We start from the raw sequence: 230,686 nt of genomic DNA, 5'->3' as shown, positions 1-230,686 counted from the left end.
TGTAGCCACTTTGGATGGGAAGTCAGCCTACTCTGATGCCGACTTTGTGGTAATAGCCGCTCCTACCAACTATGACCCTGTGAGGAATTATTTCGATACGAGCCATGTGGAGGAGGTTATCGACCTTGTGCTTGAGGTGCATCCCGATGCCGTAATGGTTATCAAATCGACGATTCCGGTAGGCTATACCCGTAACCTTTATGTAAAATATGCTCAGAAAGGAGTAAAGAAGTTCAATCTGCTGTTCTCACCGGAGTTCCTCCGTGAGAGCAAGGCTCTTTATGACAACCTCTATCCGAGCCGTATCATCGTAGGCTGTCCGAAGCTCATCGACCGCCCGGAGTTTGCGGAAGAAAACAATGCGATCCGATCCGTCACGGATGTCGATATGTTACAGGAAGCAGCAAGGACATTTGCAGCCCTCCTGCAGGAAGGTGCTGTCAAAGAGAACATCGACACGCTTTTCATGGGCATGAAGGAGGCGGAAGCGGTCAAGCTTTTTGCCAACACCTATCTGGCTCTCCGTGTCAGCTATTTCAACGAACTTGACACCTATGCGGAAATAAAGGGACTGGACAGTAAAGCCATCATTGAGGGCGTAGGTCTTGATCCCCGTATCGGGACGCATTACAACAACCCTTCATTCGGTTATGGCGGTTATTGCCTGCCGAAAGATACCAAACAGCTTCTTGCCAACTATCAGGATGTTCCCCAAAACATGATGTCTGCTATTGTAGAATCAAATAAGACCCGCAAGGATTATATAGCCGATGCAGTGCTCCGTATGGCTGGGTGGTACGGTTATTCTGAAAATAACGAATACAGTCATTCTGATTCCTCCAATCAACCTCCGGTTGTTGGTGTGTACCGTCTGACGATGAAGTCAAATTCGGATAATTTCCGCCAGTCTGCCATTCAGGGAATCATGAAGCGTATCAAGGCTAAAGGGGCAGAAGTTATTATCTACGAGCCGACCCTTGAAGATGGTACTCTTTTCTTCGGAAGTAGAGTGGTGAACAATCTTGAAAAATTCAAAGTAAGCAGCCGTGCAATCATTGCCAATCGCTATGACACTTGTCTTGATGATGTAAAAAACAAGGTTTATACACGGGATATTTTCCGAAGGGACTGAAAATGAAAAGACTGAGCATTAAAATAGGCCATTGTGTGATGTGTGGTAAGCTCTCCAATTAAAGTTCTCCCATGAAATGTCTGTTATCCGGTTTCAGTTTTATCAGCAAACGCCTTGATAGAAGGGGATAGCGGCTGAAAGCGGAAAATGTTATCCCCTGCAGGAATATGCGTAAGCGTCCAATTGTACTAGGATGCTTGAGGGAGAGCAAATTTGGAATATTATGGGTGTAATTAAAACAGCGATAGATGGTATGTCATCATTCAACTAAAGGTTTTCAAGGATGTTCGTGGTTATTTCTTTAAGTCATTTTCACAGAGAGAGTTTGAAGAAAAAGTACACAAAATCAACTTTCTACAGGACAACGAGAGTATGCCTCTTATGGTGTAATGAGAGGTCTACATTTCCAACGTCTAACATTTACTCAAAGCAAACTCGTTCGTTGCGTGAAAGGCAAGGTACTAGATGTTGCAGTTGATATTCGCAAAGGCATTCCTACATACGGACGGCACGTTGCAGTGGAACTTTCAGAGGATGATCATCGTCAGTTCTTCGTGCCAAGGGATTTACCCATGGTTTTGCAGCTCTCTCCGAGACGACTGTATTTTATATAAGTGTGACAATTTTTATGTGCCTCAGGTAGATGGTGATGTCAGCATTAGGGACGATAGTTTGGGCATAGATTGGCAGATCCCAACAGAAAATGCTATTTTCCTCAGTGAAAAGGATATGAAACATAAACTTCTAAAGGAGTTCGATTCTCCTTTTTCTATTGATGTGGACCTTTATCCTGAGTTCAATAAACTTTCGATTTTGACATAAGATATTAAACTATGAATATTCTTATAACAGGAGCTAACGGACAAGTTGGAAATGAGATGTACATCATCACCAAGGGGCGTCTGATAATTATATTTTCATCAATGTTAGTATACGAGAAGTACTGAGGATATGTACTCCGAATAATAAGATTAGTCCTGCATGTTTACTCCATTTGCATAAGTATTAAAAGAATGTCAGAGCTTAATTCAAGAAATCAATTAAAGGCTGGAGTCATTCTGAATTATGTTGTTATTATTTTAAACACATTAGTCGGACTATTATATACTCCATATATGTTACGTATGATGGGACAGAATGAATATGGGCTATATTCTTTAGTCGCATCTATAATAGCATATTTAACAGTTTTAGATTTTGGTTTCGGGAACGCCATAATTAGGTATACAGCAAAATTTCGTGCCGAGAACAAATTACAGGAGCAGTACGAGATGTTTGGCATGTTTTTGGTCCTTTATTCTATTATTGGTATAATCGCCTTTGTTGCTGGTTTAGCATTATATTTTAATGTTGATTCGTTATTTGGGGATACAATGACATTTGAAGAACTAGTAAAAGCTAGAAAGATGATACTTCTAATGATTGCCAATTTGGCGATCACATTTCCTCTAAGTATTTACGGTTCGATAATTAATGCATATGAGCATTTCGTATTTCCTAGAGTGATTAATGTCATAAGAATCATTCTTAACACTGCAATAATGATTTTGCTATTAAACTTAGGCTATAAGGCTTTAGCAATGGTGGTGCTTCAAACGGTATTTAATGTTATTTCCATTTTATTGAACTACGCATACTGTAAGTATAAACTCTATATTAAGACTGTTTTCAAGAAATTTAATTGGAGTTTTTTGAAGGAAGTTGCAATGTATTCTTTTTGGATATTTTTATTTGTTATAATGGATCGGATTTATTGGGGAACTGGTCAGTTTGTACTAGGTGCTGTAGTTGGTACTGCCGCTGTGGCAGTGTATGCTGTTGCAATACAGCTACAAAATATGTACATGCAGTTCTCTAACGCTATAGCATCATTGTTTTTGCCAAAAGTTACTGCAATGGTTACCTCGAATAACAATAGCAAAGAGATTTCAGTTCTTTTTATAAAAACAGGACGTCTACAGTACGTAATACTCGCTTATATTTTAACTGCTTTTTTATGTTTTGGTGATCAATTCATAGCACTTTGGGTCGGTCCTGAGTATCATGATTCGTTTATTATTGCTGCACTTTATTTTGTTCCATTGACAGTTCCATTAATTCAAAATTTAGGTATAACAATACTACAAGCAAGAAATCAAATGGAATTCCGGTCTATACTATACATTTGCATTGCTGTGATTAGTTTGCTTCTTCAAATAGTTTTTGCAAAGCGATGGGGGGGTATTGGATGTGCTTATGCAGTTTCTGGAGCTCTAATTGTGGGACAGATATTAATTATGAATATATATTATTCAAAGAAACAGCAATTGGATATAAGGATTTTTTGGAAAGAAATATCAAAGATGTCTGTTATCCCAATGGTTGTTGGTAGTGTATTTACCTTAGTATTAAGGTTTTATTACATCGATTCTTGGATGAAACTTTTTGTTTGGATTTCCATTTTTTCGGCTTTATATATACCACTTTTTTTTAGATTTAGCTTACATAAAAATGAAAGGGCTTTATTTCTATCACCATTTTATAGAATAATAAATAAGATATGACACACTACGATTTCCTTATAGTTGGTTCTGGACTTTTCGGAGCCACATTTGCCTATCGTGCAAAGCTGATGGGTAAGAAATGTCTTGTTATAGACAAGCGTCCTCACCTTGGCGGTAATATCTACTGCGAGGAGGTTGAAGTAGAAGGAACCTATGGTGAGCATAGTCGAACCATCAATGTACATAAATATGGTGCACACATTTTCCATACCAACAACAAGGAGGTGTGGGACTTCGTAAACTCTATCGTGGAGTTCAACCGCTACACCAACTGTCCGGTAGCTAACTACAAAGGCGAACTCTACAATCTACCGTTCAACATGAACACCTTCAACCGGATGTGGCCGGATGTGCATACTCCAGCTGAGGCTCAGGCTAAGATTGACGAGCAGAAAGCAGAAGCTGTATCTGCCATCAACGGACGGGAGCCTCAGAACTTAGAGGAGCAGGCGCTTTGTCTTGTAGGTAAGGATATTTTTTACAAACTCATCAAGGAATATACTGAAAAGCAATGGGGACGTGATTGTAAGGAACTCCCAGCTTTCATCATCAAGCGCCTTCCTGTCCGCATGATCTTTGATAACAACTACTTTAACGATCGATACCAAGGTATTCCTGTTGGAGGCTACAACAAGCTGATTGATGGCCTTCTCGAAGGTGTTGATACCTTCACCAATGTGGACTTCTTCGATAGCGAATATCGCGATTGGAAAAAATATGCCGACAAACTGGTTTATACCGGTGCAGTTGATGAGTACTTCGACTACAAGTTAGGCAAACTCGATTGGCGTACCGTCTGTTTCAAAACTCGTGTGGAGGATACTCCTAACTACCAAGGTAATGCAGTTGTGAACTACACTAGTCATAATGAGCCTTACACTCGCGTGATAGAGCACAAGCATTTCGAGATGTTTGGTCAGGAGATATACAATTGTCCGGTGACGGTTGTTTCGGAGGAGTATTCTACCGAGTACAAGGAGGGTATGGAACCCTACTATCCAGTAAATGATGATCGTAACAATGCCCTTGCAGAGGAATACCGCAAGTTGGCAGAGAAGGAAGAAGGTGTCATCTTCGGTGGTCGCCTTGGTCAATATAAGTATTATGATATGGCTCCGGTGATAGAGCAGGTACTAATGATTAAAATTTAAAAGTATGAAAGTAGTTTATGTAGGCGATAATCGAAATAGAGGAAATTTTGGTTGCCGTGCAACAAGTACAGCACTCTCTCAAATCATTGAGAGAAATAATATAATTGTTGGTACTATTACAGGACGTTATACTAATAACGACACTGGCGAATTGTTTTTCTATAAATATTTACCAGCAGGTGTCTATAAATGGTTAGGTAAAAAAAAAAGGTGGTCTCAACTAAAGTCAGCATTTTATCTTTTTATTCGCCTAATTAGACTCGGAAGACAGTATATATTTAGCAATTTTGACTATCTGTGTGAGGATAATATAGAAGAGTCTTTATCAAATTTCATCAAGTGTTTACCCGCCAATCCTCAATTAAATGAATTCGATTTAAGAAATTATGATTTTGATGCTCTTATCGTTAATGGGGAAGGTTCATTCATCTTTAGGGTGCCAGCATGGAGGGAAAGTGTTAATGAATTAATGCTTATGTATTGGGCTTTAAAGATGGGTAAGAAGGTTTATTATATGAATGGAATGCTTTCTGACGATCCGTTCACAAAAAGAAACGATGCGTTTATCAAGGTCGCAAAACCGATATTCGAAAATGCGGAAATTTTAGGTGTTCGTGAAGATTACTCTCTGAAATATGCAAATGAACAGTTTCCAAATGCTAATATAAAAGAATTCCCAGATGCCCTCTTCACATGGTACGATATGATAAATGATGGATTTAAGGTGCCTAATGGTAAATACGTTATGGGAATGACAGGTGCATCTAATTCTTCTTTTACTAAGTATGATTTTACAAAACCATATATATTGGTGTCAGGTTCATCTTCTATAGGAAAAGCAACAAATGATATTGAAGAAGCAATTTCAATCTATAGCAAATTGGTAGAAGAAATACGTAATTCTTTTCAACAAAAAGTATTTCTTATTGAAGTTTGCGAAGGTGATAGTTTTCTAAGAACTGTTGGAGAACGTACGAAAACCGATGTAATTGCAATAGATACTCCGATTCTCGCCGCCGCAAAAATTTTAGCAAATGCTGATGTATATATATCAGGTAGATATCATCCTGCCATATTAGCATCTCAAGGAGGTACTCCATGTGTATTCATGTCTTCTAATTCTCATAAAACTATAAGTCTTCAAGAATTATTAAATTACAAGAAGGTGCATGAATATTATGTACTTCCTTCAGATACTGAAATCCAAGAGATGATATCAGATGCAAAAGATGCGATTTCGCAAGGTCAAAGTTTGAGAGAAGATATAAAACAACGAGCAGCTGTGTTATCTCGACTTGCTAATCAAATGGAAGAAATAATAAAATAGAATAATGAATTATACAGTAGTTATCGTTACTTATAATAGATTTGCATTGTTAAAAGAATGCATATCTTGTATTGAACATCAGAATGTTAAATTCGATCATATTGTTATTGTGGATAACAAATGTACAGATGGAACATCTGATTATCTAAGAACTTTAACTGAGAAATATCATATTATCTTTGAAGATAAGAATGGAGGAGGTGCTAAAGGTTTCTGTGATGGTGTCCAATATGTCCACAACAATCTGAAAACAGACTGGATACTATTAATTGATGACGATGCCATGCTAGAAGAAAACTACCTTTCGACAATGATAGATGGCATAAATAAACATAATGAATGTATGGCTTTCTCTGGTTCTGTTAAAACAGAAGGTAGTATAGATATTACACATAGAAAATTATTACACTCTGGAATACAATTTGAGATCCAACCAGTACCACTAACTGAATATATGAAAGATGAATTTTTCTATGACTTATCATCTTTCTGTGGATTATTCTTCGCAAGCAAACTTATAGATAAAATTGGTTATCCCAAAGCGGAATATTTTATTTGGTATGATGATTCGGAGTATTCATTACGTATTAGAAAAGAGACTTCGATTATCAATCTTAATAAGACTTTTATTAACCACAAAACAAAAATTGCTATAGGTTCTCCAATATTAAATTGGAGAGGATATTATGGTATTCGCAACAGTGGAGATATGATAAAACGCTACGGAACAAAAATGCAATATATCCTGTTTGTTTGCCATATTCGAATTGCGCAATTCAAAAATTGGTTTATATCAAGTTTTTGCAAGGATAACAGCTATTCTTATAATGCACAGTTATATAAAGACGCCTTGGATGATTTAAGTCACAATGTATTTGGTTTTAATGAAAAATATCACGGATAATAGAAACTTATAAACTCTCGGGAATCTCACCAATAATATATATCAAAAAAATCTTTCAGGAGGTAATCAAGGGTTGAACCGAATATGCAAATCTCTTTCCTGCTACAATAGGAATATAAAATATCAAAATTACATCCCAATATACTGACGATTATCCTTTGGCAGTTGTCCAAATAGGCGGTACGTATAAATTGGACATTAACCTATGACACTATTTCTAATAATATTAATCGTTTCAATCATCCTTATATCTAGGAGAATGAATTATACTGTATTTACTAATACTTTCTACTGGCTAGGAATATTCTGGATATTAATATTGGGCGTATACTTGACATCTGGTATAAAATATAAATATGGACTATCAGTATATTCTGTAGCATTTATACTCGCTTGCATATTTGCTTTATATATAGGTGCTCTAAAAGCTAAAAAGAGACCTTTGCTGGTATTTGACATCAATAAGACAAGTGTTAATGTAAAGAAATATATCGTATGGGGCATTGTGGGTGTATTGGTCTTTAGTTATGATTATATTCGTTTAAACGGAATTGCAACAAGTAAGGGCGAATCTAACATTTCCCTTTTAGGAGGCTGGGGGGCATTATTTATACCGTTGCTATTGGTATTTGGATTATATCTAAATGCAAGGAAGATAAGAAATTATGGGAAATTCAGTATTATTGGAGTAGTGTTAATATTTCTCTATTCAGTACCTTGCATGATAAATGCTGGTAGAGAAGCTATTTTATTTGGAGTAATTGGTGTTTTATCATTATACGGTTATAATAACCTCCTTATTGCACGAGAAGAAAAAAAAACAGGCAGTTTTCATAAATTTTTTATTACTATTGGCTCGTTTTTTACAATTTTGTTTTTTGGCTACGCAATTCTAGAAATTTCATCTACGCGTTTTTCCGACAATGAAATTAATGTGCTTCTTACTTATAAAGATGTCTCTTCTCAAGCCATGGCTGAAGCTGTTAATTGGGGCCCTTTAGAATTTCTATATTATAATATAGCCTCATATTTTTCACACCAGATACCTTTCATTGACTTTACTTTGAAAGAATATCATGGACCATATTTGTTTGGTATGTATGAATTAAATATTATCTCTAGAAGGCTTCCTGATTTTCTTGGACTAGATTACAAATTGGCAACTTCAGAACTTCATAGACTATATGTTTCTTGTGGTGAAAGTTTTTCGGGTGCATGGAATACAGTCCTTGGCTCCTTTATCATAGATTTCACATGGGTAGGCGCAATTATAGCATGCTATGGCTGCGGCTATGTCGTATCTATTTCACAACGAAAGTTTGTGAGCACCCTTGATCCTCGATACGCTACATTAGTTGCATTATTATGTCTGTCAACCTTTTCTACAATTCAATTAGGTCCATTTTTCCAAACTCAGATTTATGGTGCATATATATGGTGGTATGTAATATTTAGAAAAGACGAATGCAATATATTAGAACATGGATAGAAAGGTATCTGTTAATATTTTGAACTACAACACATTTGAGAAATCATGTGTATGTATAGACAGTTGCCTCAAGCAAACTGGTATTGACTTTCAGATATTACTGATTGACAATGCGTCAACTGATGGTAGCTTTGAAAAAATCAAACAGAAATATGGTAATAAAATAGTGTATCTTCAAACAGGCTGTAATTTGGGCTATGCGGGTGGTAATAACAAGAGTGTAGAGTATTGCTATACTAAAGGATTTAAATATGCTTTCTTACTCAATAGTGATACCGAGTTGAAAGGTATAACTTTATTAAAAGAGTTGTATACAGTTTTCAATAAGGATTCCAACTGCTCAGTTGTCTCACCAACTATCTTTGATGTTACTTGGCAAGGCTTAATTAAACACACTAATGATTATTCCTATAATAAATGGTTACGAAGAATCAGAGTTTTGCCAAAACTAAAGAGGATCACAGACTGTATTGAAACTGTAAGCGAAGCACATGGATCTGCTTTAATGGTTGATTGCAGTAAATTCCTAGCAGTAGGAGGATTTCCAGAACACTATTTTATGTATTGTGAAGAATCTACATTTGCAAAAAATACAATTTGGGCTGGTTATGATATTTTATGGTATCAATCTGAAGATAATTTCATATTACATCATCATGATAAAACCCAGTACATTGATCCTTGGAGGGAATATTTAATGGGAAGAAATAGAGCATTAGAATATTGCGAGAACAAGAAAAGACGTAATTCTCTTTGGAGGTTGTTCTTTTCTATATTTAAGTGGAAAATGTATCTGTACGGCAAATATACTCATAAGATGGACTATTACATAGGCATGAAAACCGGTATATCACTTGCTAATAAGAAATGCAGTATAAAAGAATTTTATAATCATGGTATTATGGTAAAAAATACATATATTTAATTATGAAGGTTCAACATTTTTTGTTATATCCATCTTTGGATCCGAAATATGGAGGCCCTACTTATAGTGTACCAATCCAATGTATTGGTACCCAGCGTGAGGGTGCTGAGATGAGCTTTGTAGTTTACGAAGCAAGTAAGCCCTTTGAAGAGCGTCTCATTGCTGAAGGTGTGAAGATTATACATCTCCCCAATCCTGAGAACAAGTATCAACATTCATGGGCTACTAATCTGAAGAGGTATTTTAATACAAATACAGATTTACCTGACATACTTCACTTTCATGGTGTGTGGATGCCTGCAAATTTACGTGTGTCAAAATTTGGGCAAAAGAATTATATACCATATGTTATCAATCCTCGCGGTGATACAGAGGTTGCACGAATCAACTACAATAAACTTAAGAAGTTTAAAAAGATGCTGGCTTGGCATCTATATAGTAAGAGTATAGTTGACAATGCAGCTTGTATCATCGCAACTTCAGAGCAGGAAAAAGAAAGCATCCGTCTCCTTGGTAGCAAAGTTCCTGTTGCAATAATTCCAAATGGAATCGAGTTGGATGCTTTCCCTAAGGAGGTAGTTCACAATCACGGAGAGAAGAAGATTCTTTTGTTCCTTTCCCGTGTAAATCCTATTAAGGGTATTGAATATCTTATAGACGCTTGGTCACAGTTACCTGAGTCCTTACGTTCTGAGTGGGAGTTGCATATTGTTGGCAATAGCGATCCAAAGAAATATATTCATACTTTGGAAGATAAAGTAAAGGTGTTAAATCTTAGCAAATCCATAAAGTTTGTTGGTTCTATTACTGGAGAAGCAAAAATTCGTAAATATCAAGATTCTAACCTATTTATTTTGCCTACTCTTAACGAGAATTTCGGCAACGTTGTGGCGGAAGCGATGATGTGTGAGTGCCCCGTTATTACAACTATAAATGCTCCTTGGAGTTGCTTGGAAGAAGACAAATGCGGTTGGTGGATAGAACTTTCAGTTGAAAGTTTATTAAAAGTTCTAATAGAAAGCATGTCTATGACAGATGCTGAGAGACATGAATTAGGAAAGAGGAGTCGTCAATGTATTATTAACAGGTATTCTTCTCAGAGTGTTGCAAAACAAACGTATAAATTATATGAATGGATTTTAGGTAATTGTGAAAAACCTGATTTTGTTGAGATTGTTAAATGAAGAAAAATATTGCCCTGAACTGGAAAAAACAAGTGCGACAGGCTTACGTGTTGTGTAAATAAGACCTACAACATGCGCTTTTGATTTCGGAGCACGCTATTGATGAATACAATTCATTGAATAACAAATAAATATCTTTATGTATGTTCGTTTTTTCAAGCGAGTTATCGACTTGCTAGTTGCTTTATGCCTTTTACCCTTTTTCTGCGTGATTTATATCGCATTGGTTCCATTTTATTTCTTCATGGATAGAGGTCCGATGTTTTATTCCGGTAAGCGACTTGGTCAGTATGGCAAGCCATTCCCTATGCACAAATTCCGTTCGATGAAGGTGGATGCTCCTGACATCCGTTTAAAGGATGGTTCGACTTATAATGGGGACGATGATCCTCGTGTAACGAAATTAGGTAAGTTTATACGTAAGACCAGTTTGGATGAGATTCCTCAGATCCTGAATGTACTGAAGGGTGATATGAGCCTTATTGGTCCTCGTCCTGACCCTTTGGATTGGTTGGATAAGTACAAGGAGGAGGAGAGGGCGTTTTTGAATGTTCGCCCTGGTATTACTGGTTATAATCAGGCATACTACCGCAATAGTGCGAATGCTCAGGAGAAGATAGATAATGATGTATATTATGCAAAGAACATCAGTTTTGAGCTGGACGTGAAGATCATTCTGAAGACGGTAAAGACGGTGTTGGTCCGCGAGAATGTAAACGTAACACGCGAGTAAAAATGAGAGAATATGGAAGCGAACATTCTACAATCGTTTTGCCGGATGGATATTTTGAGAATCTAAGCGAACTGGGATGTGAGGTATTATTCTTGCGTTCCGGTCGTGAGGCTCTTTTGCTGACTGCTATTGCGGCATGTGACGCCAAGGATAAGACGATTCTTTTCCCGTCGTACTGCTGCTGGTCGATGAGTGCACCTTTCGAGAAGGCAGGTTGGACAGTGATATATTATCGACTGAACGAAGATTTGACGGTAGATACCAACTATCTGAATCAACTGTTAAAGGAGTATAAGCCGCAGGCTGTACTGACCATGAACTTCTACGGAAGTGCTTGTACAGATGACGCTGTACGAATGGTGAAGGAGTTTGATAAGGAGATAAAGGTGATTGAGGATTTCAGTCATTGTACGTTCTCCATCCGTCAGATTTTTAACGAGCAGGTGGATATGTATGTATCCAGTATTCGTAAGTCAGTTGGCGTATGTGATGGATCGGTCATTCTGAGCAAGGATCCTATGCCTAAGCAGTATATCCAAGAGGAGCAGAAGGACTTTGCTGACAAGCGCTTTGTAGCGCAAACCGAAAAGATGCGCTACACCTGGAGCAAGAATCTGGATAAGAAGCAGGAGTTTTTGGATACTATACGTGAGTGTGAGGGTATTATCAACGCGTTTTCTGCCGTTCGTCCTATATCGGAACGTGCAAAACAGATGCTCGCCATGGTGAATGGGGAAGAGATTGCCTTTGCTCGCAGAGAGAACATGAAGCACCTAGGGAGTTTGCTGAACGGAAAGGTAGAGATGGTTCCGGGAGTGGAGCGTTGCTTTGAGGGTTCTCCATTCTCACTTCCTATCTTGGTAGATAATCGTGATGAGGTGCAGAGTGCATTGGCGAAAAGAGGAGTTTACACTCAGTTGCTGTGGCCCATCTGCGAAGAAGCTCAGAAGGTTTGTCCCGTATCGAAGATGATGGATGCCCGTATGTTGAGTGTGCCTATCGACCAGCGATACTCATGGGATGATATGGAAGACATAGCAAAGATAATAATTGAAGTTGTAAAAGGATAAGATATACATGCAACAGAAAAGACTATTGGTACTGGCTGCAGGTATTTTGCAGACTACAGTAATTAAGAAGGCTAAGGCTATGGGCTATTATGTGGTTGCCGCTGATGGTGATTCGAATGCTCGTGGTTTTAACTATGCTGATAAAGCGATATGCGCGAACATTACTGATGAAGAGGAGATGCTGAAGATAGCTCACGAGGAGCAGGTAGATGGTGTGATACACCCTTGCTCGGAGGTGAGTATGAACGTGATGGGCAGGATCAACGAGGAGTTGGGACTTGCCGGCATCACCAAAGAGCAGGCCATACGAGCTACCAATAAGCACTTGATGCGTGAGGCATTTGAGAAGGGCAATGCTCCTTCTCCTAAGAGTATTCTTACGGAGAGCGCAGAGGATGCGTGGAACCGCTTGCAGCAAGACTTTGATGGCACGGATGCCATCCTGAAGCCAAGTCGTAATAGCGGCAGCCGTGGTATTGCCAAGGTAACTCGCGATATGGATAAAGCTGAGTTTGTGAAGGCATACGAGATTGCTCTGGAGGAAAGTCGCGACAAGTCGGTACTTATTGAGCAGTTCATCGAAGGACCGGAGTTCTCAATTGAGATTATCGTTTGGAATGGTAACGTGAATGTGCTGACCGTAACAGATAAGAAGACCACTGAGGCCCCTCACTTTGTGGAGTTGGGGCATAACCAGCCTTCGTGTCATACAGCCGAAGAGGTAGATACTCTAAAGGCTGCTGCCGTTGCAGGCGTAAAAGCTTTGGGTGTGAACAATTGTGCTTGTCATGCTGAGGCAAAGTTAATGGACGGAAAGGCATACCTGATGGAGATTGGTGCTCGCCTTGGAGGTGACTTTATCTCTACAGAGTTGACTCATTTAAGTACCGGCATCGATATGGTAGCCGCTGCTGTAGATGTGGCTCTTGGTATTGAGCCTGATTTGAGTGTAAAGGAACAACCTAAGGGAGCTTGTATTCGATATTTTTGCCCGAAGCCAGGAAAGCTGGTACGCATCAGTAATATTGAAGCCTTGGATGATCCTCGTGTATATAAGAAGATGATTTATGTGCAGGATGGTGATATGATTCCGGAAGTAACATCGAGTCTTTGCCGAAGTGGTCATGTGATTGTAATTGAGGTAACTCCTCAAAAGGCGATCGAGTTAGCAGAGAAACTGATAAGTGAAGTCATTTTTGTGACAGAATAAAGAAGAATGAAGGCAATTTTTCCCTGTTCATATTACTTGCCGGAAACAGCTGCAAGTCTTTACATAACGGATAACATTGTGCATGCTTGTGCAGAGAATGGTGTAGAGGTGGATCTGTATACTCCTACACCTACTCGAAGTGTGCCAGCAGGTTCACAATGGGAAAGGGAAGAGCATTGGGAAAACGGCAAATTACGCGTACATAGATTCCACTTGTACGGAGAAGGCAAGAACCCACTATTGCGTGCCATGCGCTATTTCTTGGGTGAGTTTGCTTTGTTACATTTTTGCCTGTGGAAGGACTATGATGTAGCGTTCATTGACAGTACTCCACCCATTCAGGGCTTGAAGATGCCGTTGATCAAATGGTTCAAGAGAAAGCCAACGGTATATAACGCACAGGATATTTTCCCCGATTCGCTGGTTGGAACGGGATTAACTCGTAAAGGTAGTCTGATATGGAAGATGGGACGAATCGTAGAGAAGATCACCTATAAGTATGCAGATAAAATCATTGTGATATCGGAGGACTTCCGCAAGAATCTGTTGGCAAAGGGCGTACCTGCGAACAAGATTGTAGTAGTGTACAACTGGGTGGATCAGAATGTTGTGGTGGATATTTCACGTGAGAAGAATAAACTGTTTGATTCTTATGGTTTAGATCGTTCCAAGTTCTATGTTACCTATAATGGAAATATAGGATTGACTCAGAACATGGATATGCTGTTGAGTGTAGCTGGGGATTTTCAGGAGGAATATGAAGATATTAGTTTTGTATTGGTAGGCAATGGAGCATATCTAGATGAGGTTAAGCGTATAGTTGCAGAGCGAAAGCTTAATAATGTATATCTCTTACCATTTCAACCTTATTCAGACATCAGCCATGTCTTTTCTTTAGGAGATGCTTCTCTAGTCATATCAAAACCAGGTGTTGGTTCAAATAGTGTTCCGTCAAAAACTTGGAGCATCATGAGTGCAAGTCGTCCTGTACTTGCGAATTTCGACCCTAACGAGTTGAAGCAGATCATAGAAGAGTATAAGTGCGGTATCTTTACCAAGGCGGGTGATAAGGAGGCCTTCAAGGAGAGTATCTTGAAGTTGTATAACGACCGCGAGTTGTGTAAGGAGTACGGACGAAACGGTAGGCAGTTCGTGATGGACAACCTAACTCGTGAGGTTGGAACAGCCAAGTATGTTGAGGCAATCAAGAGTGTAATAAAGAGATGAATGATAAAAACCTTTATAGAATTACTACAGGTTTCGTTGAGCATAAGAGACTGTTTTCGCACGTACTCAGCGAATGTGAGTATGTGGAGACATACCTGCAGACTAAAAGAAAGGACCTGATAGGCATTGTGTTTACGGGTAGAGAAGACTCCCTGCCGATGAACTGGCTGGGACAGACGGAGCATCTGAAGAACCAGAACGAGGTGGAGAACGGACATTGTGCTGAAATTACTCGTATTCTGACTAAAGAGTGTATACTGAAGAGGTAAGTACTCAATATATTTTTAGGAAAATTTTAATTATGTATCTGCCTTTGCTCTACTGAGCTAAAATGAAAATTATGGCAAGTGGTGAAGAATTCCAAATCGTTTTTGAAAGTATTTGAGTACTTATGAATCACTTGTCGAATTCAAGGAGTGTTGTAGATCCGTCAGTAAGTAAACTTCAGGAAATTAAAAAAAATGAATAAAATAATAAATAGAAATGAGTAAAGATTTGAAAAGAAGGAATATTCCATTCTCGCCTCCAGATATGACGGAGGCTGAAGCTGAAGAAGTAAAGCAGGCGATTCTTTCGGGTTGGATTACAACCGGTCCTCGCACCAAGAAGTTAGAGGATTTGATTTCTGAGTATGTGGGCATCGAAAAGACTGTTTGCTTGAACTCGGCTACGGCTGCCATGGAGATGGTGTTGCGAATATTGGGCGTTGGTCCTGGAGACGAGGTGATAATGCCTGCATATACCTATACTGCTAGTGCGAGTGTGGTGGATCACGTGGGTGCTACCATTGTGATGGTGGATATTTGTTCTGAAGGCTCTGACGATACTCAGTTTTTTGAGATGGACTATGAAAAATTGGCAGAAGCGATCACTGAGCGTACTAAGGTAATTGTCCCTGTGGACTTGGCTGGTATTTGTGCCAATGTGGAAAAGATTCTGGAGGTGGTTAATCGTCCTGAGATAAAGGCGCTTTATCGTCCAGCTAACGATATTCAGAAGTTGATGGGGCGTATCGTGGTGTCGAATGATTGCGCTCACTCATTTGGTGCTTCTCGCAAGGGAAGAATGGCTGGTGCTATTGCGGACTTCAGTTCGTTCAGCTTTCATGCTGTAAAGAATTTCACTACTGCTGAGGGAGGGGCCATGACTTGGAACTTGCCTTTCGGTAAAGAGGTGGTGGAGTGTCAGCAGGTGTACTGCGGGAGTCCCGTTCCTTATATGGAGGGGGAGACATGGAATGAGTTTATCTATCGACTCTCACAGCTCTTTTCTCTTCATGGTCAGAATAAGGACGCTCTGGCAAAAACAAAACTTGGGGCATGGGAGTATGATATCATCGGTACATGGTACAAATGTAATATGACAGACATAATGGCGGCTTTGGGCTTGATACAGTTTGAACGCTACCCTGAAATGTTGAAGAAACGCAAGCGATATATTGAAATGTATGATAGGGCTTTGGCTTCACATGGCGTGATGGGCCTTCGGCATTATGGAACGGACTGGGCAGGCAGTGGTCATTTGTATATCGCTCGTTTTCTGGGCAAAACTCGTGAAGAGTGTAACCGTATCATCGAACAGATGGCAGAACGTGGAATCGCTACGAATGTTCATTATAAGCCATTGCCTATGATGACTGCTTATAAGGCGAAAGGATTGGATATAAAGGATTATCCTAATGCGTATAAGTTTTTCGAGAACGAGATAACTTTGCCATTGAATACGAAGATGACAGAGGAGGATGTGGAATACGTTATTGAGAATCTGGTTGATATATTGAAGGGGGAATGAAAAGACTGTTTGATATGATTGCATCGGGCTGTGGACTTCTTGTTCTCAGTCCGTTGTTTTTTATTCTTGCTATTTGGGTGAAGTTGGATTCGAAAGGTCCCGTGTTCTACCGACAGGTGCGTGTGGGGTATAAGAACAAGGATTTCCGTATCTTCAAGTTCCGTTCGATGCGTGTGGGAGCTGATAAGGGAAGTCTGGTGACGATTGGCGGACGAGACCCACGGGTGACTCGTTCCGGCTACTTTATCCGTAAGTTTAAGTTTGACGAGCTGCCGCAACTCATCAATGTCTTTCTGGGTGACATGAGTCTGGTAGGTCCTCGCCCTGAGGTACGTCATTATGTGAACTATTGGACAGAGGAGCAAATGCATGTGCTTGACGTGAAACCGGGCATCACTGACCCCGCATCTATTAAGTTTCGTAATGAGAATGAGTTGATGGAAAAGGCTGAGAATCCGGAGGATTATTATATCAATGTTATCATGCAAGAAAAGATTAAGTTGTATTTAGAGTATGTGAACAATGCATCATTCTGGTATGATATAAAATTGATTTTTAAGACGTTTAAGGTGATTATAACAGAAAGATAAATGAATGTAAAATAGTAGGAGGTGTGCTCAGGTTATGGCATACCTCTTTTGTCTCAAAGACTTACTTATTATCAGATTCTTTCAATTTCATCTAAGGAAAGTCCGGAAGCTTGCGAGATAGTGGCAGCAGGGACACCTAGTTCCTTCAGATTACGAGCTATTTCCTGGCTCTTTTTCTTCATGCCTTTCTCTATACCTCTCTTCATCCCTTTCTTCATTCCTTCTTCCATGCCTTCTTTTCTACCTTCCTCTTTCGCAAACGAAATGGTAACCAGCTGGTCACGAAACACTTTGATGCTCTCATCGTATTTCATGCGTTCTTCTTTGCTCAGGGAAGCGATATCGACAATCTTTTCCAACTTCTCGAAGACTGATTTCCGCGCCTTGAAAGGCATTCTTTTCAATGTTTCCATGTTCTTCAATACATAAATCCAACGTTCAAAATCCGTATCACATTCCGACTCCTCCTTGTTGAAAGAAGGGAGTTCGATAAAGATAAAGCGCAACTTGTCTGAGAATGTCTCATGCGTGTCCCGGTCGGTCAATACCACATCCGTACGCAGTTTGTGGGAACCGTTGGGCAGGCTGAAGTTCAAGAAAAACACGCCGTACACCGCTTTCAAGTCAAACTTCCAGAAAATACCCCGCTCTCCCTGACGGGCAATGGTATGGGACAGGTAAAAAAGGGCACGCTCCTTGAAGTTCGTCTGCTGCTTGTTCTGCATCTCGACAACCAGTTGTTCACCGTTTTCCGTCGTACAATAAATGTCATAGATAACCCCTCTGTCTCCCATGTATTCCGGAAGCAATTCCTTGTCCAGAAAGGTTATGTCGGTGATACACTTCTCGTTCACAAGCAATCCGTTTAAGAAATCGATCAACAAGTCTTTCGTAATCTCCTGCCCGAATATTTTTTTAAATCCTACATCCGTAAACGGATTGATAAAGTTTCCCATTCTATTTTTTTTAGTTTATCCGAGACAATGTGTATCCGATTGGAACAAAGATAGTCTATTTTTCGAAGCAGACGGTCCTGTTTTTCTTTTTTAACTAAAACAGATGCTCTTTCACCGGATTGAAGCACGGACACCCTTTCATCGGATTCAAGTCCCGGTGCTCCAATGTACGAGTATCTTTCAGACGGATATGATCTTGTCGGCAAGCCTCCTGTGGATGCCTGGGGAGAGCCTTAAATAAAGCATCGCTTTACGGTGTATAAAGCACTGCTTTACGATGTCTAAAGCATAGCTTTAGACCGGCTAAAGCTATGCTTTATGCAGTCAAAACGGATGCAGTCAATCCCAACGGTTACAGTAAGTAAGGAGGGGACAGTGGGGACACTTTTTCCGATTCACTCACACACACACGCACGCGCGTAAGACCCTTTCCCGTCTACACTGATTAACTTGCCTTGTCGGGTGAGACGTTTCAGCCAAGTGATGGCGGTGCTTTTGTTGATACCCAGGGCAGCTGCTTTTTCCAGTAACTCCGAGCGGGTAAATTCCTGGCCCAGTTGTTGGAAAAGGAAATCCCGGTCGGCATTGGGGCGGTGGCTGACTTCCGAGTTGGGGAGGAACGACAGGATGTGCATGGCGTGACAGTAGAGAGGTTCCGCCAGATTTAGTACGGCGTGGAAGTCTTCTGCTGAGATGGATACGTTCCAGCGGGTGACAATGCCGTCCTGACAGTTGTCCGAAGGAATAGACTTGTCGGGTGTGAAGGGGGAGGAAGAGGACGGTTGGAAACTGTAGGGTGTCGGGTGTTCGAGAGCGTGCAATACGGCTACTTCCGACATGATCCTGCACAAATTGATGGCCATACGCGCCACAAAGCTATACATTTCTCTGTCGTTGGCTATGCTCGAACGAGTGAACAACTCTGAAAAGACAGCATCGATTTCGTTTTTCTGCTCTCTTGTGAGCTGTAAGGTGTGAATGCCATTCTTCTTTATTACGTCCAGTTGATTTTTCCATTCCAGTCCCAACACGTTGAATACCTCTTCCCAGTCTGTCTCGTCGTCTACAAACTGGCTTACCCATTTGTTGATTCCGTACATGTAGTAGTACATCTGGCGGGAGGAACCTCCGTCTTCCGTTGTCGGGATGAAGGCTTTTACCTGGAGCGGGGTACCTGACATCAGGAGCGAAAGGCAGACTTTCTTCGTTTCCCGATATTCTTGGTTGGTGCGGCGGTTGTAGGACAAGAAGTCGTGGTCGAACGCTTTGCGCAGCGTGTCGCTCCAATGGCCGTGTTCTGCTCCGATGGCGGTGGACAGCGTGTCGGCTTCCGACTCGAAGATAAGCCCTGTACCCTCGGAGTCCATAATGTTTTGTAGGATGCCTGTGCCGGTGTTATTGCCTGAAATAAGGAACATCCTGTTAGGGGGCATTTGCGGGATTTCTATTTTCGACCGCTCTTTTCCCATCGCATCGTATTCGGCCTTTTCTTTCCTGTAGACCTTCATTTGCGCTGCCACTTCCGCTCGAATTTCATCGTGGATGGGTTGCACGAGCAGACGGAGGTAAGAGAGGATGCCCTTACCGGAAGCTGAAGGTGCCACAACGAAATATTGGAGGTTGGGATAATAAAATTTGCCTCCATAGAGACATCGCACGTGGCGCGACATGCAGGCTCCCAGTGCGGTGAATGCTCCCATCAGCATGACGTCGCGTTGAATCTCACTTTTCGCAACTTTGATGATGCGCTGCAAAAGTTTCGGCCAGTTTGCTTTCGGCAGAGTGGGCAACGGGTGTTGCGGATCGCTGCCGGATAGCAGTTCTTCTTTTTCTTCTGTGATCGTTTCTTCACTTGTTCTCTCATTTTTCACCTTATTATATGCGCGCGCCTGTGTGAGAAATTGAGGGACTGTCCCTACTGTCCCCACTGTCCCTACATTACTGATTACGACTCCCGCTGTTTCCGCCAGGTGGAAGGCGGTGCCCAGGTGTATTTCTCCACGTTGTGTGTGGAGTGCGTTGGAGAATACCCGTTCGGCATGTACGTGCTGATACTTGGCGGATACTCGACAGAGGCGATGAAAAAACTCACGTCCGGCTTCGCCGCAATCCGTTGCGATGGCGAATGACAATTGTATATACTCAAGATAAGTGGGGGCGATGTCTGCTCCTGCCATTTCGACAGCTTCGGTGAGCCGGCGGATTGATTCAATGTTGGTCATCATTTAATTTTTAATTTATAATTTACTTGTTTCTGAATAATGCTTCCGGGTCATAACTGAGGAAACAGGATCTCACGAGGTCTTTACCGGAGAAATCAACTTTGGATTTCGTTTCGGAAGAGACCGTGGTTACCGTATTGTACGCTGTCTCTACATACCGCATCGCCCAACTCATATTTTCTGTGATATTGGGGGCATCATCTGTGGTGGAGGAATAACGGCAAGGAACAAAAGCCTTTACACCCAGTCCGCTGGGACTGATAAATGTGAGTACAGGCTGTAAGAGAGGATCTTCATATAGCATACGGCGCATTTCCGCAGCTTCCTGATAGGAGCAGAGACCGTCCACATCCACTATCACCAGGTGAGACGGGGAGACGAAGTCTTTGCTGTTGCGGCGGGTGAATATGCCGCAGGGGGTCACATAAGGTAACAATGATGCTTTGGCAGTTCGTATATCTGCGGCATTCCGTACTTGTCCGGTCAGGGCTTTGAGATTCTCGTTGCCGGTAATCATTTGAAAAACTTGTCCGATGGTGACTTCGCAGAAGGGGATAAGCGTGGGAGGAGTCATCAGTCGGCCTTGTTTGTCTTTGATAGGAGCAATAGGGGGCATGAAATAAGACATTCGGTAATTGTTTTGCATAATTTTTTGTTGTAATGAATTAAAAAACTTACTTTTGCAGAAACACACACAAATGTGTTTCAAAACACTGCGTGAATTTAGCAAATGCAAAATAAACACCGTCCTGACATGTTGGGACGAAAGGGGAAGTTATTAAATAATATAATGTAATTTTAACAGTGAAAAGAATGGAAAATGAGGTCGCTTGTTACGTAGCTTTTGGTGCTTATATTAAAAAATTGCAAAAGCGTGCGAATTTGAGAAATGAGGATATATACAAGGGAGTAAATATCGGTCATACTACTTTAAGTCTTTTAAAAAAGGGGCTAAACGCCCGTTGAGTGATTATGTAAAAGTGGTGGAGTTTTGTCTGGAGGCTTTGACTGATGAGGAAGCCGGTGCAGTTTGGGATGAATGGAAGGTCATGTATTTTCAATATAGGAGGGAAAAAGAGAAGGCGAGAGAAATACGGTGTTTGACGAGCTTTCCGGATGTTATCGGGTACTAAGATTGCAGAGTTGGCTGGTATCAATAGAAACTCCTTGTGATACTCATTGGCTGTCATTTCATCAGTAGATCGTCCACATCTTTACTGAAATAGGTATCAAGATTGAGCGGTATTAACAGATGAGCCTGTGATGACAGATTGTAACGGATGGCGCGTGTGTCTTGATTTCATGGAGGTGTACAGAGACAAGGAAATTATTACTCTTTCACCTTTTCAGAAGAAACACTGGGGATTAGGCTTACAGATAGGTTGTAGTTATCAGGGCGGTTGGTATGTTGGGGTTGGAGTGAGTTATAATTGTGGCAATGGTAGTTATAGAATATGTGTTTATGTGTGATGAAACTTAAAGTGTTGATAGATGTTTTGTAATTAATAATTTGTATAAATATACTGTTTAGCAATTGGTTTAAATGGAATAATAATCAAGATACATTTTACTAATAAAAACTATACGATAATAATTGGTGATTGTTTTTCTAAAATATTAAAAGAAAAAGGTTACATTTGCATTGCATATTATTAGAATTAAAGGCTAAATAAATGAAAGAAGGAGAAGGCATACAATTAACAATTGAAGGATTTGCTGAAGATGCGGATAGAGATTTGTCAAAGATGCATCTTCCAGAAACAATGACAGAGCCTTTTGACCCTAATGAGATTCGTATTATTCCACAAACGTTATCTATTGATAATGTGATTGCTCGTATTAGAAATGATGAAATAGATCTTAATACGGAATTCCAAAGGAAGGCTAATTTATGGAAACGTGATGTACAAAGTCGTTTAATAGAATCCCTTATGTTAAAACTTCCTTTGCCTGCATTTTATTTTGATGCTAGTGAAGATGATCGTTGGTTGATTGTTGACGGATTACAGCGACTATCTGCTTTGAAAAATTTTGTTATAGATGAGAATTTACCATTGATAGGATTAGATATATTAAAGGACTATGATAATAAGGGATTAAAATTTAATGATTTACCTCGAATTATGCAAAGGAGAATTATGGAGGCAAATGTAACTTGTTTCTTAATAAGTCCTGGTACACCTAAAAAAGTTAAGTATAATGTTTTTAAAAGAATTAATACAGGTGCATTATCTTTGAATGATATGGAAATTCGGAATGCACTAAATCAAGGGCAAGCTTCTACTTTTCTTAAAAAAATAACAGAAGATGCTGGCTTTCGCAAACTAATTCCATTACCTAATGAAAGGATGGAAGATCGTGAGTTGGTTTTACGGTGCGTAGCTTTTATACAAACAAACTATTTAAAATATGAAAGTCCTTTAGGTGCTTTCTTAGATCGTGCAATGGAGAAATTGCAAACAACTTCATTAGATGAGTTGGAGAATATTGCGAGCTCAATATTGCGAGGCATCAAGATTCATACTGGAATTTTTGGAAAAGATCGTTTTAGTAGGTCTGTGATTTCTGACAATATTCCCCGGCGCCTAAATAGTGCTTTATTTGAAGTATGGGTGGTAATTCTATCAAAATTAACAACGTTACAAATAAGAAAAATTTACGATAATCAAATTTCATTAAGAAATGAGTATAAACAGCTATTTGGGGATAAATCATTTAATGATGCTGTGACAACATCAACAGCTAGCAAAAATGCTGTAATTAATAGATTTACGAAAATAGAATCTTTAATAAAAAAACATATTGTATGATCACTAGTCTATTTTTAAAGAATTTTAAAGCATTTAGTGACGTTGAGATTAATTTATCTCCTCTCACTTTATTCTGTGGTAAAAATGGGATGGGAAAATCTTCTTTAATACAAAGTTTATTAATACTGAGACAGTCTTACATGGCTGATAAGTCTTTGTCAAGACTTCAACTTAATGGCGATTTGACAAATATTGGTTATGGAAAGGACTTGTATAATATTGAAGGAGACGGAGATATTGTATTTGATATTGTTTTTGAGAAAATTAGACACCTCTCATTGTCTTATTCTCTTAAGTCTGATTCTGATATATTGCAGCTTATAAAAGGAAATGCTGATTCTTTTAATATTGGTAATTTGTCGTTGTTTAATGATAAATTTCAATATTTGAATGCTGAACGTATTACTCCTAAACGTACATATGAAGCGTCCCCATATGCTGTTGAAGTTTTAAGGACTTTGGGGGAAAAAGGACAATATGCAGTACATTATCTTGATAAATATAAGTTTGATACAATTCCTAATCTAAACTTAAAACATCCCAATGCTAAATCTAATACTCTATTAGATAATGTGAATGCATGGATCAGTGAAATAACTTCGGAAGTACGTGTAAAGCCTAGATTTCATCCTGATTTAAAAATATCTACATTAGGATATGAGTTTATTAATCAAAAAGATACAACGCCTGAATTTACATCCGTTAATACGGGGTTTGGCATTACATATGTACTTCCAATAATAATTGCACTTTTAAATGCCCAAAAAGGAGATTTATTAATATTTGAGAATCCAGAATCTCATTTACATCCCAAGGGACAAGTTATGTTGGGGAAATTAATATCGTATGCAGCAAATGATGGGGTTCAAATATTAGTAGAGTCTCACAGTGATCATATTTTTAATGGCATGAGAGTGGCTATTAAGGAAAAAAGGATATTGGCAAATAACTTTTCTGTATATTTCTTTTCTAGGGCAGAAGAAGGGCACTCAATATATATTGAAGAACCTTTAGTGGATAGCGATGGGCGTTTATCTTTTCAACCTAATGACTTTTTTGATGAGTATACTAAACAACTAAGTCTGTTGATACAAAAAGATTAATTGGTTATGGAATATATGTTAAATGAACTATCATTAAATCATGTACAAACAAAAATGCAAGTATATGGATTAATGGAAAATTTTGTTCATGCTGCTGTTTATGCAGAACAAAAACTAGGATTAAGTAATTTACGTATAGATATATCTTTGGGGAAAAACTTATTTGATTTATCTTTTTTGAGTAATTATTCCATTGGCGCATGGTTGGGGGATTTTAAAGTGAGTAAGGATTTGAAAGATAAGTTCCTTATCATCGTTTCTTCTTCACCTTTGATTACTGATTGTAAATTAGAAAAGCGATTTGAAGAGGAAAATTGTTATTTTAATGACAATTTGGGGCAAGGTCTTAAGGCTGCTTTGATTTGTAACACGCTATGTATTAATTTCCTGACGGAAGAATGTTGGAATACAAATAAGTTATCTGTTATACATGAATATATTGAGAATAATGATATTATAAAATGTGAAGAACAAATTTGTTGTTTTGGAAATAAATATCATGTTGAATCACATCTTGATTGGCTACGAAAGCAGAAATTTGAAAAGTTGAAAGATGGAAAAGAGCTTTGGAACAACAAAAGTGTTTTTTTCCCTAATCTTATTTTTTGTAGTAGTGTTAAGCAAAATTTAAATAGACTAGGGAAGTCTATAGATTTAGCTAATATTATTAGAAGATTACAAGTGCTGGATGAAGTAGCTATGGAATGGAAAGCTGGTAGTTTTAGTTATGAATCTGTTAATAATACCAAGAGTATAGTAATTCATCCTGAAAGTCAAATGACATTAGACAATTATTCTGCTGTTAGATGTTTTTCATTGCCTAATGGAGAGAGGATTGTATTTTCTTTACATGTAATCTGTGGAAATTTGCGGATGCATTTTTATCCCGATAATCAAACAAGAGAAATATATGTAGGCTATATAGGTCCTCATTTAAGGACGTGGTTGTATTAAGTATATTTCTATTTATCATATTCCAACTTGACAAATGCACAAGAATCTCGGATTGTGGCAAGTATATCTTGATTCGATGATTTTTAGTGATAAGCAAGAATTGGGATTAACAACACACGAATCAACAAACTCTCAAGAAGGGTTACATAAGGTAGAACTAATGTATAAATAAAAAGTTCGGTAAGGATATAAAAAAGTGAGGGAAACCACCCCTTCACCAAAGTCAAAAATAATCCGAATAATGTCCGTATTATCTTGATGTTGCAGAGATACAACTATTTTTCGATTAGGCAATGAAAATCCTTGCATCGGCTCAAATGCAGGGATGGTGTCAAATAAGAGCTTAACTGATTTTTAATGATGTCTGATGAATCATTTCGCTAACATCGTTCAAAGCGTTCAGGAACGTTTTGAGTTCATTGTCAGTAAAGCGAGCCTTTTTCCCGTTGACTATATTCCCGTTAATACGCTGATATAACCAGTTTCTACTTTTACCAAAATATTTCTTTGCAATATAACTGAATGAGATTGCTTCGGGCAATTCTCCAAGTTTATTAGTAAGCATTCGGTAAACCACGTTGCAATTTTTGTGAAATTAGTTCCGAATCGGTGCTATTCGTAGTCGATTCGGAACTAATAGTATCTATTCGGAACAAGTTTGATTGGATTTTACCCAATTACGTGGTAGAAGTTCTTCCATATTCTTCTCATCCCTTTCATAATATGGAATTTTGCTCAGGACATCTTCCATCCAGATTCTGGGGTCTACTTCTGCTGATTTGCAGGTTGAAATCAGTGAGTATACGATGGCAGCTCTGTATGCTGATGCATCGTTTCCGCAGAACAGATAGTTCTTTCTTCCCAAAGCCAAAGGTCTTATGGCATTTTCTATACGGTTGTCATCAATTTCGATTCTTCCGTCGTTTACGTATCTGGAAAGTCTTGGAAGGAGCGTGTACGTATATTCGATGGCTTTACCCATACGGCTTTTAGGAAGCACTCTAAGATAGGTGTCCTGCAGCCACTTTTCAAATTCAAGTATCAGCGGATAGGCCTCACTGATACGTTTTTCCTTACGCTCTTCAGCTGTGAGCCCTGCATCATTGGCTTCAGATTCTATCTTGTACAACTTGCCGATGTAGTGTATTGCCTGTGTGGCCAGGGTCCTGTTCTCTTCCAGGGCATCCACGTACTTCCTTCTGACATGTGCCCAACAGCCGACCATAGTGATTCCTTTCACCTGCTCAAACTGTTCGTAAGCTGCATAGCCGTCACATTGCACAATGCCATGGTAACATCCCAGCAGTTCACGGGCTACAGTCCCCGAACGGCTGCCACGGTCATAATGGAACATGACGTCCCCCGTGATGCCGTCGCGTACGCACCACTCATACCCCTTTTTCGCCTTATGTTTCTCATTGTCCAGCACAGGAATGACACTCTCGTCCACTTGTATATACTCACTGGAGAGTATCTTCTGTTTGAGCAGGTTGTACAGCAACCTGAGTTTCTCCACCGCCATTTCATACCATCCGCACATGGTAGATTCGCTTATGCTGATTCCTGATTCGCGATACTGCTGTATCAGACGATAGAACGGGAGATGATACATGAACTTGCCGATGATAATGTCTGTCAGGACCGAGGCGCCTGCCATACATTTACTGACCGGAACAAGAGGTAGAGGGTGAATCAGGATCTGTCTTTCCTCGGGGTATTTCTCCATATCGGACTTACTTATCACTTTGTGACGGACAGTCTTCAGGATATACAATTTTGCCGGAACACGTTCCAGGCGTGAACTCTCTTCCTTTCCGATTTCAATGAAATCATCCTTAAGCCTGCCTTCCCCGTCTGTTGTCCCTTCGGGGTAAAGATCAACAACCTCTACCGCAAGAGAAGATGTATCCAAGGGCTTGCGGGCCGGCTTCTCCTTGACTTTTATGGTTCTGGTGATTTCTTCATCGCTTTTGCGGACTTCCTCCTCCATCCGGGATATTTCCATGGAGGACATTTCAGCTTTTGAGAACAGGAACAGTTGGTTGGGATCAAGCGGAAGATTCTTCTCGCTCATCCGGCCAAAGACTTTTTTCCGAAGCCAGTACAGCGACTGTTCCAGTGAGGAAACCCTGCTGATAAGCGCCGCTTTATCCTGACGGAGCTGCTCTAATTCTTCCAATAAGGCTTTTTCCTGTTCCTCTGTAAGCATCTGCATCTCATTTTTTCACAATGTAAATATACTAAAATCCAATGACATACAAAAGCAAACAGAGTAAAAAATCCGATACTATTTTCGAAGTTTCTGCAGGTTTTCAAGTCTCGTGCGACGGGAGTCACGGGCTTCCATGATACCCTCCACTATCATGACAAGTTCCCGCCATTCTATATTTGTACAGACCTCATTGTCGTTGGCAGAATCAGGTTTACCTAAGGTACCGGCTTCCAGAAGTTTGGAATATAACACCATGCCGCCAGGCTCCCAATGCAGGAGTTTTATACGGTCACGGGCACGGTTTATGAAGATATACACGTTGCCGTTACAGGGGTCCTGACCCATGGCGTCGGTGATGATACCGCTGAGGGTATGGAAGCTTTTGCGCATATCAGTTGGGCGGTTATACAACAGATAGCGCATACTGTCATTAAGGCTGAACATGGCTGCAGGCCCGGATGATTGAAAACAGTTCCTTTTCATTTAGCTCACCACAAATGCGTATGGCACTACCGGCCGGTGTACGTATTTCTATCTCTTTCAATCCGCTTGGCGTGGTCGGTGTACTTTTCTGTTTCCGTCCGGTTGTACCGGCAAATGAAGGAACCGGAACAAAAGATCCGCTATGCGGAAGCTCGATAAACTCACCTTGAGCCGTTTTACCAGATGATTGCTCGGCGGCATAACGGGATTTGCTGTCATAAAACCGCCATACAGGGATATTGAGTTCCTCTAATCTTGACTTATAAGTCACTTTGTGCTCTTTGCAGTAGTTCATTATTTCTACTACTTCTTCTCGTGTCATCATAACTTGGCTTTTTGGACGTAAAGTTAATGATGGAAGGTGGAGACGAAAATACGTGGTTTACCGAATGCTTACGTTTATTACGTAATATGGCTTCTTCCGCTCTTTCTATGTAATCATTGCAGGCACTTACCGTTGCTTTTAGCCCGGCTTCAGATGCTTTCTTGTAGGCCTCCTTTTGTGCTTCCGGCAGTTTGTGATATTTATCCTGCATTTCTTTCTTGAAAGCTTCTTTTTCTTCTGCGGTTTTCAGTCCTTTAAATCTTTTAAAGTCAGCTTGCATTTCTTTTGTTGGCAGACAAGCATCCCAGTCTATTTCTTTATCTTTCATCAGTTAAACATTAAAACTAAGAACTCTTATTTGATACACAAAGATAATAAGCGTTTGCTTATTATACAAATTTCCAGTGATTTAATATGGGATTATTCTTTTTTCAAGTTGTCAAGTATTTACCTGATTGCTTTATCAGCGTGTTTCTTCATTATTGTGACATTAGGTACTAATGAAGATGAGGAAAGTTCGGAAAAATAGGGTTCACCGGTAAAATCATGTGGTCTTCTTCTCTCCAATTCTTATCTTTGCCTTCAAAAAACTCTTATGACTAGTTACGATACTCTTTTAGTTCTTGCTCGCTTCATACTCCCAGCTGACCTGTTGGAGTGTTTTGATATTGTTAAAATAGAGAACACCGCTGAAATGTTAACCATTCATTTAGATGAGCAAAATCTTCCTCCCTTGTCCTCTAGGGTTCACTCTTTAGAGTCCAAAGGTTTTCTTCCTCCGGTTTATATTCGTGATTTTCCTATCCGTGACCGTAAGGTAAGCTTATGTGTACGGCGTCGTAAATGGCTCGACAAGGAAACTGGTTCTATCATCTGTAACACTTTTGAGCTTACCGCTCAGGGAACGCGACATTCAAAAGAATTCGCGTCTTTTTTAAAAGGATTGCTTGGAGAAATACCCGATTACGGCCCGCTCTCTTGAACGTTATTATCATATTGACGGTGATCAGTTTGAGCGGCAATATAAAGAGTATCTAAGTGACTACCGCATGTGGGATCAACTGTCCCATGCCGCAAACTGGCTGCTGTTTTCCGAGAACCTGGGACCGTACTTGAGTATTGATGAAACTTCCCTTTCTAATGGTGAGTTATATACTATAATCATCAACAGAGAGGCACACGGTGGTAAAGGTGCTATCGTGGCTATTGTCAAGGGTACCAAGGCTGACGATGTCATAGCTGTGCTAGAACAAATCCCTGAAGAAGCACTTCGGATGGTGCGGGAGGTCACTCTTGATTTGTCAGAAAGTATGCGCAAGATCGTTCGCAGATGTTTCACCTCGGCTATCCGTGTGATAGATCGCTTCCATATTCAAAAGCTGGCGTGTGATGCTGTACAGGAAATTAGAATCGGACACCGTTGGGAAGCTATACAAGAAGAGACTGATGTCAGGCAGGAAGCTAAAGGTCTGAAAAAGAAATATACCCCTTTTACCTTTGAGAATGGTGATACACGCAAGGAATTATTGGCAAGGAGCCGGTATCTGCTTTTCAAATCTGCTGAAAAATGGACTGAGGCACAGAAGCTCAGAGCTACAGTCTTATTCAGAGAATATCCGGATATTAAACGGGCATATTCACTTAGTCATTCTTTAAGAATGATTTTTAATAAACGATCGATAAAGGCAGGAGCAAGAACCAATTTAGCGAAGTGGTATCAAGAAGTAGAACAATCTGGATTTGAATCGTTTAACACAATAGCTGCTACATTATATGACAGAAGTGAGGAGATACTAAACTTCTATATTAATAGGGCATCAAATGCTGCTGCAGAATCATTTAATGCGAAAGTTAAACAGTTCAGAGAACAACTTAGAGGGGTTATAGACATACCCTTTTTCTTGTATAGACTAACTAAAATTTATGCATAAAACCACAGGATTTTATCGATGACCCCACAAGACTTTACCGGTGACCCAAATTTACTAAATATCCCTATTGTAACTTTAAAAGAATAGAAAATAGCTTTCCACTTATATTTTTAGCCACCTCTCATCTCGCATCATACTATATTATCTTTCACGTTCTTAATCATACTCCTAATGGTATTATTTTCCATGCGCGAATAAAGAGTCTGAGTTATCAGCTTATTGCTTTTATTATCTACATGCATTGGATCATTATAGATATTCCCTAATAAGTAGTATATTTCAGGAACATCAACACCTTGCTCTTCTGCATATCCAAGTTTTTCTGAAGTCCCATGCTTACTTAAAAAAGTATCTTTTTGCTCCACAGTTTGGAGTTGTATATACACTCTTCTCTCAATAATCTCACGCAGTGCCACACACACCGCTAATGCATCATATGCTCTATTCTGTAGATATGCATCTAAATGCTCTATACAATACTGCTTGAATACATTTATATCAGCCCATTGTGAAGGGCATTCTCCTATATTGCCAGACATATTCTTCGAATAGTCTTTATAGAAATGAAGCATATACTTAGATATATCCTCTTCTGCGCCATGTCCAGCAGCCCTTGAAAGTTCTTTTCTTTTCCTCAATAGCTTCATCATATTATCACTAGCATGTGGATGAGGAAGTGGACAAAGATAGTAAACTTTCAAATCCTTAAAAGAATAATGCTGATTGTAATAATCCGGATTTAAATGGCTCAATATGATTGGAAAGATGTTCCTACCTTCTTTGTGTAATTCTTTTATCATTTGAGTGATATAGAATTGAGCAGCCATCAGGTTTGCATCATCTAAATAATCGAAAACCTCATCAATAATAAGTATATTGTTTTCTTTTATAAGCTTAGACTTTGCTTTGTAAAGGTTTGCCAAGAACACCATAATATCGCGTTCTCCATTTGAAATGCGTTGTGCATCCCCTATTTTTAAACTAACCTTATCGCCCACTTTATGTGGCGCAATTCCATTCCAAGTCTGCTTAAGAACGGCAAACAGTTTTCGGCAGGCTTGGTCTTGCTCTTTATACTCAGCATAGTCCATTCTAGCCTTAAACTCATCCCCCTTTCTATAATATAGCGTTACAAGTCTAACTGCGCGCAGTAATAACTTTGCCTTGTTAGTTTCAGGCGTCTTTAATCGGAATTTCTCGATAGCATATGCTATCGCATTAATTGCTAACAAATTATTATAATCATCTGTTTCTATTATACTATGACGCACATCTATTGTACCTTTATAAGATTTGGAACGTTCAATAAAATCCGTTATTTGTGTCATTGGGCGTTTTGTGCATTTCAATGCTTCAATATCCAATCCAGCCATAAACTTATTGTCAGACAGAAAATCATTGATAACAGGATAATATCCTACAGGCGCATCTGTTAATGAATACACATCGTCAAAATCATCAACAAGTTGAACTTGGGCAGGAATACTATCAATCATTACAACTTCTGGTACACTCAAATGAGCTTTACCCATAGCAAAACCACCATTTGCAATTCCAGGTGATACAGCTGTCAAACTATTATTGATAACATATATTCCAAATCGCTTGACAATATCGTTTCTATCCTTATCTGCAATCAAAATCAAATCAGGCTCTGAAGTCTTTATTGTCATACTGGGGGAGTTATTCTCATCACCCATATAAGCATCATTCTTATTCATCTTCATCCTCGAACGATTCAGCCACTGAAAAGCAAATGCAAATGATGACTTGCCTGAGCCATTTGGTGCCACAAGAACGCTTGGCTTATTTGGAATCATATTTAGTTCAACCTCGTGATCCCCTAAACCTCTAACGTTTTTAATATGTACAGATTTAATTTTCATATACTTCAAATTTCTATTACTCAGTTCTTTCACTGCTTAGCAATCACTTTCAAACCGACAACACTTTGCTATATCCTTACACCAAAGAAAACATAGAGTCTTTCCTTATTAAAGCACAGCGTGTTACAGAACTTTTCTGCTTAATCGGTAACGATTTAGAAACCAACGACATTCTGTGTTTCGCTCAATATTGCATCAATCAAAAGAACGCTTTATTTTCTGCAAATGTACAAAAAATATTCGGATTTATATCTTAGACGTTTCTTTATTACAGTATTAATGAGTACTTTTGCAGTGTAGTCCGTGAGACACAAGACATATTTGCTCTATAGCTTCACAATCACCACTTGAACAAAAAGAGCAACAACTATTATAGGAGCTGCACCCGATATGGGCGCAGGCTTCCCATATATAGTTGTGGTTTGTGGTGAACCGTGAAGCGTATGGTGAATGTCTGCGCCTTGCTATATATGAACGAATAGCTAAAAAAATGCTTCTAAATTGGTTAAAACGAATATTGGGCATAACGCAAACATCATCGTCATCAAACGAGAATGACGGTAAGAGAGCTTCATTGTCAAAATCGTTAGATAAAGAATTAGATGCTCGGAAGAAAACAGTACAGGAAGAAAGAGAACAGATGAAAATTTCTTCTATGGACTGGTACAAGATTTCCGTTCCTAAACCTATTGAAAGAAAGCTGAATTCAGTCTATCAAGCATACAAATTTGGTGAAGTGCTGAATCTGAAAGCACTGAAAGAAGAACGACTAAAAAAAGAGGCTTGTGAACTTAAGATTTTAGAAGATAAAACGAAGACTTTGCTTTCAGAGATAGAGACTTTGATTGATAGGAGGAAGGCGGAAGACGCAAAAAACAAGTTGAACAAAATCCTTGATAAAATTGTCAAAGTAAAAGATTTATCCATCCGAGAAAAATATCAGCAGCTTCAATTCCGTTTAGATAAGATTGTTGCAGAACTTGAAAAGGAGAAACTTGCACGTCTGGCAGAAGAAAGATTGCGTAAAGAGGAAGAAGAACGAAAGCAGAAAGAAGCGGAGGAAAAGGCAAGAAAAGAAAAAGAGAAAAAAGAAAGAGAAGAAAGGGAAAGGCGAGAAGCCGAAGCAAAACGACTTGCTGATGAAGTCCGCCGAAAAGAAGCAGCAGAACGAAAAGAAAGACAACGATTGGAAGCCTTGTCATCCGAATTAAAAGAGGATTGGCAAAATATATTGAATGTGCTGCAAAAGAATGAAATCAAGTACTTATACCATTTTACAGACAGAAGCAACATTCCACTAATTAAGAGGTATGGTGGTTTGCTTTCATGGTCTTATTGTGAAAAGCATGGCATAAAGATTCCACGACCTGGAGGTGGTGACTTAAGCCGTCAACCGGATGTAAGCAGAAATCTTCAAGATTATGTGCGACTAAGTTTTACAAGAGAGCATCCAATGAAATATATTGCAAAGAATGACGGAAGAATAAAAGACCCAGTTAATCTGATAATTGACATAAAGGCTGCCTGCATTTCAAGTGCATTATACTCCAATAAAAATGCAACCATAAAACGCGAACCTGTGAATATAGGAAGTTCTATCGCTGATTTGGAACAGATACATTTCAACTCGGTAAAAGTGCGAACACATTTTGATTTAGACGATAATGAACGTTCATTCTTCCAAGCAGAGGTAATGGTAAAAACATTCCTTTCTAAGGAATACATAATAAACTTAGACAAATTTTAGAGTTATGATATACGTTGTAAACAAAAAACGAAAATTAGAAAAGGTTCAAGAGGAGTTCCCCCAAGCTGCGATATTAGATATCACATCTACATCGAATATGAGATATGCGCAGATATTGAGCCCATTTTACCCACACATGAATATACCCATTCCTTTCACAAAAGGTCTGACAGCAACGTGCGTTGAAGCGGTGTGGCAAGGTCTGAAAGTTTTTGAAGGTGCAGACGTTGATTTTGCCACATTCAGGAATGATACAATGAAAGATCTGAAAAGAACTGTTCGTAAGTACGGTATGCCAAAAGGACATCGGAAAGGAGCATATGGTAAAGAACTACTAGGCTACTTCGAGGCTCGAATGCTGATATATTTACCCACATACAAATGGGTGCTTGACAATATTCCGGAAGTACACCATGTAGTAGAGCGTATCAAAGAACAAAGTAAGAAACAAGACATTGTGCTATTAGATTACAATACCAATATCGATTTTAGAGACGCTTCAAAACCATTATCACATGCAGGGCTTGTAAAGCTCTATATCGAGGGGATTTACCCTGAAGGTTTAGGGAGCTATCAACCCATGACCAAAGATGAATTGGAGCTAAAGAAACTACGAGACAAGGAGCTAAAGAAAGAGATAAAAAACAAAGCAAAGGCGCAAAGAAAAGAACAAAGTGCTAACTTATTTGATAACAACGAATAACTAACATAACTTTATGGAAAATATAAACGAATACATTGGTCTTATTATAGCAACAGTTGTTGTTATAATTGTAGTTATATTACAGATAACCAGCTTTATTAAAACAAAACTTAAGATTTTCGAACTTGGAAATTTGTTTAATGAAGTGGAAAGCCTGTTTCTGAAAGAAACGTCTCTTGTCCCGGATATATTGAAATCTAAAAGTTCATTGCAGAGGTTCTTGTCCAATATCCCTAACCGTCATGTAAAGTCAGAGATTGAAGAAGAAAGAATTGATTATATCAATCTCTCTCTAATTGCAATGCCTGAAGGCAAGAAAGCGAAAGGACGGTTCTGCGTAATTATCAACAGGACTAACGAGTATCTATGTAAGAATACAGGAACTAGCGCAGACTTGGGAATTCTTGAAAGTATATGCGACAACCAAAAAAACACTTTAGAGGATGAAATTCATAATAGTCTTAATGTTCCACTTTATTTAGGCTTAGCTGGAACTTTCATCGGAATCATTACTGGATTATGGGGTATTAATTTCGAAAGGATGTTCGGCACAAGTGGAGAGTTTACGGGGCTTCAGCATTTGCTTTATGGGGTAGTTATCGCCATGAGTGCAAGTTTTTTGGGATTGGGACTAACTGTATTTAATAGTGCCGTTTCATATAAGAAAGCTGTATCTAAGTCTAATGAAGGAAAAGAGGAATATATTGATTTCCTTCGTCGTGAATTGATGCCTCTACTATCAAACAGTATGGCTTCAAGCCTAAACTCTTTACGAGGAGTACTTGGGCACTTTGTTGACAAGTTTGGTCGTAATCTTGATGCTTATGCAGATTCTGCAGAATTGCTTAACGACAATCTGGAAAAGCAACATTTGGTATTGGAAGAGATAAATAAATTGAGCTTGACAAAAACCGCCAACAAAATTGCAGAGACATTTATGCAACTGAAAGATTCCTCTGATTCTTTTTCTGTGTTTCAGACATATCAGCAACAACTAAACTCCACTATCACAAATATTTCGGGCGCAGTTACTCAGATACAAACTTTACTGACTAAATTTGATGAATTTTCAGCTGGCTTATCACTTGTTGTAAGCAATCAGAATAAAGCAAGCGAATTACAAAGAGAATTCCAAGAAGCTATCACAACACACTTTCCGACAGGTTCTGAAGCTCGTGATGTATGGCGGAAAGAATTTGATATGTTTATATCAGAAGGTAAACAAGTTTCTGAGAGTCTATCTACTCAATTAGTAGCATCAACAGAGCATATTCGTAATTTTTTAGTAAACAACAAAGAGTTCTTTGACACGTTTGAAAAGATGAATGAAGTGCTTGCCACAATGGTACAATATACACAAGTACAGGCGGACTGTTATAAGGATTTGAAAGGAGAAATCTTAAATCTTCGCAAAGATTATAAAGATGCCCAACAAGAATCAATCGAACTGCACAAAGCTACACTTAAAGCCGTTGATTCTATGACAAAAGCCATTATGAATGTAAACAAGAACTAATCATGGCAAGGGGTAAGTATAATGATTCATTTTGGCTCAGTTATTCAGACTTGATGACAAGCCTATTTTTTATTATGTTAGTACTGTTTGTTGTGTGCATAGGGAAAATGAAATATGACAACATAGCATTACAGAACGAAAGAAACAATGCTAATGCTGAAGCAGAAAAACTAAAACAAATTCTTCAACTCGAAACACAATTTGAAGAGCTCAGCAAATCTTCTGCTTTACTGTATGTTGAAAGGAAAAAAATGTTTGTCGCAAAAGATTTCATAGGGATAGAAATATTCAATCCCAATGATGACATTATCAAGCCAGAATACATTGAGACTGTAGATAATGTTGGTGAATCCTTGCAAAAGGTTGTCAAAAGATTGCATGAAAAGAATCCAAATCTGAATTTTCAACTGGTTATTGAAGGAAACGCAGCTATTCCTTGGCAACAACTTCAAAATAAATCTTTCAATCCCGATAATATATGGATGTATGAGCTAAGTTATCATCGCGCTTTGGCTCTTTATCGACGGTGGCTTTCAAAAGGTATAAATCTCCGCAACTATAATACCGAAGTTATCATAGCTGGAAGTGGTTTCAATGGAATCAACAGAGACAATATAATTGAAGAAAACAATAAACGATTTGTCATTCAGATTATTCCAAAGATATCAAGACCTCAATAATCACTTGAAAATGACTAACCGTTATTGCAGATAAAGATTAGAGGCTATGTTATTTTTTGAACACAACCTCATAAGAGAAGAGAGATAGCTTAACCAATCATATAGTCGTGAATCACCAGACAATAGATTGTCTCATCCTTACCCTCTTTGCTCGAAGGACGGAATTCCACTTTTACCGATGCCAGATCAATCGGATTTAGGGTTGCTGGTATTGGGCTTGACTTTGCCTTTTAAGTCCTCCTGCATCAGACTGTCTGAGACGGTTTTCAGGGATGTGTCATATCCGTCCGCCTGCTTCCGCACCCATTCGATGGCTTTCTCGTCCCGGTGAATGTCGAAGACCTTGTTCAGCCAAAGTATATTGTCAGCATCGCATCCGCCCCATGAACGGATGGCACGGAACTTCAACGCATCGTCGGCGTATTGGCGTTTGGACTGCCATTGCTCGATGTTGCCCCACAGGGATAAGGCGCATACCACGCCAAGCCCGACGACAAAAGAGAAGACCTTGCTTGACTTGATGTCGAAACTGTGTCGGTGGATATGCTCCTGCGGCTGCAATTCTTGTTGTGCTTCTTGCTCTTCCTGTGTCTTGATTGCATCAGGTTTGTGCAGGGGCAGGGTGGCAAGTTGCGAGTATGCTTTCCACTGCCTTTCCAATAAGACCTTAATCTCTTCGGATTTGGCTTTTGCCGTTTCTGCTACCGCATCCTTTATCGGGGACAAATCCGGCTTGTCATTTCCGGTTTGTGGTTGCTTGGTTATCAATCTTGGAAGTTCTTCCAACTTACCGTTTATACCTTTCAAAGCGGTTTTGATTTCCTCAAAGAGGATGAATACATTGTTGTCTGCCATAGTTACCAGTTGATTTTACGTTGTTTTTTCTTTTTCTTGTTTCTCAGGTACGGGTCGTAAGGCTGCTGTTCTTCCGGCACATTGTTCGGAGCGAACAAACCTAACGAGCCGTTAATGAGGTCGCCTCCGCTGTTTGAGATTGGGCTTATTTCTTCCCGATTAGCTTGCGGATGTGGTTGCGTCTGCCGTTCCTCATGATTGTTGAGCCTTAACGCCATGTCAATCTTGGAATAGCTGAACAGCCTGTCCACCTTGGAGCCGTTGAAACGGTAGCCGTTCATGGAAAAGACGATATCCTGAATCTCGTCAGTGCTTCCCTTGTATTTGAACTCAACATCCACGCCCTGCCGCTTCAAGTTATTGACGAGCACGTTCCAGTTACCACACCTTCCGACTTCCGTTTTCAAGATTTGATACAGCATGTATCTTGTCTTGTCCGGCTCACGCAAACGGTGGATTTTCACCTGTTCCTTCCCGTTTGCGCAATGCAACCCGTATTTCTTGGTCAGTTCTTTGCAGATGCGTTTGTTGCGGAAGCGGTCGTTCCTGTCGGATATGGTCTTGCCGTTATTGTCGATGCGGTTGAAAGCTATATGAACGTGCGGATGCTCCTTGTCGAAATGTCGCCCGATAATGTATTGCGTGTCCCTGATGCCCATCTTCTCCATATACTCACGGGCAATCTGCGCCATGACCGTATTGTTCAGGCGTGGTGAATCCTCTTTGGAAAAGCTCAATGCGATATGCCCGACTGCTTTTGTCACCCTCGGATTCATCTGCGCCTGTCCGATGAATCCCTGCGCTATCGTGTCGTTATTTTCCAGAAACAAGCCGTCCGCATCTATGATTTTAGTGCCTTTCTCATCATTCAGGATGTAGTAAACCACGCCCCTGAAGTCCGATCCTTTCATGATTTTCGCTATCATAGGCGTATCCGGTTTACAAGGTTGTCCATCTCTATCATCAGCGTGCGGCAGGGCATGAACACGGAGGCATACCCCTCCGCATTCGCCTTTCGTGCGAGCTGGTTCAGGTTGTTCGCCATGCCGCACAGCTTGCGGATAAAGTCGCCATGCTCTTTTGAGAGCCGTTCTTTCACGCCACCGTCTTTGATGCAGCCACGGATGAACTCGCTGGCTGAGACTCCCGCCGACTTCGCCTTGGACTTCAACAGGTAGTAGTCCTCCGTTGCCATCTTCACGGTGATACGGTACTTCAACTTCTCGGCGGCACCCTTGACGGGACGACCGCCTTTGTTTGTCCGTTCCCGTCCGTCATTCTTTATTTTTTCGCTTTGCATGATTATCATTTCTTGTTTCGTTTACTGATTACAATGATTCCACAGGATATAGACCAACGGGATGTGGCTTCCCTGCGAGGTTTGGAGCGGGGCAAGTGGTTTCGGTCTGCCCGAAACATAAACTTGCCTCCTCCAAACTTCGTTATCAGTAATTTAGAGCATCCCTGAAAGATACCCTAAAGACACCCCGCCGGTCTTGCCTTAATTCCTATAATTTACGCCATTGGTCGATATCGTTCCCGTAAGCGGCAAGGTGCTGCCGGGCGAGGTTCTCGACCAATCCCGACACGCTCATGCCCCTGTCTCCGAGGCAGCGGACAATCCTGTCCAATTCGTCCCGTACCTCGCGGCTGACGAACACGGGCTTGCGGTCGGCAATCTTGGGGACTTGCAGGTAGGTGGCGCGGTACTCGTCCAACGACAGCCTGCGTTGCTTGCTGCTGATACGTCTGACAATCGTCCGTTCCGCAGGAGCATCCGTTTTGGTAACAGCTGCCTATACTTCTTCGTCGGCATCATCGGAATCAGTTTTCCATACCTCCGGCTCGTCCTGTCGGATTGCATTGGATACCGCCTCCTGTATGGCGGATGTGTCCGGTTCATCCATCGGCGGGAAGAGGTTTGCTTCTTCCTTCATAGCGGTTTCTTGTTCCGAAACGGAAGTATCTGCCTTCGGCTCACGTCTGTTCATGGAAGGCAGGTAGTCTTCCAACTTGAAGTTCTTGAACTCTTCATCGTTCTCGATGTTTTTGAATTTCTTACTCATTGTTTTTCTTGTTAAAGGTGAATACTCGTTGGTCTTTATGCGCATAGTTGACCGTTTGTCGGGAGCAAAATAACTGCCTGTAATCCAGTCTGTCAAGCGAATGGGTGCAGTAGGGCAATTTTGTATGGTTTTGCCGATGTGGAGTATTCATACACGGTGAGAACTTCTATGATTTGCCGGATTGTTGGGATTACACGGAGAGCGGTCCAGATTGGGACAAGGGCTTATGGCAAACCGTGTCGGTGGCTTCTTTTCTTATATTAAGGAGCGGGGGGCCAACAGCCATTATCCGCATCTCTCCTGAATAAGGATAATCAAACGGTCATGTTTCCATTCTCCAAAAAACAAGTCCGTATTCATGGATTACGCTTTGCACTTGGAAAAGTATGCAGACAACCGACAACAGCTATAAGCGGCAAAAAGAATGTACCGTACAAACAACCTGCTATGATGCCAACCTCTACCATACTGGAGCCAAATGCTGCCAGTTCTGAAAAAGCCATTGTTTTATAGGATTTAGCCCTTTTCTTTGCAGCAAAAAGAGAAATAACAACAAAAAATAATGTATATGGAAATCGTATCTATTGAAAAAAAGACCTTTGAGGAGCTGGTCGCCAAGTTCGACCGTTTCGTCCGCCGCATGGATGCCATCTGCCATCGGCATGGAGAAAAAAGAATGAACGAGTGGATGGACAATCAGGACGTGTGCCAAATGCTCAACATCAGCCCACGCACGTTGCAGACACTGCGCGATAACGGCACGCTGGCTTACTCGCAGATAAACCATAAGACGTATTACCGTCCCGAAGACGTGCAGCGTATAGTCTCGGTTGTAGAGGACAGGCGGAAGGGAGCCAAGTTCAAAGGCAGGACGATATGAATGCAGTAAACAGAGTATAATGATAACAACCACTAAATCCAAAGTAATATGAACGAACTGATGACCAAGAACAGTGAGTGGATAATCCACTTCATGAGCAACATTGACCGCCTGTTGGACAGTTTCGAGCACCTGACAGCCAATTACCGACCGACATTGGGAGGAGAACGGTTCTTTACCGACAAGGAGGTGTCGGCACGCTTGAAAGTGAGCCGCCGGACGCTTCAGGACTACCGCAACGAAGGACGGATACCCTACATCCAGTTAGGCGGCAAAATCCTCTACCGGGAATCCGACATCGAACGGATGCTGTCGGACAGCTACCGCCCTGCATACAGACTGACAGGCACCTGATTTCCTTAAAGGAGCGAAGTTTGCCGTCCGCCCACGATTTGAGGCAGCAATAGTCCACCCAACGAAAAAAGAAGGAACGGCTTACGGATGAAGCATCATTATCAAACTTCATTTGTAAGCCGTTCCCTTTTTCGTTTCTTCTGATTTCCCGTCAGTCGCTCGTTTCCGTTGCCGGATGCACTAAGAGTGTGTGGCAGGCAGCGGCAAGGTTTTCGGGCTGAATACGCTCAAACTAGTTTGAGGAAGATTCTGCCCGGAACGGCTTTGCCGCCCGACCTTGCGGCTGACACCCAAGCCACGCGCTACCTTTGCATCCGTGCATCGGGAACGCGTGACTGGCGGGATGAAGCTCAACTATACCATAGGTTGCCGCCTTTGCCACAAGAAACGAACAGCATCGCTTGTGTTCCTTTTGTCCTTGCACAGGTTCTATCCATTACAAACCGTCTGAACAAGAAACTATCTCTACTGCATATCCTGAATGCAACGGCTATAACCATTTCAAGGCTGTAAACGTCATAACTGATGCCGTTAGTTTGCTTGACATACTTCATCGTTTCAACCTCGCTCAATTCCTTGTTCTTGTAGATTGACCGTATCGCCTTGCGGACGTTACACGAGAATACACCGAACAGGTCGGCAATCTCAAATTGCGTCATCCATATAGGTGCGGTCGGTATTGTGAACACACCTGTTTCACTGATAGTCATTATTCCTCTGTTCATATTGCACTAAATTTTCGTTTCAAAACATTCATTTCTTCAGAAACAGTCTTATCCATCAGTTTCGCATAGATTTTTGTAGTTCTGAGGTCAGAATGACCTAACATCTTTGCGATTGATTCCATAGACACTTTATTGGCTATGGCGATGCAGGCAAAGGTATGCCGAGCGATATGTGTGCTCAAAGTCTTCTTGATGCCACACACATCCGCAATCTCTTTGAGGTAGCTGTTCATCCGTTGGTTGGACGGTACAGGCAATACCACTCCCTTTTTGACACATTCGGGATGGCTCTTGTATTTCTCCGCAATCATTCGTGGTATATCCAGCAAGGGGATGTTGCACATGTTGTTTGTCTTTTCGCGTGGCTTTCTAATCCAATAGTCCCCGTTGCTGTCTTGTGTGATATGCTCCGGTGTCAGATGTTGGGCATCCGTAAATGCTAAACCACTTAGTGCACAAAAGACAAAAATATCACGGACGGTTTCAAGGCGTGGTATATCAAATTTCTTATTGATGATGGCATTGAGTTCCTCTTCCGTCAAGAAATCACGGTTGCTTTGTGTCTGGTGAAAATGGATTTCAATGAATGGATCATCGGTTATCCATTTGTTGACCAATGCGAGTCGGGTGATTTTCTTCAAGTTCTTCAGATACTTGACAGCCGCATTTTGAGCGCAGTTCTTCTGCACCTTTACAAAGTGTTCAAAGTTCAGAACAAATTCATGGTTCAGCTCCTTCAACGGAATGTCCTTCAAACCGTATTGGCTTTGAAGCATTTCCTCCAGATAGCGGACAGTCCTTTCGTACCTCAAAACCGTACCTTTCACATAATCGCGGTCTATAAGTTCCCTGTACTTTTTGTTATGCTCACGGAATACTTCCAAGAGCATCTTAGGAGCTTCGCCCCCTCCATTGAATTTCTGCATCATGATGAAAGCTGTGATAGGCTTGCCGTCTTGCAGCAGTTCGCGATGTATCTGATAAATTTTTGTTCTGACAGATTCCAGATACTGATTCAGTTCCAGTGCTTTCCTGTCTTTCCCTACCACACATCCTTTGGATGCGTTCCAACGCTCTTCGGCAACGCTGCGTTTGATTTGCATTTCTGCACGTTGCCCGTTTACGGTGATTCGTATCCCGATGGGTGCCTCACCGTTTTTCAACAGTCTTGTTCTTCTGATAAAGAAGAGAATCGAGAAATAGTTTCTTTGCATGGCTTGATACTTTTTTGGTTGCAAAATTAAGTTCCAAAGCCAAAAGTGCGACTACGCAAAATAGTGTGTATCAATGCAAAACAACCTTATTCGGTGGACTTTTTTAGTCGGAATCTTACTCCACCGAATTGGTCGGTGAAAGTTGCTATATTCTGCGTAAAAAGGGGAGGTTGGTAGAAAAGAAAAATCCCCGATAACTGTTGGTTATCAGGGATTCTCTTCGATTTGCATCTTTGTCTGGTGATCCGCCTGGGGCTCGAACCCAGGACCCCAACATTAAAAGTGTTGTGCTCTACCTGCTGAGCTAGCGAATCGGTCCTTCCGTATATTCTTTTCGAATGCGGCTGCAAAGGTATAACATTTTTTTATAACGCCAAAAGAATTCAAACATTTTTCTTATCTTTGTGCCATTATCAACAATATATAATCATACATAATGGCTGCTGACGATAAAAAAATTATCTTCTCGATGGTGGGAGTGAGCAAGGCTTTCACCTCCAATAAGAATGTGTTGAAAGACATTTACCTGTCCTTTTTCTATGGAGCGAAAATCGGCATTATCGGTTTGAACGGTTCCGGTAAATCAACGTTGTTGAAGATTATTGCCGGTTTGGAGAAATCTTATCAGGGAGAAGTGGTGTTTTCTCCGGGATATTCCGTGGGTTATCTGGCACAGGAACCCTATTTGGACAACACGAAGACAGTAAAAGAAGTGGTGATGGAAGGTGTGCAACCCATTGTTGACGCACTGGCAGAATATGAAGAAATCAATCAGAAGTTCGGTTTGCCGGAGTATTATGAAGATCCGGATAAGATGGATGCTCTTTTTGCCCGTCAGGGCGAACTGCAAGATATCATTGATGCGACTGATGCATGGAATCTGGATAGCAAGTTGGAGCGTGCGATGGATGCTCTCCGTTGTCCGCCTGAAGATCAGCCGGTAGAAAACCTGTCCGGAGGTGAACGTCGCCGGGTAGCTTTATGCCGTTTGTTATTGCAGAAACCGGATATACTCTTGTTGGACGAACCTACCAACCACTTGGATGCAGAATCTATCGACTGGTTGGAACAACATCTCCAGCAATATGAAGGTACGGTTATTGCCGTGACGCACGACCGTTACTTCCTCGATCATGTTGCCGGATGGATTCTTGAACTGGACCGTGGTGAAGGTATTCCTTGGAAAGGTAACTATTCTTCCTGGCTGGAACAGAAGACAAAACGCATGGAAATGGAAGAAAAGACTGTCAGCAAACGTCGTAAAACGCTGGAACGGGAGTTGGAATGGGTGCGTATGGCTCCGAAAGCCCGTCAGGCAAAGGGTAAGGCGCGTCTTAATTCTTATGACAAGTTGCTGAATGAAGACGTGAAAGAGAAAGAAGAAAAACTTGAAATCTTCATTCCGAATGGTCCGCGTTTGGGTAATAAGGTCATTGAAGCGAAACAGGTGGCTAAAGCATACGGTGATAAGTTGCTGTTTGACGATTTGAACTTTATGCTTCCTCCTAATGGTATTGTCGGTGTGATAGGTCCTAATGGTGCGGGAAAGACAACACTGTTCCGTCTGATTATGGGGCTGGAGACAGTAGATAAGGGAGCATTTGAAGTAGGAGAGACTGTAAAGGTGGCGTATGTAGATCAGCAACATAAAGATATAGATCCGAATAAGAGCGTTTACCAGGTAATTTCCGGTGGTAATGAGTTGATCCGTATGGGTGGACGTGACATCAATGCGCGTGCCTATCTTTCCCGTTTCAATTTCTCCGGAGGCGATCAGGAAAAACTTTGTGGTGTATTGTCCGGTGGTGAAAGAAATCGTCTACATTTGGCGATGGCTTTAAAAGAAGAAGGCAATGTACTGTTGCTTGATGAGCCTACCAATGATATTGACGTAAACACACTGCGTGCTTTGGAAGAGGGTCTGGAAGATTTTGCCGGCTGTGCTGTAGTTATCTCGCATGACCGTTGGTTCCTCGATCGTATCTGTACACATATCCTTGCTTTTGAAGGAGACTCTAATGTGTTCTACTTCGAAGGGTCTTATTCAGAATATGAAGAAAATAAAATGAAACGTTTGGGAAATGAAGAACCGAAACGCGTTCGTTATAGAAAGCTGATAGCTGACTAGCAGTAATAGATTTGGAGGTAAGTCCTCAAATTAGGACTCTCCATTTATTTTATGAGAGTTATGGCATCTTTATAGGTTTTTGCGTATTCTTTCCCTATTTTGTAGATGTTCATATATTTCAACGCATAGTCATGGCTTCTTTCTCCTTGTCTCCATGCGGACAGTGTGCGTGCTTTTTCAAGTGCTTGCAGAATGTCTTCTTGGTTGTTGGGATCAAAAGTAGGGTTTCCGGTTGCGGTCAGTATTTCTCCGATGTTTCCTGTTGCCGGTCCCACTACCACTTTGCGGTAGAGGAAGGCAAGGGGGGCATTGCTGGAGTTCAGGGCATCCTTCCGTTGTATGAATATCACGTCTGAAGCAGCGATGTAATAGGGGAGGTCGTAATTGTCTACCAGTTCATCATTGACTCCGGCGTAAAATTTCAGGAAGCGGTTGAGCAGCGGCATGACGAGATAGTATCCTAGGCGTGAGAGTCCTCGTTTGAGTAAATTCCGTCCATATTTGTTATGTTTGGAAAAAGGATAGAATCGGGGAGCCAGCAGCAGTTTGTTTGCTTTATTCCATTTGCAGAATGCTCCCGCCACCATGCGTATTTCTTCCCAATTACGGAATTTTCCGAAGGCGGTGACGATGAATGCTTCTTGTGGCAGCCTCAGATACTGGCGTGCGCGCTCTATGCTGATATTTTCTTTGTAGGTGTATTGGAAGATGTGGTGCGGGATGATGACATTCCTGCTGCCGGGATGTTTCTTTATGAATTCCGTCTGGCTGTAATGTCCCATGTGTACCACGATGTCACTTTCCGATTCGATTATGTCGTAGGCCTGGCTGATAATATCATTAGCACAGTGGGGGCAGATGCTGTGCCGTGTGTATATGAAGTGAGTTCCCCTCGAGCGGAAAAAGGCGATACGTTCTTTCAGCCGGCGGATGATGTCGGGAGCTTTGCAGTTCCATCCTACTACCTCTTCTGGCCATTGGAAATGGATGATGTCATAAGCTGCGTCCGATTCCCAAAATTCTTTTTGAGAGTATCTCACATTAATTCCAGCCGTTCTGATAGCATCACATAAGACAGAGACAAATGGATTGTCGTTTTCTCCTTTTTTTTTGAAAACGATCAGTGCGTTGATTGATTGGCTGTCTGCTCCATTATTATTCATTTTTTAAGTTTTAGTGGCTTTTATTCCATCGCAAATGTACTAAAACTTTCTATAAGTTCCTCCTCTTCAGTGTCTTTATTGTTGTTAAAGTTGATATTTAAGGAAATATCAGACAGGTCTAATGTGCTGATAAGTCGTTTTGCTTCTTGGCAATCAGAAAGCTTCCGTCATGTTAAAATAGAACAAATTCTGCTTGTTTACCATGTCTCTTCCGAGATCGAGGCGTACATTCATACGGGGTTGAACTTCAATGCGTAACCCTACTCCGAGGTTGGGAAGCACACCTTCTATCTTGCCCGGAGCAGGTCCCATAAATCCACATCCTCCCCAAGCTACATATCCTATATGGCTTAACATCTTTTTTACCCAATTACTTTTGTCTGTATTTATCATCTGACGGTATTCGGCTATCATGACATGTGAGGACTTGTCGCGAAACTGTCCCATATAGTAACCGCGAAGATCGAAGGGGGTTCCGCTAAGTACATATTTGGTTAGGGGTACATCGCCAAATGCGTTTTTGCTTTGTACTGTCCAAGCTATTACTTTGCGGCGTCCTACCGTTTTGTATTGGCGATAGTCGATCTCCAGACGGTAAAAGTTATTATCACTTCCCACTACTTTATTATACATCATTCCCCGGAAGTCGAGGTAGGTTCCGCTATATGCATTGGCGGGAATATCACGTGTGTCATACGTCAGCAGGAAACCGAGTCCGGAGCTGAAATTTTTGTATCCGTTTTCTGTACTTCCTGCTGCTATATACGAGGGCTCATTAATCATTCCGGTAGCCGGTCTGGTAATTTTGTCATAGTTTAAATCGACTTGGGGGCCCGCAAAGAAGTTGCTTTCTCCCAAACGGAGCAAGAACCATGGATTTATTTGGATGCCGCTATAGCGATATTCGCTGGTATCTTCTCCACGTTCATACTTTTTATTAGTGGAATAGCCGATACCATAAAAATTCTCGATTGTGTTCTTATAAGAAAAGGTGCCGAAGATGCGGAAACGGTCGCCTTTAAAAAAAAGTTGCGGTTTGGTCATCAGGTTCAAACCGCCCTTGAATATCAATGCAATGGCCATCGGCACTACGGAACGTCGTTGGGTCGTATCACTCGGATTCATACGGAATGTCATCAGTGCGCTACCGCCTACCAACAAGCCGAAGTCCGGTGTATAACTGGGACCGCCTAATATATTGTAGTGCAAATTTCGTTTTGCTACGCGCTGGCGATGTAACTCGCGCTTGGAAAGGGCAGGAATGGTATCTGACGGACTGTCTTCCATATCTGTGGGCGTAATATCACTGATAGAAGTTGTAGCCTTTTGCAGTTCATCGCTTTTTACTGCTGTGCTGTCAGCCGCAGCTGGCAGCATATTGATGGATGGAAGCAGCATCAATATTCCTATTATATATTTCTTCATAATTTCTCTGTGAGGAATTTGACTGCAAATAAAACTGTTTTATTTCAATTGGGTTTGATATTCTTAGATAATAAATCTAAAAAAAGAATCGTATTTCTGCGGAATAAGACGGTTGATAGAATATTGTGTGCGACCACGAAAAAGATTACGGATATTTTTCCGTAATTCCTTTCTTTTTTCCTCCCGAATCCCAATCTTATTTATTACTTTTGCGGCAAATTTGTGAAACCATTATTTTATATAGCATGGCAAATGTAATAAAGTTACGTAAAGGCCTTGACATAAACCTGAAAGGTAAAGCTGCTGAAACGTACACAACGGTAAAAGAACCGGGATTCTATGCACTGGTACCCGATGACTTTCCTGGAGTGACGCCTAAGGTGGTTGTGAAAGAGCAGGAATATGTAATGGCTGGTGGACCCTTGTTTATCGACAAGTATCATCCTGAAGTGAAATTTGTTTCGCCGGTGAGTGGCGTGGTGACGAGTGTGGAACGTGGTGTTCGTCGCAAGGTATTGAACATCGTAGTGGAAGCTGCTACAGAGCAGGACTATGAAGATTTTGGAAAGAAAGATGTTGCTTCGCTGGATGCTGAAGCTGTGAAAACCGCTTTGTTGGAAGCGGGACTTTTTGCGTTTATCAAACAGCGTCCTTATGACATCATTGCAGATCCGACGGTCACTCCGAAAGGAATCTTTATTTCTGCATTCGATGCCAACCCGTTAGCACCGGATTTTGAGTTTGCCCTCAAGGGTGAGGAAACGAACTTTCAGACTGGACTTGACGCCCTTGCCAAACTGGCAAAAACCTACCTGAGTATCAGCGTGAAACAGAACACTGCCGCACTGACACAGGCTAAGAACGTTACAATCACTGCTTTCGACGGACCGAATCCTGCTGGTAATGTAGGGGTCCAGATCAACCATCTCGATCCCATATCCAAGGGAGAAACGGTATGGACTATTGATCCGCAAGCCGTTATCTTCATTGGCCGCCTTTTCAATACAGGGCATGTAGATTTTACCCGTACAGTAGCTGTGACAGGTTCCGAAGTGTTGAAACCTGCCTATTGCAAACTCCGGGTCGGTGCATTACTCACCAACGTGTTTGCTGGTAATGTAACACAAGATAAAGGTTTACGCTACATTAGCGGTAATGTGCTGACGGGAAAGCAAGTCTCTCCGAACGGATTCTTGGGCGCATTCCATAGCCAACTGACTGTTATCCCTGAAGGTGACAATATTCACGAAATGTTAGGATGGATCATGCCGCGCTTCAACCAGTTCAGTGCCAGCCATTCTTATTTCAGTTGGTTGATGGGTAAAAAGGAATACACGCTGGATGCCCGCATCAAAGGTGGCGAACGTCACATGATTATGTCGGGTGAATACGATAAGGTATTCCCGATGGATATCCTGCCCGAATATCTGATCAAAGCAATCATTGCCGGTGACATCGACCGTATGGAAGCTCTTGGCATCTATGAAGTAGCTCCTGAAGATTTTGCCCTTTGTGAATTTGTCTGCTCTTCGAAGGTGGAGCTGCAACGTATCGTCCGTGCCGGACTCGATATGCTCCGTTCAGAAATGGCATAAGAGAATTAAAAAATGATAGATTAAAAATTAAAAAAAATGATAATTGAGACTTTTTGAAAATGTCTTCAGAGGTAAACACAAGTATAGCTTTTTCTTGGTTCTCAATTGTCAATTCTCAATTTAATAAATGAAAGCGTTAAGAAATTATCTCGATAAGATAAAGCCGAACTTTGAAGAGGGCGGCAAATTCCACGCATTCCAGTCGGTGTTTGACGGCTTCGAAACATTCCTGTTTGTGCCCAACAAGACTGCGAAAACGGGAACGCATATACATGACGCAATCGATAGCAAACGCATCATGTCGATTGTGGTTATTTCGTTAATACCGGCTTTGCTGTTCGGTATGTATAATGTAGGTTACCAGCATTTCCACGTTACTAATACTGCAGGTAGTTTTATTGAAATGTTTGCTTACGGATTTCTGGAAGTATTGCCTAAAATTATCGTATCTTATGTAGTAGGTTTGGGTATTGAATTTGTGGTAGCTCAATGGAAAAAAGAAGAAATACAGGAAGGGTTCCTTGTTTCCGGTATATTGATCCCGATGATTGTTCCGGTAGATTGTCCGCTGTGGATTCTTGCCGTAGCCACTGCATTCTCTGTAATTTTCGCAAAAGAAGTATTCGGTGGTACAGGGATGAATGTATTCAATGTAGCATTGATTACTCGTGCATTCCTGTTCTTCGCATATCCGACCAAGATGTCCGGTGACGCTGTATGGGTGTCAGGCGACAGTATCTTCGGCTTGGGACAAAGCGTAGACGGACTTACCGTTGCCACTCCGCTGGGACAAGCTGCCACATCAGGTAGTGTTCCTGCATTCAATATGGATATGATTACAGGTCTGATTCCGGGTTCTATTGGTGAAACAAGTGTGATTGCCATTTTGATTGGTGCCGCAATTCTCCTTTGGACGGGTGTCGCAAGTTGGAAGACAATGATTTCTGTTTTTGTCGGTGGTGCATTCATGGGCTGGGTATTCAATACGATTGGTCCGGATACAGCAATGGCCCACATGCCTTGGTATGAACACCTTGTTCTCGGTGGTTTCTGCTTCGGTGCCGTATTTATGGCTACTGATCCTGTGACTTCCGCACGTACGGAGAATGGTAAATATATCTTCGGATTTCTGATCGGTGTGATGGCTATTGTTATCCGTGTACTGAATCCTGGGTATCCGGAAGGTATGATGCTCGCCATCTTGCTGATGAATATCTTTGCCCCGCTGATCGACTACTGTGTAGTACAGAGTAATATCAGTCGTCGTGAAAAACGTGTTATTAAGTCTAACCAATAAAATACCGAAAGAAAATGAATACAAATAGTAATAGTTATACTATCATTTATGCTTCGGTAATGGTTATTATCGTAGCATTCCTCCTGGCATTCGTTAGTTCTTCACTGAAATCTACACAAAACAAGAATGTGCAGTTGGACACTAAGAAACAGATCCTTGCCGCATTGAACATTAAAAATGTGGAAGATGCGGATGCGGAATATAAGAAATATGTGAAAGGTGATATGCTGATGAACGCAGACGGTTCGCTGATTGAAAATACTGGAGAATTTGCTACCAACTACGAAAAAGAAGCAAAAGAACAACAGCGTCTGCACGTATTTGTGTGCGAAGTGGACGATCAGACTAAGTATGTGTTTCCTGTTTACGGTGCCGGTCTTTGGGGAGCTATCTGGGGATATATTGCACTGAATGAGGATAAGGATACCGTTTACGGTACTTACTTCTCTCATGCAAGTGAAACTCCGGGTCTGGGTGCTGAAATTGCAACTGAACATTTCCAAAATGAATTCGTTGGAAAAAAGACTTTGGAGAATGGCTCTATCGCTTTGGGAGTGGTAAAGAACGGCAAGGTGGAGAAGCCTGAATATCAGGTGGACGGCATTTCTGGTGGTACAATCACTTCGGTGGGTGTAAATACCATGTTGAAGAATTGTCTGGGTAGTTACATGAGTTTTTTAACTAAATAATAAGGAGGAGAAAGATAGAATATGGGACAACTGTTTTCAAAGAGAAATAAAGAAGTATTCTCTGCTCCGTTGGGAATAAACAATCCGGTAACCGTACAGGTGCTCGGTATCTGTTCTGCACTTGCTGTTACTGCCAAACTGGAGCCTGCTATTGTAATGGGACTTTCAGTAACGGTGATTACCGCATTTGCTAACGTTGTTATTTCATTGTTGCGCAAAACCATTCCTAACCGTATCCGTATCATTGTTCAGTTGGTGGTGGTGGCTGCTCTGGTAACTATTGTAAGTGAAATTCTGAAAGCTTATGCTTACGACGTAAGTGTTCAGCTCTCTGTATATGTAGGTTTGATTATCACCAACTGTATCCTGATGGGACGTCTTGAAGCATTTGCCATGCAGAACGGTCCTTGGGAGTCTTTCTTGGATGGTGTAGGTAATGGTTTGGGATATGCTAAGATTTTGGTGCTCGTTGCTTTTTTCCGTGAACTGTTCGGTTCGGGAACGTTGCTCGGTTTCAACATTCTTAATTACGAACCTGTTAAGAATATCGGATACGTAAACAACGGTTTGATGTTGATGCCGCCGATGGCATTGATTATCGTAGCTTGTATTATCTGGTATCAACGTGCACGTCACAAAGAATTGCAAGAAGAAAGTAATTAATGGAAATGAAGAACTCTTCATTCTTAATTCTTAATTAAAAGATATGGAACATTTATTAAGTTTATTCGTCCGCTCTATCTTTGTGGACAACATGATATTCGCATTCTTCCTGGGTATGTGCTCATATTTGGCAGTATCGAAGAATGTGAAGACTGCCGTAGGATTGGGCATCGCTGTAACTTTTGTGTTGCTGGTGACGCTTCCGGTGAACTACTTGTTGCAGACCAAAGTGCTGGCTGCCAATGCCATTATTGAAGGTGTAGACCTTAGTTTCTTGAGTTTTATTCTTTTCATTGCCGTTATTGCCGGTATTGTGCAGTTGGTGGAAATGGTGGTAGAACGTTTCAGCCCGTCACTGTATGCTTCGTTGGGTATCTTCCTGCCGTTGATTGCAGTGAACTGTGCCATCATGGGTGCCTCTCTGTTTATGCAGCAACGTATCAATCTCGCTCCGAGCGACCCGAAATACATTGGCGATATTTGGGATGCTATTTCTTACGCATTGGGTTCCGGTATCGGTTGGCTGCTGGCTATTGTAGGTTTGGCTGCTATCCGCGAGAAAATGGCTTACTCTGACGTTCCTGCTCCGTTGAAGGGCTTGGGTATCACGTTTATCACAGTAGGTCTGATGGCAATCGCATTTATGTGTTTCTCTGGTTTGAACATCTAAAAAGAAAGGAATAAGACAATGGATATGAATTTAATATTAGCGAGCATTGGGGTATTCCTTGTGGTTATTCTCTTGCTTGTTGTTATCTTGTTGGTTGCCAAAAAATTCTTGGTGCCATCAGGAAACGTGAAACTGACAATCAACGGTGAAAAGGAATTGGAAGTGGCTTCCGGTTCCACGTTGCTTAATACGCTGTCTGTAAACGGAGTATTCCTGTCATCTGCCTGTGGTGGTAAGGGGTCTTGCGGACAGTGCAAATGTCAGGTGCTCGAAGGGGGCGGTGAGATTCTGCCTTCTGAAGTCTCTCATTTCAGCCGCAAACAGCAGAAAGACCATTGGCGTCTGGGCTGTCAGGTGAAAGTGAAGAGCGATATGGCTGTCAAAGTGCCCGAAAGTGTACTGGGTGTGAAAGAATGGGAGTGCGAAGTGATTTCCAACAAGAACGTGGCTACATTTATTAAGGAGTTTATCGTGGCTTTGCCTAAAGGCGAACACATGGACTTCATTCCGGGGTCTTACGCACAAATCAAGATTCCTAAATATTCAATGGATTATAATAAGGACATCGATAAGAGCCTGATTGGTGACGAATACTTGCCTGCATGGGAGAAATTCGGCTTGTTCGGGTTGAAATGTAAAAATGAAGAGGAAACGATCCGTGCTTATTCTATGGCCAACTACCCTGCTGAAGGTGACCGTATCATGTTGACAGTGCGTATCGCTACTCCGCCGTTCAAACCGAAAGACCAAGGTCCTGGATTTATGGATGTGATGCCGGGTATCGCTTCTTCTTATATCTTTACCCTGAAACCGGGTGATAAGGTAATCATGAGTGGTCCTTACGGAGACTTCCACCCAATCTTCAACTCCGATAAAGAAATGATGTGGATTGGTGGTGGTGCCGGTATGGCTCCGTTGCGTGCTCAGATCATGCATATGATCAAGACATTGCGCGTTACTGATCGTAAGATGTCTTACTTCTATGGTGCTCGTGCACTGAATGAAGTGTTCTATCTGGAAGATTTCCTGCAGATCGAAAAGGAGTTCCCGAATTTTACTTTCCATCTGGCACTCGACCGTCCGGATCCTGCTGCTGATGCTGCAGGCGTGAAGTATACTCCGGGATTCGTTCACAATGTAATTTACGAAACTTATCTGAAGAATCACGAAGCTCCTGAAGATATCGAATATTATATGTGTGGTCCTGGCCCGATGTCGAAAGCTGTTGAGAAGATGCTCGACGATCTTGGCGTTCCGGCACAGAACCTGATGTACGATAACTTCGGAGGATAATTCGCAGAAGAGAACAATCGGTCGGAAAATGACCGGGAAGAGTATATAAAAACAGAGCGGGAAATCTGAAAAGGCGGTAGTGCTTCTTGGATTTCCCACTTGTTTTTTAGGGGATTCATGATGTCTTTCCGATCTGTTATGCATCTGTTCTGAAGATTGTTCTCCTTTTTTATCTGTACTTATCTATTATATTCGTATGTTTAACTGCATGATAGAATAATTAAAGAACAATAGGTTATGGAATATCATCGTATATCTTTCCCCCAAATACAGTCGGCCCTCCTCAATTTGAAGATTGATGAGTTGAATCCGATGCAGGAAGCAGCCCTTGAACAAGTTACCGGAAAAAAAGATGTTATCCTGTTGTCACCAACAGGATCTGGCAAGACATTGGCTTATCTGTTGCCTTTGCTCCTTATCCTAAAACCGGATGATGACAGCGTGCAGGCGTTGATTCTGGTTCCTTCACGTGAGCTGGCTTTGCAAATAGATTCTGTGTTCAAAGCAATGGGAACTTCCTGGAAAACCTGTTGTTGCTATGGCGGACATCCTATCGCTGAAGAAAAAAAGAGCATGGCAGGTAATCGTCCTGCTATCCTCATCGGTACTCCGGGACGTATCACTGATCATCTGTCGAAAGGAAATTTCACTCCCGAAACCATTGGTACTTTGATTATCGATGAATTTGATAAATCTTTAGAGTTTGGTTTTCATGATGAAATGACAGAGATTATCGCACAGCTTTCGGGATTAAAAAAACGTGTATTACTTTCAGCTACCGATGCTGAAGAGATTCCTGATTTTACGGGATTGAACCGCACGGTCAAGTTGAACTTCCTTTCGGATGCTTCTGAAGAACAGAAATCGCGTTTGAAACTGATGAGAGTGCTTTCACCTTCCAAAGATAAAATTGATGTTTTATACAACTTGCTTTGTACATTGGGAAGTAGTTCGAGTATCGTCTTTTGCAATCATCGGGACGCAGTAGACCGTGTACATCAGTTATTGGCAGATAAAAAACTCTTTGCAGAGCGTTTTCATGGCGGTATGGAACAGCCTGACCGTGAACGTGCGCTCTATAAATTCCGTAACGGTAGTTGCCATGTGTTGATCTCTACTGATTTAGCTGCCCGTGGATTGGATATTCCGGAGGTGGAACATATTATCCATTATCACTTACCGGTGAATGAAGAAGCCTTTATCCACCGTAACGGACGAACAGCACGTTGGGATGCTACCGGAACGTCCTATTTAATTCTGTATGTCGGAGAGAAAGTTCCTCCTTATATTCCGGAAAATATGGAAACAGTGGTGTTGCCTGAAAATCCTTCCCGTCCTCCGAAATCGGTTTGGGCTACCATATATATAGGTAAGGGAAAGAAAGAGAAACTTAGCCGGGTTGATATTGCCGGATTCTTATATAAAAAAGGAAACCTGACCCGCGATGATGTCGGAGCAATTGACGTCAAAGAACATTATGCCTTCGTTGCGGTTCGCCGGGCGAAGGTGAAGCAACTCTTACATCTGATTCAAGGGGAGAAAATCAAAGGTATGAAGACCATTATGGAGGAAGCGAAGTAGGAGAAGTTGATATCTATGGATAACAATATGGTGTATATATCCTGTATAAATCAATAAAAAGAAAAGACAATCTGCTTTGGAACAGTATTTTTATAAGGAAAGATTTGTGCAGCAGAAATAAATTCGTAAATTCGCAAAGTCAAAAGACAAAAATAACGAAATTGTTAAACCAAAAACAAACTTCAAATGAAAAAGCATAATTTCAATGCAGGACCTTCTATTCTTCCACGTGAGGTGATAGAGGATACAGCGAAGGCTATTTTAGATTTCAACGAATCTGGTCTCTCTTTGATGGAAATCAGCCACCGTGCCAAAGACTTCCAGCCCGTGGTTGACGAAGCAGTGGCATTATTCAAGGAATTACTCAATATCCCCGAAGGCTATTCGGTTCTGTTCCTGGGTGGAGGTGCTAGTATGGAGTTCTGTATGGTTCCTTATAACTTCCTTGAAAAGAAAGCCGCTTACCTGAACACTGGTGTATGGGCAAAGAAAGCAATGAAAGAAGCTAAAGGGTTTGGTGAAGTTGTAGAAGTTGCTTCCTCTGCTGAAGCTACATATACTTATATCCCCAAAGATTACACAATCCCGACAGACGCAGATTATTTCCACATCACGACTAACAACACAATTTACGGTACTGAATTGAAGGAAGACCTCGATTCTCCGATTCCGATGATTGCCGATATGTCTTCTGATATTTTCTCACGTCCGATCGACGTTTCTAAATATATCTGTATTTATGGCGGTGCACAAAAGAATCTGGCTCCTGCAGGTGTTACATTCGTTATCGTTAAGAACGATGCATTGGGCAAGGTTTCCCGTTACATTCCGACAATGTTGAATTATCAGACTCATGTTGACGGTGGGTCTATGTTTAACACTCCTCCTGTTGTGCCTATTTACGCAGCGTTGCAGACTCTTCGTTGGATTAAAGCGCAGGGAGGGGTGAAAGAAATGGAACGTCGCGCCATCGAAAAGGCTGATATGCTGTATGGGGAAATCGACCGTAACAAAATGTTCGTAGGTACTGCTGCCAAAGAAGACCGTTCACGTATGAATATCTGTTTCGTAATGGCTCCTGAATATAAGGAATTTGAAGCGGACTTCTTAAAGTTTGCTACTGAAAGAGGCATGGTGGGCATTAAGGGACACCGTTCTGTGGGTGGCTTCCGTGCATCTTGCTACAATGCTCTGCCGAAAGAAAGCGTACAAGCTTTGATTGACTGCATGCAGGAATTTGAAAAACTTCATTAATAATATGTTCACCACAGGTTACACGGATTACACAGATTTCTATGTTCTATCATCTGTGAAAATCTGCGTAATCTGTGGTAAGTCTTTATCTACAGAATCAGATTATGAAAGTACTTGTAGCTACTGAAAAACCGTTTGCTAAAGTTGCAGTAGATGGTATCCGTAAAGAAATAGAAGCAGCCGGATTTGAGCTTGCTTTGCTTGAGAAGTATACTGATAAGGCTCAATTGCTGGATGCAGTAAAAGAGGCTAATGCTATCATTATCCGTAGCGATGTTGTGGATGCAGAGGTGCTGGATGCTGCTAAAGAATTGAAAATCTTAGTCCGTGCCGGTGCAGGATATGACAACGTGGATTTGGCTGCTGCCACTTCTCACAATGTATGTGTGATGAACACTCCGGGACAGAACTCTAACGCTGTTGCCGAACTTGCTTTGGGAATGATGATATATGCTGTCCGTAATTTCTATAACGGTACTTCCGGTACGGAATTGATGGGTAAGAAACTGGGTATCCATGCTTATGGAAACGTCGGTCGCAATGTAGCTCGTATTGCCAAAGGTTTCGGGATGGAAGTGTATGCTTATGATGCATTCTGTCCGAAAGAAGTGATCGAAAAAGATGGAGTGAAAGCTCTTGATTCGGCAGAAGAGTTGTACAAGACTTGCCAAGTGGTATCTCTTCATATTCCGGCAACTGCCGAAACTAAGAACTCTATCAATTATGCGCTACTGAAAGATATGCCGAAAGGAGCTATGTTGGTAAACACTGCCCGCAAGGAAGTAATCAACGAGGCAGAACTGATTAAGTTGATGGAAGAGCGTGCAGACTTCAAATATATTACAGATATTATGCCTGCTGCCAACGCTGAATTTGCTGAAAAGTTTGTCGGACGTTATTTCTCGACTCCAAAGAAAATGGGTGCTCAAACTGCCGAAGCAAATATCAATGCCGGTATTGCTGCCGCTCGACAAATCGTTGGCTTCTTGAAAGATGGCTGCGAGAAATTTAGAGTAAACAAATAAGATGCTGAGTAAGTCAGCCGGATTTCTCCGGATAACTATGATAGTATCTGAAGAAAAACAATCCGTTGCAGAATGTCTTTTTTAGAAATAAATCGTATATTTGAGCCACAGATTTTCAAGAAGTCTGTGGCTTTTATTTTTTTACCTATAAAATACTAATATCATGGCAATAATCAAACCTTTCAAGGGCATCCGTCCTCCACAAGACCTTGTTGAACAGGTCGCTTCACGTCCTTATGATGTATTGAATTCAGAAGAAGCCCGCGCAGAAGCGGAAGGTAACGAAAAGTCGCTTTATCATATTATTAAACCGGAAATCGATTTCCCCGTTGGTACGGATGAACACGACGAACGGGTGTATGCTAAAGCTGCAGAGAATTTCCAATTGTTTCAGGACAAAGGCTGGCTGGTGCAGGATAATAAGGAAAACTATTATATCTATGCCCAGACGATGAACGGGAAAACACAATACGGGTTGGTAGTCGGTGCTTATGTCCCGGATTATATGAACGGGGTTATCAAGAAGCATGAGCTTACTCGTCGTGACAAGGAAGAAGATCGTATGAAACATGTCCGCGTAAATAACGCTAACATTGAGCCTGTATTCTTTGCTTATCCGGATAATGAGAAACTGGATGCTATTATAAAGAAATATACGGCAAACAAACCGGTTTATGATTTTATTGCTCCGGATGATGGCTTTGGACATACTTTCTGGATCATCGATCAGGATGAAGATATGGATATCATTACAGCCGAATTTGCTAAAATGCCTGCCCTTTATATTGCTGACGGACATCACCGTTCTGCCGCTGCCGCACTGGTGGGAGCGGAGAAGGCAAAGCTGAATCCAAATCACCGAGGTGATGAAGAATATAATTACTTTATGGCTGTTTGCTTCCCGGCAAACCAGCTGACCATCATTGATTACAATCGTGTAGTGAAAGATCTCAATGGGTTGACTCCCGAACAATTCTTGGCTGCACTTACTAAAAACTTTATAGTGGAAGAGAAAGGTACGGATATCTATAAACCGTCCGGCTTACATAATTTCTCACTTTATCTGGAGGGGAAATGGTACAGTCTGATAGCTAAAGCCGGTACATACAATGATAACGACCCTATTGGTGTACTTGATGTTACAATCTCTTCCAACTTGATTTTGGATGAAGTGTTAGGCATAAAGGATCTGCGTTCGGACAAACGTATTGATTTTGTAGGTGGTATCCGTGGATTGGGAGAACTCAAGAAACGCGTGGATAGCGGTGAAATGAAAGTGGCCCTGGCTCTCTATCCCGTATCGATGAAACAGTTGATGGATATTGCTGATACAGGCAATATTATGCCGCCGAAAACTACCTGGTTTGAACCGAAACTGCGTTCGGGACTGATCATCCATAAGTTGGACTAGATGATATCATGACCGCTGAAGATACTTATAAAACCATCATTGGGCCTTCCGAAGGTGTTTATACGGAAAAACGAAGCAAGTTCATTGCTATAGCCCTTCCTGTGCATACTCTCGATGAAATAAAGAGGTATCTTGAAACGTATCAGAAAAAGTATTATGACGCACGGCATGTATGCTATGCCTATATGTTGGGAGCTGAACGGAAGGTTTTCCGTGCTAATGATAATGGAGAACCTTCCGGAACAGCGGGTAAACCGATTCTCGGACAGATAAACTCGAATGAACTGACGGATATCCTGATTATAGTAGTCCGATATTTTGGAGGAATCAAATTGGGAACGAGCGGATTGATCGTTGCTTATAAGGCTGCTGCTGCCGAAGCGATTGCTGCCGCTACCATTATAGAAAAGACGGTAGATGAGGAGGTGACGGTAATGTTCGAATATCCTTTTATGAATGATGTAATGCGTATTGTGAAAGAAGAGGAGCCGGAGATTCTTAATCAGTCGTATGACATGGATTGTAGCATGACATTACGTATTCGCTGTTCGATGATGCCTAAGTTACGTGCACGTTTGGAGAAGGTGGAAACAGCGCGCATTCTTGGTGATGAGAATATTTTATAGGTAAGATATGGGAAGTCGTGTAGTAAAATAAAGAAAAACAAAAATATATGGCATTCGAAGCAACCAAAAGAGAATGGTGTGAACTCTATTCTTTCTTTCGTCTTTTGGCGGACGGTAAAGTGGTGACAGGTACGGCAGAGGCAAAGGCGGGAGATACATTTTGGCCTGTTGCGATGATTCAACGGGAAGAACATGACGGAACACGTCAATATTATATTGAAGAAGATACGATTCGTATGGAAGGAGAGAATGGAATTAAGTCCATGCCTCGTGAAGATTTTGGTATTGTGGCTGATCTGATATGGCAGGCTGTGAAATCTTCTCCGGAAAACGAGGTTATCTCTCCGGAAGGGGTAGAGGAGTTTTTAGACGAGGCTTCCATTTTCGATCTGGAAGCAAAAACGGAAGATCGTACAGACTTCTCCGTTGCATTTTGGCATCCGAAAGCTCCGTTAAGCGGCTTCAATGTCCGCTCACGGTTGGGCGCAATGAAACCGTTGCTGGACGGAGGGCGTGCAGCGAATCTTAAATTGGAACAGAGTGGAATTAAATTTGCCACTCCAACGGTGAATAAAATCAATGCTTTGCCTGAATCTCCGAATGAAGTTGCCGAACGGATGATGATGATTGAACGTCTGGGAGGTGTACTTAAATACGCTGATGTAGCCGACCGGGTATTTCGTAGCAATCTTCTGATGATTGATCTGCACTTTCCGCGTGTACTGACAGAAATGGTTCGTATCATGCATCTGGATGGCATCTCCCGTATTAGTGAGTTGACGGAGGTTATCAAACAAAGGAATCCGTTGAAAATTAAGGATGAGCTGATCAATAAGCACAAGTTTTATGAATTCAAGATGAAGCAGTTCTTGATGGCATTAGCATTAGGAATGCGTCCTGCAAAGATTTATAACGGATGGGATTCAGCGGTGGAAGGTATCCTGCTAGTGGATGGAAGTGGAGAAGTGCTCTGTTATCATAAACCGGAAAAGCAGGTGATGGAGGATTTTTTGTTTCAAAATGCTCGTTTGGAAAAGGGATCTTTGGAGAAGGACAAATACGGATTTCTGGAGAAAGAGAATGGAGTTTATTATTTTAAACTGAACGCAAAGATCGGACTCGTCAAACGGTAAAAAGTAGTAACAGTATAAAACAATGTTCTCTTGAGGCTATATCAAACTAAATTAAGAGGGTGTGTCAAAATTCCCTTTTTTAGGAAATTACCCCTGCTATAGCTATCTGTGGCAGGGGTAAATCTTTATATTTAGGGACATTCATTAAATATTATAAAATGAGCCAACTAATTCATACACAAATTATTGCGAATTAGTTGGCTTTTTAGTATCTTTAGGTATTCCCCCGAAAACAAGGTTTGACGGCCCAAACGGGGGAAATTCCCCAACTAAGATATGGCTAAGATACAAAAAATTTCAGAAATCCACCCAACTTTGGGCTTTACAGAATTTGATATTCTGGAAAAATACCGCAAGAGTTTTCATGAGAGTGAGCTTGGCAGGCTTCATTCGGTCTTTCCATTTGATCGTATGGCAAAAGCCGCAGGCCTGTCTGAACAACGTTTGGGCCGCAGGAACATATTCAGTCCTTCCGCAAAGATCGCCCTTATGGTCCTGAAGGCATACACCGGATTCTCCGACAGGAAACTGGTGGAACATCTGAACGGGAACATACACTACCAGATGTTCTGTGGAATCATGATCCCCCCGTCCCTTCCCATAACCAACTTCAAGATAGTCAGTGCCATCCGTAATGAGATAGCATCCCGCCTTGACATTGATTCCTTCCAGGAGATCCTGGCTTCACACTGGAAACCTTATCTTGATAACCTTCACGTCTGCATGACCGATGCCACATGCTATGAGAGCCACATGCGTTTTCCTACGGACATGAAACTCCTTTGGGAAAGCATCGAATGGCTCTACAGTCATATATGCCGGCATTGCAGGGATCTGGGCATAAGGCGTCCGCGCAACAAATACAGGAATGTGGCGGAATCCTATCTGTCCTACTGCAAGAAAAGAAAGAGGAGAGCTTCAAGGACAAGAATGCTTAAGCGCCGTATGATCAAGCTTCTTGAAAAGCTCCTCAGTCAAAGGGATGGGCTCCATAGCGAGTACGGTGCTTTACTCCGATATACGCAGGATTACCATAAGCGTCTTTCCATCATCAGAAAGGTGCTTGTACAGGAAAAGGAAATGTTTGAAGGGCGAAAAGTCAGTGACCGCATCATCAGCATCGACCGTCATTATGTACGTCCCATCGTCAGAGGCAAGGAAACCAAGTCCGTCGAGTTCGGTGCAAAGGTCAATAATATACAGATAGACGGCATATCGTTCATCGAACACCTCTCGTTCAAGGCTTTCAATGAGGGGATACGCTTGAAGGACTGTATCCGTATGCAGCAGAAGCTGATGAATGTAAGGGTAAGATGTGTGGCTGCCGATTCCATATATGCCAATAATGCCAACAGAAAGTTCTGTACTAAATATGGGATATCCACATCCTTTGTGCGCAAGGGAAGGGCGGGCAAAGATGAGCCTTTGAGGAAGGTGCTTAGAAGCGAACTCTCAAAAGAAAGGGCCACACGGCTTGAAGGAAGCTTCGGCACTCAAAAGCAACATTACTCGCTCGCAAGGATAAAGGCAAGGAACAAGAAGACGGAAATCCTGTGGATTTTCTTCGGAATACATACAGCAAATGCCATACTGATGATTGACAAGATCAGGAACAGAACGGGGAAAGCTGCATGATATGAGTTTACTGAAAGAATCAGAAGAGGTCAGAAGACTTCTTCCGGAACTTCATGTCTTGTCAGATAAGAGTATATGAGAATATACAGAAAAATGACAATAATAATGGCATATGAAGTGATTATACTCTATCATCTTCATATGCCATGGTATTTGGGGGGAACATTTACTGAATATTCCTAACTACTGATTTCCTTGGGAAGAGAAATATCGGGAGCGATATATTGGTTGAGTAAAAAATGTATTTTTCTCTGGGAGAGAAATATATTACGGGGGCAAAATTACACAATTTATTGAAAATACAGCTATAAAAGCGGTTATTTATTTTCAGTCGCTTTCATTTTCCGGGGGACTTGTGCACAGATGTTGAGCAAATCCTGTTTATGAAAAATCAGTTTCTTATTGTCAAACAAGTAGTTGCGTCCTATGTCAATTTTCGATACATCTCTCCCAGAGAGAAGGAGCAAAAAATGGAGCCGAAAACGGCTTTGGGAACCTCTTGCAGGTGTGAGATGACGGAATCTTTTATGGTGAGCATAAACAGATATACTGACATGGGGAATTATTTCCGAACTTTTGAAACGATTGTTTGTAACTGCTTGATATGTAATGCATTTTACAATCTTGCAGGATTAGAAGAATTGTCTTGAACCCTAAATATGGCTGTTTCAGAAGGAAAAAAACGAATATGCTGGTTCGTGATGCGCGACCTTAAACGGGCCAATGCCAAATTGCCCGCATATAAGCAACTGGCGGCCGAGCATTTCGAGGTGTTCACTCCCATGAAAGAGCGGTTGAGTGTTCGTGGCGGCAAACGTGTCCGAGAAAAAGTTCCCTTTATTCAGGATCTGCTTTTTGTCCACGATACACAGGGGGCAATCGATCTTGTCGTGGAGAAGATCCCCACCATTCAGTTCCGTTTTCAGAAAGGGAGCAGTTACAAAAAACCGATGACTGTCGCTGATGCGGATATGGAGCGTTTCATGCATGCCGTAAGTGTGTCGGAGAATCCGAAATATTATCTCCCGAGCGAATTGACACCCGCCATGTGCGGAAGGAACATCCGTATTGTGGGCGGTCCTTTGGACGGTTATGAAGGGAAATTGCTGACTGTGCGCGGGTCGAAAACGAAACGTCTGTTGGTGGAACTGCCTGAGTTCTTTTCCGTAGGGGTGGAAGTCAGTCCCGAATATATCAAGCTATTATAAATAATGTGTCAGTATGACCGATTCGTTTTTGGATGATATAGGGTCCAAGGTTACGATGGTTCATGGAGCGTGATCTGTCTTAGATATAAATGTGCACTATATATGTGTTTCTGGATTGTAAATTGTTCTCTGTCGTTTCTGCTTTGTGTCTTCTGTGCGGGTATCGTCATTCCCCAGATTCTGCTGATCGCCTTTCGCAAGCAGTTGTTTGACTTTCCCGACGAACGGAAGATCCATCATTGTGCAGTGCCCCGGTTGGGCGGCATCGCATTCAAGCCGGTCGTGTTTTTCACCATACTCCTGTTGCTGGGAATCAATATGGCGCTGGGGCATTCGGAGATGTTGTCCGAGATAGGAAACGATGCACGACCTTTGGCATTTGCGTTCTGTGCCATCATGGTATTGTACCTGGTCGGTATGGCCGATGACTTGATCGGTATCCGTTATCGTGCCAAGTTTGTCATCCAGATCCTGTGCGGTGTGATGCTTATCACCGGTGGAATATATATCGACAACCTGCACGGCATTCTGGGCATCCACGCGGTTCCGTTATGGCTGGGGTATCCCCTGACCATTCTAATCGTGATCTTCATCATCAATGCCATCAACCTGATCGACGGCATTGACGGGCTGGCTTCCGGACTGTGCAGTGTCGCCTGCCTGTTTTACGGGCTGACTTTTTTCATGCTTCACCGGTATATATATGCCATGCTGGCGTTCGCTACGTTGGGTGTGTTGGTACTGTTCTTCTATTACAATGTTTTCGGGAACGCCGAGCACGGGAGGAAGATCTTCATGGGTGACACGGGCAGTCTGACCATCGGCATGATGCTCTGTTTCCTCAGTCTCAAGCTGATTATGTGCGGACCGGACGAACATACGGGAAATATAGACTTGATGGTGCTGGCTTTCTCTCCGCTGCTGGTTCCGTGTTGCGATGTGGTCCGAGTTTACCTGCACCGGGTACGTAACGGGAAGAATCCGTTCCTGCCGGATAAGAACCATATCCATCATAAGCTGCTTGCTGTCGGAATGAAACAGCGGACTGCCATGATTTCCATCATCTTCGTATCGACTGTATTCATACTGTTTAATATTCTTCTGTCCCTTTATCTCGATGTGAACTGGATCGTACTGGGCGATATTCTGGTATGGACTCTTGCCAATATCCGGCTGACGAAGCGTATCGGACAGCTTCAGTCGAGGTGGACAACCGACAAATAAAAATCAATGAAATATGAAAATCAGATACATTTTACTCTTATCGGCCGTGGCTCTCCTGTTGGGATCATGTGCCACTCCGAAAGTCGCTTACTTTACAGACCTGAAACAGGGCACCGCAGAGCAGATCTTGAATCCGCTGGAAATCCGTGTACGTCCCGAAGACAAGATTTCAATATTGGTTAATAGTAAGGATCCCTTGTTGATGGACTTGTTCAACCTCCCGATCATATCCCGGCAGATCGGTAGTACATCGGGAACCTCCAACAGTCAGGGGATATCGGGATATACGATAAACAAGGATGGAGAGATCGATTTCCCCGTGCTGGGACATGTACATGTAGCGGGAATGACCCGTGAAGAGATTGCTTCGTGTATCAAAAAGGAACTGATCTCGAAGAACCTCGTGAAAGATCCGGTAGTAACAGTGGAATTCATGAACCTGACCGTTTCCGTATTGGGTGAGGTTGCCAACCCCGGACGTTTCAATATCGACAAGGACAGGCTGACGCTTTTGGACGCTTTAAGCATGGCCGGGGATCTTACCGTCTACGGGAAACGGGAGAACGTGCTGGTACAACGGGAGGAAAACGGTAAAAAGACCTTATATCAGGTAAACCTGAATTCAGGATACGACCTTTACGCCTCTCCCGTGTATTATTTACAGCAGAACGATATCGTTTATGTGGAACCCAACTCGATGAGAGCACGTCAGGCAACCGTCAATGGCAATAACGTCCGTTCAGCCTCTTTCTGGATGTCGTTGGCCTCGCTGCTGACCACCATTACCGTGTTGATCGTGAAATAATATAGAATCAGATATGAGCGTCAATCAAAAGAATGCAAAACCTGTACAGCAGGATGATTTCCTGCGGATACAAGACCTGTTATACCTGTGCCTCGCGAGGTGGAAGTGGTTCGTCTTGTCTTTAGCGGTAACGCTCGGTGTCGCTACCATTTATTTGTTACGCACCCCTGCCGTATATACACGTACCGCTTCGATCTTGATCAAAGAGGATTCCAAAGGCAAGTCGGTTTCCTCGGATTTGGAATCCTTCTCGGAGTTCGGGTTGTTCCAGTCCGGTACCAATGTGAATAACGAACTGATCGCCTTCCAGTCACCGGCGTTAATGACCGAGGTGGTCAAACGGTTGCGTTTGGATATGAATTACTTCGTTCCGGGGAGATTCCACCGTCAGATAGCCTATGGGCTGACATTGCCCGTGGATGTGACGATAAGCAACTTACCAGAAAACGAATCGGCCGGTTTTACGCTGGAGGTACAGCCGGACAGCACGCTGCTCTTATCCGACTTTACACGTAACGGGACGGAACTCGATGGAGAAGATATAATGGGACGCTTGCTCGACTCCATTCCTACACCGTTGGGAAATATCGTGATCCATACAACGCCTCATTATGTGAGAGGCGAGGCATATACACTGTATGTGGGCAAATCCGATTTGTATAATGCCGTAAACTCCTGCTCATCCAACCTGTCCGTCTCGTTGAACAACGAGAAAGCGTCGGTTATCGACCTGTCATTCAGAGATAACTCCACACAACGGGCAGAGGATGTATTGAGCATGTTGATTTCCGTTTATAACGAGAACTGGGTGAAGGACAAGAATAAAATCGCTGTCAGCACCTCGATGTTCATTAACGAGCGTCTGGGCGTGATCGAACGGGAACTGGGGAATGTGGACGAGGATATCTCTTCCTACAAATCCGAACACCTCTTGCCGGACGTGCAGGCAGCATCGAGCATGTACATGGCCCAGAGCAGTGCGACTAACGCACAGATTCTTGCCTTGAACAACCAGCTCTATATGACCCGTTACATCCGGAACTATTTATCCGATGATGCCAACCGTACCCAATTGCTTCCGGCCAACTCCGGCATAGAGAGTGCCAATATCGAATCGCAGATTGCCGAATACAACAAACAACTGTTGCAGCGCAACAGCCTGGTTGCGAACAGCAGCACGGGAAATCCGTTGGTTGTGAGTATGGATCAGGCTCTGGCGTCCATGCGGAGTGCGATAGTTACGTCTATAGACAATCAAATCGTAACGTTAAACGCGCAGATAAAAAGTTTGCAGCAGACGGAGCAACAGACAACATCCCGTATCGCTGCCAATCCTACGCAGGCTAAATATCTGCTGTCGGTTGGGCGACAGCAGAAGGTGAAGGAATCTCTTTACCTGTTCCTGTTGCAGAAGCGTGAAGAGAACGAACTCTCGCAAACATTCACAGCCTACAATACCCGCATAGTCACCCCGCCTTACGGAAGCATGCTGCCTACGGCACCCGTGCGTAAGAACATCTTTCTGGTCGCGTTTGCTTTGGGGTTGCTCATTCCGGTAGTCATCATCTTTATGCGCGAGAATATGAATACCCGTATACGGGGAAGAAAAGACTTGGAGAGTGTGACCATGCCATTCATCGGTGAGATTCCGTTGTTCGTAGGAAAAAAGAAGAAAGGAATATTCGGGAAGAAGTCGCAGGAGGTCAAGGCTATTGTCGTCAAGGAGGGTAGCCGTGACATCATCAATGAGGCATTCCGTGTGTTGCGTACCAATCTGGAGTTCATGATCGGTAAGGACAAGAAATCGAATGTCATCGTCGTAACTTCGTTCAATCCGGGCAGCGGCAAGTCATTCCTGACCATGAACATCGCCGTGAGCCTTGCCATTAAAGGGAAGGAAGTGCTGGTAATCGACGGTGACCTGCGTCATGGCTCCGCATCGTCCTATATCGATTCTCCCGCCAAGGGGTTAAGCGACTATCTGGGCGGTCATATCGACAACCTTAACGAAATCATCGTATCCGATCCGCAACGGAAACACTTGAAGGTTTTACCCATCGGAATGATTCCTCCCAACCCTACCGAACTGTTGTTCAATGAGCGTTTGAAGCAGTTGATCGATGCCGCAAGAGAACAGTACGATTATGTATTCATAGATTGTCCGCCCATCGAACTGGTGGCCGACACACAGATTATCGAGAAGCTGGTCAATCGGACCATCTTCGTGGTTCGCGCAGGGTTGCTTGAACGGAGTATGCTCGCCGAACTGAAGAGAATCTACCAGGAGAAGAAATACAAGAACATGTCCTTGATTCTGAACGGGACCGAGGGAAGCGGTGGCCGCTATGGATACCGTTACGGCTATCGGTATGGTTATCACTACGGTTACGGCTCCGGATACTATTATGGCTCCGATGAAAAAAACGGGTAAATGATGTGGCCGTTCAGGAAACGCGTCTTGCTGAAAGATAGCGGTATATTCGATGGTTTTACCGACTGGCACTCGCACATCCTGCCGGGTGTGGACGACGGTGTGCAGACGATGGGAGAAGCGTTGGAAATCCTATGTCTGTATGAAGAGTTGGGCGTGAAATCCGTGTGGCTCACGCCGCATATCATGGAGGACATGCCGAACACTACAGCACATCTAAGGGAACGTTTCACCGAATTGCAGGCTACCTACACCGGTCCGGTAAAACTACACCTTGCGGCGGAAAACATGCTCGACAACCTTTTCGAGGAACGGTTGGAAAAGAACGACCTGCTGCCCTTGGGCGAGAACGGGGACCATCTGCTGGTGGAAACCTCTTACTTCAGTCCACCGATGAATTTATATGGTATATTGGGACGTATCAAAGCCAAAGGTTATTATCCGGTTCTTGCCCATCCGGAACGATATGTCTATATGGGAGAATCGGACTATCAACGGCTGAAAGGTATGGGGGTGAAGTTCCAGCTCAATCTTCCGTCGATAGCGGGTATGTATGGTGACCGGATTAAGAAAAAAGCCATCCTGCTGTTAAGTGAAAGGGCTATTACCCATATAGGAACAGATATTCACAGTTGCCATATATTTCAAAAGTGCATTTGTACAGGCGCTGCACACAATATACAAAAGCTGTTTGATTTCTAATCAATCGGATTATTACCCACTTATTTTATTGAATACGGTTAATGAATACTCAAATTATAACAATCGACGAATGCAATAACGACGGTTCATTTATCAATTTGTATTATAATGAATCGATCGGTGAATGGTGCGCATACGGCTTTTCGGCATACGGCTTGCGGCTGTTCTGTAAGTCAAACGGATACAATACGCTGCAAAGTTTCTCCAAAGAGATGCAAATGCCGTGTCTGATAATAGCAAAGAATGCGTTTATGCAATTATTACAAAATATGACTGACATAGTTGATCGGACAGATGCTCATGTCAGAATCAGTATGCCGGAGAGAATAACTATGGATGTGTATAGGGAATGGGTAAGAAAGCTGAAAGAGTAACGTCCTTAAGGTAAGCCCTCCAAATTGGGCTCTCCCCATGCAATGTCTGTTATCCGGTTTCAGTCGTTTCAGTTTTATCCGCAAACGCCTTGCTAGAAGGAATAATACATTATAAATCATAAAATTTAAAAATTCTCAAAAGTTCATCTTTCTGATTTTTAGGAGGGTGGATTCTGTTGAGTACTTACTCTCTATGGGTATCTCCCAGCGTGTTGCAAAAAATACCTTCTTCCTTTATGGCAAGATAGTCATAACCTCGGTGTGCCTTATTTTTTCTACAAGGTACATATTACAAGGTTTGGGCGTAGAAGACTTTGGAGTGTTTAATCTTACATGCAGTACCATTGGTTTACTTGCTTTCCTGAACGAGAGCATGACAGCTGCTACACAGAGGTTTCTTTCTTATACCGAAGGTGAAGGGAATACGGATAAGAGTATCAGAATATTCAATTCAAGCTATTTAGTACACATAAGTATAGCCTTGTTTATTGCACTGGTGTTTATACTCCTGAAACCTGTAGTATTGGGTGATTATCTGATTATTCCACAAAATCGCCTCGAAGCAGCACAATCCATATACTATTTCACAACTCTCACAACTGCCATGAGCATGATGACTGTACCTTATAATGCAGTACTTGTCGCTCACGAAAACATGCTCTATTATTCAATCATGGGCAGTTTGGATGGCGTTTTAAAATTAGTAGCAGCTGTTGTACTTATTTACATTTCAGCAGATAAACTTATACTTTACGGATTCTTTCTCTTTATAATAGGACTGATTAATTTTATAATTTGCAGGGTTTATTGTTCTAAGAAATATAAGGAGTGCAAAGTGAGTTTTCGCACCTATGTCGATTTCAAGATAATTAGGGAAATGTTCTCATTTGCCCTTTGGCAGTTGACATATTCGGCTTCAAGTATTATCTCTCTACAAGGAATGGGATTAATTCTTAACTCATTCTTTGGCACAATCATGAATGCAGCGCAAGGAGTTTCCAAACAAGTTTGCGGACAGTTGATGACACTGTCGGGGACTATGATGAATGCATTAAACCCTGTAATTGTTAAATATGCCGGTGCTAAAAATCAATCGGGAATGATTCATGCTGTTATGGCAGGTAGTAAGTTGGCTTATTTTTTAGCTATCGTTGTTGCTTTGCCTATTCTTTTTGAACTGCCATATTTATTACACCTTTGGCTAACAGAGGTGCCTGATTATGCTATCATGTTTTGTCGGTATGAGGTGATACAGCAGGTAATAGCCAGTTTCACTGTGGCATTGGTAACTATGATAACAGGCAAAGGCGATATACGCAGTTTTCAGTTGTTTAGTTCATTGACCTATATTCTGCGGTTACCTCTCATTTATATTCTATTGCGGTTCTTTGTCAATCCGGAATTTGCTTATTGGGTGACAACAGTTGCTGTAATAGTACTATGTATAGGCCGAGTCTATTATGCCCACATAAAATGTGAATTGCCTGTAGTTCAATTTCTGACAATGGTTATAGCACCCTGTGTGGCAGTGTCAGTACTTGTGTGCCTGGCATTGTCGGTGATAGTCATTTCTTTTGAGCCATCATTTACACGGCTAATAGTATCAGTGGTTATATCCACAGTAACATTCATAGCTGCGACCTATTTTATAGCCTTGCGAAAGGATGAGAAATTGATGGTAAGGGCGGCTTTCATGAATGTAAGACAAAGATTAAAAAACATAGTATCTCAATGAGAAACAATTACTTTTCCTTTATGAAGGGATTGGCAATAATTGCTGTCCTTTTTATACACACTCCATTCATGAATGGGGATGGGGCTGCTGCGATTGCCAGTCGTCAGTTGGTTACATTTGCGGTTGCTATGTTTTTTTTCTTATCGGGGTATTTTATTAAAGATGGGTGTTTGGACCTCAAAGGGATTCGCCGAATACTCATTCCTTACGCCACATGGAGTATATTGTGGTTTGCTGAAACGACAATTACAGGGTCGCAGCCAGTGACAACATGGAAGATTATAAATCCCATTTTTTTGGGAGGAGCATTCTTTCCGCTGTATTTCCTTATCGTGCTTGTGGAGCTAAAACTTGTAAGTCCGTGGATTGTTCGTCATATTAAGAAATTGACTAAAGAATATCGGTATTGCTTTTATAAGGATTGGGCGTTGCTCATCACTCCTGCCACGTTGTGTACACTTTATGCTATCCAATATGCCACACGTCAACAACCATTGGTATATGCACAAATATTTCCCACTTGGTTTCTGTTCTACTATGTGGGTGCATTGATGAAATTTGGCGGCATAAAAGTCAAAGCTCCTGCGGTATTGTGCTGCACATTATTTGGTCTGTACCTCTCCATTTTAGAGTCTGCTTATATTAACGAGGTACTCAATGTGCCATTTTGGGCAGCTTCGCAAATCAAGTTCTCCACATTCTTCTATGCACTATCATTGTGTCTCTTGCTCATGGCATTGTACGGAAAGATGGAGAGGACGTGGATAGTGCGTTTAGGAGAATTAAGTTTCGGCATTTATCTTCTTCATCTCCCTGTGTTGAAGATTGTGGATATAGTCGTAGGTAAAGCGTTTTGTTTGTTAAAATTTACTAATGGGGGGGTAAACAATTAGTGCTGATTGCACTAACGCTTATCTGTTGTTTCTTGATATTGACAGTGGCAAACAAAATACTACCCGCTAAGATTAACCGATACTTGGGATTTAGATGATTAGTGTTTTAGGAAATAAGCAGTGCTGTGGATGTGGCGCTTGCGAGCAAGTATGCCCCAAACAATGTATTGGCATGGTGACTGATACCGAAGGTTTTCGCTATCCGAAAGTTAATGCTGACCAATGTATAGACTGCCACTTGTGTGAGAAAGTGTGTCCGATGCTGCAATCTACCAAGCTGTCAAAACCGCATTCGGTTGAAGCTATGCGTATTATGGACAAACAGAAACGTATAGAAAGTAGTTCAGGAGGAGCCTTCACAGCCATCGCCGAGGAAATAATATGCAGAGGTGGAGTAGTATTTGGAGCGGTATGGACCGAAGATTGGCAAGTTGAACACCGTTATTGTGAAAGCATAGAAGGACTTGCCTCATTCCGTGGCAGCAAATATGTGCAATGTGACACAGGTTGTTCTTACGTTCAAGTACGTGATTTTCTTCGTCAGGGGAGATGGGTACTGTTTTCAGGAACGCCCTGCCAATGCAAGGGATTAAAATTATTTTTGAGAGAAGAATATGACAAACTGGTCACCGTCGATTTTATTTGTCATGGAGTACCGAGTAACAAAGTTTTTAGGTCTTATTTGCGAGAGGAGATACATAATTACGTCCTTACGGACGTCGGGAAAAATTCAGTTTTGCTTCACCCTACTCATCAAATCCCTGAGGCTGATGCCCTTACCCCACGAGGGTGGCGTTTGATGGGCATTCGGTTTAGGGATAAGAGGAATGGCTGGAAAAAATACAGTTTTGCTCTCGCCCTCGCTGAGGTGACAACCGAAAGCGATCAAAATACAGTTTTGCTCTCGCCTATATTTCCTGAAAGCTCATATATGAAAGGTTATGGGGCAAACATCTACTTGCGACCGTCATGTCACAATTGTCCAGCGCGCAGTTTCTCATCGGGGAGTGATTTCACACTTGCCGACTATTGGGGAATTGAAGGGCAGCATCCTGAAATGGACGATGACATGGGTACCAGCCTTGTGGCTGTCCATACTGAGAAAGCAGAAGATCTTGTTGGCCCATACTAGTGGACTATTGGAACGGATACCGGTAAATGCTAGTGAAGCCTACAAAATTCAGATATGCCTGCACCGTAACATGACACCCAGTCGTTATCGTGAGGAATTTTGGTCAAGCGACTATGAAAACGATTTTAGCAGTGTAGTCAACCGCATTTGCAAGCGGCGCACACCTCGGCAAAAGGTGGTTAACTCCATTAAATCAGTATTGCGGACTTTGGGCGTTAAACGAGTATATCAATTTATCAAAAGGAAATAATGACAAGTAAGAAAGTAGGGATTTTAACCTTGCACTATGGTCTTAACTATGGCGGTGTGCTTCAGACATACGCTACCAAAGAGACTTTGAAAAAATTAGGTTTTGAGCCGATAATCATAGACCGCATTCCTGAGGCTTTCGGGCGCAACTACCCTTTACACAGAAAACTGGCGCATCCGTTTACTCAACGCGCTTTTTATCTTTTCCGGAAACATGAATTACAGCCCATTTCACGCCCGGTATTTAACTCTCAGGAATTAACTGACCTTTTGCAGAGCGATTATTATGGCATTGTGATAGGAAGCGACCAAGTGTGGCGAAAAGAAGTGTTTTCGGTCGATGGCGATTATTACATGATACACCAACAGCAACTCCCGATCAAGAAAGTGGCATACGCAGCCAGTACCGGTGTTGCGACTTGGGAATATGACGAGCAGGAAACCCGGGAGATTGCAGCGGCACTAAAGACATTTACAGGCATTTCGGTGCGCGAGGAAGAGTCTGTGCACATGATGAGAGAGCATTGTGGCGTGGAGGCGTGCTCAATTTTAGATCCAACCCTCCTTGCCGACCCACAGATCTATGAGCCGCTACGAAAGAAGGCAAAACTTTCCGGCACAAGGAAGTTGATCACTTACATATTGGACTGGACAGTGGATAAACAACGGATAATAGAGCAGGCGTGTGTCGAAACAGGTCTTGAAGTGCAGCATATTTTACCCCAAGAGAAGAAACGCAAGGGGATATGGAGTCGTATCATCAACCAAGATCCCTGTGTTTATGATTGGGTCAACCAGATAGCGACCGCAGACTTTGTAGTGACCGATTCGTTTCATGGTATGGCTTTCTGTATCATATTCAATAAACAGTTTGTCGCAATCGGTAATGCGACGCGAGGCATGGTTCGCTTTACCTCACTGCTGGGACAATTCGGTCTGTCCCAACATCTAACCGTCGACACTCTACCTAATATAACGCAGACAATTGATTATCATTCTGTGAACAAGGTACTAACCGATAAACGAATTGAGGGCATTAATTTTTTAAGAAACAGCTTATGAAATTGAAAACATTCCTAATGAAAGCCACTTCTAAGATATACAAGAAAATTTTCAAAAAGCCTTATTATGATTGTATGCCTGGGTGCATATATGAGCGTCAACAAGCCAACGATTTGTTGTATGAAGCATTGAAGGACGGCAAGCCTTTCATGCTCACCCGATATGGAAGTATTGAAATGTGTGTTACCAATTCTTACCGTATGCGTAAGGATAAACGAAATGTTTTTTGCAAGCTATGGGAATATGTCACAGATAAGACTGATATGCCATGGTATGATGAACTGTTTTATTTACCTATCTCCCGTAATGCAGGTGTTTTCAATCCTACACCGAAAATTTTGGATTGTTTCGCACAACGTTATTTGCAGGATTCAGAAATAATAGACGTGCTGATGTCTGTAAACTATAAAGAAAGATTCATGCCATTGAAGGAATCTTGTCAGTTTATACACTTTGAAAGTGTTTATCCTTATTTTGTGAAACGTCCTTGGACTCGTATTCTGAAGGGAAAAAAGGTGCTTGTAGTTCATCCTTATGCGGATACGATTCAAAAGCAGTATGCGATTCGGGAGAAATTGTATGATAATCCTGAAATTCTGCCAGTCTTTGAACTTAAGACACTAAAAGCTGTCCAATCATCAGCCTTTGCAGAAGTTCCTTTTAAGGACTGGTTCGAGGCTCTTGAATATATGGAAAATGAAATTGATAAAATCGATTTTGATATATGCCTGCTTGGTTGTGGTGCTTACGGTCTTCCTTTAGCAGCTCATGTCAAACGGTTGGGAAAACAAGCGATACATATGGGAGCAGGTGTTCAACTTCTATTCGGAATATGTGGAAGACGTTGGGAGGAAGAATATGTGCAGAAGCCTTGGGGGCATAATACCCCATTCTGCATAAACACCAATTATGTTGATTTAAAAAATGAATATTGGACTCGTCCAAGTGGAAATGAAATACTCTCAAAATCAAAGTCAGTTGAAGGTGGATGCTATTGGTAATATTCTCGGAAAGATATGATGTATGGAGAATCTATATATACAACAGACAATGGATATAGTTTGGTGGAAAGATTGGAAATTCAGGATACTGTTTGGGAGCATAAACATAAGCGGAAACCTGTGCTTTGATTATATCTTTCCATACAAGCTTATCTTTAGATAATTTTGGAGATGGAATTTATTTGCTGTTTAGTTTATTATATTCCGAAACTGAGCGATTCTCCAAGGAAGAGTTGGAACAACATCGCAGACCCTATCTTCAATAAACTTTAAAGATCCTAGAAAATGAATGCTCTATTCTGTATATTGCCTGTTATTCTTATACGATACTATAAAAAAAACACCAAGGCTGTTTTTTATTTTATGGTAACTTTTTTTATAGTTCTTGCAGGTTTTCGAGATCCAGAAAGCCAATATAATGACAGCCATAATTATCTGACATTGTTTAATTATGGTGGAACTTATTTGTTGAAACATGTAGAAATCGGTTACGCGTTAATCAACCTTCTTGTTATGAAAATGAATCTGGGATTTCAATGGGTAATTCTAATTACTTCTTCCATATCCATGATCACCATAGCATGGGCCGCTAGGAGGAGTGAAAAAAATGAAGCGGCTGTATTGATTTTGTTTTATATTCTGATTTACTTCTTTTACAATTTTAATGCGATGAGACAGATGACTGGGGTCAGTATTCTTGTTTTGGGATACACTTTTCTCAAAGAGGAAAGAATAAGAGTATTTCTTCTTTGTCTGTTGATAGCTTCCCTTTTTCATAAATCATGTTTGATAGCTATTGTTTGTCTCTTATTTTATAAAAAAGAGACGGTTTTTCAGCCGATAATGGTATTTATTTGTATTATTGGCAGTTTGGTGATAGGTTTTCTTAATATTACGCCTACAATATTAAGTGGTATGGCTGATTTATTCCCCCGTTATTTGAATTCCGATATGGATAAGAATATAGCGGAAGACAGTTTTAGTCTTTCAAAAATAATGCTATCTGTATTTTTTTTATATATGTATTCTTTTCTGGATAAAAAAGATTTATACTTGAAAATCGTTTTCATTGGCATTGTCTTGTTTAATCTGATGTCCTATAGCAGTGGAGCGATGCGTATTGCCTATGCTTTTACTCCGGCACAGGCTTTGTTATTCGCTGCATATAAAAACAATGATGATTCAACGTGGGCAGCTAATTATGAAAGATATGAATATCTTATCTATGGCTATGCGTTGTTTGTATATTATTACATGCTATTAAATAGTGTAGGTCTACAAGATTATCAATTTTGTGATGGTCGGTTCTTCTAATAAGGTTATATAATCAATATGAAAACAAAATACTGTTACCCTGCTTTATCAGACAAAGATTTTGCTTGGTTCAGAATAGGTGGTCCGGGTTTGGCTAATTGTATGTTCTTTGCTGTAAATGCTTATATATCAGCTAATAAGTACCCCCCCCCTGGGTAATTTCATCTCCCCGACATGGCGTAAGTTTAGCTTGGGTCCGATTCTGCGAGGAGAGCGAGACAAAAGGGTGTATAACTCATTGTTCAACGATATAGGGATCAATGGTATGAAAAAGGCTTGGATTATCCTAACATGGAAGCTCTTTAACAGAAGAGATGTGGAGGTACATAATATGTTGGGCAGTTTTTTCCAAGATTTGAATAAGGATGTTCCGTTAGTTCTGGAATATTTTGATAAAACACTAAAAGGTGAGACTGTAGGCAAAGTCGATACGCAACGGATGAAGGATATGGTGGCAGTTCACGTCCGGTTGGGTGATTATGTTCCGGAGATGCGGGTGGATATAAACTGGTATCGTGAAGTGATTGAAAACATCATAAAGGAACGACCACAACAAAGGTTTGCTCTCTTTTCGGATGGCAGTGATGAAGAGTTGAGGCCTCTACTTACCATACCGAATGTGGAACGCTGTTTCTTCGGCAATGCCTTTGCCGATATGTGGGCTATTTCGAAAAGCAAATTCGTGATAGCCAGTGATTCTACATTCTCGGCATGGGGAGCTTTCTTGGGACAAAGACCTATTTTATTCAGTAAACGGCATTTTCCTCCGGTTTATGACGGAAAAGTTCCTGAAGCAGTAATCGGAACAACTACTAATCTTCCATCTGATTTTATGATATATCTGTAATCATCACATTGTTAACAAAACTATGAATGGTATTGTTTTTTGGACAGCCTATATATGCATGCACTCGGCAAGCGTATATGAGGAACTTGGACTGAAGTGTCACGTTATTATAGCTTGCAAGAGTTTGGAATATGGTACATTTGGCGGACTTAATATGAAGAATGTGGAGATTGTTCATATTGAGAATAAAAATGACGCTAACACACTTATTGGGCGTACACCAAACTATGTACATATCAACGGAACATTGAAAACCTACCGAGGAATTGAAGTGTTCGGATATGCGCTCCACGAGCTACTAAAAAAACGATATTTTGTGATGTCGGTGAATATGGAGCAATACCAGTGGTGTTATATATTTAATTATCAAATCCTTATATCCTAAAACGAGTATTATGCTTTTGTACGTTTCGTTTTCACGCCCATAATAAGAAGATTATACGCATTCTGTCATAAACACCGGTCTCCGAATGAGAATTTTCGTAACTCATATTTTACCTGAACATCTTGTAGCCAAGTACCGACTGTCGTTTGCCGCTTGTAATTTCTCGCGCAATTTGATGAGTGGTGGAGGATTCGACAAGGTTTATTCGATTATGCCACTTTTCATCAGTGGCAGGATGGAAGAGTTTGAAGATTCCAATAATGAGCTGATATATTCATCGATGCGTCATTATGGAGGCTTGGTGGCAAAATTAGCTGTATTCATTGAACAGATCAAAGTGTTCCGGCATATCAATCGGCATGACACCGTATGGCTTTATAATGTCAGTGTGTTGAATGTGCTGTTGATATTATTATTAAAGCTATGCAAACCAAAGGTCGGGGTATATGCCATAGAATTGGATTTTACACCTCCTACCCGAAAACTATGTGCGATGTCATTATATCTCTACTTGTTGAATCACATTGACGGGGTGATAAAATTGGCAGACTCACCTCTCTTTACATGCGAAAATTCGGTATGTCTTGCAGGGGTTACACCTGATAATGGTGTCGAGGCACCCATCATAAGGAAACCATGCTTGGAGTTTTTGTTGTCTGGTGTTTTGCAACCCGATATATCATCGTTACCAATGGCACTGGAAGCTTTTGCTCAAGTGAGTGATTGCCGATTGCACATCACTGGCAATAGTGATAGCAAACAACTGCAAGAGTATGTCCAAAAGTATCCCAATATCATTTACCATGGTGTGTTGTCATCTGATGCTTATATGGACTTATTGCACAGTGTTACTTTCCAGCTCAGCCTGCGTAATCCCGATTGGAAAGACAACCAATGTAATTTTCCGAGCAAAATAATTGAAGCTCTTTTACATAACCGTATAATTATATCGACTATTCACTATCTTCAAATAGAAAGAATAGAGTATATCGAGACCGAACGTTCGGTAGAAGGTTTTGTAAAAACCTTGCAACAAATACGGTCGATGTGTGATGAGGAATTGATGGACTATGCTAATCAATCAGAGTTGGTTAAAAAGAATTTCAATCCCGACGTATGGAACGAATGGATGACTAAGATTGAGCACAAATCGAAAAAGTAGCATTATGAAATATCTTATTTTGCAAAACACAATCGCTCCCTATCGTAATTCCCTCTTCAACAAGATGGTTGAAACGGGATTGGATATAGAGTTACTGTATATGTGCGAAAGGGAAAAGGAACGTTCGTGGAAGATTGATTATTCAACCATGAAATTCCCTTATGTAGTCGATGACAAGCCATATGGTACATTGTGTGGTGTCCCTCTGCACTGGAACCCCAAACTTATAGGCATTATGCGAAAAGCCCGAAAAGCCCGAATCATAATGGGGTCTCCATGGAACTCGCCCGATGTGATAGCCGCTTGTTGGCTTAAACGTATAGGATTGCTCAAGGCGGAAATCATTTTTTGGTCAGAAGCTAATTATTTGACTAATGGTTCTCGAAAGAAAAACTGGTTACGCGACCGGATTAGACAATATGTCTATAATACAGGTGAAGGACGAGTGATAGTACCAGGGCAAATGGCAATAAAAACGTTTGAACAATGGGGTATTCGTGGCAAGCGTTTTATCCAACTCCCCAATGTAATCGAAGAAGATAAAATTCTTCCAATGTTGAAAGGAGGACATAAGTTCACATCGATTGATGAGCAACCACGATTTGTAATGCCTGTTCGTTTGGATGAGAGAATCAAAGGGATAATGAACTTTTTCAAAGCGATAGGGAGAAAGAATGTATTATCTGCACAATTCGATATATTGGGCGACGGCAAAGATGAAGCACAGATAAGGCAATTCGTGGAAGATAACAATTATGCAGAACATATCCATTTGCACGGTTTCTGTACAATGGATACTGTGGTCAACCATTATATGAATAGCGACTGTTTTGTTCTTCCTTCATATTCCGATCCAAGCCCACTTTCTATTGTAGAAGCTTGCTGTTGTGGTTTGCCCTTGCTCATCTCGCGTCGGTGTGGTAATCATTTTGAAACGTTGGCTAAGGGAGAAAATGGTTTCTTATTTGATCCTGACAATGCCACACAAATAAAAACGGCATTTGAATCGCTGCTCAATTGTCGTAAGCAATGGCGGAAAATGGGAGAAAAAAGTCATCAGATGTTTGAAACAAACTTCAAGCAAGATGTAGTGATAAAGCGATTTGTTGAAATGTTGGAGAACGGGTAATATCATTATTATGTCTCAGTACTTAAGCGATAAACTGACCATACTCTATACACTGCTCATCATCATGGTGGTGTATATACACAGCTACTATCTGGAAGCGGAGCAGTATCCAATCGCATATTTTTTACAAAAATTAATAGGGGGGGGAATCTGTAGAATTGCTAACTGTTTGTTTTTCTGCATATCAGGCTATTTGTTTGCCCGTAATATCCATACTGCTCACGGAGTGAGCTTGAAATTGAAGAAACGCTTGTGTACGCTACTGATACCCTATGTGTTATGGAATGTGATATTCGTATTGTGGTATGTGGTACTGGCACTCATTCCTGATTTGAATAGATTCAACAACAGTGGTGACCTAATCAACAGCTGCTTTGGAGGCACCCTGTGGGAAGCTTTTTATAACTTGTTTATAAAGCCTGCCGCATTCCAGTTGTGGTTCTTGCGCGATTTGTTGGTGATGTTGGCACTTACCCCACTGTTGTGGTGGATAACCAAAAGATCATGGATAGTGGCTGTAATAATGGCATTCGTTACAGCTTCTGTGTATTGGCCATGGCTGATATACTATTGGTTAGGGCTCATTATGGCTATTCAGAAATGGAATGTGGAAAATTATCCAAAGCCTATAGCCTTTATGGTGGCATGCATCGTTCTCTTCATGGGGTATGCAGTATCTTTCGCACTGGATTATGAGCCTGCCGGATGGCTGGAGGCACCTGTAAATCTAATGGGATTGTATATAGCATGGACTATTTATGACTGGATTGCCCGAGGCAGATGTTTTGCAGACAAAGGATTATGGAGGTATATCTGTGGTTACAGCTTCTTTATCTATTGTTTTCATGAACCGGCATTCAACATCATCAAAAAATTGGCGTTGATGATATGTGGAACAAGTGAACCTGTATTGATATTCTTTTATTTCATCAATCCGTGGCTTATGGTAGCGATGACTGTGATAATAGCTCGGTTGCTACAGCGTATTATGCCACGAGTTTATAAGATTTTGACTGGAGGGCGGTAAAAATGATGAAATTTCTTCAGACAATAGCTGGAATGAGAGCTAATTTGGGGGGTACTTCCACTTGCACATACGACTTGATTAAGACCATGCACAACTTAGGTTGTAATGTGGATTTGATGACTTTTCAAGCGGATGATTTGTTGGGTAATAACGAACAGTGGATGAAAACACTCCCCGATGACAGTATCAGCAGTTACGGGTATTCCCGCAACATGAATCGTTTTTTGTACGATTCGAATTATGATGTGTATCATACCAATGGAATGTGGATGCACTGTAATCATATAACTTGCTCAATAGCAAGACGTAAGGACAAACCTTACATCATTACACTGCATGGGATGCTTTATCCGCAGGCATTGGCACGTTCTACATGGAAGAAAAAACTACTTCTTACAGCTGGTGGTGTTGCTAAGGACTTGAAAAATGCTGCATGTATCCATGTGACTTGTAAGGAGGAAATGGAGCATTATAGGGCTTTAGGATACAAAAATCCGGTTGCCGTTATTCCCAATCCCGTGACAATTCCCGATTTTATATCCGATATTACTGCGCCACAAGAAAAGAAAAACATTGGATATTTGGGACGGCTTCACCCGTACAAACGTCCAGACGCATTGATAAAGGCGTGGGCACAATTGGCGGGAGGTACTGAAGGATGTGAATTGGTATTGATGGGGAAGGGCACAGATGATTATGAGCAGTATTTGCACAACCTTGTCGCTGAATTGCAACTCACAAATGTTTCATTCCTCGGAATGGTAACAGGTGAAGAAAAATATAAGAAATTGGCATCGATGCGTGCTTTATGTGTTCCCAGCAAAACAGAAAATTTCGGGATGACGGTGGCGGAGGCACTAATAGCCCGGACGCCTGTTATTTGCACTAACACTGCCCCGTGGGAAGAACTGAACAAGTATCATTGTGGTTGGTGGGTTGATAATGACATCGAAACGTTGGCACGAACTATCCGAATAGTATTACAAATGCCACAGTGTGAGATTGAAAAGATGGGGGGCAATGGGAAACTATTGGTTGAAAGTAAATATAAAGACACACAAGTAGCTGCAATGATGAAGCGGCTCTATGAGTGGATATTGACCAGCGGTGAAAAACCGGAGTTTGTATATGAGTAGTTATTTATTGTTAACAGACAGCGTTCCCTATTACCAACTAGCTTACCATTAAAGATTAATGTCTATCTTTACAAAAATAAAAACCGGACGAATCATGAAACCGTATGATGTAAATATTGTTGCTGACTATATCATTTTGCGTTTGAATGCTGACGAAAAGATGAGTCTCATAAATCTGAAGTTGCAAAAATTGCTTTACTATTTGCAGGCTTGGGCTTTAGGTATAAACAAAGAACGTTTTATGGATACTTCCTTTGAAGCATGGGTACACGGACCAGTATGCAGGACTTTATACGATCGGTTTAAGAATACCAAAAGTCTATATTCTTTTATTTCATCGGATGATGTGAACGACAAAACTCCGGAAACTGAAATAGAACGGGAAGATATTATTTTTATCAATTATATCTTGGACAATTACGCAGGCTTTTCCGGGGCAGAGCTTGAGGCTATGACTCATGAGGAGCAACCTTGGATTGAGGCTAGAAAGGGAATGGATCCCATGCAAGGATGCAACAAGGAGATCTCTGAAGAGTTGATGCAAGAGTATTACGGTAAGCGCTGGGAGGAAATTAATGATTAACGGCTGGAAGGGAGAATCGCTTACAGCGAAAAAAACTCAATGTGGGGCGGCATCACTTATCCCTCAAAGAGAAAAAGAACTTCCTTTTTTAACGTTCTCTTTTCGATATTTCACACAGCAGGCATGGTTTGGCTTGGGCGGACAAGATGCTGCTTGGTTTGCCAACCTTTTGGACAGGCTGAAAGATTTGTCGGGGAAAACCGGTGCAATATTGGAAGACCAACTTACCAGAAGTGCCTATCGGTTGCACCCGATAAATTGGGAGGCAAAGAATTGTCCTATAACAATGGAAGACTTGACATCTGTCCCTAAAAACATTAGAAGATAATTTCTTCTGGCAATTTCAGTTATCAAAAGGCACAGGGCGCGTAGTCGGTTTCTTTAATGAGGAGACTTCGGTATTTTATATTGTCTTGTTAGATCCCAAACATAATATACAGCCGTCAAGAGATTATGGGTATGCAGTAGATGATACGACTGTAGCGTTGACGGAATATGAACGTTTGCAATTGGTACTTGCTGATGTGGAGAGCTTGCGTGTTTCATGCAAAGGTATATCTGATTGTCCGTTGGGTATTTTAAAAGATGAATATCTGCGATCTAATGTCTTTTATGCTTGCATTGATCCGGAACTAAAAGAAAAATACAGAGAGTTGATAGAAAACGGAACGTTTCAAGAAAAGTTTGAATACTTTCTGCTGAATAAATTGTAAGGTATAAGAATAAAAGGTGGAACTTTATCCCATGCCACCGAATAAAAACGGTGCATCTCATTTGCTTATTGGATAAAGTCGGGTAACAGCACAAAAACAGAAGTCATGCCGGTCCGGAAATGTCTGTCGGAGAGATCATGGAAACTATAGCAGAGACAAAAATCGATTTGTCGCGTTATCACAATGCATTAAGCAGGAAGCACCAGTTGGTGCGTCTTCTATGGAGTGTGGTGTGGGGATTATTTGCCCGTCCGCTACCAAGAAGCATGGGAAGCAGTTGGAAACGCTTATTGCTCCGACTGTTCGGGGCGAGGATTCATCCTACTGCCGTGGTCTACTCTTCGGCTAAAGTTTATTATCCCGCTAACTTGGTAATGGAAAGGTATGCGTGTCTGGCTTCCGATGTGGACTGTTACAATGTAGCCCCCATACGCATAGGAGCTAATGCCACCGTGTCGCAAAGGGCTTACTTGTGTACGGCCAGCCATGACATAACCAATCCATTGAATCCGCTGATTACTGCTCCTATCGTGATAGAAGATCAAGCGTGGGTAGCTGCTGGGGCTTTCGTCGGCATGGGAGTGACAGTGGGACAAGGAGCCGTAGTAGGGGCACGAGCGGCTGTATTCAAGGAGGTGGAGCCTTGGACGGTGGTTGGCGGCAATCCGGCGAAAGAGATAAAAAAGAGAATTTTAAAATAATAACTATGGAATATAATCCGATACAAACCAATACAATGCCCTTTAAGTGCAAGCTCAAAAATATGGCTTGGAAAATGGTTAATAAGACAATCTTCCGTTTTACCCCCCCCCATTTAACATTATTTAGGAGATTCAGGGTCCTATTGGTAAAATTATTTGGTGCGCAAGTAGATTGGAATGTTTCCTTACATCCGACAGCAATAATAGATTATCCTTGGAATCTGAAAATGAAAAATCGGTCTTCATTGGGAGAGCATTGTTGGGTCTATGCGATGGCTCCCATTTCTATAGGTAAATTGAGTTGTATCGGAAAAGATGTTTATCTGCTGACAGGAAGTCATAATATTGAAAAAAGTACCTTTGATTTAGTGACTAAACCTATTTCTGTTGGCGATGGTTGCTGGATAGCAACAGCATCTACCGTATTGCCGAATGTTACAATTGGCGATTATAGCGTAATAGGAGCCAATTCCGTTATATGCAAAAATGTAGACAGCTACTGTGTAGTAGGTGGCAATCCTGCTAAGTTTATCAAGAGACGCATTATCAAATAGCAATTCCAAATTGATATGAAAGTGAAAGAATGTATAAAACGGTTGTATTCCCAATTACCATTGGAAAATGACGCCGATGTCAAAGAAAGTATTTTCTATAAGTTTATAAACGAGAATTTTAGGACTTTCATTGATTCCGTTACTCAAATAGATCCCGATTCCTTACAGGAAATATTAAGATCGGACAATGAGATAGAGCATTTTGTCGAACCATATACCAAACTCCGATTCATTTATTGCATAAAGAAGATTTGTAAAGATTTACTTCGGATTCTTGCTCTATGTTATAAAGGTAATCTGACGGATGCGGACAAATCCTTAAAAAAATTACTCCGCTCAAGATGTTATGGCAAGTATCTTGTGGAGAATTATATAGAACTATTCTCTTTTAGTCTTGAAAAGGAAAAAGAATACTACCGAATGAGAGATGAAAATAAATATGATGCAAAAGGTTGCGAATTGGTTGTGGATAATTGCTGGCATCTACCTTATCAAAAAAGAGCGTCTGCATTTTTCGGTAGATATAATTTGCCAGGATATCCATGTCTTTATTTGGGGGATAGCAAGGAAACCTGTGAAGCGGAACTCGGACGACTAGATAAAGAAAGAAGATGGGTTGGAGTATTCCGCTTGAAAAAGAATATTTTGCTGTATGATTTACGCATTCCCTCTGAAAAGACGATTGACGGAGCTAATGGATATGATTTATTCAGGATGTTACTGACATATCCCTTTATAGCCATCTGTACGGTAAAATCAAGGGTGAATGGATTCAATGAGGAGTATTTTATACCCCAGTTGTTGTTTCATCAAGTTTTAATAGCAGGGAATAAGGAGACATCCCATAAGGGAATAGTCTATTCTTCAACCAAATATAAAGGAGGGTATAACATTGTGCTTCCCGCATTATATACTGATAAAGAACCTCCGGTATCCGGGTATAGTAAAATACTGTTGGAAATGTTTGAACAACAAATTCCTGTAATATATAAAAGCAAATAGAATTCTTCTACATAAAATAATAAAACTATGCTTGATATTACAGTTGTTATCCTTACCTACAATGAGGAAATACATATCCGGCGTTGCCTGAAGAATGTGGCACCAATAGCGAAAGATATTTTCATCATAGACAGTTTTTCCACAGATGCGACACTTAACATTGCCAAGGAGTTTGATAATGTGCATATCCTGCAAAACCGTTGGGAGAACAATTATGCCAAGCAGTTCAATTGGGGATTACAAAATGCGCCAATTCATACAGAATGGCTGCTACGCTTGGACGCAGACGAATATCTACTACCTGAATTGGTAGAAGAATTGCAATTCAAACTACCGTCTTTGCCCGAAGATATAACCGGCATCATCTTTAATCGTCGCCATATATTCATGGAGAAATGGATGAAGAGAGGCATATATCCCGTAAAATTGTTACGAGTGTTTCGGTACGGCAAGGGAATGTGCGAACAAAGACTGATGGACGAGCATATCCAGTTGACCGCAGGTCGTGCCGTAGAGTTTGAACATGATTTCTGCGACCATAATTTGAATGACTTATCTTGGTTCTGCCATAAGCACGTGAACTATGCCATACGAGAGGCGGTGGATTTGCTGGATATCGAACTGGATTTGACTGGCGCAGCTGAGGCGGATGAGAACAAGAACATAAGCCGACAGGCACAGACAAAGCGGATGAAGAAGCATAAATACGTCCGTCAACCTCTGTTTTGGCGTTCCTTCGCCTATTTCTGTTACCGCTATTTTCTGAAAGGGGCTTGTTTGGATGGTAAGGTTGGTTTCATTTGGACTTTCCTGCAAGGCTGGTGGTATCGCACATTGGTAGATGCAAAAGTGTACGAAATCAAGAAGGCTTGTGGAAGCGATAAGGAGAAAATTATTGCCTATCTACGTGATAAGTATCATATTGATGTGTAAACAAAATTAGAGTGTGTTTGCTTAGTTTGTTTGTCCCGGAGTAACAATGCATTCGCATAGTGTTCTCGCTGTCGGTTCCATTGCGTCTAAAGACCTTATGCCATTCTCTATATACCGGGGGAATCCTGCCGTTAAAGTCTCAGAACGGGTAATATTTGAATCGTAGTCAAACTCTTCTCCCAAAATCAATTTAATTTAATCTGATGAGAATATCAATAATCACTGCTACATGGAATAGCGGTGCAACTTTGCGTTACACAATGCGAAGTGTGTTGTCACAATCATATTCCGATATAGAACATATTATTGTGGATGGCGGTTCAACAGATAGCACAATGGAAATCATACATGAATTGGAACCTGAATATCGAGGCAAATTACGTTATATCAGCGGAAAAGATCAAGGAATATACGATGCTATGAATAAAGGTATCGCAATGGCGGCAGGCGATATCGTAGGAATACTTAACAGTGATGATTTTTATACTGGCAATAATGTACTTTCAACAGTGGCATCCGCATTTGAAGGTGGTGACATAGATGCTGTTTATGGCGATATACATTATGTACAAGACAATGATTTGCAAAAATGTACTCGTTATTACTCTTCGAAACTTTTTCATCGTCGTTGGATGCGTCTAGGCTTTATGCCTGCCCATCCGAGTTTTTATTGTCGTAAAGAAATCTATGAGAAATACGGCGGTTTCGATCTGTCGTACAAAATTGCTGCCGATTTTGAATGTCTGCTGCGATTAATATTCGTCCATAAGATACGGCTTCGATACATCCCAATGGATTTTGTAACAATGCGCACAGGAGGAGCATCGACTAACGGATTTTCCAGCCATAAACAAATTTTACGAGATCACCAGAGAGCATTCAAGGATAATGGAATTTACAGTAATGTCCTGCTTGAATCGTTGAGATACATCTACAAAATATATGAGATCATCGAAACCAAAGTTTCACGAAAATGATACATCACAAATTTGATATTTATATACTTTAATCTGAGTATTAACCAATTAAAGCGCTCCCTCTTACATAAATTATCTGCTTTTGTAGCAAACAATGATTCGTTCCACCTAGGTAGAACGAAACAAACACCTAGGTAGAACCAAACGATAACCAAGGTGGAACTAAAGAATAACCTAGGTAGAACGAATTAATAGTAGTAATTATTTTTATATTTTACCATGATTACCATAAAGAACACCGAATTGAAATCGGCCATAAAACTTTGTACCGTGCTGAATGTGCTTACAAAGGACGAGATCGTGGTCATGGATGAATATATCAGTCCGAATCTGAAAAAGGTCGAGACCGCAGTCCGGGCTGCCGGTATCATTCTGCAAGACCCGATGCTGGTACTGGAAGACCTCAACAAGGACGAACTGAAACTGGTGAAGGAATTCGTAAATGCCGGTCCCGATGCCTACATCTCACGCAAGATGCGCAAAATGCCCTACAAGCTTCAGAAGTATCCCCGGAAGATGACCCACAAAGAGAAGTGCATGGCTGCATAGCTTGAATGTCCTGTTGTAAAAACGACATCTGATTTTTCATGAAAAATTACGGTTCTCGGAGCAAAAAAGGTGAATTTCTACGTTTTGAACAGAACCATAACGCATTAAACAGAAAACCTCGGAAATAGTAACAATGGCAAAAAAGCAAGGAAATGAAAGGTAATGAAGAGGGACGGTTGCCAAGTCATTACCCGATAATGCAGTAAGTTTCTTCCTTGTGTCGTCACGTTTCATTGTTCTGCGTAAGTTTGCATATTAATGTATAACTTGCTGATAACTAATTTTGTAACCAAAAAAGATTAGATTATGCGAAGTACATTTAAGGTGTTGTTCTACGTGAACGGAAGCAAGGAGAAAAACGGTATTGTTCCCATTATGGGACGAGTGACAATCAACGGTTCTGTGGCTCAATTCAGTTGCAAGCAGAGCATCCATAAAGACCTATGGGATGTGAAAGGCAACCGAGCAAAAGGCAAGAGCAAGGAATCGAGAGACATCAATTTGGCTTTGGATAATATCAAGGCTCAAATCATCAAGCATTACCAACGCATTTCGGATAGAGAAGCATTTGTAACTGCCGAAATGGTACGCAATGCCTATCAGGGTATCGGGACGGAATATGAAACCCTGCTCCGAGCATTCGACAAAGAGAACGAAGCCTTTGCCAGACGAGTTGGCAAGGATCGTTCTCTGAGTACATATCAAAAGTATCTCACCGTAAGGAAATATCTTGCCGAGTTTATCAAGGCACACTACAAACGTACAGATATTGCGATGAATGAACTTACGGAGGATTTCATTCGCGATGATTGTTTGTATCTGAGAAATGAGGTTGAACTTGCTCAGTCTTCCGTATGGATATACTCTATTCCTTTGAAGCATATTGTAACCACAGTTCACTATAATGGCAAGATTGCAAGAAACCCATTTGCCCAATACAAGGTTGACCCCGACCACAAAGAACGAGGATTTCTTACCGAAGATGAGTTGCAAGCCTTTACAACAATTGAACTGAATAATCTCGATTTGGAGTTGGCTAGGGATTTATTCATATTCGGTTGTTGGACTGGTATATCATTTATTGACATCAAAAACTTGACAACGGAGAACATCACAATGTTGGGTGGTTCTCCTTGGATTGTATCGAAGCGGCAAAAGACAGGGGTACCGTTCCAAATTAAGTTGATGGATATTCCTATGCAGATTATCAAGCGATACGAACCATACAGAATAAGTAACCAACTTTTCAATATCGATGCCACGATACGATAAACAAACGTATAAAAGAGGTGGCTAAATTATGCAGTATTGAGAAGCGAACTTCGTTCCATCTGAGTAGGCACACATTCGCAGTGTTAGCCTTAAGCTATGGTATACCGATAGAGAGTGTAAGCAAGATACTCGGACATACCAACATTACTACAACGCAGATTTACGCTAAGGTAACAAGCGCCAAACTTGAGCACGATATATCAATGTTCGAGAATAGAGTTAGCGGAAGGTTTGCAATAAATATGTATAGGTATGGACCGAACTATTATAACAATCAATGAAAGCGGTCGTGTCAATATCCCAGGCCGCAATGTTTGGATGTCTGAAATGGAATTGGTGGAGTTGTTCGGGGTAATAGCCCTGACACTCCGAGCTGCCATCAAAGCGATATACAAGAGTGGAATACTTTTTCCCACAACTACCCAATACTGTGATTTGGCTAAACCTAAAAGTTAGGCTACACTCTATAACCTTGAAGTGCTCATTGCACTTGCATTCAGGTTGAACACCTATGAGGCAAGGAAGATAAGGCAAAAGATGTTGAAGAGTATCTCGCAGCGAAAAGAGAGTGGAATTAATCTGTTTATAGCATTAAAGAGTGATAGAAATGACAAATATTACCATACAGAATAAAATAATTAGCAATGAACTTGCAATAATCATCATAAATTGATTATATTTGCAATCGTATTGCAGAATATATGAAACAGCAAGATTATAGTTTATCAGATTGGATTGATGAAAAGGTAATGAGAGGCTATTACACTTTCACAATTGAGGATGTTAAAAGCAACTTTCCTCAATTTAGTGATGCTTATATTAGAACCTCTTTATATCGCCTAACTATAAAGAAGAAAATTATTTCTCCTTGGAAAGGTTTTTATGTTATCATGCCAATTGAATTTGCCTTAAAAGCGATTATTCCACCGGTGTTTTACATAGACGCGTTAATGTCGTTTTTGAACAAGAAGTATTATGTCAGTTTGCTTAATGCTGCATCTTTCTATGGTGCATCACATCAAAGGGCACAAACCTTTTCAGTAATGACAGAAGCTCCCAAATTGAGAAATACAGCCAAAACAGGGACCTCCATTCTTTTCTTCTCCAAGAAAGATATTCCTGAGAAGTATACAAGAAGCCATAAGGCTCAATCTGGTTATGTAAATGTGGCATCTCCTGAATTGACAGCCATAGATTTAATAGAGAATGAAAAACACATAGGAGGTTTAAATAGGGTGTGTACTGTCCTAAATGAATTGGTCGATAGTATTGATTTTGACAAATTAAATAGAGATTTCTTCGACCTTGCACCGACCCCTATTTATCAAAGATTAGGATATATATTAGAATCCGTTCTGGAAAGAGAAGATCTTGCAGATAGATTTAAATCCAAGTTCCCTCTTTCCCTAACAATGAGAAATGTTCCATTCAAAATTGGTAAATCAACAGAAGGTTGTGAGATTGACAAGAAATGGAAAGTAATTATTAACCAAGAAATAGAAATAGACGAATGATACCCGAATTTGCGATTAGAGAATGGAATGAAGTCGTTCCCTGGACTGAATCAGAACAGGTAGAACAAGATCTGCTTATTTGTAGAGCCCTAACTGAAATTTATAAAGATGAGTATTTGGCTTCTCATCTTGCATTTCGTGGCGGTACAGCTTTACACAAGTTATATCTTTCGCCTCAACCTCGTTACAGTGAGGATATTGACTTGATTCAGATTAAAGCAGAACCTATTAAAGAGATATACGATCATATTAGGGATGCTTTGTCTTTTCTTGGGGAACCGAAGGTTAAACAAAAAAGGAACAATAACACTCTGATATTTAGGATGGAGTCTGAAATACCTCCTGTTGTACCCATTCATTTAAAGGTGGAAATAAACTGCAAGGAACACTTCAATGTATTGCCAATGCAAAAAATACCATTTTCTGTTTCAAACAAATGGTATCAAGGAGAATGCAATTTTCTTACTTACCAACTTGATGAACTTGTAGGCACTAAACTTAGAGCATTATATCAAAGACGAAAAGGTAGAGACTTGTATGATTTATATAAAGCTTTGACAACCAAAGATCTTAATATTGACAATGTACTGAAATGCTATCATCAATATATGGATTTCGTGGTTGATCATATTCCTACATACAAGGAGTTTATTATTAATATGGAAGATAAAATGCAGGATGAGGAATTTTTAGGAGATACGCAACAACTACTCCGTCCTGATGAAAACTTTAATCCCCAAGAGGGCTATGAGGTTGTTCGCTCATTACTAATTGATAGGTTGCAAAAATAGACTATAGATAAAATATTGAAATAGCTTTCTTGGTAATTAGAATTTACATTTAAAAATATAGTCATATGGCTGAACTTCTAAAAGCAACAGGAATTTACTATCGCAATGAACTTCGTTCTATTCACAAGAATGGTGTAAAGTTGCAGCCCGTATATGAGGCCTTTACTAATTCTTGGGAATCTATACTAGAGAAGTATACAGCGGAACATTTGAATTTAGGCTCAATAGTTATTGAATTCTATTATAATGTTGGTATGTTTGAAGAAGATAAAGAAAACAATTTAAATAATCTTCAGAAAATAATAATAACAGACAATGGCATTGGTCTTAATGAGGAAAGTTTTACAAGACTATTAAATCTACGTGATAATAGTAAATCTAATAACAACAAAGGAACCGGTAGAATACAATATCTTCATTATTTTGATGATACGATTTTCGAGAGTGTATATAAAGTAGAAGATAATAATTTCCGAAAGATATATTACAGAATCGTACTAACATAACAAAGCATATCGCACGTAGGCGATTGGTTCTTGAAATCTTTGATATGATTATGAACAAGGAACTTGAAAAACTAAAGCAAGGAGGAAGAGGTGACGAAAACTTTTACATAATCTAATATTTCAACAACATAGTACAAACACGAAAGATAGTGATTTATGGTTGTTGGACGATCAATATTTGTATTTTGACGGATGCTCTGAGAAACTTCTGGACAAAATTGAGATAGATGGAGTAAAACTAATTAAAGAAGAACTAACAGAAGAAGAGAAGTCATATAAGGTAAGACAGTTAGGAGATAAGATGATAGATGTAGGTCATAGAAGACCGGATATTTTATTATATCCTACTGAAGGTAAATGTATTATTATTGAGTTCAAGGCTCCAGATGTAGATGTATCGGAATATTTGGATCAAATCAATAAGTATGCAATGGTCATCAATAATTTATCCAATGAAAATTTCAAGATACATTCTTTCTATGGATATATAGTTGGTGAAAACATCGAGTATGACTTCATAGAAGAAAGAAATTCTTCTTTTAAACAATCTCCAAATTTGAAGTTCATATTCAGACCGTCGTATGATATCCCCGGAAAGTTTGGTAGGCAAAAAGGAGATTTATATACTGAAATTATTAAATATTCAGACATTCTCAAACGTGCACAACTAAGAAATAGGATTCTATTGGAGAAGTTAGAGGAAAACAATACTAATGAATGACGATAAACAAAGCAAATAAGAGTAGATAATGGAATGTGTTGAATATTACAATGCTTTTATATAATTTTTATCTATTATCTATAGTGTATGGATGTTGCATTTAAAACATTTAATGTTGGGAATGGCGATTGTATCGCATTATTATTAAGTAATAATGGACAAGAAATTCATATCTTAGTCGATTGCGGAAAATTTACAGCCGAAGTGAATGATTTTATTTGTAACAGGTTTTACAACATAATAGATTATTTAATAGTCACACATCACATTGTTGGTCTTATCGAAATGCTAAGCAAGAATGCTGATTTAGAAATTTGTCATATAATATACAATTGCTATCAACGTATTCTCAATAATCCTCTGCCGTGGGATGAAAAAATGAAAGAAAATATTTTAAGGATAACGAAAGAATTGCCAATTATTGTAGACCTATTAGAATATAAGATAAGCGAAGAAAAGGCTAAAACTCTTGCGGAAAAGATACTTACCAATGAACGATGGAAAAATGTATGGAAAAGAGAGTATACAACAGACCAATCTATACCTATTGAGCTAAGCAATGATATGGGGAAGCTTATCTTTCTCTCTCCCACACAAGAGGCATTAGATAAATATATTAGGAGAAAAATTTATTCGTGAGAATGACTATCAATCAGTCCGTTGGACCACATTATGATCTCTCTGGCGCTTTTTATTATAAAGAAGGGGAAATAGAGATAGTGCAACCAATGCGCATCGTGGATACATATCCTAAAGACATTTAAATTACAACTCTAAAACCAAGGTGTGTCTGTAAAGTTGGCATTCTTTACATGACACACTTTAATATATAGGTCAATATGGCTTCTATTTATTTTCTAGGAACCCCATTAGGAACGCATTTGGAAAGATGAATTTCTTTTCTCCGAGGGTGAATTTGATGTGAATAAACTTTTCGTTCTTGTTGATTTTTACAACCGTACCCTTGCCGAACTTTTTGTGAAAAAGACCATCCTTGAATACACGACCGATAGTTATCAGGACGATATTCCCAAACATATCTTTCAAGAAAACAAGATACGGCTGAACTCTTTTTTCTCGGAACAGGAATCTGTACAGAAGAAAGGAATTCAGTTTGTATTCAGATATGCTTTCTATTCCGTTGAGAATCTTCGTAAGGTCACGAAACAACAGTTGTTAAAAGAATATGCGGAGCTTCCTTTGGGAAAAAGAGGCGTGCGACCGGAACAAATACCCGATATGAAACAATACAGTGATATCATTCTATATGGCGATGACACCTCTCCTGAAACACAGAAACTGTTGGCGGAATATCTCCAACGGTATGATTCATTAAAAGTCCGGTTGTCTTTCTTTGATAAGAGAAACGACTCCGCTTGTAAGGATGAACGAGCCATTGCATACGCAGAACTGCAAAAGGCGCTGTTTTTTTGCAAAAGAAAGAAGAATCCGCTCCTGTTCGTTTCCATCAAAGAGATGATAAACGATATCCGTTTTCTCAATCTGCTGGAGGAAAGTCGTGTCGATTTCAGATGTGTTGATTTTCCGTGGTTCTGCAAGGAGAATCTGCCTCTGATAAAGGCGGTTGTGCTATATGAGAAGTTTTAAACTCCTGATAAGTAGTGAAGCCGTCCTTTTAAGTCTGTGGTCTCTGTTAGTTCGTTATGCTGATATGTGTTGCTACATGTCAGTCATTGACAGTCCTTTGTATGACAGGGAATAACCTTTGAACTCTCCCGTTGCACGCATGAAAGCGGCTGCTTTCGCTTCCAGTTTTTCCATGTCGATATTTTCGGCCTTGCGTTTGACTTCGAAAAATGTCGCTGTATCGTCCAGTTCGTTTTCAGCTACTATGTCTATTTCGCTCTCACCCTTGCGGTCCCACCAGCCACCGATGCGCGTATAGGCTTGCCGTTCTATCAGCACACGCTTAAAGTAACGTTCAAGCATCAGGCCGCTGAAAGTTTCATAATCCCGGTCTATAATCATCTTCATACCTCCATAGTTCTCTATCTCAAGCATATAACTGTACTTGTAGATGAAGCGGAACCAGAACGTGAAGAAGTTGTCCTCGATGATATACCGGACATTCTTGGCGGAACTCTTCTCGAACAACGGTTGTTTCTTCGATATGATTTCGTATTCTTTCTCCAGCTTGGTAAGATAACCGCCGATTTCCTTGCCTACCACGTTCTCGATTTCCGAACGGGATGTTTTTCCTCGTGCAATGGCCGATAGTATGGAAAAATAGATTCCGTAATCCTTGCCGAACTCTTCGATAAGAATCGCTTTACCCTCCCCCAGAAATATGGAGTCGACCTTTATAATCTGGTCGAGCATAGCCGTTTTAGTTGTTGCTCCTGCATCCACGAGTAGTTGTACATACTTCGCCACGCCGCCCGTGAAAGCGTACAAGGCCAGCAGATCTTCCGCTGTGTAACCGGGATTGTATTCCGAAAGAATATCTTTCAGGACAGTCGGAGTAAACGGACGCACAGTCATAAAGCGGGACTGTCGGTTGTACAACGGCTCTTTCTTATCCTTGAATATCTTTGTCATCATGGAATAAATCGAACCACAGACAATCAGGTTAATGTGGGACTTCGGGCTATATAGGTCCCAGATGCGCTGCATATCGCTGAACACTGATTTGTTCACACGGAAAAACTCTTGGAACTCATCGATAAAGAGCGTGATGGAACGTTCTGTCGAAAGTTTCATCAGGTATTCGAACACATCGGTAAAGTGTTCGGCCCGTCCCATGGTCGGGACACCCAACTTGTTCTCTATTTCAAGCCGATAGTCCTCACACAAATCGCCTTCGGCTTTCCGGGCAACAAAGAAATAGAGAACCGGTTCATCCTCGTATGCCTTCCACACGAGTGATGTCTTACCGATACGGCGACGTCCCGTTACCACTGTGAACTGAGCATTGTTTAGCGCCATTTCGCGAATCTTGCGAAGAGAGGTTATTTCTTCTGTCCTGTCAAAAAATCTCATGTCCTTATCCTTTTTTATTGCTATTTCCGAAACGGTTGTTTCCGAAATGGCTGTTTCGTTACTGCAAAAGTAATGCAAATTTCCGGTAAAACAGGCGATTGATACAGATTTATTTAGCAAAATGGCTCAAAGGATTTGTAAGCACTCAATAGCGTTTAAAGATGAAAGACAATAGTTCACTATCTTTGCCCTATCCAACCCAAATTAAAAGATAATGGACTGTAGTGAAGATTTCCAGAGTGTCTATGCACTCTATTAAGTTGAGAAAGAAATGTGGCAAGGGTTCTGTTCATCCCATTCGAATGGTTGAGGAGAGTCATGTAGATTTCAGATGTGTTGATTTTCCGTGGTTCTGCAAGGAGAATCTGCCTCTGATAAAGGCGGTTGTGCTATATGAAAAGTACCCGGTTTAGTTGTAAGAATAAAAAATACCGCTACTGAAAGTTATGTTCGACTTGGGTAGCGGTATTTTTTTATAGTGTCAGCTATCTGTTAGAACTTGAAGAAGTTCTTGGCATTGTTATAGCTGATATCTTCAATCATTTGATTTACACGATTCATTTCAGACACCGGAATTTCTCCGTTTTCTATGTCACGTCCTATCAGGTTACACAATGTACGACGGAAATATTCATGACGCGGATAGGATAGGAATGAGCGGGAGTCTGTCAACATACCTACGAAGCGGCTTAAAAGGCCAAGTACTGACAAAGCATTCATTTGTTTTTCCATTCCATCCTTTTGGTCAAGGAACCACCATCCGGAACCAAATTGGATTTTTCCCGGAATAGAGCCCTCTTGGAAGTTGCCCAGCATTGTTGCAATCACTTCGTTGGCGCATGGGTTCAAGTTGTAGAGGATTGTTTTAGTCAATTTGCCATTGGTGTTCAGGCGATCAAGGAATTTAGCCATTGCTTTGGCGGTTGTAAACTCACCGATAGAATCGAAACCTGTATCAGCACCCAGTAATTTAAACATTTTCGTGTTATTGTTGCGAATCGCACCGTAATGGAATTGCTGGGTCCAGCCTTTTTCCCAATCCATTTCACCGAAGATCACAAGCATGGCTGATTTGAATTTCAGAATTTCTTCCTTAGTCAATTCTGTGCCACCATATACCTTGTTAAAGATTGCTTTGATTTCAGCATCCGTATAATCTTCTGCGTAGAATTCTTCAATACCATGGTCAGACAAACGGCAGCCTTGTTCTGCGAAGAAGTCATGACGTTTGCGCAAAGCAGCGATCATATCATCAAAATTAGAAATAGTGACACCGCTTACTGCTGCCAGCTTTTCTACATAAGTACGGAAATCAGCAGGGACTTCTACAGCCATTGCCTTATCAGGACGCCAAGTCGGCAACATCTTGATTTCGAATCCACTTTCGCGTGTTTGGATGTGGTATTCCAATGAGTCGATAGGATCATCCGTAGTACATACGGTTTCCACGTGATAACGGCGCATCATTCCGCGCGCTGAATATTCAGGTTGAGCCAGTTTCTCGTTACATTCATCGTAAATTTCACGTGCAGTCTGCGGATTCAATATCTTATTGATGCCAAATGCTGTTTTCAGCTCGAGGTGAGTCCAGTGATACAATGGGTTACGGAAAGTATAAGGCACTGTTTCTGCCCATTTTTCGAATTTTTCCCAGTCTGTGGTGTCTTTTCCTGTGCAGAAACGTTCCTCTACTCCGTTTGTACGCATTGCACGCCATTTGTAGTGGTCACCACCCAGCCAGATTTCGGTCAGTGATTTAAACTTGTAGTCGTCAGCTACCATTTGAGGGATAAGGTGGCAGTGATAGTCGATGATCGGCATTTTAGCCGCATGCTCGTGATACAACTTTTGCGCAGTTTCTGTTTGCAGCAAGAAGTTTTCGTCCATGAAGTTCTTCATTATTACTGTGTTTTAAGTATATAAAATTATTACTTTCTGCATTTATACCTATATAGTATTGATTTTAAAGCTAATAGGCTTTATTTATGTTTTTGGTTTTATTAACCGTTATCGAACACAAAAATAGAAAATTTACTTGGAGTAACAAAATAATTCGTATATTTGCAGCGATTATTTATAATATTTAAGTTTTAGTACTATGGAGAACCGGAACTATACCATTAAAGACATTGCCCGCATGGCCGGCGTTTCTGCCGGAACGGTCGACAGGGTGTTGCATAATCGCGGTGACGTATCTCCTAAAAGCAAAGCTAAAGTACAAAAGGTGTTGGATGAGATTCATTATCAGCCCAATGTGTTTGCTATTGGCTTGGCTGCTAAAAAGAAATATTCTTTTCTCTGTTTGATACCTTATTATATAGAGCATGATTATTGGCATTCGGTAATAGGGGGGATTGAGCGTGCCCGTCAAGAGTTGCATCCTTTTAATGTGAGTATAGATTATCTGTTCTATCGTCATGGGGATGAGAGGAGTTATCAAGAAGCCTGTCTTGCCATCAAAGAAAAGAATGTGGATGCGGTATTGATTTCTCCGAATTTCCGGGAAGGGACACTGGCGCTGACAGCTTATTTACAGGAAAATAAAATAGCTTATGCTTTTGTCGATTTCAATATGGAAGAAGCGAAAGCATTGACGTATATCGGGCAGGATTCATATAAAAGCGGATATATCGCAGCAAAAATATTGATGCGTAATTATTCGGCAGGAGAAGGTCAGGAGTTGGTTTTGTTTTTAAGTAACAATAAGGATAATCCGGCTGAAATACAGATGCAACGTCGTTTGGACGGTTTTATGAATTATATTTCCGAAGAATATAATAATCTGGTAATCCATGAAGTGGTACTCAATAAATCCGATCAAGAAAGTAACCAACAGACATTAGATGAGTTTTTTCAGGCGCATCCGAAGGCGGTATTGGGAGTTGTATTTAATTCCAGAGTGTATCAGTTGGGAGAGTATCTTCGCCGTGCGGGACGTAGCATGAAGGGACTGATAGGATATGACCTTTTGAAAGCAAACGTAGAATTGCTAAAATCCGGTGATGTGCATTATCTAATCGGACAACGTCCGGGATTGCAAGGATATTGCGGGGTGAAGGCTTTGTGTGACTCTGTCGTGTTTAAAAAGTCTGTTGAACCTGTAAAGTATATGCCTATTGATATCCTGATGAAGGAGAATATTGATTTTTATTTTGAATTTGTATAATATCAATTTTATAAATTACAACTAACATGAAAGCATTAAACAAAGAAACGGCTCCTAAAACACAACGTCCGGAGCGTATTATTCAATTTGGTGAAGGTAACTTTTTGCGTGCATTTGTAGATTGGATTATTTACAACATGAACCGGAAAGCTGATTTTAACAGCAGTGTAGTAGTGGTTCAACCCATTGAGAAAGGTATGGTCGATATGCTGAACGCACAAGATGATCTTTATCATGTTAATCTTCAAGGATTGGATAAAGGGGAGGTGGTTAACAGCTTGACAATGATTGATGTAATCAGCCGTGCGCTAAATCCATATACTCAAAATGAAGAGTTTATGAAGTTGGCGGAGCAACCTGAAATGCGTTTTGTTATTTCAAACACTACAGAGGCTGGTATTGCTTTTGATCCGACTTGTAAACTTGAAGATGCTCCTGCTTCATCTTATCCGGGTAAGCTGACTCAATTACTGTATCATCGTTTTAAAACATTCAATGGGGATAAGACAAAAGGTTTGATTATTTTCCCTTGCGAACTTATTTTCCTGAATGGTCATAAGTTGAAAGAAACCATTTATCAATATATTGAATTGTGGAACTTAGGTAGCGAGTTTAAAACTTGGTTTGAAGAAGCTTGTGGTGTATATGCAACATTGGTGGACCGTATTGTTCCGGGATTCCCGCGCAAAGATATTGCTGCTATTAAAGAAAAACTGCAATATGATGATAATCTGGTTGTTCAGGCTGAAATCTTCCATTTGTGGGTGATTGAGGCTCCGCAGGAAGTTGCGAAAGAGTTTCCGGCTGACAAGGCTGGCTTGAATGTATTGTTTGTACCGTCGGAAGCTCCTTATCACGAACGTAAGGTTACTTTATTAAATGGTCCGCATACTGTTCTTTCTCCGGTTGCTTATCTCTCGGGAGTGAATATTGTACGTGATGCCTGTCAGCACGAAGTGATTGGTAAATATATCCACAAGGTAATGTTTGACGAACTGATGGAAACTTTGAACTTGCCGAAGGATGAATTGGAGAAATTTGCAAATGATGTGTTGGAGCGTTTCAACAATCCCTTCGTGGATCATGCAGTAACCAGTATCATGCTGAATTCTTTCCCTAAATACGAAACTCGTGATTTGCCGGGATTGAAGACTTATTTGGAACGTAAAGGTGAACTTCCTAAAGGACTGGTGCTTGGTTTAGCTGCTATCATTACTTATTATAAGGGTGGTGTACGTGCTGATGGTGCTGAGATTGTTCCGAATGATGCTCCTGAAATCATGAACCTGTTGAAAGAACTTTGGACAACCGGTTGCACGAAGAAAGTAGCTGAAGGTGTTCTGGCAGCAGATTTTATCTGGGGAGAAAATTTGAATAAGATTCCGGGATTGACAGAAGCTGTGAAAGCAAACCTGGATTCTATTCAGGAAAAAGGAATGCTTGAAACTGTGAAAGGTATTCTGTAATTAGAAGATGGGTCATAAAAATAGCGCCACTTGTTCAGAGGACAGTGGCGCTATTTTTATGATCAAGTTATTTATTTTTCTTGTTTAGCCGTATGCAAAATAAAAGTCGTGGCCCCAATTGTCACAATAGCACCATCTTCGATACGTACACGGTCTTTATCTCCTAGAATTTCATTCATGAGGAAAGTGCCTGTGAGGCTGGGAGCATCTCGTAACGTGTAGACTAACTTTCCTTGCTTGTTACGTTTTATATTAATGATGCAATGGCGTCGATCCATGCTCATATCACCACTTTCAATGGGAGTACTAATGTCTGTTCCGATACAACGGCGGCCTATGACATTGTCACCTTCTTGCAAGGGAAGCAACTGTTTAAAGCCAAATACATTTTCAATAACAGTGATATATCCGAATTCTTCTTTGTGAGATGCAGCTTCTTCTTCCAGATCTTCTTCTTTTCTAAGAGCTTTAACTTTACTTTTTCCTAGCCGGATACTGAATTGCTTGCCACAATGTTCGCATTCAAATACCAGCGATTGCCCTTCGCTATACTTGGTTTCATCAAAATAAAGATAATTCTCGCATTTGGGACAAAGAACTCGTTTCATGCTTTCTAAAAGGGATTTTTATTTAACCAGTAACCAGGCATTTTTATAAGTTTCGTTTTTTCTCAGTTCAAGTAATTGCTTGGTCGCTTCACCACGGTTGTTGAATGAACTGATACTGACACGTACTTTGCCATCAGTGTTCAGAGCTTTTGCATCTGCAAATCCCTCTGATTTTAATTGGGTTGCCATAGCTTCTGCATCCTTAAAACTAATTCCACCTGCTACAATAATATGGTAAGGATGATTATCCGCTTGCGGTTTAACTGATGTAAGGGTAGGAGTTGGTTCCTGTCTGCTAACTTTTACCTCTTTTACGGCAATAGGTCTTGATGTTTGTATTTTATTTGCCGTTAGCTTTGGATTAGATGAGGTCTTGCTTGAAGCAGGAGACTTCTTGGTTTGTTGTGCAACTGCAACATCGTTTTTTACAAGAACAGGAGTTACTGCAACCGATTGCTTTTCTATTTGCTCAAAAAGCTCGCCGGGCAATAATTGCGCATAGTTGTTCTTTTGAACATCGGTATTCTCTACCGGAGTTGAAAAAACGAAGAACAAAACGATGGCAGCAATCATCGCTGCAGCATTGCGAAGATATGCACGGTTGATACTAATTTCAAAGGTTTTCTTTTCCTTTTCGGTATGAGTCGGTATCCATACTTTTTCTTTCTGTTGAAGAACGGAAAGTTCGTGCATTTCGAAGGAGTCAAGACCGTATAATGAAGGAGTCGCCATCTTATAGTCATAAGGAACAAACTCATAGTTGCCATAAATGTTATAACGAATCTCGCCTATATTATCCAAATGGGCTTTCCCTTCTTCATGAAGGAGACCGATGAACTCGTTTACTTCCTTTTCTACGATGCGGCTGGCGTCAGCAAAACTCGTTTCGTACGCTGACATATAAGATTGTACCAATACACCGTCATTCAGTTTTAATTGCGGACTAAAGCCGATTGTGCGGGTAGGGGGTAAAAATATATTTTCTTCCTTTACATGGGTTGCCGGCGAGTAATGCGCTACGAAACCACCAAATTCCGGAACAATGACGCAGTCATTTTCCAATAGTAAAGTCTCTATATGTTGTGCCAATTCAATCATGTCTGCAAAATTAAGAGATAAATTGAATATATCCCAGAAAACTTCGAAAAAATCACTACTTTTGCATCGTTTTATTTATCACAATCAATCATGAACTATATACAAACGGAAATAGACGGAGTATGGCTGATAGAGCCTAAAGTTTTCTCCGATGAACGGGGGTATTTTATGGAAGCCTATAAGAAAGAAGAGTTTGATGCCCATATCGGTCCTGTGGACTTTATACAGGACAACGAATCGAAATCATCTTTTGGCGTGTTACGCGGGTTGCACTATCAGAAAGGAGAATACAGTCAGGCGAAACTGGTTCGTGTTCTTAAAGGAGAAGTGCTGGATGTGGCTGTTGATTTGCGTAAATCATCGCCTACGTTTGGAAAGTACGTCAGCGTATTGCTTAGTGAGGAAAACAAAAGACAATTTTTTATACCTCGTGGTTTTGCTCATGGCTTTGCTGTCTTGAGTGAAGAAGCTGTTTTTACATATAAGGTAGATAACAAGTATGCTCCACAAGCCGAAGCTTCTATTTTATATAATGATGAAACATTGGGGATCGATTGGCCGTTGGCAGAGTCGCAAATGTTATTATCTGCGAAAGACAGAGAAGGAACTGCTTTCAAAGACGCCGTTTATTTTGAATGAATTTCTAAATAAACAATAGAGTACAGTATGAAAATTGCAATCGTAGGAACAGGGTATGTGGGGCTGGTATCAGGCACATGTTTTGCTGAAATTGGTGTAAACGTAACATGCGTTGATACGAACAAAGAGAAAATCGAATCTTTGCAAAAGGGGAACATTCCAATTTATGAAAACGGATTGGAAGAGATGGTACTCCGTAATATGAAAGCAAAGCGATTGAAGTTTACAACCTCATTAGAAAGTTGTCTGGATGACGTGGAGGTTATATTCAGTGCAGTCGGCACCCCTCCGGATGAAGATGGCAGCGCTGATTTGAAATACGTGTTGGAGGTGGCCCGTACCATCGGACGTAATATGAAACAATATAAATTGGTAGTTACTAAAAGTACCGTTCCGGTGGGGACTGCCAGTAAGGTTCGCGCGGTTATTCAGGAAGAGTTGGATAAGAGAGGCGTGAAGGTTGATTTTGATGTGGCTTCTAATCCGGAATTCCTGAAAGAAGGAAATGCTATCAGTGACTTTATGAGCCCGGATCGTGTGGTGGTGGGAGTGGAGTCGGCACGTGCGGAGAAACTGATGTCCAAGTTGTATAAACCTTTCTTGTTGAATAATTTTCGTGTGATCTTCATGGATATTCCGTCTGCAGAAATGACTAAATATGCGGCAAATTCGATGCTGGCAACCCGTATCAGCTTTATGAATGATATCGCAAACTTATGTGAGATTGTTGGTGCGGATGTGAATATGGTGCGTAGTGGAATAGGGTCGGATACTCGTATCGGACGTAAATTCCTATATCCGGGTATCGGATATGGTGGTTCCTGTTTCCCTAAAGATGTGAAGGCATTGATTAAAACTGCGGAACAGAACGGCTATACCATGCGACTACTTACGGCTGTGGAAGAAGTGAATGAACGTCAGAAAAGTATCTTGTGTGAAAAACTTGTGAAACTGTTTAATGGTGATTTGCAAGGTAAGACTGTTGCTCTGTGGGGATTAGCATTTAAACCGGAAACGGATGATATGCGCGAGGCTCCGGCATTAATCCTGATTGACAAATTGCTGAAAGCCGGTTGTAAGGTGCGTGCGTATGATCCGGCTGCCATGCGAGAATGCAAGCGCAGGATTGGAGACACTATCTATTATGCTTGTGATATGTACGATGCAGTACTGGATGCTGATGTGTTGATGCTGGTTACCGAATGGAAAGAATTCCGTCTGCCTTCATGGGCTGTTATCAAGAAAACGATGTCTCGGCAGATTGTGCTGGATGGGCGTAATATATATGACAAAAAAGAGATGGAAGAGCTCGGATTTGTTTATCATTGTATTGGCAGATAAAAAACAGGAGTATCTTTATACAAAACAAAAATAGATGATGAAAAATGTGGCTGTATCGTTAATGGCAATCTTTTTCGCGGCATGTAGCGTCAATAAGGGGTCTCATTCTCTCCAACAAGAGAAGGAGAATTTCGGTGCAAAAGGGCTGCTACAGGGAATTTGGCTGGACGATGAGACGGAGAGCCCGTTGATGCAAGTAGAAGGAGATACTATCTACTATGCAGATGTGCAAAGTACTCCCATTGCATTTAAAATAATAAGGGATACTCTGTATACTTATGGAAATGATACTACTTATTATAAAATAGATAAGCAGACAGAACATATATTCTGGTTTCATTCCATAACAGATGATGTAATTAAACTGCACAAATCCGAAGATTTTAATGATTCGATCTATTTTGTCCGTCAGGAATTAGTAATTCCGACATATACGGAAGTGACCCAACGAGATAGTGTAGTGACCTATAATGGCATTCGCTATCGTGCATACGTATATATTAATCCTTCCAAAATGAAAGTCGTCAAGACTACTTATTCCGAAGATGGGATTAGCATGGATAATGTGTACTATGACAATGTCATGCACATTTGTGTATACGAAGGTAAAAAGAGTCTGTTTGCCAGTGATATTACCAAGCAAATGTTTGGCAAAGTGCTTCCGGAAGATTTTCTGGAGCAATCTATCTTATCAGATACAAAGTTTGTGAAGGTAGATCGGAGCGGTTTTCATTATCAAGCAGTCTTGGCCATTCCGGAAACGTCCATATATAGTATTGTAAATATGGAAGTAAGTTTTAAAGGAGATTTGATCATCACTTCATCCAAATAAAAGCACTTCATACCGTATAAGTGCGGGATTAAAAAAGCGTGTTGATAACTATTGCCAACACGCTTTATTTAGATAAAGTCTCTCTTACAGATATTTATGCAATACTGTGAGCATTGACAGTACCGTCAATCTTTTTAATCAGTCCTTGAAGTACTGCACCCGGACCACACTCTGTGAAATCAGTAGCACCGTCGGCAACCATATTCTTAACAGACTGTGTCCAACGTACGGAAGCTGTCAGCTGGGCAACCAGGTTTTTTTTGATTTCTGCAGGATCTGTATGTGGAAGTGCGTCCACATTCTGATATACCGGACATTTGGGGGTATGTATTTCGGTCGCTTTGATAGCAGCTTCCAATTCTACTTTCGCAGGGTCCATCAGCGGAGAATGGAAAGCACCGCCCACTTTCAGTGGAAGAGCACGCTTTGCTCCGGCAGCTTTCATTAGTTCGCAAGCCTTTTCGATGCCCGGTACAGAACCGGAAATCACGATTTGTCCCGGACAGTTGTAGTTGGCCGGTACGCAAACTTCACCTTCTGCATTTACTGTTGCACAAATTTCTTCTACTTTCTCATCCGGTAATGCAATAATTGCAGCCATTGTGGAAGGAGTAACTTCACAAGCTTTTTGCATAGCCATTGCACGAGCATAAACGAGTCTCAGTCCATCTTCAAAACTCAACGCACCGGCAGCGACCAATGCGGAGAACTCACCGAGTGAGTGACCTGCTGTCATTTCCGGTTTAAAATCATCCCCCATGCAAAGAGCGGAGATAACAGAATGAAGGAATACGGCAGGTTGGGTAACCTTTGTCTGCCGGAGGTCTTCGTCTGTGCCATTGAACATGATATCTGTAATGCGATATCCGAGGATATCATTTGCTTTTTCGAACAATTCTTTTGCTAAAGCTGAGTTTTCATACAGGTCTTTGCCCATTCCCACAAATTGAGCGCCTTGACCGGGAAATACAAATGCTTTCATATTTTTATTGTTTTATTGATTTTTAATTGCGTTGCAAAGTTACGTATTTTTATGATATAACCGCACAAAATGTACACATTTGTGCAATGGAGTCTGGAAAATGCCATAAGGGACCGTTGCCATGACCGATATTCAAGTCTTTTCCTGCAATAATGGCTTGCGTGATATATGTTTTTGCATATTGGATGGATTCTTGTATAGGGTAGCCCTTGGCTAGACAGGTAGCAATAGCAGAGGAGAGGGTACATCCCGTTCCGTGTAGGTTACGGCTTTCTATTTTTTTCTCCTCATATATATGGTAGATGGATTCGGGCGTATGCAACACATCACACATCTTATCTCCTTCCAGATGTCCGCCTTTTAGCAAGACGCTAGTGTGATAATCATCTGTCAGCATTTTGGCAGCCGCCTGCATCTCCTGAATGTTGTGGATATTTTTGCCTGTGAGCACAGTTGCTTCGTTAATATTGGGCGTAATTAAGGTAGCAAGTGGCAGCAACTCTTTTTTTATTTCTTCTATAGTTTCGTCCGTCATCAGTTTTTGTCCGCTGGTAGATACCATCACCGGATCATACACGACATATTCCGGTGTGTACTTTTGGAGGCAATCGACAATGATACGTACAATCTGAATATCATGAATCATCCCTATCTTTATGGCAACCGGTTGCAGGTCATCCATCACTGCTTCTATTTGCCCATAGACAATATCAGGAGCGATGGATTGTACGGCACGTACTCCCAATGTGTTTTGTATGGTGAGGGCAGTAATGGCTGATGCCGCATAGCCTCCTAAAGCAGAGATTGTTTTTATGTCTGCCTGAATACCCGCACCTCCCGAACAATCGGAACCGGCAATGGATAAAATGACTGGATGACGATCCATTTTAGTTTTTTTAATATTTACTTGACAAAGATAGAATAAAAACGATAAGGTACAAAATGATATATCGTTTAAAATACAATAAGTATCTTTGCCGGTATCTGTTGGAAATGAGATGAAAAGTACTGATAATAAAGCATCCATCTGGTTTTCGTACTATATACAATTACTCACTTGTGGAAATAGTAAAATACATATTGTAATTCGTAAGATAACACTAACTGTTCATATTGTAGAATGTATGATATGTATTTGTATGATAAACAATGTTTTATAGCATAGTTTCGATGTTTGTTTTGATGAATATTAGCCTCTATATTTGCATCGGATTAAAGAAAAGGATATGCAAAATTTACGGAAAAATACACCTTTAGCAAACAATCATATATCAGTGGACTGTGTAGTGATTGGTTTTGACGGAGAACAGCTGAAAGTGTTGCTTGTAAAACGTGCAGGAGAGGATAATGGAGAAGTATATCACGATATGAAACTTCCCGGAAGTCTTATATATATGGATGAGGATCTGGATGAAGCGGCACAACGGGTTTTGTATGAACTGACAGGACTTAAGAATGTGAATCTGATACAGTTTAAAGCATTCGGCTCTAAAAACAGAACGAGTAATCCGAAAGATGTGCGTTGGCTGGAAAGAGCTATGCAGTCAAGAGTGGAACGTATTGTGACCATTGCATATTTGTCGATGGTAAAGATAGACCGTACATTGGACAAGAATCTGGACGATCATCAGGCTTGTTGGATTGCTTTGAAAGAGGTGAAAACATTGGCTTTCGATCATAATCTGATTATTAAGGAAGCGATGACTTATATTCGCCAGTTTGTAGAATTTAACCCTTCCATATTGTTCGAACTGCTTCCGCGCAAATTTACAGCTGCACAATTAAGAACTCTTTTTGAATTGGTATACGACAAAACTGTGGATGTACGCAACTTTCATAAGAAAATATCCATGATGGAATATGTGGTTCCTTTGGAAGAAAAACAACAAGGAGTGGCTCACCGTGCTGCCCGTTATTATAAATTTGATAAGAAGATATATAATAAGGTGAGAAGGTGAGATTAATTCGAGTATTAAGTATTCAATAGTAAATCGTTAAATCGTAAACATCATCATGTTTTTATTAGGTTATGACATAGGTAGCTCGTCTGTAAAAGCGAGTTTGGTAAATGCTGAAACAGGTAAATGTGTATCATCGGCATTTTTTCCGAAAACGGAGGCAAATATCATTGCAGTGAACCCCGGGTGGGCGGAACAAGATCCGGAAAGTTGGTGGGAAAACTTAAAATTGGCTACACAGGCTATTATGACAGAATCCGGAGTGAGTGCTGCTGAAATTAAAGCCATTGGTATCTCTTATCAGATGCATGGATTGGTATGTGTTGATAAGAATCAGCATGTCCTGCGTCCTGCTATTATCTGGTGTGACTCCCGTGCGGTACCATACGGCCGGAAAGCGTTTGAAACAATCGGAGAGGAGAGATGTCTTTCTCATTTGTTGAACTCACCGGGAAACTTTACAGCTTCCAAGTTGGCATGGATTAAAGAAAACGAACCTGCCATTTATGAGCAGATTTACAAGATAATGCTGCCGGGTGATTATATTGCCATGAAGTTGAGTGGAGAAATTTGCACAACCGTTTCCGGACTTTCGGAAGGTATGTTTTGGGATTTCAAGCACAACCGAGTGGCTGATTTCCTAATGGATTATTACGGATTCAACTCTTCTTTGATTGCAGATATTAAACCGACCTTCGCAGAGCAGGGATGCGTCAGTGCAATAGCTGCCGAAGAACTTGGATTGAAAAAAGGAACACCGATTACTTATCGTGCAGGTGACCAGCCTAACAATGCTCTCTCTCTGAACGTGTTCAACCCGGGTGAAATAGCTTCTACGGCGGGAACATCAGGAGTGGTTTATGGTGTGAATGGTGAAGTGGACTATGATCCGCAGTCACGTGTCAACACCTTTGCCCATGTCAATCATACGATGGACCAGACACGTCTGGGAGTACTGCTTTGCATTAATGGAACAGGTATTCTTAATTCATGGGTAAAACGGAACATTGCTCCCGAAGGAATATCTTATAATGAAATGAATGTGTTGGCTTCCAAAGCTCCTATCGGTAGCGCAGGAATCAGTATCCTGCCCTTTGGTAACGGTGCCGAGCGCATGTTGAACAATAAAGAAATCGGTTGTAGCATCTGTGGACTGGACTTCAATACACATAGTAGACACCACATGATTCGTGCCGCTCAAGAGGGTATCGTATTCTCTTTTAAATACGGCATTGATATCATGGAGCAGATGGGAATTCCCGTGAAGATGATCCATGCCGGACATGCTAATATGTTCTTGAGCTCTATCTTCCGCGATACGTTGGCGGGAGTTACAGGAGCTACTATCGAGCTTTATGATACAGACGGTTCTGTGGGGGCTGCGAAAGGTGCAGGTATCGGTGCAGGCATTTACAAAGATAACAATGAAGCGTTTGCTACGCTTGACAAACTGGATGTGATCGAGCCTAATGTGGCGAAACGGCAGGAATATGCCGACGCTTATGCAAAGTGGAAATATCGTCTCGAGAAGTCGATGACCGGTAGCATACCGGCTTCGGTTTTATCTACAGATAAATAACAATCTAAATAATAACCATTTAAAAATAAAAGAATTATGGCAACAAAAGAATTTTTCCCGGGAATTGAAAAGATTAAGTTCGAAGGTAAAGATAGTAAGAATCCGTTGGCATTCCGTTATTACGATGCTGAAAAGGTTATCAACGGTAAGAAGATGAAAGATTGGTTGAAATTTTCTATGGCATGGTGGCATACCTTGTGTGCTGAAGGCGGTGACCAATTTGGTGGCGGAACCAAACAATTCCCTTGGAATAGTAATGCTGATGCTATACAAGCTGCAAAAGATAAAATGGATGCAGGTTTCGAGTTCTTGCAGAAAATGGGTATTGAATACTACTGTTTCCACGATGTAGACTTAGTATCCGAAGGTGCAAGCATCGAAGAATACGAAGCCAACCTGAAAACAATCGTAGCTTATGCTAAACAGAAACAAGCTGAAACAGGTATCAAACTGTTGTGGGGCACTGCCAATGTATTTGGTCATGCACGTTATATGAACGGTGCTGCTACTAATCCTGATTTTGACGTGGTAGCTCGTGCTGCTGTTCAGATCAAGAATGCAATCGACGCAACGATTGAACTGGGTGGCCAGAACTATGTGTTCTGGGGTGGGCGTGAAGGCTATATGTCTCTGCTGAATACAGATCAGAAACGTGAAAAAGAACATCTTGCGCAAATGTTGACTATGGCTCGCGATTATGCTCGTGCTCGTGGTTTCAAGGGAACTTTCCTGGTTGAACCGAAACCGATGGAGCCGACTAAACACCAGTATGATGTAGATACAGAAACTGTAATCGGCTTCCTGAAAGCTCATGGTTTGGATAAAGATTTTAAAGTAAATATTGAAGTAAACCACGCAACTTTGGCTGGTCATACTTTTGAACACGAATTGGCAGTAGCGGTAGACAACGGCATGTTGGGTTCTATCGATGCTAACCGTGGTGACTATCAGAATGGTTGGGATACAGACCAGTTCCCGATTGACAACTACGAGCTGACACAAGCTATGATGCAAATTATCCGTAATGGTGGCTTGGGTAACGGTGGGACAAACTTCGACGCTAAAACTCGTCGTAACTCTACTGATCTGGAAGATATCTTCATCGCTCATATCGCAGGTATGGATGCTATGGCTCGTGCATTAGAAAGTGCAGCTGCTCTGTTGAACGAATCTCCATATAAGAAAATGTTGGCTGACCGTTACGCTTCATTCGATGGTGGTAAAGGTAAGGAATTTGAAGATGGCAAGTTGACTTTGGAAGACGTAGTCGCTTATGCTAAAGCAAACGGCGAACCGAAGCAGACCAGCGGTAAACAAGAGCTTTATGAAGCAATTCTGAATATGTATTGCTAATTAAACCCACCACAGATTACACGGATTCTCACAGGCAGATTTCTCTTCTCTCTCATTTTGAATCTTATCTGTGTCAATCTGTGAAATCTGTGGTGATATATGTCCAACTACTACAACACTATTTTATCTACTTATAACTATGATTAATACAACGAACGAGGGTAGTAAACTCTACCTATATTCGATAACCTCTGTCGCCATTTTGGGAGGACTGCTGTTTGGATATGATACAGCCGTTATTTCGGGTGCAGAGAAAGGATTGGAGGCATTTTTCCTTTCGGCTTCCGATTTTCAATATAATAAAGTAATGCATGGAATCACATCTTCCAGTGCATTGATTGGCTGTGTACTGGGTGGTGCGATCTCCGGTATATTTGCTTCCCGTTTGGGGCGCCGTAATTCCTTAAGGCTTGCAGCCGTACTCTTTTTTCTTTCAGCATTAGGTTCTTATTATCCGGAATTCTTATTCTTCGAATATGGAAAACCGAACATGGATCTGTTGATTGCCTTTAATTTGTATCGTGTTTTGGGGGGTGTCGGAGTAGGACTGGCTTCTGCAGTCTGCCCGATGTATATTGCTGAAATAGCCCCTTCCCATATTCGTGGAACGCTTGTGTCATGTAACCAGTTTGCTATCATCTTTGGTATGTTGGTAGTGTACTTTGTGAATTTCCTGATTATGGGCGATCATCAGAATCCTGTTATATTGAAAGATGCGGCCGGTGCACTGTCTGTTAGTGCTGAATCTGATATGTGGACTGTTTATGAAGGATGGCGTTACATGTTTGGTTCGGAAGCTTTTCCTGCTGCTTTCTTTGGTTTGTTGTTGTTCTTTGTTCCGAAGACTCCCCGTTATCTTGTATTGATACAGCAGGATGGAAAGGCTTACTCAATTCTGGAAAAGATCAATGGTAAGACAAAAGCACAGGAAATCCTTAATGATATTAAAGCTACTGCTCATGAGAAGACAGAGAAAATATTGACTTATGGAATGGCAGTAATTGTGATCGGTATTTTGCTTTCTGTATTCCAACAAGCTATCGGTATTAATGCGGTACTATATTATGCTCCTCGTATATTTGAAAATGCGGGTGCAGAAGGAGGTGGCATGATGCAGACAGTTATTATGGGTGTTGTAAATATTGTCTTTACACTGGTTGCTATCTTTACAGTAGATCGCTTTGGGCGTAAACCTCTTTTGATTATCGGTTCTATCGGTATGGCCGTAGGTGCATTTGCAGTGGCAATGTGTGATAGCATGGCAATAAAGGGCATTCTTCCGGTACTTTCAGTGATTGTATATGCAGCATTCTTCATGATGTCCTGGGGACCGATTTGCTGGGTATTGATCTCGGAAATTTTCCCAAACACCATTCGTGGTAAAGCAGTGGCTATCGCTGTAGCTTTCCAATGGATATTTAACTATATTGTATCTTCTACTTTTCCGGCATTGTACGATTTCAGCCCGATGTTTGCGTATAGTTTATATGGCATAATCTGCGTAGCTGCTGCCATCTTCGTTTGGCGTTGGGTGCCTGAAACGAAGGGCAAGACATTGGAGGATATGAGCAAGCTTTGGAAGAAAAATAAATAAATTAGGTTAGCGTAATTACATCATGTCATTACGACCTCGGTATTTTGACGTGGTTCTATTGATATTATGACATCGTACCAATGGTATGGTGTCATAATTGTTTATACACATATCATTCTTAAAATGCAAAACATCTGCCATCTGCAACGAAATCGATATAATGTATTAATAAACAGTTGGTTACAACGTTGCAGATACTGTTGCAGATGGTTGCAGATAGCCCGTTATCTGCAACACCGTAAACGAATCGTACCGGTCATTCCGTCAGTATCCTACTTCCGATTCATAGTTTCCTGCGTGGGAACTCTCGTTTCCAAGCAGGAAACTGGAGTTTCAAAGTAAGGAAACTGGAGTTTCAAAGTAAGGAAACTGGAGTTTCAAAGTAAGGAAACTGGAGTTTCAAAGTAAGGAAACTGGAGTTTCAAAGTAAGGAAACTGGAGTTTCAAAGTAAGGAAACTGGAGTTTCAAAGTAAGGAAACGGAGATTTATGCGTAGCTGTTTGGCTGGGTTACCTTGTTCTTACCAGTTACCTTGCTCTTGAAAGACAGCTTTCCATCGCCACACAGAGTGTTGTAGATACCATTATCTGTAACTATCTGCAACAGGTATCTGCAACGCTATAACTGATTGATAATTAATCTATAATCTCGATTTTGTTGCAGATGGCAGATGTTTTGCACTTTTTATCTTATATGAGAAAGAATATTTTGTGCAAAACCGTGTGGAAACGAACCGGTTTTAGCTCGGAACTGCGTAGGATATGAATAAAATTTCGAATAAGTCATATATTCTTCTGTTTTTTTGTAATTGCTGGCTTCGTATGCAAATTGCATGTTTTACTATGGAATATAGGAAGAAAAATAATCATTTAATGTGTTTATTATTAAATGATTAACGCAAATAAATAAAATTGATTCTTTTAACGTAGCGTTAAAAGCGTGTAAAGTAAATTTGTATTATTTCCCGTGTACGATAACGCAAACACGAAAATAACAGATTATTATGTAGAAAAAATACGGGGAATGCTTCGTAGTTCACAAATAATGATTAAATTTGCCGCGATTTGTAATGCGGAGTTTGCAAAATGACTAATAATATTATAAAGCATCTAGGTATTGTGGAAAACATACAAGATTCTCATCTGTCGGTGAGGATTGTCCAGACATCGGCTTGTGCGGCTTGTAGTGCAAAGGGGCACTGTTCCTCATCGGATAGTAAGGACAAAATCATAGATATAACGGATACTGCGGCTGCTTCTTATCAAGTAGGAGAGAGGGTGATGGTAGTTGGCGAAATGTCGATGGGCATGATGGCGGTAGTATTGGCTTTTGTACTTCCTTTCATACTTCTGATTTTTTCTTTATTCCTTTTTATGGCATTGATGGAGAATGAATTGTATGCAGCTCTTTTTTCCTTAGCTGTCCTTATGCCTTATTATTTCGTCTTGTGGCTCAATAAAATGCGACTGAAACAGAAATTTTCATTTACTATAAAACCAATAAATAACTAAAACATTATGAATTTGATTCTGATTGCAGTGATTTCATTGGGAGCGATAGCGCTTGTATTGGCCGCTATTCTTTATGTAGCTTCCAAGAAATTTGCCGTGTATGAAGACCCGCGGATTGCCCAGGTGGGGGAAGTTTTGCCCCAGGCTAATTGTGGTGGATGTGGCTACCCTGGTTGTAGCGGATTTGCCGACGCTTGTGTCAAAGCCGGATCACTGGATGGCAAGTTCTGCCCCGTAGGCGGACAGCCTGTTATGGCAAAGGTTGCTGATATCCTCGGACTGGCAGCCGGTGAGGCTGAACCGATGGTAGCAGTGGTTAGATGTAATGGAACTTGTAGCAATCGTCCGCGTATCAACCAGTACGACGGTGCTAAGAGTTGCGCGATCGCTGCTTCGCTGTATGGCGGAGAAACCGGGTGCAGCTACGGTTGTTTGGGATGTGGCGATTGTGTGGCTGCCTGCCGGTTCGATGCCATCCACATGAATCCTGAAACAGGAATTCCGGAAGTGGACGAAGCGAAATGTACGGCTTGTGGTGCTTGTGTGAAGGCTTGTCCGAAGGCGATTATCGAGATTCGCCCTCAAGGAAAGAAGTCGCGCCGTGTATACGTCTCTTGTGTGAATAAGGATAAGGGAGCGGTGGCACGCAAGGCTTGTACGGTTAGTTGTATCGGTTGTGGCAAGTGTGTGAAGACTTGTCCGTTCGAAGCTATTACGTTGGAAAACAACTTGGCTTACATCGATCCGAACAAGTGCAAATCTTGCCGGAAATGTGTGGAAGTTTGTCCGCAGAATGCCATTGTCGAGTTGAATTTTCCGCCGCGCAAACCGAAGACGGAAGAGGCTCCGGATGCTCCGAAAGAAACGGCTGCTCCGAAAGCTCCGGCTGAAGCTCCGAAAGTAACAGAATAATAACAGAATAAAATACAGAATTGTATGTTAAAGACATTTTCAATTGGTGGAGTTCATCCACACGAAAATAAATTGTCGGCACATCAACCCATTATCACAGCGGAAGTTCCTGCAAAGGCTGTTATTTTGCTGGGACAGCACATCGGTGCTCCTGCAAAACCGATTGTTGCGAAAGGGGATGTGGTAAAGGTAGGCACCAAGATTGCCGAACCTGCCGGCTTTGTTTCGGCAGCAATTCACTCTTCAGTCAGTGGTAAAGTGTCGAAGATTGATACCATAGTCGATGCCAGCGGTTATGCGAAACCTGCTATCTTCATTGATGTGGAAGGCGATGAATGGGAAGAAACGATCGACCGTAGCACTACACTGGTGAAAGAGTGCAATCTTTCTGCAGAAGAAATTGTGAAGAAGATTGCCGATGCCGGAATCGTAGGGCTGGGCGGTGCATGTTTCCCTACTCAAGTGAAACTTTGTCCTCCTCCTTCTTTCAAGGCTGAATGTGTGATCATCAATGCCGTAGAGTGTGAACCTTACCTGACTGCCGACCATCAGCTGATGCTGGAACATGCGGAAGAAATCATGGTAGGTGTTTCTATCCTGATGAAAGCGGTGAAAGTGAACAAGGCATTTATCGGAATCGAAAATAATAAGCCGGATGCTATCGAGCTGATGACGAAAGTGGCTGTCAACTACGCAGGCATCGAGATTGTGCCCTTGAAGGTGAAATATCCGCAAGGAGGTGAAAAGCAGTTGATCGATGCAATTACCAAACGACAGGTGGCCAGCGGTGCGTTGCCTATCTCTACGGGAGCAGTCGTGCAGAATGTGGGAACAGCATTTGCCGTTTATGAAGCGGTACAGAAGAATAAGCCGTTGTTCGAACGGGTGGTTACCGTGACAGGAAAGTCGGTTGCCAAACCGTCTAACTTCCTGGCTCGTATCGGTACGCCGATGAAGCAGTTGATCGACGCTTGCGGTGGACTTCCCGAAGATACCGGTAAGGTGATTGGTGGTGGTCCGATGATGGGTAAGGCGTTGGTAAACACAGAGGTTCCTACTGCAAAGGGCAGTTCCGGTATCTTGATTATGAACAGAAAGGAAGCCAAACGTGGTGAGGCACAGACTTGTATCCGTTGTGCGAAGTGTGTGAGTGCCTGTCCGATGGGACTGGAGCCGTACCTGCTCGGAGCCTTGTCTGAAAACGGAGATTTTGAAAGAATGGAAAAAGAAAGAATCATGGATTGTATCGAGTGCGGCTCTTGCCAGTTCACTTGTCCTGCCAACCGTCCGTTGCTCGACTATTGTCGTCTGGGTAAAGGCAAAGTGGGAGGTATGATTCGTGCACGTCAAGCTAAAAAATAACGAATATGGAAAATAAATTAATCGTATCACTATCGCCCCACGTCCATGGCGGAGACAGCGTACAGAAAAATATGTATGGCGTGCTGATCGCACTGATTCCGGCTTTTCTGGTGTCTCTCTATTTCTTCGGACTGGGTGCCCTGATTGTCACGGCTACTTCCGTTGCGGCTTGTTTGTTTTTTGAATGGGCGATCGGAAAATATGTAATGAAGAAGCCTGCCACTACCATTTGTGACGGCTCTGCCATCATCACAGGTGTGTTACTGGCATTTAACTTACCGTCTAACCTGCCTATATGGATTATCATCGTGGGCGCATTGTTTGCTATCGGTGTAGGCAAGATGTCTTTTGGCGGACTGGGATGCAATCCTTTCAACCCTGCATTGGCAGGACGTGTATTTTTGTTGCTCTCTTTCCCCGTGCAGATGACCAGCTGGCCGGTAGTCGGACAGTTGACAGCCTATACGGACGCTACCACCGGTGCTACTCCGCTAGCATTGATGAAACAGGCGATTCATGCTACAGATAAGAGCGCAGCTATGGATGCTTTAAGCCAGATTCCGGATGCATTGAGCTTGCTGATCGGACAGAACGGCGGATGTTTGGGTGAAGTGAGCGCACTGGCTCTATTGATCGGGTTGGTTTATATGCTTTGGAAGAAGATTATCACCTGGCATATTCCTGTATCTATCCTGGCTACCGTATTTATCTTTGCCGGTATCATGCACCTTACAGATCCGGAAAAATATGTTTCTCCGGTATTGCAGTTGCTTTCCGGTGGTCTGATGCTGGGGGCCGTCTTTATGGCAACCGACTATGTGACTTCTCCGATGAGCAAGAAAGGAATGTTGATTTATGGTGTATGTATCGGTTTGCTGACGGTGGTTATCCGCCTGTTTGGAGCCTATCCCGAAGGTATGTCGTTCGCCATCCTGATTATGAATGCGTTCACTCCGCTGATTAACACCTATTGTAAACCTAAACGCTTTGGGGAGGTAGCGAAGAAGAAATGAAAAAGTTAGAATCATCTTTAAAGAATATGTTGCTAGTGCTTACGGGAGTGACTGCTGTCTCCGTAGCGTTGCTGGCTTATGTGAATGAACTGACGAAAGATCCCATCGCTGAAGCAAATGCGAAGACGCTGAACGAGGCTTTGAAAAAGGTTCTTCCTGAATTTACCAATAATCCGGTAGCGGAGAGTGATACGATCTTCAGCGAGAAAGACGGAAAGAAGAACGTAGATTTTATCGTTTATCCGGCTAAGAATGGAGAAGAACTGGTGGGTACGGCTGTGGAAGCTAAATCAATGGGATTTGGTGGCGAGCTGAAAGTCTTGGTTGGTTTTAATGCTGAAGGTAAAATTTATAACTACTCCCTGTTGGCCCATGCGGAAACTCCGGGATTGGGTTCTAAAGCCGATAAATGGTTCGGGGCTTATGATCCTGCCAAGGGAGAAAAGGCGGTATCTCACGAAGAGAGCAAAAAATCTATTTTGGGTATGAATCCGGGTGAAACTCCATTGACTGTCAGCAAAGATGGGGGAGAGGTGGATGCTATTACGGCTTCTACTATTACTTCACGTGCTTTTCTGAATGCTGTCAACGCTGCTTATAGAGTCTATAAGGCTGAGGGCGGAGAGGCGGACGGAGTGACCGGTGCCTCTCAAGTAGCGGCTCCCGAAAATGTTGCTTCAGCGGAAACTATTACTGAAGAGACGAATACCACTACCCAAGCTACTATTAGAGTTGAACTCACTGATTCAGTCAGTGCAAAATAAGAAAGGAGACAGATATGAATAACTTTAAAGTAATGATGAACGGGATTATTAAAGAGAATCCTACGTTTGTACTCCTGCTCGGTATGTGTCCTACATTGGGTACCACGTCATCGGCCATCAATGGTATGGGCATGGGACTGGCCACCATGTTCGTGTTAATCTGCTCGAATGTGGTGATCTCTTTAATAAAGAATCTGATTCCGGATATGGTGCGTATTCCATCCTTTATTGTGGTGATCGCGTCTTTCGTGACTTTGCTTCAAATGGTGATGCAGGCTTACGTGCCGGGACTATATGCTACACTCGGTCTTTTCATTCCGTTGATTGTAGTAAACTGTATCGTACTGGGGCGTGCCGAAGCTTTCGCTGCCAAGAATAATCCGGTTGCCTCTATGTTCGACGGTATCGGCATGGGACTTGGTTTTACCATCGCCCTGACTTTGCTGGGGGCTGTTCGCGAATTTTTGGGAACCGGTAAAATCTTCAATCTGACCATCATGCCGGAAGAATATGGAATGTTGGTATTTGTATTGGCTCCGGGTGCTTTCATCGCTTTGGGATACCTCATTGCGCTGATTAACAGTTTAAAGAAGGCCTAATTCAATTAAATAAGAAAAGAATATGGAATATATATTGATATTTATTTCGGCAATCTTTGTAAACAACATCGTGTTGTCGCAGTTCTTGGGTATCTGCCCGTTCTTGGGAGTATCCAAGAAGGTGGAGACTGCGTTGGGTATGAGCGCTGCGGTTGCTTTCGTGCTGACCATTGCTACCATCGTCACCTTCCTGATACAGAAGTTTGTATTGGATATTTTCGGACTGGGCTATTTGCAGACGATTACGTTCATTTTGGTGATTGCCGGACTGGTGCAAATGGTGGAAATCATTCTGAAAAAGGTATCCCCGGCTCTATATCAGGCTTTGGGTGTGTTCTTGCCGCTGATTACGACCAACTGTTGTATTCTTGGTGTGGCTATCCTGGTGATTCAGAAAGACTATGATCTGCTAACAGGCGTTGTGTATGCATTCTCTACGGCTCTTGGCTTCGGTCTGGCACTGGTGCTTTTTGCCGGGTTGCGCGAACAGATGAGCCTCGTGAAAGTTCCGAAAGGAATGCAAGGAACTCCGATTGCCTTGATTACCGCCGGTTTGCTTGCTATGGCATTCATGGGATTCTCCGGCGTGGTGTAAGGATTTACAGTTGATAATTAAATAGAGGATTGGAAGCTCTGCTATGTAGTGACATACAAGCCGGAGTTTCCAATTCTTTTTTTACCTGAATCCCCTAATTTGTACTTTTTTTGCTTCTCGGTAAATAAATTCGTGATAAGGTATTGCAAATCCATTTTATTTCCATATATTTGTAACTCAAACAATAATAAACCGAGAAACTAACCATTTATAAAATATATGAAAGAAAGAATTTTAGTGACAGGCGGGACAGGATATATTGGGTCTCATACTGTTGTGGAGTTACAAAACAGTGGATATGAAGTAATCATTATCGATAATTTATCAAATTCTAATGCTGACGTTGTTGACAATATAGAGAAAGTTTCCGGTATTCGCCCGGTTTTTGAGAAATTGGATTGTTTGGACTTTGCCGGTCTGGATGCAGTATTTACAAAATATAAAGGAATTAAGGCGATCATTCACTTTGCAGCAAGCAAAGCTGTAGGAGAGTCGGTACAGAAACCGTTGCTTTACTACCGTAATAACTTGGTTTCTTTGATTAATCTTCTCGAATTGATGCCAAAACATGGAGTAGAAGGTATTGTGTTCTCTTCTTCTTGTACAGTATACGGCCAGCCGGATGAACTGCCGGTAACGGAGAAGGCTCCCATTAAGAAAGCGGAATCACCTTATGGAAATACCAAACAGATCAACGAAGAGATTATTCGTGATACGGTAGCTTCAGGTGCTCCGATCAATGCAATCATGTTGCGCTATTTCAATCCGATTGGTGCACATCCTACTGCATTGCTGGGTGAACTGCCCAACGGGGTTCCTCAAAACCTGATTCCATATCTGACTCAGACAGCTATCGGTATCCGTGAGAAACTAAGCGTGTTTGGGGATGATTATGATACACCGGACGGTTCTTGTATCCGTGACTTTATTAATGTGGTTGACTTAGCTAAAGCACATGTGATTGCTATCCGTCGTATCTTGGAAAAGACACAAAAAGAAAAAGTGGAAGTGTTTAATATCGGTACAGGACGTGGCGTTTCTGTATTGGAATTGATAAATGCTTTTGAAAAAGCCACCGGTGTAAAATTGAATTATCAGATTGTCGGACGTCGTGCGGGTGACATTGAAAAGGTCTGGGCTAATCCGGATTTTGCTAATAAAGAGCTGGGATGGAAGGCCGTAGAGACTTTAGAGGATACTTTACGCTCTGCATGGAACTGGCAATTGAAACTTCGTGAAAAAGGATCTCATAAATGAGGATTTTTTAATTAAATAGGGAACTGAACAAATCGTGCATGCGGTTTGTTTATTTAATGCTAATCGACCTGAAGCTATTTATGAGTATGTGAATATACATAGATAGTACGTATGCCTCTCAGGCATAGACAGGAAAGATTACATAGTAGTTTTGTCGTGTTTTATTTTGTGTTTGTGTTGTGACGGTACTACGGCGTGAGTCGTGGTACCGTTTTTATTGTCTTTAAGCATTAGAGACATTACTGAATATCCCACGCTGTAGGGCTCGTTATAGCTTTCCTTTAAAACAGAATACGTCCGTCCCCCAATCAACCTCCGGTAGGGTGATTTCGGGAGCAAACAACCCGAACACCGAAGATCCGGAGCCGCTCATGGATGCGTAGATTGCTCCTCGACGATAGATCTCTTCTTTGATTTCTCCGATAACGGGGTATTGCGGGAATACACTTGCTTCGAAATCATTGATTAAGGTATCTTTCCATTCTTGCACCGGACGCCGGATTATTTCCCTGACCGGATATTCCGGACGGTGGGGATGAATGTTGGAAAAGGCTTCCCGGGTGGAAACAAAAACATTCGGTTTGACAATTATGATTGGATAGCCGCTTAATGAAAGTTCGACTGGGGAGAAGATGTTTCCGATACCTTCGGCATAGGTCGGCTTGTTTTTAATAAAGAAAGCACAGTCTGCTCCCAAGGTAGCAGCATATACCTCCAGTTGCTCTTCGGACAATTCCAGCTGGAAATGATCATTGAGCAACTTCAGCATAAAAGCGGCATCGGATGAACCTCCCCCCAGTCCGGCTCCCGAAGGAATATGTTTGTACAAATGAACTTCGACAGGGGGAAGGTGAAATTCATTGTCCAGCAGTGAATAAGCCTTTACAACGAGGTTGTCCTCCGGATTGCTAGTTATTGCCATGCCATACTGGTGGAGGGTGATCTTTTTTTCTGCTTCAGCAGAAGTCCGTATTTCTAGAGCATCTTCAAGAGCCACCGGATAGAAAACTGTTTCTAGGTTATGGTATCCATCCGGGCGTTTTTCCGTGATGGAAAGTCCCAGGTTTATTTTGATATTAGGAAAAGTGATCATGATCAATTAAAAATTAAAAAATATAAAAATGCAGCACAGGGGGCAAAGTTACTAAAATCTTCATTTTTCCTTATCTATTCTTCGTTATTATATTCTATCTTTGCCCTCCCGACCGGAAGAATGTTGTTGTGAATGGATCTATCCGGTTGCGACTTTTAATGTTTAATTTTTAATTTTTAATTGATTAATGGCTGAACAGAAAAAATATATCCGCAAAACAAAGTCTACTAAAGTGCAACCGGTAAATGATTATGGTCGTATTCAGCCGCAGGCTCCTGAATTGGAAGAAGCTGTTTTAGGAGCTTTAATGATTGAAAAGGATGCTTATTCATTGGTGAGTGAAATTCTTCGTCCCGAATCTTTTTACGAACATCGGCATCAGTTGATTTACTCTGCTATCACCGACCTTGCAGTGAACCAGAAACCGGTGGATATTCTGACTGTAAAGGAACAGCTTAGCAAACGCGGTGAATTGGAAGAGGTGGGGGGGCCTTTCTATATTACTCAATTGAGTAGCAAGGTGGCTTCATCGGCACATATTGAGTATCATGCCCGTATCATTGCACAGAAATCTTTGGCGCGTGAGTTGATAACGTTTACAAGTAATATCCAGAGTAAGGCGTTTGACGAGACTTTGGATGTGGACGACCTGATGCAGGAAGCGGAAGGCAAGCTTTTTGAAATTTCGCAGCAGAACATGAAAAAAGATTATACGCAGATCAATCCCGTGATTGATGAGGCTTATAAACTGATTCAGAAAGCTGCGGCACGAACGGACGGTTTGAGTGGACTGGAGAGTGGTTTTAAGAAGTTGGACAAGATGACTTCCGGTTGGCAGAATTCCGATCTTATTATTATTGCTGCGCGTCCAGCCATGGGTAAGACGGCTTTTGTGCTTTCTATGGCCAAGAACATTGCGGTGGATTATCGGAAGCCGGTGGCTTTGTTTTCTCTTGAAATGAGTAATGTTCAGTTGGTGAACCGTTTGATTTCCAATGTTTGTGAGATTCCGAGTGAAAAAATTAAAAGTGGACAGCTGGCAAATTATGAATGGCAGCAATTGGATTATAAACTGAAGTACCTGATGGATGCACCGCTTTATGTGGATGATACGCCGTCTCTGTCTGTGTTTGAACTTCGAACGAAAGCGCGTCGTCTGGTACGTGAACATGGGGTGCGAATCATTATCATCGACTACCTTCAGTTGATGAATGCGAGTGGTATGGCATTTGGCAGTCGTCAGGAAGAAGTTAGCACCATTTCACGTTCGTTGAAAGGATTGGCGAAAGAGTTGAATATTCCGATTATCGCACTGTCACAGTTGAATCGTGGGGTGGAAAGTCGTGAAGGTATCGATGGTAAACGTCCGCAGTTGAGTGACCTTCGTGAATCGGGAGCCATCGAGCAGGATGCCGATATAGTGTGCTTTATCCACCGTCCGGAATACTATAAGATTTATCAGGATGACCGCGGCAATGATTTGCGCGGTATGGCGGAAATTGTTATCGCCAAGCACCGTAATGGTGCGGTAGGAGAGGTGCTGCTCCGCTTTAAGGGTGAGTATACCCGTTTCTCCAATCCGGAGGATGATACGGTGATCCCGATGCCGGGTGAGCCTGCAGGGGCTATGTTAGGATCGAAGATGAATGAGGGTAATGCCAGTTTGATAGCTCCTCCTACACCCGATTTTGCACCGCAGACAGAGAATCCATTTGGAGCACCCGGAGATGGTCCTTTGCCATTCTGACGCTTCTTTTGCATTTTTCTTTAAATCCTTCTCGGTCAACCGAAAAATCTTATTAACTTTGCAAATATTTTTGAGGAACAATAAAAATTAAATATATGAATATCTCTTATAACTGGCTGAAAGAGTATGTCAACTTCGATCTTACACCTGATGAAACAGCTGCTGCGTTGACGTCTATCGGCTTGGAAACTGGTGGTGTGGAAGAAGTGCAAACCATTAAAGGTGGTTTGGAAGGACTGGTGATCGGCGAGGTGCTGACCTGCATTGAACACCCCAATTCCGACCATTTGCATATTACTACAGTCAATCTGGGGGACGGTGAACCGGTACAGATTGTTTGTGGTGCCCCGAATGTGGCTGCCGGACAGAAAGTGGTGGTAGCTACCTTAGGTACGAAACTTTATGACGGTGACGAATGTTTTACCATCAAGAAATCAAAAATCCGTGGGGTGGAATCTACCGGTATGATTTGTGCCGAAGATGAAATAGGTCTCGGTACGGATCATGCAGGTATCATCGTATTGCCGGAAAATGCTGTTCCGGGTACGCTTGCCAAGGATTATTACGATATCAAGAGCGACTATGTGCTTGAGGTTGACATTACGCCTAACCGTGCGGATGCCTGCTCGCACTATGGGGTGGCTCGTGACTTATACGCTTATCTGATTCAGAATGGCAAACAGGCTACTTTGCAGCGTCCGTCGGTAGACGGTTTTAAAGTGGAAAACCATGACTTAAACATTGAAGTGAAGGTTGAAAACAGTGAGGCTTGTCCGCATTATGCCGGCGTTACCGTGAGAGGTGTCACTGTGAAGGAAAGTCCGGAATGGCTGCAAAATAAATTGCGTCTGATTGGTGTGCGTCCTATTAATAATGTTGTGGATGTTACCAATTATATTGTGCATGCTTTCGGTCAGCCATTGCACTGCTTCGATGCCGGAAAGATTAAAGGCAATGAAGTGATTGTCAAGACAATGCCGGAAGGAACTCCGTTCGTGACGCTGGATGAAGTGGAGCGTAAATTGAACGAACGCGATCTGATGATTTGTAACAAGGAAGAAGCCATGTGTATCGCCGGTGTATTTGGCGGATTGAACTCCGGTTCTACGGAAGCTACAACGGATGTATTCATTGAAAGTGCTTATTTCCATCCTACATGGGTGCGCAAGACGGCCCGTCGTCACGGTTTGAATACGGATGCTTCTTTCCGTTTCGAACGCGGTATTGATCCGAATGGGGTCATCTATTGCCTGAAACTGGCTGCCATGATGGTGAAAGAACTGGCCGGCGGTACGATTTCTTCAGAAATAAAAGACGTGTTCACTACTCCTGCACAGGATTTTATCGTCGATTTGGCTTATGAGAAAGTACATTCTTTGGTAGGGAAAGTGATTCCGGTAGAGACAATCAAGAGCATTGTGACCAGTCTGGAAATGAAGATTATCAATGAAACGACACAAGGACTGACTTTGGCCGTTCCTCCTTATCGTGTAGATGTGCAGCGTGATTGTGACGTGATTGAAGATATTCTTCGTATCTACGGATATAATAATGTGGAAATCCCGACTACGCTGAACTCCAGCCTGACTACAAAAGGTGAACATGATAAATCGAATAAATTGCAGAATCTGGTGGCAGAGCAATTGGTGGGCTGCGGATTTAATGAGATTCTGAACAACTCATTGACTCGTGCTGCTTATTATGATGGTCTGGAGACTTACCCGTCCAATCGTCTGGTGATGTTGCTCAATCCGTTGAGTGCGGATTTGAACGCTATGCGGCAGACTTTACTGTTCGGGGGACTGGAAAGTATCGCTCATAATGTGAATCGTAAGAAGGCTGATTTGAAGTTCTTCGAATTCGGTAATTGCTATCATTTCGATGCTGACAAGAAGAATGGAGAGAGGTTATTGAATCCTTACTCGGAAGAGTATCACTTGAGTTTGTGGGTAACCGGTAAGAAAGTTTCCAATTCATGGGCACATGCAGATGAGAACAGTTCGGTATACGAATTGAAGGCTTATGTGGAAAATATATTGAAGCGTCTGGGGCTGGATTTGCACAATCTGGTTGTCGGTAATCTGACGGACGATATTTTTGCTGCCGCACTCTCTGTCAATACGAGGGGGGGAAACGTCTTGCTTCCTTCGGTATTGTGACGAAGAAACTGTTGAAAGCATTTGATATCGACAATGAAGTGTATTTTGCCGATTTGAACTGGAAGGAGCTGATGAAAGCAATCCGTTCCGTAAAGGTCAGCTACAAGGAAATCTCCAAGTTCCCGGCCGTGAAACGTGATCTGGCATTACTGCTTGACAAGCATATACAATTTGCCGAAATTGAAAAGATTGCTTACGAAACGGAGAAGAAGCTGCTGAAAGAAGTGGAACTATTTGATGTATATGAGGGTAAGAATCTGGAAGCGGGTAAGAAGTCGTATGCAGTGAGCTTCTTGCTTCAAGACGAGAACCAGACTTTGAATGATAAAATGATTGATAAGATCATGTCGAAACTGGTAAAGAACCTGGAAGATAAGCTGGGTGCCAAACTTAGATAATCAGATAAACTTTAAATTTCAATCTAAAAATATAAACCAATGGGAAGAGCTTTTGAATATAGAAAGGCCACGAAATTGAAAAGATGGGGCCATATGGCTAAAACATTCACAAGATTGGGCAAGCAGATCGCTATTGCTGTAAAGGCTGGCGGACCGGAACCAGAAAATAACCCGGGACTGCGTTCAATTATCGCTACTTGTAAGCGTGAAAATATGCCGAAGGATAATATTGAACGTGCTATTAAGAATGCATTGGGTAAGGACCAGAGCGACTACAAGAGCATGACTTATGAAGGATATGGTCCTCACGGTGTTGCTGTATTTGTTGATACTCTGACTGACAACACAACCCGTACAGTGGCTGATGTTCGTTCGGTATTTAATAAGTTTGGCGGTAATCTCGGCACAATGGGATCTCTTGCGTTTCTGTTCGACCATAAATGTGTATTCACTTTCAAGAAAAAAGACGGATTGGATATGGAAGAACTGATTCTGGATCTGATTGATTATGATGTGGAAGATGAATATGATGAGGACGAAGAGGAAGGGACCATCACGATCTACGGTAACCCGAAGAGCTATGCTGCTATTCAGAAGCATTTGGAAGAATGTGGTTTTGAAGATGTCGGCGGAGACTTCACGTATATCCCGAACGACCTGAAAGAGGTGACTCCGGAACAACGCGAAACATTGGATAAGATGATCGAACGTCTGGAAGAATTTGATGACGTGCAGACTGTTTATACCAATATGCAGCCGGAAGGGGGAGAAGAATAAGGCAGGGTTATGGAATATGTGTATAAGACCCAGGGGACTTGCAGCACGAATATCGAACTGAAGGTAGAAGATGGAGTGGTGAAAGAAGTTGCTTTCTGGGGAGGATGCAATGGTAACCTGCAAGGTATTTCCCGCCTTGTGAGAGGAATGAAGGTGGAGGATGTAATCGCAAAACTCGAAGGAGTGCGTTGTGGTGGCAGACCAACGTCTTGTCCCGATCAATTATGTCATGCATTGCATGAGATGGGATATTAATTGATTTCTTTTTTTATCTTTTTTAGATTAAAATCTTGCAGTCTCTGGCAATTAGTTTGTCGGAGACTGTTTATTGCTTAACCTTAATACCCTTTTTATTGTCTATTTCTTTGCTGGTGTTTTGAACTAAAATTAAATTTCATTCGTTATTTAGATGTATATTTGTGAAGTTAAAGATACTATTATGCAAGGATGAAGAATATTTTTCAAGACTTAAAACGAAAAGATCATAAACGCTATCTGGGTGGACTGGATGTTTTTAAATATATCGGTCCGGGATTGCTGGTGACTGTAGGATTTATTGATCCGGGAAACTGGGCTTCTAATTTCGCCGCCGGTTCCGAATTCGGCTATTCTTTGCTTTGGGTGGTTACCTTGTCTACCGTCATGCTGATCATTCTTCAGCATAACGTTGCCCACCTGGGGATTGTTACCGGACTTTGTCTTTCGGAGGCGGCTACTAAATATACTCCTAAATGGGTGTCGCAACCTATTCTTGGTACAGCAGTGCTGGCATCGATTTCTACTTCCTTAGCGGAAATCCTAGGAGGTGCCATCGCGTTGGAAATGTTGTTTGATATTCCTATTATATGGGGAGCTGTGTTGACTACGCTTTTTGTCTCCATCATGCTTTTTACTAATTCGTATAAGAAGATAGAGCGTTCCATCATTGCGTTTGTTTCCGTCATCGGGCTTTCGTTTATCTACGAATTGTTTCTGGTGGAAATAGACTGGCCAGCTGCGACGACAGGGTGGGTGACTCCTTCTTTCCCGAAAGGAAGTATGCTGATTATCATGAGTGTGTTGGGAGCGGTAGTGATGCCTCACAATCTGTTCCTTCATTCGGAGGTGATACAGAGTCACGAATATAATAAGAAAGATGATGCTTCTATTAAGAAGGTCTTGAAATATGAGTTGTTTGATACTCTTTTTTCCATGATTGTCGGCTGGGCGATTAACAGTGCTATGATTCTGCTGGCTGCCGCTACTTTCTTTAAAAGCGGTATTCAGGTAGAGGAACTGCAACAGGCCAAATCGTTGCTTGAACCTTTGTTGGGAAGTAATGCTGCCATCGTATTTGCACTGGCATTGCTGATGGCGGGTATTTCATCCACCATTACGAGCGGAATGGCGGCGGGTTCTATCTTTGCAGGTATTTTCGGCGAATCGTATCATATCAAAGACAGCCACTCTCAGGTAGGGGTACTTTTGTCTTTGGGCATTGCCTTATTGCTGATTTTCTTTATTGGAGATCCTTTCAAAGGACTGATTATTTCGCAAATGATACTTAGTATTCAATTGCCTTTTACTGTGTTTTTGCAGGTGGGGCTGACGTCTTCCCGCAAGGTGATGGGAGATTATGTCAATAGTCGTTGGAGCACGTTTGTGTTGTATTCGATTGCTATTATTGTTTCGGTACTGAACATCATGCTTTTGTTTTCATAAAATGAATATAAATCAATAAATAGAGATCGATGAAGATTATTACTTATAATGTGAACGGACTGCGTGCTGCCGTATCTAAAGGTCTGCCGGAGTGGTTGGCGCAGGAGAATCCTGATATTCTTTGTCTGCAAGAGACGAAACTGCAACCGGACCAATATCCGGGAGAGGTGTTTGAAGCGTTGGGTTACAAGTCTTATTTGTATTCGGCACAGAAGAAAGGATACAGTGGAGTGGCCATAATTACCAAGCAGGAACCGGACCATGTGGAATATGGGATGGGAATGGAGGCTTATGATAATGAAGGACGTTTTATCCGGGCGGACTTTGGAGATTTATCGGTAGTCAGTGTCTATCACCCTTCGGGAACGAGCGGGGACGAACGTCAGGCTTTTAAAATGGTATGGCTGGAAGATTTTCAGAAGTATGTGACGGAGTTGCAGAAGTCCCGTCCCAATTTGATTCTTTGTGGTGATTATAATATTTGCCACGAACCGATTGATATTCATGATCCTGTCCGAAATGCGACAAACAGTGGTTTTCTTCCTGAAGAACGGGAGTGGATGACACGTTTCCTGTCTGCCGGGTATGTGGATTCTTTCCGTACGCTTTGTCCCGAGAAACAGGAATATACTTGGTGGAGCTATCGTTTTAATTCGCGTGCCAAGAATAAAGGTTGGAGAATTGACTATTGTATGGTCAGTGAGCCGGTACGCCCGCTGTTGAAACGGGCGTATATCCTGAATGAGGTCGTACATTCTGACCATTGTCCGATGGCGTTGGAAATATTATAGGATAGTAATACTCAATTTACGGGTGTCTCCTCCGTCGCGAAATTCGCAGAGATAGACACCTTGCCATATTCCCAAGTTCAGGCGGTGATTCTTGATGGGGATAGTGACCGAGCTTCCTGTCAGGGAGGCTTTTATATGGGCGCTCATATCGTCGGGCCCTTCGAGGGTATGGATGAAATAGGGAGCACCGTCGGGAACCAGTTTATTAAAGAATGTCTGGAAGTCATGCCGCACGTCCGGGTCTGCATTTTCGTTGATGGTTAGTCCGGCAGAGGTGTGTTTGATAAAGACTACCAGCAGACCACTTTCGGGAAGTGCTGGTAGTTGTGAAATGATATCACGCGTGATTAAATGAAATCCGCGCGGGTAATGAGGGAGTTGAATATCGAATGTTGTAGCCATTGTTTTGTTCCTATTTTCCGGGGTTTTGATTTTTATCTTTGCTATAATATCCGATGCAAAGGTACTTTTTTATATTTTTGTGCAAAATAAAAATGCTGAATAGTTTATGGAAGATAGAATACAGAAAGCAGTGGAGCTTTTTAAGAGCGGATATAACTGTTCACAGTCGGTGGTAGCGGCCTTTGCGGATATGTATGGATTTACACAGGAACAGGCGTTGCGTATGGGTGCCTCTTTTGGCGGGGGCATCGGACGAATGCGCGAAACGTGTGGAGCTGCCTGCGGTATGTTCTTGGTGGCGGGCTTGGAAACCGGCGCTACGGAAGCGACAGACCGGGAAGGAAAAGCTGCCAATTATGCGGTAGTGCAAGAGCTGGCGACTGAATTCAAGAAGCGTAACGGTTCTCTCATTTGTCGTGAATTGTTGGGATTAAAGAAAAAAGATCCTGTTTCAACGATTCCGGAAGAGCGTACTGCTCAATATTATAGCAAGCGTCCCTGTGCTAAAATGGTGGAAGAAGCGGCAAGAATTTGGTCGGAGTATCTCGAGAAACATCCTAAATGAGGTCTGAAGATGCTTTTTTATTACAAAAACAATAAAAAGTACTCAATAAAATGTTATATAACATAAAAATAACTATCTTTGTCCCCGAAATAAAACCTGAAAGTCTTTTTGACCGGATGATTTTAAGCATGTCTAACTAAAATTGCAAAGCAAATGTTGAAAGAAAAAGCTGGTGTAATTGCAGGTACTATCTGGAATGCACTGAACCAAACAGAAGGAATGACTGCCAAGCAGCTTAAAAAAGCAACTAAATTGGTTGACAAAGATCTGTTCCTCGGTCTTGGCTGGTTATTGAGAGAAGACAAAGTCTCTGTGGAAGAAGTTGAAGATGGACTCTTCATCAAATTGATCTAAGCGAGTAACTCACTTAAGCAATAAAAAATGCGTTGGTACATGATCATAATGTTATCAACGCATTTTTTTTTGTTCTGTCATTTACGTATCTTTGCACACCAAAAAGCTATACTAACAAGAATTCAGAATGAAGAATATACGCAACTTTTGCATTATCGCTCATATTGACCATGGGAAGTCGACTTTGGCCGACCGTTTGTTGGAGTTTACACACACTATTCAGGTGACTTCGGGGCAGATGCTTGATAATATGGATCTGGAAAAAGAAAGGGGAATCACTATCAAGAGCCATGCCATCCAGATGGAATATGCCTACAAGGGTGAGAAGTATATTCTTAACCTGATTGACACTCCGGGACATGTGGACTTTTCGTATGAGGTGTCGCGCTCTATCGCTGCGTGTGAAGGTGCGTTGCTGATTGTTGATGCTTCGCAGGGAGTGCAGGCACAGACTATCTCGAATCTGTATATGGCAATTGAGCACGACCTTGAAATTATTCCGGTGATTAATAAATGCGATATGGCGAGTGCCAATCCCGAAGAAGTGGAGGACGAGATTGTTGATTTGTTGGGCTGCAAGCGGGAGGAAGTGATCCGTGCATCCGGCAAAACGGGTATGGGAGTGGAAGAGATTCTGGCAGCTGTGATTGAGCGTATTCCTCATCCGGAAGGAGATGAAGAGGCTCCGTTGCAGGCGTTGATTTTCGATTCAGTATTCAACTCTTTCCGTGGAATTATTGCTTATTTCAAGATTGAAAACGGTGTGATTCGTAAGGGGGATAAGGTGAAGTTCTTCAATACGGGAAAAGAGTATGATGCCGATGAAGTGGGAGTGCTGAAGATGGATATGGTACCTCGCAACGAGCTTCGTACGGGGGATGTAGGATATATTATTTCCGGTATCAAAACTTCCAAGGAGGTGAAGGTAGGAGATACCATTACACATATTGCCCGTCCGTGTGATAAGGCTATTGCCGGTTTTGAGGAAGTGAAGCCGATGGTGTTTGCCGGAGTTTATCCGATTGAGGCGGAAGATTTTGAAGATCTTCGCGCATCTTTGGAGAAGTTGCAGTTGAATGATGCGTCGTTGACTTTCCAGCCGGAGTCTTCGTTGGCTTTGGGTTTTGGTTTCCGTTGCGGTTTCCTCGGATTGCTCCACATGGAGATTGTGCAGGAACGGTTGGATCGGGAGTTTGATATGAATGTGATTACTACCGTGCCGAACGTGTCATACCATATATATGATAAGCAAGGTAATATGAAGGAGGTGCACAATCCCGGCGGTATGCCCGACCCGACTATGATTGATCATATCGAGGAGCCGTATATCAAAGCATCTATTATTACAACCACCGATTATATCGGTCCTATCATGACGCTTTGTCTGGGTAAACGCGGTGAATTGATCAAGCAGGAATATATCTCCGGTAACCGTGTGGAAATTTATTACAACATGCCTTTGGGAGAGATTGTAATCGACTTCTACGATAAGTTGAAGAGTATTTCCAAAGGGTATGCGTCGTTTGATTATCATCCGAATGGTTTCCGTACTTCTAAACTGGTGAAGCTGGATATCCTGTTGAACGGTGAGCCTGTGGACGCTCTTTCTACTTTGACACATTTTGACAATGCTTACGATATGGGACGACGGATGTGTGAGAAACTGAAAGAGCTCATTCCGCGTCAGCAGTTTGATATTGCCATTCAGGCAGCTATCGGAGCAAAGATCATTGCCCGTGAAACGATTAAGGCAGTCCGTAAGGATGTGACTGCGAAGTGTTATGGTGGTGACGTGAGCCGTAAACGCAAATTGCTTGAAAAACAGAAAAGAGGTAAAAAACGAATGAAGCAAATCGGTAATGTGGAAGTGCCGCAGAAAGCATTCCTTGCCGTACTGAAGCTGGATTAATTGTCTCAAGTAATTTTCCAGAGATCTGTTCTTCTATCGTGACCGGAATTTTTGTGCTTGGGGTGAAAAAACTAAAAACTTTTCGTTATGACTATTTTGCGGACTATGCGGAACTTCTCGTCCATGAATATCACGGCGAGTATTCTATTGTTTCTGGCTGCTATTTCGGCAGCCATCATTGCGAACTCTTCAGTGGCTCCGGTGTATCAGGAATTTTTGTCGCATGAACTTCATTTGCGAATTGGCAACTTTAATTTACTGTCGCATGGCGGGGAAAATTTGCGAATGCTCGAGTTTATCAATGATGGCTTGATGACGATTTTCTTTTTGTTGGTAGGATTGGAAATTAAGCGAGAATTGCTGGTCGGTGAACTCTCTTCTTTCCGTAAGGCTGCATTGCCTTTTATTGCTGCTTGCGGTGGTATGCTGGTTCCTGTCATGATATATATGCTGATTTGTCCACCGGGCAGTGTCGGTGGGCAAGGGCTTGCCATACCGATGGCAACGGACATTGCTTTTTCACTGGGTGTGCTGAGTTTATTGGGGAAGCGTGTTCCGTTAAGTCTGAAAATCTTCCTGACAGCTTTTGCGGTAGTCGATGATATTGGTGGTATCCTGGTGATTGCCATTTTTTATAGTTCGCATGTTGCTTATGGCTATCTGCTAATGGCTGTGTTGCTTTATGTTTTACTTTATTTTATAGGTAAGCGGGGAGCAACCAATAAGATATTCTTTTTGGTGATTGGGGTGGTTATCTGGTATTTATTTCTGCAATCGGGCATTCATAGTACGATCTCAGGGGTTATTCTGGCTTTTGTTATTCCCGCGAAACCTCGTCTGGATGTGGGAAAGTATATTGAGCATATCCGTCATACGATAGCCGGTTTTCCGACCATGGAGTCGGGGAGTATTGTGTTGACCAATGAGCAGATTGCCAAACTGAAAGAGGTGGAGTCGGCTTCCGACCGCGTGATTAGCCCGTTGCAGTCATTGGAGGATAATCTGCACGGGGTGGTTAATTACCTGATTCTTCCGCTTTTTGCTTTTGTCAATGCGGGTGTTGTGTTTAGCGGAAGTGGTGGTGAGTTGGTCGGTAATGTGGGCATTGCGGTAGCGGCCGGATTGTTGCTGGGGAAATCTGTTGGCATTTATTTGTTTACCTGGCTGGCTATCAGAATAAGACTGACTCCCAAACCATTGGGAATGGACTGGATGAATCTTGTCGGTATTGCTTTGTTAGGCGGCATCGGTTTTACCGTATCTCTTTTCATTGCCAACCTCTCTTTCGGAGCCGATGCTCCGGTCTTGTTGAATCAGGCAAAGTTTGGTGTGCTGTCGGGTTCCATACTTTCCGGAGTGTTGGGGTATATGGTACTTCGGGTGGTGCTTGCAAGGGGGCAGGGACATTGATAAAAGTAGCAATGTTACTACTCATCTGTAAGTTCATCGTCTATACCGTCAATCGGCAGGATTTTCCTGCTTTCTTCAAGCGGTAACTGTTCCACTTGGCGTAATTTCCGTTCGATGGCGCGCGTCCGTTTTCCCATTACCTCCTCCAATTGGTCACCGGCACTTTGCAGGTTCTTCTGTACCTTCTCAAGCAGTCCGCCAAACTTGCCGAATTCCGTTTTGACGGCTCCTAATACCGTCCAGACTTCACCGGTACGCTTTTGGATGGCGAGGGTACGGAAGCCCATCTGAAGGCTGTTCAAGATGGCTCCTAACGTCGTCGGTCCCGTCACTACGATTTTATATTCTTTCTGGAGTGTCTCTACGAGACTTGTTCTCCGGATTACTTCGGCATAAATGCTTTCAAAAGGCAAGAATATGATGGCGAAATCGGTCGTGAAAGGCGGATCCACATATTTATCATGGATATCCTTAGCCATTTTTTTGATTGTACTCTCCAACTGCTTGCCGGATGATTCCATCAACGCGGCATCTCCTGCTTCGAAGGCATCGTAATATTGCTCGTATATGTCTTTCGGGAATTTAGCGTCAATCGGAAGATAAACGGTACTGTTTGCGTCATCTTTGCCCGGAAGTTTGATCGCAAATTCGACGAATTCGGTTCCGCTCTTTTTCGTTTTAACGTTAGCGTCATACTGTTCGGGACTCATCATTTGCTCTAATAATGCTCCGAGTTGCACTTCGCCGAATGTTCCCCGCATTTTTACGTTACTCAACACTTTTTTTAGTCCGCCGACATCCTGTGCCAAAGACTTCATTTCCCCCAGTCCCTTTTGCACATTTTCGAGTTGCGAACGGACTATCTCGAATGACTGTCCGATTCGTTCGTTGAGTGTCTTTTGCAACTTTTCCTCTACCATCAGGCGCATATCATCGAGACGTTTCTCGGTTGATTTAATCAGAGTGTCCTGCTGACGTGCCATCGAATCGAATTTCTGCCGTTGCAACTCTCCGCTGGTCATCATGTTCTTATGCAGGACATCTTGCAGTTGCTGCATATTCTGATTGAGCGTTTGCGTCATTTCCATGCGAAGTTCCCGGATGCTGCGGTTCAGCTCTTCCCGGTTCTCTTGCATTTGTTGGCGCAAAGCTATCTGCAATTGTTCCGCTTGAGTTTGGTTATTGCCCTTTGTCAGTGATAATACCAGTAGGACTACCACTAATACGGCAATAACAATAAGTAGAATCAGTTCCATCAATATGTCAGAATTTCGTTTCCGGTTTCAGTAATCAGAATCATGTTTTCCCATTGGGCTGAGGGTAGCCCGTCGTCGGTGCAGACTGTCCATCCGTCAGCTTCGTCGATGAATACTTCGTAAGATCCCATATTAATCATCGGTTCGATGGTGAAGGTCATGCCCGGTACAATCATCATGCCTGTGCCGCGGCGTCCGAAGTGTTCTACATCCGGTTCTTCATGGAATTTCATTCCCACGCCATGCCCGCAAAGGTCGCGGACAACACTGAATCCGTTCTTCTCGGCATGTTCCTGGATGGCTGCGCCTACATCGCCTAATTGTTTCCACGGCTGTGCGGCGGCAATGCCTATTTCCATACATTCTTTCGTTACCTGAACCAACTTTTGCATTTCAGGGCTAACATCGCCAATCATGAACATGCGGGATGCATCGGAGAAGTATCCTTTGTAAATGGTAGAAACGTCCACATTGATGATATCGCCGCTTTTCAAAATCTCATTTTTGTTGGGTATTCCATGGCATACCACATCATTGATGCTCGTACAAACACTTTTGGGAAATCCTTCGTAGTTGAGCGGGGCAGGGATGGCACCATGACTGGTCGTAAAATCATAAACCATCACGTCAATCTCTTCGGTGGACATTCCTTCCCGAATATTCTCCGAGATATAATCCAATAGTGTCGTATTGATTTTGGCACTTTCCCGAATACCTTCCAGTTGCTCGGGAGTACGGAGCACCTTACGCGGTGGAAGTTTGTACCCTTGTTTTCTGTATTTCTGTATTTTCTCTTCTACTGCTGCCGGATAATTAGAGGGGGTAAACCGGAATCCCTTGATAAAGTTCTTCATTATTATAGGGTATTTTTTATCGTTCTACAAAGGTAGAGAATAAAATGGAAGATAGTTTGTTTGGCTTCTAAAACTTTGCTGTTTTTATGGGAAGAACCATTGAGGAGAGTCATCCTTATGTATGATTTCACCCGACGTCCGAGTTACCCGAAACCACTTGCCGCCGTATAATAATGTATGTTTATAATCGTTTTGTTGCTTTGAAAACCGGTTGTATCTTCTGAATCTCCGATTCAAAGCCGAACCAGTATCCATGTCCCTCTTCGTCAACGGGAAGAAAGCATAAACGTAGGTTCTCACGATACGAGCCATAGACTACTTCCCAATCTTCAGGGGGAACTTGTCTTTTGGTCCTTACTCTTTCTGCCGGAGCTTTCTTTAGCGACATACCTGCTTCTATCCATGCGATGCTGACTTGCGTCAAGTAATCCGGATAGTGATTTTTGCAGAAATCATATAGGATAATACCTCTTCTTTCCAAACTAAGAGGAGTGTCGATGACATCTGTTTGAACCAAATGGTCAAGGAATTCATGTAAGAAATGCGGATTTTCAAGGATGAGTGTCCGGGTAATCTTCTGCCAGATAGAAGTATTGTAGAATCCGTCTAACATACGGGACAGGTAACGGGCTGTCTGCAGTTCGTCTACAGATATTTCGCGGGTTTGTAATACTTCATACGGTGGGAGCGGTGAGTATTGGATGCCTAACTCTTCTGCTCTTCTTCGCATTTCCGTGCCGGGAAGTAGTTTTAGGGATTCCAGTTGGATTTCTCCTGCGCCATATTCCGCCAGCGTGCGGACATCTTCGAATATCTCTGACAGGTGATAAAGTGGGAGCCCTGCTATCAAATCGGCGTGTGTTTCCATGTTTTTAAGAGAGCAGAGATATTTTAATCCTTCGAGGGCATCGGATAGCTTTCCGATACGCCGGCTTTGTTGCAGAACCGGTTCTTTCAAACTCTGGATTCCGGCTTCCAGGTGTAACAACCCTTTCGGCAGGGTAGATAATTCCCGCTTCAATTCTTCGGAAAGGAGAGCCGGGTGAATCTCAAGATGAAAGCAGATGTCCGGATAGTTGCGGAATAAACCGAGTAATTCTTTCGCCCGCTTATGATTGTAATTAAAGGTACGATCGAGGACACGTACGTTCTTGATTCCATGTTGGTGAATGACCTTCAGGCGCTCATGGATAGCTTCCAAAGGAATGGTGCGGACAGGCTTTTCACCGCCGCTGACGCAAAAAGCACATGTGTTGAAACATCCCCGGGTCGTTTCAAGTTGGACAAAGGGCTTGCTCCAATTGAAGAAACAGCTCTTTTCCGGGGAGATGAGTTGTGAGAAATTCATGACACGGGCAATGCCGTTGTCCTGATACTTATTGGCTTCATCGATATAACAGAGTCCTTTTATTGATTTCCATTCTGCTTTGGGGTGATTCCACACTTTTAGCCATAAAGGGAATACTTCTTCACCTTCTCCGCGAAACACTCCGCTTACATATTTGTTCTTATATAAGAAAGCTTCGTTGTCTCCTAAAAACTCGGGACCGCCGAGTATGATGCAACAGTGAGGCAATAATGCTTTTGCACGTGAAACGATATGTAATAGTTGCTCGTGATTAAATAGCCAGTTGGTAGCAGCAAGGATATCCGGCTGGTGACGATAGACTTGATTGACAACGCTGCCGGTATTTTCATTGATTGTGGCAGAGACTACGCACCATTCAATCGTAGCATCGTCTGCTATTTGAGCGTGGAGTGCAGGGAGTGCCAATGAGGAGTGGGCATAAGAACTATTTAAATCAAGCCAAAGAAGTTTCATGTAGCATTTGTTATATTATCGGGGACAAAGGTACAAAAAACTTATGGCTTGGAGCGTACAGTAAAATAAAAACACTAATTTTGTATTTATAAACGCAATAAACTGGAAAATTATGAAAATGATTAAGAGATATGCAGGTATCTTAATGATGCTGACTTTATTGGTTGGCTTTACTTCGTGTGAGGACGATGAGGATATTTATGATGATCTGATGGGACGTACCTGGGTGGGTGATCTGGGATTTGGTTATGATGATGATCCAATAGAAAGCGGTATTCGTTTAGATGGTAATGGGCTGGGTATAGATTATCAGGTTTTTGACTATGACGGGAAACCTGCCGGTGAGCTACCTTTTCAATGGGGGGTGGAGTATGGTACATTGTATCTGGATTATGGTCGTGATTTTGCTTTGCGCGAGATAAGAGGTGTTTGTGTCAGAGGACGTTATTTGCAAGGCGATTTATATATTGATGGAAGATATATTGCTTATATTGAGTTGCAAATGCAGTAGAATAAGGTTATCATTTACATAGAAAGAGGATGTCATCACTTCCGTAAACTAAAAATCACCCTCGCTACGGATAGTTATAGCAAGGGTGATTTTGATAAAGAGGAGTTTTGACGCACCTCTTTTCTATGTGTGGCATAGTTGCTTTATTTTTTCAGAAACAACTTCTTGAACTCTCCCGGATAAGGTGTCTCGAACTCCATCAAATCTCCAGTTACCGGATGATAGAAACAAAGTTTGAAAGCATGGAGTGCCAGGCGTCCGATAGGATTAGGAGAATCTTCCCTTCCATATCTTCCGTCGCCGATAATAGGATGACCTAAGTCCTGCATGTGTACCCGAATCTGATTCTTCCGTCCGGTTTCCAGCTCGAGCTCCAACAGAGAATATCCATTGGCACGTTTGATGGTCCTATAATGTGTGATTGATTTCGAACCGCCGTCATCATATTCGCTGGAACTGACATAAAGCGTTTTATCAGTCAGCCAGGATACCACCGTATCATAATCTTTCTCCATAGTTCCTTCCACTACAGCTACATATCGGCGGTCGGTCACTATATCGTGCCAGTTGTCGCGTAGGGTGTGCTGTGTTTTTTTGTCTTTGGCAAACATCATCAGACCGGAGGTGTCCCTGTCCAGGCGATGAACGATATACACACGGAACTGACGTCCGGAGCGTTGCACATATTCATTGAGTATCGTGTAGGCCGTTCGCTCTTTCTGGCGTTCCGTATTGACGGATAAAAGTCCCTGCATCTTTTCGACAACAATGATATATGCGTCTTCATACACGATTTTCAGCAGTCTGTTATTAAATTCCTTCTTTCCTTTCTCTTTGCTGATCTGTACCTTCATGCCCGGTTCCAACGGGAAGTTGAATTGTGTAGTTATCACATTGTCAACAAACACCACCCGCTTGCTTAGCAACGATTTTAATTTCGTGCGACTTGCATCCGGCATCCTGGCAGCGAGGAACTCCATTAATTCCATGGGTTCTTTCACTGCATAATTTGTATATTGAGCATGTACTCTTTCAGCAGGAGTTCTTCTTGGTCTTTTTTTCATTTCTTTTTTCTTTTGAAATAGATATCACCACAGGTTATCGAAGTTCCAGCAACACAACATTTTCTACGTGATGAGTGTGAGGGAACATATCTACCGGTTGAACGGCTTTCACTTTATACTTCTCATCCAACAACTGCAGATCACGCGCTTGGGTAGCAGGATTACAGCTCACATAAACAATCCGCTTCGGCTCGGCAAACAAGATGACATCAATCACATCCTGATGCATGCCGGCACGAGGAGGGTCTGTGATAATCACATCCGGACGTCCATGCTGATGGATGAAATCCTGCGTCAGCATGTCTTTCATGTCACCGGCATAAAACAAGGCATTCCGGATATGATTGATTTCCGCATTCACCTTTGCGTCTTCGATGGCTTCCGGTACGTATTCGATACCGATCACCTGGCGGGCCTGTCGTGAAACGAAATTGGCAATCGTTCCTGTTCCGGTATAGAGGTCATATACCAGTTCGTTGCCCGTCAATCCGGCAAAGTCACGGGCCACTTTATACAAGTTATAAGCCTGTTCCGAATTGGTCTGGTAGAATGATTTCGGACCGACTTTGAACCGTAGCCCCTCCATCTCTTCAAAGATATGATCTTTCCCTTTAAATACGTGTACATCCAAATCGTTGATGGTATCGTTGCACTTATTATTAATAATGTACAGCAGGGATGTGATTTCGGGGAAAGAGTCCGCTACGAATTGGAGCAACTGCTTGAACAGTTCCATTTCGTGATTGTCCGTAATCTTGCAGATAACGATCACCATCAGTTCCCCGGTTGAGGAGGTGCGTACGATCATATTCCGCAGCATACCTTCCTGCGTGCGCAGATTGATGAAAGAGTAATCGTGCTCGTAAGCGTAGTCGCGTATTGCATTCCGGATGCGGTTGGAAATATCATCTTGCAACCAGCATTTCTCAATGGCCAGCACTTTGTCGAAGGCTCCCGGAATGTGGAACCCCACGGCATTCATCTGGTCGTATTTTATATCCTGACGGACTTCCTCGTTTGTCAGCCAGCGCTTATTTGAAAAGGTGAACTCCAGCTTGTTTCTGTAGAATTCTGTTTTAGCGGAACCGAGAATCGGGGAAATTTCGGGAAGTTCGATTTTGCCGATGCGTCTCAAATTATCTTCCACTTGCTTTTGCTTGTATCTGATCTGTTCCGAATAGGGGAGCACCTGCCACTTGCAGCCACCGCATACGCCATAGTGTTGGCAAAAAGGAACAGCGCGATGAGGCGACAGCTCGTGAAATTTCACCGCTTCGGCTTCGGCATATTTATTTTTTTTACGCTTGATTTGGAGGTCTACCACATCACCCGGCACTACATAGGGAACAAAAATCACCAGGTCGTTTACTTTTGCGATGGCTTTTCCTTCGGCAGCCACATCCATGATTGTTACCTTCTCCAATAAGGGAAGCTCTTTTTTCTTTCTTGCCACTTTTACACCAGTCTAATAATTACCTTGCAAATGTAGGTATTTTTTTTGGAAAACTTTCGTGTCTGTAGAAATAATCCAGATTGTAATGTCGAAATTGCATTTTGATAGAAAGTTTTTTCGCAAAAAGTTTTCTGATTTGCGAAATATCCTTAGATTTGCGAACAGAAAAAGTCATAATAACTTTAAACGCAATATTATGGATAAAAAAAGAGTTTATACCTTTGGAAATGGTCAGGCAGAAGGAAAAGCTGACATGAGGAATTTGTTGGGTGGTAAGGGTGCAAACCTAGCTGAAATGAATTTAATTGGAATTCCAGTTCCTCCCGGATTCACGATAACGACAGATGTTTGTACGGAATATAATACGCTGGGGCGTGATAAAGTGATTGAGTTGCTGAAGGAGGATGTGGTGAAGGCAATCGCTCATGTGGAAGCGTTGATGAAATCCAAATTCGGTGACATTGAGAATCCTTTGTTGGTGTCTGTACGTTCCGGTGCCCGCGCATCCATGCCGGGTATGATGGATACGATCTTAAACCTCGGATTGAACGATGAAGTGCTGGAAGGTATTATCCGTAAGACCGGCAATGCACGTTTTGCCTGGGATTCTTACCGCCGTTTTGTACAGATGTACGGTGATGTGGTGCTGGGCATGAAGCCTACCAATAAGGATGACATCGATCCGTTCGAAGCCATCATCGAAGAGGTGAAAGAAGCGAAAGGCGTGAAACTGGATAACGAGCTGGAGGTAGAAGACCTGAAAGAGCTGGTGACGAAATTTAAGGCTGCCGTGAAAGAACGGACCGGAAAAGACTTTCCGACCTCTGCATACGAACAGCTTTGGGGTGCCATCTGTGCGGTATTCGATTCATGGATGAACGAACGCGCCATCCTTTACCGTAAGATGGAAGGTATTCCCGACGAATGGGGAACAGCCGTAAACGTACAGGCAATGGTGTTCGGTAATATGGGAGACACCTCGGCAACCGGTGTTTGTTTCTCACGTGATGCCGCTACAGGTGAAGATCTTTTCAATGGTGAGTACCTGATCAATGCGCAAGGTGAAGACGTGGTGGCCGGTATCCGTACTCCGCAACAGATTACCAAGATCGGTTCTCAGCGCTGGGCTCAACTGGCCGGTGTAAGCGAAGAGGAACGTGCTGCGAAATATCCTTCTATGGAAGAAGCCATGCCGGAAATTTATAAAGAATTGGATGCCCTTCAGACCAAACTGGAAAATCACTATAAAGACATGCAGGACATGGAGTTCACCGTACAGGAAGGCAAACTGTGGTTCCTTCAGACACGTAACGGTAAACGTACGGGTGCCGCCATGGTGAAGATTGCCATGGATTTGCTCCGTCAGGGCATGATTGACGAAAAGACTACTTTGATGCGTGTGGAGCCGAATAAGCTGGACGAATTGCTTCATCCTGTATTCGACAAGGATGCCTTGAAGAAAGCCAAAGTGCTGACTCGGGGTCTGCCGGCTTCTCCGGGTGCCGCAGCCGGTCAGATTGTATTCTTCGCTGATGACGCTGCCGAATGGCGTGCTGCCGGTAAACGCGTGGTGATGGTTCGCATCGAGACTTCTCCGGAAGACTTGGCGGGTATGGCAGTTGCCGAAGGTATTCTGACAGCTCGTGGCGGTATGACTTCTCACGCTGCCGTGGTGGCTCGCGGTATGGGCAAGTGCTGCGTATCGGGTGCGGGTGCATTGAATATTGATTATAAGAACCGTACTGTAGAAATCGACGGTGTTGTTTTGAAAGAAGGAGATTATATTTCTCTGAACGGAAGTACGGGTGTGGTATATAATGGCAAGGTGGAAACGAAAGCTGCCGAACTTTCCGGCGACTTTGCCGAATTGATGACATTGGCCGATAAATATACCCGTTTGCAGGTACGTACGAATGCGGATACTCCTCATGATGCGGAAGTGGCCCGTAGCTTCGGTGCGGTAGGTATCGGTCTTTGCCGTACGGAGCACATGTTCTTTGAAGGTGAAAAGATCAAGGCCATGCGTGAAATGATTCTGGCAGAAGATGCCGAAGGACGTCGGAAAGCATTGGCCAAGATTCTTCCATACCAACAGGAAGACTTTAAGGGTATCTTTAAAGCAATGGCGGGTTGTCCGGTGACTGTCCGTTTGCTCGATCCTCCTTTGCACGAGTTCGTTCCTCACGACTTGAAGGGACAGCAGGAGATGGCGGATGCGATGGGAGTGAGCTTGCAATACATCCAGCAGCGTGTAGAATCACTGTGTGAGCACAATCCGATGTTGGGTCACCGTGGTTGCCGTCTGGGAAACACTTATCCTGAAATTACCCAGATGCAGACACGTGCCATCTTGGGTGCTGCATTGGAACTGAAGAAAGAAGGGGTGGAAACCCATCCGGAAATCATGGTTCCGTTGACCGGTATCCTGTATGAATTCAAGGAGCAGGAAAATGTAATCCGCTCGGAGGCAAAGAGGTTGTTTGAGGAAGTGGGCGACAGCATCGATTTCAAAGTAGGTACGATGATCGAAATTCCGCGTGCAGCCCTGACCGCTGACCGTATTGCTTCTTCTGCCGAGTTCTTCTCATTCGGTACGAATGACTTGACGCAGATGACTTTCGGTTACTCTCGTGATGATATCGCCTCTTTCCTTCCCGTTTATCTGGAAAAGAAAATTCTGAAAGTGGATCCGTTCCAGGTTCTCGACCAGAATGGTGTGGGACAATTGGTACGCATGGCTACCGAAAAAGGTCGTGCCATCCGTCCGGAACTGAAATGCGGTATCTGTGGCGAACATGGCGGTGAACCTTCTTCTGTGAAGTTCTGCCACCGGGTAGGTTTGAATTACGTTAGTTGTTCTCCGTTCAGAGTGCCGATTGCCAGACTGGCTGCGGCCCAAGCGGCAATCGAGGAGTAAATTCGAATAGGTTCCTAATGATAGGCTTAGGCTGTAATTCTCCGAAAGCAAGGAGGTTACAGCCTAAGTCGCTTTTTAGTGGTTCGTTCATTTGACCGCAGAAATTAAGCCAAATGAACGGCATTTGCATACACTTTCCAATGAAGAAAGCGTTCCTTGATAAGGTGTTCGATGTACTTCATTTGGGACTGAAAGTAACATGAAACGAATAGAAAGTATGAAAGAAAACTCATTATACGATAAAAAATCAATCCGTTCTATCACTGGCAAAACAGCAGATTTCTCTGAAATAGCAAAGGATGCTGTAGCATTCAGCAATGCACAGGGAGGCACATTGGAGATCGGTTTGGAAGACTGGGAAACAGAACCTAATCCAGAGCAGCGAATTACGCAAGAATTGATTACTAAACTTGAAAACAAGATTAGTGGTCTCACTACGGGAGTAATTGCGACAGGAGAATTGTGTACTTATAAGAATGGGGGTCAGACCATCAAGTATAAAATTCTACGTAATCCTAATACCGTAGCATCTACTACTTCCGGAAAGCTTTTTGTTCGTGTTGGTGATAATAGTGTACCGGTTTCAGGAGATGACGTTGTCCGTTTGGTGGCTGATAAGAGTGGGTTCTCTTGGGAAGACCAAGTGACGAAATATGTATGGCAGGATGCTGATGAGGTAAAGTTGCATGATGTACTCACTCGTTTGCGTACTTCCGACCGGGTTTCAGACTTCTGCAAAGATAAAACAGACCGGGAACTGTTAGCCTACTTCTTCCTAATAGCGGAAGATAGTGACTACATGACCAATCTTGGTGTACTTTTCATCGGTAACCAGACACAAAGAGGACGAATCACCAATGCGCCTAACTTGCAATGTATCAAGTATGATGAATATGGTGAAAAGGTGAATAAATGGCTGTGGGCTGACTATACCAAATCGCCTATTGAAATAATTGATGAAGTGTGGAATGATATTCCTGAATGGAAGGAAAGCCAAGAAATCAGCGATGAACTTCAACGCCGTAATATTCCGGCTTACGATAAGGATATTATCAGAGAACTGGTCTGTAACGCTTTGGCTCATAGACCTTATACTATACGTGGTGACATTTTCCTTAATATCCATCCCCAATATATTGAGATTACCAATCCCGGTCGATTACCTTTGGGCGTAACTCCTGACAACATCCTGCACCGTTCGAGAAAGCGTAATGAACACATGACCGCCTTACTATATGCGCTGCATTATATGGAGAAGGAGGGCTCTGGATTCGATAAAATTTATGAGATACTGCTTCAGAACGGGAAACAATTGCCTATCGTCAAAGAAGGTGATGATTTCGTAACGGTAAGAGTGGACCGTAGAGTTATCAAGGCAGAAGTGGCCAACTTCATGAAGTACGTGAGCGAACATTATCATCTTCGCCAAAAACAAACTATCTGTTTGGGACTAATAGCCCAATACGAAAGCTTGACTGCCCGTGAACTTGAAAAATACCTTGAATTGGAAGATTCGGATGCTTTGATGGCATGGATACAGCCTCTACTAAAAAATGAAATGGTAGTTTCTGCGTCAGTACGTGGAAGAGGGGTTGAGTATCGTGTGAATCCGAATATCCTACAAGGATCTGAATATAAGGGGAAAACTTCATTGAAACGTATTGAGGATTATCGTTTGAAAGAGCTAATACTTGAGGATTTGAAGTTGTACCAATGCGCTTCTTTAGCTGATATTCAAACAAGAATAGGAAGCGAGATTTCTGAACGTAGAATTAAATACCAGCTCAGTAAATTGATTGAAGAAGGCATTGTTGAAAAAGTGGGTTCGTATAGATGGACTAAGTATCAATTGGTCTCTGAGGATTAAGCTATTTCTATTGGACACTTTGTTATCGTTTGTCCGATAGAATTTGTTTAATAGAGCTTACAAATATTGAGTATCAGGATATTATATTTGACATATATTTTTTTAGTTCATTGTTTTTTGTTCAATAGAATCGTTTGAAGAGATCAATGGGCGATACTTTTCTATCCCTTGAAACATCATCTTTTGATTATGCTTAAAAAATGGTAAAGCCTTTTCTGGATGTGTGTGCCGATGCGCATACTGTGCCCAAACGGACTCGGTTATCCTGTCGGCTCACGACTTTCGAGGCAGCCGAATCGGGACGGTGGAGTTCTCACTCGGTCAGGGTAGGTGATACAGGGCCGTGCGCTATGCAACCCAAACACGGAGTATCCCGACCGCGTCATCAAACCGGTAAACGATAACGATCACCGCTTCTTGGAGGCAAGAGCAACCGTATCTGTCCCCCGATAATTGTGCTGGACACTGATTTACGCTGTAGAGCGTAGGGCGGGGATTCTCGGGAAGCAAAAAACAGGCGACAAGGCATTGCCGCAGGTTTGGAAGAAGCTGGAAACGCTGTCTTTAGCGTGTTTCCAAACAGGAAGGACCTAAAAACAGCGTTTCTAACGTATTCCGGAAGCGATTGGACGAATTGTTTGCCGATTATGGCTACTTTTCGATTCGATTGATGGAAAAGACCAGGTTTCTTGTTATTTCCAAAGGTGAATGGGGCAAAAAACAGGCGACAAGGCATTGCCACAGGTCTGGGAGAAGCCGGAAACCGTGTTTCTTGTTCCTATTCCGGTTGTTTCTTCGCGTATTCCGTTGTTTTTTCGCATATCCCGGTTGTTTCTTCGCGTATTCCGTTGTTTCTTCCGTCCCCATGCCGTACAGGACCTACCGTATGGAGTATTTTCTTACATGGAAGTTTACAGGCACCCGTCATTTTGCTTTCACCTGTCGGGCAACTCACTCAGTGTGCGACATTCGTCCAACAGTTCCTTACCGGCAGCGCGATGTATGGCTCCATCTACACCACCGCTACCCAGCAAAGTGTTGTTGGCTGCATTTACAATCGCATCCACACCCAGTCGTGTGATGTCACCCATTCCAATTTGTATTCTCTTTGCCATATCTTCCATGGCATTTCACACATTTAGGAATTTCTTTATTGTTTCCACATTCACCGTATCTGTAGTGGATATACGATGCGGACAAAGACCAAACTTCGTGAGTAATCGGTCTTTGAGGGCATCTCGTGATTGTTGTACATCACGGTTCTTATGGAAATGCCAACCATCGACCTCAATCGTTTGAAGCGGTTGTTTGGTGAGTGAATTATAGATTAGGAAATCGACATGAGAGAACCGACTTTCGGCAAAAGCCTTTTCCTCATCGTCAAGCAGGCTCCAATCGTTGATTAACCGGGAGAGCGGATAATGGCATATCACTTCGGTATTAACTAATTTCAAATCAGTAATGGCTTTTACTAAAACCTCATAAACGAGATTCTCGGATAGATGGTTCGATACCGAAGGATGGGATGTTTCATACGCCAAACGCTCTGCGGTGTATGACTTGTAGAGCAAATCGAACACGGAGTGAAGTTTGCTTTCCTTGATCTCAAAATTATTGTACTGTATATAGGCGATAAGCTGGGCAAGGTTCGAGCCTTTGGATATTTCATTTCCGTTGGTTACGATACACAAATGAGTCTTGGCACGTGATATGGCAACATTGAGTAAGTTGGCATCATCGGAGAACTCTGTTGGCTCGTTGTCAACTGTGCTGATGATGATGGTATCACACTCCCGGCCTTGATATTTATGTACCGTGCTGGCTATATCTTTCCCTGATGCTTTATTGATTTCCTCCGCTTGATTGCGATAGGGAGTGATGATGCCCATGCTACCCATGTCCGTATATTTAGGCATTACTTCTTGTGCAATGACATCAATCTCCCGCTGGTTGAAATGTCCTCTTGCATGATTGCCTTTAACTGTACGTACTACCTGCAACACATTCTCTTCACCGTTGTCGGTGGTCATTGTCACCAGCTCTCCATTATAAAAATGTTGATTGCAGAACTCGATAATTCTGGGGTGGCAACGATAGTGCTCACGCAGCAACGTCACAGGGGCTTCCGTGAATACCTCCGCACATGATTGCAGAAAGCTATGTGTCACAGCGTTGTATCTGTCATCTACACTATAGGTTGTCCGAATAGCATTGAGTGCAAGTGCTTCTTCACGACTCACAACATTCGGCAACTGCTTGTCGTCGCCCACAATCACGGCATTTGTCGCACATGAAAGTGCCAATGCACCGGTTTTAATATCCACTTGTGAGGCTTCATCCATAATCACATAGTCAAACACCATGTCTTTGCTGATGCAACTCTTGGCGGAATAAGTGGTACTGAGCACAACAGGATATTCTTTCAAGAACTCCTCTGTCCTATGTTTGATGTCCTTGATGGTAAACTTAGTCCTTTCGTCGGTCTCATATCGTTTGGCAATCTTACTTTTTAAGATTTGTAATGAAGAGAAGCGTAAGTCTTTTACGCTTTGCTTGATGTTGATGGACTGAAGTTTGGTTTCAATGGCTTTCAGCTCTTGCTCAATCTCAGTCTTACGAGAGAAATAGTAAGCATTTCCCAAACTGGCTATTACTTCTGATGGCTTACCATTGAGGAATGATAACATTTTTAATCCCATGGCAAACGACCATTTCAGCTTGAACCAAAAGCTCGGCCTCCGCTCTTTCTCTACTATGATTTGGTAAAGATTGAACAGGGTTATCAGTTTGTCAGATGGTTTACCGTGAAGCCGGTTTTCATCAACACGGTTAGCTTCTAATAGTACATTGTATTTTGTCTCCTTCAGCAACGCATCATACTCCGCTTTCAATTGTGCCTGGCGTAGCTGACTATCAAATCCTTGTGACACGTTTTGGAGAGAGTCTTTTGCCAATTGATAAATGGTTGAATGTTCCTCTATGCTCCAGCCGGTCATATCGGGATAATTGGGTTGATTGGCAATGAACGTCTCTTTATTCTTCGTTCTGCCAAGTTGGGCTACTATAAAACCAAAGCCTTCACCTTCTAACTTCTCTGCTACATTTTTAACGGCTGAATTGTTGTTCGATACGACAAGTACCGTTTTTCCTGCAACAAGCAAGTTGGCTATGATATTGAGAATTGTTTGTGTCTTGCCTGTTCCCGGAGGTCCTTGTATGATGCTAACCTGATGTGTCAAAGCTTTCTCTACCGCTGACTTTTGGCTGGCATTGCATCCGAAAGGATAATAAACCTGCTTGGGCAAGTGATAAGTTGCCAATTTCGTCTTATCACCAAGGTATTGCGCCAAAGGCACATTATCGCGCATCGTATCTACCAAGTCATATTGTCTGGATAAAATGTTGTCTTCATCCTCTGTCAATAATCCGGTTTCAGCAGCCAATTTTCGCAGATAATCCCATGTAGAACCACCATTCTTGTCCATAGGGGTACGGGTGATATAGACTTCTTCTCCCTCCAAGTTCTCATAGTAACCGTTGTTATAGGTCACTCGATAGAATGTGTAGCAGCCATCAGAAAACCTTAACAATTCAGCCACGTTATTGATGTGTTTATTCTTGATGTACAGCCCTTTTTCGCTAAAATCTATGATTTCCGGATGAGTAAGACAGAGCAGACGGACTTTGTTGTAAGTGAACACACGAGGGGATGACGAGAACCGGACAGTCCAAAGACCATTCTCGTTCTCCTTAATAAAGGAAACTCGTTCGGTTATAAACATCCGTTTATCACCCTCTCGTTCTAAATCAACTATCATGTATTTCCTTGTGTCCATGGTATGTGTTTTATCAGGAGTCATATACGCCTTGCCATCTGCGGCAAGGGTGTGTCAAAATTCCCTTTTTGAAGAAATGACCCCTGCTATAGCTATCTGTGGCAGGGGTAAATCTTTATATTCAGGCATTATGACACACCCTCGAATTCTCCTGTAGTTCGCCTTCCTCGAAGATGTGCTTAATATGCGTTTCACATCTATTGGGGTCAGACCATCATTATCTGTATGGATCAGTATTTGATTATTCTCTTCCATGGGCACGTCAGATTACGCTGATATAGTCGGTTTACCATCGGCTTTTTCATCAATCCGCCAACTTCTTCAACTTCTTGAAATGGTCAATCACAGCCTCAAAATCCTGATCCGAGCAGGCATCGAACCGATTCCAAAGATCTCCTAATATGGCAGCTCCTCCGAAACCGAAATCTTTAATCTCCAGTAAATTCTCTGCGTTGATGCCTCCCAATGCGATTACTTTAGAGTCGATGATTTTCTCTCTTTGTGCTTCGCGCAACTCTTCGGGAGTGTAGGTCGAATAGTAATTCGCTTTAGAGATACTGTCATACACGGGACTCATAAAAACATAGTCGTAAAAATGCTTTCTGTGTTTCACCTCCTCCACCGAATGGCACGAACAACTGATATGCCCGTCATAGTCGTGCGGCTCTTTGGGATTACGGACATTCAGGTGGATTCCCATCAGATTGAATTCCTCTTTTAGATAAAAATGCTCATGCGTGACAATGCGGCGGTGATATTTCTCCGGGATAAGCGTCAGCAGCCGTTCCGAATACATGGCCGGAGTCTCCGGTTTCCTAAGATGTAGGATGTCCAGCCCCTCTTCGAAAAGAGCGGTGATTATCTTGTCTTCTTCGACAAAGAAGGTAGGGGTGGTAACTACAATTAGTTTCATTTCTTTCGTTGAATTTAGATTGTTTAGCAAAGTTACTAATTAACCATGTCAGAAACCAACCCTTTAGAGTGAAAATTTGTTAGATTGCAAGGTCCGCAGGTCGATTGTCCATAGTTGACCGGCTAAAACATCCCCAAAACCACAGATAATCTTCAACACTTCCGTCGCTTCCACGCTCCCGACAATCGCAGGAGTAACCCCCATCACTCCTTTGGGCGGAGGAGGCATCCGTTGCATTTCCTGTTCGTCAGGATAAAGGTCCCGGTAGCTTTTCTTCTGTTTTCCGTAATGGAACACGGAAACCTGTCCTTCAAAACCACAGATGGCTCCATATACGTAGGGCTTCTCCTGTTTCATGCAAATGTCGTTGATCAGGTAGCGGGTGGCAAAATTGTCGCAGCCGTCGACCACGATGTCGTATTGCTGAATCATCTCATACGCGTTATCCTTCGTCAGCTTGGTAGGGTAGGGATGGATATCGATTCCACTGTTGAGGGCGGAGAGTCGTCCGGCGGCACACAAGGCTTTCGGTTTACCCAATTCCTTTTCGGTATAGAGGACTTGCCGTTGCAAGTTGCTGATGCTTACCCGATCGTCATCGACCAGTCCGAGACAGCCCACACCCGCACCTGCCAGGTAAAGGGCGATGGGAGAGCCCAACCCTCCCACGCCGACAATAAGCACTTTGGCTGCCTGTAGTTTCTGCTGACCCTCTTCTCCGATTTCGGGAAGTATGATTTGTCTGTCGTACCGCATCTGTTTATTGCTTGAAATCAAAAGACCGGTCCCAATCCTTCCAGACCGGTTCGCGACCTAATTTCCTTAAATCACGTTCCACTTCAACCGCTTTTCGCTCGTCACTTACATGAAATTGTTCCAGCGTTTGGGGATAACTGTAATACCCTCCCGGTTCTGTTTTGCTTTCCGCGCTCATGGTGGTGACACCGAGCGTTGCCATCCGGTTTCGAAATTCCGCACTCTCACGGGTGGAATAGGAGATATCTACGTCATGATCGAAGATTCGCATGGCGAATGTAAGTTGAGCCAGTTCCCGGTCGGTCATGACTACATTCGGCTGGAACCCGCCATTTTCCGACGGACGCATACGCGGGAAATTTACGCTGTATTTGGTTCTCCAGTAATGTCTCTGCAAATAACGCAGATGATAAGCCATCATCGTTACGTCGGTCCGCCATTCTTCCAGACCGATCAGTACCCCCATGCCAATTTTGTGTACGCCAGCCTGTCCCATGCGGTCGAAGCCGTTGACACGCCATTCGAATTTGGATTTCATGCCCCTCGGATGGTACGTTTTGTAATGGGCGCTATGATAAGTCTCCTGAAAACAGATCACTCCGTTCAGGCCATGATGGGTCAGTTCCCTGTATTCCTCCGCTTTCAGAGGCATCACTTCGATTTGCAGATTGCTGAAGTGAGGCTTCGCCAAATCCAGCGCTTTGGCAATGTACGGAACGCCTGCTGCGGCAGGATTCTCACCGGTTACAAGCAGCAGGTTTTCAAAAGGAGCCAATCGTTTGATGGCTTTGTATTCGTTGACCATCTCTTCCTCCGTCAATATGGTTCTCTTCATCGGATTGCTGATGTGGAAACCGCAATAGACACAGGAGTTGGTACATGAATTAGTCAGGTAGAGTGGCACGAACAGGGAGATCGTCTTACCGAATCGTTCCATGGTATATTTCTGACTAAGGCGTGCCATCACTTCCAGATAAGGAGTGGCGGCAGGTGATATCAGCGCCATAAAGTCGTTGACATCCAGATGCTCTTTCTTACCCAACGCACGGCGCACGTCGGCATCTGTTTGGGAATAGATGGCTTGGGTCGTCTTTTCCCAGGATATTTTTTCTAATTCGTCGGAGAACATTTTATGGTTTGTTGTTTTTAGCACTTTTCTTTAAATCACGTGACAATTTCATTGCACAGAAGTTGGGTCCGCACATCGTACAGTATTCTCCGTCGATGTGATGTCCTGCACGGAAATAGGTCTGTGCCCGTTCCGGGTCGAGAGACAGATCGAACTGGTCTTTCCAGCGGAACTCATAACGGGCTTTACTCAATGCGTTGTCCCGTACTTGTGCACCCGGATGACCTTTGGCGAGATCGGCGGCGTGGGCGGCTATCTTGTAGGTGATGACTCCTACGCGTACATCCTCTTTGTCGGGCAGGGCAAGGTGCTCTTTCGGGGTGACATAGCAAAGCATGGCTGTGCCCAGCCATCCGATTTGTGCGGCACCGATGGCGGAAGTGATATGGTCGTATCCGGGAGCGATATCCGTCACCAACGGACCGAGCGTATAGAAGGGGGCATCGTGGCATTTCTCCATCTGGCGTTCCATGTTCTCTTTTATTTTATGCATCGGAACATGCCCGGGACCCTCGATAAATGCCTGAACATTCTTGTTCCAGGCACGGAGAACGAGTTCGCCCATGGTGTCCAGTTCGGCAAACTGCGCTTCGTCGTTGGCATCGTAGATAGAGCCCGGGCGAAGTCCGTCGCCTAAAGAAACAGCCACGTCGTATTGTGCCAGAATATCACAGATATCATCAAAATGATCGTATAAGAAACTTTCCTGGTCGTGTACGAGACACCATTTACTCATGATGCTTCCTCCACGGCTGACGATACCGCACAACCGCTTGTCGGCAAGATGCACATTGTGGCGGCGGATGCCTGCATGGATGGTGAAGTAATCCACGCCTTGTTCGCATTGTTCGATCAATGTATCCCGGTAGATTTCCCAGGTGAGGTCTTCCACTATGCCGTTCACTTTTTCAAGAGCCTGATAGATGGGAACCGTACCGACCGGTACGGGACAATTGCGGATGATCCATTCGCGTGTTTCATGAATATTCTCTCCGGTGGAAAGGTCCATCAACGTATCTCCTCCCCATTTACAGCTCCACAACGCTTTCTCCACCTCTTCGTCAATGCTTGAAGTGGTGGCTGAATTTCCGATATTCGTATTGATTTTCACAAGGAAGTTGCGTCCGATAATCATCGGTTCAGCCTCCGGGTGGTTGATATTGGCCGGTAATACGGCACGTCCCTCTGCAATCTCCCGACGGACAAATTCGGGAGTAATATGAGTGTGAATTCCCAGTTCCTCACAATTCATGTTTTCGCGGATCGCTACATATTCCATTTCAGGGGTGATTATCCCTCTTTTGGCATACGCCATTTGAGTGATTGCTTCTCCTTTTTTAGCACGATAGGGCAGGGTGATATGCTCGAAGCGCAGGTGGTCGAGACTTTTATCATCCCGTCTCATACGTCCGTATTCCGAAGTGATTTCAGGGAGTTGTTCCACATCGCCACGACTCACAATCCATTCTTCGCGCATACGGGGCAGCCCTTTTTTAAGGTCGATGCTCATTTTCGTATCACTGAACGGGCCACTCGTGTCATATACATATATCTCAGGATTGGGGGTGGCTATCTTTTCTTCACCTTCCAAACTGATACTGGGAACTTGTTCTATTTTCCGCATGGCAACGCGGATATTCGGATACAGTTTGCCGCGTAAATAGACTTTCTGTGAGCGGGGGAATTTTATTCTTTGTTTCATATCGATCGTTGTTTATTTATCCAGAAAAGCGGTCAGTGGTGAACTTGCTTCGGCCACAAAGTCAGCGGCTTGTAGCCCCAGCCCGGCTTCGTAGGCTTGTCTTCCGGCTTCTGTAGCCGCTTTGAAAGCCTTGGCCATTTCTACCGGATTCCCGGCAACGGCTATGGCAGTATTGACCAGTACGGCAGAAGCTCCCAGTTCCATTGCTTCGGCAGCGTGACTGGGCGCACCGATACCGGCATCCACGACAACGGGAATACCTGCCTGTTCGACAATGATTTGCAGGAATTCCTTCGTTTGCAATCCTTTATTCGTGCCAATCGGGGCACCGAGTGGCATAACGGTAGCTGCGCCTGCCTCTTCCAGGCGTTTGCAGAGTACAGGGTCGGCCTGACAGTAAGGCAATACGATAAATCCTAGTTTTACCAGCTCTTCCGTAGCTTTCAGTGTTTCGACAGAGTCGGGGAGCAGATAACGCGGGTCGGGATGAATTTCCAGTTTCAGCCAGTTTGTGCCGAAAGCTTCCCGAGCCAATTGTGCGGCGAAAACGGCCTCTTCCGCATTACGCACACCGGAGGTATTCGGTAATAGCTGAATATTCGGATGAATAATATGTCTTAGCATATCGTCTTCTTTATTATCCATGTCGATTCGTTTCATGGCAACGGTTACCATTTCCGTGCCTGAAGACAGAATCGCTTGTTCCATTACCTCATTGGAGTTGAATTTTCCTGTTCCCAGAAAAAGGCGGGAATTAAATTCGCGTCCCGCAATTACTAATTTTTCCATTCTGTATACTGTTTTAAATGCTAATTTATGAGTTCACCACAGAGGACCCGGAGGTACACGGAGGTCTGATCATTTTTTATTCATTATGGAGTCACACAGAGTATACGTATGATTAGTCGCCTTGCTTTACTTGCGAAAAGATTGAAAAACTCTGTGCCCTTTGCATCCTCTGTGGTGAATCATTTGACAAATTATTAATCACTTTCAATAATTCTACGTGTCTCTTCTACCGGATTGTCCGCTCCAAGAATGGTTCCCGACAGGGCTATTCCGTCGACTCCTGTATGAAGTATGGCGGGAATATCCTCGTACGTGATTCCTCCAATTGCTACTACGGGGATTTCAATATTCGCTTCTTTCATCCGTGAAAGGATGGAGGAATAGCCTTCCAACCCCAGTATAGGGCTTAAGTTCTTTTTAGTGGCAGTAAACCGGAAAGGACCGATGCCGAGATAATCGGCTCCGGCACGGTAGTGCTGTAAGACGTCTTCGAATGTATTTGCGGTACCACCGATAATAAAGGCTTCTCCAAGTATCTGGCGAGCTTGGCTGATAGGCATATCTTTTTTACCAAGATGCACACCGTCCACTTCCAGCTTTCGGGCCAGTTCGACGTGGTCGTCCAGAATCAAGATGGCTTCGTGTTCTTTACAGAGCGGCTTCAGTTGCAAGGCTACTGTCTCCACTTCTTCGAGGGAAGCGTCTTTCATGCGTAGCTGGATCCATTTGCACCCTCCTTCGAGTGCCATACGTGCCGATTCGAGGTACGAATACCGTTCTGTCTGATGCGTGATAAATTGTAGACTGATCATTTTTTATCCTCCGCAAGCTGCTTTGATAATCACCAGGTTGTCGTTTTCATGCAGTATGAAACGCTCCCATTCGGTACGGGGAATCATTTGGTTATTTACGGCGATAGCAATGCCTTGAACCGGAAGTTCGAGCTGTGCTGTCAGTTGTGTAAGGGGAGAATCAGGAGTAATTTCCACCTCTTTGTTGTTCACTTGTACTTTCATTGTCCTATCAGAATAAATAAATTGAAAGTAAATACAAAGAGTGTGCTTAAATGGAAAGGCAATACGAAGAAATACAATCCCTACGTCAGTACTAACTGCATCAGGTTCCTAGGGTATAATCTCAGCCCCTCGTGGGGCACCCCTTTGTCTTTACAGGGGCAAAGTAAGTGAAAAAGAAACAGAAAAACACTAAATCATCCGATTTTTTTTCATTTTTCTGTTGATTCTTGTTTTCGGATGAGATGGGAAAAGATAACCCGGGCTTCATTCTTATGGCTTTTGTCAATCTGGATATCTGAAAATAATAGGACGCTCGTAGGGATAAAATTTGAGGGTGCATCCCATCTATCCGATTTGATACACCCTCTTTTTATAGTATAGTCTAGTCTATGATATCCGCTTACATTCTTTTTTCAACCACGTCCCAGTCGATGATAGTCCACAGGGCGTTAACATGGTCGGCACGGCGGTTTTGGTAATCCAGATAATAAGCGTGTTCCCAAACGTCAAATCCGAGAAGCGGTTTCAAACCGGCGCGTACAGGATTGCTTCCATTTATTTCTTTAGTGATTCTCAATTTACCGTCTTTATCTACGGATAGCCAGGCCCATCCTGAACCGAACAATCCGACTGCTGCCGCATTGAATTCTTTTTTGAAGTTTTCAAAGTTGCCGAAGTCACGTTTGATAGCTTCTCCCAGTTTGCCGGTCGGTTCCTTTTTCGAAGGTTGAGGGGTAAATTGCAGGAAGTACAGATTATGATTCAATACTTGCCCGGCGTTATTGAATATAGTTCCATCCGGTGCGGTGGCAACGATTTCTTCTACCGTTTTACCTTCATATTCTGTGCCGGGCACGAGATTATTCAGATTATTTACATAGGTTTGTAGATGTTTTCCGTAATGGAAATCTATTGTTTGCTGACTGATTACAGGTTCCAACGCATTGTTTGCATAAGGAAGTTTAGGCATTTCGTAAGTCATAGTCATCATAATTAAAGACATTAATATAGTATTCATAATGTTACAAGTTTTAATCGGCTTGTTATACTATAATAACAGAAGCCTTCTGCAAAATGTTCACAGCATCTTGCTTTATTTGGGAACTGCTTGGGCTTTTGGATTCGTTTGCACTTCAAAGATGCAGTGGTCTCGGGGATTGGTGTAAGGTTAAAATAGTCAGTGGTGAAAATTTATAAAAATACCTTCATTCTCGAATGAATATTATACTTTTGTATTGAGAACAAGTTTGAGTGCCCAGGGTTTGTTAAAAATCCGCATAGTTTTTATAATGCTGTTATGAATACCAATTATATAGAGGAATTAAATGAGAGTCAGTGTGCAGCGGTGACTTATAACGATGGCCCTTCACTGGTGATAGCCGGTGCCGGTTCGGGAAAAACGCGCGTATTGACTTACAAAATCGCTTATCTGCTGGAGCAGGAGAACGGGTATAATCCGTGGAATATCCTTGCATTGACCTTTACTAATAAGGCCGCACGTGAGATGAAAGAGCGTATTGCCCGTCAGGTGGGTATGGAACGGGCACGTTATTTGTGGATGGGAACCTTCCATTCCATTTTTTCACGCATTCTTCGTGCCGAAGCGACATTTATCGGGTTTACTCCCCAGTTCACCATTTATGATGCAGCTGATAGTAAGAGTTTGCTTCGCTCCATCATCAAGGAGATGGAACTGAACGAGAAAATTTATAAGCCCGGAGTAGTGCAAGCACGTATTTCCAATGCCAAGAACCATCTGGTTACTCCCGCGGGGTATGCTGCTAATAAAGAGGCTTACGAAGGAGATATGGCTGCTAAAATGCCTGCTATCCGTGATATCTATACCCGTTATTGGGACAGATGCCGTCAGGCGGATGCAATGGATTTTGATGATTTACTGGTATACACTTATATTTTGTTCCGTGACTTTCCGGAAGTGCTGGCACGTTACCGGGACCAGTTTCGTTATGTACTGGTAGATGAATATCAAGATACGAATTATGCGCAGCATAGCATTGTCCTGCAACTGACTAAGGAAAATCAACGGGTCTGCGTAGTGGGAGACGATGCGCAAAGTATCTATTCTTTCCGTGGGGCGGATATTGACAATATTCTCTATTTTACAAAAATCTATCCCAACACGAAAGTCTTTAAACTGGAGCAGAATTACCGTTCCACGCAAACCATTGTTTGTGCTGCCAATAGCCTGATTGAGAAGAATGAACGCCAGATACGGAAAGCCGTGTTCTCGGAGAAGGAAAAGGGCGAACCTATCGGTGTGTTTCAGGCGTATAGCGATGTGGAAGAGGGTGATATTGTGGCTAATAAGATTGTAGAGTTGCGACGGGAGCATCGCTACGGATATGCTGATTTTGCCATCCTGTATCGCACGAACTCACAAAGCCGTATTTTTGAAGAGGCTCTTCGGAAACGAAGTATACCTTATAAGATTTACGGGGGACTTTCGTTCTACCAGCGGAAAGAGATAAAAGATGTGATTGCTTATTTCCGTTTGGTTGTGAATCCGAATGATGAAGAAGCATTCAAGCGAATCATTAATTATCCGGCGCGTGGCATTGGAGATACGACGGTCGGGAAGATTATATCAGCGGCTACCGATCATGGCGTAAGTCTTTGGGCGGTACTCTGTGAGCCATTGAGCTATGGGCTGACTATAAATAAAGGAACTCATGCGAAACTGCAAGGTTTTCGTGAGTTGATAGAGGGACTCATTGTCGATCAGGCGGATAAAAACGCTTATGAAATAGGAATGGATATTATTCGTCGGTCCGACATTGCCAATGATGTCTGTCAGGACACATCACCCGAGAATTTAAGCCGTAAGGAAAATATAGAAGAGTTGGTGAATGGTATGAACGACTTCTGCACTATGCGGCAGGAAGAGGGCAATCCGAATGTGTCTCTTACTGATTTCCTTTCGGAGATTGCATTGCTTACCGATCAGGATTCCGACAAGGAGGATGATGTGGAAAAGATAACGTTGATGACAGTCCATTCGGCTAAAGGATTGGAGTTTAAGAATGTATTTGTGGTCGGTCTGGAAGAAAATCTGTTTCCCAGTGGGATGGTAGGGGATTCCCCCCGGGCGCTGGAAGAAGAACGCCGCTTGTTCTATGTGGCTATTACCCGTGCGGAAGAACATTGTTATCTGTCTTTTGCCAAAACCCGTTTCCGTTATGGAAAGATGGAATTTGGAAGTCCCAGTCGTTTTTTACGTGATATTGATGTTGATTATTTGCAATTGCCGCATGAGGCAAGAGTGGCTCGGGCTGTTGATGAAGGTGTGGGGCGTTTCCGCGCTTCCTTACAGCAACGTCCGAAAGCACAGATTATTGCTCCCGGTGTACCGAGAAATTTGAAGAAGGTAAGTGCTGTTGGTGGAAGTAACAGTGCACAGGTGGCGTCTCCCGGTTCGGTGTCGGTAGTAGGCGTACAAGTCGGACAGATGATAGAGCACGAACGTTTCGGACTGGGCGAAGTGCTGAAAGTAGAAGGAACGGGAGACAACGCGAAAGCCACTATTCATTTTAAAAATGCGGGAGACAAGCAACTATTGTTGCGTTTCGCCCGTTTTAAAGTAGTAGAATAATAGTAACATTAAATAAAGAGACTTATGAAGAAACAATTAACAGTAATTTTACTTTCCGCTTTGCTTTTGGGTGGATGTGCGTCGGGGCGTATGGGGAATCCCGGAGCTATCATGGCAGGTGCTTCTATCGGAGGCAGTCTGGGAAGTTCGATAGGTGGACTTATCGGAGATAATAATCGTGGATGGCGCGGCGGTTATCGTGGTTCAGCTATTGGAAATATTGTGGGAACCATTGCCGGTGCGGCTATTGGAAACGCATTGACAGCACCAAGACAAGAGCAAATAGAGGAAGATGCTTATGTCCCTGAAGTGCGTGAGGTCCGTGTTCAGAAACACAAGAAACAGCCACAGCAGGTTCAGCGCCCGCTTGCCCAACTGAAATTGCGCAGGATTCGTTTCATTGATGATAACCGCAGCCATGTGATTGATGCGGGAGAAAACAGCAAGATAATCTTTGAGATTATGAACGAAGGCCGGAATCCCGTATATAATGTAGTTCCTGTCGTAGAAACGGTCGGAAAGGTGAAGCATCTCGGTATCTCTCCTTCTGTGATGGTAGAGGAAATTCTTCCGGGTGAAGGTATCCGTTATACCGCTTCCATTCATGCAGGCGAAAAACTGAAAGACGGTGAAGTGACATTTCGTGTAGCAGTGGCGGACGAGAACGGAATGATTTGCGATTCGCAAGAATTTACCCTGCCTACACAGCGTGGAAATTAGGGAAAACAGTCGGAAATGTCCGGTTTATATAGTGACGGTATCACTATGTTAATAGCCATCTCCATATCGGAATTGCATGTATTTCCTAGTATTTGAATTGAAGGTTGGAGTGAATTAGAGAATCATATATAGTTGAAATCAAACATATTCTGCTTATCTTTGTCAACATGAACAAAGAAAAAGAGAAAGGAGACGAGTTTATGGGAAGTAATTATATTCGTTTCGATTGGGCAATGAAGCGCTTATTGCGTAATAAAGCCAATTTTGGAGTTCTCGAGGGCTTTCTTACCACTCTTCTAAATGAAAAGATCGTTATTCAGCGGCTGTTGGAAAGTGAAAGCAATCAAGAGGACGAGTTTGACAAGTATAACCGGGTGGATATGCTTGCAGAAAACTCAAAGGGTGAGCTTATTTTGATTGAAGTTCAAAATAATAATGAGTATGCGTATTTCCAGCGTATGTTATTCGGCACATCTAAATTGGTGACCGAATACATAAACCGTGGTGATGGATATGATCATGTAAGGAAAGTATATAGTGTCAATATTGTATATTTCTCCTTAGGTAGCGGAAAGGATATTGTATATCATGGCAAAACGGAATTCCGCGGCATCCATCAGGGAGATGTTTTGGAGTTGACTCCTTTCCAGAAACAGACGTTCAAAGTCGCTCATGTCAGCCAGCTTTATCCCGAATATTATATATTGAAGGTCAATGATTTCAATCAAGTGGCCCGTAGTCCTTTGGAAGAGTGGATTTGTTATTTGAATACGGGCGATATTCCCGATAGTGCTACAGCTCCCGGCCTAGGTGAGGCTCGTCAGCGCTTGAAACTGGACAAGATGACTAAAGAGGAATTAAAAGCTTATTATCGTCATTTGGATAACATAGTGATTCTACGCGATAATATATATACCGAACGTGCGGAAGGACGTGCGGAAGGACGTGCAGAAGGACGTGCAGAAGGTCGTGCAGAAGGACGTGCGGAAGGCCGCATGGAAGGACGTATGGAAGAAAAAAGAGAAATGGCGCATAATATGAAATCTTTGAATATTCCACTTGATACTATTTCGCAAGTAACGGGATTATCCATTGAAGAAATAAAAAGTTTGTAGTAGGATTGCCACAGAAAATTGTGAATTCAAAAAAAGTTTAGCTTTGGTAACGTATGAGATAATTAACTTGATTAAAGGAGCAGAATGATGAGTTTGTTCATCTTGCCGGATTTGTTCACATATCATCTGCTCCTTAACCCCTAAAAAGAAAGGTGGTTATTCCGATGCAAATATACATGTAAAAAATTAATGTAGCAAACGATTGCTGTTCTGTTGAAAGGATAGATACAGAGAGAAATATATGGTTTTTGTTTATTAATGTAAAAGATGTTGATATGAAAAAGAATTTATTATATATAGTAGTTGTAGTTGCTGTTGTTGCTGTTGCAGGATACAATATATATGCTTCACAAAAAATGTGAAGTTATCGGACTAGGCTTTGGCTGATACGGGAGAAACTGGAAGTGAGTGTGTTGGTTGCGTCTATACAAGATTGCAAATTTGTCGAACTTTAGGAGATTGGGGTGCATGTCTTGGTGAATATCATCCATATATTTAGAAATATAATGAGAACTAAATGTTTATTTGTTGTAGTAGCTGTAATTTGTTTATTTATATCTACATTTTGTGGCTACAATTGGAATGCTAAAACATCTTCAAACTTATTGCTTTGCAACATTGATGCGTTAGCTAATAATGCAGAAGTTGATTTTGACTTTTGCGTAGTTACATCTGGAATTTGTGTTATATATAGTGATGGATTGGCTATAAAAGGCTATAAACTATATTCCTAAATTTAATGAAGGTGTGATAGTAAGTGTGTAAGAAATACACTTTTCACACCTTCTTATAATTTAATTATGATATTTATATAAGCTATTTTTAATTAATATATAATGAAACTAAGATACATCTTTGTTTTTTTTATTTTATAATTGTGAAAATAATAAGATAAATAGTCGATTAGATAATTTGTTTACCAGTAAGGTTTTCTTAGAATATGAAAAAATGTTATCAAACAATTATATTTGGGGAACTCCAATGGACATGCTATATTGTGATTCAGCAATTATGGTATTTGATGAAAAGTCTGAAAATGGGTTATTTCATTTAGTAAATTTGAATAATTTAGATTCAATATATGATTTTGGAAAGAAAGGGCAAGGTCTTGATGAATTTTTAATGCCTTTTGATTTTCAATTATTTAGTAAAAAAGCTATAAGTGTTTATGATTTATATAAAAAATATTTCTTTTCCTGTCCTTTGGCTATTGCCATTGCGGCAAAGAAAACTGAACAAGAATAGGATCCGGATTATATGCTATAGCATACATCGTTTTCCCATCTTCCGACAAACATATTCTTTTCAACATTTTATCACTCCTTATCATGGCTACTTTATCACCATTCCAATTATACACATATATTAAGTTTCCTTTAAATACACCCAAGTTATGTTCGTTAAATGTTTTTCCCGAATATAGCAGATAGACATAATCTTCCGTACAGGCTGCACACAAATAATTAAGAGGCACACTTTTGGGTGTCCCCGAATAGTGTTGGGAATTGTTCCTGTATTCATACTCAGGGTAACTAAGTATGTTTTCCTTAATCAAACATAACGAATCGTTTTCCAATTGATAAAAAGCCAATATATCTGCCGACAAGAGAAATGCGACAAATTTAGTTTTGGAAGGCGAAGATGCCACATCAAACATATAGGCTTGTGAACGAACTATACCGGAAACTTGTTTTTCATCCTCATCTCTATAAAACAGCTCTCCAGATTTTCTTTGCACCCGTCCAGCTGAGTCCAACAAACAGAAGAGACAATCATCATAAATGCCGGTAGCCATAAATTGTCCGTTAGCCATAGGCTGAATTTCTAACGGGAAAATACTATCCACACGAAAGACAGGAGTGAACCGAATTTCTTCATCTTGAGTTATCTCATTCGTTTGATAATATGTTCTTTTATTAGGATCGTAAAATGAAAAAGAATTCTTACTACACGCTCCTAATAATGATGAAATCATTGTAAACTCGGAAGGTCCATGTCCACGAGTTCCCGCTTTCCGAAGATACTTTCCTGCCTTCATATCAAAAAAGAGTAACATTGAATCAGATTTGGTGTCTGTAACCGTCAAGATAGAGTTTGATAATTTCATATCTCTTGCTCCCCCTATTATATAATCATCTCCACAAATCGGTTGACAAATTACATTTTCCACACGAATATTTTCCAGACTCTCAGATCGGCAAGAATAGAAAAACAGGTTTGTCAAACCTAATAATACAACTATACCTATAATCTTCCCACTCCATTCACTGACAAAACGGGCTATTCTATCCTGTTCTGATTCTTTACAAGACAATAACGATATAGCAATAAGTATCAAACTAACTAAACGTACCATTATTTTAAATAGTATTTTAAGATTACAGGATTATCATCTTCTTTTAATGCCTCCATTTTAAGAATCTCTTCAGATGACATCAACTTCTTGTCAACAACGTCAGCAATCTTGTCTGGCTGACAAATAGCATGTAACACATTATTGGTTATGGTAAAACAAGGACACATAAAAAAAGGAGTACCATCTTTCATCAAATATCCCTTTTTTGTCTTTCTGTTATAAACATAACCACTTCCTAAACCTCTAGTAGTTTTAACCATAAAAATCAATATTGTCCTAAATAAATTGGGGGAACAAATAAAAAGGAAGTAGAACTAAGGTAAAATGACTACCTTAGTAGCGAGCCACCAACTCATCTACTTCCTATGGCAAATATAACACTTTTCGCACAGGTAATATCACATCTCCCGAAAGAAAATATCAGGAAAATCATAAAATCTTCGGGGTCAGACAAGCATTGTAAGGGCTACAATACATGGAGTCAGTTTGTTAGCATGATTTTCAGCCAATTCTCAGGATGTGATTCAGTCAGAGATATCTCAAACGGGCTGAAATCAGCCACCGGCAACCTCAATCATTTGGGAATCAACCGTGCACCATCCAAGTCAACGGTAGCATATCAGAACGCCAACCGAGACAGTTCGGTTTTTCGCGGCATATTCTACTCGTTGTTTCAGTATTTCGGACAGCAAGCCCTATGGCAACGAAGAAAGTTCCGTTTCAAGATGCCGATAAAACTGCTCGACTCCACATTGGTGTCATTGACTCTGTCAATATATGACTGGGCACATTACACTACCACCAAGGGGGCGGTCAAGATGCACACGCTATTGGACTATGACAGTCTTTTGCCGGAGTTCGTGAATATCACCGATGGCAAAACCACCGACAACAAAGCTGCTTTTGATATTGAGTTACATCCGTATAGTATTGTAGTAGCCGACCGAGGCTACTGTGACTACTCATTGCTGAATAATTGGGACAGCAGCAACGTGTTCTTTGTAGTGCGTCATAAAGACAATATCCGGTACAAAGCCATAGAGGAGTTGCCTTTGCCTGAAAAACACGCTCAGAATGTACTTATTGACGAAATAATCGAGTTCGAACTCTCGGCGGCCAAATCCAAATATCCCAAACGTTTACGTCGCATCGCAGTATGGAACGATGAACACGGTTTTGAAATTGAGTTACTCACAAACAACTTCACATTGGCAGCATCAAGCATAGCGGCTCTGTACAAGGCTCGGTGGAACATAGAAATCTTCTTTCGCAACCTCAAGCAACTGCTACGCATCAAGAGCTTTATCGGCACATCCCGCAATGCCGTAGAGACCCAAATATGGACTGCTATGACTACAATGCTGATTCTGACATGGCTAAAGCACATCGCAAGATACAAATGGGCATTGGCTAACCTTGTGGTCACGCTCCGGCTGAACACATTTACCAAAATCGACCTCCAAAAATGGCTTGATCAACCATTTACACCACCTCCCGAAACCATCGAAAACGATTAGGGGGGATTGATTTTGAACTCTCGAGGCTATACTTAACAGTATAGTCAGTTAGCTCATGCTCAAAATTTATTTAGGACAATATTGCATAAAAATATATACATAATCATTATTAAAGAACTTTATAGACGGAATAATATGATTTGAATTTCGCAGGAAATAATACCTTTCTTTAAAATCTTCTACTATTTCCTGTTTTTCTTTATCCGTCTCATTTTTTCTTCCCCATCCACATCCAGGCAATTCCTCTTCATTAATCTCCTCTTTACCAAAATCAAGATATAGAATTGGCACTAAATCTTTTTTTTCAACATCTATTCTATAACAATAATAATTAACTCCCGTAGGTACAAAATAAAAATCATTATTTACCTTACGAAAACACTCATGCTCCATTGTATTTCCTCCAGCTATAGTTCCATCATAATTTACATTATCAATATGTTTTGTTTTCAGATTAAAAAAAACAACTTCAGGATCAGTCCACAAATATGGATAAGTAAAAACATATTCATCAGATTTCAAACTAATAAAATGATCAACAGGAAACTCCATATCCACCTTTCTTTTTAAAAGCAACTCAAAATTTGGAGTATATGTATATATGGTTCCATAAGGATTAAGCATATCTATTCCATTCAAATGCGTATTGAAATTCACATCTACAACCATATAATATTCTTCCGGTCCTTGTCCCTTAACTCTCCTTGAATTGTCAACAAATTTGCCATCACCTGTGAATGTGTACACTATTTGCTCACGTGTATATATAGCATATATATCCATTTTCTCATCATATATCACTTTGTTACATTTATGCACTAATGATGAATCGATTGTTTCTAAAGGAATAATTTCTATCTTCTCTAGAAATAAAGAAACATCCTTTGTTGCATTCTCTATTTCCACCGGAACTATTTCTACATCTTTTTGTACTTGCGTCCTATTTGATGAACAAGCGTAAAATATTGTTAACAAAAAACTACAAATTTGTTTTTCATAATAAAATTATTATAAAATTGTTCGAAAAACATAGAAGTAGTCATTCGAACAATTTATTGAATATGTTATATCAATCACAAGGGGTCACACATGAATCATAAGTATAGCCTGTAAATCTACAATTTTCATAACGAATAACCCAAGACACATAACAGTCTCCATACATACTCCAACATTTTCCACTTTCACTTCCACAAGTTATTTCAACGTCAGGAAGTTCGTATCTCGCCAATGCTTCAACGTTTGCTAAAGCCAAAGCTGATAACTTCACATTATTCTGCGAAGTATACATATTATATTGTTTCTCTTCTGTATCTATCCTTTCAACAGAATAGTAATCGTTTGCTACATTAACTTTTTATTCTTATGTTTGCATCGGAATAGCCTCCTTTCTTTTTAGGGGTTTAGGAGCAGATGATATATAAGCAAATCAGGCAAGATTAACAAACTCATCATTTTGCTCCTTATTAATTATATACTATTATTTAAACGGAAAACATCAAGACACGAGCGTGAAGGATCATGAATATATATTTTTCCATCATTTACACAAAAGGTATCATACACCTTACCTGAAAGATGAAAACATTCCGTATATTTCCATTCCGGATCTGATATATTTATAACAGCAACCGTATTATAAGAGTAATTTCCATCCTTCAACAGACCTATCAAGAGGTATAAATTACTATCATAATAACAGGCATCTTGGATCACTGTAAAATAGCTTCCCGGATCTTTAGGAGTGTCCCGATAAGCTTGCATCATTTGTAAAATTGCGGGGATTACGCTTAAGTCGAATTGCTTCAACAACTCTCCATCCATAGAATATTGCTCAAGAGTAGGATAGACACAACCAATCAAAAAGAAACTATTATCTCCCTTCAAAACATGTTTGGTAGCATGGCGCCCCATAGACGAATCATCAAACGGAGTATATGAACACATGAAAACAGATGTGTCATTATTAAAAGCGACTACCGGAAATTCTTTAGTTATAACTGAATGATAGATTTTTCCTTTATCCACGAAGAAGCGGGTATTGAAAGTAAAACGGGCACCCTTGGGAAAAGAGATTGTTTGCTTATTTTCATCACCCACATATACATCTATGGAATGTTTTCCTTCATTTAAAATATAAACGGAGTCTTTGCCAACAAGACAGAAGTGAGCTGCACCTAAAAACTCACCCGGTCCCTGCCCACGAGCACCCAATTGTTTTTTTACTTGATAGTCTTTATCCAAGACCACCAATCCTCCCGCATAGTCAGTATAATACAAAAGCTCTTTCGAACTATCCATGCATCTGACTTGCGAAGGGACAAAAAAGGAATCGCCTAGTTCACTCAAAGTAGTATCCAATGGCAAATCCACCGGATTTATGTGAGTAGTATGCGGATTCTTTCTACACCCCATTGTCAATACAGACGTGATTCCTAGAAATAAAATAAATCGACACACCTTCATAATAAAAGTTTCTTCCCGAATGCAAGTTAGAACTCCATCTATGAACAATAATTCGTTCGTCCATCACATTTTACATACTCGTATCCACTTGTACACGAGACTTTACCTGTACATGAAACACTTCCTTCAACCCGTCCGCCATAATAACAATTTGCCGTAGCAGAACAAGAATACCCACTTTCCCCATCATTAGCTAATGCTTCTATATTAGCCAAAACCAAATCCGATAATCTCACATTATTCTGCGAAGTATATACATTGTATCCCGCAACAGTGGCAACTACAACAATGGCAATAATGCCCATTATTTTCTTCTTCATTATTCAATGATTTTTAAGTTATACTTTATTTTTCTCTTCTGTATCTATCCTTTCAACAGAATAGCAATAGTTTACTGCATTAATTTTTTATTCTTATGTTTGCATAAATAACCTCCTTTCTTTTTAGGGGTTTAGGAGCAGTGATATGTGAGCAAATCCGACAAGATAAACAAACTCATCATTCTGCTCCTTTAATCAAGTTAATTCTCTCATACGCTACCAAAGCTACCTAAATGCTTCATCAAACCTTTTCTGAATTATTCATTTTGCATTTCCACTAATTTTCAAATGAAACGGAGAGCCTTCTGCATTACAATACACACTAATCGTTTTACTGAAATGTTCAGGATGCTCTGCATGATATTTTATTTTTAAATTCATGTTCATGTCTGGTTGAACGGGTTCTTTAGAATATTCAACTGTAACACAGCCACAAGAAGTTATTACATTCTCAACTACCAATGATTTTTTACCAGTATTAGTTAATATAAAATCTACCGTTTGCTCTTGCTTCCAATCAAAACTATCTAATTTAATGGATTTCTTATGAACCTCAACCTGTGTTAATGGTTCGTCAATATGCGTAAAAGCTGATTTCCCTGAGATTATTTTCAAATATAATTCTTTTATTTTAGGATTTTGTACAGGATTACCTATCGCTAGCACCTTATTTTCTTTATCCAATAATAAAGTCTGAAACTGCATTTCAGCAGGGAAATGGTTTAACTTATTAATACTATCTTTCTCATCTATACAAACAGGATAATCAAAATTTTCTGTTTTAAGCAAATGTTCAACACTTTTCTTATTCGTAGGATGTATAAAAAACAACACTTTACATTCTGGATATATATCTTCTAATTGTTTAATAAAAGGCTTCCATGCATCAAGTTTTAAATGACATCGGAGACAACCTATTGAATCAATATACGTCAATACTTTATAGTTACAATCTTTTTCAAAATAACCAATAACAGTATCTTTAGCAAATCTAGTAAAAGAGGGGCTATTAGGAAATACTATTTTCTTATAGCTCCACTCTTCAACCATTTTCTTTATATCCTTCTTGTTTCGTTCATTACATGAGAACAAGGAAAAACATACAAAATAAATCAAGAACACATAAATATATCGACATATCATCACCTATCTATTTTAATTTAAATTTTATTAGTTCTGGATCAGGCATATTGGAGAAAGCATATAATGCCTTATCCTCATCATCTACACTAATTAATGTGACAGGAATATTTAACTCATATTTTTTTACAGCATTTCCATTCCAATCAAAGACATAAATAATTGTACCAGTAAGTGCTCCCAAACCTTTTTCTTTAAAATTCTTACCTGAGTAAAGCGCATATACATATTGGGGAGAAGTACACAAACTGATAAATGTACTATTATTTAAGGATGAAATGGGAGCTGATCGCATATCTCCATCAACTTGCGTCTTATAAACAGGATAATTCATTTCATATTTCTTTATTAAAGAAATATCAATAGAATCTATTTTATAAAAATAAATAATTTCAGAAGTATTCACTGCATAAACAAACTTGTTCATATTTGAATTTACACGAATAATACCTTGATAAGCCATACCACGCAAATTGTTTGCGATTTGCTGTTCCTCTTTGTCTCTATATGGATATTCTGCATACTTCTTTTCTCCAATTAAAGGTCCCCAATATCTAAACATACAATCTTTATAAAAACCTAAAGATACAAAAGTATTAAATGCCGTAGGGAGCACCTTAATCGTCCCAGGAATTGTATCTTTAATTAAAATTGAATAATTACGAATTCCAGTTTTTATTTTAGGTATACTCAAAACACTCAATGTTTTTTTATATAAAACGTGCAAATAATTGCAGGATATTCTGAATCAATAAGTTCGACAGGAAAGGCAGAAAGTGGGTAATGACAAGGCAACAGTTCTTATTTCAGCATTTTGCAGCGCATTATATTCAAACAACTCTTCATCTGCAAAGGTAATATTATTCTGTGAATTGACAAAATTGAGAACACCCAACATTTGGGATGTAAATACAATGAGTCTCCGAGCGTGTTTACATGTAAACATTCTTGTAAGACATGCTTGCTCAGAATCTTGTCATACGTAACCCACAGAGTTATGCCGTCGCCGTGGAGCGGTACGTTGCCAATGCCCTCAATCATTTACCCGTGAGGTTATCCCCGACGGCCACTGTCCGTGCAAATGAGAGCAGAGCCGAACTTGTTCGGACTATGCCGAGTGCAGCCGGACTTGGGCGAAGCCACAGCAGAATATGAAAATGGAAGCCCAAGCGCAGACACGGCACATCAGCCGCTGTGCAGCCGACATTCCCATGCCGACCACACACCACTTTCAGGTAGTCAGGTAGCCGCGCCACCCCATACAAGAGTACATCGACCCGGCAACCGCCTATCTCCCGGCACAATCCATCACCGCCACCGCTCCCTGCCGCTCTCCCTGCGCGGTGCCGCAGGGGTATAAACACAGAATACAATTTATAACTCGCCGGTTACTCTTAGTGTGCGTTTCGCTCTTAAAGCATTGCTAATATTATAGTTAAATAGTTTCTTAAGAATCTTTCCTTAGTCTCGCTTAAAATTTTTCCGTTGGAAATTTTGTTAATTCAAATATTGTTCGTAATTTTGCGAACAAATAAAGAATATGGAGAAAGAAAAGGCATATACCGATAATCAGGAACGGCTTGCGAGGATAGCAAAGGCATTGGGTCATCCTGCCCGAATCGCCATAATGAATTTCCTCGCACAGCGCACGACCTGCTATTTTGGTGACATACACGAGGAGTTGCCGATAGCAAAGGCTACGGTTTCGCAACATCTGAAAGAGTTGAAAGAAGCCGGGCTGATACAAGGTGCTGTTGAAATGCCTAAGGTCAGATACTGCATTAATCGTGAATGTTGGAGAGAGGCTAAACAACTTTTTGATGGTTTCTTTGATGACTGTGTATGTAAAAAAGGCAGTTGTTGCGGTGATTGATATATTTTTTACTCTCAATGTTCGTTGTTTTACAAATTACAAACAACTTATATAAATAACACAAAACATGGAAATCAAAGTATTAGGAACAGGCTGTTCCGGCTGCAAGGCACTCCACGGAGTTGTCCTCGACGTGGTGAATGAACTCGGCATCAACGCCAATGTGGAAAAGATTGAGGACTTGATGTGCATCATGGAGTACAACGTGATGTCGTTACCGGCTCTTGTCATAGACGGCAAGGTGGTTGCGAAAGGTAAACTCACTCGTGAACAAGTAAAGAAGTATATCACCGAATAAACCGAAAAAGCAATGAAAACGCTATTGACGATTCTCATGCTTGCCGCAATGTTAGTGTCATGCGGCACAGAAGAAAAGAAAGCCGGGACAACTGATGATGCGGAACTGACCGTGCAAACAACGCAACCGCAAGTGGAAGTAATGTATTTCCACGGCAAACAGCGGTGTATGACATGTAAGGCGATAGAAAAGGTCGCATCGGAAACGGTTGCCGGGAATTACGCTCCGCAGATAGCAGACGGCAAGATACGTTTCACAGTAATAGACATTGACTCTCAGGAAGGAGAAGCTATTGCGGATAAATACCGTATTGCACGTTCCTCGTTACTTGTGGTAAAGCGTAAGTCAGATGGTTCTGAAAGCGTGGAGAATATGACCGACAAGGCATTTGCAAACGCTCGGAACAATCCCGATGCTTTCATCACAATGTTGTGCGAAGTAATAAACCGTCAGCTCAACTGATAACCATGGACTGGTTACAAAACATTCTTGACAGCGGCGAATTGCCTTTGGTGTCGGCTCTGATACTCGGGTTGCTCACCGCTGTCAGCCCATGTCCGCTTGCCACAAACATAACGGCGGTGGCATATATCAGTAAGAATATCGAACAACCCCGGCATGTTTTATATAAAGGGCTATTGTACTCTCTTGGCAGAGTGTCCGCATATTTTTTGCTCGGAATTGCCTTGATATACATAATCCGCGAGGGCGCCGACACTTTCACATTGGAGAAAGTAATCGGAAAATGGGGTGAGATACTGCTCGGTCCGGCACTGCTTGTCATCGGATTGTTCATGCTGTTTGGAAAATATATGCCACTACCCAAACTATCTTTCACATCAAGGATAGATGGCGAAAAACATTCGGGCGCATGGGGCTGCATGGCACTTGGCATACTGTTCTCGCTCGCTTTCTGTCCGACAAGCGGCCTGTTCTATTTCGGATTGCTAATACCGATGTCCGCAACTACCACCGGCGGCTATTTTCTTCCACTTGCTTTCGGCCTCGCAACAGCCTTGCCGGTTATCGCAGTTGCATGGATTATCGCTTATAGCATGTCAAGTATCGGCAAGTTCTACAACCGTATGCAGGTATTTCAGAAATGGTTTAATATGATTGTAGCACTTGTATTTATCGGAGTCGGAATCTACTATCTCATCGTAAATTACCCAATATGAAAATACTGATTTTATGCACAGGTAACAGTTGCCGCAGTCAGATGGCTCACGGCTATCTACAATCACTCGACAGTACAATCCAAGTGTTTTCTGCCGGGACAAAACCCGCTCCAAAAGTCAATCCCTTTGCTGTTGAAGTTATGCGAGAGTGTGGCATTGACATATCCGGTCATACCCCACAGAACGTGACAGCATACGCGGATCAGGCACGGGATTATGTGATTACTGTATGTGGTGATGCAGATGCAAATTGCCCGGTGTTTAACGGCAAAGTTGGGAAACGGCTGCATATCGGTTTCGACGACCCAGCAAAAGCCGAAGGCACAGAGGAAGAAAAAATGATTGTATTCCGTAAGGTGCGCGATAAGATTTTCGAGCGGTTCAAAGAATTATATTCAGAAATCACAACTGACAAAACAGATAAACAATGATACAGCAATTTGCAGACTGGCTTGTATATGGAGTGTTCGGCCTTGATGCTTCGACACGCTTGGGCGAATCAATAAACTTCTTTTTCTACGATTCAATAAAAATCACCATACTTCTGTTTGCCATAAGTGTGGTTATGGGTGTCATCAACGCATATTTCCCGATAGACAAACTACGCAACTATCTGGCAACACGCAGAATGTATGGTTTTGAATATCTGCTTGCTTCTGTGTTTGGTGCTATAACGCCGTTCTGCTCCTGTTCGTCAATACCGTTGTTCATAGGATTTGTCAAAGGTGGCATACCGTTGGGCGTGACACTCGCGTTTCTGATAACCTCACCGCTCGTCAACGAAGTTGCGGTCGCAATGTTCCTCGGAACATTCGGACTGCGTGTGACAATCATATACGTTGTGTCGGGGTTGTTGCTTGGCATGATTGGCGGTTGGATATTCGGAAAGATGAAACTTGACCGCTATCTTACGCCGTGGGTCAAGAAGATACAGGAGACATCCGAAAAAGCGACAGCGGTATGGGAGGGAGAAAAATCACCGTTCGTAAAACGCTTGCCGTCGATTATCCATGATGCTTGGGGTATTGTGAGAAACGTGTTCATCTATATTCTTATCGGAATAGGTATCGGTGCTTTCATCCACGGATATGTACCCGAAGGATTCTTTGAGGAATGGATGTCCGGCGAAAAATGGTATTCGGTTCCGGTCGCCGTGATATGCGCAGTTCCGATGTATGCCAATGCCGCAGGAATTGTTCCTGTGATTCAGGTATTTGTTGCCAAAGGCATACCGTTAGGCACAGCCATAGCTTTTATGATGGCTGTTGTCGGACTATCCTTGCCCGAAGCAACATTGCTGAAAAAAGTAATGACATGGCGCTTCATCGGCATATTCTTCGGAGTGGTAACACTGTTCATTATTCTGCTCGGATATTTATTCAATGCAGTAATATAAATGAGGCTTTTGCAGAATGCTATATAAATACCGTAGTCGAAAGGCTAAACGCCTCTCAGTACGGGAACTTTTCGTAGCCGATGTAGAGGGTATCGAAAGCATCGGAGCCGTCGGTGCGGTGTTCGAGCAAGTCTTCCTCCGATTCGGCGAGCTTTTTGCCGAACTTGTCCTTGCGGAAGCCGTTTCATCCTCGCTTACACCGGATGACTGTATGGCGAGGATAAGGTCTTTTACACCTCATCTGCTATCTCAAAATTCTTCACAGATAGAAGGCTTATTCTACTCTTTGTTCCCACTTAGTCTGCATCTCCCTTGAAAGTTCCACAATCTCATGGCTTACCCTCACAAGGTCGATGGTGCATTTCTCCAATTTGTAGAGTAATGCCATCGCCTTCTTCTCCGAGAAATGGATGCGCAGCTCCTTCACGACTTGGTTGTAGTTGGTGCCGATGGATCGGAACTGCGCATGGAAGTCGGACAGCTTGGTGTAATAGTCCACCAGCGTCTTATCCACTCTCAACACCCGGAACTTCTGCCCGAAGAAATGCGCCTTGAGAAAGACGGCTTTCGCATACACCTGTGATTCCTCGTACATCGTGAGAAATCTGTTCCATTCCACATCGTCGAAGCGCACCATCACGCAGTGCGTCTTCGGGTTCAACTTGGGATTTCTCCCATACTTGCTGCTCTTTGTCATTATGTTTATCCTTTTAATTTAACGGTTCATTCATTGTCTAATCTCCGATTAAAAAACATTGAAATTATCCGACTGCGGAGGATAATTCTGCCCACGGCGGTGCAAGGATTTTCAGTTACTTAGAATTATTCGGGTAACTGAAAATATATCTTGCTGTGTCTTTGAGGACACAAGAATCCTCCGCTTGTCGGATTGGTTTCCGAGTGTAATGACTCAGTTTAGATATCGGTTAAGCCGATGAAGTGTATTCACCAGCCTAACCGACTTTCCGTAATTTCGTCAGAGTTTGCGCCACTGCTCGATGTCATTCCGGTAGGCGTCGAGGTGCAGGCGGACAAGGTTTTCAATCAGCCCCGATGCGCTCATGCCCTTTCCTCCGAGGTAGCGGACAACCCTGTCCAGCTCGTCACGCACTGTCTCACTAACGAACACGGGCTTGCGGTTGACAATCTTCGGGACTTGGAGATAGGTCGTGCGGTACTCTTCCAGCGACAGCCTGCGTTGTTTGCTGCTGATGCGTTTCTGCGGCACTGCCCCTTCCCCGGTTGCATCGCTTGACGGTTCATCCACCTTTGCGGTTCCCGCTTCTTCCTTGACGGTCTTGCCGGGCTGTTCCAGTTCAGCCGGATCCAGACCGATGTTCCTGTAAAAGTCATCCATCGACTTGGGGCTGTAGGGTTCCCTGCGTCCCATTCTTTCCACGATTTCACGAGCTTCCTGCTCACTGATGTTTGGTTCTCTTTTCATTGATACTACAATTTTATTAAGTTATTGACTGTGGTCTGGGCACGTGCCTCGACCGATTATCGCGAGCAAAGTAAGTGGCTATAATCCAGCCGGTCAAACATTCGGGTTCTGTTAGACAATTTTGTATGGCTTTGCTTTAATACCGTCCGGATAACGGTGAGGATTTCTCCGATTTGCCGGATAGGGAGGATGGAAATATAGATTCAGGGAAATGCAGGGAAGAATCAATTAAGCCCTTATTCGTTCTTCCCGCTCCTGTTAAATTGAGAGATTAGGACTTGCCATGCTATCTGAATCTGGTAAACGAACCCCGGACAACCGCTACCATACCGGTGCCAAATGCTGCCAGTTCCAGAAAAGCCATTGTTTTATAGGATTTTGCCCTTTTCTTTGCAGCAAAAAGAGAAATAACAACAAAAAAATTAATGTATATGGAAATCGTATCTATCGAAAAAAAGACCTTTGAGGAGCTGGTCGCCAAGTTCGACCGTTTCGTCCGCCGCATGGATGCCATCTGCCATCGACATGGAGAGAAGACAATTGGCAAGTGGATGGACAATCAGGACGTGTGCCAAATGCTCAATATCAGCCCGCGCACGTTGCAGACACTTCGGGATAATGGAACTTTGGCATACAGCCAAATCAACCATAAGACGTATTACCGTCCTGAAGACGTGCAGCGTATCGTGTCCGTTGTCGAGGACAGGCGGAAGGAAGCGAAGTTCAAGGGCAGGACGATATAAAGTAAGCAGAGTATAATGACAATAACGACCACTAAATCCAAAGTAATATGAATGAACTGATTACCAAAAACAGCGAGTGGATAATCCACTTCATGGGCAACCTCGACCGCCTGTTGGACAGCTTCGAGCACCTGACAGCCAACTACCGCCCGACTTTGGGCGGAGAACGTTTCTTTACCGACAAGGAGGTGTCGGCACGCTTGAAAGTGAGCCGCCGGACGCTTCAGGACTACCGCAACGAGGGGCGGATACCCTACATCCAGTTGGGCGGCAAAATCCTCTACCGTGAATCCGACATCGAACGGATGCTGTCGGACGGCTACCGCTCCGCTTACCGATTGACGGGCACCTGATTTCCTTGAAGGAACGAAGTTTGCCGTCTGCCCACAATTTGCGGCTGCAATAGTCTATTCAACGAAAAAAGAAAGAACGGCTTACGGATGAAGCATCAAAATCCCGCTTCGTCTGTAAACCGTTTCTTCTTTTCGTTTCTTCTGATTTCCCGTCAGTCGCTCGTTTCCGTTGCCGGATGCCTTCTCAGTGCGTGGCAGGCAGCGGCAAGGTTTTCGGGCTGAATACGCTCAAACTTGTTTGAGGAAGATTCTGCCCGGAACGGCTCCGCCGCCCGACCTTGCGGATGCCACCCAAGCCACGCGCTACCTTTGCATCCGTGCATCGGAAACGGGCGACAGGCGGGATGAAGCTCAACAATACCATAGGTTGTTTCCTCTGCCACAAGAAACGAACAGCATGGCTTGTATTCCTTTTATCCTTGCACAGGTTCTATCCATTACAAACCGCCTGAACGCCATACTCTCCTTACTGCATATCCTAAATGCAACGGCTATAACCATTTCAAGACTGTAAACATCATAGCTGATGCCGTCCGGTTGCTTGACATACTTCATAGTTTCGGCTTCGCTCAATTCCTTGTTCTTGTAGATAGCATGGATAGCTTTTCGGACATCACACGAGAATACCCCGAACAGGTCGGCTATCTCAAATTGGGTCATCCATACTGGTGTTGTAGGCATTATGACCACACCCGTTGCACTGATTGTTATGATTCCTCTGTCCATATTGCAAGCCGTAGATTACTGCACATAAGAAATTTTCCCGCTTATCTTGTCTGCAAACGAAGCGATATCCATGTCAAGTTTCGCATCTGTAATCTTTGCATAAATCTGCGTGGTGGTTATATTCGTATGCCCGAGGATACGGCTCACGCTTTCTATCGGCATACCGTTGCTCAAGGCACAGACGGCGAAGGAATGCCGACCTGAATGGAATGAGATGTGCTTCTCAATGCCGCACTCTTGCATAATCAGCTTCAGGTTTCGGTTGATGACGGAATTACAGCCGATCGGAAGCAGACGGTTATCCCCTTTCAGGGTCTTGTATTTCTCGATTATCATCAGGGGAATGTCCAGAAGCCGTATCTGATAAGGGACACCGGTCTTTTGCCGCTTGGCTACAATCCATTTGTTGCCACCGATTTCCACGATATTCTCCGTGGTCAGATTCTTTATGTCTATGAACGAGATTCCAGTCAGGCAGCTGAACACGAAGATGTCCCGGGCAAGCGAGAGGTGGGGTTTCGTGAACCTGTGGTTGATGACGATGTTCAGCTCATCATCGGTCAGGAACTCGCGCTCCCGTATGTTCGGACTTACATGGAACTGCGCAAACGGGTTACGGGCGATCTTTCCATTGTAATGAGCCGTTGTCACAAGATGTTTCAGCGGCATCAGATAAATCCAGATGGAAGACTGCGACAATCCCGCCTCATTGCTCAGGTAAAGGGCGAAGTCCCTGATGAATTCCTCTGTCAGCTCGTTCATGGAAATATCCTTCCGCTTGTAATGCGACATAAGGAACGCAGCCACATGGTTGCGGACTGTCTTGTATTTGCGGTACGTTCGGTCAGAACGGTCTTTGCCCACACGTTTTGAAAAGTCGTCAACCTCCTTGTCAAAAGCACGCATCAGCATTTCATATTCCGTGCCGATTCCCTGAAAGGCGTTGCGCACCATCTCTGCTGAAACAAACGCCTCACGGTCGGAAATCCGCTGGTAATGCTTGATGATCTGCGCCTTGATGTTTTCAAGCGCGTAGTTGGTCTCGATAGCCTCCTTGCTCTTTCCTTTGACCCTGTTTCCTTTGGCATCCCAAAGCGCTTTCGGAATGGTTCGTTTACAACTGAACTGCGCCACCGACCCGTTGATGGTGATGCGTCCCATAATCGGCACCATGCCGTCTTTCTCCTTACTGCCGTTCACATAGAACAGCACCTTGAATGTCGATCTCATAACTTACATTTTTTACTGGTTGCAAAATTAAGTTCATGAGAGTCATTTGTCTGTAAGCAGAATGGCGCAAAACGCTGATAAATAAACAGTTGATTCTAAACTTGCGGATAACGTCGGGTAATGATTTGAAAACCTAACTCCCGCAATATTCCGCCAAAACCATGTCTTCGTCACTATGGACAACCTGTGCCAACCACTGCCTAACCACTTATGGGTCAGTTAGATTTCCCGTTATCTCATCTTTTTGCTTTTTTGTCGATGATTTTTTAGTAAAAACATAATTGTAATTTGTATATGAAGATAATAGTTGTATTATATGTATTTTTGTTATTGTTGATGTCATGTAATAATTCTCGTAATAATCTTTTAAAGGAAATAGACGATAAGGATCTTACTTTATTAGAATATGACTATTGTTGCAAAAAGAATCATTCTCATGCATCTGATTCTGTAACATTTGTTCCATTAGAAACAAATGATAAGTCTTTAATATCTAGTATAACTAAGATATTATATAAGAATGAAATGCGGATTTAAATATATGCATATCATCTATTGTGGGGAAAAATAGTAAAATATGAGTATCCTAATTATAAATCTTTTACTGAGTATAAAACGAATGCAACAGTAATGGAAATAGCTGTTGATGAGAAAACAGATAAAATATGGGCATCCAATATATTTCAGACTGAAGATGGGATTTGTTTAGGTTATTATTCGAATGGAAAGTTTATTCCGGTTATATCATCCAGAGGTATCTCGGATAATGCTAATACGTCATTTAAAGATCAAAGTTTTTATAAATCTGGGGATAGCTTATTTTTTAACCCTAGATATTCTCCATATATCTACGTAATAGAAAATGATGGAGTACGTAAATATATGAAAATTATCTCTGAGAACTTTATCGATGATTCTGATCTTGAATCCAATATTGTCCTAAATAAATTGGGGGGAACAAATAAAAAGGAAGTAGAACTAAGGTAAAATGACTACCTTAGTAGCAAGCTACCAACTCATCTACTTCCTATGGCAAATATAACACTTTTCGCACAGGTAATATCACATCTCCCGAAAGAAAATATCAGGAAAATCATAAAATCTTCGGGGTCAGACAAGCATTGCAAGGGCTACAATACATGGAGTCAGTTTGTTAGCATGATTTTCAGCCAATTCTCAGGATGTGATTCAGTCAGAGATATCTCAAACGGGCTGAAATCAGCCACCGGCAACCTCAATCATTTGGGAATCAACCGTGCACCATCCAAGTCAACGGTAGCATATCAGAACGCCAACCGAGACAGTTCGGTTTTTCGCGGCATATTCTACTCGTTGTTTCAGTATTTCGGACAGCAAGCCCTATGGCAACGAAGAAAGTTCCGTTTCAAGATGCCGATAAAACTGCTCGACTCCACATTGGTGTCATTGACTCTGTCAATATATGACTGGGCACATTACACTACCACCAAGGGGGCGGTCAAGATGCACACGCTATTGGACTATGACAGTCTTTTGCCGGAGTTCGTGAATATCACCGATGGCAAAACCACCGACAACAAAGCTGCTTTTGATATTGAGTTACATCCGTATAGTATTGTAGTAGCCGACCGAGGCTACTGTGACTACTCATTGCTGAATAATTGGGACAGCAGCAACGTGTTCTTTGTAGTGCGTCATAAAGACAATATCCGGTACAAAGCCATAGAGGAGTTGCCTTTGCCTGAAAAACACGCTCAGAATGTACTTATTGACGAAATAATCGAGTTCGAACTCTCGGCGGCCAAATCCAAATATCCCAAACGTTTACGTCGCATCGCAGTATGGAACGATGAACACGGTTTTGAAATTGAGTTACTCACAAACAACTTCACATTGGCAGCATCAAGCATAGCGGCTCTGTACAAGGCTCGGTGGAACATAGAAATCTTCTTTCGCAACCTCAAGCAACTGCTACGCATCAAGAGCTTTATCGGCACATCCCGCAATGCCGTAGAGACCCAAATATGGACTGCTATGACTACAATGCTGATTCTGACATGGCTAAAGCACATCGCAAGATACAAATGGGCATTGGCTAACCTTGTGGTCACGCTCCGGCTGAACACATTTACCAAAATCGACCTCCAAAAATGGCTTGATCAACCATTTACACCACCTCCCGAAACCATCGAAAACGATTAGGGGGGATTGATTTTGAACTCTCGAGGCTATACTTAACAGTATAGTCAGTTAGCTCATGCTCAAAATTTATTTAGGACAATATTGTCTTGAATCAGAAAATAATTTTAAAAAGAAAAAAGGGATAAGAACACAATATTCTACAAATGAATGTATCATTTCAGGAGTTAAATCATTTTATAAATGTAAAGGAAATTATTTAGCTGAAATATGGAGAAACCATGGGGCACCTTTACTCCTGAAATACGAATCAGAAGAGAAAAAAGGTTATTTGTTTTGTCCTCTTTTAGATACAAATATAAGGGTTTATACAAAGATATTGGCAGTCTCTTCTGATTTTTATATAAGCTATGTTAATGCTCAGTCTTTTATAGATAAATACAGCGATGTTGATGTCGATAAGTATAATCTTCGTGAAGATAGTAATCCGGTTTTGATGAATATATATATGAAATAATCAATAGTTGGCATTTTGGGGAGTGCGGTAATTGATACGCCAGGTTTGGATGTTCTTAGTAGAAAGAAATAGAATCATATATAGTTGAAATCAAACATATTCTGCTTATCTTTGTCAACATGAACAAAGAAAAAGAGAAAGGAGACGAGTTTATGGGAAGTAATTATATTCGTTTCGATTGGGCAATGAAGCGCTTATTGCGTAATAAAGCCAATTTTGGAGTTCTCGAGGGCTTTCTTACCACTCTTCTAAATGAAAAGATCGTTATTCAGCGGCTGTTGGAAAGTGAAAGCAATCAAGAGGACGAGTTTGACAAGTATAACCGGGTGGATATGCTTGCAGAAAACTCAAAGGGTGAGCTTATTTTGATTGAAGTTCAAAATAATAATGAGTATGCGTATTTCCAGCGTATGTTATTCGGCACATCTAAATTGGTGACCGAATACATAAACCGTGGTGAGGGATATGATCATGTAAGGAAAGTATATAGTGTCAATATTGTATATTTCTCCTTAGGTAGCGGAAAGGATATTGTATATCATGGCAAAACGGAATTCCGCGGCATCCATCAGGGAGATGTTTTGGAGTTGACTCCTTTCCAGAAACAGACGTTCAGAGTCGCTCATGTCAGCCAGCTTTATCCCGAATATTATATATTGAAGGTCAATGATTTCAATCAAGTGGCCCGTAGTCCTTTGGAAGAGTGGATTTGTTATTTGAATACGGGCGATATTCCCGATAGTGCTACAGCTCCCGGCCTAGGTGAGGCTCGTCAGCGCTTGAAACTGGACAAGATGACTAAAGAGGAATTAAAAGCTTATTATCGTCATTTGGATAACATAGTGATTCTACGCGATAATATATATACCGAACGTGCGGAAGGTCGTGCAGAAGGTCGTGCGGAAGGTCGTATGGAAGAAAAAAGAGAAATGGCGCATAATATGAAATCTTTGAATGTTCCACTTGATACCATTTCGCAAGTAACAGGTCTATCCATTGAAGAAATAAAAAGTTTGTAGTTGGATTGCCACAGAGAATCTCAGACACTGTCATACTTTGCCAAGCCATTGATGCAACAGGCCGAAGGTCACGTTCTTCACGTATACTTCGTAGGCTATGGTTTGAAGGGTTTAATCCATAGCTTATCATCTTTAGACAAAACCCTCTTGCTTTAGCTTATTCATATAGAATGGTGTAGCAGGAGGATTTCTCTTCTGCTTCTTAATAGATAATCCTTGGGTTTAAAGAATCGTGCCACTGCGGTGGCACAGTTGTGCCATCACTTTGTCACAGTTGTGCCATCGATGTGGCACAGTTGTGACAATATAATGTCATTGTATGGCATTTGAAGCTTGTTGCCAATCATACCTATATTTCTAATTTAATATTAAAAGGAGAAATCTTAAGAATAGAACAGAATCTCTTATTATGAGAGACATAGTTGGTATCCTATTCTCTGTTGAAACTGTAATAATAATGTTTTTATGGCATAGCTATTGTTTGATTTATTCGTTTATTAGTTTAATAATGCTATCTTTGTGCTTGAAAAAGGATATAAAACGAAACATAATGAGAACTTATAATGTTATTTTGTTGTTTATTGTTGCCTGCATCGGTGGAATTGTACTTTTCTTTACTTGTAAATATGCTTACGAGTCTAAACTATCTATTCTTAAACAGAAGGCAAAAAGCACTTTTATTAGGGCGGTTAATCAGGAAGTGGAAGGTCGGAATGTGGCAGGTCCTTTAGTGATTGCTTTTCCGGATATAGCCAATATGAAAGTTGCAGAATTACCGGATTCAGTAAGTATTGTAGACTCTATAGGTATGTATAAGGTTAAGTTAGATAAGGAAAAACATTACAATAATATAACTACAGATACTAATGCTCGTTTGTTTCATAGCATTGCTTTTAAGGAACATCCCATTCAGTTGGATTCATTGAATCTTATCTGGAAAAAGTATTTAAACGAAGCGGGTGTTTCAATGGAAACAGCATTATATGTTTCCGTTTTAGACAGGTATGGTAATGTAACATCGGCATCTACCTCTTATAGTGGATGGCGCAAGTGCTCAAATTTGGTATCTATTGTTTCTATAGGTTATGCTTGTGAAATAGAAGTAATGGCTTATCTTCATTATTCCGTATGGAATATAATATACATGGAAATCATTTTGGGTTTATTAATATACATAGTCTGTATGTATGTGATTTACAAAATTGGCTTGTTTATTAAATATAAAATAATTTCTATAAGAGATAAGGAAGTTATAAAACATCCTGTTGTGAAAATAGTAAAAGAAATGAAAGGCAGTTCTTCTATACGTTCTTACAAACTACATGAGGACTTTATATTCCATGCAGATCAGAATTTGATAGAGTTTAAGGGGCAACAACAGATTTTGCAGCCACAGTCTAGTAAGTTATTAGAACTTTTCCTAAGAATGGAAGAAACAGGATATGTGTTGAAGAATAGTGATATTAGTAAGACGCTATGGTCTGATGGAAGTGTTAGTAACGACCGGATTTATAAAGCGGTAGCACGTTTACGTTCTAACATAAAAGAGTTGGATTCTTCTATTGAAATAAAAAAATGTGTAGATGGGTATCAATTGGTTTTATAATATAAGATTCTTTCAATAGCTCTAAATCTCGATGAAATGGCACTTTTTAGATGATTGCAATTTTCTTTAGATAATAATTTCTTGCCGGTCAGAAATGGTCAGCCATATTTTATGGCTTCTTTCTGTCAGTTTACTACCTTTGTTCTCATATTAATCTTATAACAAAAAAATAGTATGAGAAAATTGGTATTCTTTTTATTTTTATGTATTGTAGTGCTTTTGACAGCTAAGCGTTCAACTAATCACCACGTTTCATTCAATACATTATTGTATTATAATGTAGAGGCTTTAGCGGCTGGTGAAGATCTGAATGTATATAGATGTGTGGGTTCCGGATCCGTAGATTGTCCTATAATTCATGATAAAGTTAAATATGTTTTCGGGGGATATAGCCTTGAAGAGTGATATTAAGTATTTGTTTCTTTTCTTTTTATTTCTGCTCTCTTGTGGTAAGAAAGAGAAAGAATACGCAGATAATGTATATGCTTATTCTGAATTCCCGCAAGAAAAAGAACTGAAAGGAGGAGTAATAGAGCTTGATACAGCCTTGTTCCGCTATCCATTTAGGATACGGATAGAGGGAGATAAAGCCATTGTGATGGATTTACATGGTTCCGAACATTATGGGCACTTATTCGAATACCCAAGTTTCCGGTACCTGTCTTCTTTTGGCAGACGGGGCGATTCTCCAACAGAAATGTTATCTATGGAAAACTTCCGTTTGTATAACCATGAATTATGGACGTTGGATGCCAACAAGAGCGAATTAATCGGGTTGGGCTTTTCTTCATCCGGTGATTCACTGCTTCGTAAGGAAACGGTAACATTGGATGAAGCTATACTTCGCCCTCTTGATTTTGCCGTGTATGATGATACCACATTTGTCATTCCCGATTATTCAGGTGAGAGCCGCTTCTTAAAGGTTAGTTGCAAAGGTAAACTTATAGAGAAGATAGGCGCTATACCTACAGCGAATGAGAAAGCTTTGGAAGAAGCCCGTCCTGCATTAGCACAGGCATGGCGTAGCTTTTTAGATTATAATCCTCGTAATGGTGTTTTAGCTGCTGTCACTCAACTTGGAGAGGTGGTTGAAGTTTATAATTTGAAAGACAGTACTCATGTTGTTCGTATCGGTGACCACGATGAACCTGAATTCAAAGTGTCCGATGGTTATGGTATCCCAACAGGCATTATGGGATTCAGTGATATTCAAGTAACGGATAGTGCCATTTATGCGGTGTTTCACGGAACGCCCTTTAAAGAGATAGCAAGGCAAAACGGAAGGCTTCCTGACGGAGGCAAATACATTTATGTATTTAGTTTGAAAGGAGAACCGATGTGTAAATATGTACTCGACCGTTATATATATGGTATTTGGGTGGATGAAACTACTAAAACGATAATGGCAACAGATGTAAATAACGACCAGCCAATACTAAAGTTTAGTTTTGGTAGCGTATGAGAGAATTAACTTGATTAAAAGGAGCAGAATGATGCGTTTGTTCATCTTGCCGGATTTGCTTACATATCATCTGCTCCTTAACCCCAAAAAGGAAGGAGGTTATTCCGATGCGAATATAAGAATAAAAAATAGTGTAGCAAATAATTGCTATTTTGTGAAAAGAGTAGATTAAAGTTGAATTCAAAAGTAAATAAATTATAAAAAAGAAATTTGCTGTAATGGTAGTTATTGTATCTGCAATAATTGCCGGGTATAATGTATACTCATTGCCGGTTGAGGAAAAAATATCAGATTTATTATTATCTAATGTTGAAGCATTAGCTGATCACGGTGAAACTAGTCCCGGATATAGAAAAGGATATATTGCTTCTAGTTATCAATATTATTTGCCGGGTTATGGATATACGACTATCCCTTGTTGTAGGTATACAGGCAATGAATATAGTGCTTGTTCGGCTATAGATATTTGTCCATAAAGTAACGACATGTTTAGTGTTAAATATATTATAATTTTTGTAGGAATACTAGTTATATTGTGTTCCTGCAAATATAGCAAAAAGAATGAAGAAGGAAAGTTGATGACAACTTGTGAAGTTAATATAAGCTTGCAGAATAAACAAGAGAGTATAATGATGTCTAACTTTGTAGATTCTGTACGAACATTGTGTCTAGAACTTCCTTCTGATGTAGTAATAGGAAGAGCGACTCGTGTATTTTTTTATGATTCACATATTTTCATATTAGATAGAATGCAACAAAAAATATTTCACTTTGATAAAGGCGGAGCATTCTTAGGAGAGTTGAATAGGCGTGGAAATGGATTGGGAGAGTATTACGGGCTTCATTCTTGTATGGTGAAAGATAATGTACTTTACGTTTTTGATAAAGTGGGACAAAACATATTATTATATGATTTTTCTTTTAAATTCATTCGTTTGATTCATTGTGAAAAATGGGTAGAGAATTTATTTTTGTTATCTGATGGTTCATTTTTATGCTTTACACCTTTTTTCGTTTATAATGCACCTAATGGTATATGGCAGATGAGTTGTGATGGTAAGATGATAAAACAGTGGTATATATATGATGATAAATATCCTTATGTAGGTTCTGAATGGGATCCGTTTTATATAACATCTTCAGACGGTATTGGCATAAGATGCCCTATTAGAAATGAGTTTTATAGATATAAAGATAATAATATTAGTTGTACTATGAAGTGGAATATCAAAGCAAAGACTACTTTAGATTTTCCGGACATTGAAAGTTGTACATCCATCAAGGAAAGTTTTTGGACTTGCCCAATTTTTATAGATGCTGACGAATGGGTATTTGGTATTTGGGGAGAATATAATGGGACTCCTTCTGAGTTATTTACTCTGTATTCAAAAAAGGACAATGAAGTACTTGTATCTTCTTCTTTAATTGTGGATGTAGGAGATTTGTCTTATATTGGTAATCCTGTTTCATCTAATCTTCCTAATGCAATGGTGGCTATTGCTGATGGAGATTTAATTATGGGTTCGGATTCATTTAAGCAAGGTCAAGTTAAATCTCTTCCGGATAATCAAGTATTTCTGTTGATTTATTATTTTCTTAGACAATCAATTTCTAAAGAGAAAATTGCATCCTTAAAAAAGGAAGTGGGATTGTAAGTCATATAGATCTAATAGAGTCGTTATTATTTGTTTATAGTCTACTATTAGTTATGATGAAATGTGCAGATTGTTTATTCTTATTTTGTTGTAAAGATGATACAATAATGGTAGAAAAAATATAAATTTAAAAAAAAATAATAGAATGAAAAAGAAATTATTATGTATAGTAATGATAGTTGCAGTTGTAATAGCTGCGGGCTATAATATCCATATGTCAAAGAGTGGAATGAATCTATCTAATTTGGTCCTTAATAATGTAGAGGCTTTAGCAGATTATGGTGAAACAACACCGTATGATTGCTATATGGGACATTGTTGTTATGACCCTGCATATGATTGTTTTGGACATTCTGATAGATGGCATTACTGTCCAAATATGAGAGGGTATTGATGTTAATTAGCTAAGATTATGTCAAAGGTCTTAGACTTTAATAGTACTCAAATATGAGGCTTTAGTGTTAGATTTTTGACATAATCTAAGTCTTTCATAATATTTATGATGAAACTAATTGTTATATTAATTTTGCTATTAGGAACTTTTGAACTCAATGCTCAAAATTTAGATCAGATTGTTGAAGAGTATATACGTAAAAATAAGATAGTTACAGTGTCAGAAAAAGATACTACTTATTATAAGACGGGAAAACCTTATATGAAAAAGTACTCTTCAGGAATTAAAAGTCTTTCAGTTCCTAAAGGTGCTATTCCCATTCCAATGCCTACAGGTATTAATGATGTAAGAGGAAAATTTTATTCTTCTTATGTTCCTAATAATGCATATCTGACACTTTATATCGTGCAGTTAGTTCATGGGAAAGAAGTAGTTACAGCGGTCAATGGTGGTGAAATAGTAAAAGATAATAGGGCCCGGGTTGATATATTGTTGGATTTTAAAGAGATTCAGAAAGCTACTATTTATTGCTATTTTTTGAATGGAGTAGTATTTGGTGCTCCTTTTATAATGTCAAAAGATCATATTGTTAGAATATGTAACTTTAAAAAAGAAGATTTTGTCTTAGAGAAAGATATACCGGCTTTATTAATATATGAAGAGGAAAAAGGTACTACAAAAAGAGAAAAATTAGTAGAGAAAATGAGAAACGGACAGTTTTTGCTTTTTGACAAGCAGAAATACGAAGATATCTATAAACAATTAGGCAATTATTGTATCATCTATTATAGACTAACAAAGAATGGAGAAAAAAAATAAAAGTATATACATATTGACATCCATATTGTTTGCACTTTTAAGTTCGTGTCAAGGTAATGAGAAATATGCAGATGCAGAGTATTTTTCTTTTTCTGATTTTGGAGCGGCTGTTTCTTTGAAAGGAGACAGTGTCGGTTTCGACGATATCTTATTGAAACCTGTTAAAATACACCTGGTTGACTCTTTCTTGATTATGAAAAACAGGAATACTGAATATGCTTATTATATATTCAATATCTTATCTAAAAAGAAGATAGGCGAATGTGTCTCTTTTGGAATTGGTCCTAATGAAATGATTGATCCTCGTTTTATTCCTTCAACAGATGATAATGTTTGGATATATGATAAAAATAGGAAAATATTGAATATTTGTGACCGTCAAAAATTTCTTAGAGGAGAAGACATGGAAATCAATAAGACTATTGAATTCGAGGATTTTTGTGACAATATAGTCTTTATTCCTCAAAAAGGTTTTATAGCTTCAGTTTTTAATCTGAACAATAAGAGATTTGGATTATTTAATTTGGATGGAGATACAATCTGTTATAAAGGTGTATATCCGAAACTTTCCAGTTTGCAAACAAACATTGAACAAGTAGAAGGATTTATAAATGAATTTACTGCTAATGTTGAAGAAAATAGAGTTTTTGTTTCATATAAACGAACGGATTTAATAGAATGTTATGATACAGATATGAATCTTATAAGAAGAATGCATGGTCCTGAACATTTCTTTCCCGAAATTCATCAAGTTGTTGATCGAATAAAAACAAATAAAGGGGCTGAAAGAGATGCTTATTCTTTTCCATTATCAGTAGGAAAGAAAGTATTTGTTCTTTATTCGGGAAAAGTCTTTAATCCTAAAAATCATGATTATCTGAAAGATAAAATTCTTGTTTTTGATTGGAATGGGAATCTGCTGCAATGTTACCAATTGGATACTCCTATTTTTGATTTTGCTGTTGATGAAAAGTCTGGAATAATTTATGGATTAACAGATAAACCGGAGAGTCATATTTTACAATTTAAATTTTAATATTTATGAGGTATTTATTAATTATACTATGTATGATAATATGGACTTCTTGCCAAAATGTGGAAAGATCTTATCTTGTGAATACAGTAAAAGAATGGGAGGGAAAAGAAATTAAATTTCCAACAGAATCAGTTTTTACACAGTATATGCATGATACTGTAAGATGTGATACAGATTTTGACTTCAAATTGCTGGCTTATGTAGATTCTACTGGATGTACTAGTTGTAAATTGCAACTACATAAATGGAAAAGCTTCTTGCATGAAATGGATTCTGTTTCTAATGGTAAGATAGCTTTTCTTTTCTATGTATGTCCTAATGATAAGAGGGAATTTGAGCATATATTGAAACGTGATAAATTTGATTATCCAATATGTATTGATGAATATGATTCTCTTAATATTATGAATCATTTTTCTTTAGATCCAAGGTTTCAAGTGTTTTTATTAGATAAGAAGAATAGGGTAATTGCAGTTGGAAATCCTATACTTAATTCAAAGATTAAAGATTTATATTTTAATATACTTTTAGGTACAAATAATAATAGGATGAATAAAATACCTATAACACAAATAACAATTTCTGAGCAAATGATAAATATGGGGAGTTTTTCATGGAAAGATAGCCAGGAAAAAGATTTGGTAATAAGAAATGTTGGTGATTCTTCACTAGCAATAAATGACGTGATTACTTCTTGTGGCTGTGTTAAAGTTGAATATTCTAAAGAACCTGTTCAACCAGACATGAACTTAAATTTAAAAATAAGATATCATGCAGAGCATCCTGAACATTTCAGTAAAACGATTAGTGTGTATTGTAATGCAGAAGGCTCTCCGTTCCATTTGAAAATTAGTGGAAATGCAAAATGAATAATTAAGAAAAGGTTTGATGAAGCATTTAGGTAGCTTTGGTAGCGTATGAGAGAATTAACTTGATTAAAGGAGCAGAATGATGAGTTTGTTTATCTTGTCGGATTTGCTCACATATCATCTGCTCCTAAACCCCTAAAAAGAAAGGAGGTTATTTATGCAAACATAAGAATAAAAAATTAATGTAGCAAGAGATTGCTATTCTGTTGAAATGATAGATACAGAAGAGAAAATGAAGTATAACCTAAAAATCATTGAATAATGAAGAAGAAAGTAATGGGCATTATTGCCGGTGTTGCAATTGCTGTTGTTGCGGGATACAATATCTTTATTTCGCCGAATGATGTGAAACTATCTAATTTAGTTATAGTGAATATGGAAGCATTAGCTCAAGGTGAATCTTCTGGAGGAAATTGTGAGCCATCAGATAGTCAAGAATGTTGTGTGTGTAATGGTATTCATTATACTTATCAGGCTTCTGTTAATGGAAGCTGTGAAACAAAAAGTGATTGCTATCATTGGTGATAATTGAGTTGAATTTAAGCTACCTTAAAAGAGAATCGTTTGAATTTATCTACTAAGGTAGCTTTAAATAAAGATTACTATGTATAAAAATATAATTATAGTTACTGTATTCTTTTTAATCAGTTCTTGCACTTTAAAAAGAACAGATATTCAAAGAATTAACTTGCAGTCACAAGTGCTGAATGATGAGATATTCACTATGATGCCTGGAGATTTACTCTTGGTTGACAATTATTTGGTTTGGTCTGATCCATTTGCTCGAGATTATTTTTTGCATGTACATAATTCATTAACTGGTGAAGAATTAGGTGTAATGGGAAAGATAGGAGAAGGGCCTAAAGAATTTGTGACACCTGTAATTAATAGATATTGTGTAAATCATCAAATTTTTGCAGTAGATGCTAATGGAAAGACAATAGGTTACTTATCTATTGATAGTTTGATAAGTGGTAAAGATCCATTTTGTGAGGTAACAGATAAAGAAAATGAGATGAAGATGGAGAAAATGGATCATGATTTGTATATTAAATCTACCGATAATGGTTCAGATGCATATTTTCGAACAATAATAGATGGGAAAGAGTCGTTTTGGGGAGTTTATCCAATACCTGAAATGAAAGAACATATTGGCAGTTATAAATCTTATGATCCGGTGGAAGGATTATTTGTTTTTTCTTCTTTTAATTTTCCGTATTTAGCTTTATATAAGAGAGAAAAAACAACATTTACCTTACAATGGGAACATAAATCAGATGAAGAAAATTATATTATAACGAATGAGAAAATCGTCTTTGATAGAAAAATAAAGGGAGTACGTGATGTATGCATGAGTAAAGACTATATTATAACTTTGGAGCGTGATCGTGAAAAAGATCCTATGGATGAAACTACAGTTCGTCGAGATATAAGTAAATGTCCTCATACAGTGTTTTTGTATGATTATGCAGGACATTTATTAAGAATTGTAGATGTCGGAATGCCTATTATGCGAATAGCAGCCAATAGAAATAGTAATGTATTATATATGATAGGTGGTAATCCTGATTATGTATTAGCTAAATGTGAATTATGAGAATTAGATTGTTGGTCATAGTGATTTGGGGAGGAATTTGTATGGTGACTTGTGTTCCCTCTTCATCTACAGTGTCGCTTACATACAGCAGCAGCTTTCCTAAAGATACTACTGTGACTTTAGAAAAAGTGATAATGTATCCTGCTCAATTAAATCCTCGGTGTATCTTGTTGAGCAATGAGAGAATTTTAGTCCGTACTTCAACTTTAGATAATGCTGTCTATTCTGTATTCTCTTATCCAGAAATGAAACATTTATCATATTTTGGTAAACAATCTGAGTTTATTGTGCCTTTAGAACAATTTAATGATGAACTTTATTTGGTTCATAATGATTCATTATATTTTTATAAATGGATTGAGGGGGATTCATTGGAGTTATCTTCAACTTCTTTCTTTTGTAATATAATGGGACAACAAATGTTAGGGGTTACTAAGCTAAATGATAATTGGTATGCTTATTCTAACAATTGTTTTAATAAAGGAATGAATGAATTCTTTTTGATAAATTTGTCTCAAAAACAAAAAAAACCTAAAGGCATGTATCCTGATACTTATGTAAACTTTAGTTCTATTAGTGATTTTAAATCAGCTTATGCTCATGAAATTCTAGCAAAGCCTGACGGGAGTCGTCTATTAGTGTTTTATTATAGGACACGACGTTGTCGTATTTATAATCAAGATGGTGTATTATTTCGTGATATTTTGTTGAATTATGAACCTTGTCAGACTATTATAGATACTGACATAAAGAAGAGATTTTTACATATAAAAGATGCATGTGTTACTAATAATGCGATTTATTTGTTGTGTCCAGATGCAAAAGAAGTAAACTCACTTTCCAGTTTACTTGTTGCAAATTGGAATGGAGAATTTAAAGCTATATATCATCTAGGACAAACTATATCTTATTTTTTTATTGACGAACTATTGAACTGCTTTTATGGTATAAACTCTAATGATCCCTATCATTTTTATAAGTTTAAATTAAGTAATGATTGACTATGAAATATTTTACATATATAGTTTTTCTTTTTATTTGCATTTTCTCTTGTCAAAACGAAAAGAGTATACAAGCAGAGAAAATATTAAAGGAATGGATAGATAAAGAGATTCTTTTTCCTGAAAGTTTAAAATTTAGTATTCAAGGAAGTGAAAGAGTACCGAATTTCGCTATACATGACAGTGAATATAAGATAGTAGCATATGTAGACTCTATGGGATGTACTAGTTGTAAGTTGCATTTATCTGAATGGAACAATTATATTACTAATATTGATTCTATTTATCCTAATAAAGTTCAGTTCTTATTTTTCTTTTTTCCAAAAAATGGACGTGATATATACTTTACTTTAAGGATGGAAAGATTCATGTATCCAATTTGTATTGATACATTGGATGTTTTAAATAGAATAAATCATTTTCCTTCTGATATGCAATATCAGACTTTTTTATTAGATAAAAATAATAAAGTTGTTGCTATTGGTAATCCAGTGCAGAATCCGCGTATCAAAGAACTTTATCGGACTATTATCTCAGGCAAACAATATTCATCTTTCTTGGATAATCAACCATTGACTACTGTTTCGCTCTCTTCGTCTCAAATCGAAATGGGGAGTTTTTCTTGGGAGAAAGAGCAAGAGGTCGAATTCGAAATCTGCAATACCGGAAAAACTCCATTAGTAATAAATGATGTGATTACTTCTTGTGGTTGTACTACAGTTGAATATTCCAAAGAGCCTGTTCAACCAGACATGAACTTAAATTTAAAAATAAGATATCATGCAGAGCATCCTGAACATTTCAGTAAAACGATTAGTGTGTATTGTAATGCAGAAGGCTCTCCGTTCCATTTGAAAATTAGTGGAAATGCAAAATGAATAATTAAGAAAAGATTTGATGAGGCATTTAGGATATATCCAACTTATAGTTTGGGTGCTACTTATCTGGCTGGGATGGCGAATAGTGGATAGGATAACATTCAGAGAAGAAATGATAACTCCTCTTGAAGCTGCATTGCAATTTGCTAAAAACAATAGGAAAGAGTTACAAAAGGTACTTCGTCATTATCAAAAGAATCCTGCCGATAGTTTAAAATATAAGGCTGCCTGTTTTCTGATAGAAAATATGCCTTTTTATACCTATGCTTATGGTGAACAGTTGGAGAATTATAAGTCTTATTATGTTTGGCTAAAAGTTCGTAAACGTAAAACGGCGCAACAAGTAGCTGATTCGATTAAGAAAATATATGGTCCTATGAAAGAGATCAGTAAGAAACGGGATATTCTGGAAATAGATTCTGCCTACCTATGCCATAACATCGACTGGGCATTTAAAGTTTGGCAGGAACAACCTTGGGGAAAGAATATTTCATTTGAAACATTTTGTGAATACTTATTGCCTTACCGGATAGGTGATGAACCATTGACTTATTGGCGGGAAATGTATTATGAAAAATATAATTCGTTATTGGATTCATTACGATTGTCTACCACCTTAGATAAAGAAGATCCATTAGTGGCAGCCAGATACCTGATGAAAAAATTACCGGATAAAAATACTTATTATACTTCTATCGTTCCTTTCTCCTTCGGGCATATAGGACCGGAATTTGTGCAATATCAGACTGGCAGTTGCAGGGAATTAACGGATTTTGCAATCTACTTATTCCGTGCTCTAGGCATTCCTTGTGCAATAGATTACCTGCCTGCACGTGGTAATGCTAATGCTGCTCACTTTTGGGTAATAGTTTGGGATAAAAATGGGGAAGGATATATATCTGACTTTATGAGGAATTTAATACGTGTTCGTAAATGTTCCTTGTATCAACGTGAGGGAGCTGCCAAGATATACAGAAACACTTTTAGTGTGAATAGGGAGTTACACAAGCAGATGGCACAATATGGAGAAGAAGTGTGTCCATTTTGGCATATTCCTAAGTTTAAGGATGTAACTTTTGATTATGCATATTTGTATCGAAAGAATCTGAATATTCCTTTGGAAAAACAGTATAAGGAGAAAAGGAGTGGTAAGATTGCTTATTTATGTGCCACTAATGGAGATCGTTGGATTCCAATTGATTGGACAGTATATGATGCCGGTCATTTGTCTTTTCGATATGTTCGTAAAGGGACAGTTTTGAGAGTAGCTACTTATGAGAATGGAACATTGTTTTTTTTGACTGATCCTTTTTATATGGATAGAGAAACTAACGAACTTCATTATTATCCTGCCGGGAAAGAGAAGCAGGATGTGGTATTATATGCAAAATATAATATCGAAAGAGAAAATAGGTACAGAGACCGGATGATAGGAGGGGTTTTTACCGGGAGCAATAGTCCGGATTTCTCGGATGAAGATACGTTATTTATTATTCAAAGTAAGCCTGATCGTTTGAATACGACTGTAAAGAGTTGGTCTGATAAAGAGTATCGTTATCTTAGATATTGGGGGCCGGCTAAGAGCTTCTGTAATATTGCGGAAGTTGCTTTTTATGAGACGAGTGATACCATAGCTTTATCAGGGAAAATGATAGGGACTCCCGGATGCTATCAACATGACGGAACACATGAATATACTAATGTATTTGACGGGAAAGCATGGACTTCCTTCGATTATTTTAAGCCTACCGGTGGGTGGGCGGGGCTTGACTTAGGTAGAAAAGCCCGTGTAGACCGCATTGTTTATACTCCGCGCAATATGGATAATTATGTTCGCCCTGATGATGTGTATGAGTTATTCTATTGTGACAGGGATTGGAAGTCTGCCGGAAAAATAAAAGCGGCAGCCGATTCACTGGTATTTCGGGATATTCCCGTAAATACGCTGTTGCTTCTGAAAAATCATACGCGTGGACAGGAAGAGAGAATCTTTATTTATGAAAACGGAACTCAATTATGGAAATAAAAACTCATATCGGGCTTATCATGGCATGGAGAATAATTATAATCTCGGGGATTATTTCTCTGGTATATGCTTGTTCTTATTCGGAGAAGAAGATTTCGCATCTTTCCGGTGTTGTTCCTTCTGAACATACGTTATTGGCGATTACTCCTGATGTTAGTATCAAAGTTATAGGTGATTCGTTGAATAAAAGTTATCCGCAGTTGAGAACCGGAAAAGCATTTCCGATCACAGGTATTTTGTGTGTAGACAGCAAAGCTTATCGTTTTATGGGAGGCGATTCTTTGCGTATCTCTCCTTTAGCTCCTCTTTCGGAGGATACTATCGGATGGACGGGGAAATATTCGTTTTTATATCCGGGAAAAGGATGGGAACAGGGGAAATATAATGATTCTTTGTGGAGTGGAGGTAACGGTGCTTTTGGTTCGGCAAAGGGATATTATTATCCGGTTCATACCCTGTGGGGAGTGGAAAATATTTATGTCCGCAGGCATGTTAATGTAGATAATAAAGATGTTTTGAAGGATCATAAAGTGTATGTCCGCTATGTATGTGACGACCGGATAAAGCTTTTCTGTAATGGAGAATATTTGTTAGGGGAAGAAACAGTTCTTTCTCGAACGGGATGCTATCGTTTAACGGATGGAACAGTAGCTCAAATTGTCAATGGAGATAATGTCCTGGCTGCATATTGTCGGAATACGGGAGGTCCTGCTTTGTTGGATTTCGGCTTGTATATAGAAAATAAAACTTATGCTGATGCAGAACCGGCAACTCTGAAAAAGATGAATGTACAAGCTACGCAGACTCAATTTATTTTCCAATGTGGAGAGGTGGAGCTTCAGATAGACTTTGTCTCACCTTCCTTGTCGGAAAAATGGGATATGACAGGATGGCCTGTCGGTTTTATTTCCTATCAGGTCTGTACGGAAAGTGGAAAACATACGGTGGAAATTTTGTTCGATGTGGATACGGAATGGATGTTTGGCAAGAGGAAGATTGATAGTTGGGCTGAACAGGATTGGCGTTTTGTGAAGTCAGACAGTTTGTATTTGGCTATGACAGCAGATGAAACAACCTTTTCATGTATGGATGGTCATGCCGTTTTGTCTCAAAAGCTGTACGTGGGAAATGGAGAGGATAGGAATAGTGGGGTATTACTTGTCGGATATGAAGAAGGACAGGTGCTGCAATATGATGGCGAGGTTCTGTCTCCTCTTTGGAATAGTGGTGGGACAAGGGAGGTAAAAGAATTAATGAAATCCGTAGGAAATAGATATAAGGAACTTAAAGCGGAATGTGCTCTTTTAGATAGCCGATGGAACTCCAAAGCATTTCAAGCAGGGAATAAAGCCTTTGCCGAACGAATGCTTCCTGCTTACCGTAATTTTGTATCCTCTCATCGATTTATGTCATTTTCTGGTAATAAGCTTTTTTGTTTGGGCGATACTTTGGGTAATGTTAGGGAAGCTTATAAGAGTTTTCCGGTATTGTTATCCTTTCATCGTACCGACTGGATGAGAGGTTTGTTGGATCCCATATTCGAGTACTGTGAAGATATTCATTGGAGCAAAAAATACCCGCCATATGATATAGGTTTGTATCCTGTTGCCAGTAAACAGGTGAAATTGGAAGACTGTGCCGTAGAAGCGGCTGCCAATATGCTGATGATGACAACTGCTGTTGTAGAGGCGGAACAGGATTTCAGTTACGCTGATATACATTGGGGGCAGTTATGCTTGTGGGCGAGTTATTTGGAGGAAAGAATGAAGAATATGATTTTTCCATCTGTAGGATTATTGGAGCATGATGACGAACGTGTGAAATGTGTGTTAGGGTTAATGGCTTATCGTAAATTGATTCAATTAAAGGGAAGCTTATGAGCAAAGTGAAGAGAATTTGGACAATATTGGAGAATTTGGCGTTCTTCATCTTCTGCATGGTAGTCATTTTGTTCTTGATTCAACTGTTCTGTTTTACTTCGTTCAGGATACCTTCGGACTCTATGGAACCGGCATTAAAGGATGGCGACCGGATATTGGTCAATAAAATGATAAAAGGGGCTCGTTTGTTCGATGTGTTTGCAGCTTTGGATAATAAGGACATCACTATCCATAGGATGCCCGGATGGGGAAGTTTCAAGAGAAACGATATACTGGTTTTCAATTTTCCTTATCAGATGAACCGTTGGGATAGTATTCGGATGGATGTGATGCAGTATTATGTAAAGCGTTGTATTGCATTGCCGGGAGATACATTGGAGATTCGGAAAGGATTTTATAAAGTACGCGGTTGTGATGAACGGTTGGGGAACTACAATGCCCAGCAATATCTGGCGAACTTGGAACATCCGGAACAGTATGGTGTTGTAGTAGGTACATTTCCGTATGACAAACAAATGGGATGGACCATCCGTGAGTTCGGACCTTTGACGATTCCTAAGAAAGGGCAGACAGTAAAGATGAATCGTACGAATTGTCTTTTGTACAAGCAGTTGATCGGTTGGGAACAAAAGAAGAAACTACGTATAAAAGACGGGCAAATAGTATTGGGAGACAGCGTGATTACCCAATATCGCTTTAAAAAGAACTATTATTTTGTGTCCGGTGATAATATGGCAAATTCACAGGATTCAAGATACTGGGGGATGCTACCCGAAGAATACATTGTAGGTAAGGCTACCCGTATTTGGTATTCGGAAGATAAATTTACGGAGAAGCCTCGTTGGAACAGGATGATGAAGAAAATTAAATAAAGAATGAAGCTAAGGTTGGAATTGATACGAATGACAAAAAAGGATATGGCAGATGTGCTCACTCTGACAGGAGTTACTGCCGTTCTGAGCGTAGTGGCCTTTGCCACTCCGAATGATATTCCTGTCGGCGAAATAGCCTATCAAAAACTATGGTTGGGACGTATGACCTTTGTTTTTGTCGTTTGCTGTGTGTGTGCTTTTTGTCTGAATAGAAAACAATGTCTCTCTTTTCCACCCATCGTGACATGGATTTTGATTGTATTGGGAGGTATTGAAGCCATTTGGGGATTGAGACAGATATACGGTCTGGCTGTTTCGAATCACTCCTTATATGCGCTCACGGGGTCCTTCTATAATCCGGGACCTTATTCGGGATATTTGGCGACGATATTCCCGCTTTGCATGTATGAATGGCTAAACTTGAAAGAAAAAACGGAACGTACATGGGTAGAACAGGGAAAGTATTACATGTCATTGGGAGTGATGTTGTTGATTCTTTGTGTGTTGCCTGCGGGTATGAGTCGTTCGGCTTGGATTGCTGCCACAATATCAGGTACATGGGTATATGGGATGCACGCTTCATGGGGAAGTAGATTAAAGGAGATTGGAAAGAGATATAGGAGAAAGGTGATACTGGCTTGTATTGCAGGCTGTGTTACAACCGTTGTGATTGGTTACGCCCTTTTCCAACTGAAAGCAACTTCCGCTAATGGGCGTTTGTTCATGTGGAAAATCAGTAGTATGGTTATTGCCGAAAGTCCGGTTATAGGACATGGAACAGGGAGTTTTGTTTCGGCCTATGGCAGGACTCAGGAAGATTATTTCGCCAATGGAGAATATTCGGAGACGGAAGAGTTGGTGGCAGGAAGTCCGGAATATGCTTTTAATGAATACCTGCAAGTGGCAGTAGAATACGGGATTCCTTTTTTATTAGTTGTCTCTTTGGTTATTGGATTTTGTATTTGGAAGGGGAGTGGTGAAGGAAGGATAGGCCTTTGTGGGAGTGTAATTTCAGTTTTGGTATTTGCCTTTTCTTCTTATCCGATGCAGATTCCCGGCTTTGCCGTGACATTCTATTTTTTGTTGGCAGCTTGTATTATTGGGCGTTCAAAGATTATATTATTACTTTTTATTTCAATGATGGTGTTATTGGGAACATATTATTGGAAAAACAACCAATATGATGCGTGTAAGGAGTGGTATCGTGGCAAGATGCTTTATAATATAGGGGATTACCGATCTGCTAAAAAAGATTACGAGAGATTACATCCCCAATTAGCGAATCGTGGAGCATTTATGTTTGAATACGGATATTCTCTTCATAAATTAAAAGAGTATGACAACTCGACAAGGATATTGGAGGAAGCAATGGCACATAGTAGTGATCCTATGATTCTGAATATCATTGGCAAGAATTATCAAGCATCGGGAGCGTATGAGAAAGCGGAAGAATACCTGATTCGATCTACGCACCGGCTTCCGGGGCGTATCTATCCGTATTATTTGTTGGCGAAACTTTATGCCGAACCAGAGTGTCGGCAACTGGAGAAGTTGAAGCGTGCGGCAGAGATTGTGTTGACAAAAGAACCGAAAGTTCAATCGACAGCGATAAAGGAAATGAGAAAGGAAATGGAAAAATTAATAGTCGACTATAATAAACTGAATTCTAATTTGAAAAAGGAGGTTGAGGCAAAATAGTTAATAAGAGATTAGTGCAAATTTGTTTTGCTATCTGTTGAAATGATAAATACAGAGAATGTATTATATTGAAAAACAAATATAAAAATTATACAATGAAAAATAAGATTCGATTTATGTTGGTAATCACCATTGTCATGGTAGTGGCTGGATATAATGTGTATAAATCCCAAGGGGTTTCTGTTGCGGAACTTATATTGGCTAATTATGAAGCAATAGCTGGTGGAGAATCTGGAACGGGAAATTATACTCGATATACATTCCAATGTCCTCCTCCAATTCAATATAAGACCGCAGTGTCTTGTATGAGTGGTGGCAGGGAAGAATGCTATCCTAGCGATTGTTGAAAAATGTTAATTATTTGATGGGGACCAAGTTGTCCATTATAAATTATATTGGTCAACTTGGCTCCTTTTTAAAGTATGAAAAGATGAAAAAATATGTATTGATAGCCTTTATTGGTATAAGCTTACTCTCTTGTGGACATCGTGTTAAAACCGAGAAAAATATAAAAGTAATAAAAACAGTACAGGCGCATGAGGCGGATTGGAGCAAAATGACGCATATTGATAGCATGATACCTTTGGAAATGACCGAATCCTCTTTGCTTTCTATTGCTCAGAAATGTTTAGTAAGTAAAGAACGTATATTATTTTGCGACAGTAAGCTAAAACAGGTACTGGCATTTAATCGTCAAGGGCGTTTCTTGTTTTCCGTTGGAAATAAAGGGGGAGCGGCTAATGAATATGTGGAATTGCGTGATGTTATTTTTTCCAAAGATGAATCTCAGATAGAAATATTGGATCCTACAGGAATTTTAATTTATAGTGCTTTGGACGGACATTTTCTAGAGAAAAAGAAAGTTCCAAATTTTAATTTGAACGATTGTTTTCGCTTTACTTCCATAAAAGATAGCGTTTATCTTTTTTTCAAGAGCAAGGATGAGTATTCTATTTATGAGTGGAATGCTGGACAATTGAGAGGATTGAGAAAACGTAAGAATGAACAATTAGTTTGCAATCATTTTTATGTGTATGGAGACAATAATTTAATATTTCCAGATTATGGTCATTTTGTGCTGGATGAATATAATGATGGTAAGTTGATTCCTAAATATTATATAGATTTTGGAAAAGATTTTTCATTGCCGGAAGATATGTTACCTCAAACATTTGATGAATTTAACAAGATAGATAATATGAACGAATATTTCAAATCAATAACTGAGGTAGTGGAAAGTGAGGATGTTTTATATATCAGAGCTGTTGGTCCTTCACGAAAATATTATGATATTTATTGGGACAAACTTAAAAATAAAATTTTTGCAGGTTGGGCTGATATGGGTATGGGGCTGGTACTGATACAAGGTGATGGAAGTCATTTTTATGGTTTGCTGTATCCTGACTATGTTTCAGAGCAATCAGTCTTTTATCCTTTAGTCGAGAAATATCTGCATAAAGACAGTAATCCGTTGTTTGTAAAGTTTAGAATAGATGAAAAATAGATATCTGTTATTGATGGTATTTCTCTTGTTCTTATTTCTGGGAGCTTGTGATAGGAAAAAATATGATAAGGATACTATAGCATTGTTGGAGGAGTGGACAGATAAGACTATTATCATTCCGGATTCTATTTATTTTTATCAGTATAAAACAGATGTTGATTTCAATTACGATTATCAAAAGGCTGAATATAAAATTCTGAATTTTGTGGATTCCTTGGGATGTGCAAGTTGTGATTTACGATTGAAAGAATGGAACATTTTTATAAAAGAGATGATAAACCCAAAAGTGGATATTGTCCCCCTATTTGTTTTTAGTCCTCAAAATGTAGATAGAATGAAAGAAATCATTCCATTAGTAAAGAGGAGTGCGTTGTTTTTTCCTATTATAGTAGATTCACTGAACATGTTTGACGCAGTGAACAAGTTTCCGAAAGATAATCGCTTCCATACATTTCTGTTAGACGAAAATAATAAAGTATTAGCAATAGGCAATCCTGTTCATAATAGTCAAGTAAGAGAATTATATCAGCAACTGATTATGGGGACAAGTTTGAATACAGTGAAAGAACAACTTCAAACAGAAATTGATTGGAAACAGACTCTAATGAATATTGGGAGTTTTGCTTGGAAAGAAAGTCAACAGGGAAATTTTGTATTAACAAATGTGGGTAATAATCCGTTGGTAATAAGTAATGTTGTGACTTCTTGCAATTGTACGAAAGTGGACTATTCACATTCGCCTATTTTTAGTAACGAAAGTGATACTTTGACAGTAATATATAATGCCGAACATCCTGGATACTTTGAAAAAACAATAACAATATATTGCAACGCCGAAGGATCTCCATTTAAATTGAAAATAAAGGGGGAAGCCCGATAATAAGGTTGTAGAATGTTTTAGCAATTAGCTTGGGTGATATAACGTAGCATATTCTTGTTTTCAAATTTTGTTTAATAGGGGTATGCTACATTATATTTTCTATGGCTCCTATTGATATAAACTTTAATTAAAAGAAAGGAAGTACTATGTTTGTTTTAAGAATTAAGCCCTATTATTGGATAATCGGTATTTTATTGGGCTTTATCTTTTCATGTTCAGGAAAAACACGATTGACCCATCATGCAAAATCATTAGTTATTGATTGGGATGCTGTCAATATTAAAGATTCTTTTCTATATTCGACTGTATTTGATTCAGTTCAAGTAATTATGTTGAATAATGATAGTGTGTTACTTGGAGGTATTGATAGAATGCAATCTTATGAAGATGAGATGTTTGTTTTAGACTCACAGAAAGCTAAAGGGCTTTTTGTCTTTGGCAAGGATGGACGCTTTATAAGAAGAATTGGTAATATTGGGGATGCTCCTGGAGAATATAGAGACTGTAGTGACTTTACGATAAACGAGCATTCTGAAGAAGCATATATATATGATAGTCATAAGAAAAGTATTTATGTATATTCAGTAAAAAGCGGTATATATAAAAGATGCATTAAAATAAAGGAAGGCAATCAGATACAAAGAATTTATTGTGTAAATAATCGATTATATGCAGTAAATACCTATTTTTATCCATTGCATGATAAAGACAAGTATCATATATTGAAGCAGCTTAATATTGATAACGGTGCGGTAATGGCTCAATGGATGGATGCGGAAGAGTATAATAAAGGTTGGAAAGATGAATTCTTACATACTAATTTGTTTTATCCTATATCAGGGGATAGAGTTTTGTTTTCTTTCGGACTTTCAGATTCTGTAATGTGCCTTTCTCAAGGGAAACTATATCCTTTTCTTGGTTTTTATGGCAAGAACACAGTGAAGAATGCAGATATTAAAGAACAGGAAAAGGATGCCTATGTAAATCCTCAAATGAGGGCTGATATGAAGATTGATATACATATGAGACTAGGAAAACAAAATAAAATAATTGCTATTGCAGATATATTTGAAAAAGATGATATTTTGTACTTGGACTGCTATTCGTGGCAGAAGAAAAAGTTGCAGTGTAATTTAAAAACTCATGAGGCTTATTTGTTTACTAACACTGTGGATGATATTCTGTATTCTATTTGTCCGAAGAACCATACGTTACCATCTTTTTTATCATCAGGAGAAAATGGAGTATATTATATGGTAGCAACTGATTTTTTACCGGAATTGAAATATTTTGCTTCAGAGAATAATACAATATCTCAAAAAGTGAAAAATCGAAAAGTATTGAAAGAAATAAACGAAGAATCAAATCCTGTAATATTATATTATGAATATAAATAAAAAAAGTTTCTTCTTGTCCTTTTATTTTGGCTTTCATTATATTTAACTTCAATAATGTTAATATCTTGTTTTAATGATAAATTATTACTGAAAAAGAGAATAGGAGTGGTGTTTTATGTTACTTTTGTAGCTAAGTATTTCATGGGTTGGGGGGCTCTTATGGCGGCATTGTCCTTTTTGTAGATGATGTGCTGGATATTGAGCATGATACGGATGATTTGATTATAGACTTTGTTAATCCTAAATAGATGTGTAATTGATAGCAATATAGATATTATTATGAAAGAATACAATTGTATATGGTTACTGTTATGTTGTTTGGCCTGCGGAGGAACAACCTCCTGCTTTAACAAGAAAAGCAATACGGAAAAGGAAGAGCAAGGAGTTTCCACCGTTCTTCCTGATGCAAAAAATGAGGTAACCGTCCAAGTCATGAAACGGCAGAGTTTTAATCATGAGTTGGTAAGCAACGGTAAGGTGAATGCTCGCAATAAAGCCGATTTGCGTTTTGAAACCAGTGAAGTCATCGCTCATATCTATGTGAAGAATGGCGACCGAGTACATAAAGGGCAGAAACTGGCGGAGTTGGACAGATTCCGTTTGGAGCAGAAGCTGTCCCAGTCGGAGGATGCTTTGTTGAGAGCCGAACTGGAGATGAAAGACGTACTGATAGGGCAGGGATATTCTGTTGATGATTTCAGTAACGTTCCGGCGGATATAATGAAGATTGCCAAAGTGAAAAGCGGGTATGACCAGTCGAAATCCCAGTACGAACTGGCAAAAAGGGAGACGGAGCATGCTACGCTGGTCGCTCCTTTTGACGGGGTGGTGGCCAATCTTTTTTCAAAGCCTTATAACCCGGCCAATACCTCGGAAGTGTTCTGTACTATTCTTGATACCAGAGGTATGGAGGCCGAATTTACCGTATTGGAGAATGAGCTTGCTTTTATAAAGAAAGGTGATAAGGTAATGGTGCTTCCCTATGCCGGAGGGGATTCGTTTGAAGGCAGCGTATCTGAAATCAATCCGTTGGTGGATACGAACGGGATGGTAAAGGTGAAAGCTGACGTGAACGGTGAAGGCAGGCTGTTCAGTGGTATGAACGTAAGGGTTAGTGTCAGAAGAAGCCTGAGTGAACAGTTGGTGATTCCCAAGACGGCTGTGGTGTTACGCTCCGGCAAGCAGGTGGTTTTTACATTGAAAGAGGGCAAGGCCATGTGGAACTATGTGCATACGGGACTGGAGAATGCTACGGAATATATCGTTTCTGATAAATCTCAGAAAGGCATTGAAAATGGCCTGCTGGAAGGAGATACGGTCATTGTGACCGGAAATCTGAATCTGGCGCATGAAGCGGAAGTAACGGTTAGTGATTAACTGGTCAGTGATGAGTGATTAGTGGAGTTAATTGATAGATAGAAAAGCATGATAAAATTTTTAATCCAGCGTCCTATCGCCGTGTTGATGGCGTTCATCGCTTGTTTCATTATCGGGCTGGTGACCTATTCTACCCTGCCCATATCGCTGCTTCCGGATATCGCCATTCCGGAAATCACCGTACAGGTTTCTGCAGCCAATACATCCGCCCGTGAACTGGAAAATACGATTGTGAAACCTTTGCGCAGCCAACTGATTCAGGTTTCGACATTGAAGGACATTCATAGTGAATCGAGGGACGGGGCAGGTATCATCCGTCTGTCTTTTGAGTTCGGCACCAATACGGATCTCGCCTTTATCGAGGTCAATGAGAAAATAGACGCCGCGATGAACTATCTTCCCAAAGAGACGGAACGTCCGAAAGTCGTCAAGGCGAGCGCAACGGATATTCCCGTGTTTTACCTGAACCTGACTTTGAAGAATGACAGTACATACAGTACCACGGGACAACAGTCTTTCCTTGACTTGTGCGAGTTTGCCGAATCGGTTATCAAGCGCAGGATAGAGCAGCTCGAGGAAGTGGCTATGGTGGATGTGACCGGGCTGGTGGAACGTCAGGTGCAGATTGTGCCCGATGAGGACAGGCTGGCTATGATGGGACTTTCCATCGAGGATATTGAATCGGCTTTGGCTGCCAATAACGTGGAACCGGGCAGCATGACGGTACGTGACGGATACTATGAATATAATATCAAATTCTCGACATTGCTGCGCACGGCGGAGGATGTGGAGAATATCTATCTGCGTAAGGGGGACCGTATCGTACAGTTAAAGGATTTCTGTCAGGTCAATATCGTACCTGTGAAGGAAAAGGGCGTGTCCTTATCGAACGGCAAGCGTGCGGTGACGCTGGCAGTCATCAAGCAGGCGGACGAGAATATGGACAAGATGAAGCAGTCTCTGGTAAATACTATGAATTACTTCCAGCGGGTATATCCGGACATTGATTTCAGTATCAGCCGTAACCAGACGGAACTGCTCGACTACACGATTTCCAATCTGCAGCAGAATCTTTCTTTAGGCTTTCTGTTTATCTGTCTGGTAGCAGTCCTGTTTCTGGGTGATGTGAAATCCCCGCTGGTCATCGGGCTCAGCATGGTGGTCTCCATCGTCATCAGTTTCGTATTCTTCTACCTTTGCCATATATCACTGAACATCATCTCCCTTGCAGGGTTGATTCTGGCTTTGGGAATGATGATTGACAGTTCGATTATCGTGACTGAAAACATCTCGCAATACCGGGAACGGGGATATTCTTTGCGTCGTGCCTGTATCACGGGAACGAGTGAGGTGGTGACTCCCATGTTGAGTTCCTCCTTGACTACTATTGCCGTATTCGCTCCGTTGATTTTTATGAGCGGCATTGCAGGAGCTATCTTTTATGATCAGGCTTTCTCTGTCACGGTAGGGTTGATGGTCTCTTATTTTACGGGAATCATGCTTCTTCCGGTGCTTTATTTGCTGGTTTATCGGGCAGGTATTCATACCCGGAAAAGGAAATGGCTTTCCTTTAAATTCAACAATCTGATAAAAGACCATACGCTGGACCGTTTCTATGATGCCGGAGTCGACTGGGTATTCTCCCATAAAACGTTCAGCATACTATTCTGTATCGTTTCCATTCCGCTCTGTGTATTTCTCTTTTTCTTTATAGATAAGCAACGGATGCCTGACATAGAAGAGAATGAATTGATTGTCCGCATCGATTGGAATGAGAATATTCACGTGGATGAAAATAGGAGGCGTGTGAATGAACTTTTTAAGGAACTGGACGGTCAGTCTTTGGAACAGACGGCTTCTGTCGGCAGGCAGGACTTTATCCTGAATCGGGAGAGGGAACTTTCATCTTCCGAAGCGGAACTTTATTTCCGGACGGAGGCTTCCACAGGAATTGCCTCTTTGGAACAGGAGATATACCGGAGGCTGAAAGAACGCTATCCGCTTTCCGTCATTTCTTTCTCTCCTCCTGAAACGGTGTTTGAGAAGCTTTTTGTAACGGGCGATCCGGATATCGTAGCCGAATTTTATGCCCGCAACAGGGCACAGGCACCGGATGCGGAAATGGTTCGCAAAGTGGAACGGGAACTGGCGGAAGAAACCGGAATCAACCCTACTGGCATCGCCTTTGAGAACCAGTTGAACCTGAGCATCAGCAAGGAAAAACTGCTGCTCTACCGTGTTTCTTATAACGAACTGTACCGTATACTGAAAACCGCTTTCCGTGAAAACAGCGTGACCATGCTGCACTCCTACCAGCAGTATCTTCCGATTAATATTTCGGGGAATGAGAAGACGGTGAACAGGGTATTGCAGGAGACACTAATACAGACACAGCCGGATGGCAAAGGGAATGTGGAATATATTCCTCTTTGGGAGCTGGTGAGGGTGACTCCTGCCGAGGACTTGAAAAGTATCACTTCCGGGCGTAACGGGGAGTTTGTACCTTTCGACTTTTACGGGGTGCGGGATGCGGGCAGGCTGATAAAGGATGTGAAGCGGGTAGCGGAGGAAACGGGAGAGTGGGACACGGGCTTTTCCGGCAGCTTCTTCTCAAATCGGGAAATGCTGGATGAACTGGTAGTGATACTTATGATTTCACTGTTGCTGATGTATTTTATTCTTGCGGCACAGTTCGAGAGCTTTCTACAGCCTTTGCTTGTTCTGGCGGAGATTCCGATAGATGTGGCATTCGCGTTGTTGCTGCTTTGGCTTTGCGGGCATACACTGAATCTGATGTCTGCTATCGGAATGATCGTCACCTGTGGTATTGTAATCAATGACTCTATTCTGAAGCTGGATGCCATCAATGAACTGCGTAAGGCGGGTGTTTCCTTGTTGGAAGCCATCCATGAAGCCGGACGCAGACGTCTGCGTCCCATTATCATGACTTCGCTGACTACCATCTTTGCGATGGTGCCTTTGTTGTTTTCCTCGGATATGGGGTCGGAACTGCAAAAGCCGTTGTCCATTGCCATGATAGGGACGATGTTGGTTGGTACGGCAGTGAGTCTGTTTATCATACCGTTGCTTTATTGGTTTATTTACAGGAATAAGAAGGTTCAAACGCAGATTAACGCGGATTGACGCAAATTATTTTCAAAATAAAAAAATATCAGTTATGAATTATCAGTTATCTGTTAGATATTGTTTCGTTCTGGCGATGACCTGCGGGATCTGTTTTTCCGCAAATGCCCAGAAGCGTTTGGTACTGGACTTGAATCGGACGATTGCTTTAGCTAATGACAGTTCGCTGGAGTCATTCCGTACGCAGAATATGTATCTGTCCGGTTACTGGGAATACCGGACGTACCGTGCCAACCGTTTGCCCAGTCTGACAGTGGATCTTACTCCGGCTCAATATAACCGGGATATTACGAAACGTTATGATTCGGGGGCCAATCTGGATGTATATCGTACGCAACAGTCTTATTATGCCTATGGCGGATTGAGCGTGAGACAGAATCTTGACCTGACCGGCGGTACGTTCTACTTGGAGTCGAGTCTTGCCTATATGCGTAACTTCGGGGATAACAGCGCGACACAATTCACCAGTGTTCCTGTGCGGATCGGATATTCGCAGAGCTTGGTAGGATACAATCCTTTTAGGTGGGAAAGGAAGATAGAACCATTGAAATACGAACGTGTGAAAAAGGAGTTCCTCTATAATGTGGAGAAAGTATCGGAAACGGCCACCAATTATTTCTTCTCTTTGGCTATGGCACAGGCGGAATATAAACTGGCAAAAGATAACCTGGCTTCCACGGACACGCTTTATCGCATCGGGCAGCAACGTCACCGGATAGCTGCCATTTCACAGGCTGACTTGCTGACATTGAGACTGGATCGTGTGAATGCGCAGAATACATTGCAGAATAAGGCGAGCGACCTGAAACGGGCGATGTTTTCTTTGGCATCTTTCCTTAATCTGGATAAGAATACGCAAATCGAGCTGGAACTTCCTTCCCGTCCGGACAGGATAGAGATTCCGGTGGATGAGGCTTTGAGTTGGGGAAGAAGCAACAATCCTCAACTGCTGGAGCTGAAGCAGAATGTATTGGAGGCGGAACGGAATGTGGACAGGACGAAGAAAGAGTCCCGTTTCAACGCCAGTGTGAATGCGAGCATCGGCTTTAATCAGGTGGCGGATAATTTCGGTGGTGTGTATCATAAACCGATGCAGCAGGACTTGGTGGCGGTTAGTGTCTCTATACCGATAGTGGACTGGGGGGTTCGTAAAGGCAAGTATAATATGGCACGGAATAATCTGAATGTGGTGAAGATTTCGGCACGTCAGAATGAGATAAGTATCGAAGAGGAGGTGATTATGACAGTGAGTGACTTCAATATCCAGCAGCAGCTGATCGTGAGTGCGGAGGAGGCACTGGACCTGGCCATACTTGCGTATAATGAGACAAAGCAGCGTTTTATTATCGGCAAGGCGGATATTAACAGCCTGACTCTTTCATTGAACAGGCAGCAGCAGGCGCAACGGAATTATATTTCCGCTCTGCAGAATTACTGGCTGAATTATTACAAGATACGAAGGCTCACCTTGTTTGATTTCGCTGCCAAACTTCCACTTTCGGACAGATTTGATTTCAATGGTGGAAAATTGGTGAAGTGATGGTACAAGGTATAGGTTCTGACATAAAAAAGTCTTCAAAGGCTTCCGCTTTTACGCTGATTGTGGCTTTTGTTTGTGTGGCGTTGGTCGGGCTGGCGCTGGTTCCGCTATTGCCTGTCAAACTGAACCCGTCACGGACGTTGCCCGGCTTCACGGTGCGTTTCAGCATGCCCGGCACCTCAGCGCGTGTGGTGGAGATGACGGCTACCAGCAAGTTGGAGGCGATGCTTGCCCGCGTGAAGGGGATTCGGGGAATTTCTTCTACGTCAGGGAATGGATGGGGAAGCGTCAGCGTGAAGCTGGATAAACATGTGGATGTGGCGGTCGCCCGTTTTGAGGCTTCTACCATTATCCGCCAAACGTGGCCGGAGCTGCCGGACGGGGTGAGCTATCCGTATATTCAGATGCAGAGTCCCGGACAGAGTAGCCAGTCTCCTTTCATGACGTTTACGATTAATGCACCCGCTACGCCTGTGTTGATTCAGCAATATGTCGAGGAACATATAAAGACGCGTCTGGCGCAACTTCCGGGAATTTATAAGATTAACCTTAGCGGAGCTACTCCGATGGAGTGGCGGTTGGAGTATGACTCGGAACAGTTGCGTACGCTTGGGATAAGTACGGATGATATCCGTGAGGCGGTCCGGTTGCACTATCAGAAAGAATTCATGGGTACATACGATGTGGAGCAGGGGACTTCGGGCAGGCAGTGGATACGCTTGGCACTGGTTCCTGAATCTGAAAGCCGGGATTTTGATGCGGGGCGGATACAGGTAAAGATGAAGGATGGGAGAATAATCGGTTTGGATGAACTGGTGAAGGTCGCCCGTGTGGAAGAGCAGCCGCAGAGTTATTACCGGATTAACGGACTGAACTCGATTTACTTGTCTGTCGTGGCGGAAGAAACGGCTAACCAGTTGGCATTGAGTAAGAAGGTGAAAGAGTATATAGACGGTATACGGTCGTTTCTTCCGGTGGGGTATGAAATTCATACCAGTTATGATGCGACGGAGTTTATCCGGGAAGAGTTAAGCAAGATTTATCTGCGTACGGGAGTGACGGTAGCCATTCTGCTTCTGTTTGTATTGCTGATTACTTTCAGTCCCAAATACCTGTTTCTGATTGTAGTCAGCCTGTCTGTCAATATGGCGATAGCCGTTATTTTCTATTATGCGTTCGGATTGGAGATGCAGTTGTACTCTTTGGCGGGTATCACTGTCTCACTGAATCTTGTGATTGACAATACCATTGTGATGAGCGACCATTATCTGCGGCGCGGAAACCGGAAGGCGTTCATGTCTGTGTTGGCAGCTACATTGACGACGATAGGTGCATTGGTCATTATCTTCTTCCTGGATGAGAAGATACGACTCAATTTGCAGGACTTTGCTGCTGTGGTAATTATTAATCTGGGAGTTTCATTGCTGGTTGCTCTGTTTTTTGTCCCTTCCCTGATTGACAAAATCGGACTGGAACGGCGGAAGAAAACATCTTTCTTAAAGCCGGGAAGGCGGATGGAGAGCGTGCGTTCCTTTATGCGGATACGTTCGAAAGTGCGGCGTGTTCCGGTTTATTTCAGCCGTTTCTACGGGTGGCTGATACGGATTCTCTGTCGTTGGCGGGTGGCTGTCTGCATTCTGTTATTATTGGCTTTCGGATTGCCGGTATTCCTGTTGCCGGAAAAGATGAAAGGGGATGGCAGGTGGGCGGAAGCATATAATAAGACGTTGGGGACTTCTACTTATAAGGAAAAGGTAAAACCGTTGGTGGACAAGGTGTTAGGTGGAACGTTAAGGCTGTTTGTACAAAAAGTATATGAGGGGAGTTACTTTACCCACAATGAAGAGGTGGTGCTCCATGCCAATGCCAATCTGCCGAATGGTAGCACACTGGAACAGATGAACACACTCATCAAGAAGATGGAGACCTATTTGAGCGGGTTTAAGGAAATCAGGCAGTTCCAGACGTCTGTGGAAAGTGCCCGTAGGGCATCCATTCATATTTATTTCACGAAGGAACATCAGAAAAGCGGATTCCCTTATACATTGAAAGCCAGTATGATCGGTAAGGCGCTTCAACTGGGCGGTGGTGACTGGAGTATATACGGATTGCAGGATCAGGGATTCAGTAATAATGTACGTGAGAATGCGGGCTCTTTCCGGGTGAAGATGTATGGGTACAATTATGATGAATTATATGCACAGGCAGAAAAGTTGAAAGAAAAGCTGTTGTCCCACCGCCGTATCCGGGAAGTGACCATCGGTTCCGATTTCTCCTGGTGGAAGGATGATTATATGGAATTCTATTTCAATCTGGATAAACAACGGATGGCAGAGGAAGGGATTGGAGCCGGGAGGTTGTTTTCTGCTATTCGTCCGGTATACGGGCGGAATATGGAAATCGGTTCGGTGGTTACGGAAGAGGGCACGGAAAAGATAAAACTTTCTTCGCGGCAGTCGGAAGAGAGGGATGTGTGGGCGATGCAGTATTATCCTTTTGAGGCGGGTGGTAAGGAATATAAGCTTTCGGAACTGGCAACGGTGGAAAAAGGACAGATGCCGCAGGAAGTGGCGAAGGAGAACCAGCAGTACCGGCTATGCCTGCAATATGAGTATATCGGCTCTTCGGAGCAGGGAAGTAAAGTGTTGGAAAAGGATTTAGAAGAGTTTAACGAGATTCTGCCGATGGGATATACAGCCCAATCGGAGGATAATAACTGGTCGTGGGGAGGAAAGGACAACAAGCAGTATCGCCTGCTCCTGATAGTAATTGCTATCATTTTCTTTATCACAAGTATCCTGTTTAATTCTCTGAAACAGCCGTTGGCAATAATCTTTGTGATTCCGGTATCCTATATCGGTGTGTTCCTTACATTCTACTGGTTCAAACTGAACTTCGACCAAGGCGGTTTTGCTTCTTTTGTCCTGCTCTGCGGTATTACTGTGAATGCAAGTATTTATATCCTGAATGAATATAATTCTATCCGCAAGCGTTTCCCGCGTCTTTCACCGCTCCGGGCTTACGTGAAAGCCTGGAACACGAAAGTGATTCCTATTTTTCTGACGGTGGCTTCCACTATCCTGGGTTTTATCCCTTTCATGGTGGGCGCAGAGAAAGAAGGTTTCTGGTTTCCATTGGCGGCAGGTACTATCGGGGGATTGATAATGTCTGTAATCGGGGTGTTTGTTTTCCTGCCGGTGCTGACGTTGAAGAAGAAGAAAGGGAATTAGAAAAGAACAATGCCTGCTTCTATAATCGCTCCTTTATCGTAATTGATTGATTGATGATAGAATCGGGTTAATCCATAACCACCTGTTGCAAAGATACCGAACTTCCCGGTAATTTGATATTCCAGATTGACACGTGCCTGCAATGCATATAAACGTTTGGGAATTACTTCATCTTTGTTATCGAAAGTCTCGATATGCTGGTAACCGACATCTCCACTGACGGACAGCCCTTTGTAAAGAGGAACGGACAGACCGGCACGATAGGATGCACTTGCCGAAAACTTATCATTCAATCCCTGATACATGGAACCGACTCCCAAAATGGTATAAAACAATCGGTTCTTGAAGCGGACTCCGATATTGGCAGGCGTTGCATTTCCACCATACAGCATCATTTGTACTCTTGTTTCAGGGTTAGCATTTACCAGTCCTAGTTGGAATCCCTTCATATCTTCTTTGTAATAATTGACAAGGCCAATTTGAAGTCCGCGGGCTTGCGTTGCATAATTACATAATGCTACTTGCACTCCATTCAGTTTCGATGCGGTTATGTTGGCAATTCCTGCTATTTGCAAGCCGTTCATGTGTTCACCTACTACATTTAAAAGTCCGGAAACCATCACCCCTCCAAAGTTCTGTCCGGTGATATTTGCCACTCCAGAACAGTGTAGTCCCGAAGCCATGTTGCCCGTTACATTCATGAGACCACTAATCATTAATCCGGAAGTATCATCCCCTCCGATATTGGTTAGTCCGGATATGATTACTCCCTGTGTTTTATCGCCGGTGATATTTACCAATCCGGCAGCGGAGAGTCCTACGGTATTGTTGCCGCTGATATTACTGATACCGGCTAGCTGGACACCCCGCATTGTACCACCTGCCAAATTGGCTAATCCGGTGATCTGTACTCCGTTCATGTCACCATGTACTACACTTCCCAAAGCATTGATCCCCAAACCGTTCAGACGATTCATTGTAGACAGGAGACCGATATTGACATAAGTCGTCTGTGTACTGTCATGCGGTTGCGTACAAATGTCTTTCCAGATAGATATATTAATACCCGCACTCTTGTTCTGTGCCGGTAAACAAACGGCAGCCATTAGTATAGCTGCCGTGAATATTGTTTTTTTTATCTTCATTCTTTTCTCTTAGAGTTACATATTTTTACGGCTAACTTTATATTTAGCCTTTTGCTTCCTGATATAAGTAACGCTTGATGCTCTTCTTCGGTGTCTTTTCGAATTCTTCCGGATAGATTTTCATCTTGGATATTTGGCTATATGCCGGTAGCATAGCATTCAATGCCACCCGGTTTTCTTCCATAACTTGCTCAATGTCTTCATTCTTTAGACCGTGAGCGAAAGCATCGTCAAAATCGGGATAAACAAGTCCGACAAGTTTATTATTCTGCTGAACGATAATGCTTTCAGCCACATATGGCAAGTTGTTCAATTTATCTTCAATTTCTTCCGGATAGATATTCTGTCCGCTGGCACTCAATAATAGGTTCTTGCTGCGTCCTTTGATCGTAATATTTCCTTCGGCATCCATCAAAGCTAAATCACCTGTATGTAGCCATCCGTCTTTGTCGATGACTTCTCGGGTGGCTTCTTCATTTTTATAATATCCCACCATTACATTTGGACCTTTACATACGATTTCACCAACGATGTTCTCGGGATCGGATGACAATACTTTCACGTCCATGCGCGGTACGGCCTTTCCGCATGAACCCGGTTTGAATCTTTTCCAATCTTCGTAACAAATAATCGGACCACATTCCGTCATTCCATATCCTACCGTGTAGGGGAAATCAATCATTTTCAAGAACTGCTCTACTTCCTGATTGAAAGCAGCACCTCCTACAATAACAGCCTTGAAGTTTCCACCGAATGCCTTGATCATTTCTTCGCGCACTGTTGCTTTTATCTTGTCATTGATAATAGGTACTTTTAATAATATCTTCATTGCAGGAGTCTCTAGTTTTGGGAGTACGCTCTTCTTGATGATTTTTTCGATGATGAGCGGCACAGCAACAATCAAATTTGGTTTCACTTCCTCGAAAGCCTGGAAAATGATCTTTGGACTCGGCATACGGGTGAGGAAGTAGATGTGACAACCCACGGAAAATTCATAGAGGAATTCGAAAGCCAGTCCGTACATGTGTGCCATAGGGAGCATGGATACAATCTTATCTCCCGCTTGCAGGTCTAATACTTCAAATGCAAATTTTGTATTCGACCACAGACTGCGGTAGGGGAGCATCACTCCTTTCGAATAACTTGTTGTTCCTGAAGTATAATTGATAACTGCCAATTCTTCCGGTTCGTCTTTATGATAAGTGACATGTTCTTTGCGGAAGTTCTTCGGGTACTTTTTGCCGAACATTTCGTTCAGATGTTCGCGTGCATGCGTAAGTCGTTCGCTGCGTGACACCAGCAGGCTGAAGTCGTTCATCATCAGGATACCTTCCAATAGCGGCATCGCCGACTCATTCAGGTTTTCCCACACCATATCTCCCACAAACAGTAATTTGGCTTCGGAATGATTGACGATGTTATGCACATTGTCCGCTTTAAATTCATGGAGGATAGGTACGATAACTGCTCCATATGTCAGTGTGGCGAGGAAAGTTACTCCCCAATGAGAGCTGTTTCTTCCGCAAACGGCAATCTTATCTCCTTTGCGGATGCCGCTTTCTTCAAAAATGATATGGAGTTTTTCGATTTTGCGAGCTACGTCTTTATACTGTAAAGTTGCACCTTTATAATCAGTCAGGGCATCCAAATCCCAATTATTTTTGATACTATTCTCAATATAGGCTATAAAACTTTGTTCCATTGTTTTGCACATTTGGTATTAAATTGTGCAAATATAGCAATTATATTAAGAATGAAGAATTAAGAGTGAAGAATTTTTGGAAATCACCCTCGCTACGGATAATTGTAACAGGGGTAATTTCGATAAAAGAGGAGTTTTGACACCCTTATATTGACAGATTCCTTAAATTATTATTTCAAGTACCATTCGTACATTCTTTGTACGCCTTCCTCGATTTCAATTCTATGGTGCCAGCCTAGAGCATGCAGTTTTGAAGGATCGGTCAGTTTGCGCATTGTACCGTCCGGTTTGCTACTGTCGAAGGTCAGTTTTCCTCGATAACCAACAGTTGCTACGATAAGCTCGGCCAGTTGGCGGATTGTAATTTCCTTGCCGGTTCCGATGTTGATATGGCAGTTGCGGATGTCTTTGCTATCTTCGTTATAAGTATCTTTGAAGTTTACATGTTCCATTACGAAGACACTGGCATCTGCCATTTCTTCGCTCCAAAGGAATTCGCGGAGTGGAGTGCCTGTGCCCCAAAGAGTAACTTCTGTTTCACTAATTCCATATTTTTGCAGAATGGCCAGTATTTTTTCTTTCGGACTGTCGCCGTTGATGCCTTCCACCGGACGTAGGTTTAGATCCTTGCGTACAGCTATCCAATTTCCCTCTTTCAGGCAATGTGCTAGATGAATCTTACGAATCATGGCAGGCAATACATGACTGCGTTCCAGGTCGAAATTATCATTCGGTCCATAAAGGTTTGTCGGCATCACAGCGATATAGTTCGTTCCATATTGCAAGTTGAAGCTTTCGCACATTTTCAGTCCGGCAATTTTAGCGATTGCATACGGTTCGTTGGTATATTCCAACGGTGAAGTAAGCAATACATCTTCCTTCATCGGCTGTTCGGCATCACGTGGATAAATACACGTGCTACCTAGAAAGAGCAACTTTTTCACCTGGTGACGGAAACTCTCTCCGATGACATTCTGTTGAATTTGTAGATTCTTATATATAAAGTCGGCACGGTAGATGCTGTTTGCCATGATTCCACCCACAAAGGCAGCAGCAAGGAATACATATTCCGGCTGTTCTTCATCGAAGAATTTACGGACAGCCATACCATCCAGCAGATCAAGCTCTTTGTGTGTACGGCCTATCAGATTGGTGTATTCTTTATCCAGCAAATTCTTCCAGATAGCAGATCCCACAAGTCCGCGGTGTCCTGCCACATATATCTTTGCATTCTTTTCCATTTTATCTTTTTATTATTTTCACCACAGATTTCCACAGAATGGCTCTAAAACAAAAAAACTCTGTGGAGATCTGTGTTAATCTGTGAGGAAACGAGTTTTAGTGTTTGGTAGCAATCATTCGTTTCACTTTTGCCATATCGTGGTGCACCATGATACTTACTAGTTTTTCGAATGACGTTTTGCGTGGATCCCATCCCAACAGTGTTTTAGCCTTTGTCGGGTCACCTAGCAGTTGTTCTACTTCCGATGGACGAAAATATTTAGGATCAACTTCTACCAGAATCTTTCCGGTGGCTACATCGATGCCTTTTTCATTGATGTCTTTACCTTCCCAACGGAGTTCAATGCCTGCTTCTTTGAATGCTAACGTAGCGAATTCGCGTACTGTGTGCATTTCTCCTGTAGCAATTACGAAATCTTCGGGAACATCATGTTGCAGGATCAGCCACATACATTCGACGTAATCTTTGGCATATCCCCAGTCACGGCGTGCATCCAGATTACCCAAATACAGTTTGTCCTGTTCCCCCTGTGCGATACGTGCGGCAGCAAGCGAGATTTTACGGGTAACGAACGTCTCACCACGGCGTTCGCTCTCGTGATTGAACAGAATTCCATTTACTGCAAACATACCATAGCTTTCGCGATAGTTTTTAGTAATCCAAAAACCATATTGTTTGGCTACCCCATACGGAGAACGGGGATAGAATGGAGTTGTCTCTTTTTGTGGAACTTCCTGCACCTTACCAAACAATTCGGAAGTAGAAGCCTGGTAGATGCGGGTTTTCTTTTCCAGTCCCAGAATGCGTACAGCCTCGAGCATACGCAACGTACCGATAGCATCTGCTTCGGCAGTGTATTCCGGAACATCGAATGAAACCTTCACATGGCTTTGAGCTGCGAGATTGTAGATTTCATCCGGTCGTACCTGTTGAATAATACGAATTAACGAACTAGAATCTGTCATATCCCCATAATGCAGATTAATCGTACGTTTCTGTTTCATGTCGCGCACCCACTCGTCGAAATACAAATGTTCAATACGTCCTGTATTGAATGAGGAAGAACGACGGAGTATACCGTGTACTTCGTAACCTTTTTGTAATAGAAATTCGGCAAGGTAAGAACCATCTTGCCCGGTGATGCCTGAAATTAGGGCTTTTTTCATACGCTAATTATTTATAGATTTGAAAATGTAGGTGCAAATGTCGGTATTTTTTGTGACCCGACCAAGTGACTCTCCAATTATTTTTCAGCACAGTTAATCAGCACGGTTTTCCCCATTATTTTGTCGATAATCAAAGCGATAGCTCCATCTCCCGTCACATTGCAAGCGGTACCGAAACTGTCCATGGCTATGTAAAGCGCAATCATCAAAGCCTGAGCCGATTCGTCGAAGCCGAGTATGGATTGCAAAATTCCCAGAGAGGCCATGATTGCTCCGCCTGGGACTCCTGGAGCGGCTACCATTGTGATGCCCAACATAAAGATAAATCCGGCAAATAATGGGAAGTCGAATGGTATTCCCTGCATCATCATCAATGACAGTGCACAGGCTACGATTTTTAGTGTACTGCCCGATAGGTGGATGGTGGCGCATAGAGGAATCACAAAACCTGCTATTTCGGCAGACACTCCGTTCTTCTTAGCCTGTTCGAGTGTCACGGGAATAGTGGCTGCCGATGACTGTGTACCCAATGCCGTGAAGTAAGCCGGCAGCATTCTACTAAGCAATTTAAATGGGTTCCGATGTACAAACAAGGCTGCAATGGAATATTGAAATACCAACAGGAAAATATGAAGAACGAATATGACTCCGATAATTTTAATAAACACCATCAGAATGGAATATACTTGTCCCGAATGTGTCATGTTGAGGAATATGCCGAAGATATAAAGCGGCAGCAAGGGCAGAATAACAGCGCTTATCATTTGTACGATAATTTTCTGAAAATCACGTGCTACGTTTTTCAATGCGTCACTGTTCAAAGACGCCAGTCCTAATCCCAGTGTGAAAGCTAAAACTAGGGCTGTCATCACGTTCATCAGTGGCGGGATGGAAACGGAGAAATAAGGGAGAATTCCCTGTACTTCGCTCACTTCTTCAAGTGGTACACCTGGTTCGATGAGTGAAGGGAATACCGTGATTCCTGTAAAGTAGGAGAGGAATCCTGAAAAAAGAGTGGCGAAATAGGCGATCAAAGCCGTCAGGAACAACATTTTTCCTGCACCCTTCCCAATGTCGGAAATAGCTACAGTGACCAGTCCGATGATAATCAATGGAATAGAGAAATTGAGAAACTCACTGAAGATACCATTGAATGTAACAAATATTCGCACTAGCGGAGCCGGGAAAACAGTGCCGATGGCAATACCCAAAATGATGGCAATGTGACAATGCGTGCCAGCAAACTGATTTTAATCTTCTTCATTCTTGATCTTATTTGTAGGCTACAAAAATAATGTTTTAATCTAAAACCTTGCGAACAAATGTGTATTTTAAATGTTACTAGGATAAAGAATATTCAAAACATACAAGTTATGGCGAATCAGAATAAAACAGATATAGGACTTATCGGCTTGGCTGTGATGGGTGAGAATCTTGCTTTAAATATGGAGAGTAAGGGATGGCATGTATCGGTTTATAACCGTACTGTTCCCGGAATAGAAGAGGGTGTGGTGGAGCACTTTCTGAAGGGGCGTGCGAAAGGTAAAAACATCGAAGGATACACAGATATAAAAGTATTTGTAGATTCGATAGCTATTCCTCGTAAGATCATGATGATGGTTCGCGCCGGAAGTCCGGTTGATGAACTGATGGATCAGCTTTTCCCATTGCTTTCACCAGGAGACATTCTTATTGATGGTGGTAATTCTAATTACGAAGATACGAACCGCCGTGTCCGACTGGCAGAATCGAAGGGAGTTCTTTTCATCGGTAGCGGTGTGTCTGGTGGTGAAGAAGGAGCTTTGAATGGAGCTTCTATTATGCCCGGCGGTTCGGAAAAAGCATGGTCGGAAGTGAAACCGATTCTTCAAAGTATTGCGGCAAAAGTACCGGATGGTACTCCCTGTTGCCAATGGGTGGGGCCTGCCGGATCAGGTCATTTTGTGAAGATGATTCATAACGGTATTGAATATGGCGATATGCAACTGATTGCCGAGGCCTACTGGGTGATGAAAAAGTTACTAGATCTGACCAATGAGGAGATATCTGATGTTTTTGCCCGTTGGAATGAAGGCAAACTTAGCAGTTATCTGATCGAAATCACCGCCAACATTTTGCGGCATAAAGACAAATCCGGAGGTTATCTAGTTGATAAAATCTTGGATGCAGCCGGACAGAAAGGAACCGGTAAATGGTCGGTTATCAATGCGATGGAACTCGGTATGCCGTTAGGACTCATTGCTACAGCGGTATTCGAACGAAGCCTGTCTTCACAGAAAAACTTGCGTCATTTGGCTTCCAAACAATTCCAATGTCAACATACACAACCTGTATATAACAAGGTGGAACTCGTAAAGAATATCTTTTCTGCCCTTTATGCTTCCAAATTAGTCTCTTATGCTCAGGGGTTCGCCGTGTTGCAACGGGCGTCCGATGCTTTCGACTGGCAGCTCGACTTGGCTTCCATTGCTCGTATGTGGCGTGGGGGATGCATCATTCGCAGTATATTCCTGAACGACATTGCAGCTGCCTTCGAAGCCACCGACAAGCCTGAGCACTTATTGTTGGCTCCTTATTTTAAAGAAGAAATGAAGACGCTGCTTCCGAGATGGAAGAGCTTGGTGGTGGAAGCCATGAAAGAAGGACTTCCTGTTCCTGCTTTCTCTTCTGCCCTGAACTATTTCTATTCGCTCACTTCTGCTGATCTGCCCACCAATCTTGTACAGGCACAACGCGATTATTTCGGTGCACATACTTTTGAGCGTAAGGATGAGTTGCGCGGACAGTTTTTCCACGAGAACTGGACAGGTCACGGAGGGGATACGAAATCGGGTACATATAATGTTTAAATAGAAAAATAGTTCTGAAAAGATAAATAATTAATAGCCCATTTCAAAACATAAATCAAACCAGCTCTCGAACGATGGATAAATTTGCAATGATAATTTTCGGTGCATCGGGTGACTTAACCAAGCGTAAGCTGATGCCTGCCCTTTGCTCCCTTTACCGTGAAAACCGGTTGACCGGAGAGTTTTCTATATTGGGCATCGGGCGTACGGTCTATTCTGACGATAACTACCGTTCTTATATATTGGAAGAACTGCAACGGTTTGTAAAGTCTGAAGAACAGGACACAGCTTTTATGGCTTCATTCGTCTCCCATCTCTACTATTTACCGATGGATCCGGCAAAAGAAGACGGTTATCCGCAACTTCGCCAACGTCTGGTCGACTTGACCGGTGAGGCAGATCCGGATGATCTACTGTTTTACCTTGCCACTCCGCCATCACTTTACGGAGTAGTGCCTTTGTTTCTGAAAGCTGTCGGACTCAACACTTCCCATTCACGTATCATTGTAGAGAAACCTTTCGGCTATGATCTCGAATCGGCGCGTGAACTGAATAAAACGTACGCCTCTGTATTCAATGAGCATCAGATTTACCGTATCGACCATTTTCTCGGTAAGGAAACGGCCCAGAATGTGTTGGCTTTCCGTTTTGCCAACGGTATCTTCGAACCTCTTTGGAACCGTAACTATATCGACTACGTAGAGATTACAGCCGTAGAAAATCTGGGTATCGAGCAACGTGGCGGTTTTTATGAAACAGCTGGTGCACTGCGGGATATGGTACAGAATCATTTGATACAGCTCGTAGCTCTTACCGCTATGGAGCCTCCTGCTGTTTTCAATGCGGACAATTTCCGCAATGAAGTGGTGAAGATCTACGAATCTCTCACTCCGTTGAATGAAGTGGATTTGAACGAACATATTGTTCGTGGACAATATACGGCCTCCGGTAATAAAAAGGGATACCGTGAAGAAAAAGGAGTGGCTCCCGATTCTCGTACGGATACTTATATTGCCATGAAACTGGGCATTAGTAACTGGCGTTGGAGTGGTGTTCCGTTCTACATTCGTACAGGTAAACAAATGCCGACGAAAGTAACGGAAATCGTTGTTCATTTCCGTGAAACACCTCATCAGATGTTTCATTGTGCTGGTGGCAACTGTCCGCGGGCTAATAAATTGATTCTTCGTTTGCAACCGAATGAAGGAATTGTGCTCAAGATCGGAATGAAAGTTCCCGGTGCAGGCTTCGAAGTCCATCAGGTGACGATGGATTTCAGTTATGCACAGTTGGGCGGTGTGCCTAGTGGCGACGCTTATGCCCGTCTGATAGACGATTGTATCCAGGGTGATCCGACTTTATTTACTCGAAGTGATGCAGTAGAAGCCTCATGGAAATTTTTCGACCCGGTACTCCGCTATTGGAAAGATAACCCCGATGCGCCTCTTTATGGTTATCCCGCAGGTACGTGGGGACCCTTAGAAAGCGAAGCGATGATGCATGAACATGGAGCTGACTGGACGAATCCATGTAAGAATTTGACAAATACAGATCAATATTGTGAATTATGAAACTATCAGTTTTTCCCTCATCTATTGAAACTTCACGAGCATTGATACTCCGCTTGGTGGAAATCATGAATGAAGAACCGGATAGAGTGTTTAATATCGCGGTTAGCGGTGGCAATACCCCTGCTCTGATGTTCGATTTATGGGCGAATGAATATCTGGAAATCACCCCTTGGAACCGTATGCGGATTTATTGGGTGGATGAACGTTGTGTACCTTCCGATGATTCGGACAGTAATTACGGAATGATGCGCAACCTTCTTTTGGGCGTAACTCCTATTCTTTATGAGAATGTATTTCGCATTTATGGCGAGGCAAAGCCTGCGGAAGAGACGTTTCGTTATTCGGAGTTAGTCCGGCAGCAAGTGCCGTTTAAACGTGGTTGGCCTGAATTCGATATTATACTGTTGGGAGCTGGAGATGATGGACATACTTCTTCCATCTTTCCCGGGCAAGAAGATTTGCTGACTTCAAACGCTATTTATGCAGTCAGCGCCCATCCGCGTAACGGACAGAAGCGTATTGCAATGACGGGTTATCCCATTCTGAATGCCCGCCATGTCATTTTCCTGATTACCGGAAAAAACAAAGCTGATGTAGTGGAAGAAATCTGCCATTCGGGGGACACAGGTTCTGCAGCCTATGTGGCTCATCATGCACAGAATGTAGAATTGTTTATGGATAAAGGGGCTGCTAGATATATTGAAGATCCTCATAAAAAAGAGCTAGAACATAACTATTTTATTGACGAATCCCAACTCCACAAGCAAATCGAGGGGGATAAGTAGATGGGGTTAACTTAAGACTTGGTGATTTCTCCTATTAGGCAGGAGTTCATTTTATTTCGGATATCCTTGTTGGGTAATCCATGTCCTAATAAAAACATGAGTTTGGTTATGGCACATTCGGGAGTACTATCATACCCGCTGATCACACCTGCTTCCAGAAGATGCATTCCTGTTTCGTAACGTCCCATTTCTACCGCTCCGGAGGCACATTGTGTAATGTTGACAATGATAATTCCACGATTGGTAGCTTCCTTTAGTTGGCGGATGAACCATTCTTTTTGCGGAGCATTTCCTGAACCGAAGGTTTTCATGACAACAGCTTTCAATCCCGGGACATGAAGCAAAGAAGTCACGATGCTCTCTTGAATGCCTGGAAAAAGTGTCAGAATAACCACATTGGTGTCGAACAGATAATGTGGCTTTAGAGGTTTGGTCGGGTCTGGTTTTCGAATGAGATTAGGCTCATATTTTATGTGGATGCCCACTCGTGCCAATGGCGGATAATTGAAAGAGCGGAAAGCATTGAAATTCTCCGCATTGATTTTGGTGGTACGGTTGCCACGCATCAAATGGTTCTCAAAGAAAATGCAAACTTCAGGAACGATAGCAGTACCATCTGGATTTTTAGCTGCTGCGATTTCAATGGCTGTAATAAGGTTTTCTTTTCCATCTGTGCGCAAAGTCCCGATCGGGAGCTGGGAACCTGTCAGGATGACGGGTTTGCTTAGATTTTCGAGCATGAAACTTAATGCAGAAGCTGTGTAAGCCATTGTGTCTGTTCCATGAAGGATGACGAACCCATCGAAATAATCATAATTGTAATTGATGATTTTTACGAGTTTTGCCCAGTAAGCAGGTTCCATATCCGAAGAGTCGATGGGGGGATCGAATGGGTAGGAAGAGATGCGGTAATTGAATCTCTTCAGCTCGGGCACATGTTTAAGCAAATGATCGAAGTTGAAGTTTTCTAAGGCACCTGTTTCCGGATTTTCTATCATTCCGATAGTTCCACCTGTGTAAATTAACAAAACGGAAGGAGTTTCTGCTCTCATAATTATCAAATTACTGTTAAAACACTGACAAAGATACGGATTAATAACGAATTATGATCAGTAAATGATGAATTTATACGTAGTTTACTATAAAATGTTATAAATCTGAATAATTATGCGAAATCATCAAATGAATGATAAGTACTTACTTCAACTCTTCTTTTAATTTCAGAATGGCTTTTTCCGGGCCTTTTTCTTCTTCAAGCAGAGTAACGAATTTACTGCCGATGATAGCTCCGGAAGCATGTCCACAAGCAGCCTGAAAAGTAGCTTTATTGGAGATACCGAATCCTACCATCAGCGGATTGTTCAGATGCATATCTTCTATCTTTTTGAAGTAAGCCCGTTTTTGTTCATTGAAATTCTGTTGTGCTCCGGTGGTTGCCGCTGATGAAACCATGTAGATGAATCCGTCGGTATGTGTATCTATTTCGCGTACCCGTTCTTCGCTGGTTTCCGGTGTGATGAGCATAATCATTTTGATGCCATAACATTCGGCAATGATATGGTAATGTTCTTGATAATCGCGAAAAGGGAGATCGGGGATAATGACACCGTCAATACCACATTCCACACATCTGCGACAGAAGTTCTCAAATCCGAATTGCATGATTGGGTTTAGATATCCCATGAGTATAAGTGGGATTCTTACATTCTTGCGGATATCCCTCAATTGTTCAAAAAGAAGTTTTAAGGACATGCCGTTACGCAATGCTTGAGTGGCGGCATTTTGGATAACAATGCCATCTGCCATCGGATCACTGAAGGGAATACCGATTTCAATCATACTCACTCCATGTTTTTCGAGCGTGCGGATTACATCGGAGGTACCATCTAATGTAGGAGTACCGGCACAAAAATAAATAGAAAGTATGTCTTTCTTGTTGCTACTGAAAAGTTGATGAATTCTATTCATGGCGTTGAAATTTTAAAATGATAATTTTAATTCGTTTAAAAATGTCCGGATACGCTCCGGATCCTTTTTCCCCGGTTGGATTTCAAAACGGCTGTTGAGATCGTATCCGGCAAGTCGGGGATGCTTGAATTCTTTAAGGATATTGGCACTGTATGAGTTTATGCCTCCACTTAAAAGGAAGGGTACATGCCCATTGTATATATCCAGAATGCTCCAGTCGAATTGATTTCCAGAACCACCATATTGTTCGCATTTGGTATCGAATAAAAAAAGATCACATACTTTTTCGTATTCATATATCTTTTCCAAATCTTGGGAACGGTCTACTGAAAAGGCTTTGATGAGTTTCAATCCTGTGGAATGTAAAGACCGGCAGTATTCCGGTGATTCATTTCCGTGGAGCTGCACATAATTCAGTCCGAAACGATCAGCATACATGCTGATTATCTGCTTGTCTTCGTTGACGAAAATTCCGACACGCTGGGCATGAGTGGGCAAGTAATCCGGAAGTTCGTAGACATATCGGGGAGATTTAGGATAGAAGATAAACCCCAGCATATCTATACCTTCGATAGCCTCTACATCCTGTATGTTTTCAGCTTCACGCATACCGCATACTTTGATCATTTTTCCGTTAATCATAGAGCTGTCCGTTATGAATCATTAGTTTATTGGATTGCTTGCAGAAAATTCTGTAGAGTTTCTCCCGGTTGCTGTGTTTTCATAAATGTTTCACCGATTAGGAATCCTCGGAATCCGGCTGCCCGAAGTCGTTTTACTATTTCCGGATCGGAGATGCCGCTCTCGGATACCCATACTGCATCTTGAGGGAGCTGTCCGACCAAGCGGAAAGAGTTTTCTACATCAGTGAAGAAAGTACCCAGATTACGGTTGTTGATTCCCACCATATCTATTTTCTGGTTGATGTATATTAATTCCTCGGAGCTATGAATCTCCAGGAGAACCTCCAAACCTAATTCATGAGCTTTTTCTGCAAGTTCGTTACATTTTTCCGGTTCTAATGCCGCTGCGATAAGAAGTATAGCATCAGCACCGATGATCTTAGTCTGATAAAGCTGGTATTCGTCAATGATGAAGTCCTTCCTAAGAATGGGGATTTCTACCAAAGGGCGTGTAGTGCGGATATCTTTCAGGCTTCCTCCGAAAAACTTTTCATCGGTGAGGATGGAAAGAGCAGAGGCTCCTGCCGCTGCATAGGATGGAACAATTTCTTCCGGGCATGCTTTTTCCTTTATCCATCCTTTGGACGGAGACCGACGCTTGAATTCTGCGATAATTCCCGATGTAGAAGAGGCTAATGCCTGCTTCATAGAACGGGAGGCCGGAGCTTCGTTGGCACCTTCCTGTAGTTGCTCGATGGAGATAGTCTGCTTTTGCAGGTCAACTTCAAATCGTTTGTTGGCTATAATCTCTGATAATATATCTTTCATTTGATGTGGGATTATGAATTGTAAATGATGGATTTGCAGGGATAAAACATTAACTGTTCAATTCAATGAATTTTTTTAGGGTAGCTAATGCGCGTCCACTTTCCAATGACTCTTTGGCGAGAGCTATACATTCTTCAATAGTCTTCTCCGGACAAATCACATGGATAGCGAAAGCAGAGTTGACTATCACTACATTTTTTTGAGCTTCCGTAGCCGTGTTATTCATGATACGGTCGAAAATTTTAGCGGCATCTTCCGGTGTCTGTCCACCATCCAAGTCCGTTTCCTTATAGCGGGAGAATCCGAGGCTCTCGGGGGTGTAAATCTTTTCATGATCGCTGGTCGCCACTTTGAACTCACAGGTCAGAGAGATTTCATCATACCCGTCGAGGCTGTGAACAACGGCAAATTTTGTCTTGCTTTCCTGATATGTATAGGTATAGAGGCGAAGCAACGGTAGATTGTAAACTCCTAAAAGCTGATAAGCCGGTAATACAGGATTTACCAACGGGCCGAGCATATTGAAGAAGGTGCGCACTGCCAATCCCTTACGAACCGGAGCTACCGCTTTTAATGCCGGATTGAATAAGGGAGCATGCAGATAAGCAAGATTACATTTTTCCATGCTACGGCGTAGTCGGTCAATGTCATTGGTGAACTTTACACCGTGTTGTTCCATCACATTACTGGCACCACTGACTGAAGTTGCTCCATAATTACCATGTTTCACTACCGGGAAGCCGGCCCCGGCAACAGTAAAACAGGAAGCCGTGGAAATATTAAATGTATTTTTTCCGTCTCCTCCGGTTCCTACGATATCTATCGGAGCGAACTCACTCAAATTGACCGGAATACGCATTTCAAGCAGTGCATCGCGGAAGCCGCATAATTCTTCTACAGAAATGTTACGCATCAGAAAGACTGTGATCAAAGAGGCTACTTGTACATCATTATATTTTCCCTGTGCGATATTCTGTAGAATCGTGCGGGCCTCATCGCGTCCCAGATATCGATGTTCGAAAAGTTTATATAGAATCTGCTTCATTGGTTTAATCGTTTAAAAAGTTTTTAATAATTTCTTTTCCTTGCGAGGTTAATACTGATTCGGGGTGGAACTGAATGCCATGTACATGGTAGGTCCTATGGCGGATTGCCATGATTTGTCCTTCTTGACTTTCTGCTGTTATTTCCAGACAATCGGGAAAAACTTCCCGGCTGACTACCCAGGAATGGTATCTTCCGACAAAAATTTCTTTTCCTAGTCCTTTAAAAAGTATATCCTGACGAATGATGGTAATCGGAGTTTGTACCCCATGATATACTTCTTTGAGGTTTTCCAGACGTGCTCCGAAAGCCTCTCCGATAGCTTGATGACCAAGGCAGACACCCAAAATGCTTTTGGTCGGAGCATATCTCTTAATAATAGGTAGCAACAGGCCGGCTTCTTCGGGTATACCCGGTCCGGGGGATAGTATGATTTTATCAAATCGGTCCACTTCATCAAGCTCTATCTGATCGTTGCGGGCTATTTCTACATCTGTGGCCCCTAATTCTTTCACTGCGTGTAGCAGGTTGTAAGTGAAAGAGTCATAGTTATCTAAAAGTAATATTTTCATTTTTATTGTCATTATAAAATGGTTGTTCAAATACTATATTTCTGTTTTCAATTTTTTAATTTGACAGCTAAATCGATTGCCTTTTTCAGTGCTCCCAGTTTATTGTTCACCTCTTGTAGTTCGTATTCATCTTGACTGCGTGCTACGATACCTCCTCCGGCTTGGAACCAGAGTTCATTGTTGCGGCTTACAAAAGTACGGATAGTGATAGCTTGATTTAATTCACCGTTCAATCCGATAAATCCGATACAGCCACCATAGGCTCCACGATTATGTGGCTCGATTTCACTGATTAACTGCATAGCGCGTACTTTGGGGGCACCGCTTAATGTGCCGGCAGGAAACGTGTCAATAAACGTCTTGATTTTGTCTGCACCCTCATTCAGCATACCGCTGACACGGCTCACCAAGTGAATAACATGGCTATAATATTGTGGTTCCTTATAGAATACTACGCGTACATCATGACAATTACGGGAAAGGTCGTTTCTAGCAAGATCAACCAGCATGACATGCTCTGCATTTTCTTTAGGATCGGCCAGCAAATCTTCTGTCAGTTTTCGGTCTGTCACTATATCTCCGGTACGGCGGGTCGTTCCGGCAATCGGATCGATGTAAGCACGACTATCTTCGATTTTGCAATGTGTTTCAGGTGAAGAGCCGAAGATACGGTATCCTCCGAAATCGAAGTAGAAAAGATAAGGAGAAGGATTGATGCTACGGAGTGCACGATAGACTTTGAAATCATCTCCGGCATAAGGCTGGATAAATCTTCTGGAAAGTACGATCTGGAAAACATCCCCACGCATACAGTGTGCGATTCCTTTGCGGATATTGGCTTTATGCTCTTCGTCTGTGATAGGACTGGTAACAGGACCTGTTACAGAGAAGTTATAGGAAGCATAATTCCGGTTTTCGATGGCAGCTTCCAGCTCCGGCAAGTTGCTTTCTTCTCCTTCGGACAACATTTCAACCAATGTCAATTCATTTTTGAAATGATTGAAAACAATGACATACTTATATAATATGTATAGCATATCCGGAGCATCATTTTGTTCATCGTGACTTTCTTTCACCGGGATGTGCTCGAAGTATTTCACAGCGTTAAACGTCGTATATCCGTAAAGTCCACATACATTCTTGTTATCTCCGGCCACTTTGAATTGATTGATAAACCGGTTCATGGCCTTTTCTACATGGAATGTTTTTGTCAGTGGCTTTTCCGTGTGGCTATTATCAGGATAGTTTGCAGTGACAATACCGCAGTTAACACCGATACTTGCCAAAGGGCAGAGGGCAATAAATGACAAGGAATTTTCTCCGGCATGATAATCGGAACTTTCCATTAATGCGGATTGCGGATACATATCGCGTACTTTCAGATAAATGCTGACGGGAGTATGCATGTCTCCGATCACTTGTTTGCTATGAGTTGTATAATTAAATGTTTTCATCTCTATCATTGTTTGATTATTGATTACGAATGATGGTTTATTAATTGCTTATTGCTGTTCGTTGAACGATAAATAGGTTTCAATATCTTTGTCTCCTCGTCCTGAAACTGTCAATACAACGATATCCTCCGGTTTGAACTTCAATTTCTTCAAAGCTCCTAGTGCATGGGCAGATTCCAGTGCGGGGATAATACCTTCGAGTTTAGTCAGTTCGTAAGCGGCTTTTATGGCTTCGTCATCGTTGATCGCCAAAACGTTGGCGCGTTTTTGTGCTGCAAGGTTGGCATGTATCGGTCCAATGCCCGGATAATCTAGTCCGGCAGATATGGAATAAGGTTCTTCAATCTGTCCGTCTTCGTTTTGGATGACGTAGGTGCGCGCTCCATGGATAATTCCCATTTTGCCGAGTTGGATAGTGGCGGCAGTCATTCCGGTTTCTATTCCTTTGCCTCCGGCTTCCGCCAGAATGATGCTTACCTTTCTATCGTTGATATAATGATAGATTGTTCCGGCAGCATTGCTTCCTCCTCCGACACAGGCTATCAGATAATCCGGATAGTCGCGTCCTTCCTTCTCTTGCAGTTGTTTTTTGATTTCTTCACTGATAACAGATTGCAGGCGTGCCACCATATCAGGGTAGGGATGAGGTCCTACGGTAGATCCGATAATGTAATAAGTGTCGGCAGGATGACAGCACCAGTCGCGGATAGCTTCGTTAGTTGCATCTTTCAAGGTCATGTTTCCTGAAGTAACGGGAATAACGGTAGCTCCCAGCATTTTCATTTTCTCCACAT

At 41.5% G+C, this 230,686-nt stretch carries 212 protein-coding genes, 1 tRNA gene, 11 pseudogenes and 1 riboswitch (2 of these 225 only partly in view); of the genes and pseudogenes, 155 read left to right on the top strand and 69 right to left on the bottom strand.

Annotated features, from left to right (window positions below; genetic code table 11):
* From AB9N12_RS16430 to AB9N12_RS16355, 16 genes and pseudogenes are all read left to right on the top strand, one after another.
* Positions 1-1,132, top strand: the 3' portion of a protein-coding gene (locus tag AB9N12_RS16430; protein ID WP_369893218.1) for a UDP binding domain-containing protein. Its footprint begins 200 nt before the window's first position; the window shows 1,132 of its 1,332 coding nt (coding positions 201-1,332); its start codon lies off the left edge, out of view; its stop codon occupies positions 1,130-1,132.
* A gap of 223 nt (positions 1,133-1,355) precedes the next feature.
* Positions 1,356-1,954 (top strand): annotated as a pseudogene (gene rfbC / locus AB9N12_RS16425) (dTDP-4-dehydrorhamnose 3,5-epimerase).
* Positions 1,955-2,145: 191 nt separating this feature from the next.
* Positions 2,146-3,675, top strand: a complete 1,530-nt coding sequence (locus tag AB9N12_RS16420; protein ID WP_369893217.1) for an oligosaccharide flippase family protein — start codon at positions 2,146-2,148, stop codon at positions 3,673-3,675.
* The gene (gene glf, locus AB9N12_RS16415; RefSeq protein ID WP_369893216.1) at positions 3,672-4,826 is read left to right on the top strand and encodes a UDP-galactopyranose mutase; all 1,155 of its coding nucleotides are present in this window, start codon (positions 3,672-3,674) and stop codon (positions 4,824-4,826) included. Before AB9N12_RS16420 ends, glf begins: the two co-directional genes overlap by 4 nt.
* A 4-nt stretch (positions 4,827-4,830) precedes the next feature.
* Positions 4,831-6,153, top strand: a complete 1,323-nt coding sequence (locus tag AB9N12_RS16410) for a polysaccharide pyruvyl transferase family protein (protein ID WP_369893214.1) — start codon at positions 4,831-4,833, stop codon at positions 6,151-6,153.
* Between the two features lie 4 nt (positions 6,154-6,157).
* Positions 6,158-7,057, top strand: a complete 900-nt coding sequence (locus tag AB9N12_RS16405; protein ID WP_369893212.1) for a glycosyltransferase — start codon at positions 6,158-6,160, stop codon at positions 7,055-7,057.
* A gap of 259 nt (positions 7,058-7,316) precedes the next feature.
* Entirely contained in the window at positions 7,317-8,546 is a 1,230-nt protein-coding gene (locus tag AB9N12_RS16400) for a hypothetical protein (RefSeq protein WP_369893211.1), read from the top strand.
* On the top strand, positions 8,539-9,471 hold the full coding sequence (locus tag AB9N12_RS16395; protein ID WP_369893209.1) for a glycosyltransferase: 933 nt from the start codon (positions 8,539-8,541) through the stop codon (positions 9,469-9,471). Before AB9N12_RS16400 ends, AB9N12_RS16395 begins: the two co-directional genes overlap by 8 nt.
* A gap of 2 nt (positions 9,472-9,473) precedes the next feature.
* Entirely contained in the window at positions 9,474-10,655 is a 1,182-nt protein-coding gene (locus AB9N12_RS16390; protein ID WP_369893207.1) for a glycosyltransferase, read from the top strand.
* Between the two features lie 139 nt (positions 10,656-10,794).
* Positions 10,795-11,388, top strand: a complete 594-nt coding sequence (locus AB9N12_RS16385) for a sugar transferase (RefSeq protein WP_369893205.1) — start codon at positions 10,795-10,797, stop codon at positions 11,386-11,388.
* Positions 11,389-11,390: 2 nt separating this feature from the next.
* Entirely contained in the window at positions 11,391-12,458 is a 1,068-nt protein-coding gene (locus AB9N12_RS16380) for a hypothetical protein (RefSeq protein WP_369893204.1), read from the top strand.
* A gap of 7 nt (positions 12,459-12,465) precedes the next feature.
* Complete coding sequence (locus AB9N12_RS16375; RefSeq protein WP_369893203.1) at positions 12,466-13,668, top strand: ATP-grasp domain-containing protein; 1,203 nt, start codon at positions 12,466-12,468, stop codon at positions 13,666-13,668.
* 6 nt (positions 13,669-13,674) lie between these two features.
* A complete protein-coding gene (locus tag AB9N12_RS16370; protein WP_369893202.1) occupies positions 13,675-14,895 on the top strand; it encodes a glycosyltransferase family 4 protein in 1,221 nt (406 codons plus the stop codon).
* Positions 14,892-15,164: a hypothetical protein gene (locus AB9N12_RS16365; RefSeq protein ID WP_369893201.1), complete on the top strand. Its 273-nt coding sequence runs from the start codon at positions 14,892-14,894 to the stop codon at positions 15,162-15,164. The genes AB9N12_RS16370 and AB9N12_RS16365 overlap by 4 nt, the downstream gene beginning before the upstream one ends.
* A 214-nt stretch (positions 15,165-15,378) precedes the next feature.
* Positions 15,379-16,686 (top strand): DegT/DnrJ/EryC1/StrS family aminotransferase, encoded by a 1,308-nt coding sequence (locus tag AB9N12_RS16360; protein WP_369893199.1) that lies wholly within the window; start codon positions 15,379-15,381, stop codon positions 16,684-16,686.
* A complete protein-coding gene (locus tag AB9N12_RS16355) occupies positions 16,683-17,276 on the top strand; it encodes a sugar transferase (protein WP_369893196.1) in 594 nt (197 codons plus the stop codon). Before AB9N12_RS16360 ends, AB9N12_RS16355 begins: the two co-directional genes overlap by 4 nt.
* A 71-nt stretch (positions 17,277-17,347) precedes the next feature.
* Here the strand turns inward: AB9N12_RS16355 and AB9N12_RS16350 are convergent, their stop codons facing one another.
* From AB9N12_RS16350 to AB9N12_RS16335, 4 genes and pseudogenes are all read right to left on the bottom strand, one after another.
* Positions 17,348-18,232, bottom strand: coding sequence for an Rpn family recombination-promoting nuclease/putative transposase (locus AB9N12_RS16350; RefSeq protein WP_369893195.1), 885 nt, complete (start codon positions 18,230-18,232; stop codon positions 17,348-17,350).
* Positions 18,233-18,326: 94 nt separating this feature from the next.
* Positions 18,327-18,413 (bottom strand): annotated as a pseudogene (locus AB9N12_RS16345) (N-acetylmuramoyl-L-alanine amidase); the annotation flags it as partial.
* 214 nt (positions 18,414-18,627) lie between these two features.
* Positions 18,628-20,454 carry a DUF3987 domain-containing protein gene (locus AB9N12_RS16340; RefSeq protein ID WP_369893280.1) on the bottom strand — a complete coding sequence of 609 codons (1,827 nt, stop codon included), beginning with the start codon at positions 20,452-20,454 and terminating at the stop codon, positions 18,628-18,630.
* 22 nt (positions 20,455-20,476) lie between these two features.
* A complete protein-coding gene (locus tag AB9N12_RS16335) occupies positions 20,477-21,100 on the bottom strand; it encodes a BT4734/BF3469 family protein (protein ID WP_369893194.1) in 624 nt (207 codons plus the stop codon).
* Between the two features lie 641 nt (positions 21,101-21,741).
* Here AB9N12_RS16335 and AB9N12_RS16330 point away from each other — a divergent pair.
* The 4 genes and pseudogenes from AB9N12_RS16330 to AB9N12_RS16315 all read left to right on the top strand — a co-directional run.
* A pseudogene (locus tag AB9N12_RS16330) lies at positions 21,742-21,924 on the top strand (DUF6808 domain-containing protein); the annotation flags it as partial.
* Positions 21,925-22,127: 203 nt separating this feature from the next.
* Positions 22,128-23,264 (top strand): DUF262 domain-containing protein, encoded by a 1,137-nt coding sequence (locus AB9N12_RS16325; protein ID WP_369893193.1) that lies wholly within the window; start codon positions 22,128-22,130, stop codon positions 23,262-23,264.
* Positions 23,261-24,367, top strand: a complete 1,107-nt coding sequence (locus AB9N12_RS16320; protein ID WP_369893191.1) for a DUF3696 domain-containing protein — start codon at positions 23,261-23,263, stop codon at positions 24,365-24,367. Before AB9N12_RS16325 ends, AB9N12_RS16320 begins: the two co-directional genes overlap by 4 nt.
* A gap of 6 nt (positions 24,368-24,373) precedes the next feature.
* On the top strand, positions 24,374-25,321 hold the full coding sequence (locus tag AB9N12_RS16315) for a hypothetical protein (RefSeq protein ID WP_369893190.1): 948 nt from the start codon (positions 24,374-24,376) through the stop codon (positions 25,319-25,321).
* A gap of 343 nt (positions 25,322-25,664) precedes the next feature.
* Here the strand turns inward: AB9N12_RS16315 and AB9N12_RS16310 are convergent.
* The 5 genes and pseudogenes from AB9N12_RS16310 to AB9N12_RS16290 form a co-directional block, all read right to left on the bottom strand.
* Positions 25,665-25,886, bottom strand: a pseudogene (locus AB9N12_RS16310) (DUF5053 domain-containing protein); the annotation flags it as partial.
* 78 nt (positions 25,887-25,964) lie between these two features.
* A complete protein-coding gene (locus AB9N12_RS16305; RefSeq protein ID WP_369891586.1) occupies positions 25,965-27,530 on the bottom strand; it encodes an IS66 family transposase in 1,566 nt (521 codons plus the stop codon).
* 78 nt (positions 27,531-27,608) lie between these two features.
* Positions 27,609-27,977, bottom strand: coding sequence for an IS66 family insertion sequence element accessory protein TnpB (tnpB, locus tag AB9N12_RS16300; protein WP_072542649.1), 369 nt, complete (start codon positions 27,975-27,977; stop codon positions 27,609-27,611).
* The gene (locus tag AB9N12_RS16295) at positions 27,964-28,341 is read right to left on the bottom strand and encodes a hypothetical protein (RefSeq protein WP_369892455.1); all 378 of its coding nucleotides are present in this window, start codon (positions 28,339-28,341) and stop codon (positions 27,964-27,966) included. The genes tnpB and AB9N12_RS16295 overlap by 14 nt, the downstream gene beginning before the upstream one ends.
* Positions 28,277-28,621: a hypothetical protein gene (locus tag AB9N12_RS16290; protein WP_369893279.1), complete on the bottom strand. Its 345-nt coding sequence runs from the start codon at positions 28,619-28,621 to the stop codon at positions 28,277-28,279. The genes AB9N12_RS16295 and AB9N12_RS16290 overlap by 65 nt, the downstream gene beginning before the upstream one ends.
* Before the next feature lie 315 nt (positions 28,622-28,936).
* Here AB9N12_RS16290 and AB9N12_RS16285 point away from each other — a divergent pair, with 315 nt between their 5' ends.
* Positions 28,937-29,323 (top strand): hypothetical protein, encoded by a 387-nt coding sequence (locus AB9N12_RS16285; RefSeq protein WP_369888972.1) that lies wholly within the window; start codon positions 28,937-28,939, stop codon positions 29,321-29,323.
* The gene (locus AB9N12_RS16280; protein ID WP_369893189.1) at positions 29,289-30,272 is read left to right on the top strand and encodes a transposase; all 984 of its coding nucleotides are present in this window, start codon (positions 29,289-29,291) and stop codon (positions 30,270-30,272) included. The genes AB9N12_RS16285 and AB9N12_RS16280 overlap by 35 nt, the downstream gene beginning before the upstream one ends.
* 131 nt (positions 30,273-30,403) lie before the next feature.
* Here AB9N12_RS16280 and AB9N12_RS16275 read toward each other — a convergent pair whose 3' ends face one another.
* Entirely contained in the window at positions 30,404-32,158 is a 1,755-nt protein-coding gene (locus tag AB9N12_RS16275) for a hypothetical protein (RefSeq protein ID WP_369893188.1), read from the bottom strand.
* 424 nt (positions 32,159-32,582) lie between these two features.
* Here AB9N12_RS16275 and AB9N12_RS16270 point away from each other — a divergent pair, with 424 nt between their 5' ends.
* The 4 genes from AB9N12_RS16270 to AB9N12_RS16255 are packed head-to-tail and all read left to right on the top strand — an operon-like array spanning position 32,583 to position 36,804.
* Positions 32,583-33,905 carry a DarT ssDNA thymidine ADP-ribosyltransferase family protein gene (locus tag AB9N12_RS16270; RefSeq protein WP_369893187.1) on the top strand — a complete coding sequence of 441 codons (1,323 nt, stop codon included), beginning with the start codon at positions 32,583-32,585 and terminating at the stop codon, positions 33,903-33,905.
* A 4-nt stretch (positions 33,906-33,909) separates the two neighbouring features.
* Entirely contained in the window at positions 33,910-34,608 is a 699-nt protein-coding gene (locus AB9N12_RS16265) for a hypothetical protein (RefSeq protein ID WP_369893186.1), read from the top strand.
* Positions 34,609-34,621: 13 nt separating this feature from the next.
* Positions 34,622-36,124 carry a hypothetical protein gene (locus AB9N12_RS16260; protein WP_369893185.1) on the top strand — a complete coding sequence of 501 codons (1,503 nt, stop codon included), beginning with the start codon at positions 34,622-34,624 and terminating at the stop codon, positions 36,122-36,124.
* A gap of 2 nt (positions 36,125-36,126) precedes the next feature.
* Positions 36,127-36,804 carry a hypothetical protein gene (locus AB9N12_RS16255; RefSeq protein WP_369893184.1) on the top strand — a complete coding sequence of 226 codons (678 nt, stop codon included), beginning with the start codon at positions 36,127-36,129 and terminating at the stop codon, positions 36,802-36,804.
* 186 nt (positions 36,805-36,990) lie between these two features.
* Here AB9N12_RS16255 and AB9N12_RS16250 read toward each other — a convergent pair whose 3' ends face one another.
* The 4 genes and pseudogenes from AB9N12_RS16250 to AB9N12_RS16235 all read right to left on the bottom strand — a co-directional run bounded on the left by AB9N12_RS16250 (position 36,991) and on the right by AB9N12_RS16235 (position 39,725).
* Positions 36,991-37,659 (bottom strand): hypothetical protein, encoded by a 669-nt coding sequence (locus tag AB9N12_RS16250; RefSeq protein WP_369893183.1) that lies wholly within the window; start codon positions 37,657-37,659, stop codon positions 36,991-36,993.
* Positions 37,660-37,661: 2 nt separating this feature from the next.
* Positions 37,662-38,585: a relaxase/mobilization nuclease domain-containing protein gene (locus AB9N12_RS16245; protein ID WP_369893182.1), complete on the bottom strand. Its 924-nt coding sequence runs from the start codon at positions 38,583-38,585 to the stop codon at positions 37,662-37,664.
* Positions 38,582-38,959, bottom strand: coding sequence for a plasmid mobilization relaxosome protein MobC (gene mobC, locus AB9N12_RS16240; protein ID WP_369893181.1), 378 nt, complete (start codon positions 38,957-38,959; stop codon positions 38,582-38,584). Before mobC ends, AB9N12_RS16245 begins: the two co-directional genes overlap by 4 nt.
* A gap of 208 nt (positions 38,960-39,167) precedes the next feature.
* Positions 39,168-39,725 (bottom strand): annotated as a pseudogene (locus AB9N12_RS16235) (DUF3408 domain-containing protein).
* 568 nt (positions 39,726-40,293) lie between these two features.
* On the opposite strand from AB9N12_RS16235, the gene AB9N12_RS16230 reads away from it, so the two are divergent.
* Both AB9N12_RS16230 and AB9N12_RS16225 read left to right on the top strand, forming a co-directional pair.
* Entirely contained in the window at positions 40,294-40,605 is a 312-nt protein-coding gene (locus tag AB9N12_RS16230) for a helix-turn-helix domain-containing protein (RefSeq protein WP_369893180.1), read from the top strand.
* Between the two features lie 48 nt (positions 40,606-40,653).
* Positions 40,654-40,959 carry a helix-turn-helix domain-containing protein gene (locus AB9N12_RS16225; protein WP_369893179.1) on the top strand — a complete coding sequence of 102 codons (306 nt, stop codon included), beginning with the start codon at positions 40,654-40,656 and terminating at the stop codon, positions 40,957-40,959.
* A 350-nt stretch (positions 40,960-41,309) separates the two neighbouring features.
* On the opposite strand, the gene AB9N12_RS16220 is transcribed toward AB9N12_RS16225, so the two are convergent.
* The 3 genes from AB9N12_RS16220 to AB9N12_RS16210 form a co-directional block, all read right to left on the bottom strand.
* Complete coding sequence (locus AB9N12_RS16220) at positions 41,310-41,684, bottom strand: hypothetical protein (RefSeq protein ID WP_369893178.1); 375 nt, start codon at positions 41,682-41,684, stop codon at positions 41,310-41,312.
* Positions 41,681-42,898 (bottom strand): site-specific integrase, encoded by a 1,218-nt coding sequence (locus AB9N12_RS16215; protein ID WP_369893177.1) that lies wholly within the window; start codon positions 42,896-42,898, stop codon positions 41,681-41,683. The genes AB9N12_RS16220 and AB9N12_RS16215 overlap by 4 nt, the downstream gene beginning before the upstream one ends.
* Before the next feature lie 238 nt (positions 42,899-43,136).
* Positions 43,137-43,212: transfer RNA gene (locus AB9N12_RS16210), tRNA-Lys, on the bottom strand.
* Positions 43,213-43,334: 122 nt separating this feature from the next.
* On the opposite strand from AB9N12_RS16210, the gene ettA reads away from it, so the two are divergent.
* Entirely contained in the window at positions 43,335-45,026 is a 1,692-nt protein-coding gene (gene ettA / locus AB9N12_RS16205) for an energy-dependent translational throttle protein EttA (RefSeq protein ID WP_369893176.1), read from the top strand.
* A gap of 44 nt (positions 45,027-45,070) precedes the next feature.
* On the opposite strand, the gene AB9N12_RS16200 is transcribed toward ettA, so the two are convergent.
* Both AB9N12_RS16200 and AB9N12_RS16195 read right to left on the bottom strand, forming a co-directional pair.
* Entirely contained in the window at positions 45,071-46,189 is a 1,119-nt protein-coding gene (locus tag AB9N12_RS16200; protein WP_369893175.1) for a glycosyltransferase family 1 protein, read from the bottom strand.
* A 153-nt stretch (positions 46,190-46,342) separates the two neighbouring features.
* Positions 46,343-47,614 carry a BamA/TamA family outer membrane protein gene (locus tag AB9N12_RS16195; RefSeq protein WP_369893173.1) on the bottom strand — a complete coding sequence of 424 codons (1,272 nt, stop codon included), beginning with the start codon at positions 47,612-47,614 and terminating at the stop codon, positions 46,343-46,345.
* A 245-nt stretch (positions 47,615-47,859) separates the two neighbouring features.
* On the opposite strand from AB9N12_RS16195, the gene AB9N12_RS16190 reads away from it, so the two are divergent.
* From AB9N12_RS16190 to AB9N12_RS15950, 49 genes and pseudogenes are all read left to right on the top strand, one after another.
* The gene (locus AB9N12_RS16190) at positions 47,860-49,209 is read left to right on the top strand and encodes a Na(+)-translocating NADH-quinone reductase subunit A (RefSeq protein ID WP_369893172.1); all 1,350 of its coding nucleotides are present in this window, start codon (positions 47,860-47,862) and stop codon (positions 49,207-49,209) included.
* A gap of 127 nt (positions 49,210-49,336) precedes the next feature.
* The gene (locus tag AB9N12_RS16185) at positions 49,337-50,506 is read left to right on the top strand and encodes an NADH:ubiquinone reductase (Na(+)-transporting) subunit B (RefSeq protein ID WP_369893171.1); all 1,170 of its coding nucleotides are present in this window, start codon (positions 49,337-49,339) and stop codon (positions 50,504-50,506) included.
* 14 nt (positions 50,507-50,520) lie between these two features.
* Positions 50,521-51,195: a Na(+)-translocating NADH-quinone reductase subunit C gene (locus AB9N12_RS16180; protein ID WP_369893170.1), complete on the top strand. Its 675-nt coding sequence runs from the start codon at positions 50,521-50,523 to the stop codon at positions 51,193-51,195.
* Between the two features lie 21 nt (positions 51,196-51,216).
* Positions 51,217-51,858, top strand: a complete 642-nt coding sequence (locus AB9N12_RS16175; protein WP_369893169.1) for an NADH:ubiquinone reductase (Na(+)-transporting) subunit D — start codon at positions 51,217-51,219, stop codon at positions 51,856-51,858.
* 43 nt (positions 51,859-51,901) lie between these two features.
* Entirely contained in the window at positions 51,902-52,528 is a 627-nt protein-coding gene (gene nqrE / locus AB9N12_RS16170) for an NADH:ubiquinone reductase (Na(+)-transporting) subunit E (protein WP_369893168.1), read from the top strand.
* 18 nt (positions 52,529-52,546) lie between these two features.
* On the top strand, positions 52,547-53,821 hold the full coding sequence (gene nqrF, locus AB9N12_RS16165) for an NADH:ubiquinone reductase (Na(+)-transporting) subunit F (RefSeq protein ID WP_369893167.1): 1,275 nt from the start codon (positions 52,547-52,549) through the stop codon (positions 53,819-53,821).
* 237 nt (positions 53,822-54,058) lie between these two features.
* On the top strand, positions 54,059-55,402 hold the full coding sequence (locus tag AB9N12_RS16160; RefSeq protein WP_369893166.1) for a DEAD/DEAH box helicase: 1,344 nt from the start codon (positions 54,059-54,061) through the stop codon (positions 55,400-55,402).
* A 186-nt stretch (positions 55,403-55,588) separates the two neighbouring features.
* The gene (gene serC / locus AB9N12_RS16155) at positions 55,589-56,656 is read left to right on the top strand and encodes a 3-phosphoserine/phosphohydroxythreonine transaminase (RefSeq protein ID WP_369893165.1); all 1,068 of its coding nucleotides are present in this window, start codon (positions 55,589-55,591) and stop codon (positions 56,654-56,656) included.
* 104 nt (positions 56,657-56,760) lie between these two features.
* Complete coding sequence (locus AB9N12_RS16150; RefSeq protein ID WP_369893164.1) at positions 56,761-57,681, top strand: NAD(P)-dependent oxidoreductase; 921 nt, start codon at positions 56,761-56,763, stop codon at positions 57,679-57,681.
* Positions 57,682-57,844: 163 nt separating this feature from the next.
* Entirely contained in the window at positions 57,845-59,092 is a 1,248-nt protein-coding gene (locus tag AB9N12_RS16145) for a DUF1015 domain-containing protein (protein ID WP_369893163.1), read from the top strand.
* Positions 59,093-59,100: 8 nt separating this feature from the next.
* Positions 59,101-59,718, top strand: a complete 618-nt coding sequence (locus AB9N12_RS16140; protein WP_369893162.1) for a YigZ family protein — start codon at positions 59,101-59,103, stop codon at positions 59,716-59,718.
* A 47-nt stretch (positions 59,719-59,765) separates the two neighbouring features.
* Positions 59,766-60,851 carry an HpaII family restriction endonuclease gene (locus AB9N12_RS16135; protein WP_369893161.1) on the top strand — a complete coding sequence of 362 codons (1,086 nt, stop codon included), beginning with the start codon at positions 59,766-59,768 and terminating at the stop codon, positions 60,849-60,851.
* 276 nt (positions 60,852-61,127) lie between these two features.
* Positions 61,128-62,486, top strand: a complete 1,359-nt coding sequence (locus tag AB9N12_RS16130; protein WP_369893159.1) for a transposase — start codon at positions 61,128-61,130, stop codon at positions 62,484-62,486.
* 659 nt (positions 62,487-63,145) lie between these two features.
* The gene (locus AB9N12_RS16125; protein ID WP_369893156.1) at positions 63,146-63,694 is read left to right on the top strand and encodes a UpxY family transcription antiterminator; all 549 of its coding nucleotides are present in this window, start codon (positions 63,146-63,148) and stop codon (positions 63,692-63,694) included.
* Between the two features lie 102 nt (positions 63,695-63,796).
* Positions 63,797-64,918, top strand: a complete 1,122-nt coding sequence (locus AB9N12_RS16120) for an MraY family glycosyltransferase (protein ID WP_369893155.1) — start codon at positions 63,797-63,799, stop codon at positions 64,916-64,918.
* Between the two features lie 13 nt (positions 64,919-64,931).
* Positions 64,932-65,723 (top strand): polysaccharide biosynthesis/export family protein, encoded by a 792-nt coding sequence (locus AB9N12_RS16115; RefSeq protein ID WP_369893153.1) that lies wholly within the window; start codon positions 64,932-64,934, stop codon positions 65,721-65,723.
* Between the two features lie 13 nt (positions 65,724-65,736).
* A complete protein-coding gene (locus tag AB9N12_RS16110; protein WP_369893152.1) occupies positions 65,737-68,154 on the top strand; it encodes a GumC family protein in 2,418 nt (805 codons plus the stop codon).
* Between the two features lie 3 nt (positions 68,155-68,157).
* Positions 68,158-68,856 (top strand): tyrosine-protein phosphatase, encoded by a 699-nt coding sequence (locus tag AB9N12_RS16105; protein ID WP_369893278.1) that lies wholly within the window; start codon positions 68,158-68,160, stop codon positions 68,854-68,856.
* A gap of 41 nt (positions 68,857-68,897) precedes the next feature.
* Positions 68,898-69,230 carry a hypothetical protein gene (locus tag AB9N12_RS16100; RefSeq protein WP_369893151.1) on the top strand — a complete coding sequence of 111 codons (333 nt, stop codon included), beginning with the start codon at positions 68,898-68,900 and terminating at the stop codon, positions 69,228-69,230.
* Positions 69,231-69,423: 193 nt separating this feature from the next.
* Complete coding sequence (locus AB9N12_RS16095; protein WP_369893150.1) at positions 69,424-70,965, top strand: hypothetical protein; 1,542 nt, start codon at positions 69,424-69,426, stop codon at positions 70,963-70,965.
* On the top strand, positions 70,962-71,858 hold the full coding sequence (locus AB9N12_RS16090; RefSeq protein ID WP_369893148.1) for an acyltransferase family protein: 897 nt from the start codon (positions 70,962-70,964) through the stop codon (positions 71,856-71,858). Before AB9N12_RS16095 ends, AB9N12_RS16090 begins: the two co-directional genes overlap by 4 nt.
* Positions 71,859-72,030: 172 nt before the next feature.
* Positions 72,031-72,990: a Coenzyme F420 hydrogenase/dehydrogenase, beta subunit C-terminal domain gene (locus tag AB9N12_RS16085; RefSeq protein WP_369893145.1), complete on the top strand. Its 960-nt coding sequence runs from the start codon at positions 72,031-72,033 to the stop codon at positions 72,988-72,990.
* A 306-nt stretch (positions 72,991-73,296) separates the two neighbouring features.
* Positions 73,297-74,301: a polysaccharide pyruvyl transferase family protein gene (locus AB9N12_RS16080; RefSeq protein WP_369893144.1), complete on the top strand. Its 1,005-nt coding sequence runs from the start codon at positions 73,297-73,299 to the stop codon at positions 74,299-74,301.
* On the top strand, positions 74,298-75,302 hold the full coding sequence (locus tag AB9N12_RS16075) for a hypothetical protein (protein WP_369893143.1): 1,005 nt from the start codon (positions 74,298-74,300) through the stop codon (positions 75,300-75,302). Before AB9N12_RS16080 ends, AB9N12_RS16075 begins: the two co-directional genes overlap by 4 nt.
* 285 nt (positions 75,303-75,587) lie before the next feature.
* The gene (locus AB9N12_RS16070) at positions 75,588-76,616 is read left to right on the top strand and encodes an EpsG family protein (protein ID WP_369893142.1); all 1,029 of its coding nucleotides are present in this window, start codon (positions 75,588-75,590) and stop codon (positions 76,614-76,616) included.
* 265 nt (positions 76,617-76,881) lie between these two features.
* Entirely contained in the window at positions 76,882-77,463 is a 582-nt protein-coding gene (locus AB9N12_RS16065) for an alpha-1,2-fucosyltransferase (RefSeq protein WP_369893140.1), read from the top strand.
* A gap of 22 nt (positions 77,464-77,485) precedes the next feature.
* Positions 77,486-77,848 carry a hypothetical protein gene (locus tag AB9N12_RS16060; protein WP_369893139.1) on the top strand — a complete coding sequence of 121 codons (363 nt, stop codon included), beginning with the start codon at positions 77,486-77,488 and terminating at the stop codon, positions 77,846-77,848.
* Between the two features lie 85 nt (positions 77,849-77,933).
* On the top strand, positions 77,934-79,010 hold the full coding sequence (locus tag AB9N12_RS16055; RefSeq protein WP_369893138.1) for a hypothetical protein: 1,077 nt from the start codon (positions 77,934-77,936) through the stop codon (positions 79,008-79,010).
* Positions 79,011-79,014: 4 nt separating this feature from the next.
* Positions 79,015-80,139 carry a glycosyltransferase family 4 protein gene (locus AB9N12_RS16050; protein ID WP_369893137.1) on the top strand — a complete coding sequence of 375 codons (1,125 nt, stop codon included), beginning with the start codon at positions 79,015-79,017 and terminating at the stop codon, positions 80,137-80,139.
* A 10-nt stretch (positions 80,140-80,149) separates the two neighbouring features.
* Positions 80,150-81,166: an acyltransferase family protein gene (locus tag AB9N12_RS16045; RefSeq protein WP_369893136.1), complete on the top strand. Its 1,017-nt coding sequence runs from the start codon at positions 80,150-80,152 to the stop codon at positions 81,164-81,166.
* A gap of 2 nt (positions 81,167-81,168) precedes the next feature.
* Positions 81,169-82,302, top strand: coding sequence for a glycosyltransferase (locus AB9N12_RS16040; RefSeq protein ID WP_369893134.1), 1,134 nt, complete (start codon positions 81,169-81,171; stop codon positions 82,300-82,302).
* 58 nt (positions 82,303-82,360) lie between these two features.
* Positions 82,361-82,885 (top strand): Panacea domain-containing protein, encoded by a 525-nt coding sequence (locus tag AB9N12_RS16035; protein ID WP_369893132.1) that lies wholly within the window; start codon positions 82,361-82,363, stop codon positions 82,883-82,885.
* Positions 82,878-83,213 (top strand): hypothetical protein, encoded by a 336-nt coding sequence (locus tag AB9N12_RS16030; RefSeq protein ID WP_369893131.1) that lies wholly within the window; start codon positions 82,878-82,880, stop codon positions 83,211-83,213. Before AB9N12_RS16035 ends, AB9N12_RS16030 begins: the two co-directional genes overlap by 8 nt.
* Before the next feature lie 85 nt (positions 83,214-83,298).
* Positions 83,299-83,598 (top strand): hypothetical protein, encoded by a 300-nt coding sequence (locus tag AB9N12_RS16025; protein ID WP_369893129.1) that lies wholly within the window; start codon positions 83,299-83,301, stop codon positions 83,596-83,598.
* Between the two features lie 137 nt (positions 83,599-83,735).
* A complete protein-coding gene (locus AB9N12_RS16020; protein WP_369893127.1) occupies positions 83,736-84,299 on the top strand; it encodes a putative colanic acid biosynthesis acetyltransferase in 564 nt (187 codons plus the stop codon).
* Between the two features lie 143 nt (positions 84,300-84,442).
* Complete coding sequence (locus AB9N12_RS16015; protein ID WP_369893126.1) at positions 84,443-84,853, top strand: putative colanic acid biosynthesis acetyltransferase; 411 nt, start codon at positions 84,443-84,445, stop codon at positions 84,851-84,853.
* A gap of 15 nt (positions 84,854-84,868) precedes the next feature.
* A complete protein-coding gene (locus AB9N12_RS16010) occupies positions 84,869-85,855 on the top strand; it encodes an RES family NAD+ phosphorylase (protein WP_369893125.1) in 987 nt (328 codons plus the stop codon).
* A 27-nt stretch (positions 85,856-85,882) separates the two neighbouring features.
* Entirely contained in the window at positions 85,883-86,788 is a 906-nt protein-coding gene (locus AB9N12_RS16005) for a glycosyltransferase family 2 protein (protein ID WP_369893124.1), read from the top strand.
* A 28-nt stretch (positions 86,789-86,816) separates the two neighbouring features.
* Positions 86,817-86,954, top strand: a pseudogene (locus tag AB9N12_RS16000) (colanic acid biosynthesis acetyltransferase WcaF); the annotation flags it as partial.
* 37 nt (positions 86,955-86,991) lie between these two features.
* Positions 86,992-87,765, top strand: a complete 774-nt coding sequence (locus AB9N12_RS15995) for a glycosyltransferase family 2 protein (protein ID WP_369893123.1) — start codon at positions 86,992-86,994, stop codon at positions 87,763-87,765.
* 219 nt (positions 87,766-87,984) lie between these two features.
* On the top strand, positions 87,985-88,314 hold the full coding sequence (locus tag AB9N12_RS15990) for a hypothetical protein (protein WP_369893122.1): 330 nt from the start codon (positions 87,985-87,987) through the stop codon (positions 88,312-88,314).
* Positions 88,315-88,617: 303 nt separating this feature from the next.
* A pseudogene (locus AB9N12_RS15985) lies at positions 88,618-89,867 on the top strand (tyrosine-type recombinase/integrase).
* Complete coding sequence (locus AB9N12_RS15980; protein ID WP_369893121.1) at positions 89,839-90,042, top strand: hypothetical protein; 204 nt, start codon at positions 89,839-89,841, stop codon at positions 90,040-90,042. The pseudogene AB9N12_RS15985 and the gene AB9N12_RS15980 overlap by 29 nt, the downstream one beginning before the upstream one ends.
* Positions 90,043-90,287: 245 nt before the next feature.
* Positions 90,288-91,100 (top strand): type IV toxin-antitoxin system AbiEi family antitoxin, encoded by an 813-nt coding sequence (locus AB9N12_RS15975; protein WP_369893120.1) that lies wholly within the window; start codon positions 90,288-90,290, stop codon positions 91,098-91,100.
* Complete coding sequence (locus tag AB9N12_RS15970; RefSeq protein ID WP_369893119.1) at positions 91,097-91,891, top strand: nucleotidyl transferase AbiEii/AbiGii toxin family protein; 795 nt, start codon at positions 91,097-91,099, stop codon at positions 91,889-91,891. The genes AB9N12_RS15975 and AB9N12_RS15970 overlap by 4 nt, the downstream gene beginning before the upstream one ends.
* Before the next feature lie 65 nt (positions 91,892-91,956).
* A complete protein-coding gene (locus tag AB9N12_RS15965; RefSeq protein WP_369893118.1) occupies positions 91,957-92,397 on the top strand; it encodes a hypothetical protein in 441 nt (146 codons plus the stop codon).
* 163 nt (positions 92,398-92,560) lie between these two features.
* Complete coding sequence (locus AB9N12_RS15960) at positions 92,561-93,118, top strand: hypothetical protein (RefSeq protein WP_369893117.1); 558 nt, start codon at positions 92,561-92,563, stop codon at positions 93,116-93,118.
* A gap of 87 nt (positions 93,119-93,205) precedes the next feature.
* Entirely contained in the window at positions 93,206-93,757 is a 552-nt protein-coding gene (locus tag AB9N12_RS15955) for a hypothetical protein (RefSeq protein WP_369893115.1), read from the top strand.
* A gap of 282 nt (positions 93,758-94,039) precedes the next feature.
* Positions 94,040-94,726 (top strand): hypothetical protein, encoded by a 687-nt coding sequence (locus AB9N12_RS15950; RefSeq protein WP_369893113.1) that lies wholly within the window; start codon positions 94,040-94,042, stop codon positions 94,724-94,726.
* A gap of 72 nt (positions 94,727-94,798) precedes the next feature.
* Here the strand turns inward: AB9N12_RS15950 and AB9N12_RS15945 are convergent, their stop codons facing one another.
* Together AB9N12_RS15945 and uxaC are read right to left on the bottom strand one after the other, a co-directional pair.
* Complete coding sequence (locus AB9N12_RS15945) at positions 94,799-96,118, bottom strand: ATP-binding protein (protein WP_369893112.1); 1,320 nt, start codon at positions 96,116-96,118, stop codon at positions 94,799-94,801.
* A gap of 492 nt (positions 96,119-96,610) precedes the next feature.
* The gene (gene uxaC / locus AB9N12_RS15940) at positions 96,611-98,017 is read right to left on the bottom strand and encodes a glucuronate isomerase (RefSeq protein WP_369893111.1); all 1,407 of its coding nucleotides are present in this window, start codon (positions 98,015-98,017) and stop codon (positions 96,611-96,613) included.
* 199 nt (positions 98,018-98,216) lie between these two features.
* Between uxaC and AB9N12_RS15935 the strand changes: the two genes are divergently transcribed.
* Both AB9N12_RS15935 and AB9N12_RS15930 read left to right on the top strand, forming a co-directional pair.
* Positions 98,217-99,284, top strand: a complete 1,068-nt coding sequence (locus AB9N12_RS15935) for a substrate-binding domain-containing protein (RefSeq protein WP_369893109.1) — start codon at positions 98,217-98,219, stop codon at positions 99,282-99,284.
* 26 nt (positions 99,285-99,310) lie between these two features.
* The gene (locus AB9N12_RS15930; RefSeq protein ID WP_369893107.1) at positions 99,311-100,750 is read left to right on the top strand and encodes a tagaturonate reductase; all 1,440 of its coding nucleotides are present in this window, start codon (positions 99,311-99,313) and stop codon (positions 100,748-100,750) included.
* A 71-nt stretch (positions 100,751-100,821) separates the two neighbouring features.
* Here the strand turns inward: AB9N12_RS15930 and AB9N12_RS15925 are convergent, their stop codons facing one another.
* The gene (locus tag AB9N12_RS15925; RefSeq protein WP_369893105.1) at positions 100,822-101,358 is read right to left on the bottom strand and encodes an FHA domain-containing protein; all 537 of its coding nucleotides are present in this window, start codon (positions 101,356-101,358) and stop codon (positions 100,822-100,824) included.
* An 18-nt stretch (positions 101,359-101,376) separates the two neighbouring features.
* The gene (locus tag AB9N12_RS15920) at positions 101,377-102,456 is read right to left on the bottom strand and encodes an SPOR domain-containing protein (protein WP_369893103.1); all 1,080 of its coding nucleotides are present in this window, start codon (positions 102,454-102,456) and stop codon (positions 101,377-101,379) included.
* A gap of 90 nt (positions 102,457-102,546) precedes the next feature.
* Here AB9N12_RS15920 and rfbC (AB9N12_RS15915) point away from each other — a divergent pair, with 90 nt between their 5' ends.
* From rfbC (AB9N12_RS15915) to AB9N12_RS15905, 3 genes are read left to right on the top strand one after another with little or no spacing between them, the layout of a single operon-like run.
* Positions 102,547-103,095: a dTDP-4-dehydrorhamnose 3,5-epimerase gene (gene rfbC, locus AB9N12_RS15915; RefSeq protein ID WP_369893101.1), complete on the top strand. Its 549-nt coding sequence runs from the start codon at positions 102,547-102,549 to the stop codon at positions 103,093-103,095.
* A 27-nt stretch (positions 103,096-103,122) separates the two neighbouring features.
* On the top strand, positions 103,123-104,436 hold the full coding sequence (locus AB9N12_RS15910; RefSeq protein ID WP_369893099.1) for a UDP-glucose/GDP-mannose dehydrogenase family protein: 1,314 nt from the start codon (positions 103,123-103,125) through the stop codon (positions 104,434-104,436).
* Positions 104,437-104,470: 34 nt separating this feature from the next.
* On the top strand, positions 104,471-105,268 hold the full coding sequence (locus AB9N12_RS15905; protein WP_369893098.1) for a DUF4738 domain-containing protein: 798 nt from the start codon (positions 104,471-104,473) through the stop codon (positions 105,266-105,268).
* A 94-nt stretch (positions 105,269-105,362) separates the two neighbouring features.
* Here AB9N12_RS15905 and fabD read toward each other — a convergent pair whose 3' ends face one another.
* Positions 105,363-106,250, bottom strand: coding sequence for an ACP S-malonyltransferase (gene fabD, locus AB9N12_RS15900; protein ID WP_369893097.1), 888 nt, complete (start codon positions 106,248-106,250; stop codon positions 105,363-105,365).
* A gap of 49 nt (positions 106,251-106,299) precedes the next feature.
* Positions 106,300-107,136 (bottom strand): bifunctional hydroxymethylpyrimidine kinase/phosphomethylpyrimidine kinase, encoded by an 837-nt coding sequence (thiD, locus tag AB9N12_RS15895; protein WP_369893096.1) that lies wholly within the window; start codon positions 107,134-107,136, stop codon positions 106,300-106,302.
* A gap of 340 nt (positions 107,137-107,476) precedes the next feature.
* On the opposite strand from thiD, the gene AB9N12_RS15890 reads away from it, so the two are divergent.
* The 12 genes from AB9N12_RS15890 to galE all read left to right on the top strand — a co-directional run bounded on the left by AB9N12_RS15890 (position 107,477) and on the right by galE (position 120,747).
* Positions 107,477-108,208, top strand: coding sequence for an NUDIX domain-containing protein (locus tag AB9N12_RS15890; protein WP_369893095.1), 732 nt, complete (start codon positions 107,477-107,479; stop codon positions 108,206-108,208).
* 55 nt (positions 108,209-108,263) lie between these two features.
* The gene (locus tag AB9N12_RS15885) at positions 108,264-109,787 is read left to right on the top strand and encodes a xylulokinase (protein WP_369893094.1); all 1,524 of its coding nucleotides are present in this window, start codon (positions 108,264-108,266) and stop codon (positions 109,785-109,787) included.
* A 36-nt stretch (positions 109,788-109,823) separates the two neighbouring features.
* Positions 109,824-111,140, top strand: a complete 1,317-nt coding sequence (gene xylA, locus AB9N12_RS15880) for a xylose isomerase (protein WP_369893093.1) — start codon at positions 109,824-109,826, stop codon at positions 111,138-111,140.
* Between the two features lie 139 nt (positions 111,141-111,279).
* A complete protein-coding gene (gene xylE, locus AB9N12_RS15875; protein WP_369893092.1) occupies positions 111,280-112,734 on the top strand; it encodes a D-xylose transporter XylE in 1,455 nt (484 codons plus the stop codon).
* Between the two features lie 1,085 nt (positions 112,735-113,819).
* Positions 113,820-114,245 (top strand): SoxR reducing system RseC family protein, encoded by a 426-nt coding sequence (locus AB9N12_RS15870; RefSeq protein WP_369893091.1) that lies wholly within the window; start codon positions 113,820-113,822, stop codon positions 114,243-114,245.
* A gap of 6 nt (positions 114,246-114,251) precedes the next feature.
* Positions 114,252-115,157: a Fe-S cluster domain-containing protein gene (locus AB9N12_RS15865; protein ID WP_369893090.1), complete on the top strand. Its 906-nt coding sequence runs from the start codon at positions 114,252-114,254 to the stop codon at positions 115,155-115,157.
* 24 nt (positions 115,158-115,181) lie between these two features.
* The gene (gene rsxC, locus AB9N12_RS15860) at positions 115,182-116,519 is read left to right on the top strand and encodes an electron transport complex subunit RsxC (RefSeq protein ID WP_369893089.1); all 1,338 of its coding nucleotides are present in this window, start codon (positions 115,182-115,184) and stop codon (positions 116,517-116,519) included.
* 5 nt (positions 116,520-116,524) lie between these two features.
* A complete protein-coding gene (locus tag AB9N12_RS15855) occupies positions 116,525-117,532 on the top strand; it encodes an RnfABCDGE type electron transport complex subunit D (protein ID WP_369893088.1) in 1,008 nt (335 codons plus the stop codon).
* Entirely contained in the window at positions 117,529-118,296 is a 768-nt protein-coding gene (locus AB9N12_RS15850; protein ID WP_369893086.1) for an RnfABCDGE type electron transport complex subunit G, read from the top strand. The genes AB9N12_RS15855 and AB9N12_RS15850 overlap by 4 nt, the downstream gene beginning before the upstream one ends.
* A gap of 14 nt (positions 118,297-118,310) precedes the next feature.
* Positions 118,311-118,895, top strand: a complete 585-nt coding sequence (gene rsxE, locus AB9N12_RS15845; RefSeq protein WP_369893085.1) for an electron transport complex subunit RsxE — start codon at positions 118,311-118,313, stop codon at positions 118,893-118,895.
* Between the two features lie 22 nt (positions 118,896-118,917).
* The gene (gene rsxA, locus AB9N12_RS15840) at positions 118,918-119,490 is read left to right on the top strand and encodes an electron transport complex subunit RsxA (RefSeq protein ID WP_369893084.1); all 573 of its coding nucleotides are present in this window, start codon (positions 118,918-118,920) and stop codon (positions 119,488-119,490) included.
* 219 nt (positions 119,491-119,709) lie between these two features.
* Positions 119,710-120,747 (top strand): UDP-glucose 4-epimerase GalE, encoded by a 1,038-nt coding sequence (galE, locus tag AB9N12_RS15835; RefSeq protein WP_369893082.1) that lies wholly within the window; start codon positions 119,710-119,712, stop codon positions 120,745-120,747.
* Positions 120,748-121,015: 268 nt separating this feature from the next.
* Here galE and ispE read toward each other — a convergent pair whose 3' ends face one another.
* Positions 121,016-121,840, bottom strand: a complete 825-nt coding sequence (ispE, locus tag AB9N12_RS15830) for a 4-(cytidine 5'-diphospho)-2-C-methyl-D-erythritol kinase (protein ID WP_369893080.1) — start codon at positions 121,838-121,840, stop codon at positions 121,016-121,018.
* Positions 121,841-122,027: 187 nt separating this feature from the next.
* Between ispE and dnaB the strand changes: the two genes are divergently transcribed.
* From dnaB to AB9N12_RS15800, 6 genes and pseudogenes are all read left to right on the top strand, one after another.
* Complete coding sequence (gene dnaB, locus AB9N12_RS15825) at positions 122,028-123,587, top strand: replicative DNA helicase (protein ID WP_369893078.1); 1,560 nt, start codon at positions 122,028-122,030, stop codon at positions 123,585-123,587.
* Positions 123,588-123,682: 95 nt separating this feature from the next.
* Positions 123,683-126,144: pseudogene (gene pheT / locus AB9N12_RS15820) on the top strand (phenylalanine--tRNA ligase subunit beta).
* A gap of 39 nt (positions 126,145-126,183) precedes the next feature.
* Positions 126,184-126,921, top strand: coding sequence for a YebC/PmpR family DNA-binding transcriptional regulator (locus AB9N12_RS15815; RefSeq protein WP_369893077.1), 738 nt, complete (start codon positions 126,184-126,186; stop codon positions 126,919-126,921).
* Between the two features lie 9 nt (positions 126,922-126,930).
* Positions 126,931-127,176, top strand: coding sequence for a TIGR03905 family TSCPD domain-containing protein (locus AB9N12_RS15810; RefSeq protein WP_369893075.1), 246 nt, complete (start codon positions 126,931-126,933; stop codon positions 127,174-127,176).
* Positions 127,177-127,368: 192 nt separating this feature from the next.
* Positions 127,369-128,622, top strand: coding sequence for an Nramp family divalent metal transporter (locus tag AB9N12_RS15805; protein WP_369893073.1), 1,254 nt, complete (start codon positions 127,369-127,371; stop codon positions 128,620-128,622).
* A 29-nt stretch (positions 128,623-128,651) separates the two neighbouring features.
* Positions 128,652-129,413, top strand: a complete 762-nt coding sequence (locus AB9N12_RS15800) for an exodeoxyribonuclease III (RefSeq protein ID WP_369893072.1) — start codon at positions 128,652-128,654, stop codon at positions 129,411-129,413.
* Here AB9N12_RS15800 and AB9N12_RS15795 read toward each other — a convergent pair.
* On the bottom strand, positions 129,408-129,815 hold the full coding sequence (locus tag AB9N12_RS15795; RefSeq protein ID WP_369893070.1) for a secondary thiamine-phosphate synthase enzyme YjbQ: 408 nt from the start codon (positions 129,813-129,815) through the stop codon (positions 129,408-129,410). The genes AB9N12_RS15800 and AB9N12_RS15795 overlap by 6 nt on opposite strands.
* 106 nt (positions 129,816-129,921) lie before the next feature.
* On the opposite strand from AB9N12_RS15795, the gene AB9N12_RS15790 reads away from it, so the two are divergent.
* From AB9N12_RS15790 to nhaA, 4 genes are all read left to right on the top strand, one after another.
* Positions 129,922-130,380 (top strand): C-GCAxxG-C-C family protein, encoded by a 459-nt coding sequence (locus tag AB9N12_RS15790; protein ID WP_369893068.1) that lies wholly within the window; start codon positions 129,922-129,924, stop codon positions 130,378-130,380.
* A 153-nt stretch (positions 130,381-130,533) separates the two neighbouring features.
* Entirely contained in the window at positions 130,534-130,734 is a 201-nt protein-coding gene (locus AB9N12_RS15785; RefSeq protein ID WP_369893067.1) for a winged helix-turn-helix domain-containing protein, read from the top strand.
* A 127-nt stretch (positions 130,735-130,861) separates the two neighbouring features.
* A complete protein-coding gene (gene lepA / locus AB9N12_RS15780) occupies positions 130,862-132,643 on the top strand; it encodes a translation elongation factor 4 (RefSeq protein ID WP_369893066.1) in 1,782 nt (593 codons plus the stop codon).
* Positions 132,644-132,730: 87 nt separating this feature from the next.
* Positions 132,731-134,053, top strand: coding sequence for a Na+/H+ antiporter NhaA (gene nhaA, locus AB9N12_RS15775; protein WP_369893065.1), 1,323 nt, complete (start codon positions 132,731-132,733; stop codon positions 134,051-134,053).
* 17 nt (positions 134,054-134,070) lie between these two features.
* Here nhaA and AB9N12_RS15770 read toward each other — a convergent pair whose 3' ends face one another.
* The 3 genes from AB9N12_RS15770 to AB9N12_RS15760 form a co-directional block, all read right to left on the bottom strand.
* Complete coding sequence (locus AB9N12_RS15770; RefSeq protein ID WP_369893064.1) at positions 134,071-135,309, bottom strand: DNA recombination protein RmuC; 1,239 nt, start codon at positions 135,307-135,309, stop codon at positions 134,071-134,073.
* A complete protein-coding gene (map, locus tag AB9N12_RS15765; protein ID WP_369893063.1) occupies positions 135,309-136,163 on the bottom strand; it encodes a type I methionyl aminopeptidase in 855 nt (284 codons plus the stop codon). Before map ends, AB9N12_RS15770 begins: the two co-directional genes overlap by 1 nt.
* Positions 136,164-136,344: 181 nt before the next feature.
* Positions 136,345-137,985, bottom strand: a complete 1,641-nt coding sequence (locus AB9N12_RS15760) for a DUF4080 domain-containing protein (RefSeq protein ID WP_369893062.1) — start codon at positions 137,983-137,985, stop codon at positions 136,345-136,347.
* Between the two features lie 112 nt (positions 137,986-138,097).
* Between AB9N12_RS15760 and AB9N12_RS15755 the strand changes: the two genes are divergently transcribed.
* Positions 138,098-138,496 (top strand): hypothetical protein, encoded by a 399-nt coding sequence (locus AB9N12_RS15755; RefSeq protein ID WP_369893061.1) that lies wholly within the window; start codon positions 138,098-138,100, stop codon positions 138,494-138,496.
* Between the two features lie 143 nt (positions 138,497-138,639).
* Here AB9N12_RS15755 and AB9N12_RS15750 read toward each other — a convergent pair whose 3' ends face one another.
* Positions 138,640-139,560 (bottom strand): RluA family pseudouridine synthase, encoded by a 921-nt coding sequence (locus tag AB9N12_RS15750; protein ID WP_369893060.1) that lies wholly within the window; start codon positions 139,558-139,560, stop codon positions 138,640-138,642.
* A gap of 34 nt (positions 139,561-139,594) precedes the next feature.
* Positions 139,595-140,965: a 23S rRNA (uracil(1939)-C(5))-methyltransferase RlmD gene (gene rlmD / locus AB9N12_RS15745; protein WP_369893277.1), complete on the bottom strand. Its 1,371-nt coding sequence runs from the start codon at positions 140,963-140,965 to the stop codon at positions 139,595-139,597.
* A 244-nt stretch (positions 140,966-141,209) separates the two neighbouring features.
* On the opposite strand from rlmD, the gene ppdK reads away from it, so the two are divergent.
* The 3 genes from ppdK (at position 141,210) to AB9N12_RS15730 (ending at position 146,201) form a co-directional block, all read left to right on the top strand.
* Positions 141,210-143,930: a pyruvate, phosphate dikinase gene (gene ppdK, locus AB9N12_RS15740; protein ID WP_369893059.1), complete on the top strand. Its 2,721-nt coding sequence runs from the start codon at positions 141,210-141,212 to the stop codon at positions 143,928-143,930.
* Between the two features lie 199 nt (positions 143,931-144,129).
* Positions 144,130-145,797, top strand: coding sequence for an ATP-binding protein (locus AB9N12_RS15735; RefSeq protein ID WP_369893058.1), 1,668 nt, complete (start codon positions 144,130-144,132; stop codon positions 145,795-145,797).
* A 200-nt stretch (positions 145,798-145,997) separates the two neighbouring features.
* Positions 145,998-146,201, top strand: a complete 204-nt coding sequence (locus AB9N12_RS15730; protein ID WP_369893057.1) for a hypothetical protein — start codon at positions 145,998-146,000, stop codon at positions 146,199-146,201.
* 247 nt (positions 146,202-146,448) lie between these two features.
* Here the strand turns inward: AB9N12_RS15730 and AB9N12_RS15725 are convergent, their stop codons facing one another.
* The 11 genes and pseudogenes from AB9N12_RS15725 to AB9N12_RS15675 form a co-directional block, all read right to left on the bottom strand.
* Positions 146,449-146,664, bottom strand: coding sequence for a hypothetical protein (locus AB9N12_RS15725; protein WP_369893283.1), 216 nt, complete (start codon positions 146,662-146,664; stop codon positions 146,449-146,451).
* Positions 146,660-146,912, bottom strand: a pseudogene (locus AB9N12_RS15720) (macro domain-containing protein); the annotation flags it as partial. The gene AB9N12_RS15725 and the pseudogene AB9N12_RS15720, both read right to left, overlap by 5 nt.
* A gap of 15 nt (positions 146,913-146,927) precedes the next feature.
* Complete coding sequence (locus AB9N12_RS15715; protein ID WP_369893056.1) at positions 146,928-149,633, bottom strand: AAA domain-containing protein; 2,706 nt, start codon at positions 149,631-149,633, stop codon at positions 146,928-146,930.
* A gap of 304 nt (positions 149,634-149,937) precedes the next feature.
* On the bottom strand, positions 149,938-150,546 hold the full coding sequence (locus AB9N12_RS15710) for a thiamine phosphate synthase (RefSeq protein ID WP_369893055.1): 609 nt from the start codon (positions 150,544-150,546) through the stop codon (positions 149,938-149,940).
* Between the two features lie 63 nt (positions 150,547-150,609).
* On the bottom strand, positions 150,610-151,302 hold the full coding sequence (locus AB9N12_RS15705) for a ThiF family adenylyltransferase (protein WP_369893054.1): 693 nt from the start codon (positions 151,300-151,302) through the stop codon (positions 150,610-150,612).
* A gap of 4 nt (positions 151,303-151,306) precedes the next feature.
* The gene (gene thiH, locus AB9N12_RS15700) at positions 151,307-152,431 is read right to left on the bottom strand and encodes a 2-iminoacetate synthase ThiH (protein WP_369893053.1); all 1,125 of its coding nucleotides are present in this window, start codon (positions 152,429-152,431) and stop codon (positions 151,307-151,309) included.
* 1 nt (position 152,432) lies between these two features.
* Positions 152,433-154,133 (bottom strand): phosphomethylpyrimidine synthase ThiC, encoded by a 1,701-nt coding sequence (gene thiC / locus AB9N12_RS15695; RefSeq protein WP_369893052.1) that lies wholly within the window; start codon positions 154,131-154,133, stop codon positions 152,433-152,435.
* A 12-nt stretch (positions 154,134-154,145) separates the two neighbouring features.
* Positions 154,146-154,922: a thiazole synthase gene (locus AB9N12_RS15690; RefSeq protein WP_369893051.1), complete on the bottom strand. Its 777-nt coding sequence runs from the start codon at positions 154,920-154,922 to the stop codon at positions 154,146-154,148.
* Between the two features lie 194 nt (positions 154,923-155,116).
* Positions 155,117-155,734: a thiamine phosphate synthase gene (locus AB9N12_RS15685; RefSeq protein WP_369893050.1), complete on the bottom strand. Its 618-nt coding sequence runs from the start codon at positions 155,732-155,734 to the stop codon at positions 155,117-155,119.
* A gap of 3 nt (positions 155,735-155,737) precedes the next feature.
* Positions 155,738-155,938: a sulfur carrier protein ThiS gene (thiS, locus tag AB9N12_RS15680; RefSeq protein ID WP_369893049.1), complete on the bottom strand. Its 201-nt coding sequence runs from the start codon at positions 155,936-155,938 to the stop codon at positions 155,738-155,740.
* A gap of 60 nt (positions 155,939-155,998) precedes the next feature.
* A riboswitch (TPP riboswitch) is annotated at positions 155,999-156,092 on the bottom strand.
* Positions 156,093-156,338: 246 nt separating this feature from the next.
* Complete coding sequence (locus AB9N12_RS15675) at positions 156,339-156,956, bottom strand: superoxide dismutase (protein WP_369893047.1); 618 nt, start codon at positions 156,954-156,956, stop codon at positions 156,339-156,341.
* Positions 156,957-157,235: 279 nt separating this feature from the next.
* On the opposite strand from AB9N12_RS15675, the gene AB9N12_RS15670 reads away from it, so the two are divergent.
* The 4 genes from AB9N12_RS15670 (at position 157,236) to AB9N12_RS15655 (ending at position 162,628) form a co-directional block, all read left to right on the top strand.
* Positions 157,236-159,548 (top strand): ATP-dependent helicase, encoded by a 2,313-nt coding sequence (locus AB9N12_RS15670; RefSeq protein WP_369893046.1) that lies wholly within the window; start codon positions 157,236-157,238, stop codon positions 159,546-159,548.
* Between the two features lie 24 nt (positions 159,549-159,572).
* Positions 159,573-160,268: a glycine zipper family protein gene (locus AB9N12_RS15665; protein ID WP_369893045.1), complete on the top strand. Its 696-nt coding sequence runs from the start codon at positions 159,573-159,575 to the stop codon at positions 160,266-160,268.
* A gap of 167 nt (positions 160,269-160,435) precedes the next feature.
* Positions 160,436-161,383 (top strand): Rpn family recombination-promoting nuclease/putative transposase, encoded by a 948-nt coding sequence (locus AB9N12_RS15660; RefSeq protein WP_369893044.1) that lies wholly within the window; start codon positions 160,436-160,438, stop codon positions 161,381-161,383.
* A gap of 912 nt (positions 161,384-162,295) precedes the next feature.
* Positions 162,296-162,628, top strand: coding sequence for a hypothetical protein (locus tag AB9N12_RS15655; RefSeq protein WP_369893043.1), 333 nt, complete (start codon positions 162,296-162,298; stop codon positions 162,626-162,628).
* Here AB9N12_RS15655 and AB9N12_RS15650 read toward each other — a convergent pair.
* A complete protein-coding gene (locus AB9N12_RS15650) occupies positions 162,591-163,739 on the bottom strand; it encodes a BF3164 family lipoprotein (protein ID WP_369893042.1) in 1,149 nt (382 codons plus the stop codon). The genes AB9N12_RS15655 and AB9N12_RS15650 overlap by 38 nt on opposite strands.
* Complete coding sequence (locus AB9N12_RS15645; RefSeq protein WP_369893041.1) at positions 163,739-163,999, bottom strand: hypothetical protein; 261 nt, start codon at positions 163,997-163,999, stop codon at positions 163,739-163,741. The genes AB9N12_RS15650 and AB9N12_RS15645 overlap by 1 nt, the downstream gene beginning before the upstream one ends.
* 105 nt (positions 164,000-164,104) lie before the next feature.
* On the opposite strand from AB9N12_RS15645, the gene AB9N12_RS15640 reads away from it, so the two are divergent.
* Positions 164,105-165,256, top strand: coding sequence for an IS4 family transposase (locus AB9N12_RS15640; RefSeq protein WP_369888970.1), 1,152 nt, complete (start codon positions 164,105-164,107; stop codon positions 165,254-165,256).
* A gap of 66 nt (positions 165,257-165,322) precedes the next feature.
* On the opposite strand, the gene AB9N12_RS15635 is transcribed toward AB9N12_RS15640, so the two are convergent.
* The 6 genes from AB9N12_RS15635 to AB9N12_RS15610 all read right to left on the bottom strand — a co-directional run bounded on the left by AB9N12_RS15635 (position 165,323) and on the right by AB9N12_RS15610 (position 169,876).
* Complete coding sequence (locus tag AB9N12_RS15635) at positions 165,323-166,231, bottom strand: 6-bladed beta-propeller (RefSeq protein ID WP_369893040.1); 909 nt, start codon at positions 166,229-166,231, stop codon at positions 165,323-165,325.
* A 94-nt stretch (positions 166,232-166,325) separates the two neighbouring features.
* On the bottom strand, positions 166,326-166,547 hold the full coding sequence (locus tag AB9N12_RS15630; RefSeq protein WP_369893039.1) for an NVEALA domain-containing protein: 222 nt from the start codon (positions 166,545-166,547) through the stop codon (positions 166,326-166,328).
* A gap of 179 nt (positions 166,548-166,726) precedes the next feature.
* Positions 166,727-167,671: a hypothetical protein gene (locus tag AB9N12_RS15625; RefSeq protein ID WP_369893038.1), complete on the bottom strand. Its 945-nt coding sequence runs from the start codon at positions 167,669-167,671 to the stop codon at positions 166,727-166,729.
* Positions 167,672-167,760: 89 nt separating this feature from the next.
* Positions 167,761-168,042 carry an NVEALA domain-containing protein gene (locus AB9N12_RS15620; RefSeq protein ID WP_369893037.1) on the bottom strand — a complete coding sequence of 94 codons (282 nt, stop codon included), beginning with the start codon at positions 168,040-168,042 and terminating at the stop codon, positions 167,761-167,763.
* Positions 168,043-168,303: 261 nt separating this feature from the next.
* Positions 168,304-169,185, bottom strand: coding sequence for a DUF1573 domain-containing protein (locus AB9N12_RS15615; protein WP_369893035.1), 882 nt, complete (start codon positions 169,183-169,185; stop codon positions 168,304-168,306).
* A 7-nt stretch (positions 169,186-169,192) separates the two neighbouring features.
* Positions 169,193-169,876 carry a BF3164 family lipoprotein gene (locus AB9N12_RS15610; RefSeq protein WP_369893033.1) on the bottom strand — a complete coding sequence of 228 codons (684 nt, stop codon included), beginning with the start codon at positions 169,874-169,876 and terminating at the stop codon, positions 169,193-169,195.
* A gap of 846 nt (positions 169,877-170,722) precedes the next feature.
* On the opposite strand from AB9N12_RS15610, the gene AB9N12_RS15605 reads away from it, so the two are divergent.
* From AB9N12_RS15605 to AB9N12_RS15580, 6 genes are all read left to right on the top strand, one after another.
* Positions 170,723-171,055 (top strand): ArsR/SmtB family transcription factor, encoded by a 333-nt coding sequence (locus tag AB9N12_RS15605; RefSeq protein WP_369893031.1) that lies wholly within the window; start codon positions 170,723-170,725, stop codon positions 171,053-171,055.
* A gap of 67 nt (positions 171,056-171,122) precedes the next feature.
* Positions 171,123-171,353, top strand: a complete 231-nt coding sequence (locus AB9N12_RS15600; protein ID WP_369893030.1) for a thioredoxin family protein — start codon at positions 171,123-171,125, stop codon at positions 171,351-171,353.
* A gap of 12 nt (positions 171,354-171,365) precedes the next feature.
* Positions 171,366-171,815, top strand: a complete 450-nt coding sequence (locus tag AB9N12_RS15595; protein WP_369893029.1) for a nitrophenyl compound nitroreductase subunit ArsF family protein — start codon at positions 171,366-171,368, stop codon at positions 171,813-171,815.
* A gap of 5 nt (positions 171,816-171,820) precedes the next feature.
* Positions 171,821-172,531, top strand: coding sequence for an aromatic aminobenezylarsenical efflux permease ArsG family transporter (locus AB9N12_RS15590; RefSeq protein ID WP_369893028.1), 711 nt, complete (start codon positions 171,821-171,823; stop codon positions 172,529-172,531).
* Positions 172,528-172,962 carry an arsenate reductase ArsC gene (locus AB9N12_RS15585; protein WP_369893026.1) on the top strand — a complete coding sequence of 145 codons (435 nt, stop codon included), beginning with the start codon at positions 172,528-172,530 and terminating at the stop codon, positions 172,960-172,962. The genes AB9N12_RS15590 and AB9N12_RS15585 overlap by 4 nt, the downstream gene beginning before the upstream one ends.
* Positions 172,959-173,927 carry a permease gene (locus AB9N12_RS15580; RefSeq protein WP_369893024.1) on the top strand — a complete coding sequence of 323 codons (969 nt, stop codon included), beginning with the start codon at positions 172,959-172,961 and terminating at the stop codon, positions 173,925-173,927. The genes AB9N12_RS15585 and AB9N12_RS15580 overlap by 4 nt, the downstream gene beginning before the upstream one ends.
* A gap of 274 nt (positions 173,928-174,201) precedes the next feature.
* Here the strand turns inward: AB9N12_RS15580 and mobA are convergent, their stop codons facing one another.
* The gene (gene mobA, locus AB9N12_RS15575; protein WP_369893023.1) at positions 174,202-174,624 is read right to left on the bottom strand and encodes a conjugal transfer protein MobA; all 423 of its coding nucleotides are present in this window, start codon (positions 174,622-174,624) and stop codon (positions 174,202-174,204) included.
* A gap of 279 nt (positions 174,625-174,903) precedes the next feature.
* Positions 174,904-175,371 carry a DUF3408 domain-containing protein gene (locus tag AB9N12_RS15570; protein ID WP_369893022.1) on the bottom strand — a complete coding sequence of 156 codons (468 nt, stop codon included), beginning with the start codon at positions 175,369-175,371 and terminating at the stop codon, positions 174,904-174,906.
* 431 nt (positions 175,372-175,802) lie between these two features.
* Between AB9N12_RS15570 and AB9N12_RS15565 the strand changes: the two genes are divergently transcribed.
* A complete protein-coding gene (locus AB9N12_RS15565; RefSeq protein ID WP_369893020.1) occupies positions 175,803-176,114 on the top strand; it encodes a helix-turn-helix domain-containing protein in 312 nt (103 codons plus the stop codon).
* Between the two features lie 47 nt (positions 176,115-176,161).
* Positions 176,162-176,467 (top strand): helix-turn-helix domain-containing protein, encoded by a 306-nt coding sequence (locus tag AB9N12_RS15560; protein ID WP_369893019.1) that lies wholly within the window; start codon positions 176,162-176,164, stop codon positions 176,465-176,467.
* A 184-nt stretch (positions 176,468-176,651) separates the two neighbouring features.
* On the opposite strand, the gene AB9N12_RS15555 is transcribed toward AB9N12_RS15560, so the two are convergent.
* From AB9N12_RS15555 to AB9N12_RS15545, 3 genes are read right to left on the bottom strand one after another with little or no spacing between them, the layout of a single operon-like run.
* On the bottom strand, positions 176,652-176,822 hold the full coding sequence (locus tag AB9N12_RS15555; protein WP_369893018.1) for a hypothetical protein: 171 nt from the start codon (positions 176,820-176,822) through the stop codon (positions 176,652-176,654).
* Positions 176,819-177,193 (bottom strand): hypothetical protein, encoded by a 375-nt coding sequence (locus AB9N12_RS15550; RefSeq protein ID WP_369893017.1) that lies wholly within the window; start codon positions 177,191-177,193, stop codon positions 176,819-176,821. The genes AB9N12_RS15555 and AB9N12_RS15550 overlap by 4 nt, the downstream gene beginning before the upstream one ends.
* Before the next feature lie 15 nt (positions 177,194-177,208).
* Positions 177,209-178,423, bottom strand: coding sequence for a site-specific integrase (locus AB9N12_RS15545; RefSeq protein WP_369893016.1), 1,215 nt, complete (start codon positions 178,421-178,423; stop codon positions 177,209-177,211).
* Positions 178,424-178,717: 294 nt separating this feature from the next.
* Here AB9N12_RS15545 and AB9N12_RS15540 point away from each other — a divergent pair, with 294 nt between their 5' ends.
* The 30 genes from AB9N12_RS15540 to AB9N12_RS15395 all read left to right on the top strand — a co-directional run bounded on the left by AB9N12_RS15540 (position 178,718) and on the right by AB9N12_RS15395 (position 212,942).
* On the top strand, positions 178,718-178,960 hold the full coding sequence (locus tag AB9N12_RS15540; protein ID WP_369893015.1) for a 6-bladed beta-propeller: 243 nt from the start codon (positions 178,718-178,720) through the stop codon (positions 178,958-178,960).
* Positions 178,961-179,053: 93 nt separating this feature from the next.
* Positions 179,054-179,410 carry a hypothetical protein gene (locus tag AB9N12_RS15535; RefSeq protein ID WP_369893013.1) on the top strand — a complete coding sequence of 119 codons (357 nt, stop codon included), beginning with the start codon at positions 179,054-179,056 and terminating at the stop codon, positions 179,408-179,410.
* 42 nt (positions 179,411-179,452) lie between these two features.
* Positions 179,453-180,604 carry an IS4 family transposase gene (locus AB9N12_RS15530; RefSeq protein ID WP_369888970.1) on the top strand — a complete coding sequence of 384 codons (1,152 nt, stop codon included), beginning with the start codon at positions 179,453-179,455 and terminating at the stop codon, positions 180,602-180,604.
* Positions 180,605-180,659: 55 nt separating this feature from the next.
* Positions 180,660-181,058 (top strand): hypothetical protein, encoded by a 399-nt coding sequence (locus tag AB9N12_RS15525; protein ID WP_369893012.1) that lies wholly within the window; start codon positions 180,660-180,662, stop codon positions 181,056-181,058.
* A gap of 119 nt (positions 181,059-181,177) precedes the next feature.
* A complete protein-coding gene (locus AB9N12_RS15520; protein WP_369893011.1) occupies positions 181,178-182,077 on the top strand; it encodes an Rpn family recombination-promoting nuclease/putative transposase in 900 nt (299 codons plus the stop codon).
* Between the two features lie 550 nt (positions 182,078-182,627).
* A complete protein-coding gene (locus AB9N12_RS15515) occupies positions 182,628-183,683 on the top strand; it encodes a transcriptional regulator (RefSeq protein WP_369893010.1) in 1,056 nt (351 codons plus the stop codon).
* Between the two features lie 174 nt (positions 183,684-183,857).
* Entirely contained in the window at positions 183,858-184,088 is a 231-nt protein-coding gene (locus AB9N12_RS15510; protein WP_369893009.1) for an NVEALA domain-containing protein, read from the top strand.
* Positions 184,057-185,145: a BF3164 family lipoprotein gene (locus tag AB9N12_RS15505; protein ID WP_369893276.1), complete on the top strand. Its 1,089-nt coding sequence runs from the start codon at positions 184,057-184,059 to the stop codon at positions 185,143-185,145. Before AB9N12_RS15510 ends, AB9N12_RS15505 begins: the two co-directional genes overlap by 32 nt.
* A 194-nt stretch (positions 185,146-185,339) precedes the next feature.
* Positions 185,340-185,621, top strand: coding sequence for an NVEALA domain-containing protein (locus AB9N12_RS15500; RefSeq protein ID WP_369893275.1), 282 nt, complete (start codon positions 185,340-185,342; stop codon positions 185,619-185,621).
* A gap of 9 nt (positions 185,622-185,630) precedes the next feature.
* Entirely contained in the window at positions 185,631-186,800 is a 1,170-nt protein-coding gene (locus tag AB9N12_RS15495) for a 6-bladed beta-propeller (protein WP_369893008.1), read from the top strand.
* Positions 186,801-186,945: 145 nt separating this feature from the next.
* The gene (locus AB9N12_RS15490; RefSeq protein ID WP_369893007.1) at positions 186,946-187,194 is read left to right on the top strand and encodes an NVEALA domain-containing protein; all 249 of its coding nucleotides are present in this window, start codon (positions 186,946-186,948) and stop codon (positions 187,192-187,194) included.
* 105 nt (positions 187,195-187,299) lie between these two features.
* A complete protein-coding gene (locus AB9N12_RS15485; protein WP_369893006.1) occupies positions 187,300-188,013 on the top strand; it encodes a hypothetical protein in 714 nt (237 codons plus the stop codon).
* On the top strand, positions 187,997-189,049 hold the full coding sequence (locus tag AB9N12_RS15480) for a BF3164 family lipoprotein (RefSeq protein WP_369893005.1): 1,053 nt from the start codon (positions 187,997-187,999) through the stop codon (positions 189,047-189,049). Before AB9N12_RS15485 ends, AB9N12_RS15480 begins: the two co-directional genes overlap by 17 nt.
* Before the next feature lie 77 nt (positions 189,050-189,126).
* The gene (locus AB9N12_RS15475; protein ID WP_369893004.1) at positions 189,127-189,918 is read left to right on the top strand and encodes a DUF1573 domain-containing protein; all 792 of its coding nucleotides are present in this window, start codon (positions 189,127-189,129) and stop codon (positions 189,916-189,918) included.
* Between the two features lie 261 nt (positions 189,919-190,179).
* Positions 190,180-190,443, top strand: coding sequence for an NVEALA domain-containing protein (locus AB9N12_RS15470; RefSeq protein WP_369893003.1), 264 nt, complete (start codon positions 190,180-190,182; stop codon positions 190,441-190,443).
* Positions 190,444-190,522: 79 nt separating this feature from the next.
* Positions 190,523-191,515 carry a hypothetical protein gene (locus tag AB9N12_RS15465; RefSeq protein WP_369893001.1) on the top strand — a complete coding sequence of 331 codons (993 nt, stop codon included), beginning with the start codon at positions 190,523-190,525 and terminating at the stop codon, positions 191,513-191,515.
* Positions 191,512-192,516 carry a hypothetical protein gene (locus tag AB9N12_RS15460; RefSeq protein ID WP_369892999.1) on the top strand — a complete coding sequence of 335 codons (1,005 nt, stop codon included), beginning with the start codon at positions 191,512-191,514 and terminating at the stop codon, positions 192,514-192,516. Before AB9N12_RS15465 ends, AB9N12_RS15460 begins: the two co-directional genes overlap by 4 nt.
* Positions 192,517-192,518: 2 nt before the next feature.
* Positions 192,519-193,394, top strand: a complete 876-nt coding sequence (locus AB9N12_RS15455) for a DUF1573 domain-containing protein (protein WP_369892997.1) — start codon at positions 192,519-192,521, stop codon at positions 193,392-193,394.
* A 19-nt stretch (positions 193,395-193,413) separates the two neighbouring features.
* Positions 193,414-195,420, top strand: coding sequence for a transglutaminase-like domain-containing protein (locus AB9N12_RS15450; protein ID WP_369892996.1), 2,007 nt, complete (start codon positions 193,414-193,416; stop codon positions 195,418-195,420).
* The gene (locus AB9N12_RS15445) at positions 195,411-197,300 is read left to right on the top strand and encodes a glutaminase domain-containing protein (RefSeq protein ID WP_369892995.1); all 1,890 of its coding nucleotides are present in this window, start codon (positions 195,411-195,413) and stop codon (positions 197,298-197,300) included. The genes AB9N12_RS15450 and AB9N12_RS15445 overlap by 10 nt, the downstream gene beginning before the upstream one ends.
* Entirely contained in the window at positions 197,297-198,172 is an 876-nt protein-coding gene (gene lepB / locus AB9N12_RS15440) for a signal peptidase I (RefSeq protein WP_369892993.1), read from the top strand. Before AB9N12_RS15445 ends, lepB begins: the two co-directional genes overlap by 4 nt.
* Before the next feature lie 3 nt (positions 198,173-198,175).
* A complete protein-coding gene (locus AB9N12_RS15435) occupies positions 198,176-199,870 on the top strand; it encodes an O-antigen ligase family protein (protein WP_369892992.1) in 1,695 nt (564 codons plus the stop codon).
* A 95-nt stretch (positions 199,871-199,965) separates the two neighbouring features.
* Positions 199,966-200,217 (top strand): NVEALA domain-containing protein, encoded by a 252-nt coding sequence (locus tag AB9N12_RS15430; protein WP_369892991.1) that lies wholly within the window; start codon positions 199,966-199,968, stop codon positions 200,215-200,217.
* Positions 200,218-200,300: 83 nt separating this feature from the next.
* Positions 200,301-201,374, top strand: coding sequence for a 6-bladed beta-propeller (locus tag AB9N12_RS15425; protein ID WP_369892990.1), 1,074 nt, complete (start codon positions 200,301-200,303; stop codon positions 201,372-201,374).
* A complete protein-coding gene (locus tag AB9N12_RS15420) occupies positions 201,364-202,254 on the top strand; it encodes a DUF1573 domain-containing protein (protein ID WP_369892989.1) in 891 nt (296 codons plus the stop codon). Before AB9N12_RS15425 ends, AB9N12_RS15420 begins: the two co-directional genes overlap by 11 nt.
* Before the next feature lie 146 nt (positions 202,255-202,400).
* Positions 202,401-203,651 (top strand): 6-bladed beta-propeller, encoded by a 1,251-nt coding sequence (locus tag AB9N12_RS15415; protein ID WP_369892987.1) that lies wholly within the window; start codon positions 202,401-202,403, stop codon positions 203,649-203,651.
* A gap of 279 nt (positions 203,652-203,930) precedes the next feature.
* Positions 203,931-205,028: an efflux RND transporter periplasmic adaptor subunit gene (locus tag AB9N12_RS15410; protein ID WP_369892986.1), complete on the top strand. Its 1,098-nt coding sequence runs from the start codon at positions 203,931-203,933 to the stop codon at positions 205,026-205,028.
* 48 nt (positions 205,029-205,076) lie between these two features.
* Complete coding sequence (locus AB9N12_RS15405; RefSeq protein WP_369892985.1) at positions 205,077-208,172, top strand: efflux RND transporter permease subunit; 3,096 nt, start codon at positions 205,077-205,079, stop codon at positions 208,170-208,172.
* A gap of 76 nt (positions 208,173-208,248) precedes the next feature.
* Complete coding sequence (locus AB9N12_RS15400) at positions 208,249-209,712, top strand: TolC family protein (protein WP_369893274.1); 1,464 nt, start codon at positions 208,249-208,251, stop codon at positions 209,710-209,712.
* Positions 209,712-212,942 (top strand): efflux RND transporter permease subunit, encoded by a 3,231-nt coding sequence (locus AB9N12_RS15395; RefSeq protein WP_369892984.1) that lies wholly within the window; start codon positions 209,712-209,714, stop codon positions 212,940-212,942. Before AB9N12_RS15400 ends, AB9N12_RS15395 begins: the two co-directional genes overlap by 1 nt.
* On the opposite strand, the gene AB9N12_RS15390 is transcribed toward AB9N12_RS15395, so the two are convergent.
* The 5 genes and pseudogenes from AB9N12_RS15390 to AB9N12_RS15370 form a co-directional block, all read right to left on the bottom strand.
* Positions 212,939-214,087 (bottom strand): hypothetical protein, encoded by a 1,149-nt coding sequence (locus AB9N12_RS15390; RefSeq protein ID WP_369892983.1) that lies wholly within the window; start codon positions 214,085-214,087, stop codon positions 212,939-212,941. The two genes, AB9N12_RS15395 and AB9N12_RS15390, sit on opposite strands and share 4 nt — an antisense overlap.
* Positions 214,088-214,130: 43 nt before the next feature.
* A complete protein-coding gene (locus tag AB9N12_RS15385) occupies positions 214,131-215,789 on the bottom strand; it encodes an AMP-binding protein (RefSeq protein WP_369892982.1) in 1,659 nt (552 codons plus the stop codon).
* 170 nt (positions 215,790-215,959) lie between these two features.
* Complete coding sequence (locus tag AB9N12_RS15380) at positions 215,960-217,030, bottom strand: GDP-L-fucose synthase family protein (protein ID WP_369892981.1); 1,071 nt, start codon at positions 217,028-217,030, stop codon at positions 215,960-215,962.
* Positions 217,031-217,127: 97 nt separating this feature from the next.
* Positions 217,128-218,198, bottom strand: coding sequence for a GDP-mannose 4,6-dehydratase (gene gmd, locus AB9N12_RS15375; RefSeq protein WP_369892980.1), 1,071 nt, complete (start codon positions 218,196-218,198; stop codon positions 217,128-217,130).
* 77 nt (positions 218,199-218,275) lie between these two features.
* Positions 218,276-219,462: pseudogene (locus AB9N12_RS15370) on the bottom strand (dicarboxylate/amino acid:cation symporter).
* 109 nt (positions 219,463-219,571) lie between these two features.
* On the opposite strand from AB9N12_RS15370, the gene gnd reads away from it, so the two are divergent.
* From gnd to pgl, 3 genes and pseudogenes are all read left to right on the top strand, one after another.
* Positions 219,572-221,047 (top strand): decarboxylating NADP(+)-dependent phosphogluconate dehydrogenase, encoded by a 1,476-nt coding sequence (gnd, locus tag AB9N12_RS15365; protein WP_369892979.1) that lies wholly within the window; start codon positions 219,572-219,574, stop codon positions 221,045-221,047.
* Between the two features lie 74 nt (positions 221,048-221,121).
* Entirely contained in the window at positions 221,122-222,618 is a 1,497-nt protein-coding gene (zwf, locus tag AB9N12_RS15360) for a glucose-6-phosphate dehydrogenase (RefSeq protein ID WP_369892978.1), read from the top strand.
* A pseudogene (gene pgl / locus AB9N12_RS15355) lies at positions 222,615-223,337 on the top strand (6-phosphogluconolactonase); the annotation flags it as partial. The gene zwf and the pseudogene pgl, both read left to right, overlap by 4 nt.
* Positions 223,338-223,414: 77 nt before the next feature.
* Here the strand turns inward: pgl and AB9N12_RS15350 are convergent.
* From AB9N12_RS15350 to trpB, 8 genes are all read right to left on the bottom strand, one after another.
* Entirely contained in the window at positions 223,415-224,455 is a 1,041-nt protein-coding gene (locus tag AB9N12_RS15350) for an asparaginase (protein WP_369892977.1), read from the bottom strand.
* 145 nt (positions 224,456-224,600) lie between these two features.
* Positions 224,601-225,371: a tryptophan synthase subunit alpha gene (trpA, locus tag AB9N12_RS15345; RefSeq protein WP_369892976.1), complete on the bottom strand. Its 771-nt coding sequence runs from the start codon at positions 225,369-225,371 to the stop codon at positions 224,601-224,603.
* A gap of 12 nt (positions 225,372-225,383) precedes the next feature.
* Positions 225,384-226,013 (bottom strand): phosphoribosylanthranilate isomerase, encoded by a 630-nt coding sequence (locus AB9N12_RS15340; RefSeq protein ID WP_369892975.1) that lies wholly within the window; start codon positions 226,011-226,013, stop codon positions 225,384-225,386.
* Positions 226,014-226,039: 26 nt separating this feature from the next.
* Positions 226,040-226,822: an indole-3-glycerol phosphate synthase TrpC gene (gene trpC, locus AB9N12_RS15335; RefSeq protein ID WP_369892974.1), complete on the bottom strand. Its 783-nt coding sequence runs from the start codon at positions 226,820-226,822 to the stop codon at positions 226,040-226,042.
* A gap of 49 nt (positions 226,823-226,871) precedes the next feature.
* On the bottom strand, positions 226,872-227,867 hold the full coding sequence (gene trpD, locus AB9N12_RS15330; RefSeq protein ID WP_369892973.1) for an anthranilate phosphoribosyltransferase: 996 nt from the start codon (positions 227,865-227,867) through the stop codon (positions 226,872-226,874).
* Between the two features lie 4 nt (positions 227,868-227,871).
* A complete protein-coding gene (locus AB9N12_RS15325; protein WP_369892972.1) occupies positions 227,872-228,438 on the bottom strand; it encodes an aminodeoxychorismate/anthranilate synthase component II in 567 nt (188 codons plus the stop codon).
* 47 nt (positions 228,439-228,485) lie between these two features.
* Positions 228,486-229,892, bottom strand: a complete 1,407-nt coding sequence (locus tag AB9N12_RS15320; RefSeq protein WP_369892971.1) for an anthranilate synthase component I family protein — start codon at positions 229,890-229,892, stop codon at positions 228,486-228,488.
* Between the two features lie 48 nt (positions 229,893-229,940).
* Positions 229,941-230,686 carry the 3' portion of a tryptophan synthase subunit beta gene (trpB, locus tag AB9N12_RS15315; RefSeq protein WP_369892970.1) on the bottom strand. 442 nt of this gene lie beyond the right edge of the window, so the window shows 746 of its 1,188 coding nt (coding positions 443-1,188); the start codon falls outside the window, past its right edge — the gene reads right to left on this strand; it ends in the stop codon at positions 229,941-229,943.

Origin of the sequence: Bacteroides sp. AN502(2024), from assembly GCF_041227145.1 — a bacterium.
GTDB lineage: Bacteria > Bacteroidota > Bacteroidia > Bacteroidales > Bacteroidaceae > Bacteroides.
Note: the sequence above shows the minus strand (reverse complement) of the source record. Positions and strands in the feature narration are given on the sequence as shown.

Excerpts from the sequence above, each read along its gene's own strand:
- AB9N12_RS16420 (WP_369893217.1), top strand. The coding sequence starts at position 2,146 with ATGTCAGAGCTTAATTCAAGAAATCAATTAAAGGCTGGAGTCATTCTG.
- glf (WP_369893216.1), top strand. The coding sequence starts at position 3,672 with ATGACACACTACGATTTCCTTATAGTTGGTTCTGGACTTTTCGGAGCC.
- AB9N12_RS16410 (WP_369893214.1), top strand. The coding sequence starts at position 4,831 with ATGAAAGTAGTTTATGTAGGCGATAATCGAAATAGAGGAAATTTTGGT.
- AB9N12_RS16405 (WP_369893212.1), top strand. The coding sequence starts at position 6,158 with ATGAATTATACAGTAGTTATCGTTACTTATAATAGATTTGCATTGTTA.
- AB9N12_RS16400 (WP_369893211.1), top strand. The coding sequence starts at position 7,317 with ATGAATTATACTGTATTTACTAATACTTTCTACTGGCTAGGAATATTC.
- AB9N12_RS16395 (WP_369893209.1), top strand. The coding sequence starts at position 8,539 with ATGGATAGAAAGGTATCTGTTAATATTTTGAACTACAACACATTTGAG.
- AB9N12_RS16390 (WP_369893207.1), top strand. The coding sequence starts at position 9,474 with ATGAAGGTTCAACATTTTTTGTTATATCCATCTTTGGATCCGAAATAT.
- AB9N12_RS16385 (WP_369893205.1), top strand. The coding sequence starts at position 10,795 with ATGTATGTTCGTTTTTTCAAGCGAGTTATCGACTTGCTAGTTGCTTTA.
- AB9N12_RS16380 (WP_369893204.1), top strand. The coding sequence starts at position 11,391 with ATGAGAGAATATGGAAGCGAACATTCTACAATCGTTTTGCCGGATGGA.
- AB9N12_RS16375 (WP_369893203.1), top strand. The coding sequence starts at position 12,466 with ATGCAACAGAAAAGACTATTGGTACTGGCTGCAGGTATTTTGCAGACT.
- AB9N12_RS16370 (WP_369893202.1), top strand. The coding sequence starts at position 13,675 with ATGAAGGCAATTTTTCCCTGTTCATATTACTTGCCGGAAACAGCTGCA.
- AB9N12_RS16365 (WP_369893201.1), top strand. The coding sequence starts at position 14,892 with ATGAATGATAAAAACCTTTATAGAATTACTACAGGTTTCGTTGAGCAT.
- AB9N12_RS16360 (WP_369893199.1), top strand. The coding sequence starts at position 15,379 with ATGAGTAAAGATTTGAAAAGAAGGAATATTCCATTCTCGCCTCCAGAT.
- AB9N12_RS16355 (WP_369893196.1), top strand. The coding sequence starts at position 16,683 with ATGAAAAGACTGTTTGATATGATTGCATCGGGCTGTGGACTTCTTGTT.
- AB9N12_RS16350 (WP_369893195.1), bottom strand. The coding sequence starts at position 18,232 with ATGGGAAACTTTATCAATCCGTTTACGGATGTAGGATTTAAAAAAATA.
- AB9N12_RS16340 (WP_369893280.1), bottom strand. The coding sequence starts at position 20,454 with ATGACCAACATTGAATCAATCCGCCGGCTCACCGAAGCTGTCGAAATG.
- AB9N12_RS16335 (WP_369893194.1), bottom strand. The coding sequence starts at position 21,100 with ATGCAAAACAATTACCGAATGTCTTATTTCATGCCCCCTATTGCTCCT.
- AB9N12_RS16325 (WP_369893193.1), top strand. The coding sequence starts at position 22,128 with ATGAAAGAAGGAGAAGGCATACAATTAACAATTGAAGGATTTGCTGAA.
- AB9N12_RS16320 (WP_369893191.1), top strand. The coding sequence starts at position 23,261 with ATGATCACTAGTCTATTTTTAAAGAATTTTAAAGCATTTAGTGACGTT.
- AB9N12_RS16315 (WP_369893190.1), top strand. The coding sequence starts at position 24,374 with ATGGAATATATGTTAAATGAACTATCATTAAATCATGTACAAACAAAA.
- AB9N12_RS16305 (WP_369891586.1), bottom strand. The coding sequence starts at position 27,530 with ATGCTTACAGAGGAACAGGAAAAAGCCTTATTGGAAGAATTAGAGCAG.
- tnpB (WP_072542649.1), bottom strand. The coding sequence starts at position 27,977 with ATGTTCAGCCTTAATGACAGTATGCGCTATCTGTTGTATAACCGCCCA.
- AB9N12_RS16295 (WP_369892455.1), bottom strand. The coding sequence starts at position 28,341 with ATGATGACACGAGAAGAAGTAGTAGAAATAATGAACTACTGCAAAGAG.
- AB9N12_RS16290 (WP_369893279.1), bottom strand. The coding sequence starts at position 28,621 with ATGCAAGCTGACTTTAAAAGATTTAAAGGACTGAAAACCGCAGAAGAA.
- AB9N12_RS16285 (WP_369888972.1), top strand. The coding sequence starts at position 28,937 with ATGACTAGTTACGATACTCTTTTAGTTCTTGCTCGCTTCATACTCCCA.
- AB9N12_RS16275 (WP_369893188.1), bottom strand. The coding sequence starts at position 32,158 with ATGAAAATTAAATCTGTACATATTAAAAACGTTAGAGGTTTAGGGGAT.
- AB9N12_RS16265 (WP_369893186.1), top strand. The coding sequence starts at position 33,910 with ATGATATACGTTGTAAACAAAAAACGAAAATTAGAAAAGGTTCAAGAG.
- AB9N12_RS16260 (WP_369893185.1), top strand. The coding sequence starts at position 34,622 with ATGGAAAATATAAACGAATACATTGGTCTTATTATAGCAACAGTTGTT.
- AB9N12_RS16255 (WP_369893184.1), top strand. The coding sequence starts at position 36,127 with ATGGCAAGGGGTAAGTATAATGATTCATTTTGGCTCAGTTATTCAGAC.
- AB9N12_RS16250 (WP_369893183.1), bottom strand. The coding sequence starts at position 37,659 with ATGGCAGACAACAATGTATTCATCCTCTTTGAGGAAATCAAAACCGCT.
- AB9N12_RS16245 (WP_369893182.1), bottom strand. The coding sequence starts at position 38,585 with ATGATAGCGAAAATCATGAAAGGATCGGACTTCAGGGGCGTGGTTTAC.
- mobC (WP_369893181.1), bottom strand. The coding sequence starts at position 38,959 with ATGCAAAGCGAAAAAATAAAGAATGACGGACGGGAACGGACAAACAAA.
- AB9N12_RS16230 (WP_369893180.1), top strand. The coding sequence starts at position 40,294 with ATGGAAATCGTATCTATTGAAAAAAAGACCTTTGAGGAGCTGGTCGCC.
- AB9N12_RS16225 (WP_369893179.1), top strand. The coding sequence starts at position 40,654 with ATGAACGAACTGATGACCAAGAACAGTGAGTGGATAATCCACTTCATG.
- AB9N12_RS16220 (WP_369893178.1), bottom strand. The coding sequence starts at position 41,684 with ATGAACAGAGGAATAATGACTATCAGTGAAACAGGTGTGTTCACAATA.
- AB9N12_RS16215 (WP_369893177.1), bottom strand. The coding sequence starts at position 42,898 with ATGCAAAGAAACTATTTCTCGATTCTCTTCTTTATCAGAAGAACAAGA.
- ettA (WP_369893176.1), top strand. The coding sequence starts at position 43,335 with ATGGCTGCTGACGATAAAAAAATTATCTTCTCGATGGTGGGAGTGAGC.
- AB9N12_RS16200 (WP_369893175.1), bottom strand. The coding sequence starts at position 46,189 with ATGAATAATAATGGAGCAGACAGCCAATCAATCAACGCACTGATCGTT.
- AB9N12_RS16195 (WP_369893173.1), bottom strand. The coding sequence starts at position 47,614 with ATGAAGAAATATATAATAGGAATATTGATGCTGCTTCCATCCATCAAT.
- AB9N12_RS16190 (WP_369893172.1), top strand. The coding sequence starts at position 47,860 with ATGGCAAATGTAATAAAGTTACGTAAAGGCCTTGACATAAACCTGAAA.
- AB9N12_RS16185 (WP_369893171.1), top strand. The coding sequence starts at position 49,337 with ATGAAAGCGTTAAGAAATTATCTCGATAAGATAAAGCCGAACTTTGAA.
- AB9N12_RS16180 (WP_369893170.1), top strand. The coding sequence starts at position 50,521 with ATGAATACAAATAGTAATAGTTATACTATCATTTATGCTTCGGTAATG.
- AB9N12_RS16175 (WP_369893169.1), top strand. The coding sequence starts at position 51,217 with ATGGGACAACTGTTTTCAAAGAGAAATAAAGAAGTATTCTCTGCTCCG.
- nqrE (WP_369893168.1), top strand. The coding sequence starts at position 51,902 with ATGGAACATTTATTAAGTTTATTCGTCCGCTCTATCTTTGTGGACAAC.
- nqrF (WP_369893167.1), top strand. The coding sequence starts at position 52,547 with ATGGATATGAATTTAATATTAGCGAGCATTGGGGTATTCCTTGTGGTT.
- AB9N12_RS16160 (WP_369893166.1), top strand. The coding sequence starts at position 54,059 with ATGGAATATCATCGTATATCTTTCCCCCAAATACAGTCGGCCCTCCTC.
- serC (WP_369893165.1), top strand. The coding sequence starts at position 55,589 with ATGAAAAAGCATAATTTCAATGCAGGACCTTCTATTCTTCCACGTGAG.
- AB9N12_RS16150 (WP_369893164.1), top strand. The coding sequence starts at position 56,761 with ATGAAAGTACTTGTAGCTACTGAAAAACCGTTTGCTAAAGTTGCAGTA.
- AB9N12_RS16145 (WP_369893163.1), top strand. The coding sequence starts at position 57,845 with ATGGCAATAATCAAACCTTTCAAGGGCATCCGTCCTCCACAAGACCTT.
- AB9N12_RS16140 (WP_369893162.1), top strand. The coding sequence starts at position 59,101 with ATGACCGCTGAAGATACTTATAAAACCATCATTGGGCCTTCCGAAGGT.
- AB9N12_RS16135 (WP_369893161.1), top strand. The coding sequence starts at position 59,766 with ATGGCATTCGAAGCAACCAAAAGAGAATGGTGTGAACTCTATTCTTTC.
- AB9N12_RS16130 (WP_369893159.1), top strand. The coding sequence starts at position 61,128 with ATGGCTAAGATACAAAAAATTTCAGAAATCCACCCAACTTTGGGCTTT.
- AB9N12_RS16125 (WP_369893156.1), top strand. The coding sequence starts at position 63,146 with ATGGCTGTTTCAGAAGGAAAAAAACGAATATGCTGGTTCGTGATGCGC.
- AB9N12_RS16120 (WP_369893155.1), top strand. The coding sequence starts at position 63,797 with ATGTGTTTCTGGATTGTAAATTGTTCTCTGTCGTTTCTGCTTTGTGTC.
- AB9N12_RS16115 (WP_369893153.1), top strand. The coding sequence starts at position 64,932 with ATGAAAATCAGATACATTTTACTCTTATCGGCCGTGGCTCTCCTGTTG.
- AB9N12_RS16110 (WP_369893152.1), top strand. The coding sequence starts at position 65,737 with ATGAGCGTCAATCAAAAGAATGCAAAACCTGTACAGCAGGATGATTTC.
- AB9N12_RS16105 (WP_369893278.1), top strand. The coding sequence starts at position 68,158 with ATGTGGCCGTTCAGGAAACGCGTCTTGCTGAAAGATAGCGGTATATTC.
- AB9N12_RS16100 (WP_369893151.1), top strand. The coding sequence starts at position 68,898 with ATGAATACTCAAATTATAACAATCGACGAATGCAATAACGACGGTTCA.
- AB9N12_RS16095 (WP_369893150.1), top strand. The coding sequence starts at position 69,424 with ATGGGTATCTCCCAGCGTGTTGCAAAAAATACCTTCTTCCTTTATGGC.
- AB9N12_RS16090 (WP_369893148.1), top strand. The coding sequence starts at position 70,962 with ATGAGAAACAATTACTTTTCCTTTATGAAGGGATTGGCAATAATTGCT.
- AB9N12_RS16085 (WP_369893145.1), top strand. The coding sequence starts at position 72,031 with ATGGTGACTGATACCGAAGGTTTTCGCTATCCGAAAGTTAATGCTGAC.
- AB9N12_RS16075 (WP_369893143.1), top strand. The coding sequence starts at position 74,298 with ATGAAATTGAAAACATTCCTAATGAAAGCCACTTCTAAGATATACAAG.
- AB9N12_RS16070 (WP_369893142.1), top strand. The coding sequence starts at position 75,588 with ATGAATGCTCTATTCTGTATATTGCCTGTTATTCTTATACGATACTAT.
- AB9N12_RS16065 (WP_369893140.1), top strand. The coding sequence starts at position 76,882 with ATGAAAAAGGCTTGGATTATCCTAACATGGAAGCTCTTTAACAGAAGA.
- AB9N12_RS16060 (WP_369893139.1), top strand. The coding sequence starts at position 77,486 with ATGAATGGTATTGTTTTTTGGACAGCCTATATATGCATGCACTCGGCA.
- AB9N12_RS16055 (WP_369893138.1), top strand. The coding sequence starts at position 77,934 with ATGAGAATTTTCGTAACTCATATTTTACCTGAACATCTTGTAGCCAAG.
- AB9N12_RS16050 (WP_369893137.1), top strand. The coding sequence starts at position 79,015 with ATGAAATATCTTATTTTGCAAAACACAATCGCTCCCTATCGTAATTCC.
- AB9N12_RS16045 (WP_369893136.1), top strand. The coding sequence starts at position 80,150 with ATGTCTCAGTACTTAAGCGATAAACTGACCATACTCTATACACTGCTC.
- AB9N12_RS16040 (WP_369893134.1), top strand. The coding sequence starts at position 81,169 with ATGATGAAATTTCTTCAGACAATAGCTGGAATGAGAGCTAATTTGGGG.
- AB9N12_RS16035 (WP_369893132.1), top strand. The coding sequence starts at position 82,361 with ATGTCTATCTTTACAAAAATAAAAACCGGACGAATCATGAAACCGTAT.
- AB9N12_RS16030 (WP_369893131.1), top strand. The coding sequence starts at position 82,878 with ATGATTAACGGCTGGAAGGGAGAATCGCTTACAGCGAAAAAAACTCAA.
- AB9N12_RS16020 (WP_369893127.1), top strand. The coding sequence starts at position 83,736 with ATGGAAACTATAGCAGAGACAAAAATCGATTTGTCGCGTTATCACAAT.
- AB9N12_RS16010 (WP_369893125.1), top strand. The coding sequence starts at position 84,869 with ATGAAAGTGAAAGAATGTATAAAACGGTTGTATTCCCAATTACCATTG.
- AB9N12_RS16005 (WP_369893124.1), top strand. The coding sequence starts at position 85,883 with ATGCTTGATATTACAGTTGTTATCCTTACCTACAATGAGGAAATACAT.
- AB9N12_RS15995 (WP_369893123.1), top strand. The coding sequence starts at position 86,992 with ATGAGAATATCAATAATCACTGCTACATGGAATAGCGGTGCAACTTTG.
- AB9N12_RS15990 (WP_369893122.1), top strand. The coding sequence starts at position 87,985 with ATGATTACCATAAAGAACACCGAATTGAAATCGGCCATAAAACTTTGT.
- AB9N12_RS15980 (WP_369893121.1), top strand. The coding sequence starts at position 89,839 with ATGGACCGAACTATTATAACAATCAATGAAAGCGGTCGTGTCAATATC.
- AB9N12_RS15975 (WP_369893120.1), top strand. The coding sequence starts at position 90,288 with ATGAAACAGCAAGATTATAGTTTATCAGATTGGATTGATGAAAAGGTA.
- AB9N12_RS15970 (WP_369893119.1), top strand. The coding sequence starts at position 91,097 with ATGATACCCGAATTTGCGATTAGAGAATGGAATGAAGTCGTTCCCTGG.
- AB9N12_RS15965 (WP_369893118.1), top strand. The coding sequence starts at position 91,957 with ATGGCTGAACTTCTAAAAGCAACAGGAATTTACTATCGCAATGAACTT.
- AB9N12_RS15955 (WP_369893115.1), top strand. The coding sequence starts at position 93,206 with ATGGATGTTGCATTTAAAACATTTAATGTTGGGAATGGCGATTGTATC.
- AB9N12_RS15945 (WP_369893112.1), bottom strand. The coding sequence starts at position 96,118 with ATGAGATTTTTTGACAGGACAGAAGAAATAACCTCTCTTCGCAAGATT.
- uxaC (WP_369893111.1), bottom strand. The coding sequence starts at position 98,017 with ATGAAGAACTTCATGGACGAAAACTTCTTGCTGCAAACAGAAACTGCG.
- AB9N12_RS15935 (WP_369893109.1), top strand. The coding sequence starts at position 98,217 with ATGGAGAACCGGAACTATACCATTAAAGACATTGCCCGCATGGCCGGC.
- AB9N12_RS15930 (WP_369893107.1), top strand. The coding sequence starts at position 99,311 with ATGAAAGCATTAAACAAAGAAACGGCTCCTAAAACACAACGTCCGGAG.
- AB9N12_RS15925 (WP_369893105.1), bottom strand. The coding sequence starts at position 101,358 with ATGAAACGAGTTCTTTGTCCCAAATGCGAGAATTATCTTTATTTTGAT.
- AB9N12_RS15920 (WP_369893103.1), bottom strand. The coding sequence starts at position 102,456 with ATGATTGAATTGGCACAACATATAGAGACTTTACTATTGGAAAATGAC.
- rfbC (WP_369893101.1), top strand. The coding sequence starts at position 102,547 with ATGAACTATATACAAACGGAAATAGACGGAGTATGGCTGATAGAGCCT.
- AB9N12_RS15910 (WP_369893099.1), top strand. The coding sequence starts at position 103,123 with ATGAAAATTGCAATCGTAGGAACAGGGTATGTGGGGCTGGTATCAGGC.
- AB9N12_RS15905 (WP_369893098.1), top strand. The coding sequence starts at position 104,471 with ATGATGAAAAATGTGGCTGTATCGTTAATGGCAATCTTTTTCGCGGCA.
- fabD (WP_369893097.1), bottom strand. The coding sequence starts at position 106,250 with ATGAAAGCATTTGTATTTCCCGGTCAAGGCGCTCAATTTGTGGGAATG.
- thiD (WP_369893096.1), bottom strand. The coding sequence starts at position 107,136 with ATGGATCGTCATCCAGTCATTTTATCCATTGCCGGTTCCGATTGTTCG.
- AB9N12_RS15890 (WP_369893095.1), top strand. The coding sequence starts at position 107,477 with ATGCAAAATTTACGGAAAAATACACCTTTAGCAAACAATCATATATCA.
- AB9N12_RS15885 (WP_369893094.1), top strand. The coding sequence starts at position 108,264 with ATGTTTTTATTAGGTTATGACATAGGTAGCTCGTCTGTAAAAGCGAGT.
- xylA (WP_369893093.1), top strand. The coding sequence starts at position 109,824 with ATGGCAACAAAAGAATTTTTCCCGGGAATTGAAAAGATTAAGTTCGAA.
- xylE (WP_369893092.1), top strand. The coding sequence starts at position 111,280 with ATGATTAATACAACGAACGAGGGTAGTAAACTCTACCTATATTCGATA.
- AB9N12_RS15870 (WP_369893091.1), top strand. The coding sequence starts at position 113,820 with ATGACTAATAATATTATAAAGCATCTAGGTATTGTGGAAAACATACAA.
- AB9N12_RS15865 (WP_369893090.1), top strand. The coding sequence starts at position 114,252 with ATGAATTTGATTCTGATTGCAGTGATTTCATTGGGAGCGATAGCGCTT.
- rsxC (WP_369893089.1), top strand. The coding sequence starts at position 115,182 with ATGTTAAAGACATTTTCAATTGGTGGAGTTCATCCACACGAAAATAAA.
- AB9N12_RS15855 (WP_369893088.1), top strand. The coding sequence starts at position 116,525 with ATGGAAAATAAATTAATCGTATCACTATCGCCCCACGTCCATGGCGGA.
- AB9N12_RS15850 (WP_369893086.1), top strand. The coding sequence starts at position 117,529 with ATGAAAAAGTTAGAATCATCTTTAAAGAATATGTTGCTAGTGCTTACG.
- rsxE (WP_369893085.1), top strand. The coding sequence starts at position 118,311 with ATGAATAACTTTAAAGTAATGATGAACGGGATTATTAAAGAGAATCCT.
- rsxA (WP_369893084.1), top strand. The coding sequence starts at position 118,918 with ATGGAATATATATTGATATTTATTTCGGCAATCTTTGTAAACAACATC.
- galE (WP_369893082.1), top strand. The coding sequence starts at position 119,710 with ATGAAAGAAAGAATTTTAGTGACAGGCGGGACAGGATATATTGGGTCT.
- ispE (WP_369893080.1), bottom strand. The coding sequence starts at position 121,840 with ATGATCACTTTTCCTAATATCAAAATAAACCTGGGACTTTCCATCACG.
- dnaB (WP_369893078.1), top strand. The coding sequence starts at position 122,028 with ATGGCTGAACAGAAAAAATATATCCGCAAAACAAAGTCTACTAAAGTG.
- AB9N12_RS15815 (WP_369893077.1), top strand. The coding sequence starts at position 126,184 with ATGGGAAGAGCTTTTGAATATAGAAAGGCCACGAAATTGAAAAGATGG.
- AB9N12_RS15810 (WP_369893075.1), top strand. The coding sequence starts at position 126,931 with ATGGAATATGTGTATAAGACCCAGGGGACTTGCAGCACGAATATCGAA.
- AB9N12_RS15805 (WP_369893073.1), top strand. The coding sequence starts at position 127,369 with ATGAAGAATATTTTTCAAGACTTAAAACGAAAAGATCATAAACGCTAT.
- AB9N12_RS15800 (WP_369893072.1), top strand. The coding sequence starts at position 128,652 with ATGAAGATTATTACTTATAATGTGAACGGACTGCGTGCTGCCGTATCT.
- AB9N12_RS15795 (WP_369893070.1), bottom strand. The coding sequence starts at position 129,815 with ATGGCTACAACATTCGATATTCAACTCCCTCATTACCCGCGCGGATTT.
- AB9N12_RS15790 (WP_369893068.1), top strand. The coding sequence starts at position 129,922 with ATGGAAGATAGAATACAGAAAGCAGTGGAGCTTTTTAAGAGCGGATAT.
- AB9N12_RS15785 (WP_369893067.1), top strand. The coding sequence starts at position 130,534 with ATGTTGAAAGAAAAAGCTGGTGTAATTGCAGGTACTATCTGGAATGCA.
- lepA (WP_369893066.1), top strand. The coding sequence starts at position 130,862 with ATGAAGAATATACGCAACTTTTGCATTATCGCTCATATTGACCATGGG.
- nhaA (WP_369893065.1), top strand. The coding sequence starts at position 132,731 with ATGACTATTTTGCGGACTATGCGGAACTTCTCGTCCATGAATATCACG.
- AB9N12_RS15770 (WP_369893064.1), bottom strand. The coding sequence starts at position 135,309 with ATGGAACTGATTCTACTTATTGTTATTGCCGTATTAGTGGTAGTCCTA.
- map (WP_369893063.1), bottom strand. The coding sequence starts at position 136,163 with ATGAAGAACTTTATCAAGGGATTCCGGTTTACCCCCTCTAATTATCCG.
- AB9N12_RS15760 (WP_369893062.1), bottom strand. The coding sequence starts at position 137,985 with ATGAAACTTCTTTGGCTTGATTTAAATAGTTCTTATGCCCACTCCTCA.
- AB9N12_RS15755 (WP_369893061.1), top strand. The coding sequence starts at position 138,098 with ATGAAAATGATTAAGAGATATGCAGGTATCTTAATGATGCTGACTTTA.
- AB9N12_RS15750 (WP_369893060.1), bottom strand. The coding sequence starts at position 139,560 with ATGAAAAAAAGACCAAGAAGAACTCCTGCTGAAAGAGTACATGCTCAA.
- rlmD (WP_369893277.1), bottom strand. The coding sequence starts at position 140,965 with ATGGATGTGGCTGCCGAAGGAAAAGCCATCGCAAAAGTAAACGACCTG.
- ppdK (WP_369893059.1), top strand. The coding sequence starts at position 141,210 with ATGGATAAAAAAAGAGTTTATACCTTTGGAAATGGTCAGGCAGAAGGA.
- AB9N12_RS15735 (WP_369893058.1), top strand. The coding sequence starts at position 144,130 with ATGAAACGAATAGAAAGTATGAAAGAAAACTCATTATACGATAAAAAA.
- AB9N12_RS15730 (WP_369893057.1), top strand. The coding sequence starts at position 145,998 with ATGGTAAAGCCTTTTCTGGATGTGTGTGCCGATGCGCATACTGTGCCC.
- AB9N12_RS15725 (WP_369893283.1), bottom strand. The coding sequence starts at position 146,664 with ATGGGGACGGAAGAAACAACGGAATACGCGAAGAAACAACCGGGATAT.
- AB9N12_RS15715 (WP_369893056.1), bottom strand. The coding sequence starts at position 149,633 with ATGGACACAAGGAAATACATGATAGTTGATTTAGAACGAGAGGGTGAT.
- AB9N12_RS15710 (WP_369893055.1), bottom strand. The coding sequence starts at position 150,546 with ATGAAACTAATTGTAGTTACCACCCCTACCTTCTTTGTCGAAGAAGAC.
- AB9N12_RS15705 (WP_369893054.1), bottom strand. The coding sequence starts at position 151,302 with ATGCGGTACGACAGACAAATCATACTTCCCGAAATCGGAGAAGAGGGT.
- thiH (WP_369893053.1), bottom strand. The coding sequence starts at position 152,431 with ATGTTCTCCGACGAATTAGAAAAAATATCCTGGGAAAAGACGACCCAA.
- thiC (WP_369893052.1), bottom strand. The coding sequence starts at position 154,133 with ATGAAACAAAGAATAAAATTCCCCCGCTCACAGAAAGTCTATTTACGC.
- AB9N12_RS15690 (WP_369893051.1), bottom strand. The coding sequence starts at position 154,922 with ATGGAAAAATTAGTAATTGCGGGACGCGAATTTAATTCCCGCCTTTTT.
- AB9N12_RS15685 (WP_369893050.1), bottom strand. The coding sequence starts at position 155,734 with ATGATCAGTCTACAATTTATCACGCATCAGACAGAACGGTATTCGTAC.
- thiS (WP_369893049.1), bottom strand. The coding sequence starts at position 155,938 with ATGAAAGTACAAGTGAACAACAAAGAGGTGGAAATTACTCCTGATTCT.
- AB9N12_RS15675 (WP_369893047.1), bottom strand. The coding sequence starts at position 156,956 with ATGAATACTATATTAATGTCTTTAATTATGATGACTATGACTTACGAA.
- AB9N12_RS15670 (WP_369893046.1), top strand. The coding sequence starts at position 157,236 with ATGAATACCAATTATATAGAGGAATTAAATGAGAGTCAGTGTGCAGCG.
- AB9N12_RS15665 (WP_369893045.1), top strand. The coding sequence starts at position 159,573 with ATGAAGAAACAATTAACAGTAATTTTACTTTCCGCTTTGCTTTTGGGT.
- AB9N12_RS15660 (WP_369893044.1), top strand. The coding sequence starts at position 160,436 with ATGAACAAAGAAAAAGAGAAAGGAGACGAGTTTATGGGAAGTAATTAT.
- AB9N12_RS15650 (WP_369893042.1), bottom strand. The coding sequence starts at position 163,739 with ATGGTACGTTTAGTTAGTTTGATACTTATTGCTATATCGTTATTGTCT.
- AB9N12_RS15645 (WP_369893041.1), bottom strand. The coding sequence starts at position 163,999 with ATGGTTAAAACTACTAGAGGTTTAGGAAGTGGTTATGTTTATAACAGA.
- AB9N12_RS15640 (WP_369888970.1), top strand. The coding sequence starts at position 164,105 with ATGGCAAATATAACACTTTTCGCACAGGTAATATCACATCTCCCGAAA.
- AB9N12_RS15630 (WP_369893039.1), bottom strand. The coding sequence starts at position 166,547 with ATGTATACTTCGCAGAATAATGTGAAGTTATCAGCTTTGGCTTTAGCA.
- AB9N12_RS15625 (WP_369893038.1), bottom strand. The coding sequence starts at position 167,671 with ATGGGGTGTAGAAAGAATCCGCATACTACTCACATAAATCCGGTGGAT.
- AB9N12_RS15620 (WP_369893037.1), bottom strand. The coding sequence starts at position 168,042 with ATGAAGAAGAAAATAATGGGCATTATTGCCATTGTTGTAGTTGCCACT.
- AB9N12_RS15615 (WP_369893035.1), bottom strand. The coding sequence starts at position 169,185 with ATGATATGTCGATATATTTATGTGTTCTTGATTTATTTTGTATGTTTT.
- AB9N12_RS15605 (WP_369893031.1), top strand. The coding sequence starts at position 170,723 with ATGGAGAAAGAAAAGGCATATACCGATAATCAGGAACGGCTTGCGAGG.
- AB9N12_RS15600 (WP_369893030.1), top strand. The coding sequence starts at position 171,123 with ATGGAAATCAAAGTATTAGGAACAGGCTGTTCCGGCTGCAAGGCACTC.
- AB9N12_RS15595 (WP_369893029.1), top strand. The coding sequence starts at position 171,366 with ATGAAAACGCTATTGACGATTCTCATGCTTGCCGCAATGTTAGTGTCA.
- AB9N12_RS15590 (WP_369893028.1), top strand. The coding sequence starts at position 171,821 with ATGGACTGGTTACAAAACATTCTTGACAGCGGCGAATTGCCTTTGGTG.
- AB9N12_RS15585 (WP_369893026.1), top strand. The coding sequence starts at position 172,528 with ATGAAAATACTGATTTTATGCACAGGTAACAGTTGCCGCAGTCAGATG.
- AB9N12_RS15580 (WP_369893024.1), top strand. The coding sequence starts at position 172,959 with ATGATACAGCAATTTGCAGACTGGCTTGTATATGGAGTGTTCGGCCTT.
- mobA (WP_369893023.1), bottom strand. The coding sequence starts at position 174,624 with ATGACAAAGAGCAGCAAGTATGGGAGAAATCCCAAGTTGAACCCGAAG.
- AB9N12_RS15570 (WP_369893022.1), bottom strand. The coding sequence starts at position 175,371 with ATGAAAAGAGAACCAAACATCAGTGAGCAGGAAGCTCGTGAAATCGTG.
- AB9N12_RS15565 (WP_369893020.1), top strand. The coding sequence starts at position 175,803 with ATGGAAATCGTATCTATCGAAAAAAAGACCTTTGAGGAGCTGGTCGCC.
- AB9N12_RS15560 (WP_369893019.1), top strand. The coding sequence starts at position 176,162 with ATGAATGAACTGATTACCAAAAACAGCGAGTGGATAATCCACTTCATG.
- AB9N12_RS15550 (WP_369893017.1), bottom strand. The coding sequence starts at position 177,193 with ATGGACAGAGGAATCATAACAATCAGTGCAACGGGTGTGGTCATAATG.
- AB9N12_RS15545 (WP_369893016.1), bottom strand. The coding sequence starts at position 178,423 with ATGAGATCGACATTCAAGGTGCTGTTCTATGTGAACGGCAGTAAGGAG.
- AB9N12_RS15540 (WP_369893015.1), top strand. The coding sequence starts at position 178,718 with ATGAAGATAATAGTTGTATTATATGTATTTTTGTTATTGTTGATGTCA.
- AB9N12_RS15535 (WP_369893013.1), top strand. The coding sequence starts at position 179,054 with ATGGAAATAGCTGTTGATGAGAAAACAGATAAAATATGGGCATCCAAT.
- AB9N12_RS15530 (WP_369888970.1), top strand. The coding sequence starts at position 179,453 with ATGGCAAATATAACACTTTTCGCACAGGTAATATCACATCTCCCGAAA.
- AB9N12_RS15525 (WP_369893012.1), top strand. The coding sequence starts at position 180,660 with ATGCTCAAAATTTATTTAGGACAATATTGTCTTGAATCAGAAAATAAT.
- AB9N12_RS15520 (WP_369893011.1), top strand. The coding sequence starts at position 181,178 with ATGAACAAAGAAAAAGAGAAAGGAGACGAGTTTATGGGAAGTAATTAT.
- AB9N12_RS15515 (WP_369893010.1), top strand. The coding sequence starts at position 182,628 with ATGAGAACTTATAATGTTATTTTGTTGTTTATTGTTGCCTGCATCGGT.
- AB9N12_RS15510 (WP_369893009.1), top strand. The coding sequence starts at position 183,858 with ATGAGAAAATTGGTATTCTTTTTATTTTTATGTATTGTAGTGCTTTTG.
- AB9N12_RS15505 (WP_369893276.1), top strand. The coding sequence starts at position 184,057 with ATGTTTTCGGGGGATATAGCCTTGAAGAGTGATATTAAGTATTTGTTT.
- AB9N12_RS15495 (WP_369893008.1), top strand. The coding sequence starts at position 185,631 with ATGTTTAGTGTTAAATATATTATAATTTTTGTAGGAATACTAGTTATA.
- AB9N12_RS15490 (WP_369893007.1), top strand. The coding sequence starts at position 186,946 with ATGAAAAAGAAATTATTATGTATAGTAATGATAGTTGCAGTTGTAATA.
- AB9N12_RS15485 (WP_369893006.1), top strand. The coding sequence starts at position 187,300 with ATGATGAAACTAATTGTTATATTAATTTTGCTATTAGGAACTTTTGAA.
- AB9N12_RS15480 (WP_369893005.1), top strand. The coding sequence starts at position 187,997 with ATGGAGAAAAAAAATAAAAGTATATACATATTGACATCCATATTGTTT.
- AB9N12_RS15470 (WP_369893003.1), top strand. The coding sequence starts at position 190,180 with ATGAAGAAGAAAGTAATGGGCATTATTGCCGGTGTTGCAATTGCTGTT.
- AB9N12_RS15465 (WP_369893001.1), top strand. The coding sequence starts at position 190,523 with ATGTATAAAAATATAATTATAGTTACTGTATTCTTTTTAATCAGTTCT.
- AB9N12_RS15460 (WP_369892999.1), top strand. The coding sequence starts at position 191,512 with ATGAGAATTAGATTGTTGGTCATAGTGATTTGGGGAGGAATTTGTATG.
- AB9N12_RS15455 (WP_369892997.1), top strand. The coding sequence starts at position 192,519 with ATGAAATATTTTACATATATAGTTTTTCTTTTTATTTGCATTTTCTCT.
- AB9N12_RS15450 (WP_369892996.1), top strand. The coding sequence starts at position 193,414 with ATGAGGCATTTAGGATATATCCAACTTATAGTTTGGGTGCTACTTATC.
- AB9N12_RS15445 (WP_369892995.1), top strand. The coding sequence starts at position 195,411 with ATGGAAATAAAAACTCATATCGGGCTTATCATGGCATGGAGAATAATT.
- lepB (WP_369892993.1), top strand. The coding sequence starts at position 197,297 with ATGAGCAAAGTGAAGAGAATTTGGACAATATTGGAGAATTTGGCGTTC.
- AB9N12_RS15435 (WP_369892992.1), top strand. The coding sequence starts at position 198,176 with ATGAAGCTAAGGTTGGAATTGATACGAATGACAAAAAAGGATATGGCA.
- AB9N12_RS15430 (WP_369892991.1), top strand. The coding sequence starts at position 199,966 with ATGAAAAATAAGATTCGATTTATGTTGGTAATCACCATTGTCATGGTA.
- AB9N12_RS15425 (WP_369892990.1), top strand. The coding sequence starts at position 200,301 with ATGAAAAAATATGTATTGATAGCCTTTATTGGTATAAGCTTACTCTCT.
- AB9N12_RS15420 (WP_369892989.1), top strand. The coding sequence starts at position 201,364 with ATGAAAAATAGATATCTGTTATTGATGGTATTTCTCTTGTTCTTATTT.
- AB9N12_RS15415 (WP_369892987.1), top strand. The coding sequence starts at position 202,401 with ATGTTTGTTTTAAGAATTAAGCCCTATTATTGGATAATCGGTATTTTA.
- AB9N12_RS15410 (WP_369892986.1), top strand. The coding sequence starts at position 203,931 with ATGAAAGAATACAATTGTATATGGTTACTGTTATGTTGTTTGGCCTGC.
- AB9N12_RS15405 (WP_369892985.1), top strand. The coding sequence starts at position 205,077 with ATGATAAAATTTTTAATCCAGCGTCCTATCGCCGTGTTGATGGCGTTC.
- AB9N12_RS15400 (WP_369893274.1), top strand. The coding sequence starts at position 208,249 with ATGACCTGCGGGATCTGTTTTTCCGCAAATGCCCAGAAGCGTTTGGTA.
- AB9N12_RS15395 (WP_369892984.1), top strand. The coding sequence starts at position 209,712 with ATGGTACAAGGTATAGGTTCTGACATAAAAAAGTCTTCAAAGGCTTCC.
- AB9N12_RS15390 (WP_369892983.1), bottom strand. The coding sequence starts at position 214,087 with ATGAAGATAAAAAAAACAATATTCACGGCAGCTATACTAATGGCTGCC.
- AB9N12_RS15385 (WP_369892982.1), bottom strand. The coding sequence starts at position 215,789 with ATGGAACAAAGTTTTATAGCCTATATTGAGAATAGTATCAAAAATAAT.
- AB9N12_RS15380 (WP_369892981.1), bottom strand. The coding sequence starts at position 217,030 with ATGGAAAAGAATGCAAAGATATATGTGGCAGGACACCGCGGACTTGTG.
- gmd (WP_369892980.1), bottom strand. The coding sequence starts at position 218,198 with ATGAAAAAAGCCCTAATTTCAGGCATCACCGGGCAAGATGGTTCTTAC.
- gnd (WP_369892979.1), top strand. The coding sequence starts at position 219,572 with ATGGCGAATCAGAATAAAACAGATATAGGACTTATCGGCTTGGCTGTG.
- zwf (WP_369892978.1), top strand. The coding sequence starts at position 221,122 with ATGGATAAATTTGCAATGATAATTTTCGGTGCATCGGGTGACTTAACC.
- AB9N12_RS15350 (WP_369892977.1), bottom strand. The coding sequence starts at position 224,455 with ATGAGAGCAGAAACTCCTTCCGTTTTGTTAATTTACACAGGTGGAACT.
- trpA (WP_369892976.1), bottom strand. The coding sequence starts at position 225,371 with ATGAATAGAATTCATCAACTTTTCAGTAGCAACAAGAAAGACATACTT.
- AB9N12_RS15340 (WP_369892975.1), bottom strand. The coding sequence starts at position 226,013 with ATGATTAACGGAAAAATGATCAAAGTATGCGGTATGCGTGAAGCTGAA.
- trpC (WP_369892974.1), bottom strand. The coding sequence starts at position 226,822 with ATGAAAGATATATTATCAGAGATTATAGCCAACAAACGATTTGAAGTT.
- trpD (WP_369892973.1), bottom strand. The coding sequence starts at position 227,867 with ATGAAGCAGATTCTATATAAACTTTTCGAACATCGATATCTGGGACGC.
- AB9N12_RS15325 (WP_369892972.1), bottom strand. The coding sequence starts at position 228,438 with ATGAAAATATTACTTTTAGATAACTATGACTCTTTCACTTACAACCTG.
- AB9N12_RS15320 (WP_369892971.1), bottom strand. The coding sequence starts at position 229,892 with ATGAAAACATTTAATTATACAACTCATAGCAAACAAGTGATCGGAGAC.